Origin of the sequence: Streptomyces sp. NPDC058880, assembly GCF_042742535.1 — a bacterium.
GTDB lineage: Bacteria > Actinomycetota > Actinomycetes > Streptomycetales > Streptomycetaceae > Streptomyces.
The window spans coordinates 54,720-240,780 of the sequence record NZ_JBHYMC010000002.1; the positions used below are offsets into that span (position 1 = coordinate 54,720).

The 186,061-nt window shown below is 71.1% G+C and carries 156 protein-coding genes, 2 tRNA genes and 3 pseudogenes; 67 read left to right on the plus strand and 94 right to left on the minus strand.

Annotated features, from left to right (window positions below; translation table 11 throughout):
• Positions 1-50 precede the first annotated feature (50 nt).
• The 8 genes from ACFW2G_RS02045 to ACFW2G_RS02080 form a co-directional block, all read right to left on the minus strand.
• Positions 51-710, minus strand: a complete 660-nt coding sequence (locus ACFW2G_RS02045; protein ID WP_384581197.1) for a hypothetical protein — start codon at positions 708-710, stop codon at positions 51-53.
• 29 nt (positions 711-739) lie between these two features.
• Positions 740-1,363 (minus strand): hypothetical protein, encoded by a 624-nt coding sequence (locus tag ACFW2G_RS02050; RefSeq protein ID WP_384581199.1) that lies wholly within the window; start codon positions 1,361-1,363, stop codon positions 740-742.
• A 13-nt stretch (positions 1,364-1,376) separates the two neighbouring features.
• Positions 1,377-3,632 (minus strand): hypothetical protein, encoded by a 2,256-nt coding sequence (locus tag ACFW2G_RS02055; protein WP_384447374.1) that lies wholly within the window; start codon positions 3,630-3,632, stop codon positions 1,377-1,379.
• 112 nt (positions 3,633-3,744) lie between these two features.
• A complete protein-coding gene (locus ACFW2G_RS02060) occupies positions 3,745-4,266 on the minus strand; it encodes a hypothetical protein (protein WP_384447372.1) in 522 nt (173 codons plus the stop codon).
• A 53-nt stretch (positions 4,267-4,319) separates the two neighbouring features.
• A complete protein-coding gene (locus ACFW2G_RS02065; RefSeq protein WP_384447370.1) occupies positions 4,320-7,298 on the minus strand; it encodes an ATP-binding protein in 2,979 nt (992 codons plus the stop codon).
• 7 nt (positions 7,299-7,305) lie between these two features.
• Positions 7,306-7,854 carry a hypothetical protein gene (locus ACFW2G_RS02070; RefSeq protein WP_384581201.1) on the minus strand — a complete coding sequence of 183 codons (549 nt, stop codon included), beginning with the start codon at positions 7,852-7,854 and terminating at the stop codon, positions 7,306-7,308.
• A gap of 79 nt (positions 7,855-7,933) precedes the next feature.
• Positions 7,934-8,203: a TrbC/VirB2 family protein gene (locus ACFW2G_RS02075; protein ID WP_037921078.1), complete on the minus strand. Its 270-nt coding sequence runs from the start codon at positions 8,201-8,203 to the stop codon at positions 7,934-7,936.
• A gap of 63 nt (positions 8,204-8,266) precedes the next feature.
• A complete protein-coding gene (locus tag ACFW2G_RS02080; RefSeq protein ID WP_384581203.1) occupies positions 8,267-9,946 on the minus strand; it encodes a conjugal transfer protein in 1,680 nt (559 codons plus the stop codon).
• A gap of 288 nt (positions 9,947-10,234) precedes the next feature.
• Here ACFW2G_RS02080 and ACFW2G_RS02085 point away from each other — a divergent pair, with 288 nt between their 5' ends.
• The 3 genes from ACFW2G_RS02085 to ACFW2G_RS02095 are packed head-to-tail and all read left to right on the plus strand — an operon-like array spanning position 10,235 to position 12,352.
• Positions 10,235-10,672: a hypothetical protein gene (locus ACFW2G_RS02085; protein ID WP_052030408.1), complete on the plus strand. Its 438-nt coding sequence runs from the start codon at positions 10,235-10,237 to the stop codon at positions 10,670-10,672.
• Positions 10,673-10,718: 46 nt separating this feature from the next.
• A complete protein-coding gene (locus ACFW2G_RS02090; RefSeq protein ID WP_384447365.1) occupies positions 10,719-11,342 on the plus strand; it encodes a hypothetical protein in 624 nt (207 codons plus the stop codon).
• Positions 11,339-12,352 (plus strand): hypothetical protein, encoded by a 1,014-nt coding sequence (locus ACFW2G_RS02095; protein WP_384581205.1) that lies wholly within the window; start codon positions 11,339-11,341, stop codon positions 12,350-12,352. Before ACFW2G_RS02090 ends, ACFW2G_RS02095 begins: the two co-directional genes overlap by 4 nt.
• Before the next feature lie 46 nt (positions 12,353-12,398).
• Here the strand turns inward: ACFW2G_RS02095 and ACFW2G_RS02100 are convergent, their stop codons facing one another.
• The 3 genes from ACFW2G_RS02100 to ACFW2G_RS02110 form a co-directional block, all read right to left on the minus strand.
• Complete coding sequence (locus tag ACFW2G_RS02100) at positions 12,399-12,782, minus strand: DUF4913 domain-containing protein (protein ID WP_037921074.1); 384 nt, start codon at positions 12,780-12,782, stop codon at positions 12,399-12,401.
• A 99-nt stretch (positions 12,783-12,881) separates the two neighbouring features.
• Positions 12,882-13,904 (minus strand): hypothetical protein, encoded by a 1,023-nt coding sequence (locus tag ACFW2G_RS02105; RefSeq protein WP_384581207.1) that lies wholly within the window; start codon positions 13,902-13,904, stop codon positions 12,882-12,884.
• Complete coding sequence (locus ACFW2G_RS02110) at positions 13,901-14,533, minus strand: hypothetical protein (RefSeq protein ID WP_384447358.1); 633 nt, start codon at positions 14,531-14,533, stop codon at positions 13,901-13,903. Before ACFW2G_RS02110 ends, ACFW2G_RS02105 begins: the two co-directional genes overlap by 4 nt.
• A gap of 268 nt (positions 14,534-14,801) precedes the next feature.
• On the opposite strand from ACFW2G_RS02110, the gene ACFW2G_RS02115 reads away from it, so the two are divergent.
• The 3 genes from ACFW2G_RS02115 to ACFW2G_RS02125 all read left to right on the plus strand — a co-directional run bounded on the left by ACFW2G_RS02115 (position 14,802) and on the right by ACFW2G_RS02125 (position 19,436).
• Positions 14,802-15,491, plus strand: a complete 690-nt coding sequence (locus ACFW2G_RS02115; RefSeq protein WP_384447356.1) for a hypothetical protein — start codon at positions 14,802-14,804, stop codon at positions 15,489-15,491.
• 6 nt (positions 15,492-15,497) lie between these two features.
• Complete coding sequence (locus ACFW2G_RS02120) at positions 15,498-17,594, plus strand: peptidoglycan DD-metalloendopeptidase family protein (RefSeq protein ID WP_384581209.1); 2,097 nt, start codon at positions 15,498-15,500, stop codon at positions 17,592-17,594.
• A gap of 105 nt (positions 17,595-17,699) precedes the next feature.
• Complete coding sequence (locus ACFW2G_RS02125) at positions 17,700-19,436, plus strand: type IV secretory system conjugative DNA transfer family protein (RefSeq protein WP_037921063.1); 1,737 nt, start codon at positions 17,700-17,702, stop codon at positions 19,434-19,436.
• A 114-nt stretch (positions 19,437-19,550) separates the two neighbouring features.
• Here ACFW2G_RS02125 and ACFW2G_RS02130 read toward each other — a convergent pair.
• The 10 genes from ACFW2G_RS02130 to bldG form a co-directional block, all read right to left on the minus strand.
• Positions 19,551-19,624: transfer RNA gene (locus tag ACFW2G_RS02130), tRNA-Thr, on the minus strand.
• A 157-nt stretch (positions 19,625-19,781) separates the two neighbouring features.
• Positions 19,782-21,353: an alpha/beta hydrolase gene (locus ACFW2G_RS02135; RefSeq protein ID WP_384581211.1), complete on the minus strand. Its 1,572-nt coding sequence runs from the start codon at positions 21,351-21,353 to the stop codon at positions 19,782-19,784.
• Positions 21,354-21,559: 206 nt separating this feature from the next.
• Complete coding sequence (locus tag ACFW2G_RS02140) at positions 21,560-22,771, minus strand: DNA polymerase III subunit delta' (RefSeq protein ID WP_384447311.1); 1,212 nt, start codon at positions 22,769-22,771, stop codon at positions 21,560-21,562.
• 108 nt (positions 22,772-22,879) lie between these two features.
• Positions 22,880-26,104, minus strand: coding sequence for a dTMP kinase (gene tmk, locus ACFW2G_RS02145; RefSeq protein WP_384447309.1), 3,225 nt, complete (start codon positions 26,102-26,104; stop codon positions 22,880-22,882).
• 171 nt (positions 26,105-26,275) lie between these two features.
• On the minus strand, positions 26,276-29,101 hold the full coding sequence (gene topA / locus ACFW2G_RS02150; RefSeq protein WP_384447307.1) for a type I DNA topoisomerase: 2,826 nt from the start codon (positions 29,099-29,101) through the stop codon (positions 26,276-26,278).
• Positions 29,102-29,609: 508 nt separating this feature from the next.
• On the minus strand, positions 29,610-31,151 hold the full coding sequence (locus tag ACFW2G_RS02155) for a methyltransferase (RefSeq protein WP_384447305.1): 1,542 nt from the start codon (positions 31,149-31,151) through the stop codon (positions 29,610-29,612).
• Between the two features lie 157 nt (positions 31,152-31,308).
• Entirely contained in the window at positions 31,309-31,860 is a 552-nt protein-coding gene (locus ACFW2G_RS02160) for a hypothetical protein (RefSeq protein WP_037921045.1), read from the minus strand.
• 162 nt (positions 31,861-32,022) lie between these two features.
• Positions 32,023-34,422, minus strand: a complete 2,400-nt coding sequence (locus ACFW2G_RS02165) for a sodium-translocating pyrophosphatase (RefSeq protein WP_037921043.1) — start codon at positions 34,420-34,422, stop codon at positions 32,023-32,025.
• A 257-nt stretch (positions 34,423-34,679) separates the two neighbouring features.
• Entirely contained in the window at positions 34,680-35,120 is a 441-nt protein-coding gene (locus ACFW2G_RS02170; RefSeq protein WP_037921040.1) for an ATP-binding protein, read from the minus strand.
• Positions 35,121-35,243: 123 nt separating this feature from the next.
• A complete protein-coding gene (bldG, locus tag ACFW2G_RS02175; RefSeq protein ID WP_030028781.1) occupies positions 35,244-35,585 on the minus strand; it encodes an anti-sigma factor antagonist BldG in 342 nt (113 codons plus the stop codon).
• An 81-nt stretch (positions 35,586-35,666) separates the two neighbouring features.
• On the opposite strand from bldG, the gene ACFW2G_RS02180 reads away from it, so the two are divergent.
• Entirely contained in the window at positions 35,667-38,138 is a 2,472-nt protein-coding gene (locus ACFW2G_RS02180; protein ID WP_384581213.1) for a DEAD/DEAH box helicase, read from the plus strand.
• Between the two features lie 107 nt (positions 38,139-38,245).
• Here ACFW2G_RS02180 and ACFW2G_RS02185 read toward each other — a convergent pair whose 3' ends face one another.
• The 7 genes from ACFW2G_RS02185 to ssd are packed head-to-tail and all read right to left on the minus strand — an operon-like array spanning position 38,246 to position 43,219.
• Positions 38,246-38,593, minus strand: coding sequence for an Rv3654c family TadE-like protein (locus ACFW2G_RS02185; protein WP_384447300.1), 348 nt, complete (start codon positions 38,591-38,593; stop codon positions 38,246-38,248).
• The gene (locus ACFW2G_RS02190; RefSeq protein WP_384581215.1) at positions 38,590-38,979 is read right to left on the minus strand and encodes a TadE family type IV pilus minor pilin; all 390 of its coding nucleotides are present in this window, start codon (positions 38,977-38,979) and stop codon (positions 38,590-38,592) included. Before ACFW2G_RS02190 ends, ACFW2G_RS02185 begins: the two co-directional genes overlap by 4 nt.
• The gene (locus ACFW2G_RS02195) at positions 38,966-39,163 is read right to left on the minus strand and encodes a DUF4244 domain-containing protein (RefSeq protein ID WP_037921035.1); all 198 of its coding nucleotides are present in this window, start codon (positions 39,161-39,163) and stop codon (positions 38,966-38,968) included. The genes ACFW2G_RS02190 and ACFW2G_RS02195 overlap by 14 nt, the downstream gene beginning before the upstream one ends.
• Positions 39,164-39,208: 45 nt before the next feature.
• Complete coding sequence (locus ACFW2G_RS02200; RefSeq protein WP_384446062.1) at positions 39,209-39,979, minus strand: type II secretion system F family protein; 771 nt, start codon at positions 39,977-39,979, stop codon at positions 39,209-39,211.
• Positions 39,979-40,866 (minus strand): type II secretion system F family protein, encoded by an 888-nt coding sequence (locus tag ACFW2G_RS02205; protein WP_384446061.1) that lies wholly within the window; start codon positions 40,864-40,866, stop codon positions 39,979-39,981. The genes ACFW2G_RS02200 and ACFW2G_RS02205 overlap by 1 nt, the downstream gene beginning before the upstream one ends.
• On the minus strand, positions 40,863-42,011 hold the full coding sequence (locus ACFW2G_RS02210; RefSeq protein WP_037921029.1) for a TadA family conjugal transfer-associated ATPase: 1,149 nt from the start codon (positions 42,009-42,011) through the stop codon (positions 40,863-40,865). Before ACFW2G_RS02210 ends, ACFW2G_RS02205 begins: the two co-directional genes overlap by 4 nt.
• A complete protein-coding gene (gene ssd, locus ACFW2G_RS02215) occupies positions 42,008-43,219 on the minus strand; it encodes a septum site-determining protein Ssd (RefSeq protein WP_384446060.1) in 1,212 nt (403 codons plus the stop codon). The genes ACFW2G_RS02210 and ssd overlap by 4 nt, the downstream gene beginning before the upstream one ends.
• Positions 43,220-43,747: 528 nt before the next feature.
• Between ssd and ACFW2G_RS02220 the strand changes: the two genes are divergently transcribed.
• Entirely contained in the window at positions 43,748-44,584 is an 837-nt protein-coding gene (locus ACFW2G_RS02220; RefSeq protein WP_384581276.1) for an HAD family hydrolase, read from the plus strand.
• Between the two features lie 371 nt (positions 44,585-44,955).
• Here the strand turns inward: ACFW2G_RS02220 and ACFW2G_RS02225 are convergent, their stop codons facing one another.
• A complete protein-coding gene (locus tag ACFW2G_RS02225; protein ID WP_384581217.1) occupies positions 44,956-45,777 on the minus strand; it encodes an oxidoreductase in 822 nt (273 codons plus the stop codon).
• 109 nt (positions 45,778-45,886) lie between these two features.
• Between ACFW2G_RS02225 and ACFW2G_RS02230 the strand changes: the two genes are divergently transcribed.
• Positions 45,887-46,945 (plus strand): ATP-binding protein, encoded by a 1,059-nt coding sequence (locus ACFW2G_RS02230; protein WP_384581219.1) that lies wholly within the window; start codon positions 45,887-45,889, stop codon positions 46,943-46,945.
• Here the strand turns inward: ACFW2G_RS02230 and ACFW2G_RS02235 are convergent.
• A complete protein-coding gene (locus ACFW2G_RS02235; protein WP_037921012.1) occupies positions 46,899-48,200 on the minus strand; it encodes a lipoprotein in 1,302 nt (433 codons plus the stop codon). The genes ACFW2G_RS02230 and ACFW2G_RS02235 overlap by 47 nt on opposite strands.
• A 237-nt stretch (positions 48,201-48,437) precedes the next feature.
• On the opposite strand from ACFW2G_RS02235, the gene ACFW2G_RS02240 reads away from it, so the two are divergent.
• From ACFW2G_RS02240 to ACFW2G_RS02260, 5 genes are all read left to right on the plus strand, one after another.
• Positions 48,438-50,930 (plus strand): SulP family inorganic anion transporter, encoded by a 2,493-nt coding sequence (locus tag ACFW2G_RS02240; RefSeq protein ID WP_384581221.1) that lies wholly within the window; start codon positions 48,438-48,440, stop codon positions 50,928-50,930.
• 161 nt (positions 50,931-51,091) lie between these two features.
• The gene (acs, locus tag ACFW2G_RS02245) at positions 51,092-53,092 is read left to right on the plus strand and encodes an acetate--CoA ligase (protein WP_384446057.1); all 2,001 of its coding nucleotides are present in this window, start codon (positions 51,092-51,094) and stop codon (positions 53,090-53,092) included.
• 209 nt (positions 53,093-53,301) lie between these two features.
• Positions 53,302-54,735: a Na+/H+ antiporter NhaA gene (gene nhaA, locus ACFW2G_RS02250; protein WP_384581223.1), complete on the plus strand. Its 1,434-nt coding sequence runs from the start codon at positions 53,302-53,304 to the stop codon at positions 54,733-54,735.
• Positions 54,736-54,802: 67 nt separating this feature from the next.
• Positions 54,803-55,261 carry a phage holin family protein gene (locus ACFW2G_RS02255; RefSeq protein ID WP_037921007.1) on the plus strand — a complete coding sequence of 153 codons (459 nt, stop codon included), beginning with the start codon at positions 54,803-54,805 and terminating at the stop codon, positions 55,259-55,261.
• Positions 55,258-56,217 carry an alpha/beta fold hydrolase gene (locus ACFW2G_RS02260; protein ID WP_384581225.1) on the plus strand — a complete coding sequence of 320 codons (960 nt, stop codon included), beginning with the start codon at positions 55,258-55,260 and terminating at the stop codon, positions 56,215-56,217. Before ACFW2G_RS02255 ends, ACFW2G_RS02260 begins: the two co-directional genes overlap by 4 nt.
• A 319-nt stretch (positions 56,218-56,536) precedes the next feature.
• On the opposite strand, the gene ACFW2G_RS02265 is transcribed toward ACFW2G_RS02260, so the two are convergent.
• The 3 genes from ACFW2G_RS02265 to nth all read right to left on the minus strand — a co-directional run bounded on the left by ACFW2G_RS02265 (position 56,537) and on the right by nth (position 59,419).
• Positions 56,537-57,739 carry a MarP family serine protease gene (locus tag ACFW2G_RS02265; RefSeq protein ID WP_384581227.1) on the minus strand — a complete coding sequence of 401 codons (1,203 nt, stop codon included), beginning with the start codon at positions 57,737-57,739 and terminating at the stop codon, positions 56,537-56,539.
• Between the two features lie 13 nt (positions 57,740-57,752).
• The gene (locus tag ACFW2G_RS02270) at positions 57,753-58,475 is read right to left on the minus strand and encodes a CoA pyrophosphatase (RefSeq protein WP_078556361.1); all 723 of its coding nucleotides are present in this window, start codon (positions 58,473-58,475) and stop codon (positions 57,753-57,755) included.
• Positions 58,476-58,549: 74 nt separating this feature from the next.
• The gene (gene nth / locus ACFW2G_RS02275; protein ID WP_384581278.1) at positions 58,550-59,419 is read right to left on the minus strand and encodes an endonuclease III; all 870 of its coding nucleotides are present in this window, start codon (positions 59,417-59,419) and stop codon (positions 58,550-58,552) included.
• 251 nt (positions 59,420-59,670) lie between these two features.
• On the opposite strand from nth, the gene ACFW2G_RS02280 reads away from it, so the two are divergent.
• Positions 59,671-60,345: a Crp/Fnr family transcriptional regulator gene (locus ACFW2G_RS02280; RefSeq protein ID WP_003981529.1), complete on the plus strand. Its 675-nt coding sequence runs from the start codon at positions 59,671-59,673 to the stop codon at positions 60,343-60,345.
• Between the two features lie 146 nt (positions 60,346-60,491).
• Positions 60,492-61,328: a nucleotidyltransferase domain-containing protein gene (locus tag ACFW2G_RS02285; RefSeq protein WP_384446054.1), complete on the plus strand. Its 837-nt coding sequence runs from the start codon at positions 60,492-60,494 to the stop codon at positions 61,326-61,328.
• On the opposite strand, the gene ACFW2G_RS02290 is transcribed toward ACFW2G_RS02285, so the two are convergent.
• From ACFW2G_RS02290 to ACFW2G_RS02310, 5 genes are all read right to left on the minus strand, one after another.
• On the minus strand, positions 61,309-61,611 hold the full coding sequence (locus ACFW2G_RS02290) for a hypothetical protein (protein ID WP_037920983.1): 303 nt from the start codon (positions 61,609-61,611) through the stop codon (positions 61,309-61,311). The two genes, ACFW2G_RS02285 and ACFW2G_RS02290, sit on opposite strands and share 20 nt — an antisense overlap.
• Positions 61,608-62,453: an MBL fold metallo-hydrolase gene (locus tag ACFW2G_RS02295; RefSeq protein ID WP_384446053.1), complete on the minus strand. Its 846-nt coding sequence runs from the start codon at positions 62,451-62,453 to the stop codon at positions 61,608-61,610. Before ACFW2G_RS02295 ends, ACFW2G_RS02290 begins: the two co-directional genes overlap by 4 nt.
• Complete coding sequence (locus ACFW2G_RS02300; RefSeq protein ID WP_384581229.1) at positions 62,450-63,358, minus strand: NUDIX hydrolase; 909 nt, start codon at positions 63,356-63,358, stop codon at positions 62,450-62,452. Before ACFW2G_RS02300 ends, ACFW2G_RS02295 begins: the two co-directional genes overlap by 4 nt.
• A 68-nt stretch (positions 63,359-63,426) precedes the next feature.
• Positions 63,427-63,900 (minus strand): RidA family protein, encoded by a 474-nt coding sequence (locus tag ACFW2G_RS02305; RefSeq protein WP_037920972.1) that lies wholly within the window; start codon positions 63,898-63,900, stop codon positions 63,427-63,429.
• Positions 63,897-64,058: a DUF4177 domain-containing protein gene (locus ACFW2G_RS02310; RefSeq protein ID WP_007264966.1), complete on the minus strand. Its 162-nt coding sequence runs from the start codon at positions 64,056-64,058 to the stop codon at positions 63,897-63,899. The genes ACFW2G_RS02305 and ACFW2G_RS02310 overlap by 4 nt, the downstream gene beginning before the upstream one ends.
• 72 nt (positions 64,059-64,130) lie before the next feature.
• Between ACFW2G_RS02310 and ACFW2G_RS02315 the strand changes: the two genes are divergently transcribed.
• Both ACFW2G_RS02315 and ACFW2G_RS02320 read left to right on the plus strand, forming a co-directional pair.
• Positions 64,131-65,111 carry an ArsA-related P-loop ATPase gene (locus ACFW2G_RS02315; RefSeq protein ID WP_037920961.1) on the plus strand — a complete coding sequence of 327 codons (981 nt, stop codon included), beginning with the start codon at positions 64,131-64,133 and terminating at the stop codon, positions 65,109-65,111.
• Positions 65,108-66,376, plus strand: coding sequence for an ArsA family ATPase (locus ACFW2G_RS02320; protein WP_384446051.1), 1,269 nt, complete (start codon positions 65,108-65,110; stop codon positions 66,374-66,376). Before ACFW2G_RS02315 ends, ACFW2G_RS02320 begins: the two co-directional genes overlap by 4 nt.
• 30 nt (positions 66,377-66,406) lie before the next feature.
• Here the strand turns inward: ACFW2G_RS02320 and ACFW2G_RS02325 are convergent, their stop codons facing one another.
• Complete coding sequence (locus ACFW2G_RS02325) at positions 66,407-66,757, minus strand: WhiB family transcriptional regulator (RefSeq protein WP_181382488.1); 351 nt, start codon at positions 66,755-66,757, stop codon at positions 66,407-66,409.
• A 385-nt stretch (positions 66,758-67,142) separates the two neighbouring features.
• Here ACFW2G_RS02325 and ACFW2G_RS02330 point away from each other — a divergent pair, with 385 nt between their 5' ends.
• On the plus strand, positions 67,143-69,428 hold the full coding sequence (locus tag ACFW2G_RS02330) for a transglycosylase domain-containing protein (protein ID WP_384446050.1): 2,286 nt from the start codon (positions 67,143-67,145) through the stop codon (positions 69,426-69,428).
• Positions 69,429-69,515: 87 nt separating this feature from the next.
• Here ACFW2G_RS02330 and ACFW2G_RS02335 read toward each other — a convergent pair whose 3' ends face one another.
• Positions 69,516-70,655 (minus strand): IS30 family transposase, encoded by a 1,140-nt coding sequence (locus tag ACFW2G_RS02335; RefSeq protein WP_384581280.1) that lies wholly within the window; start codon positions 70,653-70,655, stop codon positions 69,516-69,518.
• A 176-nt stretch (positions 70,656-70,831) separates the two neighbouring features.
• Complete coding sequence (locus ACFW2G_RS02340) at positions 70,832-71,293, minus strand: GatB/YqeY domain-containing protein (protein ID WP_037920949.1); 462 nt, start codon at positions 71,291-71,293, stop codon at positions 70,832-70,834.
• Positions 71,294-71,360: 67 nt separating this feature from the next.
• Here ACFW2G_RS02340 and ACFW2G_RS02345 point away from each other — a divergent pair, with 67 nt between their 5' ends.
• The 3 genes from ACFW2G_RS02345 to ACFW2G_RS02355 all read left to right on the plus strand — a co-directional run bounded on the left by ACFW2G_RS02345 (position 71,361) and on the right by ACFW2G_RS02355 (position 74,303).
• Positions 71,361-72,299 carry a metallophosphoesterase gene (locus tag ACFW2G_RS02345; RefSeq protein WP_384446049.1) on the plus strand — a complete coding sequence of 313 codons (939 nt, stop codon included), beginning with the start codon at positions 71,361-71,363 and terminating at the stop codon, positions 72,297-72,299.
• A gap of 100 nt (positions 72,300-72,399) precedes the next feature.
• A tRNA-Pro gene (locus tag ACFW2G_RS02350) sits at positions 72,400-72,473 on the plus strand.
• A 195-nt stretch (positions 72,474-72,668) separates the two neighbouring features.
• On the plus strand, positions 72,669-74,303 hold the full coding sequence (locus tag ACFW2G_RS02355) for a PE-PGRS family protein (protein ID WP_384581231.1): 1,635 nt from the start codon (positions 72,669-72,671) through the stop codon (positions 74,301-74,303).
• Here ACFW2G_RS02355 and ACFW2G_RS02360 read toward each other — a convergent pair.
• On the minus strand, positions 74,233-75,072 hold the full coding sequence (locus ACFW2G_RS02360; protein ID WP_384446047.1) for a PE-PGRS family protein: 840 nt from the start codon (positions 75,070-75,072) through the stop codon (positions 74,233-74,235). The genes ACFW2G_RS02355 and ACFW2G_RS02360 overlap by 71 nt on opposite strands.
• A gap of 193 nt (positions 75,073-75,265) precedes the next feature.
• Here ACFW2G_RS02360 and ACFW2G_RS02365 point away from each other — a divergent pair, with 193 nt between their 5' ends.
• Positions 75,266-76,657, plus strand: a complete 1,392-nt coding sequence (locus tag ACFW2G_RS02365; RefSeq protein WP_384446046.1) for a DNA-binding protein — start codon at positions 75,266-75,268, stop codon at positions 76,655-76,657.
• A gap of 33 nt (positions 76,658-76,690) precedes the next feature.
• Here ACFW2G_RS02365 and ACFW2G_RS02370 read toward each other — a convergent pair.
• From ACFW2G_RS02370 to ACFW2G_RS02380, 3 genes and pseudogenes are all read right to left on the minus strand, one after another.
• A pseudogene (locus tag ACFW2G_RS02370) lies at positions 76,691-78,204 on the minus strand (LacI family DNA-binding transcriptional regulator).
• Between the two features lie 29 nt (positions 78,205-78,233).
• Positions 78,234-78,563, minus strand: coding sequence for a helix-turn-helix domain-containing protein (locus tag ACFW2G_RS02375; protein WP_384446067.1), 330 nt, complete (start codon positions 78,561-78,563; stop codon positions 78,234-78,236).
• Positions 78,564-78,701: 138 nt separating this feature from the next.
• On the minus strand, positions 78,702-78,905 hold the full coding sequence (locus tag ACFW2G_RS02380; protein ID WP_384446045.1) for a helix-turn-helix domain-containing protein: 204 nt from the start codon (positions 78,903-78,905) through the stop codon (positions 78,702-78,704).
• A gap of 635 nt (positions 78,906-79,540) precedes the next feature.
• On the opposite strand from ACFW2G_RS02380, the gene ACFW2G_RS02385 reads away from it, so the two are divergent.
• The 6 genes and pseudogenes from ACFW2G_RS02385 to ACFW2G_RS02410 all read left to right on the plus strand — a co-directional run bounded on the left by ACFW2G_RS02385 (position 79,541) and on the right by ACFW2G_RS02410 (position 86,427).
• Positions 79,541-80,380 (plus strand): helix-turn-helix domain-containing protein, encoded by an 840-nt coding sequence (locus ACFW2G_RS02385; protein ID WP_384581233.1) that lies wholly within the window; start codon positions 79,541-79,543, stop codon positions 80,378-80,380.
• A gap of 203 nt (positions 80,381-80,583) precedes the next feature.
• The gene (locus ACFW2G_RS02390) at positions 80,584-80,988 is read left to right on the plus strand and encodes a hypothetical protein (protein WP_384446043.1); all 405 of its coding nucleotides are present in this window, start codon (positions 80,584-80,586) and stop codon (positions 80,986-80,988) included.
• Positions 80,989-81,868: 880 nt separating this feature from the next.
• Positions 81,869-82,479, plus strand: a pseudogene (locus tag ACFW2G_RS02395) (ATP-binding protein).
• An 847-nt stretch (positions 82,480-83,326) separates the two neighbouring features.
• Positions 83,327-83,842 (plus strand): plasmid mobilization relaxosome protein MobC, encoded by a 516-nt coding sequence (mobC, locus tag ACFW2G_RS02400; RefSeq protein WP_384581235.1) that lies wholly within the window; start codon positions 83,327-83,329, stop codon positions 83,840-83,842.
• The gene (locus tag ACFW2G_RS02405; protein ID WP_384446041.1) at positions 83,843-85,492 is read left to right on the plus strand and encodes a relaxase/mobilization nuclease domain-containing protein; all 1,650 of its coding nucleotides are present in this window, start codon (positions 83,843-83,845) and stop codon (positions 85,490-85,492) included.
• 65 nt (positions 85,493-85,557) lie between these two features.
• Positions 85,558-86,427, plus strand: coding sequence for a plasmid replication/partition related protein (locus tag ACFW2G_RS02410; RefSeq protein WP_384446040.1), 870 nt, complete (start codon positions 85,558-85,560; stop codon positions 86,425-86,427).
• 90 nt (positions 86,428-86,517) lie between these two features.
• Here the strand turns inward: ACFW2G_RS02410 and ACFW2G_RS02415 are convergent, their stop codons facing one another.
• The 3 genes from ACFW2G_RS02415 to ACFW2G_RS02425 are packed head-to-tail and all read right to left on the minus strand — an operon-like array spanning position 86,518 to position 88,915.
• Entirely contained in the window at positions 86,518-86,874 is a 357-nt protein-coding gene (locus ACFW2G_RS02415) for a hypothetical protein (protein ID WP_384446039.1), read from the minus strand.
• Positions 86,871-87,452, minus strand: coding sequence for a GNAT family N-acetyltransferase (locus ACFW2G_RS02420; protein WP_384446038.1), 582 nt, complete (start codon positions 87,450-87,452; stop codon positions 86,871-86,873). Before ACFW2G_RS02420 ends, ACFW2G_RS02415 begins: the two co-directional genes overlap by 4 nt.
• 23 nt (positions 87,453-87,475) lie before the next feature.
• Positions 87,476-88,915: a hypothetical protein gene (locus ACFW2G_RS02425; protein WP_384446037.1), complete on the minus strand. Its 1,440-nt coding sequence runs from the start codon at positions 88,913-88,915 to the stop codon at positions 87,476-87,478.
• A 375-nt stretch (positions 88,916-89,290) separates the two neighbouring features.
• Here ACFW2G_RS02425 and ACFW2G_RS02430 point away from each other — a divergent pair, with 375 nt between their 5' ends.
• From ACFW2G_RS02430 to alaS, 6 genes are all read left to right on the plus strand, one after another.
• Complete coding sequence (locus ACFW2G_RS02430) at positions 89,291-90,121, plus strand: aspartyl/asparaginyl beta-hydroxylase domain-containing protein (protein ID WP_384446036.1); 831 nt, start codon at positions 89,291-89,293, stop codon at positions 90,119-90,121.
• A 40-nt stretch (positions 90,122-90,161) separates the two neighbouring features.
• Positions 90,162-91,034: a hypothetical protein gene (locus ACFW2G_RS02435; RefSeq protein ID WP_384581237.1), complete on the plus strand. Its 873-nt coding sequence runs from the start codon at positions 90,162-90,164 to the stop codon at positions 91,032-91,034.
• Entirely contained in the window at positions 91,031-91,618 is a 588-nt protein-coding gene (locus ACFW2G_RS02440; protein WP_384446034.1) for an LOG family protein, read from the plus strand. Before ACFW2G_RS02435 ends, ACFW2G_RS02440 begins: the two co-directional genes overlap by 4 nt.
• The gene (locus ACFW2G_RS02445; protein WP_384446033.1) at positions 91,615-92,175 is read left to right on the plus strand and encodes an orotate phosphoribosyltransferase; all 561 of its coding nucleotides are present in this window, start codon (positions 91,615-91,617) and stop codon (positions 92,173-92,175) included. Before ACFW2G_RS02440 ends, ACFW2G_RS02445 begins: the two co-directional genes overlap by 4 nt.
• Entirely contained in the window at positions 92,172-92,825 is a 654-nt protein-coding gene (locus tag ACFW2G_RS02450; protein ID WP_384446032.1) for an HAD family hydrolase, read from the plus strand. Before ACFW2G_RS02445 ends, ACFW2G_RS02450 begins: the two co-directional genes overlap by 4 nt.
• Positions 92,826-93,067: 242 nt before the next feature.
• Entirely contained in the window at positions 93,068-95,722 is a 2,655-nt protein-coding gene (alaS, locus tag ACFW2G_RS02455; RefSeq protein ID WP_384581239.1) for an alanine--tRNA ligase, read from the plus strand.
• A 45-nt stretch (positions 95,723-95,767) separates the two neighbouring features.
• On the opposite strand, the gene ACFW2G_RS02460 is transcribed toward alaS, so the two are convergent.
• Positions 95,768-96,328, minus strand: coding sequence for a GNAT family N-acetyltransferase (locus tag ACFW2G_RS02460; protein WP_384446030.1), 561 nt, complete (start codon positions 96,326-96,328; stop codon positions 95,768-95,770).
• A 458-nt stretch (positions 96,329-96,786) separates the two neighbouring features.
• Here ACFW2G_RS02460 and ACFW2G_RS02465 point away from each other — a divergent pair, with 458 nt between their 5' ends.
• The gene (locus ACFW2G_RS02465; protein ID WP_384446029.1) at positions 96,787-98,076 is read left to right on the plus strand and encodes a DNA cytosine methyltransferase; all 1,290 of its coding nucleotides are present in this window, start codon (positions 96,787-96,789) and stop codon (positions 98,074-98,076) included.
• Here the strand turns inward: ACFW2G_RS02465 and ACFW2G_RS02470 are convergent.
• Positions 98,069-98,608: a very short patch repair endonuclease gene (locus tag ACFW2G_RS02470; RefSeq protein ID WP_384446028.1), complete on the minus strand. Its 540-nt coding sequence runs from the start codon at positions 98,606-98,608 to the stop codon at positions 98,069-98,071. The two genes, ACFW2G_RS02465 and ACFW2G_RS02470, sit on opposite strands and share 8 nt — an antisense overlap.
• The gene (locus tag ACFW2G_RS02475; RefSeq protein WP_384446027.1) at positions 98,605-99,567 is read right to left on the minus strand and encodes a NaeI family type II restriction endonuclease; all 963 of its coding nucleotides are present in this window, start codon (positions 99,565-99,567) and stop codon (positions 98,605-98,607) included. The genes ACFW2G_RS02470 and ACFW2G_RS02475 overlap by 4 nt, the downstream gene beginning before the upstream one ends.
• A gap of 70 nt (positions 99,568-99,637) precedes the next feature.
• Between ACFW2G_RS02475 and ACFW2G_RS02480 the strand changes: the two genes are divergently transcribed.
• A complete protein-coding gene (locus ACFW2G_RS02480) occupies positions 99,638-99,826 on the plus strand; it encodes a hypothetical protein (RefSeq protein WP_384581241.1) in 189 nt (62 codons plus the stop codon).
• Positions 99,827-99,834: 8 nt separating this feature from the next.
• Here ACFW2G_RS02480 and ACFW2G_RS02485 read toward each other — a convergent pair whose 3' ends face one another.
• The 3 genes from ACFW2G_RS02485 to ACFW2G_RS02495 all read right to left on the minus strand — a co-directional run bounded on the left by ACFW2G_RS02485 (position 99,835) and on the right by ACFW2G_RS02495 (position 103,828).
• Positions 99,835-101,661, minus strand: coding sequence for a DEAD/DEAH box helicase (locus tag ACFW2G_RS02485; protein ID WP_384446026.1), 1,827 nt, complete (start codon positions 101,659-101,661; stop codon positions 99,835-99,837).
• Positions 101,662-103,077, minus strand: coding sequence for a transcriptional regulator (locus ACFW2G_RS02490; protein ID WP_384446025.1), 1,416 nt, complete (start codon positions 103,075-103,077; stop codon positions 101,662-101,664). It lies immediately after the preceding gene.
• Positions 103,078-103,138: 61 nt separating this feature from the next.
• Positions 103,139-103,828 carry an HNH endonuclease gene (locus ACFW2G_RS02495; protein ID WP_384446024.1) on the minus strand — a complete coding sequence of 230 codons (690 nt, stop codon included), beginning with the start codon at positions 103,826-103,828 and terminating at the stop codon, positions 103,139-103,141.
• 502 nt (positions 103,829-104,330) lie between these two features.
• Between ACFW2G_RS02495 and ACFW2G_RS02500 the strand changes: the two genes are divergently transcribed.
• Together ACFW2G_RS02500 and ACFW2G_RS02505 are read left to right on the plus strand one after the other, a co-directional pair.
• A complete protein-coding gene (locus ACFW2G_RS02500; protein ID WP_384446023.1) occupies positions 104,331-104,789 on the plus strand; it encodes a hypothetical protein in 459 nt (152 codons plus the stop codon).
• Positions 104,790-104,980: 191 nt separating this feature from the next.
• Positions 104,981-105,229 carry a hypothetical protein gene (locus tag ACFW2G_RS02505; RefSeq protein WP_384446022.1) on the plus strand — a complete coding sequence of 83 codons (249 nt, stop codon included), beginning with the start codon at positions 104,981-104,983 and terminating at the stop codon, positions 105,227-105,229.
• A 302-nt stretch (positions 105,230-105,531) separates the two neighbouring features.
• Here ACFW2G_RS02505 and ACFW2G_RS02510 read toward each other — a convergent pair whose 3' ends face one another.
• From ACFW2G_RS02510 to ACFW2G_RS02530, 5 genes are read right to left on the minus strand one after another with little or no spacing between them, the layout of a single operon-like run.
• Positions 105,532-105,810, minus strand: a complete 279-nt coding sequence (locus ACFW2G_RS02510) for a hypothetical protein (RefSeq protein WP_037920892.1) — start codon at positions 105,808-105,810, stop codon at positions 105,532-105,534.
• A 50-nt stretch (positions 105,811-105,860) separates the two neighbouring features.
• Positions 105,861-106,355 (minus strand): DUF5956 family protein, encoded by a 495-nt coding sequence (locus ACFW2G_RS02515; RefSeq protein WP_384446021.1) that lies wholly within the window; start codon positions 106,353-106,355, stop codon positions 105,861-105,863.
• Positions 106,356-106,414: 59 nt separating this feature from the next.
• Positions 106,415-106,999 (minus strand): HD domain-containing protein, encoded by a 585-nt coding sequence (locus ACFW2G_RS02520; protein WP_384581243.1) that lies wholly within the window; start codon positions 106,997-106,999, stop codon positions 106,415-106,417.
• Between the two features lie 6 nt (positions 107,000-107,005).
• Positions 107,006-108,307 (minus strand): cytosine deaminase, encoded by a 1,302-nt coding sequence (gene codA, locus ACFW2G_RS02525; RefSeq protein ID WP_384581245.1) that lies wholly within the window; start codon positions 108,305-108,307, stop codon positions 107,006-107,008.
• Positions 108,308-108,346: 39 nt separating this feature from the next.
• A complete protein-coding gene (locus ACFW2G_RS02530; RefSeq protein WP_384446019.1) occupies positions 108,347-108,514 on the minus strand; it encodes a hypothetical protein in 168 nt (55 codons plus the stop codon).
• Positions 108,515-108,601: 87 nt separating this feature from the next.
• Here ACFW2G_RS02530 and ACFW2G_RS02535 point away from each other — a divergent pair, with 87 nt between their 5' ends.
• A complete protein-coding gene (locus ACFW2G_RS02535; RefSeq protein ID WP_384446018.1) occupies positions 108,602-110,413 on the plus strand; it encodes a prolyl oligopeptidase family serine peptidase in 1,812 nt (603 codons plus the stop codon).
• A gap of 37 nt (positions 110,414-110,450) precedes the next feature.
• On the plus strand, positions 110,451-111,284 hold the full coding sequence (locus ACFW2G_RS02540; protein WP_384581247.1) for an SURF1 family protein: 834 nt from the start codon (positions 110,451-110,453) through the stop codon (positions 111,282-111,284).
• On the opposite strand, the gene ACFW2G_RS02545 is transcribed toward ACFW2G_RS02540, so the two are convergent.
• The 7 genes from ACFW2G_RS02545 to ACFW2G_RS02575 form a co-directional block, all read right to left on the minus strand.
• Entirely contained in the window at positions 111,251-112,345 is a 1,095-nt protein-coding gene (locus tag ACFW2G_RS02545) for a hypothetical protein (RefSeq protein ID WP_384446016.1), read from the minus strand. The genes ACFW2G_RS02540 and ACFW2G_RS02545 overlap by 34 nt on opposite strands.
• Positions 112,342-113,103 carry a SigE family RNA polymerase sigma factor gene (locus ACFW2G_RS02550; protein ID WP_384581249.1) on the minus strand — a complete coding sequence of 254 codons (762 nt, stop codon included), beginning with the start codon at positions 113,101-113,103 and terminating at the stop codon, positions 112,342-112,344. The genes ACFW2G_RS02545 and ACFW2G_RS02550 overlap by 4 nt, the downstream gene beginning before the upstream one ends.
• Before the next feature lie 169 nt (positions 113,104-113,272).
• On the minus strand, positions 113,273-114,349 hold the full coding sequence (locus tag ACFW2G_RS02555; protein ID WP_037920883.1) for an aspartate-semialdehyde dehydrogenase: 1,077 nt from the start codon (positions 114,347-114,349) through the stop codon (positions 113,273-113,275).
• Positions 114,346-115,620 carry an aspartate kinase gene (locus ACFW2G_RS02560; protein WP_030838740.1) on the minus strand — a complete coding sequence of 425 codons (1,275 nt, stop codon included), beginning with the start codon at positions 115,618-115,620 and terminating at the stop codon, positions 114,346-114,348. Before ACFW2G_RS02560 ends, ACFW2G_RS02555 begins: the two co-directional genes overlap by 4 nt.
• Positions 115,621-115,739: 119 nt before the next feature.
• Positions 115,740-116,387, minus strand: coding sequence for a DUF5063 domain-containing protein (locus ACFW2G_RS02565; protein ID WP_037920878.1), 648 nt, complete (start codon positions 116,385-116,387; stop codon positions 115,740-115,742).
• A complete protein-coding gene (gene recR / locus ACFW2G_RS02570; protein ID WP_037920876.1) occupies positions 116,380-116,979 on the minus strand; it encodes a recombination mediator RecR in 600 nt (199 codons plus the stop codon). Before recR ends, ACFW2G_RS02565 begins: the two co-directional genes overlap by 8 nt.
• A gap of 63 nt (positions 116,980-117,042) precedes the next feature.
• Positions 117,043-117,387, minus strand: a complete 345-nt coding sequence (locus ACFW2G_RS02575) for a YbaB/EbfC family nucleoid-associated protein (protein WP_078556344.1) — start codon at positions 117,385-117,387, stop codon at positions 117,043-117,045.
• A 290-nt stretch (positions 117,388-117,677) separates the two neighbouring features.
• Between ACFW2G_RS02575 and ACFW2G_RS02580 the strand changes: the two genes are divergently transcribed.
• Complete coding sequence (locus tag ACFW2G_RS02580; protein ID WP_037920867.1) at positions 117,678-118,427, plus strand: SLATT domain-containing protein; 750 nt, start codon at positions 117,678-117,680, stop codon at positions 118,425-118,427.
• Positions 118,428-118,530: 103 nt separating this feature from the next.
• Here the strand turns inward: ACFW2G_RS02580 and ACFW2G_RS02585 are convergent, their stop codons facing one another.
• From ACFW2G_RS02585 to ACFW2G_RS02595, 3 genes are all read right to left on the minus strand, one after another.
• Positions 118,531-119,181: a hypothetical protein gene (locus tag ACFW2G_RS02585; RefSeq protein WP_037920865.1), complete on the minus strand. Its 651-nt coding sequence runs from the start codon at positions 119,179-119,181 to the stop codon at positions 118,531-118,533.
• A 108-nt stretch (positions 119,182-119,289) separates the two neighbouring features.
• A complete protein-coding gene (locus ACFW2G_RS02590) occupies positions 119,290-119,955 on the minus strand; it encodes a GntR family transcriptional regulator (protein WP_037920863.1) in 666 nt (221 codons plus the stop codon).
• A gap of 96 nt (positions 119,956-120,051) precedes the next feature.
• Positions 120,052-121,410, minus strand: coding sequence for an aspartate aminotransferase family protein (locus ACFW2G_RS02595; RefSeq protein WP_384581251.1), 1,359 nt, complete (start codon positions 121,408-121,410; stop codon positions 120,052-120,054).
• Between the two features lie 307 nt (positions 121,411-121,717).
• On the opposite strand from ACFW2G_RS02595, the gene ACFW2G_RS02600 reads away from it, so the two are divergent.
• The 10 genes from ACFW2G_RS02600 to ACFW2G_RS02645 all read left to right on the plus strand — a co-directional run bounded on the left by ACFW2G_RS02600 (position 121,718) and on the right by ACFW2G_RS02645 (position 132,606).
• A complete protein-coding gene (locus tag ACFW2G_RS02600) occupies positions 121,718-122,347 on the plus strand; it encodes a DJ-1/PfpI family protein (RefSeq protein ID WP_037920855.1) in 630 nt (209 codons plus the stop codon).
• Positions 122,340-122,834, plus strand: a complete 495-nt coding sequence (locus ACFW2G_RS02605) for a MarR family winged helix-turn-helix transcriptional regulator (protein WP_037920849.1) — start codon at positions 122,340-122,342, stop codon at positions 122,832-122,834. The genes ACFW2G_RS02600 and ACFW2G_RS02605 overlap by 8 nt, the downstream gene beginning before the upstream one ends.
• Positions 122,835-123,072: 238 nt before the next feature.
• Positions 123,073-124,689 carry a serine/threonine-protein kinase gene (locus tag ACFW2G_RS02610; protein ID WP_384581253.1) on the plus strand — a complete coding sequence of 539 codons (1,617 nt, stop codon included), beginning with the start codon at positions 123,073-123,075 and terminating at the stop codon, positions 124,687-124,689.
• A 327-nt stretch (positions 124,690-125,016) separates the two neighbouring features.
• A complete protein-coding gene (locus ACFW2G_RS02615) occupies positions 125,017-126,060 on the plus strand; it encodes an alpha/beta hydrolase (protein WP_384446013.1) in 1,044 nt (347 codons plus the stop codon).
• A complete protein-coding gene (locus ACFW2G_RS02620) occupies positions 126,053-127,243 on the plus strand; it encodes an acyltransferase (protein WP_384446012.1) in 1,191 nt (396 codons plus the stop codon). The genes ACFW2G_RS02615 and ACFW2G_RS02620 overlap by 8 nt, the downstream gene beginning before the upstream one ends.
• A 10-nt stretch (positions 127,244-127,253) precedes the next feature.
• Positions 127,254-128,621 (plus strand): sensor histidine kinase, encoded by a 1,368-nt coding sequence (locus ACFW2G_RS02625; protein WP_384446011.1) that lies wholly within the window; start codon positions 127,254-127,256, stop codon positions 128,619-128,621.
• Complete coding sequence (locus ACFW2G_RS02630; protein WP_037920841.1) at positions 128,618-129,289, plus strand: response regulator transcription factor; 672 nt, start codon at positions 128,618-128,620, stop codon at positions 129,287-129,289. The genes ACFW2G_RS02625 and ACFW2G_RS02630 overlap by 4 nt, the downstream gene beginning before the upstream one ends.
• A gap of 88 nt (positions 129,290-129,377) precedes the next feature.
• Positions 129,378-130,712, plus strand: a complete 1,335-nt coding sequence (locus ACFW2G_RS02635; RefSeq protein ID WP_384581255.1) for a sensor histidine kinase — start codon at positions 129,378-129,380, stop codon at positions 130,710-130,712.
• Positions 130,709-131,368 (plus strand): response regulator transcription factor, encoded by a 660-nt coding sequence (locus ACFW2G_RS02640; protein WP_037920836.1) that lies wholly within the window; start codon positions 130,709-130,711, stop codon positions 131,366-131,368. The genes ACFW2G_RS02635 and ACFW2G_RS02640 overlap by 4 nt, the downstream gene beginning before the upstream one ends.
• A gap of 29 nt (positions 131,369-131,397) precedes the next feature.
• A complete protein-coding gene (locus tag ACFW2G_RS02645; protein WP_384446009.1) occupies positions 131,398-132,606 on the plus strand; it encodes a cytochrome P450 in 1,209 nt (402 codons plus the stop codon).
• Positions 132,607-132,626: 20 nt separating this feature from the next.
• On the opposite strand, the gene ACFW2G_RS02650 is transcribed toward ACFW2G_RS02645, so the two are convergent.
• A complete protein-coding gene (locus tag ACFW2G_RS02650) occupies positions 132,627-134,210 on the minus strand; it encodes an ABC transporter permease (RefSeq protein ID WP_384581257.1) in 1,584 nt (527 codons plus the stop codon).
• Entirely contained in the window at positions 134,207-135,109 is a 903-nt protein-coding gene (locus ACFW2G_RS02655; protein WP_037920827.1) for an ABC transporter ATP-binding protein, read from the minus strand. The genes ACFW2G_RS02650 and ACFW2G_RS02655 overlap by 4 nt, the downstream gene beginning before the upstream one ends.
• Before the next feature lie 84 nt (positions 135,110-135,193).
• Here ACFW2G_RS02655 and ACFW2G_RS02660 point away from each other — a divergent pair, with 84 nt between their 5' ends.
• Positions 135,194-135,715 (plus strand): GbsR/MarR family transcriptional regulator, encoded by a 522-nt coding sequence (locus ACFW2G_RS02660; protein ID WP_037921463.1) that lies wholly within the window; start codon positions 135,194-135,196, stop codon positions 135,713-135,715.
• Positions 135,716-135,920: 205 nt separating this feature from the next.
• Here the strand turns inward: ACFW2G_RS02660 and ACFW2G_RS02665 are convergent, their stop codons facing one another.
• On the minus strand, positions 135,921-136,763 hold the full coding sequence (locus ACFW2G_RS02665) for a diacylglycerol kinase (protein ID WP_384446065.1): 843 nt from the start codon (positions 136,761-136,763) through the stop codon (positions 135,921-135,923).
• A 183-nt stretch (positions 136,764-136,946) separates the two neighbouring features.
• Between ACFW2G_RS02665 and ACFW2G_RS02670 the strand changes: the two genes are divergently transcribed.
• The 3 genes from ACFW2G_RS02670 (at position 136,947) to ACFW2G_RS02680 (ending at position 140,536) form a co-directional block, all read left to right on the plus strand.
• Positions 136,947-138,230, plus strand: coding sequence for an adenylosuccinate synthase (locus ACFW2G_RS02670; RefSeq protein ID WP_037920822.1), 1,284 nt, complete (start codon positions 136,947-136,949; stop codon positions 138,228-138,230).
• Positions 138,231-138,656: 426 nt separating this feature from the next.
• Positions 138,657-139,508: a PP2C family protein-serine/threonine phosphatase gene (locus ACFW2G_RS02675; protein ID WP_384446007.1), complete on the plus strand. Its 852-nt coding sequence runs from the start codon at positions 138,657-138,659 to the stop codon at positions 139,506-139,508.
• 68 nt (positions 139,509-139,576) lie between these two features.
• The gene (locus ACFW2G_RS02680) at positions 139,577-140,536 is read left to right on the plus strand and encodes an MASE1 domain-containing protein (RefSeq protein WP_037920818.1); all 960 of its coding nucleotides are present in this window, start codon (positions 139,577-139,579) and stop codon (positions 140,534-140,536) included.
• A 40-nt stretch (positions 140,537-140,576) separates the two neighbouring features.
• On the opposite strand, the gene ACFW2G_RS02685 is transcribed toward ACFW2G_RS02680, so the two are convergent.
• The 5 genes from ACFW2G_RS02685 to ACFW2G_RS02705 form a co-directional block, all read right to left on the minus strand.
• Positions 140,577-142,262, minus strand: a complete 1,686-nt coding sequence (locus tag ACFW2G_RS02685; protein ID WP_384446006.1) for a PKD domain-containing protein — start codon at positions 142,260-142,262, stop codon at positions 140,577-140,579.
• 207 nt (positions 142,263-142,469) lie between these two features.
• Positions 142,470-143,348: an alpha/beta hydrolase gene (locus tag ACFW2G_RS02690; RefSeq protein ID WP_384446005.1), complete on the minus strand. Its 879-nt coding sequence runs from the start codon at positions 143,346-143,348 to the stop codon at positions 142,470-142,472.
• A 171-nt stretch (positions 143,349-143,519) separates the two neighbouring features.
• Positions 143,520-144,719, minus strand: a complete 1,200-nt coding sequence (kynU, locus tag ACFW2G_RS02695; protein ID WP_384446004.1) for a kynureninase — start codon at positions 144,717-144,719, stop codon at positions 143,520-143,522.
• Entirely contained in the window at positions 144,712-145,557 is an 846-nt protein-coding gene (locus tag ACFW2G_RS02700; RefSeq protein ID WP_037920810.1) for a tryptophan 2,3-dioxygenase family protein, read from the minus strand. Before ACFW2G_RS02700 ends, kynU begins: the two co-directional genes overlap by 8 nt.
• Positions 145,558-146,145: 588 nt before the next feature.
• The gene (locus tag ACFW2G_RS02705) at positions 146,146-146,538 is read right to left on the minus strand and encodes a hypothetical protein (RefSeq protein WP_384446003.1); all 393 of its coding nucleotides are present in this window, start codon (positions 146,536-146,538) and stop codon (positions 146,146-146,148) included.
• Positions 146,539-146,826: 288 nt separating this feature from the next.
• Here ACFW2G_RS02705 and ACFW2G_RS02710 point away from each other — a divergent pair, with 288 nt between their 5' ends.
• Positions 146,827-147,243, plus strand: a complete 417-nt coding sequence (locus ACFW2G_RS02710; RefSeq protein ID WP_384446002.1) for a DUF3151 domain-containing protein — start codon at positions 146,827-146,829, stop codon at positions 147,241-147,243.
• 88 nt (positions 147,244-147,331) lie between these two features.
• On the opposite strand, the gene fbaA is transcribed toward ACFW2G_RS02710, so the two are convergent.
• From fbaA to ACFW2G_RS02740, 6 genes are all read right to left on the minus strand, one after another.
• Positions 147,332-148,354 carry a class II fructose-bisphosphate aldolase gene (fbaA, locus tag ACFW2G_RS02715; protein ID WP_037920803.1) on the minus strand — a complete coding sequence of 341 codons (1,023 nt, stop codon included), beginning with the start codon at positions 148,352-148,354 and terminating at the stop codon, positions 147,332-147,334.
• 237 nt (positions 148,355-148,591) lie between these two features.
• Positions 148,592-149,155 carry an orotate phosphoribosyltransferase gene (gene pyrE / locus ACFW2G_RS02720; RefSeq protein ID WP_236647612.1) on the minus strand — a complete coding sequence of 188 codons (564 nt, stop codon included), beginning with the start codon at positions 149,153-149,155 and terminating at the stop codon, positions 148,592-148,594.
• A gap of 21 nt (positions 149,156-149,176) precedes the next feature.
• Complete coding sequence (locus ACFW2G_RS02725; RefSeq protein WP_037920800.1) at positions 149,177-149,959, minus strand: aldose epimerase; 783 nt, start codon at positions 149,957-149,959, stop codon at positions 149,177-149,179.
• A 184-nt stretch (positions 149,960-150,143) separates the two neighbouring features.
• Positions 150,144-150,980, minus strand: coding sequence for an SRPBCC family protein (locus tag ACFW2G_RS02730; protein WP_384581259.1), 837 nt, complete (start codon positions 150,978-150,980; stop codon positions 150,144-150,146).
• A 32-nt stretch (positions 150,981-151,012) separates the two neighbouring features.
• A complete protein-coding gene (locus ACFW2G_RS02735; RefSeq protein ID WP_384446000.1) occupies positions 151,013-152,656 on the minus strand; it encodes a polyamine aminopropyltransferase in 1,644 nt (547 codons plus the stop codon).
• 156 nt (positions 152,657-152,812) lie between these two features.
• Entirely contained in the window at positions 152,813-153,358 is a 546-nt protein-coding gene (locus ACFW2G_RS02740) for a DUF2617 family protein (protein WP_037920796.1), read from the minus strand.
• A gap of 681 nt (positions 153,359-154,039) precedes the next feature.
• Here ACFW2G_RS02740 and ACFW2G_RS02745 point away from each other — a divergent pair.
• Positions 154,040-155,236: a pyridoxal phosphate-dependent aminotransferase gene (locus ACFW2G_RS02745; RefSeq protein ID WP_384445999.1), complete on the plus strand. Its 1,197-nt coding sequence runs from the start codon at positions 154,040-154,042 to the stop codon at positions 155,234-155,236.
• Positions 155,237-155,352: 116 nt separating this feature from the next.
• On the opposite strand, the gene ACFW2G_RS02750 is transcribed toward ACFW2G_RS02745, so the two are convergent.
• Entirely contained in the window at positions 155,353-157,446 is a 2,094-nt protein-coding gene (locus tag ACFW2G_RS02750) for a hypothetical protein (RefSeq protein ID WP_384581261.1), read from the minus strand.
• Positions 157,447-157,513: 67 nt separating this feature from the next.
• On the minus strand, positions 157,514-158,065 hold the full coding sequence (locus ACFW2G_RS02755; protein ID WP_384445997.1) for a Uma2 family endonuclease: 552 nt from the start codon (positions 158,063-158,065) through the stop codon (positions 157,514-157,516).
• A gap of 135 nt (positions 158,066-158,200) precedes the next feature.
• On the opposite strand from ACFW2G_RS02755, the gene ACFW2G_RS02760 reads away from it, so the two are divergent.
• Together ACFW2G_RS02760 and ACFW2G_RS02765 are read left to right on the plus strand one after the other, a co-directional pair.
• Positions 158,201-158,329, plus strand: a complete 129-nt coding sequence (locus ACFW2G_RS02760; protein ID WP_384581263.1) for a hypothetical protein — start codon at positions 158,201-158,203, stop codon at positions 158,327-158,329.
• A 252-nt stretch (positions 158,330-158,581) separates the two neighbouring features.
• On the plus strand, positions 158,582-159,703 hold the full coding sequence (locus tag ACFW2G_RS02765) for a mannosyltransferase family protein (protein WP_384581265.1): 1,122 nt from the start codon (positions 158,582-158,584) through the stop codon (positions 159,701-159,703).
• A 10-nt stretch (positions 159,704-159,713) separates the two neighbouring features.
• Here ACFW2G_RS02765 and ACFW2G_RS02770 read toward each other — a convergent pair whose 3' ends face one another.
• Both ACFW2G_RS02770 and clpB read right to left on the minus strand, forming a co-directional pair.
• Complete coding sequence (locus ACFW2G_RS02770; RefSeq protein ID WP_030647953.1) at positions 159,714-160,253, minus strand: YbjN domain-containing protein; 540 nt, start codon at positions 160,251-160,253, stop codon at positions 159,714-159,716.
• A 158-nt stretch (positions 160,254-160,411) separates the two neighbouring features.
• Positions 160,412-163,012, minus strand: a complete 2,601-nt coding sequence (gene clpB / locus ACFW2G_RS02775; RefSeq protein ID WP_037920783.1) for an ATP-dependent chaperone ClpB — start codon at positions 163,010-163,012, stop codon at positions 160,412-160,414.
• Between the two features lie 117 nt (positions 163,013-163,129).
• Between clpB and ACFW2G_RS02780 the strand changes: the two genes are divergently transcribed.
• A complete protein-coding gene (locus ACFW2G_RS02780) occupies positions 163,130-163,543 on the plus strand; it encodes a pyridoxamine 5'-phosphate oxidase family protein (RefSeq protein ID WP_384445996.1) in 414 nt (137 codons plus the stop codon).
• Positions 163,544-163,677: 134 nt separating this feature from the next.
• Here the strand turns inward: ACFW2G_RS02780 and ACFW2G_RS02785 are convergent, their stop codons facing one another.
• A complete protein-coding gene (locus ACFW2G_RS02785) occupies positions 163,678-163,959 on the minus strand; it encodes a (2Fe-2S)-binding protein (protein WP_051734285.1) in 282 nt (93 codons plus the stop codon).
• 389 nt (positions 163,960-164,348) lie between these two features.
• On the opposite strand from ACFW2G_RS02785, the gene ACFW2G_RS02790 reads away from it, so the two are divergent.
• The gene (locus tag ACFW2G_RS02790) at positions 164,349-165,383 is read left to right on the plus strand and encodes a helix-turn-helix transcriptional regulator (RefSeq protein WP_384445995.1); all 1,035 of its coding nucleotides are present in this window, start codon (positions 164,349-164,351) and stop codon (positions 165,381-165,383) included.
• A gap of 61 nt (positions 165,384-165,444) precedes the next feature.
• Here ACFW2G_RS02790 and ACFW2G_RS02795 read toward each other — a convergent pair whose 3' ends face one another.
• Positions 165,445-168,636 (minus strand): DNRLRE domain-containing protein, encoded by a 3,192-nt coding sequence (locus ACFW2G_RS02795; RefSeq protein ID WP_384581267.1) that lies wholly within the window; start codon positions 168,634-168,636, stop codon positions 165,445-165,447.
• Between the two features lie 370 nt (positions 168,637-169,006).
• On the opposite strand from ACFW2G_RS02795, the gene ACFW2G_RS02800 reads away from it, so the two are divergent.
• Entirely contained in the window at positions 169,007-175,831 is a 6,825-nt protein-coding gene (locus ACFW2G_RS02800; protein WP_384445993.1) for a ricin-type beta-trefoil lectin domain protein, read from the plus strand.
• A gap of 85 nt (positions 175,832-175,916) precedes the next feature.
• Positions 175,917-176,162, plus strand: a complete 246-nt coding sequence (locus ACFW2G_RS02805) for a hypothetical protein (RefSeq protein WP_384445992.1) — start codon at positions 175,917-175,919, stop codon at positions 176,160-176,162.
• A 91-nt stretch (positions 176,163-176,253) separates the two neighbouring features.
• Here the strand turns inward: ACFW2G_RS02805 and ACFW2G_RS02810 are convergent, their stop codons facing one another.
• Genes ACFW2G_RS02810 through dnaK form a run of 4 tightly spaced genes read right to left on the minus strand, consistent with a single transcriptional unit; the run spans position 176,254 to position 180,456 of the window.
• Positions 176,254-176,724, minus strand: a complete 471-nt coding sequence (locus ACFW2G_RS02810) for a heat shock protein transcriptional repressor HspR (RefSeq protein WP_384445991.1) — start codon at positions 176,722-176,724, stop codon at positions 176,254-176,256.
• 1 nt (position 176,725) lies between these two features.
• On the minus strand, positions 176,726-177,904 hold the full coding sequence (gene dnaJ, locus ACFW2G_RS02815; RefSeq protein ID WP_037920774.1) for a molecular chaperone DnaJ: 1,179 nt from the start codon (positions 177,902-177,904) through the stop codon (positions 176,726-176,728).
• 42 nt (positions 177,905-177,946) lie between these two features.
• Positions 177,947-178,606: a nucleotide exchange factor GrpE gene (gene grpE / locus ACFW2G_RS02820; protein ID WP_037920772.1), complete on the minus strand. Its 660-nt coding sequence runs from the start codon at positions 178,604-178,606 to the stop codon at positions 177,947-177,949.
• The gene (gene dnaK, locus ACFW2G_RS02825) at positions 178,606-180,456 is read right to left on the minus strand and encodes a molecular chaperone DnaK (RefSeq protein ID WP_384581269.1); all 1,851 of its coding nucleotides are present in this window, start codon (positions 180,454-180,456) and stop codon (positions 178,606-178,608) included. Before dnaK ends, grpE begins: the two co-directional genes overlap by 1 nt.
• A gap of 206 nt (positions 180,457-180,662) precedes the next feature.
• On the opposite strand from dnaK, the gene ACFW2G_RS02830 reads away from it, so the two are divergent.
• Positions 180,663-181,199 (plus strand): sugar transferase, encoded by a 537-nt coding sequence (locus ACFW2G_RS02830; RefSeq protein WP_384581272.1) that lies wholly within the window; start codon positions 180,663-180,665, stop codon positions 181,197-181,199.
• A 110-nt stretch (positions 181,200-181,309) separates the two neighbouring features.
• Positions 181,310-183,532: pseudogene (locus ACFW2G_RS02835) on the plus strand ((Fe-S)-binding protein); the annotation flags it as partial.
• A gap of 477 nt (positions 183,533-184,009) precedes the next feature.
• Here ACFW2G_RS02835 and ACFW2G_RS02840 read toward each other — a convergent pair.
• Complete coding sequence (locus ACFW2G_RS02840) at positions 184,010-184,468, minus strand: hypothetical protein (protein ID WP_384581274.1); 459 nt, start codon at positions 184,466-184,468, stop codon at positions 184,010-184,012.
• 629 nt (positions 184,469-185,097) lie between these two features.
• Between ACFW2G_RS02840 and ACFW2G_RS02845 the strand changes: the two genes are divergently transcribed.
• The gene (locus ACFW2G_RS02845) at positions 185,098-186,006 is read left to right on the plus strand and encodes a Yip1 family protein (RefSeq protein ID WP_037920765.1); all 909 of its coding nucleotides are present in this window, start codon (positions 185,098-185,100) and stop codon (positions 186,004-186,006) included.
• Positions 186,007-186,061 lie beyond the last annotated feature (55 nt).

A 186,061-nucleotide genomic window follows, 5' to 3' on the forward strand; every position in this document is an offset into this window, starting at 1 on the left:
GGGCGAGGGGTCATGCCAGACCGTCCATACCTGCGGCCTGGGGACGGGTGTCAAGGATCGGACCGGCCTTGGGTCCGGCTGCGGGGGTCACGGCCGGGGACCGGACGCGGATACACGTCGAGGTCCATGTTGACGACTCCGATGCTCGACCCGTCGGCCGTGCCCAGGCCAGGCGTGATGCGCAGACTGACCAGCGTCTCCGCCGACCCGGCAAGCGCCCAGTAGGCCATGTGGTACGGGTCCTTGTCCTCGATCCGGTCCCGCTGCTGGGGAATCGCGTATTCACCAAGCTCCTGCGGGAAGGAGTCGGAGTCCCAGGCCCCCTCCCAGGCCGGCTCGCCCAGCACCGAGGAAACGGCATCGCGGTAGAGGGGCCACGCCCGGTCGGCCTCGGCCAGCACTTCCGCGTTGTGTTCCGGGCCGTTGACCGACACGGCACCCCAGACCCCGTGGGAAACGCTCCTCACCGGCGCCCAGCTCCCGCCCGTTGCATTCAGCACCAGCTCACCGCCGGTATCGGTGCGCACGTTCAGGACGTACTCGAACTGGGTCGGCGTCCACCCGAACTGCGCACACCACATGTCCAGGCCCTTGCCCGGCAGCGGAGGGCCGTTCCAGACGGTCTCCCAGTCCACGCCCGCCAGCCCGCGCAGCTCCGTGGCCAGCTCCTGCGGCGTCCGGTCCACCGGTGGTTCGACAGGGGTACCCACGTCGCTTGCTCTCTCTCGCGTCTCGTACGTCACAGCAGCCATCCGGGTCCACCGACCGGATCGGGGTCGGCAGGACCGTGGAAGGCAAGAGTGATCGTCCCACCCCCCGGCCCCCGGCCCGTCCGGCAGTACAGGTCGAGGACGATCACCGGCGCGAGCGGGTTCGCCCAGCGCCACTGCGCGAGCCGGTACGGAGCCTTGCGCTCCAGCCGGTCCGCCGCGTCGCCCCAGCGGCCCGGCGCAGGCGGCTCCGGGAAGTCGGGACTGTCCCAGGCGCCTGCCCAGCCGGGCGCGCCCAACGCGGCGGTCAGCTGCGCGAGGTACGCCCCGTACCGGTCGAGGGCGACCTCCATGATGCTCGCGTCGTCGGCTCGCGCGTCCGCCCGGACCCGCCAGGCCGTGTACGACGCGCGGGTCACCGGCCGGCCGGAGCCGCCGGAGGACGCCAGGTGCAGGCGGCCGCCGCCCGGCGTGCGCACCCACAGGCCCGCCTGGGGCCACAGCGGCGTCCAGCCGAAACCCGCGCACCACTCGGCGAGCAGGGCCTCGTCCTCCGGCAGGCCCGCCCATACGGCGCGCCAGTCCACGCGCAGCAGCCCGGCCAGCTCGGCGGCGAGCTGCTGCGGCGGGTGGTCGGTGATGACACTGGCCATGGTTCAGGGCTTCCTAGTGGGATACCCGGCCGCCGCTGCCGTCTCGCGGCGGCGGGGGCTGGTACGGCTGGGGCTGTTGCTGCGGCTGGGCGGGCGGAGTGGGTGCCTGCGGCGGGCGCGGCGCCGGCGGCCGGGCCACCGGACCGTCGACGATGCTGACCCGGCCGGCCGGTCGGGCCGCCTGCTGCGGCGCCGGGGCCTGCTGGGGCGCGGGGGCGGGAGCCGAAGCGGGAGCCGGCTGGGGCGCGGGAGGCGGCCCCTGCTGCGGCGCGGGCGCTTGGGAGGCGCTGACCCGGCCGCTGCGGCGTCGCGGCTGCGGCTCGGTGGCGGTCTGCTCCTCCGTCTCCCGCTCCTGCCTCTGCTTCATCTGGTCGTAGTTCTGCTTCTGGAGCGCGGCAGCCATCTGTGTGCTCTTGCGCTGGTTCCGCTTGGTGCTGCTCGGAGCGATCCAGCCGCCCTTCTGGAGCTTCCCGCCGAGCACGGCCTTGTCCATGCCCCGGCCGACGTTCCCGGCGGCCCGACCAGTCACCCGGCCCGCCACCCGGCCCGCACCCGCGGCAGCATTGCCTGCGAGGCGCTGGCTCTGAGCGCCTAGCTTGCTGGTCAGCGAGTTCGCCATGTCGCCCGCACCGAGTGCGTCCTCCGCGCCTGCGATCTTCGGGCTGTAGCTGCCCGAGAGCAGCTTCTTCAGCATCATCACGACGGCGATCGTGACGAGCAGGAGCATCAGCAGCTGCATGCCGAGGGAGATCTTGGCCGGCAGGATCATCTGGTACAGCACCAGCAGAACGCTGAGGATGACGCCGAATCCGGCCCGCAATACGAAGCTGTGGATGAACGTCTCCATCCATCCCTTCAGCAGTTTCTGCTGGGACGGGTGAATGCCGAGTGTGGCGACCAACGGAAGCAGGATGATCATGATCAGGGTCACGGCGTGCCACAGCAGGGTGAGCGCACTGAGGACGATCACCATGAGGCCGACGATCAGAGCCGCCATCAGTGAATAGAAGGCGAGCCCGACACGCGCTCCGGCGTTCTTCCCCGCCCAGTCGTTGAAGGCGACCGGATAAATGTGCTTGTCCGGGGCCTTGCCGGGATAGCCCTGCCCGTCACCGCCCGCGATGTCCATGCGGATCGGGACCCATTCGTCCTCCTCCTTGTTCACCGGGCTGCTGTCCGGTGGAGGAAACGCGTCGATATTGGTCGTCGACTGCGACACCGCCTGCCGGACCCGGAGGTCCTCGCACCGTGCGCCCTTGCCGTAGTTGCAGGTGGTACTGGTGCTCTTCGGCAGGCACGCGCCGTTGTCGATCTTGCCGGCGTCATTCTTGAAGATGCAGTTCGTGCCGTGCTCGCCGAACTGCCCCAGGGCCCACGGACGGAATGCCAGCGTGTCGTACATGGCGCAGCTGGAGATGCGCAGACCGCGGTTGTCCGTCACGCTCGGGTCGAGGTCGCAAGGGGATTGCATCTGCCCCGCCGTGCCCGCGAGCACTGCCTCGGTGAGCATCGAGTTGAAGTTGCCGATCCCCGCGTCCGCCTCGGTGATGACCTTGTGGTAATTGCCGCCGGTCAGCATGACGACCACAGCGACCGTCGTCAGCGAAGCCCAACCGACGCCCGACCATGCTTCACGCATCTCACCCCTGCGCCACTTGGTGAAGACCCAGAGGCCGGTGAGTGCGATCATGACCGGCACGGCGGGAATGAAGACGTTGTCCTTCAGGGTCGTCACCACGTTGTCGCGACCCTCGTACAGACCACTGAGCGGGCTCGGGTTCGAGGCCAACTCCTTGATCGAGATGGACGTACGGGTCAGGATCTTGGTCCCGTTGAAGACCATGTTGGCCAGGCCGTTGTTGACCAAGTCCATGACCGAGCACTTGTCGGCGCCGCCGCCAGCCGTGTCGTTGACCTGCGAGGCGTTGCCCCTGCCCCGGTGGGTCATCGTCCAGTTCAGGCCGCGCATGGCGTTGAGCTCGTAGAAGGTGTATCTCTGGGGAGCCTCGGGCATCCTGACCGCTCCGGTGACCATACCCGTGGTGTCGTTGAGGTTCTTGGCGCGCTTCGCCTTGTCCTCCCACTGGTTGACGGCCGGCATGATCGATTCGCCACTCGCGCCCGGGCTGTCATGGATGTAGCTGTCGTCCCCGGTGAAGTCGCAGGCGAAGTCGATTGCCTGTGCCGTGTTGGGCGTGGCGAGCGACAGTGCGAGCAGCGCGAGGACGAGGAAGGCCCCGACCCGGACGGCACGTCCGACGCGCCGCATCCAGCTGGCTGGAGACGGGGATTCCGGGATGGACCCACGTGTCTTGGCGCTACGGCGCAAGGACATCAGCTTCCTTCGGGAGTTGCGCGACGGGGGACTGTGGAGTCGGTGACTACGAGCGGCTGTAGTCCGTGAGGAGGCAGCCGTCGGCCATTCCCTTGTGCTGCTTGAAGCCGCTCGGGATCTCGTACGCGCCGGAGCAGGTCAGGACGAGCAGCTTGGCCTTCAACAGCGCCTCAGTGGTCCGATTGCCCTCCGGCACGAGTGCGAAGTCCTTGCCGAGCAGCACGTCGTGGTTCTTGCCCCCCTCCGACGCCTTGCGGTTGGCGGCCTGGAACTTGGACATGTCGGAGATCGACAGCAACGTGATCCGGCGGTTCGAGGCGTCGTCGCACAGGGCGCGCTCCTTGATCGCCCAGGCAGGATCCTGGGCGAAGGCCTCCCAGCGGTCCTTGCCCTCGTCGTCGGGCCGCAGGTTGTCGCACACGGCATGCTGGTTGATCAACTTCTGGATGGAGGCGATGTCACCGGCCGCGGGCAAGCCGAGTTCGTCCGCCGGGTCCCCTCCGCAGCCCGCCAGGGCGGTGAGGGCGACCAGTGCCGCTGCTGCGGCGAGGGTCCTGGTCTGACGCATGGTGGTGTCTCCTTCGGTACGGATTTCGCAATGTTCTGGACGGGGCGGCACGGTCACGCCGGGGCGGTCTCCCGCGCCGCCTCCGCCGCCTGGCCGGCCTCCTGCATGAAGGTCCAGTCCCACACGCTGAGCGGCGGGTCGATCGCCTGCCGGGCGGGACGGGTCGTGCCGTTGGTGTCGGTGGCGGCGAGGATCTCCTTGAAGACCAGGTCCACCGCGACCGTGCCGACCCGCTTGTCGACGTCGCGCTGCAGGCAGACACCGGTACGGAGCTCCTGCAGGGCCGAGATCACCTTCGCGTCGTTGTCGGGCCGGCCCAGCAGCGGGGCCACCATCGAGGCCTCCTGCGCCGACTTCTGCTTGAACGCGAAGACCGTGTGGATCTGGTTGGCGCCACCACTGCGCGCCTCGGAGTCCTCGATCTGGACGAGGTCGATGGCCTGCTGCGTGATCAGCACGGTGACCGCCAGGTAGGAGCGGCCCTGCTTGAGCGCGCGTCGCATCAGGTCGCGGCCGCTCTCCGTCGCGGTGACCACGTACGCCTCGTCGACGAACAGGGCCTTGGGCCGCAGGCCGATCTCCCCCGTCACCGGGTTCTTCTCGTAGCCCACGTCGAGCATCTGGCTGCCCAGTTCCACGACCGCCATCAGCGCCGTGGCGGCCAGCCGCTCGGCGGGGTTCCAGTTGCGCGGGTCCGAGGAGGACGGGGACTGGAAGCCGCGCAGGGTGATCACCGTGCGGCGCTTGCGCATCGCGGACAGGGTCTTCGGGCTCTCGGCGAAGGCCAGGCGCGCGTACGGCAGGGTCCGCAGCTCGGTGAGGAGCATCTGGGCGAGCTTGAGGTCCTTGACGGCCTCGCGGTCACCGCTGGACACCGCCTGGTCGTAGGCGTTCACGACCTCGTCGACGACCTGCCACAGCGTCGGCCGCGGCACCCTCTCCTCGGCCTCCCGCGCCGTCAGGCCCTGCTCGGTGGCCTGCCGGATGGCGGAGTTGTACCAGCCGACGACGGTGGCCATGGCCTCGATGACGGGCAGGCGGACGCGCTGGTAGTCCTCGTCGCCGAGGAAGCCCCGCAGCATCGACTCCGCGAGCAGACGGCCCGAGGGCACGTCGCGGGCGACCACCCACGGGTCGAGCACGCCGGCCTGACCCTTGAGGAGGTCGACGACCTCGGTCTCCGCCCAGAACTCCGGATTGACCGGCTGGAAGCGGCTGCCCTCGGTCGCGAGGAGGCCCGCCTCGGCGTCGTAGGCGAAGGCCGGGTCGTTGACCTGCGCACCGAAGGCCAGGTAGTAGCAGAGCTGCGCGAAGTCGGTCTTGGGGTCGATGACCAGGCAGCGCACGCCCGACTCCGACTCCTCATAGAACTTCTGCAGCGCGAGCGAGGACTTGCCGCCGCCGGACGCGCCGACGATGGCCAGGCCACCGCCGTCGTTGCGGGCCGGGCCGACGTGCAGGGAGTAGTGGACGGGCATCTTGCCCGCCCAGCCGACGAGGTTGCCGACCCAGCCGAGCTGCTTGCCCGAACGCTGCTCGGGGTTGTCGCCGAGCTCGGTGCCCGCGGTGGGCAGCCCGGCGCCGAGCTGCTCGACCTCCTGCAGCCGCAGGTACGGGGCGATCGGCAGCTTGGGGGCGTCGCCCGGGAGCTGGGACTGCAGGAGGCGCCACTGCTGGCGGGTCGGCCGCAGCAGGGTGACCTTGAGGTCCTGCTTGAACTGCATCTCCAGGATGCGGCGGCGGCGCTCCAGCTCGCCGAGGTCGGGCGCGGAGATGGTGAAGCGGATCTGCGCCTCCATGCCCGGCATCTTGTGCTCCTCGACGTCGTCGACGAGGTGCTGGGCACGCGTGACCTGCTGCGCGAGCTGGGTGCCGGGCGACCGGCCGGAGTTGGCCATGTCGTTCATCTCGTCGACGAGGTTGCCGCTGATCTTCTTCGCCCGGTCCTTGAACTTCAGGTACGGGATCAGCGTGAAACGCATGTCGATCTCGACCGGGAAGTCCACGTGCTGCGACGCGTAGCGCGCCCAGGCGGTGGACTGCCGGAAGCGGGTCTCCGTGGGCCAGCTCGCGGCAACCAGGGTCGTCGTGTAGCTGGTGTGCTGCTCGCCGGTGAACTCGTCGTACTGGTGCAGCACGATGTGCGTCTTGTGGTTCTCGCCGGAGAAGTCGACGACCAGGTCGAACTGGTCGGGTCCCCAGGAGCGGGAGCCGAGCACGGGCTCCGGCGGGACGGCCAGGTCACCGTGGAGCGGCTTGCGAATCAGCCAGACCAGTTCCTCGCGAGTCAGCGGGACCCCGCTCAGGCCCTCCAGGCTCTCGTGGACCTCCCGCGCGACCTGGGTCCACTGGGCCAGCAGGCCCGGCGACAGGTACTCGTCGTGGACGCCGGTGGCCGCGGCCGCGACCTGATCGGCAGTGCCGCGCACGGCCGCCGTCAGCCCCGGCTCCTCGACGGGGTCGTCACCGCCGGGAAGGACCCCGGTGCCGTTCGCACCGCGCTTCAGCGAGCCCAGCTTGACCAGCAGGATGTTGCGTTCGCGGGTCGCCCCGATGCGCTCCTGGTACTCGGCCTTGCGCAGGTTGTACGCCTTGTAGTTCTCGGTCGGGTCCCAGGCCACCGTGTTGAGCCGGTCGGCCCACTCCACCGCCGTGATCGGGCGGTAGACCTTGCGGTAGTGGCACTCGACGTTGCGGTCGCCGCGGGCGAGGTTGAGCAGACCGCGGGCCGGGCCCTCGGCCATGGCCTGGAGCTCGCCGGCGTTGAGGTACTCGTCGATGGCCGTGGGGAGCACGAGCCCGGTCCAGACCGATTCTCCGTGGACGAAGATCATGTCGTCGGCGTAGCGGTAGGGCAGCCGCAGGTCCTCACGGCGCGCGGACTGGCCCGAGCGGTTCCGGGAGCCGCTCTGGTGCTGCGTACCGCCGCCGGAGGCCTGGCCTTCCTTGTTCTTCTTGGAGCCGGCGGAGGCGATGATCATCGCGATCACGAAGAAGGCGACCGCCCCGCCCAGAAGGATCATCATGATCATGAGGGATTCATCCTGCGGTCTCGGAGTGTGCGGTTTCGGGAAGGCGCGGGTACGGCTGCTCGGAGCGGTCCACCGCCGCGAACGAGGAACCGTGCTGCGCCGCCGCGGCCAGGGCTTCTTCGTACTGGCGCTGCCAGCGCGGCGAACCGGGCTGCCAGAGGATCACCTGCCAGCGAAGCTCCGCCGGCTCCCGGTCGGCGGCCAGGCCTTGGAGCCGCTTGGGCTGGAACCAGTAGTCGGCCCAGACCACCACCTGCTGGCTGAGCGTGAGCGCGGAGGGCAGCGGCCGGCCCCACACGAAATAGACGCCGACCGGCGGTCCGATGTAGAGGACCGACGTCACCACCGAGAGGCCCAGGAAGGGCAGGAAGGCGGAGAGCGAGAGCAGCGTCACCAGCCACAGGAGGCCGAAGCCGAAGGCCGCGCCGAGGGCGGGCAGCAGCAGGCCCGGAAGCGGGATGTTGCCCCAGTTCCAGATGCGCTTGGGACGGTTGAGCAGGTCCGTGTGGTCGTAGGCGACCATCGGCTCGGGTGCGTCCTGCATGTCCTGCGCCATCAGCCGGTCCCCCTCTCTGACGTGGTTGCGGGCCGCGGGTCACGGGCGGGCCGGGCGGATGCACCGGCCGCTCCCGGGATCAGCCCTTGGCGCCGCCGCCGCCGATCTGGCTGCCGAGGTCGATGAGCAGGCCCGCGAGACCGGTCGCGCCACCGATGATCAGGGCGGCGAGCGCGATCATGCCGAAGCCCTGGAAGGCCTCGCGCATGCCGTCCCCGCGCTTCATGGAGAGCAGCATCCGGATGCCGAGGATCAGCAGGGCGCAGATCGCCACGGTGGTGCCGATGCCCGTGAGGATCTTCTGGATCTCGCCGAACATGCCGTTGAGGGTGGTGGCCGCCAGGTTCATGGCGTGTTCCTTTCGCTGAAGTGCGGGGGAGGGGTGTGGGAGGTGCGTCTGTGGGGGGCGCGGTCAGGGCGCCTTCGGCGTGGGCGAGGTGCCCGGAGCGGGCTCACCGCCGGCCGGCGGGTTCTCCTCCGGGACGGGCGCCTCGGAAGCCGTCGTCCCGGCGTCCGCCCTGCCGCCCGTCGGGTCGAGGACCCCGCCGCGGACGTCCTTGATGAACCAGCCCTGGGCGGTGTTCACGAGCGTCAGCCGGTAGGAGCGCTTCACGCTGGTGGTCGGGGGCGGGGTGCCCTTCGCGGGAGCCGCGGCGGCGGCGCCGCCCCAGACGACCGTCACCCGTGCCTGCACCGCCTGGCCCTGCCCGTAGGTGATCGTCGCGTTGGGTTCGCTGCCCTCGGGGGCCAGCGCGACGACCTCCTGCACTTCGGGCGCGGCCAGCGCCCCGGCCAGGCCCGTGGTCGCCGACTGGCTCGCGTCGGGGGTCGTGAAGCGGGTGAGTCCGGTGGCGTCCGAGGCGCCCCAGGCCTTGAAGAAGCCGGGCAGCACCTGCGCCTTGAGTTGGTTGGAGAGCTCCTGGTCGACGACCTCGCCGTCCTGCTTGACAGCGGGCGCGCTGCCGCGCGAAGCGAGCGGCATCTCGCCGACGTTGCCCGCGATGCGCAGCCCCGACCCCGTCGCCGGGTCCTTCACGTACACCGGCACGGACAGCGTGGTGAGGCGGCCGGTCGACAGCTTGACCTGGATCCCCAGGTAGCGGCCGTTCGCCCCGAACTCGGGAAGCTCCTCGACCGTGCCGTCCCACTTGGCGTGGCGGACGCTCTGGGTGCCCTGGCCGGTCATGCCGCAGTCGCGGTCCACACCCGAGGAGGCGTAGCGGGTCAGGGCGTCGCGGCGCTTGTCGGCGTTCTGCGGCGAGTACGTCATGCAGAGCGTCACATACTCCTCCGCGAACGTCGCGGCGGCGGCGATCGGGAACTCGGAGAGCCGGTAGCGCTCCACGTCCTTCGCGCTGAGGTCTGCGTCGGCCACCGCGACCGACGACTTGCCGATGACCAGGCCCGCGACACCGCACGAGCCCAGCGCGAAGGCACACGTCGTGATCAGCAGGGCGGCGCGTACCGCGACGTGCGTACGCCGTCCCTGTGCGGGCAGCCGCCCGCCGGGTCGCGGCACCTCGAACCCGGCCCCGCCGACGGCGCGGGCCCGGCTCCGGGAGGATGCCGCCGAACCGGCGGCGAGACCAGCGGCGGGACCAGCGGCGGCGGTCGGCACGGAGGAGTCGGCGGGCCGGGCGTCGCCTCCCACGGAAGCGGCGGCAGCCTGCGCGGGCGCGGCGGCCGCACGTCCGCCGCCCTTCTTGCGGCCTTCCCGCTCGGCCTTCTTCTGCTCGTACGCGGCCTTGCGCTCGGCCCGCTTCGCCTCCTGGGAGGCCTTGCGCCGGTCCCTCTTCGACGCGGCCGACGGCTGACTCACCTGCGGCGGCAGGACCGGCACGGCCGCCTCGCCCGGCGGCACGGGGCCCGGCCGCGCCGTGCGCACCCAGGCCGCGGCCACCTGCGCGCGCACGGCGTCCGAGGACTGCTGGGGCGGCGCGGGCGGGTTGTCGGCGTAACCGTAGGGGGCGGCGGCCCGGGGGGACTGCGGCTGCGGCTGGGCTCCGGTGGGCCATCCGGCTGCGGACCGGCCCTGCTCCCCGGAAGTCCGGTCTCCGTCGACCCCGCCAGCAGAGCTGTTGTGGTCCGTCATCGAGTCCGCCTCTCCCCCGCGTGTGAGCCCCTCCGCCGGCCGACCGGTTGGCGGGCCTCCTGCTGAGGCCAGGTGCGGAACGGCAGTGTGGCAAATGAAGACGACAACGCCTCCCCCCTTTTCCCCGCGGGGAAAGAGTGAGGAAAGACGGGGAAAGCACGAGGAATTCCCGAACGGGACTCCCGGGCGGACGGAAGGGGGCGGGCCGTCCGGCACTCGGCACAATGAGCGGTCGCGTCCGGGCAGCGGGCGCCACCGATCCGTCCCCGACCCTGCGAAGGACGAGAGTTGAGCGAGCAGTACGCCCTCCCCGAGGCGCCCGCGGACCTGGCGCCCGGCCCCGCGACCGAGGCGCAGCACGCCTGGATCGCCGGCTACGAACCCGGCAACCCCTGGCAGTCGAAGCTCTGCCTGAGCACCCCGCAGGGCACCGTCTCCTACCCCCTGACCCCGCACACGATGCCCGAACTGCTGGAGGGCCTGGTGCTGGTGGCCCAGGCCCAGCAGGGCACCGCGGGCACGACGGCGCCCGCCGACACCCCCGAGGGCGAGCCCGACGGCGCGGTGGAGGAGGCTCCGAGCACGAGCCTGCACGACGGCCGCGCCGCCCGTATGACGGGCTGGGCCGTGGTCCACGACCTGTGGGAACGCGGCGACACCTCGGTCCGCTTCATCATGGGTGCGGCGGTGATCGGCCTGCTGGTCCTCGGGATCGTCCTGTCCTGACCGCATGTCACGATGCCCCACGGACACCGAGCGAGGAGCCTGCACAATGCTGAAGGAAACATCGGGCCGCACGGCCCAGGACCTGGCCGCCGAACTGGCGGGCCTGCGCGGGATTGACTGGGCCTCGGTCTGGGCGGGACCACCGCAGGGCGGCTCCCCGGAGTTCCGCAGGTGGTGCGAACGCTACGCCTGGGAACCGCAGAACGTGGAGCGCAACCTCGTCGTGCACAGCCGCTCCGGCGGCAGGTGGACCTTCGAGTCGAACGGCAACTGGACCCCCGTCTTCCGCCTGACCCACTGGGCGTGGCGGCTCGGGGCGGACGAACCGTCCGAGAACCCCGCCCTGCTGGCCGGGGCCGCGGACGAGTGGCCCGCCTTCCTCCGGGCGGCCGAAAGCGTACTGGGGCCCGCGGCGTGGAACGGCCCCTGGGACGCGCCGGACTTCCCGGAGCCGCCGGAGAAGGGGCTCTGGGAGAGCCGCGACTACCGCCTCGAGACCCGCACCCCCTACCGGATGGCCTTCTGGGAGCCGACGGGCGAGCACCCCGGCCAGGCGGTGATCGTGCTCGTGCAGTCCGTGTCGTTCGCGGCGTGGACCGCCGACACCCCCGGCGGCTCCCGTATCCGGCTGACCGTCCACGCCCCTGAAGGCTCGCGGAGGCTCAGGTGAGACCCGATGCCCCACCCACCCCGGAAGAAATAGCCCGGGCCTTCGTCCTCGCGCAGGCGCAGGCCGACGCGGAGCCCACCGAAATGGAGGATGGCAACCGGCTGGCGCTCCGGATCCACCAGGACTACCTGGCCACGGTCCCCGCGGGTGAGAAGGGACCGGGTCTCCTGGCGTACATCGCGAATCTGGCGGAGACCGAGTCCGTCACCAATGAAGGGCGGGGTCCAGACCGCGCGTTCTGGTCGTACGTGTCGCAGCTGGACGGTGTGGACGAACCGGTGCCCAACCGCTTCCTGGCCCGGGCGTGCGGGGAATCACGTGGTCTCCAGGTACTGGAGGACACCCCGGCCGGCCACCTGCTCAATGCGTACTGCCTAAGCAACGTGAAGGTGGTGGACTCACTCGCCCAGCACTTCGACTTCGAACCGGAGGACCTGGACGCCGTTCACGGCACGGCGTGGGACCGCCTCTCGGAGCGATACGCCGAGGCGACGACGGGCACGGTGGTCGCCTTCGCGGCCGATATCACCAAGGGTTCGGTGCTCGGCAAGACCGAGGTCCCGGAGCTCCTGCGGAACGCGGCAGTGGGCAAGGACGGCATCAAGTTCGCCACGCCGCTGCCCCGACACGAGCACCTGCCGGCGGACATCGACGCCTTCATCACCAACGACCCCGTCAGGTGCCAGCTGGTCATGGAGGACTACCACCCCGACGCGTCCCCGCGGGACTTCGCCGCCAAGCTGGAGGCCATCGACGTCCCCGAGGACCAGAAGGAAGCCCGCGCGGCGATCGTGGAACGGCTGTCCCAGGCCGCCGCCTACCCGGACCTGGTGCAGGAGACCCCCGAGCCCGGCCCGAAGGCCGCCCTGACCGACTCCTTCCTGCCCGGGATGAACGTGGGGCACAGCATCGTCCCCGCGGCCCGCGGCGTCCCCACCGGCCACGGGGCGGGGGCGCATGTGCCGCCGGCCCCGCAGCTCGCCCCGAAGCCCGCCGGCGTCGAGCACTGACCGGTCGCACCGGGCGGCGCCACCACGGCCGTTCGGCGGGACCGGCCTACGCCTCCGGCTCGTACTCCTCCAGCGGGAGCGGGTCGAACGGATAGGCCGTATGCCCGCCGACCTTGGGCGAACACGCCGCGAACGGACCCAGGTCCGTGTCCATGAGCACGCGCAGGTGCGGGTCGGCATGGTGCAGCCACCAGGTCGACATGCCGAGGGCGGTGTCGTGCCGGAGGTGCTCCCAGGCGAGCCAGAGCCCGGAGAGCCGGGCACCCGCCTCGGGGTGCTCCCACCAGCGGGGACACCAGGTGGCGGAGGATCCGTTCAGCCGCCGGCGGACCATCGGGGCGAGGTACTCGGAAACGAAGGCGAAGACGTCGGGGAAGTGGAGGGGAACTTCCCCGCCACTGTCCGGCCGTTCTGCAGGCGTCGTGCTCATGGGGTCTCTTCCTCGGGTGCGTCGCCGGTCAGTGTTCCATCCCGGCGGACTTGGGGGCGGCCTCGATCACGGGGTTGATCACACCGTGCGTGCTCGCGCTCACCGCTCGGGGGGGGCCGGCACCTTGATGGCGCGGGGGATGCTCACGCCGGGGAGGAAGCCGTTGGCCGGGGTGGGCACACTGGCTTCGGGCCTCTGGGCTCCGTTCGGCTCCGCCACCGTCCGCCCGGCCTCCGGTTCCCCGACCGCCGTGTCGGACTCCTCGCGGGCCGTCCCTTCCTCTGCCAGCTCCGCGTAACTGGCCGCCGACGAAAGCCGGGCGACGGCCGCGGCACGCGCCTCCCGCTGGCGCTCCGGCACCTCGATCGCAGCGAGCCTGGCCGCGAAGAGTAAGGGGGTCGTACCCTTCACGGCGTAGTCCTCCATGCGGAGGTCACAGCGGACGGCCGGGTCCGCCATCAGGTCGTACATCTCTGCCGGAAGGTGCGCCTGACGCGGGAACTCGATGGGGAATCCCACCGCGTCCTTCCCCACGCCCTCGGGCCCGACAACCTTCGGCATCTCCGTCTCCCCCAGGATGGACCCGGCGCCGATCTCGGCCGCGAAGACGGCGACCTGTCCCTCGGCCGCTTTGGCGTACTGCCCCGAGGCGGCCTCCCAGATCCCGGCCGGAGCGTCCTGGACGGCCTGCTCCGTCAAGTTGAACCGTCTGACCAAGGCCTGCTGTACGTTCCGGTCCCACAGCTCGTACGACTCGAGCTTGCGACCCACTGGCGAGTCCTCCAGCACCTGGTAGCCCCGGCTCTCACCGCACGCCTGGGCGAGGAAGCGGTTGTGCCCCACCTCGCGCGGCGCTCCCTCCGGCTGGGAACGCCAGGACCAGAGCGCACGCACCTCTCCCCGGTCCGCTGCGGTGGGCGACTCCGTCAGTGCGACGTGGGTGCTGTAGGCGAGCACGTCGGGGAACATGTCCTTGCCGTCCGCCGCCTGCCAGTCCCGGTACAGACGGTCGACGGCCTGCGCGACCTTGTCCGGGGCGAGGGGGCGGTGCTCGTAGTACGCCTCCTCCAGCTCCATGGCGCGGTCGATCTCTGCTTGTGTCGGGCGAAGGAACTCCGTCACCGAGCCCTCGCAGTGAACTCGGCTGGCGGAAAGACCTCGAGCGAGACTGCCGTGCCACCCGGCGTGTCCGCGGTCCAGGTGGGGAAACTGACCGTCTGGGACAGCACGAAGTACGGCTCTCCCGGCACCGCACCCGCCGGCGCCCAGTAGGCGAAGCGATAGGGCTCGCGGTTCAGCATCCGCTCGTCACGGCCGTTCCAGTACCAGTGGCGCGGCGGTTCCGGGAAGTCCGAGGCGTCCCAGGATCCCGTCCAGGTGGGCAAGCCCAGCACGCCCTGCGCCACCTGGAGGAAGGAGGGCCAGCTCGCTTCGACGGCCGAGAACACCTCACCGTTCTCCGCAGCGGTCTCGGCCTTCAACTGGTACGCGTAGTGCTCCAGCGCAATCAGCGGCCCCCCCATGCCTGCCCGGTCGAAGAACGTCCACCTGCCCCCGCCCGTTGTCCTCACCCGCAGCTGCCGGTCGAAGGTCAAAGGGTCCCAGCCATTGCGGTCACACCACTCGGCGAATTCCGTGGATCCGCCCTGCGGCGACCCCGACCACACCGACGGCCAGTCGTCCACGGCCTTCATGTTCGCCAGTTCGGCGGCCATGTCCTGCGGTGTCCGGCCGGTCTCCTCGGTCAGCATCCTCGTCCCCTTCGTCGGCGTCGGCGTCTCCACGTGGCGTGCTCGACCGTACCTCCGGAGCACCGAGGCCCCGGACGGGCAGAAGCCGTGAGGGTTCCCGCCCCACCTTCACGCATTCTTTGCACTGGCTTCGCACGTGCGATCCCCTGACGGGGCCCGGCCTTTCCTCGCTCTTTCCTCGGTTTTCCTCGCGGGGAAAAGGCCTGCGTCTTCCGTCGTCCCTCCCCCTACCGTGTCCGGGCGACCTGACTGAGGGAGGCCCGGGACGGTGGAGTCACCTGCCGAGAACAAGCGAAGCGCGGCACTTGCCCTGGCGGTACTGGGAGTTCTGCTGATCGCCTCCCTGGTCGTCCTCCTCGTCTTCGACGGCGAGGACGACGCGGACGCCTCCGCGGCCGGCAAGGCACCCTCGGCCTCCGCTCAGGGCAAGGGCGCCTCCGCGGCCGACGGCGCGAACGGTGGTGCGGGCCAGCAGGCCGGCGCGAACGGCGCCGACTCCGTGCCGCCCATCGTCCAGCCGGCGGAACTGGCCGAAGCCCACCGGGCGATGGCCGCCTACATGGCCGGCCTGAGCACGTACACGTACACCGACCAGAGCGCCGCCTGGTCCAAGCCCCTGCTCGACCTCACGGTCTCGGACGAGCGGATGAAGGGCCTCACCGCCCTCCCCACGGGCAAGGCCTGGGACACCTGCCAGGTCGCCCGCTGCTCCTCCACCGGCAAGGCGAGCGTGGTGCGCGACGGCATGATCGCCCAGGACCTGGTCAACGGCGGCGGCAGCCTGGTCTCCAGCGTGGTCTCGCTGACCTCCGTGCGCTCCGAGAACGGCAAGCAGACCCTCACGGAGACCAACTCCTGGCTGGTCAGCGCCCGTAAGGACGCCGGCTCGTGGAAGGTGTCGGGCTTCGACCTGCAAGGCCTGGGCAACGTGGGCGCGGACGAGAAGGCAGGGAACTGATACCCGATGGTGGCTCCTGCCGTACTCGCGGCCGCGTCGAAGGCCGCCAAGGTCGCCAAGACGGCCAAGATGGCCGCCCAGATGGCCGGCGGCCAGGGCGGGGGCGGCGGCAAGAAGAAGAACAACGGCAAGATGCTGCTGCTCGCCGGCCTCGGCGGACTGCTGCCGATCGGCGGCGCCGGGCTCATCGCCCTGGTGCTGATCGGCGCGCTCGTCGGTGGTCTCGGCAGCGGCGCCGCGCAGGCGGCCTGCGGCAACTACGCCGAGAACGCGGGCCACGGCAACACCGGTGACCAGGCGGCCACCAACCCGATCATGCCCGCGGGCACGATCTACCTGCCCAGTGAGACGGCCCGCAACGAGATACCCCCGCGGATGATCCTCGCGGCGATGCGCGCCGCCGCCCGCTACGAGGGGCTGGACTGGACTCTCATCGCCGGCCAGATGTACCAGGAGACGAAGTACGGCCAGGACCCGTCCGCGGCCCCCGGGGGCAAGAACAGCGCGGGCTACATGGGCCTGCTGCAGTTCGGCCCTCCCGCCTGGAAGGACTACGGCGACGACGGCAACGGCGACGGCAAGAAGGACCTCTACAACATCGACGACGCGGCCTACGCCGCCGCGAACTTCCTCCACGCCCTGAAGGCCGAGACGCAGCCCTGGAAGGCCCTGCTGCGCTACTCCGGCTCGCTGGAGAGCAACACCGTCTACCCCCGTGTGGTCCTCACCCAGGCGGCCCGCTACCGCGGCAACCTCACCGGCGAGAAGAGCCTGATCGAGGGGTGGTACGCCCACCTGAAGGCGACCGTCGAGAAGAACCCGAACTTCCCCACCCTGGGCCAGCAGTCGGACATCCCCGCCCCCGTCGGCAACGACGCGCAGCCGACCGAGGCCCTGAGCATCACGTCGGCCTCGCCCCGCTCCTGGTCGACCCCGCCCTACCCGGGAGACGCCGCGGCCACCACCCGCGCCGCCGCGGACCCGGGCAGCCGGGTGTCCGCGGACCCGGGCGCCCGGATCGAGACCGTCGCCTTCTCCCGCCCGATGATCAAGCCGGCCGCGCCGCCGAGCCAGGACGGCAAGAACTGGCAGTGGCCGCTGAAGGAGGGCACGTACACCGTCGGCACCAAGTACCACGCCAACGGTTCCAGTTGGAGCCTCGGCTACCACACCGGCCTCGACCTGCGGGCGACCTCCGGCACCCCCATCTACGCCCCCGCCGACGGCAAGGTCATCAAGGTGACCAGCGGCGGCTCGTACGGCAACGAGACCCACATCGAGCACGCGGGCGGCGTCGTCACCCTGTACGCGCACCAGACCAAGGCGATGGTGTCCCAGGGCGCCTCCGTCAAGCGCGGCGACCAGATCGGCACCGTCGGCAGCACGGGCAACTCCAGTGGCCCGCACCTGCACTGGGAGGTCCGCGTCCCCGGTGTCGACAACCCCTTCGTCCCCGGCCAGGACAACGGCCCCGGCATGATCGACCCGGAGGGCTGGCTGCAGGGCAAGGTCTCGGCCACCCCGGACTACGGCACCGTGCCCGGGGGCGGCGGCGACACGGCCAAGGACGCCACGTACGCCTCGTGCGCCAAGGACGGCAAGGGCACCGCGGTCCCCCCGGACGGCGCGGGCGTCACCGGCGTCCTGCCGGGTGCCGACGACCCGGTCGTCCGGTCCGCACTCCGCTGGGCCCAGCGGGGCATCGGCCGCCCGTACGTGTGGGGCGCGCCCCGGCTCCAGGGCAACAACCCGGTCTCCTTCGACTGCTCCAGCTTCACGCAGTGGATGTACTACCAGGCCAGCGGCGGAAAGATCGACATCGGTACGGTCACCTACACCCAGGAGAAGAACCTCCGCGCGTCGAAGATCGACCTGAGTCAGGCGCAGCCCGGGGACCTCATCTTCTTCCGGCCCGGCCCGAGCGGTTCCGAGCACGTCGCGGTCGTGTGGGACCCGGCCGGCAAGAAGATCCTGCACGCCCCGCGCGTGGGCAAGAACGTCGAGTTCAGCACCTGGGACGTGCAGGGTCAGATCACCGGCGTGTACCGGGTGCCGATCCCGGCGGGCACCAACCCCGTCGAGAGCGGCGGCGAACACGCGTAGCGGACCGCACCGGCCGGAACCGGCGCGCCGCACGACCCCTCAGCAGCAACGGAACGGATACCTCTTCCGTGCCAGATCCGCTCCAGCGGAAGGAAAGTCCTGACCATGGCCTCACCCCAGCAGAAGAAGCCCCGCGCCGACGAGGACTGGACGATCGAGATCGCCTGCCTCGTCGGAGGCCTCCTGGCGCTTCTGTGCGGTGCGTGGCTCGCCGCGCGCCTCGGTTCGTCCTTCGGCGACCACCCGGCGCCGCCGGGCAACCCGTTCTCGTTCGCCGTCTCCCTGGTCATGGGTGACTACTCCTGGCCGCACGGAGCGGCGAACGCCATCGCGGCCGCCGAGGTCCTGCTGCTCGCCGGAGCCGTGACCGCCGCCTATCGGCTGCGCCAGCGCCTGCGCAACAAGCCCGACGTCGACGGCGCCGCCCAGCACCTCGCCAAGGGCGAGGAGCTCGGCAAGCTCACGATGAAGGGTGCCGCCGCGACCGCCGAACGCCTCGGTGTGGACAGCGGCTCCCCGGGCGTCTTCATCGGCCGCTCGCTGCACGGGCGCCAGCCCCTGTTCGGCTCCTTCGAGGACATGCACGTCGACATCTGGGGTCCCCGTACGGGCAAGACGACCCGGCGCGCCATCCCCGCGATCCTCGACGCCCCGGGCTCCGTACTCGTCACCTCCAACAAGCGCGACATCGTCGACGCCACCCGGGGCCCGCGCCAGGCCCGCGGCCAGGTCTGGGTCTTCGACCCCCAGCAGGTGGCGCAGGAGCCGCCCACCTGGTGGTGGAACCCGCTGTCGTACGTGACCGACGTCGCCAAGGCCCGCAAGCTGGCCGACCACTTCGCGTCGGGCTCGCGGGACGCCGACGCCTCCACGGACGCGTTCTTCGACCCCGCCGGACAGGACCTCCTCGCCAACCTCCTGCTGGCGGCGGCCACCGCCAAGGCCTCCATCACCCAGATCTACACCTGGCTGTCCAACCCGAAGGACGACACCCCCGAGCGCATCCTGCGCGGGGCCGGACACCTGATGCCGGCCGACGCCCTCTCCGGCGTCATCACCGCCCCGGACAAGCAGCGCAGCGGCATCTACGGCGTCGCCCAGCAGATGGCGTCCTGCCTGATCAACCCCGAGGTCAACAAGTGGGTGACGCCGCTCTCCGCGACGGACGACCGCCCGGAGTTCGACCCGCGCGAGTTCGTCCGCGCCGACTCCACCCTGTACTCGCTCTCCCGCGAGGGCACTGACTCCGCCGGCCCGCTGGTGACCGCTCTGACCGTGGCGGTCGTCGAGGCCGCCGAGGAGTACGCCACCACGCAGCGCGGCGGCCGGCTGTCCCGCCCGCTGGTGGGGGTCCTCGACGAGGCCGCGAACGTCTGCCGCTGGCGCGCCCTGCCCGACCTCTACTCGCACTACGGATCGCGCGGCATCATCCTGATGACGATCCTCCAGTCCTGGGCCCAGGGCATCGAGGTGTGGGGCGAGCGCGGCATGGAGAAGCTCTGGTCGGCCGCGAACGTCCGCGTGTACGGCGGCGGCGTCTCGGACACCCGCTTCCTCGGCGACCTCTCGGAGCTGGCCGGCGAGTACGAGCTGCGCGAGTTCACCACGTCCCGCGCCTCGGAGACGGGCGGCTGGTCGGGCCATCGCACCCTGAACGAGTCGGTACGCCGCGACCGCGTCCTGAAGGTCTCCGACCTGGGCGCGATGCCGCCCGGCCGGGCCCTCGTCCTGGCCTCCGGCATCAAGCCGGTGCTGGTCGAGACGATCCCGTGGTGGCAGGGCCCGTACGCCGCCCAGGTGAAGGCCTCCCTGACCCGCCACGACCCGGGCGCCCGCGCCTGAACCCACCCACACCGCAGCCCCGGGATTCCTTCCCGGGGCTCCTCTTCGTTCACGCCGTACCCTCGGGGCAACAGAAAACCCCAGGCCGGATTTCTCCAGCCTGGGGTCTGTCTGAGCCGCCTTCGGGATTCGAACCCGAGACCTACGCATTACGAGTGCGTTGCTCTGGCCAACTGAGCTAAGGCGGCACCGCTGATCAGACGAGTATTCCCTCGAAGAGGTGCTCTCATCAGCAGCCGCGCCAAGTCTACAGGGTGCGAGGGCGTGCACCGAACCAGGTTTCACACATGCGGACATTTGCCGTAGATCCGGCGCCCCTTGCGGCTCCGGCCCCCGCCCGGCGGGTCAGCACTTCTGGCCGTCCGCCGGGGGCTTACCCTCCAGCAGGTAGCGGTTGATCGCGGTGTCGATGCAATCGCTGCCACGCCCGTACGCCGTGTGGCCGTCGCCGTCGTAGGTGAGGAGGGTGCCCGACTCGAGCTGGTCGGCCAAGGCCTGGGCCCACTTGTACGGCGTCGCGGGGTCACGGATGGTGCCGACGACCACGATCGGCGCGGCGCCCTTCGCGGTCAGCGGCCCCGCCGTGCCCGTGGGCTTCACCGGCCAGTACGCGCAGTTCAGCGAGGCCCAGGCCAGGCCCGCTCCGAAGACCGGGGAGGCCTTCTCGAAGGAGGGGAGGGCCGCGTCGACCGCTTCCGGGCCGCTGAAGGCCGCGGGCTGGTCGAGGCAGTTCACGGCGGCGTTCGCGAACATCAGGTTGGCGTACTTCCCGTCCGCCCCGCGCTCGTAGTAGCTGTCGGCCAGACCCAGCAGGCCTGCGCCGTCGCCGTTCATCGCCGAGGCCAGCGCCTCGCGCAGCTGGGGCCAGGCGTTCTCGTCGTAGAGCGCCGCGATCACCCCGGTCGTCGCGAGGGCCTCGCCGAGCGGCCGCTTGTCGTCGCTGCTGGGCACGGGCTGCGCGTCGAGCTTGCGGAAGAAGTCCTTCAGCCGGGCGGCCACCTCCTGCGGGCCGCCGTTGCCCAGCGGGCAGTCGGGTTGCTTCGCGCAGTCCTTGGCGAAGGAGGTGAAGGCCGTCTCGAATCCCTCGGTCTGGTCCCGGTTGAGGTCGAGGGCCTCACGCGCGGGATCCATCGCGCCGTCCAGGACCAGCCGGCCGACCCGGTCCGGGAAGAGGTTCGCGTACGTCGCCCCCAGCAGGGTGCCGTACGAGGCCCCGACGTAGTTCAGCTTCCTGTCGCCGAGCACGGCCCGCAGCAGGTCCATGTCGCGGGCGGCGTCCACAGTGGAGACGTGCGGCAGGACCCGCTTCGAGCGGGCCTCGCAGCCGGCCGCGAACTCCTTGAAGGCGGCCACCAGGCGGGCCCGCTCGGCTGCGTCGTCCGGCGTCTGGTCCACCTGGGTGTACTTGTCCATCTCCGGGCCCGTCAGGCACTCGACCGGACTGCTGCGCTCCACGCCGCGCGGGTCGAAGGAGACCATGTCGTACCGGGCGCGCACCGGGGCGGGATAGCCGATGCCCGCGTACGCCTGGAGGTAGCCGATGCCGGATCCGCCGGGTCCGCCCGGATTGACCACGAGCGAGCCGAGCCGCTTGCCGGGGCCGGTCGCCACCCGGCGGGCCACCGCGATGTCCACGTCCCCGCCGGCGCCGGGGTTCGCGTAGTCCAGCGGCGCCTTCATCGTGGAGCACTGGAATCCGGGGACACCGCAGTCGCGCCAGGTCAGCTTCTGCTCGTAGTACGGGCGCATCGCGGTGGCGTCGGGGGACGGCGGCACCGACGCCGTGGCGCCGGCCTCGCCTCTCGCGGACGCGGCGGTCCGGAGCGTCTCCGACCCGCCCGAGGTGCACCCGGAGAGCAGCAACCCGGCCGCTGCGATCACGGTCCCGGTGGTACGCAGCACGCGACTGGTGTCCATCCCAGGAGCCTACGTCCTGCCGAGGGGAGCGGGCGGGTCCCCTGCTCCGGACGGACCCCGGCCGCGCGTGGTGTCCGCCCGGCCGCGCCCGGACCGGGCCCGTTCCGGCCCCGACGGCCGGTTCCCCCTTACGGATGAGGCGGTCAACCCGTTGTGGACCCCGAGCGGAGGCCGGGCAGCAGGCGGCAGGCGGCAGGGGTGCCGGATCAGCCCGCGCGCAGCGACATCGTCATCGCCTCCACCGCGAGGAGCGGGGCGACGTTGCGGTCGAGGGCGTCTCGGCAGGCGATGACCGCCTCGATGCGGCGCAGGGTCCGCTCCGGGCCGGAGGCCTTGGCGATGCGCTCCAGGTCCTGCCGTATGTCCTCGTTGGCGATACCGAGGGCAGAGCCGAGCTGGAGGGCCAGGACATCGCGGTAGAAGCCGGTGAGGTCGGTGAGCGCCAGATCGAGGCTGTCGCGCTGGGTGCGGGTCCGGCGCCGCTTCTGCTTGTCCTCCAGCTCCTTCATCACGCCCGCCGTCCCGCGTGGCATCCGCCCGCCCGTCCCGGCGGCGGCGCCCAGGGCCGCCCGGAGCTCCTCGGTCTCCTTGCCGTCGACCTCCTCGGCCATCTGCCGGGCGTCCTCGGAAGCCGCGTCGACCAGTTCCTGGGCGGCCTTGAGGCAGGCGCCGATGTCGTCCACCCGCAGCGGGAGCTTCAGGACCGTCGCCCTGCGCTCCCGGGCCCCCGCGTCGGTGGCCAGCCGGCGGGCACGGTCGACGTGCCCCTGAGTTGCCCTGGCGGCGGCCAGGGCAACCGGCGGCTCGACGCCGTCCCGCCGCACCAGCATGTCCGCGACGGCCGCGACCGACGGGGTGCTGAGGCCCAGGTGGCGGCAGCGGGAGCGGATGGTGGGCAGCACGTCCTCCAGGGAGGGCGAGCACAGCAGCCACACCGTACGGGGCGCCGGCTCCTCCACAGCCTTGAGGACGGCGTTGGCGGACTTCTCGTTCAGCCGCTCCGCGTCCTCGACCAGGATGATCTGCCAGCGGCCCGTCGCGGGGGACGTGTAGGACTTGCGGACGGTGTCGCGCATGTCGTCGACGAGGATCTGGCTGCCGACCGCGGCGACGGTGGAGACGTCCGCGTGGGTGCCGACCATCGTGGTGTGACAGCCGTCGCAGAACCCGCAGCCGGGCTCACCGCCGAGGGCGCGGTCCGGGCTGGTGCATTGCAGGGCCGCAGCGAAGGCACGGGCGGCGGTGACGCGGCCGGCTCCCGGCGGTCCCGTGAAGAGCCAGGCGTGGGTCATCTTCGACGCGGCGGGCGGCGCGGTCCCGTCCGCGGCGGCCGTGACCAGCGCATCGGCATCCCGGGCGGCGGCGGCCAGCTGCGTCCGGATCCGCTCCTGGCCCACCAGGTCGTCCCATACGGGCATCCCGCCCACCACCTCTCACTCTCCGTGCACCCATTGTGTCGGGCGCCACCGACAATTGCGTGCGGCCAGCGCCACCGCGGCGGCCGCCGCCCCCAGCGCCGGCGTACGTCAGCGGCGGCGGCGCGCTCCCCGTTCGCCCTCGTCGTCGTCCCCGTCGTCCCGGCGGCGACCCAGCAGCTCGTCCGCCAGCGTCGGCAGGTCGTCGAGCGGGGTCTCCTCCGCCCACTCCGGTCGGGGACGACGCGGCCGGCCCTCGTCGTCGACGACCGGGAGCTCCCGCGTCCGGTCGTTGCTCGAATCCCGGAAGATGCCCGACGGAACCCGGTCGGCCGGGTCCTCCTCGGTGCGCCGGGCCGTCGGACGCGTGGCGGACCGGTGGCCGGCGCTGTCGCCTCGGCGGCCGCCCGCACCGGAGCGCTCGCCCTGCGGTGCGTCCGGGCGTACGGGCGGCAGCACCGCCGTCTCGTCGGCCGGACGCACCGGTGGCAGGACTGCCGTCTCGTCCGCGGCGGAGACCGGGTCCGGGGCCGGGGCCGGGGCGACCTTCGGCACCGGGACGGTCTCGGTGACGTCGTCCGGGCGGAGCACCCGCTTGACCACGGGGGTCTCGACCGTGACCGCGTCGTCCGGGTGGTGCGGGGCCTTCGTCATGTCGATCCGGGGTCCCGAAGCGGCCGGACCGGACGCCGGAGCAGCGGCGGCAGCGGCCTGGGCCTCCGCGGCTGCGGCAGCGGCGGCGGCCTTCGCGGCGGCCTCGGCCGCCGCGGCCTCCACCAGCCGGCGCGCCTCCTCGGCCTTCAGCAGGGCCTCCTCGGCGCGCCGCTGCTTCTCCAGCCGCCGCTCCTCGGCCTCCGCCCGCAGCCGGGCCTCCTCCTCCGCCTGCCTGCGCAGCCGCTCGGCCTCCGCCGCACGCGCCTTCTCCTCGGCCTCCGCGCGCAGCCGCTCGGCCTCGGCCCGTGCCCGGGCCTCCTCCTCGGCCCGCAGCCGCTCCTCCTCCGCCTTGCGGGCGGCTTCGGCCTCCGCCCTGACCCGGGCCTCCTCGGCCTCACGGGCCTTGCGCGCTTCCTCCTCGGCCCGCAGCCGCTCCTCCTCGGCCTTGCGCGCCGCCTCTTCCTCGGCCTTGCGGCGCGCCTCCTCCTCGGCGAGGCGCCGGGCTTCCGCCTGAGCGGCCACCTCCGCCTCGGAGAGCGGGAGCATCCGGTCCAGCCGGTGCCGTACGACGGTGGTCACCGAGTCCGGATCCTGCCCGGCATCGACCACCAGGTAGCGGCCGGGGTCGGCGGCGGCGAGGGTGAGGAAGCCCGACCGCACCCGCTGGTGGAACTCCGCCGGCTCCGACTCCAGCCGGTCCGGGGCCTCCGTGAACCGCTCGCGCGCCGCCTCCGGCGACACGTCGAGCAGCACGGTCAGGTGCGGTACGAGCCCGCTGGTCGCCCAGCGCGAGATCCGGGCGATCTCCGTCGGGGAGAGGTCGCGGCCCGCCCCCTGGTAGGCCACCGAGGAGTCGATGTAGCGGTCGGAGATGACGACTGCGCCGCGCTCCAGCGCCGGCCGCACCACCGTGTCCACGTGCTCCGCGCGGTCGGCCGCGTACAGCAGCGCCTCGGCGCGGTTCGACAGCCCGGCCGAGGACACGTCGAGCAGGATCGAGCGGAGCCGCTTGCCGACGGGCGTGGCGCCCGGCTCCCGAGTCACGACGACTTCGTGCCCCTTGCCCCGTATCCACTCGGCAAGCGCCTTGACCTGGGTGGACTTGCCGGCTCCGTCGCCGCCCTCCAGCGCGATGAAGAATCCGGTGGCGGCCGGGGCCTGTACGGGCTCGCCGCCGCGCAGCGCGTCGCGCAGGTCACGTCGCAGCGGCACGCCGCTGCGGTCGTCCGCCTTGGTGAGCACGACCACGGCGACGGGCAGCAGCAGCACGCCGACGATCATCAGGGTGAAGGCGGCCCCGCCGTGCGGGACGGCGGTCCCGGTTCCGGTCAGCCGGTGCGGGCCGATCACCGCGGCCAGCACCGGGGCGGCGACGGCGCCGACGGCCACGGCCACCCGCACGACCGCCTGGAGGTGCTCGGTGACCCGCGCCCGGCGGAACTCCTCGGTCTCCTGGTCCAGCAGGGTGTGGCCGGTGTTGGCCGCGACGCCCGCGGCGGTGCCGGCAAGCAGCGAGAGGAACTGCACGGTCGCCATGTCCGCGACGAGGCCGCTCAGCAGCAGCGCGAGGCCGGCCGCCGCTGTGGCGAGGGCCAGCAGCCGGCGCCGGGACAGGCCGGGCAGCACCTTGCCGGCCTGGGCGGCACGGATGCCGGCGGCGGTACCGCCGACCAGGGCGAGGACGAACAGCGCGAAGGCGGCCGGCCCGCCGCCCAGGTCGAAGGCGTGCAGGACGGACACGGCGACGGCGCAGGACACGGCTCCGGCGACGGCGGCGCAGCTCAGGACGAGCAGGGGGATGGCGCCCGTACGGCCCTTGTCCGGCCGGTCGCCCGCCTTGGGGGCGCGCAGGCCCTCCAGCGGCGAACGGGGCCGCGGGGTGGCGGCCGTGGGCAGCACCAGGGGGAGCAGCAGGGACACCGACGCGGCGAAGAGGCCGGCGGCCACGTACGAGCCGAAGGCGGCCTGGTTCGCGGCGAACCAGGCAACGCCGAGGCCGAGGGCCTTGCCGACGAGGGTCGCGGCGAGCAGCGCGGCCGCCGCGACGGGGAGCGCCGCGAAGGCCGTGCGCAGGGTCAACCGCCGCAGGGCGTCCAGGTGGTCCGGGAGCGGCCGTACGGTGGCCCCCTCCGGCGGCGGCTCCGGCAGCAGGGCCGGTGCCGCGCTCTCCTTGGCCAGCGTCCACAGCCGTTCGGCGGCGCCGGACACGAAGACGGTGGCCAGCAGCGCGGTGAGCGCGTGGGCCGCGATCCAGTCGAGCCACAGCGGGGCGACGACGAAGAGCGCGAGGCGCACCCCGTCGGCTCCGATCATCGTCCAGCGGCGGTCCAGCCGACCGCCGGAGCCGAGGAGTCCGGCCAGCGGGCCGAGCAGGACGGCGCCGAAGAGCAGGGTGGCGAGGATCCGGACGCCGAAGACGGCGGCGACGGCGAGGGCCGCACCGCGGTATCCGCCTCCGAAGGCGCCTTCGGAGGCGGCTGCCTGAAGGGCCAGCAGAACCAGCACCAGCAGGGCGAGGGCATCACCGATGCCGCTCACCAGCTGGGCGCTCCACAGGCGGCGCAGCCGGGGGGTGCGCAGCAGTGCGCGCACCGCACGCTCGCGGGAATCCGCGGCTAGGGCTTCGTCGTAGGTGGGGTTCGCCGGGGCGGTCACGACCGCCGGCTGCTCGGCTCGCGTCATCCGCCCAGCCTATCCGCTGCGCATGGCAGCTGCGGAGGCCTGTGGACGAGCCCGGGTGTGAGCCCGGACCCACCTTCCGGAACCGGTCCCGGACCCGGTCCCGGCCGCTCCGCCGGATACGGCCGGCGGACGCACGAGGGCCCCGCGCTCCGCGCGGGGCCCTCGGCTCGGCTACTCCTCCGCCGGGGTCGCGGCCGTCTTCTTGGCCGCGGTCTTCTTCGTGACCGTCTTCTTCGCGGTCGTCTTCTTGGCAGTCGTCGTCTTCTTGGCCGCCGTCTTCTTCGCGGCCGCGGTCTTCGTCGCGGCCGTCTTCTTCGCCGGGGCCTTCTTGACGGCCTTCTTCGCCGTCTTCTTGGCCGGGCCCTTCGCCCGCTTCTCCGCGAGCAGCTCGTAGCCCCGCTCCGGCGTGATCGTCTCGACGTCGTCGTCCCGCCGCAGCGTCGCGTTCGTCTCGCCGTCGGTCACGTAGGGCCCGAAGCGGCCGTCCTTGACCACGACCGGCTTCTCGCTGACCGGGTCGGTGCCCAGCTCCTTCAGCGGCGGCTTGGCCGCCGCGCGGCCCCGCTGCTTGGGCTGTGCGTAGATCGCCAGGGCTTCGTCGAGCGTGATCGTGAAGAGCTGGTCCTCGGTCTCCAGCGACCGCGAGTCCGTGCCCTTCTTGAGGTACGGGCCGTAGCGGCCGTTCTGGGCCGTGACCTCCACGCCCTCGGCATCCGTACCGACGACGCGCGGCAGCGACATCAGCCGCAGGGCGTCGTCGAGCGTGACCGTGTCCAGGCTCATGGTCTTGAAGAGCGAGGCGGTGCGCGCCTTGACCGCGTTCTTGCCGGTCTTCGGCGTGCCCTCGGGCAGGATCTCCGTCACGTACGGTCCGTAGCGGCCGTCCTTGGCGACGATGTCGTTGCCGCTGACCGGGTCCTTGCCGAGCTGGAACTCGCCGCTCGGCTTCGCGAACAGCTCCTCCGCGTAGGCGATCGTCAGCTCGTCCGGAGCCATGTCGTCGGGGATGTCGGCGCGCTGGTGCCCCTCGGAGTCCTTCTCGCCCCGCTCCACGTACGGCCCGTAGCGGCCGACGCGCAGCACGATGCCCTCGCCGACGGGGAAGGAGGAGATCTCCCGTGCGTCGATCGCGCCCAGGTCCGTGACCAGCTCCTTCAGGCCGCCGAGGTGGTCACCGTCGGCCGGCACGACCTCGGTGGCGTCCTCGGAGCCGAAGTAGAAGCGCTTCAGCCACGGCACGGCCTGGGCCTCGCCCCGGGCGATCCGGTCGAGGTCGTCCTCCATCTTCGCGGTGAAGTCGTAGTCGACGAGCCGCCCGAAGTGCTTCTCCAGCAGGTTCACCACGGCGAACGAGAGGAAGGAGGGGACGAGCGCGGTGCCCTTCTTGAAGACGTAGCCGCGGTCGAGGATCGTGCCGATGATCGACGCGTACGTCGACGGCCGGCCGATCTCGCGCTCTTCGAGCTCCTTGACCAGCGAGGCCTCGGTGTAGCGGGCCGGCGGCTTGGTCGAGTGGCCGTCCGCCGTGATCTCCTCGGCGGCGAGCGCGTCGCCTTCGGCGACCTGCGGCAGGCGCCGCTCGCGGTCGTCGAGCTCGGCGTTCGGGTCGTCCGCGCCCTCGACGTAGGCCTTCATGAAGCCGTGGAAGGTGATCGTCTTGCCGGACGCGGTGAACTCGGCGTCGCGCCCGTCCGCGGCGCGGCCGCCGATCTTCACCGTGACGCTGTTGCCGGTCGCGTCCTTCATCTGGGAGGCGACGGTGCGCTTCCAGATCAGCTCGTACAGGCGGAACTGGTCACCGGTCAGACCCGTCTCGGCGGGCGTGCGGAAACGATCACCCGAGGGGCGGATCGCCTCGTGCGCCTCCTGCGCGTTCTTGACCTTGCCCGCGTAGACGCGCGGCTTCTCCGGCAGGTAGTCGGCCCCGTAGAGCTGGGTGACCTGCGCCCGGGCGGCCGCCACCGCGGTGTCGGACAGCGTGGTGGAGTCCGTACGCATGTAGGTGATGAAGCCGTTCTCGTACAGCTTCTGGGCCACCTGCATCGTCGCCTTCGCACCGAAGCCGAGCTTGCGCGAGGCCTCCTGCTGGAGCGTCGTCGTACGGAACGGGGCGTACGGAGAGCGGCGGTAGGGCTTGGACTCGACCGACCGGACGGCGAAGGTGGTGTCGGCGAGGGCTGCGGCCAGCGCCCTCGCGCCTCCCTCGTCGAGGTGCAGCACCTGGCTCTTGAGCTGGCCGTTGGCACCGAAGTCACGGCCCTGCGCGACACGCTTGCCGTCCACCGTGTTCAGGCGGGCGACCAGCGAGGACGGGTCGGACGGGTCCCCGGCGCGGCCGGTGGAGAAGGTGCCGGTCAGGTCCCAGTACTCGGCGGAGCGGAAGGCGATGCGCTCGCGCTCGCGCTCGACGACGAGGCGGGTGGCCACCGACTGCACGCGGCCGGCCGACAGACGCGGCATGACCTTCTTCCACAGGACCGGCGAGACCTCGTAGCCGTAGAGGCGGTCGAGGATGCGGCGGGTTTCCTGGGCGTCGACCATGCGCTGGTTGAGCTCGCGCGGGTTGGCGACGGCGTCGCGGATCGCGTCCTTGGTGATCTCGTGGAAGACCATCCGGTGGACGGGGACCTTGGGCTTGAGGACTTCCTGCAGGTGCCACGCGATGGCTTCGCCCTCGCGGTCCTCATCGGTGGCGAGGAAGAGTTCGTCGGACTCGGCCAGCAGCTCCTTGAGCTTGCGGACCTGCGCCTTCTTGTCGGCGTTGACGACGTAGATCGGCTGGAAGTCGTGCTCGACGTCCACGCCGAGGCGGCGGACCTCGCCGGTGTACTTGTCGGGAACCTCGGCCGCGCCGTTCGGGAGGTCGCGGATGTGCCCGACGCTCGCCTCGACGACGTATCCCGGGCCGAGGTAGCCCTTGATCGTCTTCGCCTTGGCAGGGGACTCGACGATGACGAGTCGGCGGCCGCCCTTTGCGGTCTCGCTAGTCGGGGACAACTTGGCTCTTCTCTCCGGTCGGCACTCGGTCGCAGTACGGCGACGCTGCGGAGTGTGACGGTACAACCCGCCCCCGTGTCAAACGGCACAAGCCCGCAACGGCCACTCGAACGGTAACCCGACAAGTGCCGTTTCTGCCGCCCGGATGCCGCGCCGGACCCGTCGCGATCACCGGGCCGAGTGGCCGGGGGGCCGTCTGGCCCCGCGCCGGTGCCGCGTCCCCGAAGGCCCACGAAGCCCGCCGGGAAACCCCGCAAGCAAGCGGAAGCAGGAGTTCGACCGTGACGGGGCGCGCACGCGCGACCACCGGCGCACAGCGGCCGGTGCGCGCTCCCGTCCAGGCCTACAGAGCAGCCCCGAACAGCGGGAATCACAGCCCTGCGAAGATCGCCGGACCGCGTTCCACGCCCTTCCCCCGCACCCCCGGGCCACTCTCGGGACCCCCCCGGACCCCGCTGCGCCCCAGTCTGCCGCCCTTGGGGATACGCCGGGCGAACCCCGGGTTACATCACGGTGCCGGCTCCCGCCCGGGGCCCGCCACGGGTTCCAGGAAGCCCTGCTCGACCAGCAGCCGGATGGCCTCCGGAGTCCGGTCCCGCAGCACCACGGGATCCTCCTGCATCAGCTGCGCGATCGCGTCGAGGATCCGCCCGGCGCTGAGTGAGCCGTCACACACTCCCGCGAAGCCCGCGCCGACCGTGTCGACCTTGGTGGCGCGCCGCATTCCGCGGTTCTGCCGAAGCACGACGTGTTCCGGGTCCTCCGCGCCGGGCGCGCCGACCTGCTCCTGGACCACTTCCTCCACCAGCACGAAGCGGGCCTCCAGCAGCGCCGCGTCGTCGTGCTCGCGCAGGTAGTCCTGACGGGCGAAGTGGGCGAGGACGGCCTCGCCGAGCGGCTGCTCCACGGTGTGCGGCCACTCCTCGACCACGATCGAGGGCTCGGCGGCGTCCGTCCGGCGCAGGGTGATCCACCCGAAGCCGATGCTCTTGGTCTTGCGGGCCTCGAACTCGTCCAGCCATTCCTCGTACCGCCGCGCGTACTCGGCGGGGTCGGTGCGGTGATCGCCGGCGTCGCGCAGCCACAGCTCCGCGTACTGGGTGACGTCCTGCACGTCGCGCTGGACGATCCAGGCGTCACAGCCGCGCGGCACCCAGGAGCGGAGCCGGTCGTGCCAGTCCTCACCCTCGACGTGCTGCCAGTTGCCGAGGAACTGCGCGTACCCGCCGGGGTTGAGCCGGGCTCCCGCCTCCTGGACCAGGGTCCGGCAGAGGTCGTCGCCGCCCATCCCGCCGTCGCGGTAGGTCAGCCGGGCGCCCGGGGAGATCACGAACGGCGGGTTCGACACGATCAGGTCGTACGTCGCGTCGCCGACCGGCTCGAAGAGCGAGCCGGTGAGCAGCTCGGCCTCCGGCGCCCCGGAGAGGGCCAGCGTCAAACGGGTGAATCCGAGGGCCCTGGGGTTGACGTCGGTGGCGGTGACCCTCGTCGCGTGCCGGGTGGCGTGCAGCGCCTGGATACCGGATCCGGTGCCGACGTCGAGCGCGGAGCCGACCGGCGTGCGCACGGTGATGCCCGCGAGGGTGGTGGAGGCCCCTCCGACTCCGAGGACGACGCCCTCCTCCCGGCTGCCGATCCCGCCGGCCCCGCCGACCGCGCAGCCGAGGTCCGAGACGATGAACCAGTCCTCGCCGTCGGGACCGCCGTAGGGACGCACGTCCACGGTGGCGTGCACGGTGCCCTCGCCGTCGGCGGCATCCTCGCGCCGCAGCCAGCCGTCGGCCAGGGCCGCCCCGACCGGCATCGCCGCAGCGGCGTGCCCGTACGGCACGGGCTGCTGAAGCAGGAACAGCCGGACCAGGGTCGCGAGCGGGCCGTCTCCGCCGCCCCGGGTGGCGCGCAGGGCGGGGACCGTCTCACTGCGGGCCAGCGCGGCGTAGGCGGGAGCGCCGAGCAGGTCGAGCAGCCCGTCGGCGGTGAAGCCGGCGGCCAGCATCGCGCTGCGGAGCTCGGCGGCGTGGTCGGGGGTGGGGAGGCTGGTGGTACTCACCCGTCCATTGTGTCCGCTGGGGCCCGTCCCGCCGCTCACCACGGGCCCGGATGTACGAAAGGGCGGCCGCGGCCCCCTCCCGGGAGCCCGGCCGCCCGGGTCTTCGTACGGTGCGCGCCCCGTACGGCCCTGCGGCGCCGGTGACTGCCCGGACGGCCTACGGAGCCGCGACCTGGCAGCCCTTCTGGTTGCTGATGGCCTTGTTGAGACCGCCCGCGTTGAGCGTGGCGAGCGCGTCCTGGCCGCCCTTGTTCGCCTCCTGCAGACCGCCCGCGACCTCCTTGAGGCCGTCGGCGAACTTCGTCTTGTCCGCCGGGTCGAGGGCGTCCATCTTCGCCTTCAGGTCGGCGTACCCCTTCGAGGTCGCCTCGAAGCCCTTGACCGCGGCCTCCTGGGTCGTGGAGCCGTCCTTGACCGGCGGAACACCCGCCTGCTGCAGGGCGCCGCCCATCGTCTTGTACGACTCGGACATGGTGGCGAAGGCAGCCGAGTCCGTCTGCTTGACCTCGTCGGGCTTGCTGCTCTCCGTGGCCACGCGCTTGATGTCGGCGTTGGCGGTCTCGATCTTCTTGAGTTCGGGCTGCCACTGGTCGCAGACCTTCTTGGCCCAGGCGTTGGCCTTCTCGTCGCCGTCGTCCCCGCCGCAGCCGGACAGCACGAGCATCAGCACGGCACTGCCCGACAACGCGGCTGCAAGCTTCTTGTTCACCGGATTGGTCCCTTCGAAGGCTCTCGGCCCGGAAGATACACGCCTGCCATCCGGGGACGCGCAAAGGCGGACGGACGGCGCGTCAGTCCGCGCCGCCTGTCCGCCGTTCGGGCGCACGGCCGGCCCTGCCCGGCCGGGCCCGTCCTTCGAGTGGTGCCTCGGTCAGGAGACCGTCGCCGGGTCGGCCGACTGGGCCACCCGTTCGGCCGTCCCGTCGCTGTCGTCGCCCACCGCGATCCCGCGGCGCTTGGAGACGTACACGGCGCCGATGATGACGCCGATCGCGAGGACCGCGACGATCGCCCGTACGGTCGGGCTGGTGTCCGGGCCGTAGCTGAACTGCACGACGGCGGGTGCGATCAGCAGCGCCACCAGGTTCATGACCTTGAGCAGCGGGTTGATCGCCGGTCCGGCGGTGTCCTTGAACGGGTCGCCGACCGTGTCGCCGATGACGACCGCCTCGTGGGCTTCGCTGCCCTTGCCGCCGTGGTGGCCGTCCTCGACCAGCTTCTTCGCGTTGTCCCAGGCGCCGCCGGAGTTGGCGAGGAAGACCGCCATCAGCGTGCCCGTGCCGATGGCACCGGCGAGGAAGGAGCCGAGCGCGCCCACGCCGAGGCAGAAGCCCACCGCGATCGGCGTCAGGACGGCGAGCAGACCGGGCGTGGCGAGCTCGCGCAGCGCATCCTTGGTGCAGATGTCGACGACGCGCCCGTACTCGGGCTTCTCGCTGTAGTCCATGATCCCGGGGTGCTCGCGGAACTGGCGGCGCACCTCGTAGACCACCGAGCCCGCGGAGCGGGAGACCGCGTTGATGGCGAGGCCGGAGAACAGGAAGACCACGGCCGCGCCCAGGATCAGCCCGACGAGGTTGTTGGGCTGTGCGATGTCCAGGCTGAGGTTCAGTTCCCCGGCCTTGGCACCGACCTCCTTGACCGCGGCGGCGATCGCGTCGTTGTACGAGCCGAACAGCGCGGCCGCGGCGAGCACGGCGGTGGCGATGGCGATGCCCTTGGTGATGGCCTTGGTGGTGTTGCCGACGGCGTCCAGGTCGGTCAGGACCTGCGCGCCGGCGCCCTCGACGTCGCCGGACATCTCGGCGATGCCCTGGGCGTTGTCGGAGACGGGCCCGAAGGTGTCCATCGCGACAATGACGCCGACCGTGGTGAGCAGGCCGGTACCGGCCAGGGCCACCGCGAAGAGCGCGAGCAGGATGGACGTACCACCGAGCAGGAACGCCCCGTAGACGCCGAGACCGATCAGCAGGGCCGTGTAGACGGCGGACTCCAGGCCGACGGAGATGCCGGCGAGAACGACGGTGGCGGCACCCGTCAGGGAGGACTTGCCGATGTCCCGGACGGGACGGCGGTTGGTCTCGGTGAAGTAGCCGGTCAGCTGCTGGATCAGGGCCGCCAGCACGATGCCGATGGCGACGGCGACGACGGCCAGGACGCGCGGGTCGCCGGCGTGGTTGGTGATCGCCGCGTTCTCGACGCCGACGAGGTCCTTGTAGCTGGACGGCAGGTAGGCGTAGACGGCGATCGCGACCAGCACCAGGGAGATCACGGCCGAGATGAAGAAGCCGCGGTTGATGGCGGTCATGCCGCTGCGGTCGCTGCGGCGCGGGGAGACCGCAAAGATGCCGATCATCGCGGTGATGACGCCGATGGCGGGGACGATCAGAGGGAAGGCCAGACCCAGGTCGCCGAAGGCGGCCTTGCCGAGGATGAGCGCGGCCACGAGGGTGACGGCATAGGACTCGAAGAGGTCGGCCGCCATTCCGGCGCAGTCTCCGACGTTGTCGCCCACGTTGTCGGCGATGGTCGCGGCATTGCGCGGGTCATCCTCCGGAATGCCCTGCTCGACCTTGCCGACCAGGTCGGCGCCGACGTCGGCGGCCTTGGTGAAGATTCCGCCGCCGACGCGCATGAACATCGCGATCAGGGCGGCGCCGAGACCGAAGCCCTCCAGGACCTTGGGGGCGTCCGCGGCGTAGACCAGGACCACGCAGGAGGCGCCGAGGAGGCCGAGCCCGACGGTGAACATGCCGACCACGCCACCCGTACGGAAGGCGATCTTCATCGCCTGGTGGGAGACCGTGGTCAGGTCCTTGGCGGGCTCCCCCTCGGCGGGGGTGGCCTGGCGGGCGGCAGCGGCGACGCGCACGTTGGCGCGGACCGCGAGGCGCATGCCGATGTAGCCGGTGGCCGCCGAGAAGATGGCGCCGACGAGGAAGAAGGCGGAGCGTCCCGCCCGCTGATTCCAGTCGTCGGCGGGGAGCAGGAAGAGCAGGAAGAAGACCACGACGGCGAAGATGGCCAGCGTGCGCAGCTGCCTGCCGAGGTAGGCGTTGGCGCCTTCCTGGACGGCGGCGGCGATCTTCTTCATGCTGTCGGTTCCCTCGTCGGCGGCGAGGACCTGGCGGACCAGGAACTGCGCGACGACGAGTGCGGCGAGTGCGACGGCCGCAATGACCATCACGATGAGCCGATTGTCATCGGTGAGTACTGCGGATGCCAGATCAGCGGCGCTATCCGGCGCGAGAGGGGTGAAGAGCCCCGTCATTCGTCCTCCTTGACGTGATGAGCTCAAGATGTGGACGGATTGTAGGGAGCGCACACCGATCAAAACAGTGCGCAGGAAACACAATTGGCGTGCTCCTGCTCCTCAGCAATAGATCACGTCACTCCATTACCCTCGAAAGCGGTAATGGGGCAAAGGCGTTGACGGATGGTCATTGATCCAGGGAAATGAAAAAGGCCCTGCTCAGCAGGGCCTTGATAAAGATCAGAAGATAGGAGGGAATGCGCGCTCCGCGGATCTCACGAAAGATCGGAGGGCGCCGAGACGGGCCAGCTCATCCGGATGGTCCCGCCCGATTCCCCACTGGTCACCTCGACGTCGTCGACGAGCCCGCTGATCACCGCGAGCCCCATCTCGTCCTCGGTGTCCCCGTCGGAGTCCTGGACGGCGGCCATGCCGGACACGGTGTCGGCGGGGATCCCGCCGGGGCCGGGCACCTCGTCGCCGACCTCGATGGAGAACGTCTTGTCCTCTTCGGTCAGCACCACCCGCACGGGTGCGACCAGCCCGTTGCTCCGGTGGAGTCCGACGGCACGCGAACAGGCCTCGCCCACGGCGAGGCGGACCTCGTCGAGGACGGCTTCCTCCACGCCGGCCCTGCGCGCCACGGCGGCCGCGACCAGGCGGGCCGTCCGGACGTGTTCGGGCTGGGCGCTGAAGCGCAGTTCAACGGTGGCCATGCGCATCCCCCTCGGACTACGGGCGTGCCTTGCCAGAGGCCCGGACCGTCCATGGCCCGGTGCCCCTGCTCTCCTTGCCGGCCCCCAAGCTGCCCGGAGACTGCCGGGGGCCGCCTGGAGCCGTCAGTCGGTGGCGTTGACGGCGTCGTCCACCGTGGTGTGGATCGGGAACACCTTGGTCAGACCGGTGATGCGGAAAATCTTCAGGATGCGCTCCTGGTTGCACACCAGGCGGAGCGAACCCTCGTGCGCACGGACGCGCTTGAGACCTCCCACGAGCACACCCAGTCCGGTGGAGTCGAGGAAGTCCACTCGCTCCATGTCGACGACCAGGTGGTAGCTGCCGTCGTTCACCAACTCGACCAACTGCTCGCGCAGCTTGGGCGCGGTATACACATCAATCTCGCCACCGACCTCCACGACCGTACGGTCGCCGACAGTGCGAGTCGACAGGGACAGGTCCACGGATCCTCCAGCACCTTGCTATCGAGCGGCGCCCCCCAGGGGCCTCCCCACCCGAAGGTAGGTGAGGGATTGGCTGCCGCAATGGCATTCAATCACTTACCGGCAGGCGCGCACGACGCCTTCCGACCATTGTCCCGCACGCCGGTGACACACTCGGTCCCGATGGCCAACACTCACGGTCCCGGACGGCCCACGGCAGACGCGGACTCCCGACCCACCCCCGGCACGGTCCTGGACCGCCTGTCACGGGGGCCTTCCCGCTCTGCGCGCATCACCCATACGGAGCACTTGCCCCCTCGGGAGGGCCGTCATGCAGTCTGGCCCGACCGCATCCGAACGGATGTCGTAGCGGCCATCCAGTCCGCCGGGATCGGCCATCCGTGGGAACACCAGGCCGCGGCCGCCGAGCACGCCCTGGACGGCGAGTCCGTCGTCGTGGCCACCGGCACCGCGTCGGGGAAGTCCCTGGCCTACCTCGCCCCCGTCCTCTCGGCCCTCGCGGACGGCGCGCAGGCACCGAACGGCCGGGGCACGACCGCCCTGTACCTGGCCCCCACCAAGGCCCTGGCGGCCGACCAGCGGCGTGCCGTAAGGGACCTGGCCGCCCCGCTGGGCAACGCCATCCGCCCCGCGGTCTACGACGGGGACACGCCCGTCGAGGAGCGCGAATGGGTGCGCCAGTACGCCAACTACGTCCTGACCAACCCCGACATGCTGCACCGCGGGATCCTCCCGGCCCACCCGCGCTGGTCCGCGTTCCTGCGCACCCTGCGCTACGTGGTGATCGACGAGTGCCACACCTACCGCGGGGTGTTCGGCTCCCACGTGGCGCAGGTCCTGCGCCGGCTGCGGCGGCTGTGCGCCCGCTACGGCTCCGATCCGGTGTTCCTGCTGGCCTCCGCCACCGCGAGCGACCCGGCGTCCGCCGCCTCCCGGCTGACCGGCGTACCCGTGACGGAGATCACCGACGACGCCTCACCGCGCGGCGAGGTGGTCTTCGCCCTGTGGGAGCCGCCGCTGCTCACCGACCTGCGGGGCGAGAAGGGTGCCCCCGTCCGCCGTACGGCCACCGCGGAGACCGCCGACCTGCTGACCGATCTGGTGATCCAGGGCGTCCGGACGGTCGCCTTCGTGCGCTCCCGGCGCGGCGCCGAGCTGATCTCCGTGATCGCGCGGGAACGCCTCGCAGAGGTGGACCGGTCCCTGCCCCGGCGGGTCGCGGCCTACCGGGGCGGCTACCTGCCCGAGGAGCGCCGGGCCCTGGAGCGGGCGCTGCACTCCGGCGAGCTGCTGGGACTGGCCGCCACGACCGCCCTGGAGCTGGGCGTGGACGTCTCCGGCCTGGACGCCGTACTGATCACCGGCTACCCGGGAACGCGGGCCTCCCTGTGGCAGCAGGCGGGCCGAGCCGGGCGCTCGGGCCGGGGCGCCCTGGCGGTGCTGATCGCCCGGGACGATCCGCTCGACACCTACCTGGTGCACCATCCGGAAGCACTGTTCCGCCAACCGGTGGAAGCCACCGTCCTGGACCCCGACAACCCGTACGTCCTCGCCCCCCACCTGTGCGCGGCGGCCGAGGAGCTCCCGCTGACCGAAGCGGACCTGGGGCTCTTCGGCCCGGCCACCGGGGAGCTCCTGCCCCAGCTGGAGGCGGCCAGGCTGCTGCGCCGCCGGGCGACCGGCTGGCACTGGACCCGCCGGGAGCGGGCCTCGGACCTGACCGACATTCGGGGCGGCGGCGGTCGCCCGGTGCAGATCGTCGAGGCCTCCACCGGACGGCTGCTGGGCACCGTCGACGAATCGGCGGCCCACACCGCCGTCCACGAGGGGGCCGTCCACCTCCACCAGGGCCGCACCTACCTGGTGCGGCACCTGGACCTGGAGGGCTCCGCGGCCCTCGTGGAGGCGGCGGACCCGCCCTTCTCCACCACGGCCCGGGACACCACCTCCCTCTCCGTCCTGGAGACCGAGACCGAGATCCCCTGGGGCTCGGCCCGGCTCTGCTTCGGCTCCGTGGAGGTGACCAACCAGGTCGTCTCCTACCTGCGCCGCAAACTGATCACCGGCGAGGTCCTCGGCGAGGCCAAGCTGGACCTGCCGCCCCGCACCCTGCGCACCAGGGCCGTCTGGTGGACGGTGACCGAGGACCAGCTCGACGAAGCGCGGATCAACCCCGAAATCCTCGGCGGCGCCCTGCACGCCGCGGAACACGCCGCCATCGGCATGCTGCCGCTGTTCGCCACCTGCGACCGCTGGGACATCGGCGGCGTGTCCGTGCCACTGCATCCCGACACCCTCCTCCCCACGGTCTTCGTCTACGACGGCCACCCCGGCGGCGCCGGCTTCGCCGAGCGGGCCTTCCACACGGCCCGCGCCTGGCTGACGGCGACCCGCGACGCGATCGCCGCCTGCGAGTGCGAGTCCGGCTGCCCGTCTTGCATCCAGTCCCCCAAGTGCGGCAACGGCAACGACCCCCTGCACAAACGCGGTGCCGTCCGACTGCTCACCCGCCTCCTCTCCGAGTCCCCGCGGAACCCCTCCCCCGCCCCCTGACCCGCGGGACACACCCGGGGGCGCACCTCGGCCCCCGGCTGCGCCGGTGCGCTCCCACCCCACACCTCGCCGGGCTCTCCCCGGCAGGTCCCCGGCGCGGCACGGCGTCAGCCCGTCGGCTCCCGGGGCGGCCCCGCGCGGGCTCGGATCTCGGGCCTGAACGGGCCCGCCGCGACCCGGGCGGCCACGTCGGCGACTTCGCCCCCGAGGTGGCACCAGGCGAGCTCCGCACCCTGCGCCCGGGCCACCCGGAGCGCCGTGGTGCAGGCGGTGTCCGGCCCGTGCGCCCAGGTGGCCGCCGCGGCGAGCGCCGCCAGGTCGGCTGCCGCCGCCGCCCGGTGGCGGGCCAGGACGGCCTGGCCGAGCAGCAGCACGCCCGCGAACACCGCGCCCAGCGCCGTCGCCACCAGCGCCGCCCAGACCGTGGCCGAGCCCCGGTCGCGGTTCCGGCTCACGGTGGCGGCTCCACGCTGTCCTCGGCGAGGGCCACCGCCTGCGCGCCCAGCCGCAGCGGTATGCCGGCCGGCCCCGGGGCCGGCGCCACGACCCGCACCCGCCAGAGGTCGCCCACCCGCTCCAGCTCCACCCGGACCCCCGCCGGCGCGGCCTCGCGGGCCGCCGCCACCGCCACCTCCGGGGGCTCCGACCTGGACGCCGCCCGGGCGCCCACCCGGGCCGCGTCCACGCACCGGATCTGTCCGGCCGCCGCCATCAGGGCCCACACCAGCGACGCCGCGAAGAGCACCAGCGCCGGAATCACCAGGGCCGCCTCCGCCGTCACATATCCCCGGTCCCGCATTCCCCGGCCGCGGCCACCGGACTTCTCCTCAGAACGGCACATCGAGCGCCTTCCCGATGGTGGACTGAAGGGCCGTGGCGACGACGTCACTCGTCACCACCTTGTAGAGAACGGCAGCGAACGCACAGGCCGCGATCGTGCCCATCGCGTATTCCGACGTGGACATCCCCGCATCACTCCGGCGGCCGGCAAGAGCCGTCCGCACACGAAACCAGATGATCCTCATGGCAGTCTCCTGTGGATTTCCGTTATTTGTGTGGTCATTGCGACTTCAGGGGCTGGAGAGAAGTCCTGAGGCCATACCGATCACCACCGGCGCGACCCCGATCGAAAGAAATGCGGGAAGGAAGCACAGCCCCACCGGTGCGGTGACGAGGACCGCCGCCCGCTGCGCCCTGGCCCCGGCCCGGCGGGCCCGGTCCTCCCGGAGCCCGGAGGCGAGCCGCGACATCGGCTCCGCCGCGGGCGCACCGGTCCGCGCGGCCCGCTCCAGGCATTCGGCGAGTCCCCGGGCACCCGGTATCTCCGCCAACCTCCCCCACCCCGAACCCGGTTCGCTGCCGAGCCGCAGCTCCGCCCCGGCGCTCGCAAGCCGTTCGCCCACCGGTCCGCCCAGCGACTCGCCCACCACCTCCGCCGCCTCCACCGGCCCGGCTCCGGCCGCCAGGCACGCGGCCAGCAGATCGGCGGCGAACGGCAGCTGGCGCTCGCCCTCCTGCGGATCCGCCCGGGCCGTCTGCGGCCCGGACCGCAGGCGCCGCACCACGGCCGCGGCCAGACAGCCGACAGCCGCACCGGTCGCTCCGCCGACGAGCACCCAGCCCGCCAGCAGCGCCCCGGCCGGAGCGGCCCACGCCACCGCCGCCCTTCGCAGCACGGAATCCGACACCGGCCCGCGCGGCACTGACCGCGCACCCAGCAGCGCCGCGGTCCTGCGCCGGACGGCGCGCTCCCTGACCCGCGCCGCCAAAGCCGACACCATCCACAGGGCCGCCGCCGCACCCAGGACGATCCCCAGCCTGTGGACGAAGAATCCGGCCATCACCGTTCGCCCGCCCGGACGATCCGCCGGCACCACAAGAGCCCCAGCGCCTCCAGCACCCCGCCCGCCAGCAGGCAGCCCCACCCCATGGGGGTGTGCAGCAGAACCCGCAACGGGTTCGCGCCCAGCCCGGTGCCGATCAACAGACCCACCAGCGGGAGCAGCGCGAGCACCAGCACCGTCGACCGCGCGCCCGCCAACTGGGCCCGCAGCGACTCCTGCCGGTCCCGCTCGGCCCGCAGGGCTCCCTCCAGCCGGTCCAGCCCGGCGGCCAGCCCCGCACCGCCGTCCGCCGACACCCGCCAGCAGGCGGCCATCCCGGCCAGCCCCTCCGCTCCGGGCTCCTTGGCCGCCTGGCGCAGCGCCCCGGACACATCCCCGCCGAACGCCGCGGCAGCCAGCACACCCGCTTCCGCCGCACCCGGACCACCCGGGCCGGCGGCCGTCCGCCGCATGGCCGCCGTCAGCGCCTGCCCGGGCTGGGCTCCGGCCCGCAGCTCGCCCACCGCCGCCCCGCACAGGGCCACCACCTCGGCGGCCCGGGCGGTGCGGGCCCGCTCGCACGCCCGCGCCCGCAGCCAGCGCCGCACCAGTGGTACCGCTCCCGCCCCGACCAGCAGCGGGAGCACCGACCCGCCCAGGACCGCGATCACCGCCCCGGCCGCGAGGCAGGCCCACTCCCGCCACCGCCCGGCCCGCACCCGCAGGGCGCCCAGCAGCAGCTCGCGGCGCGGCGGGCGTCCGCACCCGGGCGGCTGCCACCCTCCGGCGAGCACCGCCCTGGCCCGCCGGGACCCCCGGTCGCCGCCGGTGATCCCCCAGGCGGCCGCGCCCGCGCACAGCACTCCGGCGAACAGCGGCAGCGGCAGCACCGCCCCGGCGCTCACCGGGCACCTCGCAGCAGGGGGCGCAGCCGGTCCCAGCCCTGCTCCCGTACGAAGCCCCGGGCTGCCCACCTCAGCGCCGGTACGGTCACCACCAGTCCGGCGGCGTCCCGCTCCAGCACATGCACCTCGGCCACCCGGCGCCGCCCTTCCCGGTCCCGCACCAGGTGCAGCACCAGGGTCAGCGCGGCGGCCAATTGGCTGTGCAGTGCGCCCCGGTCGAGCCCCGCGGCCGTCCCCAGCGCCTCCAGCCGGGCCGGGACGTGAGCGGCCGCGTTGGCGTGCACCGTGCCGCATCCCCCCTCGTGACCGGTGTTCAGCGCCGCGAGCAGGTCCGCCACTTCGGCGCCGCGCACCTCGCCGACCACCAGCCGGTCGGGCCTCATCCGCAGCGCCTGCCGGACCAGGTCCGCCAGCGTGACCAGCCCCGCCCCCTCCTGATTGGCCGGCCGGGTCTCCAGCCGCACCACGTGCGGATGGTCGGGGCGCAGCTCGGCCGAATCCTCGGCCAGCACGATCCGCTCGCCCGGCCCGACCAGCCCCAACAGGGCACTGAGCAAAGTGGTCTTGCCGGTCCCGGTCCCGCCGGAGACGAGGAATGACAACCGGGCCTCGACCATGTCCCGCAACAGCCGCTGCCCGCCCGGTGGCAGCGTGCCCGCCGCGACGAGCTCGTCCAGTGTGAAAGCCCGCGGCCGCACCACCCGCAGAGAGAGGCAAGCCGAGCCGACCGCGACCGGTGGCAGCACGGCGTGCAGCCGCGTGCCGTCGGGCATCCGGGCGTCCACCCAGGGCCGGGCGTCGTCGAGCCGCCGCCCGGCCACAGCGGCCAGCCGCTGGGCGAGCCTGCGCACGGATCCCGCGTCGTCGAAGGTCACCCCCGTCAGCTCCAGCCCGCCCCCGCGGTCCACCCACACCCGGTCCGGGGCGGCCACCAGCACGTCGGTCACCTCCGGATCAGCCAGGAGCGGCTCCAGCGGGCCCGCACCGACCAGTTCGGAGCGCAACTCAGCTGCCGCACCCAGTACTTCTTCGTCGCCCAGCAGCCTGCCCTGTGCGCGCAGGGCGGCCGCCACCCGCGCCGGGGTCGGCTCCGCCCCGCTCTCGGCAAGCCGCCGGCGCACCGCGTCCAGCAGTACCGCGCTCATGCCGGCACCCCCTGACCGGCGCCGAGGGCCCGCTGCCAGAAGCCGTCGCAGAAGCGGGAGAGAGCACCGCGCCCCTGCGCCCCCGGCGGCTCCCCCTCGGCCACCCGTCCCGGGAGCCCGACCTCGACGGGCACCTCACCGGCCAGCGGAGCCCCCAACAGCCCTGCGACGGACTCCGGATCGAGACCGCCGGGGCAGCGGCCCCGGACGACGACGCGGACGTCCCGGGCCACCATCCGCACCCCGGCGGCCACCCGTCCCGCCGCCGCCACCGAACGCAGCTCACCCGGCACCACCATCAGCACCAGGTCAAGCTGAGCGAGGACCTCGGCCACGGCCTCGTCCACCCGGCGCGGGAGGTCGACCACGACGACGCCGCCCCGGCGGCGCGCCGCGGCCACCACCGCGCGGACAGCGGCCGGAGGCACGACCACACGGTCTCCCCGGTCCCAACTGAGCACCCGCAGGTCGTGCAGTTCGGGCAGGGACTCCTCCAGCGCTCCGGCTCCGACCCGTCCCCGGGAGGCCGCGAAGTCCGGCCAGCGCAGCCCCTCGGCACCCTCGCCGCCGAGCAGGACGTCCATGCCGCCGCCCAAGGGGTCGCCGTCGATGAGCATGGTCCGCTCACCGGCACGGGCGGCACGGACGGCGAGGGCGCAGGCGAGGGTGGAGGCGCCCGCCCCGCCACTGCCCCCGATCACGCCGACGGCGAGGGCGGGCCGTCCGGCCCCTTCGACGACGTCGGCGATCCGGTCCACGAGCCGGCTCTCGGCGTCGGGGAGGCGCAGCACCTCCTCGGCGCCGATCTCCACCGCCCTTTGCCACACGAGGGGATCGTCCGGGTCCCGTCCGACGAGGAAGACCCCGGTCCTGCGCGGCGCACCCCGCACACGCCTCGCGGCGTCGTCCCCGACCAGCACGAGAGGGGCCGACTCCCAGCCAGCACCGCCCGTGTTGAAGCCAGTCGCGGAAACGGCCGGATCGACCCCGCTCGGGACGGATCCGCCCTCCGCTTCCACGACCGCGCCGCCGCGCGCCGGCATCGTGTGGAGCACGTGCGGTTCGGCCCCCGCCGCCGCGCACAGCCGCAGCAAGTCGTCGAGCAGCAGGGGGTCTTCGGTGATGATCAGCGGTCGTCCCCCAGCGGTCCCGGCCGCGGGCGCGGCTGCTGCGCCGCTGCCCGCCTCCTGCTCCCTTCCGTTCCTCACGGACTTCGGCGTTTCGCACGACTTCGATCGAGCCACGATCTCCGCCCCCTTCTCACTGCAAATCCCCAGCGCCGCGGACTTCGCGGCTGGAATCACCGTGCAGGGATCGGGAAAAAGAAGTGGATCTTGCCCAATAACTGTGGACAACCCATCGATTGTGAATAACCCGGTCACTCTCACAGGTGAGTTCCAGAGCGCACGGGAATCACTACGCAGCGTCACGAGTCTGACGTGGTGAGGGTGCGGAACCGGCGCGCCCCACACAGGAGGAGGGCCGAGGAGATGGCCGTTCAGGGCCGGAGCAAGGGACGCGAACTGCGTCCGGACATGCGACGACCCCCGCCGGGGGGGAGAGCGGGGGTCGTCCCCACGGTCCGACTCGGGGGGGGAGGAGCCAGACCGGGTTAGCACGGTCGCGAACGATCCGTGACTTCCATGGTGTACCCGAGAGCCCTCTCAGGCAAACCCACGCGCCACACCTTACGCCGAATGGTGGGCGCATATGCTCGGTGCGTGGAAAATCAGCCCATGCCGCACTCCTCGCCCCGCACCGCCGCCTTCTTCGATCTGGACAAGACGGTCATTGCGAAGTCGAGCACCCTGACGTTCAGCAAGTCCTTCTACCAAGGCGGCCTGATCAACCGGCGAGCCGTGTTGCGGACCGCATACATCCAGTTCATCTTCCTGGCCGGCGGCGCCGACCACGATCAGATGGAACGGATGCGGGAGTACCTGTCCGCCCTCTGCAAGGGATGGAACGTGCAGCAGGTGCGGGAGATCGTCGCGGAAACCCTGCACGACCTCATCGACCCCATCATCTACGACGAAGCCGCCTCCCTGATCGAGGCCCACCACACGGCCGGCCGCGACGTGGTGATCGTGTCAACCTCCGGAGCCGAGGTGGTCGAGCCGATCGGGGAGATGCTCGGCGCGGACCGGGTCGTCGCCACGCGCATGGTCGTGGGTGAGGACGGCTGCTTCACCGGTGAGATCGACTACTACGCCTACGGGCCCACCAAGGCGGAGGCCGTACGGGAGCTCGCCGAGTCCGAGGGCTACGACCTCTCCCGGTGCTACGCCTACAGCGACTCGGCGACCGACCTCCCGATGCTGGAAGCGGTCGGGCACCCGCACGCGGTCAACCCCGATCGGGCGCTGCGCCGGGAAGCGACGGCACGCGAATGGCCGGTGCTGGTCTTCAGCCGGCCCGTCCGGCTGAAGCAGCGGCTCCCCGGGCTGTCGATGCCCGCCCGCCCGGCGCTGATCGCCGCAGCAGCGGTGGGCGCGGCAGCCGCCACGGCCGGGCTCGTCTGGTACGCGAGCCGCCGCCGGGCCCACACCCTGTCGGCGGCCGCCTCAGGCTGATTGCCCCACCTGCACCGATTCAGTCTGCCCGGTTCGCCCCCGTTCGTCCGGAAAGTAAAAAGTGGAGCCAGGGGTTTCGCATAGCAGCGAAGCGGAGTACAAATAAAGCAACGGCCCGCGAGACCAAAGAACATCCGAGAGGATCATCTTTAAAACGCAGTAAGGCCCACGGACCGAAGCATGAACGCCGAGCACCCACGCGACGTCGACCCGTCGATTACGGGCCAGCCGCACCAGGTGACGGGCAAAGTACCCGACCTGATGGGCAACCTTCGAGGACGCTTGGTAACTGGGCGTAAGTGCCAGCGGCGACACCAGAGCAGTACGGTGTCGCCGCAACCCATGTCCGGGCCCGGAACCTCGCGACCGGTTCAGGCCGCGCCGCGCTGCAGGGCCTCGCAGACCGCCGTCGACTCCCGCACGCCGAGCTCGATCGCACGTCCACAGTGCACAATCCAGGCCGCCATACCCTCCGGGGTCCCGGAGAGATAGCCCGCGAAGGCGGCCAGATAGGCCTCGGCGCCCTGCTCGGCGTGACCGACCTCCGCCGGGCAGATCGCCTTGGGGTCCAGGCCGCTGTTGATCAGGACGATGCGCTCGGCCGCGCGCGCGACCAGCCCGTTGTAGGAGCCGAACGGCCGCAGCGCCAGCAACTCACCGTGCACGACCGCCGCCGTGACCAGGGCCGGGGCCGAACCGCCCGCGATGACGATCCGGGACAGGCCGTCGAGGCGGCCGGCGACTTCGTCCGCCGTCGGCAGCGGCGCCTCCACCAGCGGCTCGACCACCGACTCGCCGGCGAGGCGCGGGCGGCCCACCACGTCGCCCCCGGCCGTGGAGCCGACCGCGACGAGATGCAGGCGCGCCAGGACGCGCAGCGGGGACTGGCGCCAGATGCTGAGCAGCTGCCCGGCCTCCGCCGTGAGCCGCAGCGCAGCCCCCACGGTGAGCGCCTCCGGTTCCGAGCCGAAGTCGGTACGCCGCCGCACCTCTTCCAGAGCCCAGTCCGCGCCGGACAGCGCCGCGCTGCCGCGGGCGCCGCGCAGGGCGGCCTCCGAGGTGATCTCACCGCTGCGGCGGCGCATCACCCGGTGCCCGTAGACCCGGTCCACGGCCTTGCGTACGGAATCCACGGAATCGGCGACACCCGGCAGCCCGGCCAGGGCGGCCAACGGGTCAGAAGCGCTACTCATAAGTAGGGAGCCTACGCACTGTGCGGGCGCGACACCGACCCCTCCTTGGAGTGGTCTTCTTCACTCACCTTGACAACTCAGCGCTACGCAGCCGCTACGCTTGGTGAACATGAAGATCGCTTTCGTGGGAAAGGGCGGCAGCGGCAAGACCACGCTGTCCTCCCTCTTCATCCGCCACCTCGCCGCCAATGAGGCCCCCGTCGTCGCGGTGGACGCCGACATCAACCAGCACCTGGGCGCCGCGCTCGGGCTCACCGAGGACGAGGCGGCCTCGCTGCCCGCCCTGGGCGCCCACCTGCCCCTGATCAAGGAGTACCTGCGGGGCTCCAACCCGCGCATCGCGTCCGCGGAGACGATGATCAAGACCACCCCGCCCGGCCGGGGCTCACGCCTCCTGCGCGTCACCGAGGACAACCCGGTGTACGAGGCCTGCGCGCGAACGGTCGTGCTCGACGGCGGGCCCGTACGCGTCATGGCGACGGGGCCGTTCACCGAAGCCGACCTGGGCGTGGCCTGCTACCACTCCAAGGTCGGTGCGGTCGAGCTCTGCCTCAACCACCTCGTCGACGGGCCCGACGAGTACGTGGTCGTCGACATGACGGCGGGCTCGGACTCCTTCGCCTCGGGCCTGTTCACCCGCTTCGACATGACCTTCCTGGTCGCCGAGCCGACGCGCAAGGGCGTCTCCGTGTACCGCCAGTACAAGGAGTACGCCCGGGACTTCGGGGTCGCCCTCAAGGTCGTCGGCAACAAGGTGCAGGGCCCCGAGGACATCGAGTTCCTCCAGGACGAGGTCGGCGAGGACCTACTCGTCACCGTCGGACACTCCGACTGGGTGCGGGCGATGGAGAAGGGCCGCCCGGCCTCCTTCGAACTGCTGGAGGCGACCAACCGGTTCGCGTTCCAGGCGCTCCAGGACACCGCCGACGACTCCTACGCGCACCGCGACTGGACCCGGTACACCGAGCAGATGGTGGGCTTCCACCTCAAGAACGCCGAGAGCTGGGGCAACGCCAGGACCGGAGCCGACCTGGCGGAGCAGGTCGACCCCGGCTTCGTCCTGCGCGAGGGCCTGCGCACCCCCGGCGCTATCGACGGCGGCGCGAGCGCCGAGGAGGTCGTCAGCCCTCGTCACCAGTCCCCTCGGCCGGCTCCGCAGCCGGCTTGACGCCGGCGGGGGCGGCCGGCGGCGCCGGCGGCCCCACGGTCAGGAACTTCGTCCAGCCCTCCTTCGGCGCCTCGCCGACGTCGAGGGTGCGCATCCACTCCAAGGCCTTCGGGTCCTGGGCGTCCAACCAGTCCACCAGTTCCCGGAACGGCACGCAGCGGACCTCCTTCTGCGTGCACATGCCCTTGATCGACTCCTCGACGGCACGCATGTAGGTGCCGCCGTTCCAGGACTCGAAGTGGTTGCCGATGATCAGCGGCGCGCGGTTGCCCTGGTAGACGCGGTCGAAGGCCTGCCGCAGGCCGTCACGCATCTGGTCGCCCCAGTAGGCATGCTGCGAGGGGTCGCCCTGCGAAGTCGTCCCGGACTGGTTGACCATGTAGTTGTAGTCCATGCTCAGGGTGTCGAAGGCGCGTCCCGGCATGGGCACCAACTGGAGCGGGATGTCCCAGAGCCCATCGGTCTTCTTGGGCCAGATCTGCTTGCTGATCCCGCTGGAGTCGTAGCGGAATCCCATGTCCTTCGCAGCCAGCATGAAGTTCTTCTGGCCTTCGAGGCAGGGGGTGCGGGCGCCGATGAGCTCCTTGTCGTAGTCGAAGGGGAGCGCCTCTTCCTTCTTCAGGCCCGCATTGGTCTTCCAGTTCTTGACGAAGGACTTGGCCTGGTCGATCTCGCTCCTCCACTCCTCCACGGACCACGTCCCGACGCCGCCGTCGGGCCCGCAGAAGTGCCCGTTGAAGTGGGTGCCGATCTCGTTGCCCTCCAGCCAGGCCGCGCGGACCTGGGCGGCGGTGTCCTTGATGCCCTGGAGGTCGCCGAAGCCGATGTCGGAGCGGCCGGGCGAGTGCTGCGGAGCGGTGTAGAGGAAACGCTTCTCCTCGGGGAGCATGTACACGCCGCTGAGGAAGTACGTCATCCGGGCGTCGTACTTCTTGCCGACCTCGCGAAAGTGCGAGAAGAGCTTCTGACTGTCCTCGCCGGCCCCGTCCCACGAGAACACCACGAACTGCGGGGGCTTCTCCCCCGGCTTCATCTTCTGGGGCTTCCGCACGTTCGGCTGCGGTCCGGTATACGCGGTCGAGCCGTCACCGATGGGACGGTTGACGCTGCCGGGGGCCTCAGGTGCAGCCTTGAGCGCGTTGGGTCCTCCGGCGGCCGGGCGCTTCGCGGGTTCCGAGGCGGTGCACCCGGCGACGCCCAGGACCAGCGCCGTGGCGACCAGGCCGCCGGCGATCTTCTTCGTGGCGGCGATCATCCGCCCCACCTCTCCCTCGCTGTTGCATCGCAGGACTTCCGCGCCGCAACGTCCCATGCGGCCCCGGACGAGGAAGGCGTGACAAGCCGTACAAAATGCTTAATCACCCATGAGTGCTAATTCGTAGTCCATTTGCCCGAATTGTTCGCTACTCATCTTTACTCTCCATTACCATCCATTTACTGAGTGTTGAGATTCCCGCCGCTTCACCCCTCATCCCCGAGGAGACGGGACCCCATGACAGCCACTTCCCCCACCAGCACACCCCGAGGGGTCCGCAAAGACCTCCCCGCGGACCTCTCCGCCTCCATCACCGTCTTCCTGATCGCCATCCCGCTCTCCCTCGGCATCGCCCTCGCCACCGGAGCCCCGCTGCAGGCGGGCCTGGTCGCGGCCGCGGTGGGTGGGATCGTCGCCGGACGCCTGGGCGGCGCACCCCTCCAGGTCAGCGGGCCGGCCGCCGGACTCACCGTGGTCACCGCCGAGTTGATCCAGCGGTACGGATGGCGCACCACGTGCGCCATCACCGTGCTCGCCGGTGTCTGTCAGCTCGGCCTCGCCGCCCTGCGCACCGCCCGGTCCGCGCTCATGGTCAGCCCTGCCATCGTGCACGGCATGCTCGCGGGCATCGGCGTGACGATCGCACTGGCCCAACTACACATCGTGCTCGGCGGCACTCCGCAGAGCTCGGCCGTGGCGAACGTCCTCGGCCTGCCTGCCCAGCTGGCGGACCTGCACCCGGTGGCGCTCGGAGTCAGCGCACTGACCCTGGTCGTCCTGCTCGGCTGGCCGCGGCTGCCCGGGCGGCCGGGCCGTGCACTGCGCAGGGTGCCGGCACCCCTCGCCGCCGTCGCCACGGCGACCGCCGTCGCCGCACTGGCCGGGCTCAGCCTGCCTCGGGTGGACCTGCCGTCCTGGCGCAGCCACGCCCTTCCGGAAATGCCCGAGGGGCCGGTCCTCGGCCTCATCGCCGCCGTACTGACCATCACCCTGGTCGGAAGTGTGGAATCCCTGCTCTCGGCGGTCGCGACCGACAAGCTGATCGCCTCCGAGCGGGGCACGGACAACCGCCCGCCCCGTGCCGACCTCGACCGGGAACTGCGCGGGCAGGGCGCGGCGAACATCGTCTCCGGAGCCCTGGGCGGGCTGCCCATCACGGGTGTGGCCGTGCGCAGCGTGGCGAACGTCAAGTCCGGCGCGGCCAGCCGGAAGTCCACCATGATCCACGGGTGCTGGGTGCTGCTCGCGGCCTTCCTGCTGGTGCCCCTCCTGGACCTGATCCCGCTGGCCACGCTAGCCGCCCTGGTGATGGCGGTGGGCGTGCAGATGGTCAGCATCACGCACCTGCGCAGCGTCACCCGGCACCGGGAGGCCCTGGTCTACGGGACGACCATTGCGGCCGTGGTGCTCGGCGGGGTGCTGGAGGGCGTGGCCGTGGGCATCGCGGTCGCCGTGGCCCTGGCCCTGCACCGCCTCGCCCGGACCCGGATCACGCTGGAGCGGCTGGACGGCGGCGCCCACCAGGTGCGGGCGCACGGCCAGTTGACCTTCCTCGCGGTGCCACGGCTGAGCCGCGTGCTGGGCCAGATCCCGCACGACGCGCACGCCGTGCTCGAGCTCGACGGCTCCTTCATGGACCACGCGGCCTACGAGACCATCCGGGACTGGCAGCTGTCCCATCTGGCGCACGGCGGAACCCTGGAGGTCACCGGCCGCTCGGGACAGGCAGCCCGGATCACCGGGGCCGAACAAACCGGGGACGGCGGAGCGCACACGCCCGACGGAGCGGACCGGGCCGACGTCCCGGGCGGGGCGCACGCGCCGGGCAGCGGCCACGACGTCCGCCACGCCGAGGGCGGCCACCAGGGCGAGCGGTCGCGTCGCGCCCAGCAGCGCGGGACGCACCAGTGCTGCCGTCCCTGGACCCCCTGGCAGAACCACTGCGACCACCGCGCCGCTTCCACCCGTACCGCCACCACGGCCGCGACGATGGCGGCCGCGGCGGCCACGGACACCGCGGGCGGTGAGGGGCAGGCCGGGGCGCCGGCGCCCCGGCTGCGCGGCGCGGGCCAACTGGCCAGCGGGATCAGCGCCTTCCACCGCGACACAGCACCCCACGTACGGGACGAGCTGGCCCGGCTGGCTCGCGAGGGGCAGCGGCCCTCGCAGCTGTTCATCACCTGCGCGGACTCCCGGCTGGTGACCAGCATGATCACGGCGAGCGGCCCGGGAGACCTGTTCACCGTGCGCAACGTCGGCAATCTGGTGCCGCTGCCCGGCGCGGAGTCCACGGACGACTCCGTCGCTGCGGCCATCGAGTACGCGGTGGACGTGCTGCAGGTGGACAGCATCACGGTCTGCGGGCACTCGGGCTGTGGGGCCATGCAGGCCCTGCTCAGCTCGGCGCCCGGGGTCGCGATGACTCCGCTGCGCCGCTGGCTGCGGCACGGACTGCCCAGCCTGGCGCGGATGTCCAGCCGCCACCACGCCTGGGCCCGGATCGCCGGCAGGCTCCCCGCGGACGCGGTGGAGCAGCTGTGCCTGACCAATGTGGTCCAGCAACTGGAACACCTGAGGGCCCACGAGTCGGTGGCCAGGAGGCTCGCGGAGGGCACCCTGGAGCTGCACGGGATGTACTTCCACGTGGGCGAGGCCCAGGCGTATCTGCTGTCCGAGGGGGATGACTTCTTCGACTGCAGGGTCTTCGACACGGTCGGCCAGCACGCCTGAACCGATACCCTCCGATATCCGTGCCACCGTTTGGCCCCTTCCCGCACCCTGCAGCGGGGAGGGGCCCTTCGCACGCCGTTCCTGCGCGGGCCGCCTTCGTGATATAGGTCTAAACCAATTTCAGGTTACCCCTTGTCACCTGGGCCGCAGACTGATGAGCTATGCCCGGGGACACAACGGACACCCTGGGAAAGGGAGATGTCGTGAGCAATGAGAGCCTGGCCAATCTGCTCAAGGAGGAGCGGCGGTTCGCACCGCCCGCCGATCTGGCCGCCGCCGCCAATGTGAAAGAGGCTGCGTATGCACAGGCCGACGCGGACCGGCTGGGCTTCTGGGCCGAGCAGGCCCGGCGGCTGACCTGGGCCACCGAGCCGACCGAGACGCTCGACTGGACCAACCCGCCCTTCGCGAAGTGGTTCGCCGACGGCAGGCTGAACGTCGCCTACAACTGCGTGGACCGCCACGTGGAGGCCGGCAACGGCGACCGCGTCGCCATCCACTTCGAGGGCGAGCCCGGCGACAGCCGCGCGATCACCTACGCCGAGCTCAAGGACGAGGTCTCCAGGGCCGCCAACGCCCTCACCGAGCTGGGCGTCGAGGCCGGCGACCGCGTTGCCATCTACCTCCCGATGATCCCCGAGGCGGTCGTCGCGATGCTCGCGTGCGCCCGCATCGGTGCCGCGCACTCCGTGGTCTTCGGCGGCTTCTCCGCCGACGCCGTCGCCTCCCGCATCCAGGACGCCGACGCCAAGCTGGTCATCACCGCCGACGGCGGCTACCGCCGCGGCAAGCCCAGCGCCCTGAAGCCCGCCATCGACGAGGCCGTCGCCAAGTGCCCGCAGGTCGAGCACGTGCTCGTGGTACGGCGCACCGGCCAGGACACCTCCTTCACCGAGGGCCGCGACGTCTGGTGGCACGATGCGGTCGCCCGCCAGTCCGCCGAGCACACCCCGCAGGCATTCGACGCCGAGCACCCGCTCTTCATCCTCTACACCTCGGGGACCACGGGTAAGCCGAAGGGCATCCTGCACACCTCCGGCGGCTACCTCACGCAGGCGGCGTACACCCACCACGCGGTCTTCGACCTGAAGCCGGAGAGCGACGTCTACTGGTGCACGGCCGACATCGGCTGGGTGACCGGGCACTCCTACATCGTCTACGGGCCGCTCGCGAACGGCGCCACGCAGGTCATGTACGAGGGCACGCCGGACACCCCCCACCAGGGCCGCTTCTGGGAGGTCGTGCAGAAGTACGGCGTCACGATCCTCTACACGGCGCCCACGGCCATCCGCACATTCATGAAGTGGGGCGACGACATCCCCGCGAAGTTCGACCTGTCGAGCCTGCGCGTCCTGGGCTCGGTCGGCGAGCCGATCAACCCCGAGGCCTGGGTCTGGTACCGCAAGCACATCGGCGGCGACCGGTGCCCGATCGTGGACACCTGGTGGCAGACCGAGACCGGCGCGATGATGATCTCCCCGCTGCCGGGCGTCACGCACACCAAGCCCGGATCCGCCCAGCGGGCCCTGCCCGGAATCTCCGCCACCGTCGTGGACGACGAGGCGCACGAGGTCCCGAACGGCGGAGGCGGCTATCTGGTACTCACCGAGCCGTGGCCGTCGATGCTGCGCACCATCTGGGGCGACGACCAGCGCTTCATCGACACCTACTGGTCGCGCTTCGAGGGCAAGTACTTCGCGGGCGACGGTGCGAAGAAGGACGACGACGGCGACATCTGGCTGTTGGGCCGGGTGGACGACGTGATGCTGGTCTCCGGCCACAACATCTCGACCACCGAGGTCGAGTCGGCACTGGTCTCGCACCCGTCGGTCGCCGAGGCGGCCGTGGTGGGCGCCGCCGACGAGACCACCGGCCAGGCCATCGTGGCCTTCGTCATCCTGCGCGGCAGCGCCTCCGAGACCGGAAGCCTGGTCACTGACCTGCGCGACCACGTGGGCAGCACGCTCGGCCCGATCGCCAAGCCCAAGCGGATCCTGCCGGTTCAGGAGCTGCCGAAGACCCGCTCGGGCAAGATCATGCGCCGCCTGCTGCGCGATGTGGCGGAGAACCGCGCCGTCGGCGACGTCACCACGCTCGCCGACTCCTCGGTGATGGACCTCATCCAGAGCAAGCTCCCGGCCGCCGCCGGCAGCGAGGACTGACCCGGCGACACCGGCGATCCACGCGGAAACGGGCACTCGGCACGACGCGCCGGGTGCCTGTTTCGCGAATAAAGTAACGATCGCCGGATGCACCGTTGCGTACACCCTGTAAAGTGTTTAAGCGTAAAGAAAGACCACAGGGTGCGCCGGGAAGTCTGGTCGGCAACGAGTTCCGCCATGCCGTCCAACCGCCCCCGGAGGTGCCCCCCGTGGCCGCGCCCAGCCCCACCGACCACAAGAGCCGCAAGCTGCTCGGCCGCCTCTCGCTGCCCGAGAGCCGCTTCATCGCCGACGCCCTGCGCGCCGAGACGGTAGGCGGCGTCCTGCTCCTGGTGGCCGCGATCGCCGCCCTCCTGTGGGCCAACATCCCCGCCGTATCGGACAGCTACGCGAGCGTCCGGTCCTTCCATATCGGACCCGCCTCCCTCGGCCTGGACCTCTCGCTCCAGCACTGGGCGGCCGACGGCCTCCTCGCCATCTTCTTCTTCGTCGCGGGCATCGAGCTCAAGCGCGAACTCGTCGCGGGCGACCTGCGCGATCCCAAGGCCGCCGCGCTCCCCGTGATCGCAGCCCTCTGCGGCATGGCCGTGCCGGCGCTGGTCTACGCCCTGGTCAACCTCACGGGCAACGGCTCGATGGACGGCTGGGCGGTTCCGACGGCCACCGACATCGCCTTCGCGCTCGCCGTCCTCGCCGTCATCGGCACCTCACTGCCCTCGGCCCTGCGCGCCTTCCTGCTGACCCTCGCCGTCGTCGACGACCTGTTCGCCATCCTGATCATCGCGGTCTTCTTCACCAGCGAGATCAACTTCCTGGCGCTCGGCGGCGCGCTCGTGGGCCTGGCCCTCTTCTGGTTCCTGCTCCGCCGCGACGTCCGGGGCTGGTACGTCTACGTCCCGCTCGCCCTGGTCGTCTGGGGCCTGATGTACAACAGCGGCGTGCACGCCACCATCGCCGGCGTCGCCATGGGCCTGATGCTCCGCTGCACCCGTCGGGAAGGCGAGCGAACCTCCCCCGGCGAGCACATCGAGCACCTGGTCCGGCCCGTCTCGGCCGGACTCGCCGTGCCGCTCTTCGCCCTCTTCTCCGCCGGCGTCTCGCTCTCCGACGAGGCCATCGCACAGGTCTTCACGCGCCCCGAGACCCTCGGCGTGGTCCTCGGCCTCGTCGTCGGAAAGACCGTGGGCATCTTCGGCGGCACCTGGCTGGCCGCCCGCTTCACCAAGGCCGAGCTGAACGAGGACCTGGCCTGGCCCGACGTACTCGCCGTGGCCACGCTCGCGGGCATCGGCTTCACCGTGTCCCTCCTCATCGGCGAGCTCGCCTTCACCGACGACGCGACCCTCGCCGACGAGATCAAGGCCGCCGTCCTGTTCGGCTCCCTCATCTCCGCCGTGATCGCGTGCGTCCTGCTCAAGCTCCGCAACCGCCGCTACCGCGCGCTCACCGAGGCCGAGGAGCGCGACGAGGACCACGACGGCATCCCGGACATCTACGAGGAGGACAACCCCGACTACCACCTGCGGATGGCGAAGATCTACGAGGACCGGGCGGCGGAGCACCGCCGCAAGGCGGAGAAGGCAGCGGCCGCCGCGCTGCGAACCGCGGCCGGGTCCACCACCGAGGCCGACCGTCCGGCATGATCTGAGGGACGACGCAGGGACACGCACGGCGCCGCCGGGTGGCGGACGACGACAGAGGGAGAGAGCGATGAGCGCAGTGGACCAAGAGGCGCAGGGAGCCGAGCGCACACTCGGCCAGCTGGTCGCCTCGGCCACCGCCGAGATGTCCGCCCTGGTTCACGACGAGATCGCCCTGGCCAAGGCGGAACTCCGCGAGGACGTCAAGCGTGTGGGCAGCGGTAGCGCTTCCATCGCCGTCGCAGGAGTGTTCGCCGTCTTCTCCCTCCCGGTGCTGACCTTCGCGGCCGCGTACGGGATCCACAACCTGGGGCTCGGCCTGGCCTGGTCCTTCCTGATCGTCGGCGGCGCGTTCCTGCTGATCGCGGGTGTCCTCGCGCTGATCGCCGTACGGAAGTTCAAGAAGATCAAGCCGCCGGAGAAGTCCATCGCCTCGGTCAAGCAGACCGCCGCGCTGGTCGGGACCGTCAAGCCGCACCCGCGGCCGGTGAGTGACCAGGCTGTGGGTGTGGCACGCTCGTCCTCATGACAGCGCCCACGCCGGACCCCAGCATTTTGCCCACGGCCACCACGGCGGTGCGGCTCGGCCTCCCCGGCGGGGAAGCGGTGACGCACCGGGACGTGGCCGCCAACGGTGCCCGCTTCCACGTCGCCGAGCTCGGTGACGGCCCGCTGGTGCTGCTGCTGCACGGCTTCCCGCAGTTCTGGTGGACCTGGCGGCACCAGCTGACCGCTCTGGCCGACGCCGGGTACCGGGCCGTCGCGATGGACCTGCGCGGGGTCGGCGGCAGCGACCGCACCCCGCGTGGCTACGACCCCGCCAACCTGGCGCTCGACATCACCGGGGTCGTGCGGTCCCTCGGCGAGCCGGACGCCGCTCTCGTCGGGCACGACCTGGGCGGGTACCTCGCGTGGACGGCGGCCGTGATGCGGCCCAAGCTGGTACGCCGGCTCGTGGTGTCCTCCATGCCCCACCCTCGGCGGTGGCGCTCGGCGATGCTGTCGGACTTCGGTCAGTCCCGGGCGAGTTCACACATCTGGGGCTTCCAGCGGCCCTTCCTGCCCGAGCGGCAGCTCGTCGCCGACGACGGCGCCCTCGTGGGGGACCTGATCCGCGACTGGTCGGGGCCGCGTCCCCCCGAGGAGGAGGATCTCGCCGTGTACCGGCGGGCCATGTGCATCCCGTCCACCGCACACTGCTCGATCGAGCCGTACCGGTGGATGATGCGGTCGATGGCCCGGCCCGACGGGCTGCAGTTCAACCGGCGGATGAAGCGGCCGGTCCGGGTGCCGACGCTGCACCTGCACGGTTCGCTCGACCCGGTGATGCGCACGCGCAGTGCCGCCGGATCCGGCGAGTACGTCGAAGCCCCTTACCGGTGGAGGCTGTTCGACGGCCTCGGGCACTTCCCGCACGAGGAGGACCCGGCCGCCTTCTCGACCGAGCTGGTGAACTGGCTGAAGGACCCCGAGCCGGACCGCTGACCACCCGTCGCACGAGGGGCAGTTCGGCAGTCCGATCGTCCTATGGGCTTTCAATTGCCGCGCGCATAGGCCAATTGGACGTCGCGTACGGGGTTACGGACCTTGGGGCCCGGGCACAGAGCCGAGTATGAGCTGGACGCACGACTACGGTGACACCGCGCACGAACGCCGCTCGGCAGCTACGCCGGGCACGCACGAGAGGGCCGGCCGGCACGGCCACGACCCACGGCTCGGGATTTCCCGCATCCTGCGCCGCCGGGCCCGCTGGGTCTCCGCACGCCTGCGGCATCCACGGACGTAGGGACCCGGCGGCGCCGCGTCAGAGGGCGCAGCCCTGGCTCTCGACCCGGCGCTCGGCGGTCCGGCCCTTCTCGATGTCCTCGCGGATCTCGTCCACGGTCAGGGCGTAGCCGGTGTTCGGGTCGTCGAGGGACTTCGCGAAGACGACGCCGTACACCTGGCCGTCGGGCGTGAGCAGCGGGCCGCCGGAGTTGCCCTGACGGACCGTCGCGAACAGCGAAAAGACGTCCCGTCGGACAGTACCGCGGTGGTAGATGTCCGGTCCGTTGGCGTTGATCCGGCCGCGGACCCGGGCCGGGCGGACGTCGTACGCGCCGTTCTCCGGGAAACCGGCGACGATCGCGTCGCTGCTGCTCACCGCGTCCTTGTCGGTGAACTCCAGCGGCGGCGCCTTCAGCTTGGGCACGTCCAGGACGGCGATGTCGCGCTCCCAGTCGTAGAGCACGACCTTGCCGTCGTACAGCCTGCCCTCGCCGCCGATCTGCACGGTCGGCTCGCCGACCCCGCCGACGACGTGCGCGTTGGTCATGACCTTGCCGGGCGCGAACACGAAGCCCGTGCCCTCCAGTACCTTGCTGCAGCTGGGCGCCGTACCGACGACCTTCACGATCGAGCGCTTGGCCACGTCCGCTACGGGGCTGGTGGCGAGCGCCGGATCGGGCGCCTTCACCTCGGTGATGGGCTCGTTGGAGAACGGGCTGAACACCTGCGGGAAGCCGTTGCGCGCGAGAGTGGAGCTGAAGTCCGAGAACCAGCTGTTCGCCTGGTCGGGCAGCACCCGCGCAACGCCCAGGAGCACCTTGGAGTTGCGGACCTCCTTGCCCAGGGTGGGCAGCGAGGTCCCGGCCAGCGCGGAGCCGATCAGCCAGGCCACGAGCAGCATCGCGACCACGTTGACCAGGGCCCCGCCGGTGGCGTCGAGCACCCGCGCCGGGGCACCGGTGATCTGCCGCCGGAGTTTGCCGCCGAGATGGGTGGTCAGCGCCTGGCCGACCGAGGCACAGATGATGACCGCCACCACGGCGATGACGACGACCGTGGTGGACACCTGGGTGCCGTTGTCCGTCACCCGGTCCCAGATCAGCGGGAGCAGGGAAACGGCGACGAGGCCACCGCCGAGGAAGCCGATCACCGACAGGACGCCGACGACGAACCCCTGGCGGTAGCCGACGATCGCGAACCACACGGCGGCGAGCAACAACAGGATGTCCAGCACGTTCACGTGGGCCACCGTCTCACGCGTGCCAGTCGAGCGGGACCTGGCGTGATCGGTCCCACGGACGTTCCCAGCCTGCGAAGTGCAGGATCCGGTCGATCACCCCGGCCGTGAAACCCCAGACCAGAGCCGATTCCACCGTGAAACCGGGGCCCAGGTGGCCCCGCGGGTGGACCGTCGTGACCCGGTGCTCGGGGTCCGTGAGATCGGCCACGGCAACCGTGAACACCCGGGCCGTCTCGGCCGGATCCACCACGCCGACCGGGCTCGGGGTGTGCCACCAGCCCAGGACCGGAGTCACGACGAACTCGCTGACGGGGATGTAGAGGCGGGGCAGCACCCCGAAGAGCTGCACGCCGGAAGGATCAAGCCCGGTCTCTTCCTCGGCCTCGCGCAGCGCGGCCGAGAGCGGGCCCGTGGTGTGCGGATCCCCGTCCTGCGGGTCCAGTGCGCCGCCCGGGAAGGACGGCTGGCCCGCGTGCGAGCGGAGGGTGCCGGCGCGCTCCATCAGGAGCAGCTCCGGACCCCGGAGCCCCTCCCCGAAGAGGATGAGGACGGCCGACTGTCGCCCCCGGCCGTCCTCGGGCGGCAGGAACCGGCTCAGCTGCCGCGGCTCCACGGTCCGGGCGGCCTCGACGACGGGATCGAGCCAGTCGGGCAGCCCCGCGGTGGTGACGGCCGGGCCGCCCCCCGCGCGCACTCCCGCAGCGACCCCGGCCTCGTCCCGTGTACCGCGCGTCATAGGCACCCCTGTCCGCGTTCCTCTGTCAACAGCGTCTCCCACACCGCAAACGCGGTCCGGGTACCGATTCGTTCCTACGCCTGCCGCTCCGCGCCCGCGCCAAGCGGCGGCGCGGGCCGGCCCGGGTAGTCCGGGGGCGGGCTCAGCCGCTGGCCCGGCTGGCCGCCCTTCTCGTACTTGAGCAGCTTCTTCGCCTTCTCCGGGTCCGTCTCGCCCTCCCCGTACGCCGGGCAGAGCGGGGCGATCGGGCAGGCTCCACAGGCGGGCTTGCGGGCGTGGCAGATGCGGCGGCCGTGGAAGACGACCCGGTGCGAGAGCATCGTCCACTCGCTCTTGGGGAAGATCGCGCAGATGTCCGCCTCGACCTTCTCCGGGTCCTCCTGCTCGGTCCACTTCCACCGGCGCACCAATCGGCCGAAGTGGGTGTCCACGGTGATCCCGGGAACGCCGAAGGCGTTGCCGAGGACCACGTTGGCGGTCTTGCGGCCCACGCCCGGCAGCTTGACCAGGTCCTCCAGCCGGCCCGGCACCTCGCCGCCGTGGTCGTCCCGCAGCGCCTGCGAGAGGCCCAGCAGCGACTTGGCCTTCATCCGGAAGAACCCGGTCGGGCGGATGAGCTCCTCCAGATCCTCCGGAACGGCCGCCGCCATGTCCTCGGGGGTCGGATAGGCCGCGAAAAGAGCCGGGGTCGTCTGGTTCACCCGCAGGTCGGTGGTCTGTGCGGACAGCACCGTGGCGACGAGCAGCTCGAAGGGATTGCGGAAGTCGAGCTCCGGATGGGCGTACGGGTAGATCTCGGCCAGCTCGCGGTTGATGCGGCGCGCCCGGCGCACCATGGCCAGGCAGGATTCCGGCTTGGCAGCCCTCGGTTTCTTGGCCGAAACTTTGCCCTGAGGGCCGGCCGCACCCTTCGGGGGGACCCTCGGGGGGACTTGTTCGCCCACAGCTGAATTCGGGGTGTCCGTCACTCCTACGGACCCCTTGGCCTGTGCTCTCACCGGCTTATTGGACACCCGGCCAGCCTAAGGCCGGGCGCCGACACCCGCCCGGACCTCTGGTAACACCACTCCGATTGGCCTCTCGCCGCACAGCATGCCCGTCCGTCCGGCATCCTTGTGATTGATCGCACTGTTTGAGCCGTCCGGCAAAATGGGGAGCACGGTCCCCTGAGCTGGTCGACATAGGAGAGAGACTCGTGGACGACGTTCTGCGGCGCGCCCCGCTCTTCGCGGCGCTCGATGACGAGCAGGCCGCGGAGCTCCGCGCCTCCATGGGCGAGGTGACCCTCGCACGCGGCGACGCCCTGTTCCACGAGGGCGACCCCGGCGACCGGCTGTACGTCGTGACCGAGGGCAAGGTGAAGCTGCACCGCACCTCCCCCGACGGTCGCGAGAACATGCTGGCCGTCCTCGGCCCCGGCGAGCTGATCGGCGAGCTGTCGCTCTTCGACCCGGGCCCGCGCACCGCCACCGCCACCGCGCTGACCGAGGTCAAGCTGCTCGGCCTCGGCCACGGCGACCTCCAGCCCTGGCTCAACGCCCGGCCCGAGGTCGCGACCGCCCTTCTGCGCGCCGTCGCCCGACGCCTGCGCAAGACCAACGACCAGATGTCCGACCTGGTCTTCTCCGACGTCCCCGGCCGCGTGGCCCGGGCCCTCCTCGACCTGTCGCGCCGCTTCGGCGTGCAGTCGGAAGAGGGCATCCACGTGGTGCACGACCTCACCCAGGAAGAGCTCGCACAGCTCGTCGGCGCCTCGCGCGAAACCGTGAACAAGGCCCTGGCCGACTTCGCGGGCCGCGGCTGGCTCCGCCTGGAGGCCCGTGCGGTGATCCTGCTGGACGTGGAGCGCCTGGCGAAGCGCTCCCGCTGACGGCGGCACCGCCGCTGACGTTGCGAAGGGTCCTGCCCGGCCGGGCAGGACCCTTCCGCGCGTCCGGGCGGCTCCGTTCGCGGGGCTCCGCCCCGGGCCGCCCGCGCCTCGGACACCGCCGGGCCCGATCTGTGCACAGTGGAGGCATGGAACACAGGGGTCTGGACGCCTACGGCTACTTCGAGCGGGAGGGCTCCCTGGGGCAGGTGCAGAGCGAGTTCCGAGACGTCGTGGCCGCCGCGCGCGAGCGGACGGCCGAGGCCTACGGGCGCCGCCTGCACAGCGCGTACCTGTACGGGTCCGTGCCGCGCGGGACGGCCCGCCCCGGCCGCTCCGACCTCGACCTGCTGCTGGTGCTCCACCACCCGCCCGCGGACGACGACCGCGACACCGCCGAGGTCCTCGCGCGGGGCATCGACGAGGACTTCGACCAGATCGACGGGGTCGGCGTCCTGCTGCACGACAAGGACACCGTGCTGGGCGAGGAGGAACGATTCGACCTGGGCTGGTTCCTCGCCTGCCTGTGCACCCCACTGCTCGGCGCGGACCTGGCCGAGCACCTGCCGCGCTACCGGCCGGACAGCCTGCTGGCCCGTGAGACCAACGGCGACCTCGCCTCGCTCCTGCCCACGTGGCGCAGGAGCCTGCGGGAGGCTTCCGCACCGCAGGAGTACCGGCGGCTGAGCCGGCTCTTCGCCCGCCGCCTGGTACGCACGGGCTTCACCCTGGTCATGCCGAGGTGGGGCGGCTGGACCAGTGATCTGGCCGAGTCCGCGGAGGTCTTCGGCAGCTACTACCCGGAGCGCGCCGCCCAGATGCGGGCCGCGGCCGCCGTGGCCCTGGACCCGGTCGCGGACCCGGCCGTACCGCGCGGTTACGTCGAGGACCTCGGCCCGTGGCTCGCCGACGAGTACACGGCACGCCACGGCACGAAGAGCCGCCGGCGCCTCGCGGGGGCGGGAACTACTTCTTCGGCTCGGTGAGGGCGAGCGCCTCGACCGCCTGCTTGGCCTCCAATAGGCCCGCGCCGGTGATGCGGCGGTAGGCCTTGATGGCCGGGATCTGCCGGTCCTCGCGGACCAGGGCCCGCACCTCGTCCAGGCCCGCCGGCTCCGGCTCCTCGATGCCCAGGTGGTCCAGCAGCAACGCCAGGCGGCGCTCCGCGCGGTCCGCCTGCACCTGGAGGCTCTTCACCCGCAGCGACACCGCGGACGTGATCCATCCGGCGGTGGCCAGCAGCACGACGAGCAGGAACACGGTGTTCATTCAGGCCCTCCCGGGATCAATCCGTGATCTTGAAGGTACTCGAGCTGGGCCCGGACGGACCACTGCGCCGCCGGCCACAGGGAGGGGTCCACATCCGCGTACACCTCGGCGACGACCGCCTCGGGGGTGGTGAAGCCGTTCTCGACGGCGGTCTCGACCTGGGCGAGCCGGTGCGCCCGGTGGGCCAGGTAGTACTCGACGGCGCCCTGCGCGTCGTCCAGGACCGGCCCGTGGCCCGGCAGGACGGTGTGCACGCCGTCGTCCACGGTGAGCGAGCGCAGGCGGCGCAGGGAGTCCAGGTAGTCGCCGAGGCGGCCGTCGGGATGGGCGACCACCGTGGTGCCGCGCCCGAGGACGGTGTCACCGGTCAGCACCGCCCGGTCGGCGGGCAGGTGGAAGCAGAGCGAGTCGCTGGTGTGGCCGGGGGTGGCGACCACGCGCAGCTCCAGCCCGCCGGTGCGGATCACGTCCCCGGCGGCGAGGCCCTCGCCGCCCAGCCGCAGGGCCGGGTCCAGCGCGCGCACGGCGGTGCCGGTGAGCTCGGCGAAACGGCCGGCGCCCGCCGCGTGGTCGGGGTGCCCGTGGGTGAGCAGGGTGAGCGCGACCCGCTTGCCCGCCTGCTCGGCGGCGGCGAGGACCGCCCGCAGGTGGCCCTCGTCCAGCGGGCCGGGGTCGATGACGACGGCGAGGTCCGAGTCCGGCTCGGACACCAGCCAGGTGTTGGTGCCGTCCAGGGTCATCGCGGACGGGTTGGGGGCCAGTACGTTCACCGCCCGGGCGGTCGCCGGCCCGGAGGCAACCACTCCACGGGGCTGTCCGGGCAGTGCGGCGGCGTCGCTCATGCCGGGCCTCCAGGGCCTGTGGGGCGCCCGAACCGGACGCGCTTGGTGAACTCGTCGTGGCCCGGCCAGCTGAGCACCACCTCGCCGTCCTCCAGCGCGGCCTGCGCCAGCACCGGGGCGAGGTCCTGGGACGCGGCCGCGGTGAGCGCGTCCGCGGCGCGCCCGTAGCGCTCCAGCGACCGCAGGGTGGAGATGGTGGGCGGCATCATCAGCAGCTCGCCCTTGTCGTAGGCGCCGGCGGCGTCGGCCGGGCGGATCCAGACGGTCCGGTCGGCCTCGGTGGAGGCGTTGCGGGTGCGCTGGCCATCGGGGAGGGCGGCCACGAAGAACCAGGTGTCGTAGCGGCGCGGCTCGAACTCCGGAGTGATCCAGCGCGCCCACGCCCCGAGCAGGTCGGAGCGCAGCCACAGGCCGCGGCGGTCGAGGAACTCCGCGAAGGACAGCTCCCGCGCCACCAGGGCCCGCCGGTCCGCCTCCCAGTCGTCGCCGGTGGTGTCGCCGACGACCGTGTCCGGGGCCGGCCCGGCCAGCAGGACACCGGCCTCCTCGAAGGTCTCCCGGACGGCGCCGCACACGATGGCCTGGGCGGTACGGGCGTCGGTTCCCAGTCGGGCCGCCCAGTCCGCCCGGGACGGCCCCGCCCAGCCGACGTGCTGTTCCTCGTCGCGGGGGTCTACCCCGCCGCCCGGATAGGCGTACGCACCGCCGGCGAAGGCCATGGAGGCCCTTCTGCGCAGCATGTGGACGACCGGCCCGTCCGCGGTATCACGCAGGAGCATCACGGTGGCGGCGAGCCGCGGCCGCACCGGGGTGAGCGAGCCGTCCGCGAGCGCGCGGATGCGGTCGGGCCATTCGGGCGGGTACCACTGGCCCCCGGCGGGGGGCTGCTGCTGACCATTCGGCATGGCCGGATGCTACGGCCATCCGGCCCGATGTTCGAGGGTCGCCCGTTCCGTAGGGCTCCCGCGGGGAATCAGGCCCCGGGGACCAGCTCGACCTGGATCTCGACCTCGACGGGCGCGTCGAGCGGCAGGACCGCCACGCCGACGGCGCTGCGGGCGTGGACGCCCTTCTCACCGAGGACGGCGCCCAGGAGCTCGCTCGCACCGTTCAGCACGCCCGGCTGGCCGGTGAAGTCGGGTGCCGAGGCGACGAAGCCGACGACCTTCACGACACGCGCGATCTTGTCGAGGTCGCCGACGACCGACCTGACGGCGGCCAGCGCGTTCAGCGCACAGGTGGCGGCCAGTTCCTTGGCCTGCTCCGGCGAGACCTCGGCGCCGACCTTGCCGGTGATGGGCATGCTGCCCTTGACCATCGGTAGCTGGCCCGCGGTGTAGACGTAGGCGCCCGACCGCACGGCCGGCTGGTACGTGGCCAGCGGCGGGACGACGTCGGGCAGGGTCAGGCCGAGCTCGGCCAGCTTCGCGTCGACGACGCCGCTCATGCCTTCTCCCGCTTGAGGTAGGCCACGAGCTGCTCGGGGTTGTTCGGGCCGGGCACGACCTGGACGAGCTCCCAGCCGTCCTCGCCCCAGGTGTCCAGGATCTGCTTGGTGGCGTGGACCAGCAGCGGAACCGTCGCGTATTCGAACTTCTTGGTCATGGGAGCGAGGGTAGTGCCTGTGGTGCGGGGCTCATGCGCGCCCCGGGAGCCGAGTGGTTAGGCTCGGGCGGTGTGAGCAGGCTCCAGGTGGTCAGCGGCAAGGGCGGCACCGGCAAGACCACGGTCGCCGCAGCACTCGCGCTTGCCCTCGCGCGCGAGGGCGGACGGACTCTTCTGGTGGAGGTCGAGGGCAGGCAGGGGCTCGCACAGCTCTTCGGTGCCGAAGCGCTCCCCTACGAGGAGCGCAAGATCGCGGTGGCGCCGGGCGGGGGTGAGGTCTTCGCGCTCGCCATCGACGCCGAGCGGGCGTTGCTGGACTACCTCCAGATGTTCTACAAGCTCGGCTCGGCCGGACGCGCCCTCAAGAAGCTCGGCGCCATCGACTTCGCGACGACCATCGCCCCCGGGCTGCGCGACGTGCTGCTGACCGGTAAGGCGTGCGAGGCGGTCCGCCGCAAGGACAGGGCCGGGCAGTACGTCTACGACCACGTGATCATGGACGCGCCGCCGACCGGGCGGATCACCCGGTTCCTGAACGTCAACGACGAGGTGGCGGGCCTGGCCCGGTTCGGACCGATCCACCACCAGGCGCAAGCCGTCATGAAGGTGCTCAAGTCCCCCGAGACGGCGGTCCACCTGGTCACCCTCCTGGAGGAGATGCCCGTCCAGGAGACCGCGGACGGCATCGAGGAACTACGCGCGGCGGGGCTGCCGGTCGGCCGGGTCATCGTGAACATGGTCCGCCCGCACCACCTGGACGAGGACACCCTGCGCACCGCGGCCGGCGACCACCGGGCCGGAGTGGCCCGGGCCCTGTCCCGGGCGGGGCTGGGCGGCGCGCGGCGCGGCGGACTGGCCGAACGGCTGGTCGAGCCGCTGCTCGCGCAGGCCGCCGAGCACGCCGGCCGGGTGGAACTGGAACGCGCCCAGCGCGCCGTACTGTCGAACCTGGACCTGCCGACGTACGAACTGCCCCTGCTCGGGGCGGGGATGGATCTGGCCGGGCTGTACGCGCTGGCCAAGGAACTCCGGAAGCAGTCGGTGGCCGAATGAGCGAGGGGGTGGAGACGGTGGGTCTGGACACACCGCCGCGGCTGGCGATCGACCGGCTGCTGGACGACCGGGAGACCCGCATCATCGTGTGCTGCGGAGCGGGCGGCGTCGGCAAGACCACCACGGCCGCGGCACTGGGCGTACGGGCCGCTGCACGCGGGCGGAAGGTGGTCGTGCTGACCATCGACCCGGCGCGGCGGCTCGCGCAGTCGATGGGGATCGACTCGCTGGACAACACCCCGCGCAGAGTCCGTGAGGCCGGCCAGGACGGCGGCGAACTGCACGCCATGATGCTGGACATGAAGCGGACCTTCGACGAGATCGTCGAGGCGCACGCGGACGCCGAGCGGGCCCGGGCCATCCTCGCCAACCCCTTCTACCAGTCGCTGTCGGCCGGCTTCGCGGGCACGCAGGAGTACATGGCGATGGAGAAGCTCGGGCAGCTGCGGGCCCGGGACGACTGGGACCTGATCATCGTGGACACCCCGCCGAGCCGGTCCGCGCTGGACTTCCTCGACGCGCCGAAACGCCTGGGGTCCTTCCTGGACGGGAAGTTCATCCGGGTGCTGATGGCCCCGGCGAAGGTGGGCGGCCGGGCCGGGATGAAGTTCCTGAACGTCGGCATGTCGATGATGACCGGCACCCTCAGCAAGCTGATGGGGGCTTCGCTGCTGAAGGATGTCCAGACCTTCGTGGCGGCGATGGACACGATGTTCGGCGGCTTCCGCACACGCGCCGACGCTACCTTCCGGCTGCTCCAGGCGCCCGGCACGGCCTTCCTCGTGGTCGCGGCGCCCGAACCGGACGCGCTGCGCGAAGCGGCGTACTTCGTGGAACGGCTGGCTGCGGAGCGCATGCCGCTGGCCGGCCTGGTGCTCAACCGCGTGCACGGCAGCGGCGCCGACCAGCTGTCCGCCGAACGGGCGTTGGCCGCCGCAGAGAATCTTGAAGACGGCGGCATTGTCGATCAGGAGTCCGGGAAAGCTGGACTTCGTGACACGGCCGCCGAACCCCCCGGCGCCGATGACGACACCCACCGCGACGACACCACGACCGTCGACCGGATCACGGCAGGACTGCTGCGCCTGCACGCCGAACGCATGCAGGTGATCTCGCGTGAACAGCGCACGCGTGATCGCTTCACCTCGCTTCACCCCGAGGTGGCGGTGGCCGAAGTGGCCGCCCTGCCCGGCGATGTGCACGACCTCGCCGGGCTGCGGGCCATCGGAGAACGACTCGCGGCCGGGGTACCGGCCGGAGCGTAGGCGTCTGTACGAAGGCGGCGGCCGCGTGTTCTACCCGGCTGCCGCGTACGTCTCGTACGCAACGTCGATCTCCGCGTCTGCATCCATGGTGAGGATGCCCGTGCTGCGCTCGTACTCTGTACGGGCGGTTTCGAGCAGCCGTCGCCACGAGGTGACGGTGGGACGCCGGCGCAGCAGCGCACGTCGTTCCCGCTCGGTCATTCCGCCCCACACGCCGAACTCGACGCGATTGTCGAGCGCGTCGGCCAGGCATTCGGTCCGCACCGGACACCCGGTGCACACCGCCTTGGCCCTGTTCTGTGCCGCTCCTTGAACGAACAGTTCATCCGGATCGGTAGTGCGGCAGGCTGCCTGCGCACTCCAGTCGGTAACCCAGCCCATCCCGGCGCCGTCCTCTCCCGAATCGAGGCTCCCCCACGGCGGTAGCGGCATATTCACCGCTGCCAGTTGAGGACGTTACGGAAGCCGGGCACAGCGCAACACCCCCGACGGGCCCAATCTTGAATGGTCCGAACGGACTATGGGTAAGCGGCAGATCACCCGACGGAGTGATCCGGCGACATGCCCGACCATTCCGGCGATTCGGGTGTAATCGGCGGATCGTGTTCACGGGGGCGACAAGATTCGGACATCAGTCCACCCCATTCGGGAAGGGTGAAAATCAAGCCGAGGGGTTGATGTCGCACCGGACTGCTGTGACAGTTGGGGTCAGCTTAGGCCAAGGCATTCGCGCGTGTCCGGTGAATGAGAACGTAGGCTGCCCTCCATGGGAAAGAAGCGCTCGGGCGGCGGGCTCACCGGGAGCCAGCAGGCCGCCAAGTTCCTCGGGGTGTCCGTTCTCTCCGGAGTCGTGCTGGCCGGCATGGCGATTCCGGCTGCAGGCGCCCTGGGGCTGGCCGCCAAGGGCACGGTCGAAGGATTCGACGAGATCCCGGCCAATCTGAAGACACCGCCGCTGAGCCAGCGGACCACGATTCTGGACGCCGAGGGTGGCTTGATCGCCACCGTCTATTCACGAGACCGGCAGGTGGTACCGCTCACCTCGATCTCCCCGTACATGCAGAAGGCCATCGTCGCCATCGAGGACTCCCGCTTCTACGAGCACGGCGCGGTCGACCTCAAGGGCATCCTGCGCGCGGTCAACCGCAACGCGCAGGAGGGCGGCGCGGCACAGGGCGCGTCCACCCTCACCCAGCAGTACGTGAAGAACGTGTTCGTCGAGGAGGCGGGCGACGACGAGACCAAGGTGCGCGAGGCCCAGGAGAAGAGCCTCGGCCGCAAGATCCGCGAGCTGAAGTACTCGATCCAGGTCGAGGAGGAGCTCGGCAAGAAGAAGATCCTCGAGAACTACCTCAACATCACCTACTTCGGCCAGCAGGCCTACGGGATCGAATCCGCGGCCCAGCGCTACTTCAGCAAGCCGGCCAAGGACCTGACCCTGGAGGAGTCCGCGCTGCTGGCCGGCGTCGTGCAGTCGCCGAGCCGCTACGACCCGGTGAACGACGCGCAGGAGGCGATGAAGCGCCGCAACGTGGTGCTCCAGCGGATGGCCGACACCAGGGACATCTCGCAGGCGGAGGCCGACGAGGCGAAGGCGAAGCCGGTCACCCTGAAGGTCACCAGGCCCCGAAACGGCTGCATCACGGCGGTCAAGGGCGCGGGCTTCTTCTGCGACTACGTGCGCAACTCCTTCCTGACCGACCCGGTCTTTGGCAAGACGCGCGAGGAGCGGGCGAAGATCTGGAACCAGGGCGGCCTGACCGTACGCACCACCCTGGACCCGCAGTCGCAGGACGCGGCCAACGAGTCGATCAAGGACCACGTCTACCAGGAGGACTCCGTCGCGACGGCTGTGACCATGGTCCAGCCGGGCACCGGACGCGTGCTGGCGATGGGCCAGTCCAAGCCGTACGGCTTCGGCAAGAACGAGACGCAGATCAACTACTCCGTGGACAAGCGGATGGGCGGCTCGAACTTCGGCTTCCAGGTCGGCTCGACCTTCAAGCCGTTCATCGCCGCCGCCGCCCTGGAGCGGGGCATGCCCCCGACGAAGGTCTACCAGGCCCCGAACAAGATGGACTACCCGAGCCCGATCCGCCGCTGCGACGGCTCGAACTACGTCAACACCAAGAAGGAGTCCGCGGAGAACGAGACCGAGGACGAGATCGGCCCCTACTCGCTGCGCACGGCGATGGAGAAGTCGATCAACACCTACTTCGTCGAGATGATCTCCGAGATCGGCCTGTGCCCGGTGTCCGAGATGGCGGCGAAGCTGGGCGTGGTGCCGGCGAGCGGCGCGAAGCTGGCCGACGGCCCCGCCATCGCGCTCGGCTCGGAGGAGATGTCCCCGCTGACGATGGCCAACGCGTACGCGGCCTTCGCCAACCGCGGCGTCTACTGCACCCCGATCGCGATCGAGTCGATCACGGACGCGCACGGCAAGGCGCTCGCGGTGCCCAAGAGCAAGTGCGAGCGGGCGATGTCACAGAACACCGCCGACACCATCAACACCCTGCTGAGCGGTGTGGTCGACTCCGGCACCGGTGAGCGGGCCGGCCTCACCGACCGCGACAGCGCGGGCAAGACCGGTACGACGGACTCCCGCTACAACGCCTGGTTCGTGGGCTACACCCCGAACGTCTCGGGCGCGGTGTGGGTGGGCTCCGGCGGCGCGAGGAAGATCACGATGGAGAACATCGTGATCGGCGGCAAGTCCTTCGCCAAGGTCTTCGGCGGCGGTCTGCCCGGCCCGATCTGGAAGGACGCGATCACGGGCGCGCTGTCCGGCCGCGAGGCCCCGCGCTTCACCACCGTCCACATCGCGGAACCGAGCGTGCCCTCCGGCGGCTCCCGCGGCAACAAGCCGTCGACCGGCAACCCGAGCCGGCCCGGCAAGCCCGGCGGCGACGGCAAGCCCGGCGGACGGCCGGACGGCCAGAACGCCGGCCAGACCGGCGGTCCCACGGGCGGCGGTGCGGGCCAGCCGGACATCCCCTTGCCCGGCATCTCCCTCGATCCGGGCACGGTGATCGGCGGCCCCGACGGCCCGTAGCCGCAGCGGGCCGCACGCGGCGACCACATGAGGGAGGGCCCCGCCATCGGCGGATTCAAGGGGTCGTCGCAACACGCGGTGAGTTGATCAAGCCGCGAGTAGTTTAGACAGACGCTCGGCTGGGGTTTCCCAGCCGAGCGTTTTGCGTGGGCGGCTGTTGAGTTCGGCGGCGACGGCGTCGAGGTCCTCGCGGGTGTGGACGGACAGGTCGGTGCCCTTGGGGAAGTACTGCCGCAGCAGGCCGTTGGTGTTTTCGTTCGAACCGCGCTGCCAGGGGCTGCCGGGGTCGCAGAAGTAGACCGGGACGTCGGTGGCGACGCTGAAGGCGTGGTGAGCGGCCATCTCGCAACCTTGGTCCCAGGTCAGGGACCGTTTGAGGTGCGGTGGGAGGGTCTGGACCGCGTGTGTCAGTGCTGTGCGGACGGCGGCGGCGCTGTGGTCGGTGGGCAGGTGGACGAGCAGCAGGTAGCGGGTGCTGCGTTCGACCAGGGTGGCGATGGCGGAGCGGGAGTTGCGGCCGACGATGAGGTCGCCTTCCCAGTGGCCGGGGACAGCACGGTCGGCCGCTTCGGCGGGCCGTTCGCTGATCATCACCATGGAGTGCGAAAAGCGCGGCTGACGCTTGGCGGCGTGGCGGTGCGGGCGGCGCATGGCCCGTCCGGTGCGCAGGGCGCGCGTCAGTTCACGGCGGAGTTCACCGCGGCCTTGGACGTAGAGAGCCTGGTAGACGGTCTCGTGGGTCACGTGCATCTCCGGCCGGTCGGCAAAGCGTCTGCGCAGAGCGTGGCAGATCTGCTCCGGGCTCCAGCGCAGGGTCAGGTGGTCCTGGATGAAGTCCCGCAGCTCAGGGTTCTGGCCGATCTTGCCGGGCTTGGGGCGGGGCCGGCGGGCCATGGCACGGGCCTGGGCGGCGTGCGGCCGGTACTGGCCATTGGTGGGATGCCGGTTGCGGCGTATCTCCCGGCTGATCGTTGAGGGGCTGCGGCCCAGCTCGGCCGCGATGGTCCGGACGGTGGCCTTCTCGCGCAGCCGGTCGGCGATGTGAATGCGGTCCGCCTCGCCCAGGTAGCGCGAGGGCGCGGGCGGGCCCGTTCCAACGGGCGGCGGCACCACCGCGTTGATCGGTGGTGCCGCCTTGTTCCTGCCCGAGGCGCCGCGTCCGTTCCGCCATCGCTTGCCCGTCCGGACGTTGATGCCGATGACCACGGCAGCCTCGGAGTAGCCCATTCCTTGATCCACAAGCCGGAAGTATGCCTCCCGCTCCTGGACCAGCTTCCTGGGTCCCTGCGGCCTCCGGTCCTCCCGGATCTTGAAGTCCATTGACACCCCTGAACTGGGGTGTTGCAACGACCACTAGAACCTAAGGTCGGCTGGGGCCCTCTCCCTTTCCGTCTCCGGGGTTCCTACGCGAGCGCCTTCTTCACGGCGGCGGCGACCCGCCCGCCCTCCGCCAGTCCGGCCACCTTCGGGGTCACGATCTTCATGACGGCGCCCATGGCCCGCGGGCCCTCGGCGCCCGCCGAGCGAGCCTCCTCCACGGCCTCCGCCACGATCCCGGCGAGCTCCTCGTCGGAGAGCTGCTTGGGCAGGTAGGTGTCCAGGAACTCACCCTCGGCGCTCTCGCGCGCGGCCTGCTCGGGACGACCACCCTGCGCGAAGGCGTCCGCGGCCTCGCGGCGCTTCTTCGCCTCCTTGGCGATCACCTTGAGGACCTCCTCGTCGGAGAGCGCACGGGCCTCCTTGCCCGCGACCTCCTCCTTGGTGATGGCGGCAAGGGTCAGGCGCAGCGTGGACGAGTGCAGCTCGTCGCGCGCCTTGATGGCGGTGGTGAGGTCTTCCTGGAGCTTGGCCTTGAGCGTGGTCATGCAGGTGAGTCTGCCAGGTGCGGGGACGGTGGCGCTCACCCGTTTTCCGGTCTGCGACGATGGGTCCATGCGTGCGCGTTACGGAGTACCACTGAAGGCGGCTGCCGGTATCGCTGCGGTGGGGGCCGCGGGTGTGGCCTACGCCGCCGGTTTCGAGGCGCGGTCCTTCCGACTGCGCCGGGTCACGGTGCCGGTGCTGCCGCCGGGGACGCGCCCGCTGCGCGTACTCCAGGTCTCGGACATCCACATGGTCGGCGGGCAGCGCAAGAAGCGCGCCTGGCTGCAGTCGCTGGCGGGCCTGCGCCCCGACTTCGTCGTGAACACCGGCGACAACCTCTCCGACACGGAAGGCGTCCCCGAGGTCTTGGACGCCCTGGGCCCGTTGATGTCCTTCCCCGGCGTGTACGTCTTCGGTTCCAACGACTACTACGGACCGCGGCTGCGCAACCCCGGGCGCTACCTCATCGAGAAGGTCCAGGGCCGGCACGGCCTGAACGGCAACAAGCCGGTCGTCGGTGCCGTGCACAACCCGTGGGAGGAGATGCGGGACGCCTTCGACGCGGCGGGCTGGCTGAACCTCACCAACACCCGGGCCCGGATGAAGCTCGACGGGCTGGAGCTCGCCTTCACCGGTCTCGACGACCCGCACATCAAGCGGGACCGCTACGAGAGCGTCGCCGGCGGACCCGAGGCGGACGCGGACTTCTCGCTGGCCGTGGTGCACGCCCCGTACCTGAGGGTCCTCGAATCCTTCACCGCTGACCGGTACCCGCTGATCCTCGCCGGCCACACGCACGGCGGGCAGCTGTGCGTCCCCTTCTACGGGGCCCTGGTGACCAACTGCGACTTGGACACGAAGCGGGTGAAGGGGCTCTCCACCCACGAGGCGGCGGGCCACCGCTCCTACCTGCACGTCTCGGCCGGCTGCGGCACCAACCGCTTCACCCCGGTCCGTTTCGCCTGCCCGCCGGAGGCGACGCTCCTGACGCTGACACCGAAGGTCTAGGGGCCCCGCACCTCCTCCGCGAAAACCGGATTTCGTCTCCGGCGAGAGGTCCGCTAAAGTAATCGATGTCGCCAGGACAGCAACACTTCAGGGCGACGATCGGGGTGTAGCGCAGCTTGGCAGCGCGCTTCGTTCGGGACGAAGAGGTCGTGGGTTCAAATCCCGCCACCCCGACTTCGTAAGACCAGGTCAAGGGCCTGATCCGCATCGCGGGTCAGGCCCTTCCTGCGTTTACGGGCCTGTCTTGGGAGCCATCTGGGAGCCGACCTCGGAATCCGGCTCCCACGGGGGCCGGGCCGAGCGCCCGCCCGCTTGGAAAGCTCACCGCATGGCTTGTGCCGGCACGAGCCCCGACGGTACGACGATCACATGCACCGTTGGTCACCCCTCAACGATCGCCAGCTCACCCTCCTGACACGGATCGGGGAGGGCGTCGAACCTGTCACGTCAGACACCCCCGAATTCGCCGCCACCGCCCGAGCCCTGAAGGAGCGGGGGCACATCGTCATGCCCAAGGAGGGCGGGAGATGGCAGGCGGAGATCACCGAGGTCGGGCGCTTCTACCTTCAGCACGGCCATCACCCCGACAGGCCCAAGCCGGCGCCGCGGAAGTCTCGCCCGGCAACGCCGTCCGGACACGGGAAGCAGGAATCCGACCACCTCGAGCAGCAGGCCGCTGCCGAGCAGAAGCTCCCCATGCAGCGCGTTGCCAGGGCCCCACGGCGTTCTCCTGCGGACATCGGGCAGGCCCTGATCGCCGAGGTACAGCAGGCCGGCCGCTTCCTGCGCATCTCCAACCCGGACGAGGCGGAGCGAGCCCGCTACCGAAGGGCTTTTGACGCGGCTCGTCGGTGTGCGCCTGCCGGGTACCACCTGAAGTACAGCGGGCGGGCCAAGGGGGATTTCTTCCTGGGGCTGCTCCGGGTGACCGGCGAGGATGACACGGAGTGGAATCGGATCCGTCTGGCGCGAAGTCGGGTGATCACCGACGTGGACGATGTCCTCGCTGCCGTGACCGCGGACCACAGCGCCTTCGAGATCTCCGACGGGGTGCTTCCCCGCGTGCTGTCCCTGCTCCGCCTCATCGCCGAGCAGGCCCTCCCCCTCCACGGGGAGATCGCGGTGTCCAAGAAGCGCAGGCAGGCGAGGCCACTGCTCACGATCCATGGCCGTACGTACGAGATCACCTTCAAGGAACGTCAGAAGCAGGTCCGGTATGTGCCCAAGCCGGCGGGCCGCCGCACGTACGACTGGCAGCGGGTCGTCCCGGCGCAACGGTTCGAGCCGTCCGGCGAGCTAGAGATGGTCCTCGCCCAGCAACAGGGCTACCAGTACGGCTGGAAGAAGGAGTGGGCCGACACCGAGAAGAAGCCTCTTGAGGACCAGATCGGTTCGGTACTCCGGGCGCTGAGAACCCGGGCCGATGAGCAGGAACGGGCCCGGCTGGAGCAGGAGGCCGAACAGCGTCGGCTTCGGGACGAGCGGGAACGGCAGCAAGCCGAGAACCGCCGACTGGAAACCGAAAGGCAAGAGCGCGCCCAACGGGAGTGGGAGGCCGCGGTCGGCGCGGCTTCGATCAAGGCGGTGGACGCGGCTCGGGCCGAACACTTCGGCACCGCGCTGGAGCAGTGGCGAGCCGCAGGAGATATCCGGACCTTCTGCACGGCGCTGGATGAAGCCGCCGCCCAGACGGAGGACCCCGTCGAGGCCCAGCGGCTCCGGGAGTGGTCGGCGTGGGGCAGGGTGGAGGCCGACCGCCTGGACCCCACCCTGAACGGGAAGGGTCTCGGTGCCCGGAACTTCCACGCCGAGCCGACGGGGGACGAGTTGCGGCCGTTCCTCGATGGCTGGCACCCGCACCGCCCGGAGAAGGTGAAGGCGCCGGTGGAGCCCACACCGCCCAAGCCGGAGCCCGAGCGGTGGCGCGACGGCTTCAGCGACGTACGTCGGGACCAAGGCTGGAGACATGGACCCCAAGGCCGCGCTCAATGGTGGAGGCGATGACGCCGTGCCCACGGTCCCGGAGCGCCTTCACTGCCTGCTCGACCAGTTCGCCGAGTCGCAGGACCTCGGCGCGTAGGGCGACGAGCTCGTCGTAGCGCTCGGCCTTCTCCTCACCGCACCACTCCCGGACCGTGCGCAGGGCGGCCGCCTCGGCGTCCAGCTTGCGGTCGTCCCGGCGGTGGTACGAGTGCCAGGAGGGCCGGGCGCGCTCCTCGTCCACGGCCTGCTGCCGCCGGTCCACCTCCGGCAGGACCTCCTCTGCCAGCCGCTTGGCCACCTGCCGTGCGATCCGCTCGGCCACCGGCCAGCCAACCAGACAAAGGCCGTTGCGGTCCTCGTGGACCATGGCATCGTCGCGAAGCTCGGCGGGGTCCATGCCAACCAGCGGCGCCGTCTCGTCGAGGTGGCCGAGCTCCAGCACGCCCGCGTCGGCCACCGCCTTGCGCAGACGCAGTCGCCCCTTGGGGTGGACGAAGCCCAGGATCATCCGCGCCGCCTCGCACTCGGCGCTGCCCCGTACCTCCCTCGACGCCTCGGTCAGGGCGAGCTCCGCCGTGTCATCCGCACGGAAGGCATCGACGTCAGCCCAGAGAGCGACCAGACAGCCCGCGCTGACCCACTCCTGCAGTCCAGCCTCATCACCGTCCAGGAACCGCACGTGGATCCCTGACCTGCCGGAGGCTCCCACCCGGACGATCTCCACCTGGCGCAGGGCACCGCCCAGCTCCTTCGGCTTGGCCCGATAGGCCCAGCACTCTCCGATCTCCATGCCTCCATTGAGCCAGGCCGACGGCACCGCCGTGTGCCCATCCACGAGATCTCGCCGGGGACCGACCTCGGAATCGCCTCCCAAGCCGTCCGTGATCTACCGCAAAGCGAGTGCCCCATGTCACAACCCGCACGTAGGCTCGGGGCAGTCGGCGTGGGAGCGCCGGGCTGACGGACTGGGGCAGGGGGACAGCGTGGATCATCTCTTCACCGTCGACGGGGACTCGGCCACGCCGGTCTCACCGACCACGCTGGCAGCGGAAGGCCTCCTCGAACGGCAGCACCTCCAGGAGTGGGTGATCGAGCACCCTCAGGTCCTCGGCGAATCGGTGCTCGTGATCACCTCCGAGTTCGATCGGTGGGCCGACACGGACGGGGTGCCGGCGCGCGACCGCTTGGACGTCCTGGGCCTGGATGCCACCGGGCGCCTCGTGGTGGTCGAGCTGAAGCGGGGTAGCGCCGACCGCGACGTCCACCTCCAGGCGATCACCTACGCCGCCCTGGTGTCCCGGTTCGACCTCGACACCCTGGCCCAGGCGCACCGTGACTTCCTGAAGGGCAGGGGCGAGAGCGTCGAACTCGACGAGTGCCGACAGCGCCTCTTGAACCACGTGGACGGGGACTGGAGTCCGGAACTGCTCCAGCGCCCCCGACAGGTGATCATCGCGGCCGGCTTCCCCAAGCAGGTCACCCACACCGTCGTGTGGCTGTCGGAGATGAACCTCGACATCGACCTCATCGAGGTCGGCCTCTGGAAGGTCAAGGGACAGCTCGTCGCCGGATTCACCAAGGTCTATCCGACCCCGGAGGTCGAGGAGTTCACTCTCGCTCCGGCCCGGATCGAGGCCAAGGCCGCGGCCCGGAAACTGGAGGAACGCTCACGTGCCCGCAACGCGGTGCACGTTCTCGTCGACGCCGGACTGCTGCCGGACGGGGCTCGGCTGCGGCTGGTACCGAGGCATGGCGCACCGGAATCCGTCCGCGAGGACATCCGGGCCTGGGTGGGTGAGGACGGCAGACGCGCGAGCGCCACATGGAGCAACAACACCGCCGAGCCACTGACCTGGGAAGCCGACGGTAAGCCGTACACGCCGACCGGGCTGGCCAACCACATCTTCACCAGCGTGACCGGCCGCAAAGCCGACGGGATACAGGGCACCACCTGGTGGGACGTCGATGCCAAACCCGTCCCGGACACCGTCGACCCCGACGAGTGGGCAGCGCTGGCGGGCAGCCACCTCGCGGACCTGGCCAAGCAGCTCAGCGGTACCCGTAAGGACTGGTCGAGTCTGCACGCTCTCCTGGAAGCCATCCCGTCCGGGCGATGGACGACCTACGGAGACGTGGCGACTGTGATCAACAGCCATGCCGTCCCGGTCGGTACTCACCTGGCGACCTGCGGCAAGTGCCCCAACGCATGGCGGGTGCTCACCACGTCAGGGGCCGTCAGCTCCGGCTTCCAGTGGCCGCGCACAGAGACTCCCGCGGATGTCCTCGGCACTGAGGGCATCCGCTTCGAGGCGGGCGCCGCTTCTCGGGAAACGCGCCTGCCGCTGGACGACCTCCGGCGTCTCCTGCGCAACTGACGTGCTGCCGGGCGCGGCACGCACCCCGTCCGGCTACCGTACGGCCGATCGAGCTCGCAGAAGCGTGTCGAGTGCACGCACCGGGGACCTCGGGGTCATAGACAGGCGGGTATCGAGCGCTGCCTCCCACTGCTGGGTGAGGCCCGCGAGCAGGCGCTGGCGCATGCCCGAGGTCACGTGGGCGTAGCGCGCGGAGACCGAGCCGTCGATGTGGCCCATGCGCTCGTCCATGAGGACCTTCTCCGTGCCGAGGTCCTCCATGTGGGTGCGGTGGGAATGGCGTAGGCCGTGCGGGGTGAGGCCCCTGGCGATAGCCGTCCAGCAGGCGTCGGCGCGCCCCTGGGCGTTGCGACCCCGGACCGGGATGCCCGGGAACGGGTCGCCAAGGAGCGGAACCGGACGGGGCTCCTGCGGCGCCTTCTTCGGGTACCAGCCCGTCGTCGCCGGGTGGAAGAGCCAGGTGGCGAAGCCGTTGCGGCGCCAGTGGGCGGCGTGTTCCGTGGGTGCCCCGCCGCGTACGAAGCCCAGCTCGGTGATGGCGAGTTCGACCCGGGTGCGAGTGGCCTCGCGCACGCGGTCGGGGTGGTTCAGGACGTTGGACACCGTGCCCGTGGAGACGCCGGCGCGGCGGGCTACGTCGACCAGCTTCGCGCCCTGGTGGCCTCCGGTGCGGGCGGTGCCCTGGCCTTGGAAGACGTACGTCCTGCCATGGCACGGGCACGGCTTGGGCTTGGTACGGGCGACGTGGTCGGCCACGAGGGCCGAGAGCCAGTCGGGGGCGTCGATGGTGCGGTAGCTGTCGTCCTTGGGCGGGCAGCGGACCATCACCCCTGAGTCGAGCTCGTACAGCTGCCACTCCACACGCACCGAGCCCCGGCGGGCGAACTCGGTCTCCAGGCCGACGATTTCGCCCCAGCGCATGCCGGTGTACGCCTTGAGGATCACCGCGACGAACTCGTCGTCCCGGCCGGAGAGCAGGGCGGCCCGCTCGGCGATCAGGAGGGCGCCGAGCGCGTCCGTGACGACCTTCTCCGGGCCGCGGTCGGCGGAGCGGCCGGCCCGCTTGCCCCTCCCCCGGCGCTTGGCGGCGGGGTTCGCGTCGATGAGTCCCTCGTCGACGGCGTCGGCGAGGATGAGGTGGAGCGTGGCCCGCCACGTCTTGACGCTGGAGGCTGCGTAGGAGGCGCGTTCCTTCTTCTCCCACAGCGCGACGTCGGTACGGAGAATGCCAGCGAGGGCCTTGTCCTCGAAGTCGGGGAGCAGGTGTTCCTCGATGTGGCGGCGGTAGTTCTGCATGGTGGACGCGGCCAGGTCCTGGGCGCCGTACCAGCGGCTCGCGTACTCGCCGAACGTCTCCTGGCCCAGCGACGGGTCACGTACGTCGCCGCGCCGGAAGCCGATCTCCGCCTCGTCGGCGGCCCGCTTGGCCTCTCGCTTGGTGGCGAACTTGATGGTCGCTCCGGTCGAGTCGACGACCGTGTTGTGCTTTCGGGCGCCGCCTTGTAACGACCGCGCCAGTAGTTGCTGCGCTTCTCCGCGAAGCCCACTGTTTCCTCCCCTCTTGGTTGCTCGTCAGCTACGCGGTGGTGTCGAAATCGTCCTGGCGTGCGCGGCGGGGTCGACGGGCGCGGAGGCGGGCGGATGGGGCTGCCGTGCGCGACGGCACCGTGCGGACGGAGGGTGCGACTGGTTCGGGTGCGATCGCCGGCCGCACTTCGTACAGGCGGATGATCTCCGCGAGGTGTTCAGCGGTGAAGCGGTACGCACGTCCGACCCGGGTGAACGGGATGCGTCCCCGGCTGGCCCGGTCCTTGACCCACCAGGCGGAACAACCGAGGGCATCGGCTATCTCCTTGGGGCGGAACAGACGGGGAAGGGCGGAGGAGTCGGAACAGGCTGCGGCCATGGGCGATTGACGCAAGAAGGATCCTCATCAGGTACGGCGGAGTAGGTCGAGGGTTCGACCGCGGTTCTGGAGTGGGCAGATGGCCTGAGCGGAGTGGCCGGCGGCGACACTGGCACGCCGCAGGCCGGGCTCGTGCGGCTACGCGGCGGGCTGGAGCAGCACGAGCGGGGAGACGCCGAGGGCGGCGGCGATCGCGACGAGGTCGTCGACGTCGCAGCGGCGGCGTCGGCGTTCGATGCGGGAAATCGTCGTGACGGTCATGGGGTGGCCCAGCGCGGTGGCACGGGCTGCCAGCTGGCGCCTGGGCGACACCGCGGGCGGTGCGGGCTCGCTCGATGGCACGGGCGACTCGATTCCCGGCCGGACCGATTTCCAGAGGTGTCGGGGGCATGCATATTTTGTAACTTGGGATCCCCGGTTTGGGTAACCGGGGATCTGCTGCTACATTCCGCCGCTTTGTTGTCAGGTTCCCTACCCTGCCGCCGAAAAATTGCGAAACATAGCAGCGGATCCCCGGTTGACCAAATAATGACCCGTCAGGTCCGTCGGCTGGAGGATCGCCCATAGTTCGCACCCTTCCAACCTGCACAGATAGAGCACCTGGAGGTAGAGGCGGGGAGTGGCGCGGTCATTGCCGAAGCGTTGCGACTTGCCCTATTCGTCCCGCCAATTCCCGAGCTATTTGGTCAACCGGGGATTCGGGTTTACCGTTTTTACACACCCACTGGGACATGTTCGCCGTGAGCTGTTTGCTTTCTCGGTGGAATGCTGGACTTGCGCGAACCAATGTGGCTGTCTTGTCCATGCGCCCCGGACGCTGACCCCGGGGGACACGGCAAGCCCCGGCTCTCCAAAGCCGGGCAGCGAAGCTGCCAGCACCGCACGCCGGCAGGCCGCAACCGTCACACCCCACCCTCCCCTTCCCCCACCCGAAACGGGCTACCCCCTGCCCGCCCTTACCAAGGAGCCGCCACCCGATGAGTCACGACGCCCGCGCATGGGTGTGGGACCACAGCCGCAGCAAGGGCACCGCCCGCATGATCCTCGTGCTGATCGCCGACCGATGCGTCGATGGCCGCTGCATCGCGTACGCCTCGGTCCCCGCCCTCATGAAGCGGGCCAACGCGTCCCGCAGCGCCGTGCGGGACGCCCTCGACAAACTGATCGCCAGCGGCGAGCTGGCGTGGATCGAGGATCGCAAGGGCCCTCGCGGCGAGAGGTACTACCACCTCCCCCACGCGGCTCGGTTCCTCGCCGAGCAGGCCACAGCGAGGGACCGGGATCCGGCCCCCACCGGGCCGGAATCCAGCCCGTCGAAGCCATTTGCAGAGGGGCCGGAAGCCGGCCCCGGGGACCGGAATCCAACCCCTGGGGGGACCGGATTCCAGCCCGGCCGGGGGCCGGAATCCGACCCCCAGAACAGTAGAGAACTACAGATGAACGGTAGTAAGAGCAGCAGCTCCCCGCTCATCCCCGCCGCCCAGTGGCACATCGACGACGCCACCGAGACGTGGCTGCGGCAACAAGGCCACCTCGGCCGGCTCGGCGAGCAAGCCCTGCGAACGGCTGACGAGAAGTGGCGCAACTACCGGGCGGTCTGGGGACCGCGCAACGCCGCCGCCTGGTCCGCCGACTGGCGCGAGTGGATCACCCGCGAACACACTCCCGCTCCTGGCCGCCCGCACCTGCGCTCCCTGCCAGGCGGCGCCTCCACCGGTCCTGCGACCGGAAGGACCCGCGCCGAACAGCACACCAGCGCCCTGCTCGACGCCCTCACCGAGCTCGAAGCCCATGACACCCCTACCGGAACGGAATAACTACCCTGGACCTCCGAGAGATCGCCATCCTGCTCGCCTACGTCGGACGCCTCGACACCCGCACCGCCCACACGGACAGCGGCACTGCCCGTGACCAGATCGCCCAGTGGCACGAGATCCTGGCCGACGTTCCCTTCACCGCCCACGGCTGGGACGTCCGCGAAGCGGTAACGGCGCACACCCGCACCTCCGGATTTCGGATCATGCCGGTGGACATCGCCCGCCAGTGGGACGCCTACCGCCGCGACCGCCTGGCACGGCACACCGATCCCCTCCCGGTCGCGGATCCGGACGACGTGACCGCATACCTATCCGAACTGCGCGGAAACCGGCGCGCCGTCGCGGTCGGCGAGACAGCACCGTCCACCCTCCACGAGCTCACCGCCGACCCACACCCTGACGTCGAGGCCCGCCTGCGCTCCGTCGGATCCGTCATCCCTCCAGCGGTACGCGCCCAGCTCGCGCCCTACCGGTCCGGTCGTGCGGGCCGCGAAGCCGTCGCCGCCACGGCTCCCACCCGGCAGTCGGCCCCGCCACGCCCGACCACAGGCGTGGCGGGCGGCATCGGCACTCCCCCTTCGGGTCCCGCTCGCTCCAGCAGACGCTGAGCCGCCCCCCGCTCGTGCCGGTCCGGCCTCCGGGTCGGCCACCCCACCGTGCTCCTGGTCTCGTCGCAACGGCCTCGCCCGCCTCCGGCGCCGCCTCCCCACCTCATCGCCATCACCACACCGCCCGCCCGTGCCTGCATGGCGCGGGCGGGTCTCCGGAGACCCCTGCATGACACCACTCGCGCTGCCCGAACTCGGGCACTGGAACGCCACGTCCCTCACTCTCATCGCACTCGCACTGACCTGCCCCGCCCTGCTGATCAGGCGGCTGGCACAGCAGCGCACACGTCGGAACGGCGGCATCCGCAAGCCTGCGTCGCCCGCCGTCACCATCGCCGCGCTGGCCGCGGTCGGCTGCACCGCGTACAGCGCCGACACCAGCTGGCGGTTCGCCGCCGACTACCTGGACATGAGCGGCACGGCCGAACGCGCCGCCATGTTCGCCGCCGCGGAGTTCGCCCTGTTCGTCACGGCGCTGCTGGCACGGCAGAACCTCCACGGCCCCAAGCAGGCACCCGGTTTGCCGGGCACCCTGACCTGGGTGATCACCACCGTGCAGGTGATCCCCGCGTACGCCGAGTCCGGCCTGGTCGGCGGCACCGTGCGAGCCTTCGTGGGCCCGGTCCTGGCCGCACTGCTCTGGCACCAGGCCATGGGCATCGAGCTACGCCTCCACAAGCCGGAAGCCGCCTCCCACAGCATCCTCGCCCGGACCGGCCGCGAGATACGCGAACGCTTGCTCTCCCGCCTGGGCATCGCCGAACGCGATCGCGACGCGGCACAGATCACCCGCGATCGCGCCACCCGCAAGGCCGTCGCCCTGGCCGCGCGCCTCGCCGAGCGCACCCCGAAGCAGCGCAGCGGGTGGCGCGGCCGGCGCATCGCACGGCGGTTGTCACGGGCCGTCGCCCAAGCCGCAGTGGGCATCGACGACCGCCGCATCCCGCCCCGCTACCGCGAGGCACTCGCCACGCAACCCGAAGTCCTGGGCTGGGTGGAGGCGGTCACCCGCGCCGGGCGAAGCGGGCCGGCCGGTACCCGGGGCATCTCCTACGGCCCCTCGCTGCTGATCGCCGGACCCACCGGCATCGGCAAGACCCATCAGGCCTACGGAGCCGTCCGCTCGCTGCTGGCCGCCGGAGTACGCGCCTGCGCTGGCGGGCGGTCACCTCCGCCGACCTCTACGCCCAGCTCCGGCCCCGGCCCAACCACGACCCCGAGCGGGAGATCCAAGAGCTCGGCAGGTGCCCGCTGCTGATCCTGGACGACCTCGGCGCGGCCAAGCAGTCCGAGTGGACCGAGGAGCTGACGTACCGGCTGATCAACCGCCGCTACACCGAGATGCTCCCGACCCTGATCACCACCAACCTGCCGATCGTGGAACTCCGCACCGCAGTCGGGGACCGCGTCGCCTCCCGCCTGGCAGAGATGACCACCTGCGTCATCCTCACCGGCCCGGACCGCCGACGCGCACCCCCGCTGGCAGCCTGACGACTACGGTCCCCCATGCGCCACGGTCCCGGTGCCCCTTGGGGACCGTCCTATCGCGACGTTTCGGTCCCACCCGAGCGGGACCGTCCCCAAATCCACACCTCGGTCCCGCCAAGGGAACCGTCCCCAGACGATCGGGGACGGTCCCGGATTGCCGCCCGGCGACGGGGACCCTCCCCGCAACCACCACGGTCCCCTGCGAAGGACATGGGGACGGTCCCCACATCGGGACCGTCCCGGAACGCTTTCCGCAGGTCAGATGGCCTATAGGTGACTCGGCCCCCAATTGCCCGCCCGACATCCCCAGATGGTGGGGACCGTCGTGATGGTCCCCACCATTTGGGGACCGTCCCCATGTCCGATCGGGGACCGTGAGGTCATCGGATTCCGGGACGGGAGGGGACCGGTCCCCCACCGCGTCCACGGGGACGGTCCCCGGTCCGGTCCCCGATCCTTCTCCCGCAGTCCCCGGGCTCGGGACGGTCCCCCATTTCCTTCCGGTCCCAGTTCGGGACGGTCCCCGATTCCCCTGGTCCCGGTGGTCCGCGGCGGCCCGGTCCCCGAAGGGCTGCGGGGACCGGCCCCGCACGCCTTGCCCGGGGGACCAGCCAGCCGCCCACGCCACGCCCCGGTAGGCGCCTGCCCCGAGACCGCGAGCCGACCACCCCACTCACCTCACCCCGCAGGAGAACGACCCATGACAGCGGCCCCGCAGCACCACGACGACACACCCTCACCGCCTTCGAAGTCATCTACCCTGATGGACCATTGGCGGCGTGCATTCGGGATGACGGCAGCTCCTGGCGGAGCAAGGTATGACGTTGGACCGTCCAAGGGCCGGTCCAACGTGGAAGCCTCCGCCCCGGGGGTGGCGGAGGCAGGCCCCCGGCGCGAGGGCGCACCGGGGACAGGGGGTGCGCGTGCCGCCGACGAGGCCGCGCTGCGCCGTGTCGCCCGCCGCCGCGCCCACCAGGACGTGCAGCGCAAGGAGCGCGTCGACGTCCGCTACAGCATCGACGAGAAGCGGGCGATCCTCGACGAAGCCCGTCGCCTCGGTCTGGCCGGCGCGCACCTCGTCGGCGCCATCGTCATGGCCCACCTCAACGACGACCTCACCCTGCCCGAGCAGCGCACCCCCGTCGACGACCTGATCGACGAGTACGCCGCCCTGCGCAAGCAGGTCTCCAGGGTCGGCACGAACGCGAACCAGATCGCCAAACGCCTCAACGAAGGCGGGACGACACACCCCATGGACGCCGCTGTGCTTGCCGAGGCCGGACGGCTGGCGGCCTTGGTCCAGGAGGCGGTCACGGCTGTCGACGTCGCCGCCATCGTGGCCGCCACAAACCGTTGGGCGGCCTGATTGATCGCGAACATCGTCAAGCCCGGCCACAAGACCCGGGGCGTCCTGAACTATCTCTACGGGCCCGGCCGCGCCAACGAACACACCGACCCCCACCTCGTCGCCGCGTGGGACGACTTCGTGCCTGACCCCGGCCGCAACCCCGCCGCCACACTCGCCCAGCTCGCCGACGTCCTCGACCTGCGGGTCAAGCAGGCCGGCTCGAAGGCGCCGAAGAACCACGTGTGGCACTGCTCGATCCGCGCCGCGCCCGAGGACCGCCACCTGACCGACGACGAGTGGGCCACCATCGCCCGCCGCATCCTCGATGCCACCGGCATCGCCCCCGCCGGCGACCCCGACGCCTGCCGCTGGGTCGCCGTCCGCCACGCCGACGACCACATCCACATCGTCGCCACCAAGGTCCGAGGAGACCTCCGCCCGCCCCGGAACTGGAACGACTTCCTGCGCGCCGACAAGGAACTCGTCGCCATCGAGAAGGAATACGGGCTGCGGCAGGTGCCGCGCGGCGACCGCACCGCCGCCAAGCGCCCCACCCGCGCCGAACGGGAGAAAGCCCAGCGCACAGGCCGAGCCACAACCGCCCGCGAACGCCTGCGCACCACCGCCCGCACCCTCCTCGCAGCAGCCACGACACCAGAGGAGTTCTTCCGCCTCCTCGAAGGCTCCGGGGTTCTCGTGGAGATCCAGCGATTCCCCTCCGGCGACATCCGCGGCTACAAGGTCGCCCTCGCCGACGACACCAACAAGGACGGCCAGCCCGTCTGGTTCTCCGGCTCCACCCTCGCCCCCGACCTCTCCTACCCCAAGATCAATGAACGCCTCACCGCCACCGACACCAGTCCAGCGGCACCGCCGGAGTCCCATGCCTGGCGTCGCGTCGCCCGGGCCACCGACCGGGTGCCCGAGCTCCTCGACCACAGCGAGGACGAGGCCGGACAGGCGCACATCACCGTGCTCGCCGAAACCCTCGACGTCCTACCCCTGGCCGCCCCTCCGGCCTTGCGGCCCGGACTCCTGCAGGCAGCCACCGCCTTCGAGCGGGCCAGCCGCTCTCGCATCCGCGCCCAGCACCAGCAGGCTCAGGCCACCCGCAGCGCGGTGAAGGCGATCCTGCGTGAACCCGCCCCGAAGGACGGAGTCCTCCTCGCGGTCCTCCTCGACGCCGTTCTGCTGGCGGCCGTGGCCGCTCAGCACTGGCACCGCACCCGCGGCCACAACCAACAGGCGGAGGCCGCACGACAGGCAGCCGAGCACCTCCAGGCCGCGTACCAGGTCGCGGCAGCCGAGCCGCTGGCCGTGATCCACCAGCGTGGAACCGAGCTGCCCGAGTGGATTCGCCGTCAGCAAGCGGCGACCGTGCGCCGAGCGCTCCCGGAACAGGCCGAACAGATCCTCGCCGAGCCCGGCTGGCCCGCCCTCGCAGCCACCCTCGCCCAAGCCGGCGCCGCCGGCCACAGCCCCGCCGCCCTTCTCACTGAGGCCACCGCCCAACGAGAACTCGACACCGCCACCAGCGTCAGTGAAGTCCTCACCTGGCGGCTGCACCGCCTCGCCGACCTGACCCAACGCACCACCAGCCGTGGCCCGGCACCCCAGTCGGCTACCTACCGTCCCGTCCGCACCGACCAGCAGCGCCGTACACGCTGAATCCCATCCCGTCATCCGATAAGGAGCACACCCTGAAGATCCACCCCGTCACCAGCCTGTTCCCGATGCTCAGCCAGGGCGAGCTGCTCGACCTCGCCGAGTCCATCAGGACCGAGGGCCAACACGAGGACATCGTCCTCGACGCCGACGGCGTCCTCCTCGACGGCCGCAACCGTCTGGCCGCCTGCGAGATCGCCGGCGTCGAGCCCCGCTTCACCACCTACACCGGAGACGACCCCACAGCGCTGATCTTCTCCAAGAACATATTCCGCCGACACCTCAGCAAGGGGCAGGAGGCCGTGATCACCGTGATGGCGTGTTCATTTTCGGGACACTCCCTGCGGGACCTGGCCAAGCTCCACGGCCTCAGCCGCAGCCGCCTGTCCGCCGCCAACGTCGTCCTCAAGCACTCCCCCGACCTCGCCGAACAGGTCCGCACCGGCACCCTCAGCCTCGACAACGCCTACAACACAGTCTCCGAGCGCAAGGCCCGGGCCGTAGCCCTACAGAAGCAGTACGACCGCCTCCGCGAGCACGCCCCCGACCTCGCCGAGCAGGTAACCGAAAGCGAGATCACCCTCGCCGACGCCACAGCCGCGCTGAACGAGCGGCTGGAGACAGAACGGCTCTGGCAGTACGTGATCAATGCCGACACCGCGCGTCTCGCCGATGGCGACACCACCCCGCCTCTGGCCGAGCTCGTCGAACGGGGAGACATCACCTGGCCCGAGGCACACCAGCGTGCCGAGGAGTTCGCTGTCCACCGACGGGACACTATCCAGCGATCCAGGCAGGCTCTCCATCTCATCGCCGAGCAGTGGACCGTCATCCAGGACCTCGCCGCCCGACCCGGCACGCCCTATGCCCGGGACATCCTCGACGGTCTCGCACCCGAAGCCCGCTCCCTCGCCCAGTCCCTCATCACCCTGGCCTGATGCGCCACACACCTTGGGGCCGGCGCCGAATGCGCCGGCCCCAAGGGGCTTGCCTCCTCCGAACAGGACGGTTCTCAGGCGGTCTACCGGTCAGCGACTACGGCGGTGACGGCCCCGCCCCCTCGTCCCGAAGCGGTGCTCGGGACCGTGCCCCGGCGACTGCGCGAGGCGGGCGGGCGAGTCATGCGTCCGGAGGGAGTGCCAGATGCGTGCCTGGAGTTCCTTGATGCAGGCACCGCAGGCGTACATGCGGGCCTGGGCTCCGGCGACGGTGGCCGGACCGATCCACAGGACCCTGGTCTGCTGCTGTCCGCAGTAGAGCCAGCAGACGCCGTCGACCCAGTCGTTGCCGTCGTCGGTGGCCGGCGGGTCGGGCAGGCCGCCTCGTGCGAACTCGGCGATGCCCGGGATCACCAGATGGTGCCGTAAGCCGGCCTCGGTGATCACCGGCTCGCCCCCGGCACCGGACCGGTGCCCAGGTCGCCGATCGGGGCCCACTCGTCCTCCAGGATCGAGTAGGTGATCGAGTCCCGCCACGCTCCGCGGACGAAGACGTGATCGCGGATGCGGCCGTCCTCAGTCATACCCGCCCGCAGAAGGGTCCGCGCGGACGCCTCGTTGAGAGGGGAACGGGCCGCCCAGATGCGGTGCAGGCCGAGCGTCCGGAACCCGAGCGCGCACAGCAGGTGGACGGTCTCCGTGCCGAGTCCCTTGCCCCACTCAGCCGGGTGCAGGGCGAAGCCGATGGTGGCCGCCTGCTGCGGTTCGGTCGCCAGGCGCGCGTAGCCGATCAGCCGGTGCTCGCCGCGCCGGGTGATGGCGAGGCAGTACTCAGTCCTCGGGGTGTCCGTGGCGGAGGCGATGGACCGGTCGACGATTGCCTGGACCTGTTCGGGGGTGCGGGGTTCGAAGCTGAGGTACCGGGTGGCCTCGGGGTCGCCGTAGATGGCCAGGATGGCGTCGGTGTCCTCGGGCTCGACTTCGCGCAGGGCCAGGTTCGGGCCGGTCAGGTGGACTGGGGTCATGGGCGCGGAGCCTACCTGCGGGTTCATCGGACGAGGACGGAGGTCGGGGTGGCGGTGAAGGCTTCGATCTCCTCGCGCAGACCAGCCGCCGCGCCGCCGTTGCGGTGCCCGTCGGCGTGCAGGGCAACGTGGACGCGCTGGGCGCTGCTGGTGATGCCGAAGTTCCGCTGCTCGATGGGGAGGTCGAGGACGGGTCGTACGGCTTCGACGGCGCCCTCGATCTCACCGCGGGCGATGCGGGCGAGGGCGAGGTCGGTCTGCGCGCCGGCCTCGTCGCCGAAGGCCCACTCGTCCTCGGCGGCGTCGCGGTACGCGGTGACGGCGGCCTCCGAGCGGCTCTCGCCGAGTGCCGGGTCGTCGCCGAGGTGCACGGTGGCCTCGGCGACGTAGTACAGCTGCCGGGGTACGGGGAAGGTCATGATGCCGCCGAAGGCGTCGAAGTCGTCGGGTTCGACGGCCGCGCGGGCGTCCTCGGCCTGCTGGATGGCGGTGCGGGTGGCGTCGGCGTCGCCGATCAGGGCGTGGGCGCGTGCGGAGAGACAGGCGAGCCAGACGCCGGTCGTGCCACGGACCTTGCCGGCGACGCTCTGACCGAGGGTGGCGTAGTCGGCGGCCTCGGCGGGACGGCCGGCCCAGTAGGAGATGAGCGACTGCAGGGAGCGGACCCAGGCGCGCATGGGGTGGTGGTCGGCGTTGTCGGCGCACACGAAGGCGGTGCGGGCCTGCATCATCGCGGCGCTCGGGTTGCCCAGGTCGTGGCTGGCCTTGGCGAGCATGCCGGAGGTGATCCCGGCGAGCAGGTACAGCTCGCGGGCCTGCAGGGGTTTGACGCGGCCGTGCTCCAGGAGGCGGAAGGTGAGGTCCTGCACCTCGACCAGGTCGCCGAGCAACGTCGGCAGTGCCAGCCTCGGGTACGCGGCGGTGAGCCGCCGCACTTCGTCATGGATCTGGCCCAGGGTCTCCGGGCCGATGCTGCTGCCCTCCGCCATCGCGGTGAACCGAAGCGCACGACGAGCCGCCATCGCGACCTGCCTTTCCAATTCCGTTGTGCCCGCGTCGAAGCGGGGCTCGCTGCTGAACGGGCCGCCGACAGGCAGTGCCGCTGCCTGCTCGGTGGGGAGGAGGACAGGAGCCGGCCGTGGCGGCGGGACGACGAGCGGGGGATCAGCTGAGGCGGGTGCGGTCCGCGACGCGGCCGGGGCGGGAGCGAGAAGGACATCGACGCCGACACCGAACATCGCTTCCAGCACCCGGCACTGGTCGGGGTAGGGGCGGGTCTTGACCGCGCCGCCGTACCAGCGCTCGAACTGCCGCTTCGAGACCGACAGCCCCCGGAGCCGCGCATCGTTCTCGTCGTCGGCGATCGAGCTCGCCGTCGCTTCGAGCCGGAGGCGGAAGGTCTCGTAGACCTGCCAGTGCCGCCGGAGCGTCAAGACCCGTAAGAGCGTGGGAGTTTCAGCCACGGCAGATCCTCTCCGTACCCGTTCGTCTGCAACCGACGATAGCCCCGGCCGATCGGCAGCGGACCCGTTCGGACGGCTCCAGGCCGAGATGACGGCGGCCATGACGGTGGTCATGACGCACGATGACGCGAGTCGGCCACCGGGCGGGCGCGGGCCGGGCGCGGGGCGGCTGTGAGGACGGTCCCGTGACGGCGACGACGTCGTATCCATGTCGCACCGCCCACCGCCATGCTGAACGCCACTTCGCCTGGCGTGTGCTCCGACCGCGAGGCGTCAGATCGGGAGCCCAAGGCAGCGGCTCCGCCTGATCACCCCATCCAGCACCGCGTACCCACCGGCCCCGCTCGTCGTCGGGCCGGTGACGGGAGGGAACCGATGGACACCCTGACCGCCCTTGCCGGGCAGATCGCCCAGCTCGACGCCGTCGACCCCGCTCAGCTGGAGCGGATGCGCCACGAGGCCCTGACGGCCCGCGCCCCCTGGAAGGAGGAGTACAGCGCCTACCAGTCCGGGGGCTGGTGGACGACTTCGCTGATGAACGCTTCCGGCGACGCCGCCGACGTGACGATCGGCGACTGCGCCGCCCGGCCGACCGACCTGCTGTCGCAGATGCCGGCCACGGCCGCGCTCCTGACCGAGCTGGGCCTGAACTACATGTGGGTGCGGCTCGCCCGGCTGGAGGCCAACGCCTTCCTGTGGGAGCACCGCGACTACGACGAGCTCGACCAGGTCGAGCGGCACCGGCTGCACATCCCCCTGCACACCAACACGTCGGCGTTCCTCGTCACCGGCGGCGCCAAGGTCCACATGACCGGCGGGCGGATCTGGCGGCTGACGCCGACGTACGCCCACGGGGTGTGCAACCTGCTGGGCCCGGACCGGGTCCACCTGATCGCCGACGTGTACGCGGACGACGCTTACCAGCGCCTGGCCCGCCGGCCCTCGCTCGCCCCGGCCGCCGCCGAAGCGCTGCCCACCGCCGACCACACCGTGCTCGCCGAGCGGCTCCAGGCCGCCCGCGCCATGGCCGGCCTCGGCTACACCGACGCGGCCGAGCGGATGCTGCTGCGGCTCTTCTACACCTACGCGCTGCCCGTGGGCACGGTCTACGACCTGATCGCCGAGGTGCACACCTCGCTCGGCGACGAGGAGGCCGCCACACGCTGGACGACCGCCAAGCGCCGCCTGCTCGCCCTCACGGCCTGACCGCCACGGCCGCAAGCCGAAATCAGAACGGAGGACGCCCGTGTCCACCCTGCAACTGGCCGCGCTCACCTACGCCAACCGCCCGGCCCAGCTCCCGCTGCTGTCCCGGCTCTCCGAGATCCTGGCCGCCTCCCCCGCCGTCACGCAGCTGATGGTCCGCGGCTCGCTCGCCCACGGCACCGCCGACCGCCTCTCGGACGTCGACTTCGTCGTCGGCGTCCACGACGCCCAGCTCCCCGCCTTCGTCGAGGCCCTGAACGACCTGATGTCCGTCGAGGCCGGCGCCCTGCTGCCCGGCTGGCGCGACACGATCGTCGCCGACCTCGGCGGAGTGGGCATGGTCTTCCTCGTACCGGACGACGGACGCCTGCACCAGATCGACATGTACCTCGTGCCCGCGTCGCACGTCCCGGGCCTCCGGGCGAGGGTGTCCACGGCCTTACTCCTCGACCGTGAGCCGCCGCCCGCCACTCCCGAGGAGCGCACGGTGGCAGCGCGCTTCGCGGCCGAGTTCCTCGCCCGGCCCCGTACCTGCACCGAGCTGCTGATCGAGCACCTGGTGCTGGCCGTGCTGCTGCACAAGCGCATCAAGCGGGGCCAGCGGTTCATCGCGTACGCCGAATGGCACCGCCTCCACACCGCGACGAAGGACCTGATCAAGACGGCCCTCGCCCCCACCTCACGGTTCTGGGGCTGGTACCAGCTGCGCGAGGAGATCGCGGTCACCCCGATCGGCCGGGTCTGCCTCCGCGACCTGGAGGCGGCGATCAGCGGACCGGCCGTCCCGCTCGCCGCCGATGTCGACGCGGCCGTCGAGCGGACGCTCGCCCTGGTCGAGCGGGCCTGTCCCGAGGCGCTGAGCGGCCTGGAGACCGCCGTCGCCGCGTACCGCAGCTACCAGGAGCTGGTGTGAGCGCGCCCCGCCGACCGGGGCCGGTGGGCGAGGGTCCGACCGCCGTCTTCTTCGGCGGAGTCCGCCCCGCCTCCGCCGATGAGGAGAAGCTGGCCGAGGAGATCGGCCGGGCCCTGGCGGAGGCGGGGTACCAGCTCCTGCACGGCGGCTACAACGGCCTCATGGAGGCCGCCGCACGCGGAGCCTCCTCCCAGGGAGCCGCCGTCACCGCGGTGACCCTCATCGACAAGCACGACACTTGGGGCGCGTTCAACCCCTACGCCACCGCGTCCGTCCACCTCCCCGACCTCGGCACCCGGCTCAACCACTACCTGGCCCACGCCGACCTCATCGTCGCCATGGGCGGCGGCATCGGCACCCTCCACGAGCTGACCGCCGCCGTCTACTACGCGACCACCGTCCGGCCCGTACCGATCTGCCTCGCCGGGTCGACCACCCTGCGCCTGCTCGCCTTCCTGCGCGAGGAGAAGTGGCTGTACGAGACGCCCACCCGGCCCCTCAGCTTCCTCCACACCGCCGGGTCCGCCGATGCCTTCCGCTCCCGCCTCACCGCGCTCCGCACAGCATCGATCGGAGGAGCATGACCACCACCGCGACGCCGCCGCCCCTGGCCGAACTGGCCACCCGGATCGCCGAAACCGCCTGCGTCACCGCCCCGTTCCAGCTCGCCGACGGCGCCAGGCTCGCCGCCTACTTCGACGAGTACCTTCTGGCCGCCGATCCGGCGCTCCTGCGCGACACCGCCGCCGCCATGACCGCGCTCGTCCCCGAGGACGCCCAGCTCCTGGCCGGCATCGAACTCGGCGGTGTCCCCCTCGTCGTCGCCCTGTCCGCCGCCACCGGACTGCCCGCCGTCTTCCTGCGCCGCCGCCCCAAGGCGTACGGCTCCCGGCGCCAGATCGAGGGTGCCGCCTTCAACGGGTTCCGTACCGTCCTGGTCGACGACGTGGTCCGCTCCGGGGCACAACTGCTCACCATGGCCCGGACTTTACGGCTCGCGGGGGCGCCGGTGTCCGACGCGCTGTGCATCCTTGAGCGCCCTCTCGGCGGCCGAACACTGCTCGCCGAGCACAACGTCACTCTTCACCCCCTGTTCGCCGAGGCCGACTTGCCCGCGCCCCGGAAGGAGGATTCGAAGTGAAACGGGCCGTGCTGTTCGACCTCGACGGCGTCCTCGTCGACAGCCGCCACGCCCAGCTCGCCACCCTGGCGGGCTTCGCGACCTCCGCCCTCGGTCGGCGCGTCACCGTCGCCGACCTGCCGGCCGGGGCCGAGACCACCCCGCGCGAGCACGTCCTCGCCGAACTCGGACACACCGGAACGATCAACCAGGACGCCTGGGACGCGGCGACGGCCACGGCCACCCTCACCGCCGAGGTGTTCCCGTTCGTGGCCGACACCCTCGCCGCGCTCCGCGCCGCCGGCGTCGGCACCGGCATCGTGACCCTGCGAAGCCGCCAGCGGGTCGACTGGCTCCTGCCACCCGCCGTCCTCGACCTGATCGACGTCGTCGTCTGCTACGAGGACGCGGCGCCGAAGCCCGCGCCGGACGGCCTCCTGCTCGCCCTCGACAAGCTCGGCGTGACGCCTGGCGACGCCGTGTTCGTCGGCGACATGGAGTCCGACATGCACGCGGCCCGGGCGGCCGGCGTGACCCCGGTCGGCTCCGGCTGGGGCTTCTCCGACCCGGCGACGCTCACCCGGGCCGGCGCCGCCGTCGTACTCCCCCACGCCGACGACCTCGCCGGAACGCTCCTGTCCCTGACCGGCACCGGGCGACGGGGCGCATAAATCCAAGCGATCTTGACGCCAGACCCGCTACGCTGGGTGGCGCAGTCGCAGCGGACCGTTGCGTCCGGTGACGGCTGCGCCACCTCAGACAACGGATCTGGAGTCATGGTCTACACCGTGGGGGCGCGAGCTATCTGCGTCGAGCTGGAGAACTGAGAACCCCTCAGTCCCTGTTCTCGGCCCGGCTCGGCGTGTGATCGACCCCCATCTCTCCACGACTCTTCCGTGAGGGCCACACCACCATGCGCTCGACGCAGATCCGCTCCACCTTCCTGGACTTCTTCACCTCGCGCGGCCACCGCCAGGTCCCGTCCAGCCCGCTCATCCCCTCCGACCCGACGCTGCTCCTCGCCAACGCCGGCATGAACCAGTTCAAGCCGTACTTCCTCGGCGAGGTCACCCCGGACTTCCCTCGTGCCACGACCATCCAGAAGTGCGCCCGTACCTCCGACATCGACAACGTCGGCCGTACGAACCGGCACGCCACGTTCTTCGAGATGATGGGCAACTTCTCCTTCGGCGACTACTTCAAGGCCGACGCCATCGCCTACGCCTGGGAACTCCTCACCCAGGGCTACCACCTGGAGAAGGACCGCCTCTGGATCACCGTCTACCAGGACGACGACGAAGCCGAGCAGCTCTGGCGCAAGATCGGCGTCCCCGCCGAGCGCATCCAGCGCCTGGGCATGGAGGACAACTTCTGGTCCATGGGCGTCCCCGGCCCCTGCGGCCCCTGCTCGGAGGTCAACTACGACCGGGGACCGGCCTTCGGCCGCGAGGGCGGACCGGCCGTCGACGGCGAGCGGTACGTGGAGATCTGGAACCTCGTCTTCATGCAGTACCAGCGTGGTGAGAGCGACAAGAAGGGCGACTTCCCGATCCTCGGCGACCTCGCCCAGCAGAGCATCGACACCGGCCTCGGCGTCGACCGGCTCGCGGCGATCCTCCAGGACGTCGAGAACGTCTGCGGCACCGACCTACTCCACCCCACCCTCACGACCGTCCAGGAACTCGCCGGCCGCGACTACCCCGGCAGCGGCGAGGAGAAGGTCTCCTTCCAGGTCGTCACCGAGCACGCCCGCTCCATCGCCTACCTGATCGCCGACGGCGTCCTGCCCGCCAAGGACGGCCGCGGCTACGTCCTGCGCCGCCTGATGCGGCGCGCGATCCGCCACGCCCGCCTCCTCGGCATCGACCAGCCCGTCCTCGCCCCTGCCACCGCCAGCGTCATCGCCAACCTCGGCAGCGTCTGGCCCGAGCTGACCGCCCAGGCCGCCCTCATCGAGCAGGTCGTCACCGCCGAAGAGGAGTCCTTCACCCGCACCCTCGCCCAGGGCACCCGGCTGCTGAACGCCGCCATCACCCGCAGCCACGAGAACCGGTCCACGACCCTGACCGGCGAGACCGCCTTCGAACTGCACGACACCTTCGGCTTCCCCGTCGAGCTGACCGTCGAAGCCGCCCGCGACGCCGGCCTGACCGTCGACGAGGACCGCTTCGCCAACCTGCTCGCCGAACAGCAGCGACGCGCCAAGGCCGGCGGCAAGGCCAAGACCGCCGAGGCGCTGCGCCGTCAGGACGCCTACCGCGAGCTGTCGGCCCGCCACGGCCGTACCGAGTTCGTCGGCTACGACCGCCTCGACGCCGAGGCCACCGTCCTCGGCCTCATCTCCGACGGCACCGTCGTGCCCGGCGCCGAGCAAGGAAGCACCGTCGAACTGGTGCTGGACCGCAGCCCGTTCTACGCCGAGTCCGGCGGCCAGGTCGGCGACACCGGCACCATCCGCACCTCCGGCGGCGCGCTCCTTGAGGTCCTGGACACCAAGCCCGGCCTGGAGGGCTTCCACGTCCACACCGTCTGCGTCGCCGAAGGCGAGATCCGGGCCGGCGAGCAGGTCGAGGCCCTCGTGAACGGGGCCCGCCGGGAGGCCGTCGCCCGCTCCCACTCCGCCACCCACGTCCTGCACGCCATGCTTCGCCGCACCCTCGGCGACCACGCCCGCCAGCACGGCTCCCTCGTCGACGCCGGCCGCCTCCGCTTCGACTTCGCCCACTTCTCCGCCGTCGACCGCCTCCAGCTCGCCGCCATCGAGGCCCTCGTCAACGACCACCTCCTCGCCGACCCCGAGGTACGCGTCTGGCACGCCTCGCGCGCCGAGGCCGAGGCCGCCGGTGCGACCGCCCTGTTCGGCGAGAAGTACGGCGACCACGTCCGCATCGTCGACATCGGCGACTTCTCCCGCGAGCTCTGCGGCGGCACCCACATCGGCCACGGCTCCCACGCCGGCCCCGTCCGCATCGTCGGCGAAGCCTCCATCGGCTCCAACCTCCGCCGTATCGAAGCCCTCACCGGCCGCGACGCCCTCGACTACTACGACACCGAGCGCCACCTCCTCGAAGAACTCTCCGCCCTCCTCGGCACCCGCCCCCAGGACGCCCCCGACGCCCTCCGCAAGCACCTCGACGCCCTCGCCTCCGCCGAACGGGAACTCGGCCGCCTCCGCGAGACCGAACTACGAGACCGCGCCCACCAGCTCGCCGCCTCCGCCCGCACCGTCACCGGCGGCCGGGTCGTCACCGAGAAGTTGACCGGCCTTGGCCCGGACGAGCTCCGCACGCTGGCCCACCACACTGCTGGCCTCCTCGACGGCGGCCGGGCCGTCGTCGTCCTCGGCACCGAGCACGACGGCAAGGCCCTTCTGGCAGCCGCGGTCACCCGCAGCCTCCACGGCACCGGCACCGAGGCCAGCCACATCCTCATCCCCGCCGCGCGCACGGTCGGCGGCGGAGCCGGCGGCAAGGGCCCGCTCGCCAGCGCCGGCGGCCGCCGCACCGAAGCCCTGGACGAGGCGCTCACGATTGCTGCTCAGGATGCCGCCCGCGCCCTCGGCCAGTAGCCGACGGACTGCTGGTGCCGCCACAAGCGGCACCAGCAGTCCGTGTCACAGCCCGTGTCCGCCGGGCGCCAGCTCCTTCAGGAGCACCACGCTCTCGTAGTTCGTCACACCCCACCGCCAGGACCCGACCGGCACGTAACCGCGCCTGCGGTACCAACCGACCAGATCGACCGCCTCGGCCGACGTATCAATCACTACCTGCGCAGACCCGAGCGCGGCAATACGTTCCTCCGCCAAGGCCAACAGTCGCTGCCCAAGACCCGCCCTCCGGTACGAGGGGTCCACCGCGAGCTGCCAGAACGACCCCGCCCCCGCCGGAGCCGGATATCCCTCCGGAGCCTTATACGGAACCGCCACCGTGACGGTGCCCACCGGCTCACCCGCCCGCAGAGCCAGCCAGCACTCGCCCCCACCCAGCCTGTAGGCCGTGTCCCCCATCGACTGATACGAGGCGAAGAAGACTCGGCCTTCGGCCGCATGGGCGGAGTAGGCGCGGTGAAGCAGACGCGTCAGGTGCGCAACGGAGTCACCCTCGGCGAATGACCGGACCACGACCGATTCACGGCTGCCGAGCCGTTCCGACCTGTCTGCTGGTGATCCGTCCACGCGATCAAGTATCGGCCGGAGAGAGATGCGCCGCCTGCTGAGCTGCGAGTGCACCGCCATACACCTGGGGCGGGGCGCGTTTGACTGCGCCCCGCTCCGCAAACGCGCAGCCTGTCCGCTACCGCGGGTATCCGCAGGAAATGGCCTGCCCGCCGGGAGCAGCGATCGCTCCGGCGTAGCGCGAAGCGGGAAAAACTGCAGGTGAGCCGCGTCCGGACGGCAGTCCTTTGATTCTCTTGCACAGCCATCCGGTGAGCCCCGGTCCGCAGGGTTCCAGCCCTTTAGACTGGGTATTCCCACTGGTCGCGTTCGCGGTCAGCTGTACATCCCAGCCTCGGTGGACTTCCTGCCATACAGCTGGGATGTTCGTGCGACAGACGGACTCGTTCGCACGTTCGAGTCCGGCCTGCCGAGTGCAGCCGAGCAAGCGGTGGGCAGTGCGCGTGTATGGAGGACGAATGACGGATCTGCATGTGGTCGAGATCTGCGCGGGAGCGGGTGGCCAGGCCCTCGGTTTGGAGCGCGCAGGCTTCGAGCATGCCCTGGCGGTAGAGCTCGACGCGAATGCCGCCTCCACGCTTCGCCGGAACCGTCCGGCCTGGCACGTGGTGGAAGGCGATGTAGCAGATCCCGGAACATGGACCCCTGAGGACTACCGCACCGTGAACGGCGAGCAGCTGGACCTGCTCGCCGGTGGTGTCCCATGCCCCCCGTTCACGATCGCGGGCAAGCAGCTCGGGGCAACGGACGAGCGCGATCTGTTCGCCTGGGCGGTCAACCTCGCCGAGCGGGTGCGGCCGAAGGCGCTGCTGCTGGAGAACGTCCGAGGGCTGAGCGCCAACCGCTTCGCGGCATATCGCCAGAACGTCCTGGACACCTTGCAGAGCGCAGGCTACGCAGCGCAGTGGAAGCTGCTCCATGCTTCTGACTTCGGCGTTCCCCAGCTCCGTCCGCGCTTCGTGCTCGTAGCGCTTCTTCCTGAGTACGCAGAGTACTTCTCCTGGCCGGAGGAACGTCCCGATGCCCGTCTGACCGTGGGAGCGGCACTTGAGGGCTTGATGGCAGCCAAGGGCTGGGAAGGTGCCAAAGCCTGGGCCGACGGAGCAGGCGACATCGCGCCCACCATCGTGGGCGGATCGAAGAAGCACGGTGGCGCGGACCTCGGCCCGACCAGGGCCAAGGCAGCGTGGGCAAAACTCGGCGTAGATGGCATGGGTGTCGCAGACGAAGCCCCCGAGCCAGGCTGGAAGCCTGCTGAGGGCAAGCCCGGGCCGAAACTCACCGTCGAGATGGTCGCCCGCATCCAAGGGTGGAAGCCCGAAGACAAGTGGTTCTTCGAAGGGCGCAAGACAACCACCTACCGGCAGGTAGGCAACGCCTTCCCGCCACCCGTCGCCGAGGCCGTCGGCCGGTCCATTGCGCGAGCCCTGCGGAAGGAAGGGGAGCGGAATGACCTCGTGGAAGCGACGGAGGCGATCCACGACCCGGTGTACAAGCTGCTCCGTGGCATGGAGCGCCCTCTCGGCATCGACCAGATCATCAAGCGGCTGGAGAAGTACGGGCAGTACCTGTCCGAGCCGGAAGTCGAAAGGCATCTCGCCCACTTGGAGCGGGATTTCATCATCACGCGCGTCCCGCGCTCCAGCGGGGCGCTGGGATACAAACTCGGCGAATTCAAGGCATTCGTCGGGCAGGAAGGCCATCAGCGGCATGAGCTCTTCGCGGTGAACCAGGCGAAGATCAGCTGACCGCTGGACCACACCCCTCGCCGCACGGGGGCAGGGTCGGCTTGCCCCGGCGCTTCAGCGCCGCAGCCTCCTGCCGCCGTGCGGTGACCGTGTCGACGACAGTACGCGCGCATGCCTCCGGGTCGAGATGCGCCCAGAAGCGGAGCACCAGCCAGCCTGCCTCGCTGAGGCGGTCGTCCGTATCGCGGTCGCGCTGGACATTGCGGCCGATCTTGTCCTCCCAATACGGCCGGTTGGTCTTGGGCATGACGAAATGCTCCGGGCAGCCGTGCCAGAAGCAGCCGTCGATGAAGACCGCCACCTTCACAGGCCGGAAGACCATGTCAGCCGTGCGGCGCATCTTCGGAAGCGGCTTGGCAGCGACGCGGTAGCGGAGCCCCGCAGCATGCACCAAGGAGCGCAGAAGCAGCTCCGGCGCGGTGTCGCGGTTTCGGTTGCCGAGCATGCTCCGCCGGTTCGCCGCCGACGAGGCCCACGAACCCTCAGGGGGTTGCCACCGCGGGAGCTCTCCCGCTGCTTCCTTCTCGCTCATATCTCCGGCAGCTTCGGTACAGCCTGTTCTGGATCAGCAGGCCCGGCGAGGACCCACTCCCGCCCGTCGAGCTCCACCCGCGGAGCCGCACCGTGCTCGGGCCGCGCCTCAGCGAGCCGCGCGCTCACAGACTCGCCCGGACCTGGCACCGGCAAACCGAGCGCTTCAGCGATGCGGCCGTGGCTGGAGTAGTGGCCCAGGATAACGATGCCGCGGGGTTGGAGCCGCGAACGCGACCCGCCGTTGTAGCGCACCCGCTTCATATAGTCCTCCTGCATGGCCACGGTCGCGACAACGGTCCGGCTGACGCGTCGGCCCTGGGCGCGCAGGAAGAGCTCGTCCACCCTCCGCTGTCCGCTCTTGTGGGAGAAGATCGCGTCGATGTCCGGCCCGGACAACCTCAGCAGCATGTTCTCCTGGAGCGGAGCCCGGTCGAAAAGCCACTTCACTGCCTGGCGCCCCGCGGCGCTCAGCGTCTTCTTGGCATCCCGGTTGCCGCCGCTGTTCAGCCGCTCAGGCAGGGCACGCACCAAGCCGGCGGACCAGCTCGACCGCTCATCGCTGGCCCAGACCACAAGCAGCAGGTGGCCGAGCGCCTCCGGGGGGATCATCCAGGCGCCCAGGGTCTGGGAGTACTTGCAGTCGACGTCGATCCCGGCGATCGAGTAGTCCATGTCGCGGCCGTCTGCGAACCCGAATTCACGCTGCAGGTTGATCTCGATCAGCGTGCCGAGGTGCGCCTTCTCCGTTTTGTACAGCTGCCCCCAGCGATAGCGGCCTGTGTGCTGGCCGTCCAGCAGCATGTCGATGCTCCGCCGGACCGCTGCGGCCATCCTGCGGCCGTCCGGATCGGCCGCAAGGAGATTCCGCGCCACAGCAGTCAGCTCGCGGTCTGCCTCATTGCCGTCGTCGCCGAGAGGCCACAGCGGGGTCTGCATACTCGTTCCGTCGCCATCCACGACGGGACTCTATCCATGCCGCGGGCAAGCAGGGCAGTCGCATCCGGGACAGCAGTGGCACACTTCGGCTGTGATTCGGGAACCAGCTGAGCTCAGCATCGACGAAGACGGGAAGGTCTCGCTGCCTATCGGACTCCTGGCGGAGGCAGGCCTTGGCACCGGGTCCCGCATCATGGCGTTCAGCGACGGGGACGGCCGCATCGTGCTCCAGCGGGAGGCAGATGCCTTGGAGAGGTTGCTGCAGGAGGGGACTCTGTGAGCTGAACCCTACAGCGCGCCCGTTTCAAGATGCTCGAGGACGGCCCGCATATCGGCCGCGTCCATCCCTGCGGCAACAGGGGCTTCTTCCTCCGGATCGCTGAGCTCGCGCACTGCGGGGTCGTCCAGGATCCTGCCCATGAATTCCAGCTTCTTCGCCAGTCTCATGGCGACGATCTCGTCGACCGTGCCCGCGGCTGCGAGCACGGTGATCCTGGTCTCGACGTCAGGACTCAGCCCAAGGCGGTGGATGCGGTCCAGGCTCTGCAGAAAGCGGCCAGCCTGGAAATCGCGATCGATGTAGACCGCGTCATGGCAGTCCTGGTGCAGGCTGATGCCTTCTCCGAGGGTCGCAGGGTTCGAGATGAGGACGGAGCAGTCAGGATCCTCCCTGAACCGGCGGAGCTCTGCTTCTCGGTCCTGGGTGCCACCGTGGACCGCAGCAGGCTGGAAGGGCGCCAGCAGCCGCTGCAGAGACGTAATGCTGCGGACGAAGCTCGCCCAGACCAGGGTCTTCCGCCCCAGTGAGGCATTCTCCGCAACGATGGCCAAGACCTCCTTGTACTTGGGTGCCACCTCGTACTCCGGAAGGCGGTGGAGGAGTTCCGACAGAGGGGCGTTCTCCGAAGCCTGCAACGGCGGGACGCGGAACTCGAGAGGCTCGTACCGAGTCGATCCGCCTACTAGAAGGGCAGGGCTGGTCGCAGCCATCAACATGCGCAGCACTGCTTTGCCGAGAGCCTGGAAGTCCATGCGGTCGGCAGCGGCCCTCGCAGAGACCTTGCCTCCAGCCTTGAGCGCCTCGTAGATCTCTTCGTGCAGAGGCGGCATCGCCAGCCGCCGCAGCCGGAGCTCTACTGGCGGCAGCCCCAGCTCTGCTTTTGTCGTACGAGTGAACATGGGTCTCAGCACCTGGCTCGCATAGGCGAGGTCGCCGCCGTCGACGGCCTGGGTCACCACTCTGCGCCCGTGGCCTGGCCACACGAAGGACAGGAGGTTCTCCAGGTCCTTGGCACCGTTCGGTGCCGGCGTGCCGCTGAGGATCATGCGAACGCGGCTGAGCGGACCGAGCGCGAGGCAAGCTGCGCCCCAGACACCGGCCCCCCCCAGCTTCATCCGGTGGGCTTCGTCGACGACAAGCATTGCGGGAGCTGCTCTGAGCCAATCGGAGAGCGCAGGCAGCGCCCCGTGCAGGCGCTCGTAGTTGACGATGAGGAGATCGGCAGAAGGAGGAGAGCCCTTGCCCATCACATGCGCCTGGAGCGGCTCAGCAAAGCACGCATCGGCTTCGTACCGCCATGCTTCGAACGCCGACTTCGGGCTGACCACGAGGATGCGGGACACCTCGCCCCGCTCTCTCAGTGCTGAGAAGACGGCCAGGGAGACCCGGGTCTTCCCAGCTCCGGGCACGCTGAAGTTAGCCCCGTTGCCCATCGAGAGCAGCCGAGCCGTGTCTCGCAGCTGGAACGGGGCCAGAGGGGCCTTCCAGCTTGCCCCGAGCAGGGTAGGGATCTGGTCGGCAGTGACAGCGTCCTCGCCAACCTCACCGCTGAGCAGCCTCTCGGCCGCGTCAGCGGTGTCGAGCATCTCTGTGACGAGACGCCGGAAGTCCTCCTCCCAGACGACGCTTTCCGGTTCAGGCCAGGAAGCCAACGCGCTGATGCTCGCAAGGAAGCTGTCCACGGGGACTGCGGCCGACAACCGGTCTGTCATCCGTCCGCTGGGAAAGCTGGCGATCATCTGCCCGAGAGCACTGCGGCAGGCAGGCACCGTCCTCAGCGATGCCCGGGTACGGGTGATGTCGAACCCGATCGTCAGACTGGGCTCGCCTGCCATCTAGCGAGCCCTCCCGAGAGTCTCGATGAGCCAAGTCACCCCGTCACCGGGATCCTGCACAGTGCGCTTGGCTTCAAGCGCGAGCTTCTGCAGTTTCTTCCGGAGGTCGGTGACGGCGTCGTCGAAGGCGTCCTCGTCAAGGCTGCTCTGAGCCCGGGACATGACGAGATCCGTGATGCACTGCTCGATGTCCCGGCCTGCATCGGCCAGGCGGGCGGGTGCTGCCTGCTTGCGCTTCTGGATGCGTGCATCACGGCCGGCGAATGTGATGGCTTCATCCATCGCATCGCGCAGTCTTTTTGCCTCCTTCTGCGCTTCATCGGCAGCATCCTGCTCAACAGATCCGCCAGGCTGGATGGCGACCCTCAAACGCAGAACGGTGTCGGTCAGCGATTTGGCCGCACTGAGGTCGGCGGAGGGGCCCTTAACCGCCCTACCCAAACCCGGGATGGCGGTACTCGCAGCAGGCCCGGCCGGTGCACTGCCCTCGGGAAGCACCTTCGACAGGTAGCGCTGGTTGAAGTCGTGGCCGATGAAGCGCACGTCGGTCTTGGCGAACCCGAGCAGCATGGCAGCCAGCCGACTCTCCAGCAGCAGCTCGGCCTTCTCCGGGTTCGTCGCGTACTGCTTGACGTAGGCGCGCTGGAGCTCGCGGAACTTCTCCGCCTGGTCCTCGAACGCCACCAGAGACAACTGGCCGCCAGCCGACCGGCTGCGTTCGATCAGCGACTCGATGTTCGCCAGCACCCACTGGTCCTGCCGGCACCGCTCCGCTGTTGTACGGAAAATTGAGGCGATTACCGCCAAGGGCGTCCCCCGGTCAACGAGTTCCTGCACCGCAAGGAGCCGGTTGATGTACGAGTAGTCGCGGCGGTGCTCCTTGCGCAGCTGCAGGGACAGCTCGATTGCCGCGATGTCCTGCCAGTCGCAGCTCTCCGGCAGGACGGCCACGCGCATCTCGTGCGTGGGCCCGTACAACTGGACCAGACCTGCGCGGCGGGTGTTGCCGTTGACGAGGACGCCCTCACGGGTGATCAGGCCGGGATCTGTCTGGCCGTACTCCTTCAGGCTGGCGACTAGTTCGTCGAACTCCGGATCCGTCCTTGCCGGATCCGCGGGAAGCACCTGCAGCAGCCGGTCCAAATACGCCTGGCTCTCGCTGCTCCAGGGGTCGTCAGCCAGTGCTGCCGCCTGCTTGGGGTCGTGGCTGGACTGGGCGCGAATGCGATGGGTGGCAGGGTTGTAGTAGAGATTCCCCGCCGGCATCTGAATGACTTCCAGGTGCTCAGGGTGCCCGCGCCACTCCACCGTCAGTGTCTCGCGAGGACCGCTGCCGGCCTCGACTTCCCGCAAACGGGACCGGACCAGCGCGCGGTTCTCCTCAGCGCTCGGCGGCAGAGCGTAGTCCTGTGCCATTTCCTTGTTCCTGCTTCCCTACGTCTTGTTGTCCAGGGGCCTCTGTGTGCTGAGATCGGCTTCAGGCGGTACCAAGCTGCGAGCGCAGCTTCGCTCGCGACTCTTCAGGCAGGGAGCGGTAAGCACTCCAGAGCCGGTCCAGCGCGGTGAACTCCCGCTGGTCGTCAGCCAACCAGCCCTCCAGGACGCGGCGATCCGAAGGGCTGAGCACTGCCGCTGCCCTGATGACCTCGCCGAGATCCGCCACTAGCGCACGGCCGCCGACTCTGCACCGCCGGCACTCAGTGACCAACTCCGTTGTCCGGCCTCCACCAGGCTTGATGACCTCTCTCCGAGCGATGTCGAGCTGGGCGGCTTCGTCTGTGCCGTCGTACAGCTCACCGGGGGTGATACCGCAGGAGCGGCACATGTTCCCGTCCCTCGCCAGAACCTCCCGCCGCCGTCCTGCGCCGATGGCTGCAGTGCCGGCCCTGCGTGTCGCCCGCCCGGGCAACCAGACCGGATCGCCCTGCTCGACGAAGCGCTGCTCGTGAGAGTCCAGCGTCGCGTCCTCGCGGTTCGTATCGATTCGCCATCCGAAGTCCCGTAGGTCCCTCATGCGGCGGTCGACCTGCGAGACACCAGGGAAGGCAGCACGGAGCTGCTCCTTGGTGAACGTCTTGCCCACTCCGACCTCGGATACGAGCCATAGCGCAGCACGCTTCATCGTTCCCAGGCCGGGATCCAGCCAAGAGGGCAGGGGTGCTTCCATTCGAGCCAAACCTCCTCGGAAGGGCAGTGAAAGGCGCCAACGGCCCCAACAGCCACCCATTACTAGCACGGAAAGCGCTATCGATTCCAGCGATCAGGCATCTTTACAACACCAGTAAAGATGGCCATCCAGATTGCCCGGAATGCGACGCTTCAGCCACTTCAGTCACTCGCTGAAAATAGTCCGCCCGATGGCTGGAGAACCCGAGGCCTCGCACCCCGTGAACGGATAGGCTCAGACCGATTGATCGTCTCCGTGCGCAGCCCCGGCAACCGGAAGGGGTCCCTTCGCTGTGCCAGCTTCAGGCCATATTGGAAGTTCCTACGCATCCGGCACTACTGGCGAGGTAAAGGAGTTCGCCGCAGCCCTGCGGATCGTCATCCAGTACGTCCAGCCGGGAGCCGCCTTGCATGTCGCAGCGGAGGCCCTGCATGTTTCGCCGTCCCAGCTGTCCCACTGGCTCCACGGGCGGCGACTTCCCGGCAGGGATGCGGTACACCTCATGTCCGAGCTGGCGCAACAGGGCGCCTACCGCATGGGAGTAGCGCTTGAGCTCGGACCCGCCGAACTCCAAGCACTGCTGTGCGCAGCCCGGCGGTCGAAAGGGCACCCTTCAGCCGACTGCACCTGTTCGGAGGGGGACCGGCGCAACGGGGCGACATCCAGCGAGGGGGACCGGCGCAACAGCCACAGCGCTTCGCCGGTGGGCGCCGACCAGCTCGACGCACCTCCAGACCTCCCCGGGGTGCTGGCCGAAATGAAAGCCGACCAGAGGATCGCCCTGCTTGCCGACCTGGCCGCCTCATGGGAAGAATCAGAAATCGCCCACGCAGCCGACAAACTGGCACGCGCCGGGATGGAGGCGGAAATGGAGGCGCTTATCCGTTACGCGAGAAAGGCAGGAAAGGATTCGACAGAGATAGCGGTCGCTCTCGCCATGCGCCGCATTCGGCTAGGATGATCCGCGTCGCAAATCCTCGCAGGTGACAAAATGAGGTCCGAGTAAGTTTTCACTCGGTTCCACCGCTCCACGCGCGCCATTGCATATCGTCAGTCACAACACGGGAAAGGCCCGGCCGCCTGGCTACCAACCTGAGCCGGCGCCTTCCCCGCCGAAACATCCCGACTAGTTCACTGATCAGGAGCTTCGCATTGAAGTGTAAGGCTGTCCTGGCACTCCTTGCCAGGAAGATCAAGGCTGCCCTGCACCGCCCTCCCCGCGTCGGCGGCGCCTCCGAAGGGGCGGTGCAGGGGTGGCCCTCGCCGCGGGCGCGGCGCCGGCTGCGGTTCCTCCGCTGGGTGCTCACCGTCCAGGCACTCAAGGGCGCAGTGTCAGCCGTAGCGGGTGTAGCAGCCCTCTGGCTGCTGCGGTCCTTCATCGACCTGATCCTGCATCTCTGACCGGAGGGCGGGGCAGGAAGGCCGAACCGCCGGCAGCGACCGGCGCCTGATGCTGGCGGCGGTCTCCCCGGGAGCCATCTGGGAGCCTATCCACTCCCCAAGTCCCTCCCAGACCATCTGAGACCGCCCCACACCAACCTCCTGACCTGCGGAAATGCCATCGCTGCTGGCAGGTTCCGCAACCGAACCTCGTTCGGGACGAAGAGGTCGTGGGTTCAAATCCCGCCACCCCGACTTCGTAAGACCAGGTCAAGGGCCTGATCCGCATCGCGGATCGGGCCCTTCCTGCTTGCCGGGGCCCGTCAGTAGGGGCGGGGTGACATGATGTGGGGCTCTGTGGCCGGGGCCTCGAAGACGCAGCGGGGGATGCCCGGGCCGGGGGTGGCACGGACGGAGACCTTCGTCGGGGGGTCCGTCGGCAGCTCGACGCGGACGGTCACGGGGTGGTCGTGGTGGGTCGTCGCATGGCCCGTCTCCTTGCCGTCGACCAGGACCTCGACGACCGCGGTGCGGCCGGTCTGGACCGTGGCGCTGACCGAGTGGCCTGCGTGGTCGATGTGGAAGTGATGCCGCCGCCTCATGGGACCGCCTCCCGCCGCTGCCCCCACCGTTCCAGCGTAGCCAACACCCGCTACGCGCTCTCGTGGAGCGCTGCCAGTTCGGTGCGGGCCAGCGACGGGAAGTCAGGGGAGGGGGCCGCCGCGGCCAGGGCGTCGAGGTGGTCGAGGACCGCCGCGACCGTGGTGAACGGGCCGACCGGGCGGAGCAGCCAGAGGCGGCCCCGGGGGCGGGGCGGGAGCCCGAGCGCGGCGAGGGCCTCGTCGGTCTCCCGGTCCAGGTCGCGCAGGTCGGGTTCGGGGAGCGGGGCGCACTCCACGCCGGTGATGTGGCCGTGACCGTCGAGTGCGGTGTCCACGGCCCAGTGGGTGGAACGGTCGGGGATCCAGGTGCGGGCCGCGGGGGGCCAGACGTACGGGAGGAAGATCCAGCGCAGGTCCTCGGGGGCCGGCTCCCAGCCGAGTGCCTCCAGCTCCCGCATCTCGGGCAGCCGGTCGGCCTCCAGTTCGCTGCGGCCGCTGCGGCGCTGTGCGAGCGGGTGCGGCGTTCCGTCCTCGTCCCACGACATGCGGGCACGCTATCCGAAGCGGTGGCGGATCCACGTGACCTGCGCGGCGGGCGTCCCCGTCAGGCGTTCAGGGGGTTGGCCGCGATACGGGTGGCCGCGCCGCCCGCGACGTAGGCGGCGGCCGCGCAGCCGGGCTTGCGCTCCGCCTGGTCCTGGACGAGGGCGGTGAAGGCGGGGCCGAAGCCGGCGCGCGGGTGGGCGGCGAGGAGCCGGGCGGTGAAGGCCGGGGCGAACTCGGCGAGGCGCAGGCCGGAGACGTCGGCGCTGGTGCCCACCTGGAGGAGGTGGCTCTCGGCGTCCTGCGCCGCGCTGACGTCGTCCCGCATGTGCCGGACGATGATCTCCTCGGCGCGGGCCCGGCGGTCCGCCGGCCAGCCCAGGCCCGCCGTCAGCACGCGCGCCACGTGGCCGCCCGCCTCCTCGAAGGGCAGGGTGTGGCTGTCGAACGGCGCGGTCAGGCCCAGGTCGTGCAGGAGGGCCGCCACGTAGAAGAGCTCCCGGTCGTACTCCAGGCCGTGGTCCTGCGCGTACCGCGCGCCGAAGGCGTAGGAGCGCACGCTGTGGTTGAGCAGCGCCGTGTCCGCGTACTCCGAAGCGATCTCCAGGGCGGCACGGGCCGATGTGGTGTCGAGGGTCCACGTCATGGCACGTCAGCGTAGGCGGCGGGTGAAGTCGACGTCCGCCGGGGGCTCCCCGGGCCAGGACAGCCGGGTCGGCACGGTCGGGGTCTCGGCGAGTACGGAGCCGCGCGAGACCACGTAACGGGGCTGCACCTGGCGGCGAATCGCCTCCTCGGGCGTGGGCGCGGGCAGCAGCACGAAGGAGGCGGGGGCTCCGGCGGTGATGCCGTACGCGTCGGCGCCGAGGCCGAGCACGCGTGCCGCACGGTCCGTCACCATCGAGAAGGCCACCGGGATGTCGTCGGCGCCGGTGAGCTGGGCGGCGTACAGGCCGACAAGGGCGGTCTGCAGCGGGTTGGCGGTGCCGAGGGCGTTCCAGGGGTCCATCACGTCGTCGTGGCCGAAGGCCACGTTGACCCCGGCCGCCAGCATCTCCCGGACCTGGGTGAGGCCGCGCCGCTTGGGGTAGGCGTCGAAGCGGCCCTGGAGGTTGAGGTTGGCGAAGGGGTTGGCGATCAGGTTGATGCCCGAACGGGACAGCAGCCTCTGGAGTTTGAAGCTGTAGGCGCCGTTGTAGGAGCCCATGGCCGTGGTGTGGGAGGCGGTGGCCCGCTCGCGCAGGCCCGAGCGCAGGGCGAGGGTGGCGAGCACCTCCACGAAGCGGGACTGCTCGTCGTCGATCTCGTCGCAGTGGGCGTCCACCCGCAGGCCGTGTTCCTCGGCCAGTGCGAAGGCGGTGTGCAGCGAGGCGACACCGTCCTCGCGGGTGTCCTCGAAGTGCGGGATCGCGCCGACGACGTCCGCCCCGCGGGAGACGGCCTCGCGCAGCAGTGCCTCGCCGTCCGGGTAGGAGACGATGCCCTCCTGGGGGAAGGCGACGATCTGCAGGTCCATGACGTCCCGCACCCGGTCGCGGACCTCCAGCAGCGCGTCGAGCGCGGTGAGGGACGGGTCGGTGACGTCGCAGTGGGTACGGACGTGCAGGACGCCGTGGGCAGCCTGCCAGCGCAGCACCTCGGTGGCCCGCGCGACCACGTCCTCGCGGGTCAGGGTGCGCTTGCGCTCGCTCCAGCAGGCGATGCCCTCCCACAGGGTGCCGGAGGTGTTGGGGCGCGGCTCGCCGGCGGTCAAAGCCGTGTCGAGGTGGATGTGCGGTTCGACGAAGGGTGCGGTGAGCAGGCTGCCGTGCGCCTCGACGAGGACGCCGGTGGCCGGCGGTTCCTTCTGGTCGTCGTGGGGGACCACCCGCGCGATGCGGCCGTCCTCCCCGACCTCGACGTCGGACAGGCCTGGTGTGTGGAGCAGCCGGGCGCCCCGGACGATCATCCGCATGGCGCCAGCGTACGGACGAAGGCGGTCGGCCGCGCTCGTTCAGCCGCGCCTGGCCTGGGCCTTCTGCTGCATGCCGCGGGTCTTCGCCGCCGTGGAGTGCGGGTCCTTGACCGCGGCCTTCGCACGGGCCTGGGCAGCCGTGTTCTTCGCCAGTGCGCGTTCGGATTCCTGGTGCATGTGGTGGCCGGTGCGGGCCTTCTTGGCCATGATCGTTCCTCCTTGGAGTACGGGTTCCACTGTGCGCCCGTTCGGAGCAGTCGGCACCCCGGGGGGCGCTGCGGCCACAATGGGCGCATGACCAGCGACAGCGAGATCACCCCCGACATGCCCGACTGGGAGAAGCGGTTCCGCGCACCGCGCGTCGGGCTGCCCGAATGGGCCGAGGACGCCCCGGACCGTTCGCTCTTCGTCTCCAACGCGACCGGCACCTTCGAGATCTACGCCTGGGACCGCGCCACGGGTGTGCAGCGGCAGGCCACCGACCGCCCCAACGGCACCACCGACGGCACCCTCTCCCCCGACGGCGAGTGGATCTGGTGGTTCTCCGACACCGACGGCGACGAGTTCGGAACCTGGGTGCGCCAGCCCTTCGCCGGCGGCCCCGACGAGCCCGCCACTCCGGGCCTCGAACCCTCCTACCCTGCGGGGCTGGCCATCGGGCGCGACGGCACCACGGTCGTCGGGCGCTCCACGGACGAGGACGGCTCGACCGTCCACGTGGTCCGCCCGGACGGCTCGGAGCCCGCGGTGATCTACCGGCACCGGGAGTCCGCGGGCGTGGGCGACCTGTCGCGCGACGGCACCCTGCTGGCCATCGAGCACACCGAGCACGGCGACGCCATGCACTCCGCCCTGCGCGTCCTCACCCTGGACGGGAGCACCGTCGCCGAGCTGGACGACTCCCGCGGCGGGACGGAGGAGCTCGGTCTGGAGGTGCTCGGCTTCGCCCCGGTCGCGGGCGACACCCGGCTGCTCATCGGCCACCAGCGGCGCGGCCGCTGGGAGCCGCTGGTGTGGGACGTGGCCACGGGGGCCGAGCAGGATCTCGCGATCGACCTGCCGGGCGACGTCAGCGCCGAGTGGTACCCGGACGGATCCGCGCTGCTGGTCGCGCACAGCTTCGAGGCGCGCACCGAGCTGTGGCGCTACGACCTGGCCGCGGGGGAGCTCGTACGCGTGGACACGCCGCCGGGGACGGTGTCCGGGGCCACCGCGCGGCCCGATGGGACGGTGGAGTACCTGTGGTCCTCGGCCGCCGAGCCGCCGGCGGTGCGGTCCACCGCGGGCGGGGCCGTACTGGATCCGCCGGGCCTGCGGCCGCCGGGCTCGCTGCCGGTGGAGGACGCCTGGGTGGAGGGTCCGGGCGGCCGGATCCACGCGCTCGTCCAGCGTCCGTCGGGGCACGGCGACGGCCCCTTCCCGACGATCTTCGAGATCCACGGCGGGCCGACCTGGCACGACAGCGACGCCTTCGCCGCGACCCCGGCGGCCTGGCTGGACCACGGCTTCGCGGTGGTCCGGGTCAACTACCGGGGCTCGACGGGATACGGCCGCGAGTGGACCGACGCCCTCAAGCACCGGGTCGGCTTGATCGAGCTGGAGGACATCGGGGCGGTCCGCGCGTGGGCGGTCGCGTCGGGCCTCGCGGACCCGGAGCGGCTCGTCCTGTCGGGCGGCTCCTGGGGTGGCTACCTGACGCTGCTGGGCCTGGGCACGCAGCCGGAGGCCTGGGCCGTGGGCCTGGCCGCCGTGCCGGTCGCGGACTACGTGACGGCCTACCACGACGAGATGGAGGCGCTGAAGGCCCTGGACCGCACCCTCTTCGGCGGTACCCCGCAGGAGGTCCCGGACCGGTACGAGGTCTCCTCCCCGCTGACCTATGTGGACCGGGTGAAGGCCCCGGTCCACATTGCGGCCGGCGTGAACGACCCGCGCTGCCCGATCCGGCAGATCGACACCTACGTGGACCGGCTCGTGGCGCGCGGGGCGGTGCACGAGGTGTACCGGTACGACGCCGGGCACGGCTCGCTGGTCGTGGAGGAGCGGATCAAGCAGGTACGGATGGACCTGGAGTTCGCGCTGAAGCACCTGCCCGCCCGACCCTGAGGACCGGTGGCCGGTGCACCCCCCGTACCGTGGTGGGGTGCACCGGTTTCTCCTGACCCCGCGCTGGTGGGGGATCAACGTCTTCGTCGCGCTCGCGGTCCCCTTCTGCCTGTTCATGGGGTCCTGGCAGCTCGGCCGGTTCGAGGCGCGGGTGGACAGCCACCGGGAAGCGACCGCAGAACGGCCCGTCGACCGGGCGGCCGCGCCCCTGGACTCGCTGCTCCCGGTCGACACGGAGACCTCCGGGCGGATGGCTTCTGCGTCCGGGGAGTACGGCGAGCAGTTGCTGGTGCCCGAGCGGCGGCTCGACGGCGCGACCGGTTTCTACGTCCTGACGCTGCTGAAGACCGACTCCGGCAAGGCCCTGCCGGTGGTCCGGGGCTGGCTGCCCGGTGCCGCGGACCCCGCGAAGGCGCCGGCCGCGCCGACGGGCCGGGTCGAGGTGACCGGCGCCCTGCAGGCCTCGGAGAACTCGGGGACGAAGGGGGTCCACGCCCAGGGGGGCCTGCCCGCCGGACAGCTCGGCGTGATCGCCGCGGCCACTCTGGTCAACATCGTCCCGCACGACCTGTACGACGCGTGGCTGACCGTGCAGACCCCGGTGGACGGGATGCTCCCGGTGCCTGCGCAGGCGCCGACCAACACCGGGCTCGACCTCAAGGCCTTCCAGAACCTCGGCTACACGGGCGAGTGGTTCGTCTTCGTCGCCTTCGTGCTCTTCATGTGGTTCCGGCTCTACCGCCGCGAGGTGGAAACCCTGCGCGACGCGGAGGCGGGCCTGCTCGACCCCGCCGACCCCGCCAAGCCCGCCGACCCGGCCGACCCGCCTGCGCAGGATCAGTCGTCGACCGGGATCGCACCCGTCCGGTAGACCGTGCCGCCGCAGGCGTCGGGGATCGACGTCCGCGTCGTCGGCGCGGCGCTGGTCCGAGGGGTGTGGGACACCTCGACGACGCTCGGCGCCTGGGGCGTGCCCGTCTGGGGCTCCGACGCGGCACCGCTGCCCGGGGCGCCCGAGGTGCCCGCCGAACCGGTCTGCGGCGGCTTGCCGCCGCCGTCCGAGCCGTTCGCGGCACAGGGCTCGCCCGGCGGCACCCACGCGAAGCGGACCTCGTAGGACTTGTTCGGCGCGAGCACCACCACCGAAGGCTGCGCCGACGGGTCGGGCAGCAGACCGCTGCCCGGGTCGCCCGCCGCGTGGTCGACCACGGCGACCCCGGAGCCCGGGACCAGCGTCGCCACGGGCGCGGAGGCCGCGGTCACGTTGTCCCGGCCGGTGACGGCGCAGCCCCGGGAGGAGACGTTGGTGACCCGGAAGCCGCCGGCCACCCGGCCGTCGCCCTCCGGGTTGCGCACGTAGCCCACGACGCCCAGCTGCTCGGCGCCGCATCCGGGGACGCCCGGCGAAGCCACCGGCGGCAGCGGGCCGGTGCCCGCCGCCGGGTCGGACGCGGAACCTGCCGGGCCGCCCGGGTCGCCGGTGCCCGCCGGGCCCGATGCCGGTCCTCCTGTCGTGGCACCGCCCTGCGAGGCGTCGGGCTGCCCGGTGGCACCGCCCGCGTCCACGGAGCCGCTGAGGGAGCCGCCGGCCTTCGGGTAGGCGCCGTATCCGTTCTGGTGCGGGTCGGAGGCGCCGCTGTGTTCGTCACCGGAGTGCGCCTCGTGCCCGGCCACGGTCCGGCGGTCCGCGTCCGTGCCCTCGCCGCCCGCGAGGTGCAGCGCGGCCGGGATCGCGGTCCCCGCGATCAGCGCGGCCGCGGCCGCGCCGACGACGGCCCGGCGCCTGCGGGCCCGGCGTCGCGCGGGTACGGCGTGCAGGATCCGCTCCAGCGCGTCCCCGGAGGGCCGGATGCCCTCGACGGCGCCGCGCAGCAGGATCCGCAGCTCGTCCTCGCCGCTCGCGCCGTCCGGCGCGGTGTGGTCGTCCCTCATGACTGCGCAGCCTCCATCGCCACCCGCAGCGCGGCAATGCCCCGCGATCCGTACGCCTTGACCGAGCCGAGCGACACTCCCAGCGTCTCGGCGACCTGGGCTTCCGTCATGTCCGCGAAGTAGCGCAGCACCAGCACCTCGCGCTGGCGGCGCTGGAGTCCCCGCATCGCCTTGATCAGATCGTCCCGTTCCAGCTGGTCGTAGGCGCCCTCTTCGGCGCTCGCCATGTCCGGCATGGGCTTCGACAGCAGCTTGAGGCCGAGGATGCGGCGGCGCAGGGCGGAACGCGAGAGGTTCACGACGGTCTGGCGCAGGTACGCCAGGGTCTTCTCGCGGTCGCGGACCCGGTTGCGCGCCGAGTGCACCCGGATGAACGCCTCCTGCACCACGTCCTCGCAGGAGGCGGTGTCGTCGAGGAGCAGCGCGGCGAGGCCGAGGAGTGAGCGGTAGTGCGCCTGGTAGGTGGCCGTGAGGTGGTCGACGGTGGTGCCGGCCACCACGTCGGCCGCTCCGGCCTCGTCGGCTCTGTCGGCCTCGTCGGCCCTGTCGTGGGCCTTGCCGTTCGCTTCCGCGTCACCGCTGTCGCGCTGTTCGGGCACGAGACCGCCGGGGGTCCGTGCGGGGGCCTGTGGGGTCCCCGTCGGAGGGACGGGAACGATCACGGGAAGACCGCCGCCGGGCGTGCGGACGTCCCGGCGCGGCGGGAGGACCCCCGTGCGTGCCGGCAGGACGGCCGATTCGAGCAGTGCCTGTGCCACGCCTGTAGGACACGCGTCCCCCGGTCAGGGTTGTACGCGCGCAGAGGCCTCGGCAGGGAACTCCGTATTGTCCTCATGCGTACCCGCTCTTCCCGATTGCCCCGTCCAGCGAAACGGCAGTCGGGCCATCACCTTGATCAAGGGATCGGCACCGATCCTACAAAGCGAATTACGCACATTCACCTGCGATCAGTTCCGCGATCTGTGTGGCGTTCAGCGCCGCGCCCCGGCGGAGATTGTCGGCGCACACGAAGAACTCCAGCGCGTACGGGTCGTCGAGCGCGGCCCGCACGCGCCCCACCCAGGCCGGATCCGTCCCGGCGGCGTCCACGGGGGTGGGGAACTCCCCCGTCCCGGGATCGTCCACCAGCACCACGCCGGGCGCGGTCTCCAGGATCTCCCGGGCGTGCGCCGCCTTGACCTCGTTCTCGAAGCCGGCCCGCACCGTCAGCGAGTCACCGGTCAGGACCGGCACCCTCACGCAGGTCACCGACACCGGGAGCGCCTCCAGTTGAAGGATCCGGCGGGTCTGCGCGCGTACGGCCAGCTCGTGCGAGGACCAGCCGTCCTCGTTCAGCTCGCCGCACCACGGCACCACGTTCAGGGCCAGGGGAGCCGCGAAGGGTCCGGTGTCCTCGCCCACGGCACGGCGCACGTCGCCGGGCTGCTCGCCCAGGGAGGTCCCCGCGACCAGCGACAGCTGGCGGCGCAGCGCCTCGGAGCCGGCCCGGCCGGCCGCGCTCGCGGCCTGGTACGTGGAGACGGCCAGCTCGGTCAGGCCGTACTCGGCGTGCAGCGCCCCCAGCGAAGCGATCATCGCGGCGGTGACGGTATCCGGGCTGGCGACGATCCCGCGCGGCCTGATGCGTGCCGCGTGGGCGTTGATCTCGGGCACCACGAGCGGTACCTCGGGATCCTCCCGGAAGGCGGCGGACTGGTCGACGACGACCGCGCCGCGCGCGGTGGCGACGGGCGCCCAGCGGGCCGAGACCTCGGCCGGGGTGAGGAAGAGCGCGACATCGCCCGCCCCGAGGCCGTCGAAGGCGTCCTCGGTGAGGGCGAGCACCTCGCACTCCTGTCCGCGGACGGACAGCATGCGGCCGGCCGACCGCCCGGAGGCGATCAGCCGTATGTCGCCCCAGACGTCAGCCCGCTCGGACAGCATCCGGAGCAGGACCGAGCCGACTGCTCCGGTCGCCCCGACGACGGCGAGAGCCGGAGCCGGGGCCGACCGGGCGGCGGTCATCGTCCGGTGCCTCCGTAGACGACGGCCTCGTCGCTGTCGGAGTCGAGGCCGAAGGCCGTGTGCACGGCGCGGACGGCCTCGTTGACGTCGTCCTGGCGGGTCACGACCGAGATGCGGATCTCCGAGGTGGAGATCAGCTCGATGTTGACGCCCGCGTCGGACAGCGCCTGGAAGAACGAGGCGGTGACGCCCGGGTTCGTCTTCATACCGGCGCCGACCAGGGAGATCTTGCCGATCTGGTCGTCATAGCGCAGGGAGTCGAAGCCGATCGCGCTCTTCGCCTTCTCCAGGGCGTCGATGGCCTTGTGGCCCTCGGCCTTGGGAAGCGTGAAGGAGATGTCGGTGAGGCCCGTCGAGGCCGCCGAGACGTTCTGCACGATCATGTCGATGTTGATCTCGGCGTCCGCGATGGCGCGGAAGATCGCCGCGGCCTCACCCGGCTTGTCCGGGACGCCGACGACCGTGATCTTGGCTTCGGAGACGTCGTGAGCGACTCCGGAGATGATGGCGTGCTCCACCTGCTCGTCCCCTTGCGGATTCTCGTTGCTGACCCAGGTGCCCGGCAGTCCCGAGAAGGACGAGCGGACGTGGATCGGGATGTTGTATCGGCGTGCGTACTCGACACAGCGGTGCAGCAGCACCTTGGAACCGGAAGCCGCCAGCTCCAGCATGTCCTCGGAGGAGATCCAGTCGATCTTCCGGGCCTTCTTCACGACGCGGGGGTCGGCGGTGAAGACGCCGTCGACGTCGGTGTAGATCTCGCAAACCTCGGCGTCCAGTGCCGCGGCGAGCGCCACGGCGGTGGTGTCCGAGCCTCCGCGGCCCAGCGTGGTGATGTCCTTGGAGTCCGCGGACACGCCCTGGAAACCGGCGACGATGGCGATGTTGCCCTCGTCCAGCGCGGTGCGGATCCGGCCCGGCGTGACATCGATGATGCGCGCTTTGTTGTGCACCGAGTCGGTGATGACGCCTGCCTGGCTGCCGGTGAACGACTGGGCCTCGTGGCCCAGGTTTTTGATCGCCATGGCCAACAGGGCCATGGAGATCCGCTCTCCCGCGGTCAGCAGCATGTCGAATTCGCGTCCGGCAGGCATCGGCGAAACCTGCTCGGCGAGATCGATCAGCTCGTCCGTCGTGTCGCCCATCGCGGACACCACCACGACCACTTGGTGGCCGTTCTTCTTGGCGTCCACGATCCGCTTGGCGACACGCTTGATGCCCTCGGCATCGGCTACGGAGGAGCCTCCGTACTTCTGCACGACAAGGCCCACGTGCGCTCCTCGGTCAGTCCGTCTCATTGCGGGTGCAGTCTAACGAGCGACCGGGATCCGACCTCCCCGTACCGCATCATGAGACGAAAAGATCACAATCCGGGTTCCGTGCCGGAGGGTCACGTGCGGCCCAGGCCGCCGAGCTCCTCCGCCATGACCTTCCCCGCCTGCTCCGCCAGGTCGTCCTCGGTCAGGTCCTCGTCCGTGTCCAGGCCGTCCAGGGCCGCCAGCGGCTGGTTCAGGCGCACGTGCGAGATCAGGGACTGCAGGGCGCGCAGGGTCGCCGAGGCCGTCGGGCCCCAGTTGGTGAAGTACGAGAACTGCCACCACCACAGCGCCTCGGTGATGCGACCCGCCTGGTGGTGGATGAGGCCGTGGCGCAGGTCGGCGACCACGTCGGCCAGGTCGTCGGAGATCCGGTGGGCCACCGGGGCCTTGCGCGGCTCGTACGGGTCGAAGACCTCGGAGTAGACGTCGACCGGCTCCAGCATGATCGCAAACCGCTCGCGCAGGTCGTCGACGTCCGGTTCCGGGCCGAGATCGGGCTCGTAGCGCTCTTCGGGCAGCACGTCCTGGTACGCGCCCAGTCGCCCGCCCGCCAGCAGCAGCTGGGACACCTCCAGGAGGAGGAAGGGCACCGCACTGTCCGGATCCTCGCCCTTGGCGACCTCGGTGACCGCGACGATGAACGACTCGATCTGGTCCGCGATCGAGGCGGCGAAGTCGTCCGGATCCTGGCCGAGAGCGTGCAGCGTTGCGTCAGACATCGAGAAGTCGCCTTCCTTCAAAGGCCCGCCCCAGCGTGACCTCGTCCGCGTACTCCAGATCTCCCCCGACGGGGAGCCCGCTGGCCAGGCGGGTGACCTTCAGGCCCATGGGCTTGATCATGCGGGCGAGGTAGGTGGCGGTCGCCTCGCCCTCCAGGTTGGGGTCGGTGGCGAGGATCAGCTCGGTCACCTCACCGTCCGCCAGCCGCGCCAGCAGCTCGCGGATGCGCAGGTCGTCCGGGCCGACGCCCTCGATCGGGCTGATCGCGCCGCCGAGGACGTGGTACTTGCCCCGGAACTCACGCGTCCGCTCGATCGCGACCACGTCCTTCGGCTCCTCGACGACACAGATGACCGTCGCGTCCCGGCGCGGGTCGCGGCAGATGCCGCAGCGCTCCTCCTGCGCCACGTTCCCGCACACGGCACAGAACCGGACCTTGTCCTTCACTTCGAGCAGCGCGTGCGCGAGGCGGCGGACGTCGGTGGGCTCGGCCTGCAGGACGTGGAAGGCGATCCGCTGCGCGCTCTTGGGCCCGACGCCGGGCAGCCTGCCCAGTTCGTCGATCAGGTCCTGGACCACGCCTTCGTACAACGGACTGCCTTCTTTCGTCTTTCGTGGGATGGGTCGAGCGGGGAGGAAGGAGGGAGAGTACTGCTAGAACGGCAGGCCGGGAATCCCGCTGCCACCGCCCAGGCCCTGCGCGAGGGGGCCCAGCTTCTGCTGCTGGAGCGCCTGGGCGTTCTCGCCCGCCGCCTGGACCGCCGCGACCACGAGGTCGGCCAGCGTCTCCGTGTCCTCCGGATCCACGGCCTTCGGGTCGATCACCAGGGCGCGCAGCTCACCGGAGCCGGTGACGGTCGCCTTGACCAGGCCGCCGCCGGCCTGGCCCTCGACCTCGGTCCGCGCCAGCTCCTCCTGGGCGGCGGCGAGGTCCTGCTGCATCTTCTGGGCCTGCTGGAGCAGCTGCTGCATGTTGGGCTGGCCACCACCGGGAATCACAGGGCACTCACTTCCGTACGTCGGTACCGTCGGGACCTTTCGCGACCCGAGACCTGCGGAACGCTTGGTCAATCCGAGCCTACGTGCTCCCCGGGCGCCGCGCCCTACGCCGTGAGGACCAACTCTTTCGAGTGAGAGTCGGGGCCTGCGCGTACCTGATGGAGCCCTCCTTGCGAGCGGAAATCCCGGGATTCGTTGTCCATCGCCCGCCATTCGAAGGTAGGAAGAGCATGCGCATCATTGCGCACACGCGCACCACCACACGTCAGCGCAGGCAGAGGGAGTGCCGGGTGAGCCAACCGGAGATGCAGCCCGAGGGGCCACCCCGGGATCCCCGGGAGGAGGGCGGCGGGCCGATGGCGGCGGGCGATCTGACCGGCCGGCCCTTCCCCCTCGGGGACTGGGGGGAGCCCGCCGAGCGGCTCGACGAGCTCTACCGGCGGGTCGAGGCGGACGCGCTACGCACGGCCGAGTGGTACCTGTCCGACCGGGCGTGGAAGCGCCGCGGAGCGCGCGTGCTGCGCGTCGGCGCCGCCCTGGGGGCCGTCACGGGCGCCGCGATGCCGGTACTGGAACTGACCGGCTCGGCGCCGGGCGGATCGGCGTACGGGTACCTGGCGCTCCTGCTGGGCGCGGCCGCGCTGGCCTGCGACCGGTTCTTCGGACTGACGTCGGGCTGGATGCGGGACGTGGCCACGGCCCAGGCGGTGCAGCGCCGGCTCCAGACCCTGCAGTTCGACTGGGCCTCGGAGAACGTCCGCGAGGTGCTCGGGCCCACCGAGGGCACCGCCAGCGAGGCCGCCGAGCGGTGCCTGACCGTGCTGCGGCGCTTCTCCGAGGACATCACGGAGCTGGTGCGGTCGGAGACCGCGGACTGGATGGTCGAGTTCCGTTCCGGTCCCGCTCCACTGGTGATGCAGTCGCTGGGGGCCTCCGGGGCGCGCGGCGCTGACGCGTACGTCCCGCCGGCCCGCTTCCCGCTGCCGCCGGGCACCCGCCCCAACATGCCGCGCCAGCGGCCCCCCGAGCAGCCGCGCTGACCCGGTGGAGGGGGCGGGGGCGGGGCCGCCCCCGCCCACCGGCCCGGGCAGCAGGTACAAGCACAGGTACAGGTACAGGTACAGGTACAGGTCTGCAGGCAGCTCAGCTGAAGATGATCATCGATCCCTGTCCGAGACTGCGCGTCGCCGCCGCGTGCAGTCCCAGCCAGACGTGCCGCTCGCGGGCGAAGGGGCTGCCGTCGTACGGGATCGGTCCCGCCGGCTCCTCCAGCGAGGTCGGCCGCCCCGGCGGCGCGGGCGCCGCCGGCGGGTTCCCCGGGTCTATCCCGATGGAGGGAGCGACGAACACCAGCTCCCGCAGCAGCCCTTGCGCGGACCCCAGCGGCCCGCCTCCGGCCAGCAGCTCCTCGTTCGCCAGGGGCGCCGGGAAGTCGACGGGCACATAGGCGCCCGCGTGGTCGTAGTGCCACACCAGGTGCGACTGCTGAGCGGTGGGCTCGAACATCTCCAGCAGCTGTTCGTAGTCCCCGCCCAGCTCGTCCACCGGGGTCACCGGCAGGCCGCAGAGCTGGAGCAGGTAGGCGCGCCTCAGGAAGTGCAGGGCGTCGTAGTCGAAACCGGCGACCGGGGCGACGTCCCCGCTCAGACCCGGCATGTACGCGAACACGGGCACGGACGGGAGCCCGGCCTGGCCCAGCGCCTTGTCGTACGAGGCGATCTCTTCCGCGAAGGGGTTGTCGGGGCTGTGGCACAGCACGTCGACAAGGGGGACCAGCCACAGGTCACAGGCCACACGGCCTCCGATCAGTCGTTGTCGCCGATCAGGCCAGCGTAGTGCGCCGGACACCCTCCGCGAAGGGGTGCGCGGAACTGCGGCCGCCCCCAGGGGCCCGGCAGGGGTTCAGAGGCGCTCGGCCCAGGCCAGCGCGTGCTCGTTGTAGCCGTGCACGATGCGGCGGACGGCATCGGCGTCCGCCCGGGTCACGGCGTCCACCAGATCGCTGTGCCCGTCCCAGAGGGCTTCCCGCAGCTGCGGGTCGCGCTGGAGGTGGGGGACGGCGAAGACCCAGCACTGCACGCGGATGCGGTGCAGGAACTCGGTGATGTACGGGTTGGCGACGAGCCCGCTGAGTTCCCGCCAAAAACGCAGGTCGTAGCCGATCAGCACCTCCAGGGAGCCGCTCCGGGCCGCCCTGCGCGCCTCCTCGCCCCGGCGGCGCACCGACACCAGCATCTCGCCGAAGCCCGGGGTGGTGCCCCGCTCGGCGAGCCGGCGGAAGATGCCGTCCACGACCAGCGAACGGGCCTCGATCATGCCGCGGAAGTCGTCGACCGAGAAGACCCGCACCCGGAAACCCCGGTGCTGGACCAGTTCCAGCAGCCCCTGGGCCGAGAGGTCCACGAGCGCCTCGCGCACCGGAGTCGCGGAGACCTCGTACTGCTCGGCGATCTGCTTCACGGTGAACTCGGTCCCCGGGGGCAAGCGTCCCGCGAGCACCTCGTCACGCAGCGCGTCCGCGATCTGCTGGCGAAGCGTGTTGCGGGTGACAGCGCCGCTGCCTGGCATAGGGGTCCGTCTCCTGTCGTAGAGCTTCGGACACCATAGGCCAGACAGCGAGGCCGAAACCGGTCGGTCGGTGGGGATTGTGTGTGACTGTCCCGGCTACCCGGTGGTGTGGCGGTCGGCGACCGTGAGCGCCTCGTCCAGCAGGGCCAGGCCCTCCTTGGCCTCGGCCTCCGTGATGGTGCAAGCGGGGACGACATGGGTCCGGTTCATGTTGACGAAGGGCCACAGGCCGCCGCCCTTGCAGGCCGCCGCGAACTCGGCCATCGGGGTGTTGTCCGCCCCAGCCGCGTTGTACGGGACGAGCGGCTCGCGCGTCTCCTTGTCCCGTACGAGTTCCAGGGCCCAGAAGGCACCGAGGCCGCGGACCTCGCCGACCGACGGGTGGCGCTCGGCGATCTCGGCGAGCGCCGGGCCGATCACGTTCTCGCCCAGGTGGGCGGCATGCTCGACGACGCCCTCCTCCTCCATCGCGTTGATCGTCGCAACGGCGGCGGCGCAGGCCAAGGGGTGTCCGGAGTACGTCAGTCCGCCCGGGTAGGGGCGGGTCGCGAACGTCTCGGCGATGGCGGCCGAGATGGCCACGCCGCCGAGCGGCACGTAGCCGCTGTTGACGCCCTTGGCGAAGGTGATCAGGTCCGGCGTGATGTCCCAGTGGTCGGCGGCGAACCACGCGCCGGTGCGGCCGAAGCCGGCCATGACCTCGTCGAGGACGAAGACGATGCCGTAGCGGTCGCAGAGCTCGCGGACGCCCGCGAGGTAGCCCGCGGGCGGGACCATGATGCCCGCCGTACCCGGCACGGTCTCCAGGATGATCGCCGCGATCGACTGCGGGCCCTCGAAGGCGATGGTGTCGGCGAGGTGGGTGAGGGCGCGCTCGCACTCCTCGGCCTCAGTGGTCGCGTGGAAGGCGGAACGGTAGAGGTACGGGCCCCAGAAGTGCACGACGCCGGCCGCGGCGGTGTCGGACGGCCAGCGGCGCGGGTCCCCGGTGAGGTTGATCGCGGCGGCGGTGGCCCCGTGGTACGAGCGGTAGGTGGAGAGCACCTTGGCGCGGCCCGTGTGCAGACGGGCCATGCGAACGGCGTTCTCGACGGCTTCGGCGCCCCCGTTGGTGAAGAAGATCTTGTCCAGGTCGCCGGGGGTCCGCTCGGCGATGAGGCGGGCGGCCTCGGAGCGGACGTCGACGGCGAAGCCGGGCGCGAGGGTGCAGAGTCGGGCGGCCTGCTCCTGGATCGCGGCCACGACCTTGGGGTGCTGGTGGCCGATGTTGGTGTTGACCAGCTGGGAGGAGAAGTCGAGGTAGCGCTTGCCCTCGTAGTCCCAGAAGAAGGAGCCCTCGGCCCCCGCGACGGCGAGCGGGTCGATCAGGGCCTGGGCGGACCAGGAATGGAAGACATGCTTCCGATCTGCGTCTTTCACGGCGGCAAGGGTGTGCGGGGTGACATGAGGGGTCATGGCGCCACGCTAGAAGTGCGCAGGTGGGGAGGGATATCGGCGGACTGTATGGGGGTGGCGGGCCGGTCTCGGCAGTCTGTCGGCACCTCTCGGGCGCCCCTGCGCCATATTGACAGCATCCTGTCGTTATGACAGTCTCTTGTCATAGGCGCTTTTTGTGGAAGCCCTCGCGGAGGCCGCTACGGACGGCTTGCGCGGCACATCCCACGAGCATCGCCCAACCCGCCGACACCACGCTCACCACACCTTTCGGACGCGGTGAGCGCCGACGGCACCTGGCACCATCCGACGCTGGAGGCGAACCACCATGAGCGAGACCGCACGCAAGCCCGTCCACCTCGCGGTCTACGACACGTACGCGGACTGGGAGACCGGCCACACCACCGCGCACCTCACCCAGCGAGGCCACGCCGTGCGGACCGTCGGCCTCACCGCCGGAGCGCCGGTCACCACCATGGGCGGCATCCGCATCCAGCCTGACCTGGGCTTGGCCGATCTGCGACCGGAGGACTCCTCGCTGCTGATCCTGACCGGGGCCTCCCTGTGGGACGCGGGCGACGAACTGGGGCCCTTCGCGGCGAAGGCCCGGGAGTTCCTGGCCGCCGGCGTACCGGTCGCGGCGATCTGCGGAGCCACCGCCGGCCTCGCCCGCGAGGGACTGCTGGACGACCGCAGGCACACCAGCGCGGTCTCCTTCTACCTGGCCGAACAGCCGGGCTACCAAGGCTCCGAGCACTACGTCGAGGCCGATGCGGTTACCGACGGGGACCTGATCACGGCGGGCCCGACGGAACCGGTCGCCTTCGCCCGCGAGGTCTTCGCCCGCCTGGACGTCTACAAGCCGGAGGTCCTGGACGCCTGGTACGGGCTCTTCCACCACTCGGACGAGAGCGCCTACCCGGTCCTGATGGCGGCATCGGCGGCGGGCGATGCTTGAGCCGACGTCACCCGCGTCCTCCCGGACCCGGCAGGACCTGCTGAGCCGCACCGCGCTCGGGGTGTTCCGACTGAACGGCCAGTTCCTCTCCCTCTCCGAGGAGCTGGCGCGCCCCGCCGGGCTGACCGCCGCCTGGTGGCAGGTGCTGGGCGCGGTGCTGCGGGAGCCGCTGCCCGTCGCCGGGATCGCCCGCAGCATGGGGATCACCCGGCAGAGCGTCCAACGCATCGCGGACCTGCTCGTCGCCAAGGGCCTCGCCGAGTACGCGCCGAACCCGGCGCACCGGCGGGCCAAGCTGCTGCGCCCGACGGAGGAGGGCCGCGCGGCTGTGGACCGGATCGGCCCGGGCCACTCGGCGATGGCCGCCCGCCTCGCGTCCGAGCTGGGGGACGCCGCCTTCGCGGAGACGGTCCGGGTCCTGGAGCGGCTCGCCGCGGCCCTGGACACGCTGCCCGCGCCGCGTGACCCGGCCGGCCCGGCGGCCTGAGTCCCACGGGCCGGCCGTGCGGGGTCCGACTCGGCCCGGGGGCCGGGGTGGGGGCGGCGTCGAGGTTCAGGTGAGCGTCGAGGGTGGGCCGGATGCGCGCCCGGTCGGGGCCGGGTCGGGGCCCGGGCCAAGGCCCCTGCCCGGGTCCGGCGGCGCTGACCGGGAGGCAACCGGTCGGCGTCCCCACCCGTCTTTCCCGGCGGAGCTGTTCGGCCAGCAGGGGAAGGACCGCCCGGCCATGGAACAACTGCATCCGCACGACCCGCACCACGTCGGCCCGTACCAGCTGCTGTCCCGGCTCGGCAGCGGTCGCACGGGGCGGGTGTACCTCGCCCGGTCCGACGGCGGCCGTACCGTCGCGGTCACGCTGGCCCACCCCGGACTCGCCGCCCGCGAGGAATTCCGCATCCGCTTCCGCCAGGAGCTCGCCGCGGCCCGCCGGGTGGTCGGCGAGTGGGCCGTCCCGATCACGGACGCCGACACCGAGGCCGCCACCCCCTGGTTCGCCACGGACCACGTCGTCGGACCGAGCCTGCGGCGGGTCGTCGCCCACGACTTCGGCCCGCTGCCGGAACGGTCCGTACGCGTTCTGGCGGCGGGCCTCGCGCACGCTCTCCAGGACATCCACCGGGCTGACGTCGTCCATGGCGACCTGACGCCCTCGAAGGTGCTGATCACCCTCTACGGCCCGCGCGTCATCGACTTCGGCATCACCCGCGCCCCCACCGGGTGCGAAACAGGCCCGCCCCGGGCGGGCGACGCCATCGACTCCCCCGGCTTCACGGCCCCCGAGCGGATCCGCAGCGAGCCGGTGAGCGCAGCCTGCGACGTGTTCCGCCTCGGCACGGTCCTGGCGTACGCGACCACGGGACGGGTGCCCTTCGGGAGCGCGGAACGCCCCGGCGGCCACGCGGCACCCCCGCCGCGCGGCGCTGGAGTCGCCGCATCCGAACTGGCCGGCGTACCGGCCGGGTTGCTCGACCTCATACGGGACTGCCTGCACCGGGATCCAGGTGCGCGGCCGGGGCCGGCCGAGGTGCTGGCCCGGCTCGGCGCCGAGGAGACCGTGGCCGACGGGAGGGCCCTGGAGCCCTGGCTGCCGGCGCCGCTGGTGGCCGGGCTCGGCCGGCGCACCCTACGACTGCTGGACCGCGAGGACGCCGGGCCGGACCGCGCGGCGCCGCCTCCGCCTCCACCTCCGCCTCCGCCTCCGGTGCCGCCCTCCTACTCCGCGTACCCCCCGCTGGAACCGGAACGTCCGCCCAGGCCCTGGACGGCGTCCACCGCCCTGCTCCTCGCGGTCGCCGCGGTCGTCGCAGCCCTGTCCGTCGGCACCGTGTACGCGGTGATGAGCGGGGCAGAGAATCCGCGGCCGCCCGTCCCGAGCCCCGGTCCGCCGGCGCCGAAGGGCTCCGGTCAGGCCTCCGCTTCGGCTCCGGGTTCCGCTTCGGGTTCGGGTTCCGCTTCCGGGTCGGGTTCCGCTTCGGGTTCGGCTTCGGGCGCTGCCCCGGGTTCCGCGTCGGCTCCGGTGGGCGGCGGCCTGCCGGAGGCGTACACCGGCACCTGGCAGGCCGTCCGCGCCGGCCAGACCTGGTGGCTCACCCTCACGCACGGCGGGGTCGGCGAGCAGGTGATGTCCCTGACCGTCCATGACCCCGGATTCACCTGCTCCTGGACAGCGGCCCTGCGCGGCGCTTCCGACCCCGTGGAGCTGGACGCCTCCACCGTCACCTCCGGCGCTCCGCCGACCTGCACGGCGGGCGGCCGGAGCCGACTGCGGCTGCTGCCCGACGGCGCGCTGCGCAGAGAACTCGCGGGGCGCGGCAGTCCCCCGCTCGACTACCGCAGACAGTGACCCGCCCGTCCGCGCCGAGGCCGAGGGGCCCGCAGCCACAGTTCGTCGCACGGAGCGGCGCTGCCGGACACCGTGGCACGCCTTCGGTCGCTCCCCTGACCGGCTCCCGTCCGGCTCCCGCCCAAGTGGCGTGTCGGCAAGGAGTTCCGGATGGTTCACCGGAGCGCGGCCAGATGGGCCGATGTGCCTCTGGCGTATGGCCCGTCATACCTGGGAGCTACACGCGGACACGGCTCCGTGGCGGGACGCGGACCAGGGGCTCGGATATCTAACTTCGTTGACGGAGAAGGGCACTGACGGCTCTTCCGGGACACGGGGGAAGAAGCCATGACGACGGAGACGGCCGAAACGGCGGACAGGGCAGCGGCGGCCGGTACGGCGCGGGAAGCCGGGGCGGTTGGGGCCGCGCTCGCGACGGGGAAGGGCGGCGGGCGTGGCGGACGCCTGCGCCGCACGCTGCTGGCTTCGCTGGTCGCGGCGGCCGTGGTCGTCCCCGTGTCGGCCGCCGCCTCCGCGCGGGTGCCCGCGCCTTCGCCCGCCGTGTTCGCCGAGGACGCCCCTCCCCGGAGCCGCTATGCGGCCAATCGCGACAACATCTCGGAGGCGCTCCGGATGGCCCATAACGCGGGCCGTTCCGGCCGGGCCGACCGGCTGCGGGCCATGGCCGCAACCGGTGCGGCGCAGTTCCTGGCCTTCGACGGCCGCGGCAGGGGCCGTGCCGTCGAGGTGTTCGGCGAGCTGGAGACCGCCGACCGGATCGCCGTCCTGGTACCAGGGTCCGACACCACACTCGACACGTACGAGAGGTTCCGGTCCGGGGCGGTCGCCCTCCAGCAGCGGCTCCGGGCGGACTATCCGCGCACGGCCGTGGTCGCCTGGCTCGGGTACGACACCCCGAGCACGGTCAGCACGACCGTACTGACGGTCGGCCGGGCCGACGATGCCGCCGCCGAACTGGCACCGTTCCTGCACCGGTTGGGGGATCTGGCCGCACCCGGCGCGCGGCTCTCGCTGCTGTGCCACTCCTACGGCTCGGTCGTCTGCGCACGGACCGTCACCGGCCCCGCCGTCGGCGACGTGGTCCTCTTCGGCAGCCCGGGCACGGGGACCGGATCGGCCCGGGAGCTGCCGACCTCGGCCCGGGTCTGGGCCGGCAGGGGCGACGCCGACTGGATAGCCGGTGTACCGCACGTCCGGCTCGGCGGGCTCGGCTTCGGCACCGACCCGGTCGACCCCGCCTTCGGAGCGCGGGCCTTCGCCGCCGGGGGCGGCGGCCACAGCGATTACCTCAAGCCGGGCACCGCGTCCCTCGACGCCCTGGCCGCCATCGTCCTCGGCTGTGGTCCCGCCCAGGAGGCCGGCCATGCGTGAGCTCCGCGCCCGCTGGTCCGCCCTGGCGGCGGGCATCGACACGGCCACCCCGGCCGACCGAGACCGGGCCGTGGACGCCCTCCGAGCTCTCGCGATCCTCGGGGTGGTCCTCGGCCACTGGCTGGTCACCTCCCTGACCGCGGCGGACGGCGGTCTGCGCGGCACGAGTCCTCTGACGCACATCCCCTGGCTGACGCCGCTGACCTGGGTGTTCCAGACACTGGCCGTCTTCTTCCTGGTGGGCGGCCACGTCGCCGCCCGCGGATACGCCTCGGCGCGCGAGCGGGGCGTCCCGTACACGGTGTGGGTCGGGCAGCGGCTCGGCCGGCTGTTCCTCCCGGTCTCCGCGGTGCTTGTCCTCTGGACGGTCGTCGTGGCGGGCATGCTGGTCGGCGGGGCGGAGCTCGGCACCGTACGGACGCTGGTCAAGCTGGTCCTGTCGCCGCTGTGGTTCCTGCTGGTGTTCGCCGCGCTCACCGCCGCGACTCCGCTGGTGTCCCGGATCGGCCCGGCGTGGCCGGCGGCAGTGGTGGCGGGCGTCGACCTGTGGCGCTTCTGGCTGGGCGGGCCGGAATGGATCGGCTGGGTCAATGTGGCCGCGGGCTGGCTCGTTCCCTTCACGTTGGGCGCCACTTGGTCGCGCGGAGCCCTCGCCCGGCACGGCCGGCTCCGGCTCCTCGCCGGCGGTGCCGCGGCAGCCACCACCGCGCTGGTCCTGTGGGGCGGGTATCCGGCATCCATGGTGGGCGTTCCTGGGGCTGGCGTCTCGAATCTCAACCCGCCGACGCTGGCCGCGGTCACGTTCGGGCTGGCCCAGTGCGCCCTGGCCCTGCTGGCCCGCGACCGGCTGGCCCGACGCATGCGCAGGCCTGCGGCCTGGGCGAAGGTGGCTCTGCTGAACAGCTCCGCCATGACGGTCTTCCTGTGGCACCAGACCGCCATGATGGCCGTCACCTCGCTCGGGCTCCTCGTCCCCGCGCGGCTGCCCGGGCTGCACACCCCACCCGACTCGGCGGGATGGATAGCCGCCCGGGTGGTGTGGCTGCCGGTGTTCGCGGCCGCGCTGGGGCTGTGCTGGGCGGCGTTCCGCAACCACGAACAGGTCCGGCGTCCCCCGTCGACCGCGGTCCCTACCGCGCATTCCGTTCCGGCCGCATCCGCCGGGGAGTTCATCCGTGCCTAGGCTGACCGGCGTGAACGAACAGCGCGTGCCGACGGCCAAGCCGAAGCCCTCCGGCCCCGTCAAGGACGTCGCGCCGCGGCTGGCGTCGGTCATGGAGCCGGCCCTGGAGCTGTTCACGCTCCGGCGCGACCCGCTCCCCCGGATGGGCCGGCCGCTGCCGCGGTGGCTGGCTCGGCTTCCGCATGTGCTCGTCGCCTACGCGGCGGTGTTCTTCGGGTTCCTGACCACCGAGCAGCTCATGGACCACTACCACGTCAAAGGCGGCCCGCCGCTGGCCGTCGCGCTCCTGACGGCGCTGTCGATCTGGCTCGCGATGTTCCGCCCGATCGCCGCCTGGTGGCTGGCGCTGCTCGCCGCGGGCTGGATCGCCTCGATGATCCGCCACAGCGTCGGGCCGGGTCAGTGGTGGCCGTGGACGCCCGGCGGGATCCTCGCGTTCGCCCTCGTGCTGCTGCTGGTCTCCCTCCGGGTACCGCCCCGGGTGACGATCTGGGTCGTCACCGTCTCCCTCGCCCTCACCGGGACGGCCGAGCTGACCTCCCGTCCGAACGGAAGCCAGATCTCCTCCATGGAAGCCGCGGTCCTCTTCGGCTTCGTCGGGCTCCTCGGGTACGCGCTGCGCGCCCTGCGGCTGGCACGGGGCGAACTGGTCGAGCAGGAGACCCTCACCGCGGAGGAGCGGGCACGGCGCACCGTGCTGGAGGAACGCAGCCGCATCGCCCGCGAGCTGCACGACGTCGTCGCCCACCACATGTCCGTGATCTCCATCCAGGCGCAGGTCGCCCCGCACCTCGTGGACAACCCGTCGGAGGAGCTCAAGGAGAACCTGGCGGGCATCCGGGAGAACGCGCTGGAGGCCCTCACGGAGCTGCGTCGGGTGCTGGGCGTGCTGCGCTCCGAACAGGGCGGTGATCTCGCGGCCCCGAAGCATCCGCAGCCGACCCTCGCCGAGCTGAACGGTCTCGTGGACAACGTGCGGGGAGCCGGACTGGACGTCACCACCGAAGTCGCGGGCATCCGCCGGCCGCTGGCCCCCGGAGTCGAGCTGACCGCATACCGGATCGTGCAGGAGGCCCTGAGCAACTGCCTTCGCCACGCGCCCGGCTCACGGGTGGAGGTGGGCGTCGCGTACGGGCCGCGCGAACTGTACCTGTGCGTCGCCAACAGCGCGCCGAGCCGGCCGGCACCGCCCTCGCAGGGGGCGGGGCACGGGATGCTCGGAATGCGGGAGCGGGCGGGCATGCTGGGAGGCGAACTGGCTGCGGGCCCACGTCCCGACGGCGGGTACGAGGTCAGCGCGGTGCTCCCGACGGCTCCGCACATCCCGCCCGCCGACACCGACACCCGCTCCCGCACCGAGACGAGGAAGGCACCATGAGCACCCCGATCAGGGTGATGATCGCCGACGACCAGATGATGGTGCGGCAGGGCTTCACCGTGCTGCTCAACGCCCAGCCCGACATCGAGGTGGTGGGGCAGGCGGTGGACGGGGCGGACGCCGTCGCCCAGGCCGCCGAGCTGGCCCCGGACGTGGTGCTGATGGACATCCGGATGCCGGGCATGGGCGGCATCGAAGCCACCTCCGTGATCACACGTGTTCCCCGTGCCACGGTGAAAGTGCTCGTGCTGACCACCTTCGACCTCGACGAGTACGTGTACGAGGCGCTGCGGGCAGGGGCCTCCGGCTTCCTGCTGAAGGACGCGTCCGCCGATCAGCTCGCCGAGGCGGTACGGGTGGTGGCGGCGGGTGAGGCGCTGCTCTCACCGAACATCACGAAGCGGCTGATCACGGAGTTCTCCCGGCTGGGGGCGCCGCGTGCGCCGTCGCGGGCCCGGATCGAGGCGCTCACCGAGCGGGAGACGGAGGTGCTGTCGCTGATCGCCCAGGGCCTGTCGAACGCGGAGATCTCCGAGCACCTGGTCCTGGCCGAGCAGACGGTGAAGACCCACGTGAGCCGGATCCTGGTGAAGCTGGGCCTGCGGGACCGCACACAGGCGGCGGTGTTCGCGTACGAGAGCGGTCTGATCCGTCCGGCGGGCTACTGACGGCCCCGTGTAGTACTTGAGAGGGACGCGGCGAAATCCCCATCAGCGGCGACGCGGGTGCAGGCGGCACAGACCTACGGTTGTGCCTATGACCGAGACGACCACCGGGGGGACAGCCCGGACGCCTGAATTCCGACTGGCATCGGAGGTGATCGCGACCCTTCGCCAGGACCTCCTCACCGATGCCTTCGCCTATCGGCCGCTGCCCCTGGCGGGGGCTCCGGGGCGCTTCTCCCGACGGCTCCCCAAAGTGATACGCCCGTATGCGCCGTGGCGGCGGCATGCGGCCGTGGGATTCCTGGCCTTCGTCGCCGTGCTCGTCACGGTGGACGGGCAGTCGGGCTATCTCGGTGATCTCGGCGGGCTCGTCATGGGGCTGATGGCCGCGGCTCCCGTCCTCATGACGCTGGTGCGGCCGGTCGGCGCATGGTGGGCGGCCGTCGCGATGACCGTGGTGCTGGGCGCCCTCGGCGGGGGCGGCAGCTGGCCCTGGACCCCGGGCGCCTTCTTCTCCTACATCGCGGTCATGGTCCTCGTGACGCTGCGGACCGGGCCCCGGGTGGCGGCCTGGATGTGGGCGCTGACCCTCGCGCTGGGCGTTGTCCTCTCCGTGATGCTCAGCGGCCAGTGGGGGTCGAACGCGTCGGAGATGGCGGTGGCCTCCGCCTTCGCGCTGGTGATCGCCGGAAGCATCCAGATACGCCGGCACGCCAGGGCGGAGGTGAGCGCGCAGCAGGAGGTCACGGCCGTCGAGCGGGACAAGCGGACGCTGTTGGAGGAGCGGACGACGATCGCGCGGGAACTGCACGACGTGGTGGCACACCACATGTCGGTGGTGGCGATCCAGGCCGAGGCCGCGCCGTACCGGGTGAAGAACCCGCCGCCCGAGCTGGAGGCGGCGTTCGTCACCATCAGGGAGAACGCGGTGGCGGCCCTGACGGAGCTGCGGCGGGTGCTGGGTGTGGTGCGCTCCGCGGACTACGAGGCTCCGGAGGCCCCGCAGCCGACGCTGGACTCGCTGGACGGGCTGCTGGCCAATGTGCGCGAGGCAGGGCTGAGTGTGGAGAAGACGGTCACGGGTGCGGTGCGGGAGCTGCCGCAGGGCGTGGAGCTGTCGGCGTACCGGATCATCCAGGAGGCCCTGAGTAACGCGCTGCGGCATGCGCCGGGTGCGGCGGCCGGGGTGGAAGTGTCGTACGTGCTGGGCGGCTTGGGCATACGGGTCGTCAACGAGGCGCCGACCGGGGATGTGCGGCCTTCGCCGGGGGCCGGTCACGGGATCACCGGGATGCGGGAGCGGGTGGCCATGCTGGAGGGGGAGATGACGGCGGCGCGGACGGAATCGGGAGGGTACGAAGTCGCGGTGTTCATCCCGGTGCGCAGCCGTCCCGAGCCGGTGCCGCCGCAGGAGGCAACGGCATGACGATCAGGGTGCTGATCGTCGACGACCAGATGATGGTCCGCGAGGGGTTCTCGGTTCTCCTGAACGCCATGGACGGCATCGAGGTGGTGGGCGAGGCGGTCGACGGCCGCGAGGCCATCGCGCAGGTGGCGGCGCTGCGGCCGGACGTGGTGCTGATGGACATCCGGATGCCCCACATGAACGGCCTGGAGGCGACACGGGAGATCGTGGCCGCGGACACGGACGCGAAGGTGCTGGTGCTGACGACCTTCGACCTCGACGAGTACGTGTATCAGGCGCTGCGGGCGGGGGCCTCCGGGTTCCTGCTGAAGGATGCGTCGGCCCGTCAGCTTGCGGACGGGGTGAGGGTGGTGGCAGCCGGCGAGGCGCTGCTGGCGCCCTCGGTGACCAAGCGGCTGATCTCGGAGTTCTCGAAGATCTCCGAGGTGCGCAAGCTCGCGGACCCGGCGGGAGTGGGCGAGCTGACGGAGCGGGAGACGGAGGTGCTGATCCTGATCGCGCAGGGGCTGTCCAATGCGGAGATGGCAGACCGGCTGATCGTCGCGGAGTCCACGATCAAGACCCATGTGAGCCGGATCCTGGTGAAGCTGGGCCTGCGGGACCGGACACAGGCGGCGGTGTTCGCCTACGAGACCCGCCTGGTGACTCCGGCCTGATCCGGGGGCGGAGCGCATAGTCTGCGGTCATGGGCTTTGATCCGTGGGATGCCGCGTTCGTCGCCGATCCGTACCCGGCCTACCGGGAGTTGAGGCAGCAGGGGCGGGCCGTCTGGTGTGAGGCCACCGGCCAGTGGCTGGTGCCGCACTACGCCGATGTGAGCGCGCTGCTGCGGGACCGGCGGCTGGGGCGGACCTACCTCCACCGCTTCTCGCACGAGGAGTTCGGGCGCCCGGCACCGCCGGCGGCGCACGAGCCCTTCCACGTGCTCAACGGCAACGGCCTGCTGGACCTGGAGGATCCCGCTCACGCACGGGTGCGCAGGCTGGTGGCGAAGGCCTTCACGCCACGGACGGTGGAACGGCTGGTGCCCGCCGTGCAGCGGCTGGCCGGGGAACTGGTGGGGCGGCTACTCGCGGACGGTGGCGGCGATCTGCTCGCCACGGTCGCCGAGCCGCTGCCGGTGGCCGTGATCGCGGAGCTGCTGGGCGTCCCCGAGGGGGACCGGGGGCTGCTGCGGCCCTGGTCGGCGGACATCTGCGGAATGTTCGAGCTCCGGCCGGACGAGGAGACGGCGCGGCGCGCGGTGCGCGCGAGCATCGACTTCAGCGCGTACCTGCGGGAGCTGATCGCCCAGCGGCGCGCACGCCCCGGCGAGGATCTGATCTCCGGCCTGATCGCCGCCCATGACGAGGAGGGGCGGCTCAGCGAGCAGGAGATGATCTCCACCTGCGTCCTCCTGCTGAACGCCGGGCACGAGGCCACCGTCAACACCACGGTCAATGGGTGGTGGGCGCTGTTCCGCAACCCCGATCAGCTCGCCGCGCTCCGCGAAGGCCGCGATCCCGAGAAGTTGTCCACAGCTGTGGATGAACTGATGCGGTACGACACTCCCCTGCAGATGTTCGAACGCTGGGTGCTCGACGACATCCGCGTCGGCGGTACCGACATCCCCCGCGGGTCGGAGGTGGCGCTGCTCTTCGGATCGGCGAACCGGGATCCCGCGCGTTTCGAGGACCCCGACGCGCTGGACCTCGGGCGGGCCGACAATCCGCATCTGGCCTTCGGCGCGGGGATCCACTACTGCCTGGGGGCACCGCTGGCGCGGCGCGAGCTGGAGGCCTCCTTCGGGGCGCTGCTGGCGGACGGCGTGCCCCCACTGCGGCTCGTCGAGGAGCCGCAGTGGCAGGACGGGTACGTCATCCGCGGGCTGAAGAACCTGCTGGTGGAGTTCTAGGAGGTTGGCTCCTCCGCAGTTCAGGTGGTCATGTCGCGGCGGCGCAGGGCGGTGAGGCCGACCGCCGTCAGGGCCGCTGCCAGGGCGGTCAGGGCCAGGAGTGGGGTCCACACCAGGGGCTCGGCGCCCGGGAGCCTGGGCATATGGGCGAAGGGCGAGAGGTCCAGGGCGGTCTGGGGGAGGTTCAGCGCCGGACCGATCCAGCCCAGGACCAGGGCGCCACCGGCCACGGCCCAGGCGGCCGCCGCGTACGCTGGTATCGCGCCGTGGAGGAGCGCCGCCACGGCCCCGATGACCCAGACCGCCGGAAGCTGGGCGAGAGTGGCCGCGACCGTCGCCCCCACCTCGCCGCCGTGCCCGATGCCGAGACCGAGCCCCGCCAGCAGCAGTATCAGTGCCGAGCCGCCGAAGGCGACGGCCAGGTGGCCGCCGACCCAGCGGAGCCGGCCGACCGCGTTCGCGAGGAGCGGTTCCGCCCGCTGTCCCGTCTCCTCACCGCTCAGGCGCAGGACGGCCGACACCGCGTACAGGGCGGCGACCATGCCGAACATGCCGGCCATCGCGGCGAGGAAGGCGTCGGTGAGTCCGCTCTGCCCGCCCATCCGCTCGATGATCTCCCTCGTCCGGTCGTTGCCGCCGACCAGGTCCGCGGCACCGTCCGCCATACCGCCGAAGACCACGCCGGCCGTCAGGAAGGCCGCGCTCCAGCCTGTGAGGGTGCCTCGCTGCAGCCGCCAGGCCAGCGCGCCCGCCGTGCCGAGCCGCCCCTCGGCCGGCCCCGGCCGGGACGGCAGGAAGCTCATCCCGAGGTCGCGGCGACCGGCCAGCAGGTAGCCGGCGGCCACCTGCACCACGACGGCGGCGGCGAGCAGCAGGAGCACCCACCAGCGCTCGCCGGCGAAGGCTCGTACGTTCTCCACCCAGCCGAGGGGTGAGACCCAGGTCAGAGCGGAGCCTCCGCCCGTGGTACCGGCGTCGCCCGCGGCTTTCAGGACGAAGGCCGCGCCGAGCAGCGTGGCCGTGACCCCCTTGGCGGCCCGGGCGCTCTCGGTCAGCTGGGCGGTTACGGCGGCCGCGCCGGCGAAGAGCATGCCGGTGCCGGCGAGGGCCAGGGCGAGCGCGACCGCGCCCGGGGCTCCCTGCCCGGCGAGGCCGCCGGCGACGAGCAGGGCGGTGCACGTGTTGGCCACGAGGGCGGCGAGGAGCGCCGCGGTCAGTGGGGCCTGGCGGCCCACCATGGCGGCGGAGAGCAGTTCCTGACGTCCCGTCTCCTCTTCCTCCCGGGTGTGTCGGACCACGATGATCAGGCTCATGACAGCCGCGAGGACCGCGCCGAAGACGCCGGCGCGCCAGGCCGTCAGGGCGCCGAGGGAGTCCCCGAAGACCGGTCCGTACAGGGCGCGCAGGGAGTCGTTGGCGTTCATCGTGGCCGCGGCCCGGGCGCGTTCGGCGGCGGTGGCGTACACGCTGCCGAGCGATCCGGGCATGCTCACCACCAGGAGCGCGGTGAGCAGGACCCAGACTGGCATCATCACCCGGTCGCGGCGCAGGGCCAGACCCAGCAGTGCGCCGGTGCCCGCGAGGCCGTTCGGTCGTCGCTTCATCGCGTGCCCGCCTCGCGGCCGTCGGTGTAGTGGCGCAGGAAGAGCTCTTCGAGGGTGGGCGGGGTCGCGGTCAGCGAGCGTACTCCGGCCTCGGTGAGGGAGCGCAGTACGGCGTCCAGCTTGTCGGTGTCGGCCTGGAGCCGGACCTTGAGCCCGCGCACCTCCACGTCGTGCACGCCCGGCAGGCGGGCCATGCCGTTCGGCGGGCCGGCGAGCTCGGCGCTGATCGACGTACGGGTGAGGTGGCGGAGTTCGGCGAGGGTCCCGGTCTCCACGGTGCGGCCCTGGCGGACGATGCTGACGCGGTCGCACAGCGACTCGACCTCGCTGAGGATGTGCGAGCTGAGCAGGACGGTGCGGCCGGCGGAGCGGGCCTCGGCGACGCAGCTCTGGAAGACCCCCTCCATCAGCGGGTCGAGGCCGGAGGTGGGTTCGTCGAGGATGAGCAGTTCGGCGTCGGAGGCGAAGGCGGCGACGAGGGCGACCTTCTGCCGGTTGCCCTTGGAGTAGGTGCGCCCCTTCTTGGTGGGGTCCAGTTCGAACCGCTCCAGGAGCTCGGCGCGGCGCGCCGGGTCGAGGCCGCCGCGAAGCCGTCCGTACAGGTCGATGACCTCGCCGCCGGAGAGGTTGCGCCACAGTGTGACGTCTCCGGGGACGTAGGCGACACGACGGTGGAGGGGCACCGCGTCGGCCCACGGGTCGCCGCCGAGGAGTTCGGCGGTCCCGGCGTCCGCGCGCAGCAGTCCGAGCAGGATCCGGATGGCGGTGGACTTGCCGGCGCCGTTGGGTCCGAGGAAGCCGTGTACTTCGCCGGTGGTGACCGCGAGGTCGAGTCCGTCCAGTGCGCGGGTGCGGCCGAAGGCCTTGTGGAGGCCGACGGCACTGATTGCCTTCGTCATGCCTCCGAACGTACGCTTCTTTCATAAATCTGTGAAGATTGGGAATCACAAGAATCACGTAAAGTCGGGAGGGTGGCGAACGGCATGGTGCGGACGGACGGGCACGGGGATGGGGCTGCCGACTCGGCCGCCGGACGCGACGCGGGAGCCGTCTCCCGGTTCGTGGAGCGGTTCGCGGCGCAGCTGACCGAAGCGGGGATGCAGCGGATGGCCGCCCGGGTCTTCGCGCAGCTGCTGGCCAGCGATGGCGGCTCGATGACCTCGGCGGAGCTGAGCGACGCGCTCCGGATCAGCCCGGCCGCGGTCTCGGGGGCCGTGTCCTACCTGGCACAGGTCAACATGGTCAGCCGCGAACGAGAACCGGGCTCACGGCGGGACCGGTACGTCCTGCACAACGAGCTCTGGTACGAGACCTTCACCCGGCGCGACCAGGTCCTGACCCAGTGGGGGAAGACCCTGCGCGAGGGCGCGGCCGGACTCGGTACGGATTCGCCCGCCGGGGCGCGGGTCGCCGAGACGGCGGCCTTCTTCGAGTTCATGCAGGGAGAGATGCTGAGCCTGATGGACCGCTGGCGCGCCCACCGGGCCACCCTCGGCCTCGACTAGGGCCGGGGGGCCGTGCGGCGGTGAACCCTTCCGGTCGGTGGACCCTTCCGGTCACAGCACGAGCGGCCGCACCACCTGTCCGGCGGCGCCGGGTCCCGCCGTGCGACCCCGCACCCGGCGGACCGCGCGAAGCCCCGCACCCCGAACACCACCGGGGGCAGTGGCACCACCAGCACCACCGAACGCGTGAGCCGCGCCGCCTCCGTCACCGCGGCAGGGTGAGCATCCAGGACCCGGGGCGCAGCGTCCACGTACGGCGGCGAACCGGGCCGGTCATCGCGCCGTCGGCCCGGTAGCGGAAGTCCGCGCCCGAGACCGTCACCGTCTTCGCCCGGGCCGTCACCGTCGAGCCGGCGAAGCCGCCGCCCGTGCGCACCGCGACCTCCGCCGGTTCGCCGTCGCGCCGCGTGCGCACCGAGACGTCCGCCACGGGCTGGTCCACATCCGCCAGCACGACCCCGTCGGCCTCCACCCGGAGCCGGTGGTGACCGCCGCCCGCACCGCCCGCCGCCACCACCGGCCGGACCAGCGTCCGCACCAGCGAGCGGTAGGCGCTCCACACCGACGGCCCGGCCGGCCTGGGGAGCCCCCGCTCCGGGCCGCGCAGCGGCGAAATCCGCAGCGCGCCGAGGACCACCCCGTCACTGTCGTCGACCAGCAGGTCACACGTCCGCACCGACCCGTCGAGCACCGCCCGAGCCGCCGCGACGGCGGACTGGGGAACCCCCAGGGACATCGCCAGCGCCAGGGACCCCACCGGCCCCACCGGGACCAGGGCCAGAGCGCTCTCGCCCAGCCCCCGCTCCCGGTGCAGCAGTCCCACCGCCCGCACCAGGGCACCGTCGTCGCCCACGATCACCGGCTGCCGTTGACCCCGGCGGGCAAGCGCCCGCGCAAACTCCTCCTGCGAATCCGGGAGGCAGATCTTCGCCGCCGCGCCCGCTGACAACACATCCTTCGCGATCCGCACGGACTCGCCGTCGAGACGGCGGGCGACCGGGTCGACGAGCACCAGCAGACCGCCTACCGGCGCGCCCGCTTCGCTCATGGTGGGCTCTGGAGCCGACACCTCGGTCCTTCCTCGGGTAGCATCTTTGTGCAAGAGGCCCTTGCGCTATTGCGCCAGGGCCTTCGTCTATTCCGGGGCAACCCGTCCGACGGCTCAGCCCGCGTACATCGTCGTACGCGCCCCTGACCTTGGACATGCCCCATCCGGAAGAGGTGTACGCCTGTGCCCGCTCTTGTGCTGCTCGGAGCTCAGTGGGGTGACGAGGGCAAGGGAAAGGCCACCGACCTGCTCGGTGGATCCGTTGACTATGTAGTGCGCTACCAGGGCGGCAACAACGCCGGCCACACGGTCGTCGTCGGCGACCAGAAGTACGCGCTGCACCTTCTCCCTTCCGGCATCCTCTCCCCCGGATGCACCCCGGTCATCGGTAACGGCGTCGTCGTCGACCCGGCCGTCCTGCTCTCCGAGCTGCGCGGTCTCAACGAGCGCGGCATCGACACCTCCAAGCTGCTCATCAGCGGCAACGCTCATCTGATCACGCCTTACAACGTCACCCTCGACAAGGTCGGCGAGCGCTTCCTCGGCAAGCGCAAGATCGGTACCACCGGTCGCGGCATCGGCCCGACCTACGCAGACAAGATCAACCGCGTCGGCATCCGCGTCCAGGACCTCTACGACGAGTCGATCCTCTCCCAGAAGGTCGAGGCGGCGCTGGAGGGCAAGAACCAGCTCCTCGCGAAGCTCTACAACCGCCGCGCGATCGAGTCCGCGGCCATCGTCGAGGAAATGCTCCAGTACGCGGAGCAGATCAAGCCGTACGTCGCCGACACCACCCTGATCCTCAACAACGCGCTGGACGAGGACAAGGTCGTGCTCTTCGAGGGCGGCCAGGGCACCCTGCTCGACGTCGACCACGGCACCTACCCCTTCGTCACCTCGTCGAACCCGACCGCGGGCGGCGCCTGCACCGGCACCGGCGTCGGCCCCACGAAGATCAGCCGTGTCATCGGCATCCTCAAGGCCTACACCACCCGCGTCGGCGCGGGCCCGTTCCCGACCGAGCTGTTCGACCAGGACGGCGAGGACCTGCGCCGCATCGGCGGCGAGCGCGGCGTGACCACCGGCCGCGACCGTCGCTGCGGCTGGTTCGACGCGCCGATCGCACGGTACGCCACCCGCGTGAACGGCCTCACCGACTTCTTCCTCACGAAGCTGGACGTACTGACCGGCTGGGAGCAGATCCCGGTCTGCGTCGCCTACGAGATCGACGGCAAGCGCGTCGAGGAGCTGCCCTACTCGCAGAGCGACTTCCACCACGCGAAGCCGATCTACGAGTACCTCCCCGGCTGGTCCGAGGACATCACCAAGGCCAAGACCTTCTCGGACCTGCCGGCGAACGCCCAGGCCTACGTGAAGGCCCTGGAGGAGATGTCGGGCGCCCCGATCTCCGCGATCGGCGTCGGCCCCGGCCGCACCGAGACGATCGAGATCAACTCGTTCCTGTAGGCAGCGCCCGCAGCGGCACGAAGGGGCGGTGCGCCGTACGGCGCCCGCCCCTTCCCGCACGTACGGGCGCGTGCCCGCGGCGGTGTCACCGCCGTGCCGTTCCGGTAGTCGGACCAGTGGTTCGGGTCCGGGGCACGGACAGGAAGCCGCCACCAGGGCAGCGACGACCACGAGTCGGCGATTGCGCACCGATCCCCTTGCGCTCTTTCCATGATCGAACACGGTCACTTATGAACACGAGCGCTAATCCGGGCCGGTTCCGGATCGCACGAAGCCCGTGGATTCCGGGCGTCCAGGGGGATCCGACCCCTGGCAGGCCCGGGCGCGGCGATCCCCGGAAGGCGGGTTCCGGGTGGGCGGAAATATGATGGGCGGGTCCTTTCCGCGGCGGAAGCAGGGACGGATGCGCCATCGTCGGAGCTGTCCATGAGCCGGCGCCGTCCCCCTCGGGTGGCCAGCGCCGACCTGTTGAGCACGCTCGGAAAACTGACCGCACAGGCACGCCAGGGCGTGGAGCTCCAGCAGGCCCGCGTGGAACTGGCCGAGGCGCTGCAACGCGAGATGCTGCCCACCGCGCTGCCCTGCGTGCCGGGCCTGCGCACCGCGGCCCGTTACTCGCCCGCCCGGAACGGCCTGGACATCGGCGGCGACTGGTACGACGGCTTCCGGCTGCCGGAGGGCGCGCTCGCCTTCTGCATCGGCGACGTCCAAGGGCACGATGTCGACGCGGCCGCGTTCATGGGCCAGGTCAGAATCTGTCTGCGGGCCGTGGCGGCCGTGGTCGTCGATCCCGGTGAGGTGCTGAGCCGGGCCAACGAAGTGCTGCTCTCGATGAACCGCGATCTCTTCGCGACCTGCAGCCTGCTCCGCTTCGACCCGGACACCTGGGAGCTGGAGAGCTCCCGGGCCGGTCACATCCCCGCGGTCTGGGCCACGGTCGACGGCCGGTACGGCATCACCGAGGACACCGGCGGGCTGCCGCTGAACCTGGTGGCCGGGTCGGCCTACGAGGTGACCCGGCGGCGGCTGACGCACGCGGGATCGATCGTCCTGCTCACCGACGGCGTGGTCGAGGGCCCGCGCTTCCCGCTCGAAGTGGGGCTGGAACGGGTGGTCGAGGTCGTCCGGGAAGCGGCCGGCAGCGACCCGGCCGAGCTGGCCACCGAGGTGATGAAGGTGGCCGATTCGACGGGCCACGCGGACGACGCCGCGGTCCTCGTCCTGAGCCACGACGCGGCCGGATCCACCCCGGGGCAGTGCCCGGACCCCGACCCCTGACCGGACCCCGTGACCCCGCGGAGCGCGTGTCACGCCCCGCCCGGCCCACCGGCTTGTTGTCTGATGACGTGGTGCGCACCGAGGGATGGCGACGTCCGGCCGAACTGCTCCTGCTGATCCTCGGCGTCGCCGTCGCCTACTACGCCGGCGGGCGGATCGGCCTGCGCCAGAGCGTGGTCGTCGACGGCGCCCAGGTCACACCGCTGTGGCTGCCCACCGGCATCGCGCTGGCGGCGCTGCTCTGGCTGGGCCTGCGCGTCTGGCCCGGGATCTCCCTGGGCACCTACTTCGCCATCGAACGCATCAGCGATTTCGATCTCAGTGAACTCGGCATCCTCGCGGGGAACACGCTCGCGCCGGTGTGCGCGTACCTGCTGTTGCGCCGGGTGGGCTACCGCACGGCGATGGACCGGCTCCGGGACGCACTGGCGCTCGTCTTCCTGGGCGGCCTGTTGCCGATGCTGATCAGCGCCACGGCCGGCACCTGGACGCTGGTGCTCACCGGCGATCTGCCCCGGGACGGGTTCTGGCCGGTGTGGACGGCCTGGTGGGTCGGGGACGCGATGGGGGTGCTCGTCCTGACCCCGCTGCTGCTGGTCCTGCGCCGGGCCCGGCTGCCCCGGGACGACTACCGGCTGGCCGAGGTGTCGGCCCTGGCGGTCACGTCCGTGATCGTCACGCTCGTGGCCACCCGCAGCCACCTGTCCGTGCTCTTCCTCGTCTTCCCGCTGCTGATCTGGGCGGCGGTCCGCTTCCAGTTCGCCGGGAGCGCGCCGTGCACCCTGCTGATCTCGGTCCTGGCGATTTCGGCGGCGCACGACCGCGCCGGACCGTTCGTCGACTACGGCCTGCTGGAGCTCATGGTCAACCTCCAGGCCCTCAACGGGGCGGCCGCCCTGACCGGACTGCTGCTCGCCGCGCTCGTCACCGAGCAGAACACCATACGGCTGCGGATCGAGCAGGTCTGCGAGGACCTGGCGGAGCTGGTGGAGCACCTGGCCCCCGGCGAGAGACCGCCCGAACACTGAGCGCCCCGGGCAGGTCCTGCCCGGGGCGCCCGGTGCTGGGTCAGTTGCTCTCGTAGTAGCCGAAGATGTCGACGATCAGGTCGGTGTTGTCCCAGCCCTGGTTCCAGTAGTCGACGATGCCGTTGTTCCCGGCGGCTGCCTGGACCAGGTTCGGGACGGTCCGGCGGGCCGTCCAGTTCAGCGTCGATGCGGTGGGGCGGTCCGGGAAGACCTGGCGGCCCAGCCGGTACTGCTCCCGCGTGTTCGGGTCGGGGGCGACCGACAGGAAGCCCGCACCGGCGGTGTTGGTGACCGTGGTGTTCAGCACGAACCCGGCGATGCCGGGCTCGTCCACGGACAGCGGGTGCCAGATGTAGCCGCGGCCCTGCATCGGGCCGTGCGTCCAGCGGGGGTCGCGGGTGTCGAGCAGCCGGACCGAGGTGATCGGCATGTAGGCGGCCTTGCTCTGGGTGCTGTAGTAGCCGACGACGTCGACGACGACGTCCGTACCGGCCCAGGCGCCGTTGCGGACGTCGATGGTGCCGTCGGGGCCGACCGGCACGATCACGGCGTTCGCGACGGTCTGGCCCGCGGTGAAGTTCAGGTTGGACGTGATCGGGACGCTCCCGCCGCCCGGGAAGACGGACAGGTGCCCGGCCTCCCTCGGGTTGGTCACGGTCACGTTCAGCGCCACGGCGGTGATGCCTGCCGGCACTCCGCGCAGGCCGCTGATCTTCGTGCCGAAGGTCTTCTGGCCCTGCAGCTGGCCCCGGGCGGTGCCGAGGCCCTCACGGGTGTCGACGAACCGGACCGGCGCCATCGGCGTGTAGCCGGCCGCGTCGGCGTGCGTGAAGTAGCCGGTCACGTCCGCGATCAGGTCCACGGACGCCGAACCGCGGTTGGCGAGCTCCACGTAGCCGTTCTTGCCGACGGGCACGATGACCAGGTTCGGAACGGACTGGCCCGCCTCGAAGTTGACGTTCGAGGTCGTCGGCCGGTCGGTGCCCTCGGCGAACGCCGTGACGTGTCCGCCGCTGGTGGTGTTCGTGACGGTCACGTTGAGGGCGACGGCGGTGACGCCTTCCGGGATGGTCCCGTTGCCGCCGACCTTCACCCGGGTCGAGCCGTACGCGGGGACCTTGCCCCGGACCGCGCCGGTGCCGTCGCGGGTGTCCAGCAGGCGGGTCGGGGTGTGCGCGACGAAGTCCGAGCCGGCGGTCATGATCTGGAACTCGTTGACGACCTCGGCCTGGTTGGCCGGGTCCGTCACGGCAACCCTGACGGTGTACTGGCCGAGCTTCGCGTAGGTGTGACTGTTCTTCAGCAGCGTCGAGCCGTGGGCGTCCATGCCGTCGGGGGCGCTCCCGTCGCCCCAGTCGACGGTGACCTTCAGCGCGGAGTCGGCGCTGACGATGGTGGTCTCCAGGTCGAACGCGTGCGCGGTGGTGGCCGTGGCGTTCAGGACGAGGGCCAGGTCAGGGTTACCGGCCGCCTGCTGGGCGGCGACCCCGCTCTTGGCACCGGGCAGAGCCTTGCGGACGGAGCGCTCCGCGGGACTGCTGAAGGTCTTCAGGCCCGGCGCCGCGACCTTGGCCAGGTCGACGGCCGGCGCACCCATCCCGGGCGCGACGGGCCCGGGCGCGACGGGCCCGGGCGCGACGGGCCCGGCGGCCTGGGCGATGCCCGGCGCAAAGCCGATGGTGGCCGCGATGACGGCAACGGAAACTACGAGACGGCGACTGCGCACCGATCCCCCCATTTTTGAACGTGCTCAGGTCTGGGCTCCAGCGTACACAGATCTTCACCCCCTGGATGGCGAATAAATGTGCGATCCAAGGGAGTTGGCGCGTTTCCACCCTGAACCGACCCCTATGCCCCACGGACCGGCCCGACGCTCCGGCCGTCCGGCGCTCCCCGACCGGCCGCCGCGGCACGCCCCGACGCAGCCGGGCCGCTACCAGGCCAGCTGGGAGATCTCCTCCGCCACCACCGCGCAGGCGTCCGCCGCCGGGTCGATCAGCGGGAAGTGGCCGACCCCGTCGAGCAGGGTCAGCCCGACCATCTCGCCGGCCTTCGCGGCCGCCACCACGTACGCCTCGGCCACCTGCTGCGGGACCACGATGTCGTCGCGGCCCTGAACCACCGCCGTGGCGATGCCCGTCGGCAGCAGCGACGCCGGGTCGGCCGACGGCATGCGCTCGTGCCAGTGGTCCGCGCCGCCCAGCAGCTGCGCGCTCGCCCCGCCGCACACGCCCAGTTCCTCCGCCACCGCGAAGTCCGCGATCGGCGCCAGCGCCACCACCCCGCGCAGCATCGGCGGGGCGGGCAGCCGCCACGGCGAGCCGGGCGGGAGCACGTGCCGGGCCGCGGCCCACAGCGCGAGGTGGCCGCCCGCCGAGTGACCGGTGACGACCACGCGACGGACGTCGGCCTGCGGCAGGGCGGTGGCGACGAGCCCCGGCAGGGCGTCCATCGCGGCGGCGACGTCGTCGAACGTCTCCGGCCAGCGCCCGGCCACTGGCCCCTCGGCGTCCTGGTGGGGCAGGGAACTTCCGCGCCGGTACTCGATGTTGGCGACGGCGAAACCGCTTCGGGCCAGGAAGTCGGCGAAGGGGGTGACGTGCTGCCTGTCGTAGGGGGCCCGCCATGCCCCGCCGTGCAGGACCACCACCAGCGGGGCCGGGCCCGGGGTCTCGCCGCGCGGGGCGTAGAAGTCGACGACGTGGTCGGGGTGTTCGCCGTACGCGGCCGTCGCGTCCGGTGCGACCGCCGGATGGGCAAAGGCCGAGGCGGCCTCGGCGGCGTCCCGTTCCACGGCGGCGGGGTCCGTCATCGGCTCAACCTCTCGGTAACGCGTGGGACAGCGGGGACAGATGTTCCGGTGTTCCGGCAGAGCGGGACCGTATCAGTCTGGAACAGCCTGTTCCGTGCTGGGACCGGAATACGGCCGGGCGGACGGAGCATTGGCCCCGCCCGCCCTGCGATGTGACGTTTCGCTACCGCTTCACCCGAAAATGTGACCCAGCGTGCGCGCCGCACGCTCGGCGTCGGCGAAACCGACGTAGAGCGGTGTGAAGCCGAAGCGCAGGACGTCGGGTGCGCGGAAGTCGCCGATGACGCCCCGGGCGATGAGCTCCCCCATGACCTTCCGGGCGTTGTCGGTCCGCAGCGAGACCTGGCTGCCGCGGCACTCGTGCTCGGCCGGGGTGACCGACTCCACCAGGCCCTGCGGGACGTACGCCGCCACACACGCGAGGAAGAAATCGGTCAGGGCGAGGGACTTGGCGCGCACGGCCTCGACGGCGACTCCGTCCCAGGCGTCGAGCGCCGCCTCCAGCGCCAGCATGGACAGGATGTCCGGGGTGCCGACGCGGCCGCGGGTCGCGCCCCGCGCCGCCTCGTAGGCCGGGGTCATCGCGAACGGATCCGCGTGGCCGTTCCAGCCGGGGAGGGGGGAGTCGAAGGCGTCCTGGTGGCGAGCTGCGATGTACAGGTACGCGGGGGCGCCGGGGCCGCCGTTGAGGTACTTGTACGTGCACCCGACCGCCAGGTCGACACCGTGCGCGTCGAGGCCCACGGGCAGGGCGCCCGCGGAGTGGCAGAGGTCCCAGACCGCGACCGCCCCGGCGGCGCGGGCCGCCGCCGTGAGGGCCGGCAGGTCGTGGAGCCGACCGCTGCGGTAGTCGACGTGGTTGAGCAGAACCACGGCGGTGTCGGCGTCGATCGCCTCCACCGCCTGCGCGGGGTCGACCGGGACGACGGTCAGGCCCGTCAGCCGGGCCGCCGACTGCGCGATGTAGCCGTCGGTGGGGAACGTCGCCGAGTCGACCAGCAGCCTGGTCCGGCCGGGGGCGGCGAGGCGGGCACCGCCGACCAGCGCCTTGAAGAGGTTGACGCTGGTGGAGTCACCCACGACCACCTGGCCGGGAGCGGCGCCGATCAGCGGGGCGATCTTGTCACCGATCCGCTCGGGCGCGGTCCACCAACCGCTCTCGTCCCACGAGCGGATGAGCAGTTCGCCCCACTGCCGGGCGACGACGTCGGCGGTGGCCGCGGCCACACCGGCGGGCAGCGCCCCGAGCGAGTTGCCGTCGAGGTAGACGACCCCGTCGGGCAGGGTGAAGCGCTCGCGCAGTGTGGCCAGCTCGTCGGCGGCGTCCAGCTCGGCCGCACGGGTCCGCAGGTCGGACCGGATGTCAGACATGGCTGCGCGCCGTCCAGAGCTCCGGGAAGACGTTCTTCGTCGCGCGCTTCTCCAGCCAGGTCACACCGGCCGAGCCGCCCGTTCCGGTCTTCGCGCCCATCGCGCGTCGGGTGGCCACCAGGTGGTCGTTGCGCCAGCGCCAGACGAGCTCGGCGACATCGGTGAGGACCTCGCCGAGCCGGTGGAGGTCCGCGTGCAGCTCCGGGGCGGCGTACAGGCCGGTCCAGACGGCCTCGACCTCGGCCGAGGCCTCGTAGCGCAGCGAGAGGTCCCGGTTGAGGACCGACTCCGGTACCGGCAGGCCGCGGCGGGCCAGCAGGCGCAACACCTCGTCGTAGAGGCTGGGCTCTTGGAGGGCCTTCTCCAGCTCCGCGTGGACACGCGGCGCGCCGCGGTGCGGGACCAGCATGGAGGAGGACTTCTCGCCGAGCAGGAACTCCATCCGGCGGTACATCGCCGACTGGAATCCGGAACCTTCGCCGAGGGCGCCTCGGTAGGCGTTGAACTGCGCCGGGGTGAGCTGGGCGAGCGGGCGCCAGGAGGCGTTGAGGGCCTCCAATTCACGGAGGGAACGTTTCAGCGCATCCATTGCGACCGGGATGCGGTCCTCGCTCAGAGCCTTCGCGGCGGTTTCCCACTCGTGGACGATGACCGTGAACCACAGCTCCATGACCTGGGTCGTGACCAGGAAGACCATCTCGCCCGGGTCGTCCGAGCGGAGGTGCTGGAGGTGGGTGAGGACGTCCGCCTGGACGTAGTCCTCGTACGGGGTCGTGCCGTCGAAGTCGAGGTTCGGGGTGTCCCCGCCGACTCCGGAGGCATCAAGGGTGTTCGACATCGCTGTCTCCTCGACACGTGCTTCCGGGTAGCGGTCCGCTCCTTCCGTGAGGTGAGTGGAGCCCCGGTCCCCTGCCCGCATCATAGGACCCCGGCGCGCCGGCGCTCCAGCGGAGAGTGACGCAGACCACATACCCGGTCCGCGTGCCACGTCCCGCCGCCCGCCGTGCGGCACCCGGTCGCAGCCTCGGCCGACCGGGAGACGGACCCGGTGCCGCCCCTCCGCCGTACCCGGGGGCTCGGTGCGGGACCGCACGGAACACGGCCGGGCGAGCACTGCGGCGCACGGCCACCTGTGGCTGGCCCCGCCGCCCTGTTCACGGAGGCGGCCCTTGCCACGCGCCACCGCGTCCCCCCGGGCGCCGGATCGGCCCTCTTCGGAGCCCCTGCGGGCCGGCAGCACTGGCGACGCTTCACCGGTGACGTGGGGCGACCACCTGATCGTCCTCCAGGTGGCCCTCTTGTCCAGCGTGGGCCCCGCCGGCCCGGATCTCCTGACCCGGACGAGGTCTGTGCCACGGGCCCGCCTGGCCGATCTCTCCGGGATCCGGTGGGGGGAAAGTCGGCCCACCAGGTCCGCTCAGCGGGCTCAGGCCCCCGCGTCGATCGACTCCGCAATGATCCCGACCATGGTGGAATCCCAGGTGAGAACCAACAGTTCGGCCTTCTCCCCCTGGATGGTGTTGCAGGTCAGCGCAGTTCCGCCGCGGCCGCCACCGATCGCCGCGTCGGACGGTCCGGCCAGCCGCAGCGCCTTCGCACCGGGCCCGTCCAGGACCGCTGCGGAGCGGAGCAGCGTTATCTTCCCGGGTTGCATCCCAGATGCCCTGGCGCCCGTACGGTACCGGCAGCGCAGGGTGACCGGCTCACCGCGCCGAAACGCGGCGACGCGGCGTGCGGAACGGGCCCGGTCGAGCCCCTTGCCACCGATCCACAGCGCCAGGTCCATCAGGGAATGCAGCGCGAATTCCAGCAACAGCATGTGATCGTTCGCTCCTCAACTCAAAGGATTCGTGCAAGGCGTGTGCGGGTGCAGCCCGCTTGCCCGTGCGTGCGAGCACGCCCGGGGCCGTCAGACCGTACGCATGAAGCCTTGGCGTCCTTGCGGAAGGCCCCGACGGACTCGCCGCCCGGCCCCGTGCCGTCGTGGGTGGACCCGAAGTCGATGACCTGCCGGGCCTTGCCCCCCGAGCTTCCGGGTCCGGTCCTCACCGTTGCACGGGGTCTGCTCTCCGATCGTCCCCCGGTCCCCGAGTGGCAGACTGCTTCCATGACGATGCACAAGAACCTGCTCGGCGGCCCGGAGCCGACGTACCTCCCGGAGAACGAAGAGGCGTACCGCCTGCTCAGCGAGGGGTCCCTGTCGCCGGCCGAAGTGGTGGCGAAGGACCCCACGTTCTCGCTCGCCTGGGCGATGCTCGCCGACGAGGCCTTCGAGGCCGGTCGGGTGGTCGAGTCGTACGCGTACGCGCGCACCGGCTACCACCGCGGTCTGGACGCGCTGCGCCGGGCCGGGTGGAAGGGGCACGGCCCCATCCCCTGGGACCACCAGGCCAATCGCGGGTTCCTGCGCTGCCTCGCCGCCCTCGCTCGCGCCGCCGGCGCGATCGACGAGAAGAGCGAGACGGAGAGGTGCTGGCAGTTCCTGAACGACAGCAGCGCCGAGGCGTACGCCGAGCTGAAGTAGAGGGGCGGGCAGCCCGAAGCCCGGCCTCCGTCGTGGGACGGAGGCCGGGCCCTGGGGGTGCGACTGCTGCCGCCTCAGCGGCGGCGGACTACTTGATCCGGGTGCCGGCAGAGCGCAGGTCCGCGCACGCCTCGACGACGCGCGCAGCCATGCCCGCCTCAGCGGCCTTGCCCCAGGTGCGCGGGTCGTACTTCGACTTGGTGCCGACCTCGCCGTCGACCTTCAAAACGCCCGCGTAGTTGCTGAACATGTGGTCCACGACCGGGCGGGTGAAGGCGTACTGGGTGTCGGTGTCCAGGTTCATCTTCACCACGCCGTTCTCCAGCGCGGTGGCGATCTCCTCGGCCGTGGAACCCGAACCGCCGTGGAAGACGAAGTCGAACGGCGAGGCCTTGCCGAACTTCTCGGCGACACCGGCCTGGAGGTCCTTCAGGAGCTCGGGGCGCAGCACGACGTTGCCCGGCTTGTAGACGCCGTGGACGTTGCCGAAGGAGGCGGCCAGCAGGTAGCGGCCCTTCTCGCCCAGGCCCAGGGCCTCGGCGGTACGGATGGCGTCCTCGACGGTGGTGTACAGCTCGTCGTTGATCTCGTGGCTGACGCCGTCCTCCTCGCCACCGGTCGGGGTGATCTCGACCTCAAGGATGATCTTCGCGGCGACGGCCTTGGCGAGCAGCTCCTGGCCGATCGCCAGGTTGTCGGCCAGGGTCTCGGCGGAGCCGTCCCACATGTGCGACTGGAAGAGCGGGTTCTGACCGCGGGCGACGCGCTCGGCGGAGATGTCCAGGAGCGGACGTACGTAGCCGTCCAGCTTGTCCTTGGGGCAGTGGTCGGTGTGCAGGGCGACGGTGATGTCGTACTTGGCGGCGACGATGTGCGCGAACTCGGCCAGGGCGACCGCGCCGGTGACCATGTCCTTGTTGTGCTGGCCACCCAGGAACTCCGCACCACCGGTGGAGATCTGGATGATGCCGTCGCTCTCGGCCTCCGCGAAGCCCCGCAGCGCGGCGTGCAGGGTCTGGGACGAGGTCACGTTGATGGCCGGGTAGGCGAACTTGCCTGCCTTCGCCCGGTCGAGCATCTCGTTGTAGACCTCGGGGGTTGCGATGGGCATCTGTCCGCTCCTTGGGTGTGCGGGAAGTGTGCTTATTGCGGGCCCTGACCTGGGGGCGACGTCATCGTCGCGCCTATCTTTCCAGACTCCGCGCAAGGGTCCAGCCCGCCGGTCTCGCGTCAGGCGGGAACGTCCCGGGATGTTTCACGTGAAACATCCCGGGACGCGATGAAAAGCCAGGTCAGACCCACCTCAAGAGGTCGGGGGACCCTTGGCGCCAGTTGTCGCGGTGGCCGGTCAGGACAGGCCGAGGTCCTCGAGGCGGTAGCCGGTGAGGTACGGCAGGCCCGCCTCGGCGATCGCGTCGGCCGCGCCGCGGTCGACGATCGTGGCGACGGCGACGACCTCGCCGCCGGCCTCGCGGACGGCCTCTACGGCGGTCAGCGGGGAACCGCCGGTGGTCGAGGTGTCCTCGACCACCAGGCAGCGCCTGCCCTTCACGTCGGCGCCCTCGATGCGGCGCTGCATGCCGTGCGCCTTCTGCGCCTTGCGGACGACGAAGGCGTCCAGGCGCTGACCGCGCGCGGCGGAGGCGTGCAGCATCGAGGTGGCGACCGGGTCGGCACCGAGGGTCAGGCCGCCGACGCAGTCGTAGTCGAGCTCGGCGGTGAGGTCGAGCATGACCTGGCCGACCAGCGGGGCCGCCTCGCCGTCGAGGGTGATCCGGCGGAGATCGATGTAGTAGTCGGCCTCCCGGCCGGAGGAGAGGATCACCTTGCCGTGCACGACGGCCTTGTCCTTGATCTGCTGCAGAAGCGCATCGCGCGTGCCCGACGGCATGACTTCGTTGACGTCACTCATGGCGACGAGCTTAGTTGCGGGCTAGACGAGGCGCCGCCACGTCCAGGTCGTGGAGACCTCCAGCGGGTCGACGGGGGTGACCAGGCGCGGAGCGGTGTTGATCCCGTTCGGCGGACCGGACTGGGGCTCGACGCAGACGGCTTCGGCCTGCTCGTCGTAGACGACCACCCATTCGGACCTGCTGGTGACGCGTAGTTCCAGCGCACCGGGCCAGGTGAGGGTGACGTCGACCCCGTCGGGCATGCCGAAGCAGTCGTCCCAGGGACCGGGCCGGCGGTCGATGCGCTGTCCGGTGGGCAGGTGGTCGGCCCCGCGCTCCTCCTGCCAGGCGGGGTCGAAGGAGATCTCGACGTCCTGACCTCCGAGGCTGCGCAGGAACCAGGGGTGCCAGCCGGCCTGGGCGGGGAAGGAGTCCCCGTACGTCTCGACGCCCATGGTGAGGGTCAGTGAGTCCTCGGTCAGCGTGACGACCTGGGTGACCCGGCCGGGCGTCGGCCACGGGTCGGCGAGGTCGTAGACGAAGGCGGCCTCGGTGGCGGTGGCGCCGGCCGGCCGCCACGACGCGTCCCGGCCGAGGCCGTGCAGGGCGTGCGGCGGGTGGTCGAGGGGCATCTGGTGCACGGTCGCACCGTTGTGGAACCGGCCGTCCTTCATCCGGCCGCACCACGGCACCATCGGGAAGGCTCCGTACCGGGGCCCCTGGCGCAGCAGCTCGGTTCCGTCGATGCGCAGGCTGCTGATCCGGCAGCCGTTCTCCTGGTCGACAGTCACCTCGGTGCCGCCGGCGCTCAGTTGCGTACTCATGCAGTCGACCCTAGTAGTGCTCGGCCACGTCACCGCAGGTGCACCGGTCAGGGCCGCAGTGTCCGGTGGGTGCACGCCACGGCGCAGGAAACGCCCGGGTACGCGCCGCACCCGGGCGTCCCGGCCAGGGCGTGACGCCGACGGCAGAGCCCGAGACCGCACGCACCGCGGCGGGGGCCGCGGGTCAGCGGCGGCGACGCAGGGCGCGGCCGATGACGACGGCGGAGGCGAGTGCGAGCGCCGCAGCCGGGGCGATCCAGCGCAGGCTGTCGCCGGTCGCGGTGGCGGCCGGGGCGGGAACCGGAGCGTACCGGCCGCGTGGGGGCGCGTGGTCCACCTCCTCGGCACTGCGGCCGATCATGGTGCGGCGGGCGTGGGCGGCCTCGGCCGGCGGCCGCGGGGCACCGGCCGCTCCGAGGTCCTCGAACCCGCCGGCCAGGAACGGGTCCACGGCAGGGTCCAGGGACGGGGGCGGCACCTCGGTCTCGAAGACAGTGGCGCTGACCTCGGTGACGTCGCCTTGGGGTCCCTCCACACCATCGGCGTCCTCGGCCTCGGTCTCGGCAACGGGATCGGCGACGGGACCGCTCACCGCGGACCCGGCGGCCAGTTGGCCGGCGGCCCGGTCGAACAGCCTGCGCAGGGCGGTGGCCGCAGCCGCGGGGTCGAAGGAGGCGGCCCGCCCGTCGGCGGTGGCGTGGGCGGAGAAGTCCAGCCGGGTCCCGTCCGGTGCCGGCGTCAGACGCAGGCCGAGGGAGAACGTCACGGTGCCGCTGCCCCGCACCTCGGTGCCCTCGCCCTCGAAGGTGAAGTGGTCGGGGTCCCGCTCGGTGACGGCCGCGGACCCCCGATAGGTCACGGTGCTCCCGCCGGCCCGGACCTTGAGCCGGCCGGACAGCGGGCCGACGCCGGTGTCTGCGTCCTGCTGGAGTCCCGGCACGCACCGGGCCACCCGTGCGGGGTCGCGCAGCACGGCGCGGAGGTCGTCTGCCGGGACCGGGACGAACACCTGATGCTCCATGCGATCGAGCCTACGGCCTGGACCGCACCGGGTCACGAATACCGCGGATGCGGCAGCGTCGAGGGCGGAAGTCCGCTCAGTCGGGTGCGTTCGGCGTCGCGCGCCGCGTCCTGGAGGGAACCGGTGGTCAGCGAGCTCAGCGCGGGCGTCTCGCCGTCCACGCGCAGCCGGGGCTGCTGGTCGCGGGCGGCCAGGACGAGGCCCCAGTCCTGCGGTGGCGCGCCGGTCCCGCCGGAGGGGCTGCGGTCGGGGCCGGCGGCGAAGCCCGTGAGGCGGCCGCCGGCGCTGTACGGGGCGGTACGCAGGCCCGCCGCGCGGAGCGTGGAGTCGACGGTCCAGTACGTACGGGGGCGCGCGGTCATCGGTCCGGCGTGCACGGCCATCCGGCCTCCGGGGGCCAGCGCCCGTGCGGCCAGTCCGTAGAACTCCTGCGAGTACAGCTTCGTGCTGGGGGCGATGCCGGGATCCGGCAGGTCGGAGACGATCACGTCGAAGCGGTCGTTCGCGGCGGGGCCGCGCAGCCAGCGGAAGGCGTCCTCGTTGACGACGACCAGGCGCGGGTCGGCGTACACCCCGGCGTTGAGCGCGGACAGCATGGGGTCGGTGCGGGCGAGGCTGACCACGCCGGGGTCGACCTCGACGACGGTGACGGAGGCGACATCCCGGTAGCGGAGGACCTCGCGGGCGGCGAGCCCGTCGCCGCCGCCGAGGACGAGCACCCGGGCGTGCGGGCCGGTCATCGCGGGGTGCACCAGGGCCTCGTGGTAGCGGTACTCGTCGTAGCCGCTGACCCGCAGCCGTCCGTCGAGGTACAGGTCGAGGGAGCGCGGGGAGCCGGTCGCGGGCCCGGTGAGCACCAGCTCCTGCACGCCGGTCCGGACGGCGACCCGCACCTCGGATCCGTAGACGGCACGCCGGGCGAACCGCTCGAAGTCGTCGGCGAGGACGGTCGCGGAGGCCAGGACGACGAGGACGGTCAGGTTCGCGGCGACGAGCAGCCAGCGGCTCCGCCGGCTCAGGTCACGGCGGAAGAGCCACAGGACCAGCCCGCCGCCGACGACGGCGTTGACGGTGCCGGTGACCATGGCGCCGGTGAGCTGACCGAGCATCGGCAGCAGCAGGAACGGGAAGGCGAGGCCTCCGACGAGGGCGCCCACGTAGTCGGCGGCGAACAGGTCGGCGACGGCGCCGCCCGCGTCCTGTCTGCGGATGCGCTGGATGAGGACCATCAGCAGCGGGATCTCCGCGCCGATGAGCATCCCGATGGCGAACGAGAACGCGACGAGCGCTGGTCGGGACTCCCCCAGCCAGGCGAAACTCGCGTAGAGCGCCATGGCGGAGAGGCCGCCGAGACAGGCGAGGCCGGCCTCGATGACGGCGAAGCCGAGGGCGGGCCGGTGCCGCAGGCGCTTGGCGAGCAGCGAGCCGACGCCCATGGCGAAGACCATGACGGACAGGACGACCGACGCCTGGGTGACGGAGTCGCCGATGAGGTAGGTGCCCAGGGCGAGGAGCTCCAGCTCGTACACCAGCCCGCAGGCGGCGCAGACGAACACGGTGGCCAGGACCAGGAGTCGGCCGGTCCGGGGCCGTACGGGCAGCGCCACCGGAACGGTCGCGGCGCCTCCCGGCTCCGGAGCCGGGAGGACCCGGCGCGGGACGGAACGGTCGATCATGCAGCGAACCGTACGTCACCGCCCACTCGCATCCGGTCACCCACATGGGTGCAAGTGGCGCACCGATTCGGCCGGTTGGCGTAACCACACCGCGCGCCTCGCGCCACGGGGCTCCGCCAGGACCCGCCGCGCCCGAACGGCCCTCCCCCGCATGGCCTAGAGCAGGGCCGGCGATTCCAGAGCCGGCGCCGCGGCTCCCATCCGGATCCCGACCCGCGTGCGGGTGACCACCAACTGCCCCTCCTGCGGGTAGGCGTGCCAGGTGCGCCACCGCACCTGGCCCTCGTACCGCTGGGCGAGCATGGCGGTGAAGGCGTGCGGACTTCCCGGAAACGTCCCCGCGAGCCCGTTTGGGTGATCGGCCACCAGGGCGAGCAGCTCCTGCGCCCGCCCCGCGAACGATCCCCGGGACAGGGTCTCGACCCGTGCGGCGAACTCGTACTCGCAGTCGCCCACCCGCTTCGCCACGCCGAGCGGCAGCGGCGTACTGCTGCCGGGCATGCAGGCGACCGTCTCCGAACAGAGCACGTCCCGCTCCTCCAGCAGAACCTGATGGGAGGCCCCGAGCAGGCGCAACTCGACCTTCGCACCAGAAAGCTCGAGGTTCAGTACGGCCAGGGCGGGCAGCCGGTCCCGACCCAGGGCCCAGGCGAGATCGGCGGCACGCGTGTCGGTGTAGGAGGTCTGGAGGGTCGTGAGCATGAGTCGGCTCCGCAAACGCGCGAGGGAGAGGGGCCGGGGCCCGCCAGCGGTAGCAAGCACGGGTGGGGGGACACCGGCACGGGTCCACAGGAAGTCCAGGGAGGTCCGAGGACTGGTCTACTCAACCGAGGGAATCATGAAAGGCACGGCACTCACAGCGTTTTTACCCAACTTGACGGGGTTTACATCCCCCCGGGGGCTTCGCAGTTCACGTGTTCAACAGGTTGCGTCCCGCGCGTCGCGCTGCACGGACAACGCACGGGGCGCCCGGGGGAAACGGGCCTCGGACGCCCACGTCAGGACGGCGCCGTTTGCCCCGTCAACTGCTGCCGCACCCCCCGCCCCCTCCGCCGCCCCCGCCTCCGCACGAGGACGACGACCCGCACGACGAGGACGACCCGCAGCCGGACGAGCCCGAGTCGCCCACCCACGAGCTGCTCTGGCCGCGGCTCGTCCGGTACGTCCGCGAGCCGCGTCCCGCCGGCTTGCGCGCGACCCCCCTGACGAGGAGCACGAACAGCACCCCGATCACCACCGCTATCGCGACGAACTCCATGTCCGCCCCTCTCTCACGCCCCGGTCCTCCGGGGAGCGGGATCCCCGCGTCCCGCGTGAAGGGGGGATGCCCCCGGCCCGCGCGGCCCAAAGCACACTTGAGCAAGTCCAGAGGTTGCACGCAGGATGGCGCCCATGAGCGCACCCGCGGGCAGCGACCGCCCCTTCCTCAACCGCCGGCTGGCGGCCTTCGGCACGACGATCTTCGCTGAGATGTCGGCGCTGGCGGCACGCACCGGGTCGATCAACCTGGGCCAGGGTTTCCCCGACACCGACGGTCCGGCGCAGATCGCCGAGGCGGCCTCCCGCGCGGTCCTCACCGGCCTCGGCAACCAGTACCCGCCCGGTCCCGGCGTCCCGGAGCTGCGCACCGCGATCGCCTCGCACCAGCAGCGCTTCTACGGCCTCGGCTACGACCCCGAGACCGAGGTCCTGGTCACCGCGGGCGCCACCGAGGCCATCGCCGCCTCCCTGCTCGCCCTCCTGGAGCCGGGCGACGAGGTCATCGCCCTGGAGCCGTTCTACGACTCCTACGCGGCCTGCATCGCGATGGCCGGCGCCACCCGCGTCCCCGTCACCCTGCGCCCGCACGGCGGGGCCTTCGTCCTCGACCTGGACGAACTGCGCGCCGCCGTCACCCCGCGCACCCGGCTGCTCCTGCTGAACACCCCGCACAACCCGACCGGCACCGTCCTCACCTCCGGCGAGCTCGCCGCGATCGCCGAGTTGGCCGTCGAGCGCGATCTGCTGGTCGTCACCGACGAGGTGTACGAGCACCTGGTCTTCGAGGGCTCCCACCTCCCCCTGGCGGGCTTCCCCGGCATGCGCGAGCGCACCGTCTCCATCTCCTCCGCCGGCAAGACCTTCTCCTTCACCGGATGGAAGGTTGGCTGGGTCATGGCGGACGGCCCGCTCGTCTCCGCGGTCCGGACCGCAAAGCAGTACCTGACGTATGTCAGCGCGGGCCCCTTCCAGTACGCCGTCGCCGAAGCTCTCCACCTCCCCGATTCGTACTTCGACGGCTTCCGTGCCGACCTGCAGCGCAAGCGCGACCTGCTCGGCGACGGCCTGCGGGCGGCCGGCTTCGAGGTCTACCAGCCGGAGGGCACCTACTTCATCACCACCGACATCACCCCCTTCGGCGAGAAGGACGCCCACGCCTTCTGTCGCACCCTCCCCGAACGCTGCGGCGTCGTCGCCATCCCCAACTCCGTCTTCTACGACGACCCCGACACCGGCCGCACCCAGGTCCGCTTCACCTTCTGCAAGAAGGACGGCGTCCTCCACGAGGCAGTCAACCGCCTTCGCGGCCTCGCGTCCTGAACGCCAGGCGGCATACCCAGTCAAGGACGTACGGTGCCGGGAGCCACCCGCTGCCCAGCTCCTCGCCGGTGCCGGTCTCCTCGGCACCGGCGGCCCCTGTCCGATGCCGCCGCCGGTCAGCGGCGCCGCTTGCGGCCGCTTCTGCCGGCGGGGCGCGCCCGCTTGTGGGCGCGGCCGGGACGGGCGGCGGGAACGCGTAGTGTCCGGGCAGCCAGCCGGCTCAGCTCTTCCAGACCGGCCCGGTCAGGGTGCGCGGAGTCCGACGCGGCGGCGATCGCGTCCCTGACCTCCGGGCCCTGGGCGCGCAGCGTCTCCTCGGCGCCGCCCGATCCGCCCGCCAGCTCCACGAGCTGGAGCAGGTTCTCGGCCAGCACCAGCAGATGCTCGGCATCGGTCATGTCCGCCGGAGACAGCAGCTCATGCTGCGCCAACGTGTTCAGTGCCAGCGGCGCGAGCTGGGGATCGCGGCGCAGCACGCGCAACAGCTGCTCGCCCTCGCCGTCCGGCAGCGCGGTGAGCAGCACGCCGAGCATCGCCTGTGCGCGCGTGCGGAAAGCCATGACTCTTACCGCGGCGGTCAGTTGCCGCAGTGCCGCCTCTCGCTCGCCGCGGGCCGCGATCCAGCCGGCCAATTCCACCCGGGCGGCATCCGGCGGGTACTCCTCGGCCAGCACGCCCAGCAGGCCGGTCGCCGACGCCTGGGCCAGTTCACCGATCAGCGGTGCGTCCCTGCCGACGGCCAGCAGTCGCTGCCGCACAGCCCGGGTGCCGAGCTCGGTGAGACGGATGAGTTCGACCGGCCCTGCGGTCAGCTCTTCCCGCCGCCGGTCGGCCCGCTCCCGCGCCATCGGGTCCGGTGTCGCCCCTGCGGCGCCCAGCAGTTCCGCGAGCTCCGGCGGCATGCCGGCGGTCAGCTCAGGTCCGGCGTCGGCGAGGTCGACATCGAGGAACACCGGGTCGGCCATTCCCCGGTCACGCTCGATCGCGCCCAGGTCGTCCAGCAGGTCGAGCACCCTGCGCAGGTCCCGGTCGGCGTGCTCCAACCACATCCCGTGCTGGAGGTCCGACCCTCCGTCGAGCTGGAAGGAGGTCCGATAGGCCAGGTGCACCGTGTCGCGCAGCCGCGGCCAGGGCATCGGGTACGGCAGGCTGTAGAGCGTGTTCAGCACATCCGGCAGGACGTCCTCATAGACGTCGAAGAGCATCGACTCGACCTGCCAGCCGCTACGCGCCCCGAGGAGGGGCTGTCTCAGTTCGAAGCACGCGTCGAAGGCGCGCAGCCACAGCTGAAGCGGGTCGGACAGTACCGGCCGGGCCTTGGCCACCGCGTACAGACGCCCTTTGGCCACCCGGACCAGCCGCGCCTTCTTCGCCCACTCCACCAGCAGTCCCAGCCGCGGCAGGTCGGCCGATGAGCGCACCCCGTCGGTCTTGTCCCCGGTGCCGAGTACGTCCACCAGGTCTCGGGCATCGGCCATCCGCAGCCGGCCCGTCGCCGTCACAGGGCGGCCGTCCCGTCCCGCCCACTCGGTGAGTCCGCGCAACTGCGCCACCGTCTTCGACGCCTCTGCCCTCCGGCGCAGTTCGTCGTCCTCGGGCAGCGCGACGGGTAGCTGCGGCTCGGCGCGGGCCGAGCCGGACAGCGCGCGGCCGGTCAGCCGCCGTTCCATGATCGCGTCGAGGGCCTGCTCGTCATAGGCGACCGCTCCGCGCCGCGCCCGGTCCGCGAAGCGCTGCAGCGCCGCCCCGTCCCGGACGTCCACGCCGTGCTCGGCGGCCGTCATCGCCCAGAACTTCGCGGGACCCCAGCGGGTGCGGTCCGCCATCGCCACCGGGTGCCGCTCCGCGAATTCGCCGACCGTGGCAAGGGAATCCTGGAGTACGGGGCCTCGCGGGTCCGCCAACTGCGCCGCGTGCAGATAGCGCAGCAGCGTGCGCAGTGTGCCCGGGGCGTCGGAGCGTTCCTCCCCGGGGAGTTCAGTGACGTTCTGGGGCAGCCAAGTGAGCAGGAGCTCCTCCACGTGGCGCGGCTCCCACAGCCCCAGTCGGCCGTCGGCGGTCGCTCCGTGCCGGTAGTCCAGAATCGCCTCGGCCGTGAACCCGTCCACCGGCTGCCCTTGTTCCCCGGCCCACCGGGCCAGGCGATCGACCAGCAGCCCACGCGCCGCCTCGAACTCCTCCTCGGCCTCGGGCTCGAACCTCATCCGCATGCAACCCATCCCACCTGTCCGCAGCGGTCCTTACGGTGGCACGGTACCCGCCCCGTCGCGGCCGGAATCAGCGGGCGTCGGCCTCGGGCTCCGGACGCGGGAGTTCGTCGAGGTCGAGCGTGAAGGTGCGGCCGTCGGCCAGCGGGATGGGGAGCTTGCCGGTGCCGTACTTGTGGGTGTGCGCCGCGATGTAACCGGTGCCGGTCGGCTGGGTGTGGAGGACGACTTCCTGAGCGTAGGGGTCCACCACCAGGTAGATCGGGATGCCGTAGCGGCCGTACTTCGCGGTGCAGTCGTCGTAGTCCTTGCGAGCGGAGGAGGTCGAGACGACCTCGGAGATCAGCAGGACGTCTTCGAAGCTGTAGCGCTTGCCTTCGCGGCGGGCGTCCGCGCGAAGGATCGCGAGATCGGGAGCGGAGTTCTCGTCGGCGGGGAAGTCGATGTAGACGTTCGAGGTGACCTTCGCGTGACGACCGAGTGCGAGAGAGTCGATCTGCATCGACCTGATGGTGCTGGAGTGCTCTTCGCTCTGCGGGGTCGTGATCACTTTTCCGTCAGCTCCGAACAGCACCACGTACCCCTTGGGGAACTCGGTGTGCATGATCGCGTCGGCGCTCATGGACGGCTCCTTCCCGTGTGCGGGCAGGATACGGCGGACCATTCCGTTTCACCGAGCCGCCGGGACACGATCCGCTTGGGCTCACCGGCATCGCCGGACATCCCGCGGAGGGGCTTGACGCATAACCGCGAATGGGTGTGCGAAGAAGGAGTCGGCTGGATCACCGCCCCGCCGGCGCTCGTCTCGGCGGTCCGGTGGGCGTTCTGCAAGCGGAAGGAACTGCTGGACGAGGCAGTGACCCGCCTCAAGCGGTTGGCGTCCTGACGGGCGCATCGAGGACGGGCCACCGCGCGGTGCGGACCGGATCCGCGCGCAGGGTGCGGCCCCGGACCGGAGGGCCGGTGGACCGGGCGCGGCGGCGTGTGGGATGTCACCGGAGCTTCCGGTGCCGTTCACGCCCGGTGCGCGGCGGGGGCGCTTAGTGTGCCCGAGGCTCCTCATGGTCCGGATGGGCCTCCTCACACAGCGCAGGGAAGTCGGGGGTAGATGACGGCGACGGGCAGTACGTCGGTTTTCGTGCGGCCGCGGGACGTCAGGGCCGTCGGGGTGCCCTCGGCCGCCCTCGCGCTCGGCGTGTTCGCGGTGGTCCGCGGGGCCGGGGCCGCCGTGCTGGTCCTGGCTGCCTGGTGGGCCGGGCGCAGCCCCGTACGGGTGCTGGGGCACTCCTGGGACTCCGCCTGGTACCTCGCCATCGCCCGGCACGGCTACGGCCGCACCCAGATCTGGCCCGTCACCGGGCTGGTGCAGAGCGACCACGCCTTCTTCCCGCTGTACCCGGCGCTGGTGCGGCTGGCGGGCGGCGGCGAGTGGGGCGGGCTGCTGGTCTCCTGGACCGCCGCCGCGGTGGCCGCCGTCGGCGTGTACCGGGTCGGGGAGCTGGTGGCCGGGCGGCGCGTCGCGCTGCTGTTGGTCGCGCTGTGGGCGGCGACCCCGCACGCGGTGGTGCTCACCCTCGCCTACACCGAGCCGCTGCTGGTCGCGCTCGCCGCCTGGTCGCTGTACGCACTGCTGCGCGGGCGCTGGCTGCTCGCCGCCTCGCTCGCGCTGGTCGCGGGGTTGACCCGGCCCACCGGGATCGCCGTCGCCGCCGCGGTGTCCGTCACCGCCCTGCACGCGCTGCTCGTACGGCGCTCCCGGGCACCCGGGGTGTGGGTGGCCGGCCTGCTGGCGCCGGCGGGCTGGCTGGGGTACGTGGTGGCCGTCGGCGCGGCCCGGGACGACCTCACGGGGTACTTCACCGTGCAGCGGCAGTGGGGGTCCCGCTTCGACGGGGGCCGGGCCACGCTGCTGAAGGTCTGGGAGGTGCTCACCGGCGGGCCCGTGGCGCTCGCCACCACCGTGTCGGCGTTCCTGCTGGGCGCGGCCCTGCTGCTGGCGGTGCTGCTGCTCGTGGACGACCGGCCGCCGCTGCCGTTGCTCGTCTACACGGCGGTCCTGCTGGTGATCGCCGTGGGTGGCGCCGGCTACTTCGAGTCGAAGCCGCGGTTCCTGCTGCCGGCGTTCCCGCTGCTGCTGCCGCTGGCCGCCGCGATGGCGCGAGCCCGGCCGCGCTCCGCGGTCGTGGTGACCGCGGGGCTGGCCGGGCTCAGTCACGCCTACGGGGTCTACCTCCTGGTGTTCGCCAAGGTGCCCCTGTGAGAGCGGGGGGTCAGTTGTCCCCGCCGTCCTCGTCCTCGCCGTCGGCGGAGTCGATGTCCTTCTCCAGTCCGAGCTGCTCCGTGAGCCACTTGTCGAACTCGATGGAGGCGCGGACCCAGCTGACCGTGGAGGACACGAAGTGCTCCAGGTTGACGCCGGTGCCGATCAGCATCTGCGCCTCGCCGATCAGGCGGACGGAGCCGTCGTCGTGGGTGTGGCTGTAGACCTTCGGCCACAGCGTGCGACGGTTCCAGTCGTCGATCGACTCGAGGAGCTGCGGCTTCTCGTCGATCTTGTGCGGACGGTCGTAGAAGGTCCGCACCGAGAAGACCTGCTGCTCCGCTTCGCCGCGGAACATGAAGTACGTGCGGAACTCCTCCCACGGCGCCGCGAGGTCACCCTCGTCGTCGACGACGTACTTGAGCTCCATCTGCTCCAGCAGCTGCTTGACCAGATCCTGGTCGGGGACGACGGGGCCCGCCGGTCCTGTGGCCTGCGGATCGGGCTGCTGCCCTCCGAAGTTCGGAATCGAGGCCGGGTCGATGCTCACCGTGTACTTCCCTTCGTGCGGATACTTGCATCCTCCCCCATCCCGCCCACCCCATGTCCAGCCCGACGGTCACGGATCCGCTGCGGGCGGACAGGAGTGCACCCCGCGCACGTTCCTGTACGCAGGGTGCCCGGTGGTCGCACCGGTCCCGGGCCGGGTCAGACCGCCTTGCCCACCAGCAGGTCCTCGCCCGCCACGTCGACCCGTACCGTGTCGCCGTCGCGCACCTCGCCGGAGAGGATCTCCTTCGCCAGGCGGTCGCCGATCGCCGTCTGGATCAGGCGGCGCAGCGGCCGGGCGCCGTACGCGGGGTCGTTGCCCTTGTCCGCCACCCAGGCCAGGGCCTCGGGGGTCACGTCCAGGGTCAGGCGCCGGTCGGCCAGGCGTCCGGCCAGGCGGCGGATCTGCAGCTCGGCGATGTGTGCCAGCTCGTCCCGGCTCAGCGCGGAGAAGACCACCAGGTCGTCCAGGCGGTTGAGGAACTCCGGCTTGAAGCTCGCCCGGACCACGTCCAGGACCTGCTGCTTCTTCTGGTCGGCCGGGGTGGCCGGGTCCATCAGGAACTGGCTGCCCAGGTTCGAGGTCAGGATCAGGATGGTGTTGCGGAAGTCGACGGTGCGGCCCTGGCCGTCCGTGAGCCGGCCGTCGTCGAGGACCTGGAGCAGGATGTCGAAGACCTCCGGGTGGGCCTTCTCCACCTCGTCGAGGAGCACCACGCTGTACGGGCGGCGGCGGACGGCCTCGGTGAGCTGACCGCCCTCCTCGTAGCCCACGTAGCCGGGCGGGGCACCGACCAGCCGGGCCACGCTGTGCTTCTCGCTGTACTCCGACATGTCGATGCGGACCATGGCCCGCTCGTCGTCGAAGAGGAAGTCGGCGAGCGCCTTGGCCAGCTCCGTCTTGCCCACGCCGGTCGGGCCGAGGAAGAGGAAGGAGCCGGTCGGCCGGTCCGGGTCGGCGATGCCGGCGCGGGTGCGGCGCACGGCGTCGGAGACGGCCCGCACGGCCTCGTTCTGGCCGATCAGGCGGCGGCCCAGCTCGTCCTCCATGCGGAGCAGCTTCTGGGTCTCGCCCTCCAGGAGGCGGCCCGCGGGGATGCCCGTCCAGGCGCCCACCACGTCGGCGATGTCGTCCGGCCCGACCTCGTCCTTGACCATGGTGTTCTTCGACGTGGCGGCCTTGGATGCCTCGGCCTCCTCCTCGGTGGCCTCCGCCAGTTCCCGCTCCAGGGCCGGGATCTCCCCGTAGAGCAGCTTGGAGGCGGCGTCGAAGTCTCCGTCGCGCTGGGCCCGCTCGGCCTGGCCGCGCAGGTCGTCCAGGCGCTCCTTGAGCTCGCCGACCCGGTTGAGGGACTGTTTCTCCTTCTCCCAGCGGGCGGTCAGGCCGCGCAGCTCCTCCTCCCGGTCGGCGAGGTCCTTGCGGATCTTGTCGAGGCGCTCGCGCGAGGCCGGGTCGGACTCGTTGTTCAGCGCCAGCTCCTCCATCCGCAGACGGTCCACCGAGCGCTGGAGCTCGTCGATCTCGACGGGCGAGGAGTCGATCTCCATGCGTAGCCGGGACGCCGCCTCGTCGACGAGGTCGATGGCCTTGTCGGGCAGGAAGCGGGAGGTGATGTAGCGGTCGGAGAGGGTCGCTGCGGCCACCAGCGCGCTGTCGTTGATGACGACCTTGTGGTGGGCCTCGTAGCGGCCCTTGAGCCCGCGCAGGATCGCGATGGTGTCCTCGACGGACGGCTCGGCGACCAGCACCTGCTGGAACCGCCGCTCCAGCGCCGGGTCCTTCTCGATGCGCTCGCGGTACTCGTCGAGGGTGGTCGCGCCGACCATGCGGAGCTCGCCGCGGGCCAGCATGGGCTTGAGCATGTTGCCGGCGTCCATGGCGGAGTCGCCGCCGGCGCCCGCGCCGACCACCGTGTGCAGCTCGTCGATGAAGGTGATGATCTGGCCCTCGCTGGACTTGATCTCCGCGAGGACGGTCTTCAGCCGCTCCTCGAACTCACCGCGGTACTTGGCGCCGGCCACCATGGCGCCAAGGTCGAGGGAGACGAGCCGCTTGTTCTTCAGGGACTCGGGCACGTCACCCTTGACGATGCGCTGGGCCAGGCCCTCGACGACGGCGGTCTTGCCGACGCCGGGCTCGCCGATGAGCACCGGGTTGTTCTTCGTGCGGCGCGAGAGCACCTGCACGACGCGCCGGATCTCGTGGTCGCGGCCGATGACCGGGTCGAGCTTCCCGTCGCGGGCGGCCGCCGTGAAGTCGGTGCCGAACTTCTCCAGGGCCTTGTACTGGCCCTCGGGGTCGGGGGTGGTCACCCGCCGTGCTCCTCGTGCGTTCTGGAAGGCGTCCAGCAGCTTCTTCGCCGTCGCGCCCTGGGCGGAAAGGACCTCACCGGCCGCGCCGCCCTTGGCGGCGATGGCGATGAGGAGGTGTTCGGTGGAGAGGTACTCGTCGCCGAGCTCGCCCGCCTCGCGGTCGGCCTCGGCCAGTACGGCGAGCAGGTCGCGGGTGGGCTGCGGGGGCGCGACGGTGGAACCGGTGACGCTGGGCAGCGCCGCGAGGAGGCGCTCGGCGCCGCTGCGCACGGCGGCCTGGTCGGCCTCCGCGGCGATCAGCAGGTCGATCACGTTCTCGTTGTCCTCGCCGGCGAGCAGGGCCAGCAACAGGTGCGCGGGGGTCAGGTCCGCGTGGCCTTCCTTGACGGCCCTGCTGGTGGCGGCGTTCAGCGCGTCCCGGCTCTTGTTGGTCAGCTCGGCGTCCACTGCGTCTTCTCCTCTCCGAGGGATGCACAACTGGGTCTGACAGAGTCAGCGTATGCAAAGTTGAGTCTATTCCACTCAAGGCAGCTGAGTGGACATGTTCCCCGTACCCTTCGGGCCATGTCCCATGACGTACTCAACCCGACGCCCGAGTACCTCGCCTTCTGGCGGGAGCGGCACGTCTGCACGCTGACCACGCCGCGCCCCGACGGGACCCCGCACGTGGTGCCGGTGGGCGTGACGTACGACCCCGAGGCCGGCCTGGCCCGGGTGATCAGCAACAGGCACAGCAAGAAGGTCCGCAACGTCCTGGCGGCCCAGGACGGGCACGGCGGCGGTGCACGAGTGGCGGTCTGCCAGATGGCCGGACGCCGCTGGGCCACCCTGGAGGGCCGCGCGGTGGTCCGCACGGACGAGGCGTCGGTCGCCGACGCGGTGGCCCGCTACGCGGAGCGGTACGGGCGGACGCCGACACCCCATCCCGACCGCGTGGTCGTGGAGATCATCCTGGACCGGGCCATGGGGCGCGCGTGAGCCGTTGACCCTTCATCTTGTCCGGATCACGCACTGGACGGCGACATCACAACGGCGCCATCGCGGTCAGGTCCACGATGGCGCCGTTGTGTGGGGGTAGCGCCTGAGCGATCTGGAACGACGGGGGAATCGCTTCAGGCACTGCGGGGGGTGGCGGTGGTGATGTCGGGTTCGAAGAGCTGGTGGTCCCGCTGGTCGAGATTGACGAAGACCATTCCGTAGCGCACTTCGCAGCGGACGGGCTGCGGCGCGCCGCGCGGGCGGCGCAGGCACCGATAGGCACGTACGTCCTCGTCCTCCTCGCGCACGATGACGATCGGTTGGCCGAAGAGGGTCACCATCAACGAGTCGCCGGGGTGGGGGATGGCCGTGGCGAGGTCGATGAACTGCCAACCGGAGCGGTAGGCGGACGCCATCTCGCGGCGGAAGCCGCGGTCGTCGGGGGTCACGCGGACACCGTCGCAGGAGTCTCGGTCCAGCCGGTGTCGTCCTTGCCGCCGAGGTCGGCGGCGGTCCAGCCGGTGTCCGCGTACTTGCCCACGGGCGCCGTGGTCCAGCCGGTGTCGAACTCCGTGCTCGTCAGGCTCGTACCCTGACCGCCCCCAACGCTCCCCGCGTCACTTTCGACGGCGCTGACTGCCCCAAAAACCGCAACGGCGGAGAAACCTATGGCAAGCACCGAGCGAAGCATTCTCTTGTACATGGTCGGCTTCGTCCTCACTTGATGGAATCCTCTCCCCCGCGTGTCAGACGATGGCTCATTCAGGCACGTCAATGCCACAGGGACGATGCATCATGTTCTTGCATGTTCAGGACCCTGGGGGGTGGAGATTTGACGCAAAAAGGGACAATGGCGACACATCCCCACCCCGTCACGTCCATGTGCGCCGAGGGAACCCGGCTCTACGCGGCTGCCCTGAGCACCGGCCGGATCGCTCGGGGAGAGATCCAGAACGCCCCCTGCCTGCTGGAACTGGCCCTTCTGCAGCCCGACCCGGATGACGCCAACCAACTCCGCCCGGTTCCCCCGTCGGTGGCTCTGGCGCAACGACTCCATCCGATTGAACGCGAGATCCAGGACCGCCGACGCAGCGCTGTAGATCTCACCGACACTTTCGAGCCTTTCCTGGCCATCAGCGCGCAGAGCCCGGCCGACACCCATGCCATCACGGTGCTGGAGGGTTTCGAAAGGATCAACGCCGCGCTGAACCTCGCGACGGCCGAATGCCACACCGAGGTGCTGACGGTCCAGCCGGGCGGAGCGCGCCCCTCCGAGGCTCTCACACAGGCCCTGGAACGCGACCAGCCGCTGATCGACCGCGGGGTCAGCATACGGACCCTCTACCAGCACACCGCGCGGCACAGCCAGGGCACCCTCGCCTACGTGGACCGCATCTCCACGGGCAAGGTGGAGATCCGCACGCTCGAAGAGCTGATAGAGCGCCTCATCGTCTTCGACCGCACGGTCGCCTTCATCCCGGTGAGCGACGACCGCCGGGTCGCGCTGGAACTGCGCCACCCCGGCCTCGTCGACTACCTCATCAAGGTGTTCGAGCAGCTGTGGCACCGCGCCGTGCCCCTCACGGAGGAGGTGACGTACCGCAGCACCCCCGGCGGCATCACGGGCGTGCAGCGCACCATCGCCCAGCTCCTCATCGAGGGGCACGTGGACGAGGCCATCGCCCGCCGCCTGGGCATGAACGTCCGCACCTGCCGCGCCCACATCGCCAAGCTCGCCACCACCCTCGGCAGCGGCAGCCGGGCCCAGCTCGGCTACCTCATCGCGCAGTCCGGCATCCTGGGCGCGGCGGCGGAGCCGCCGCCGGAGGAACCGCCCTGAGAACGCGCGGGTGCCCTCTCCCGTGTCGCTCGGGGAGGGCACCCGGACCGTGCGTGTGCGGCTATCCGATGGCGAGGAAGGTGTTCCAGGAGTCCTCGTCACGCCCGGTGGCTTCGCCGTAGGTGGTCCTGCCGCCTTGGAAGTAGTACTGGTAGCCGTCGGAGCGGACACCCCAGATGTCGGGGATGCCGTCTCCGGTGTTGTCCGCCGTGCCCAACACCTTGGGCCAGTCCGTCCGGTTCCAAGCGGTCGTCGCGTAGGTGTTGTCGACGCCGCCCTCCGCACTCGACGCGAACTGCAGCGAGGCGAGATCCGCGCCCCCGTTGACGCCCGGCTTGCCCTTGCGCAGCGCCATGGTTCGGTTGGCGTTGGCGCCGTCGCGGAAGAGGAGGTCGGGCACGTTGTCCCCGGACACGTCCCGGACCCCGACGATGTCGCGGGCGGCCCAGCCGGTGGCCATCTTGCGGTAGGAGGCGAAGCTGGACCCGGTGTAGCCGGAGAACGCCCAGAAGCCGTCGGCGTCCAGCGCGAACAGGTCGGGGAGGCCGTCACCGTCGACGTCTTCGGTGACGACGATCTGCCGGAACGTCGCCGGGTCCGGCGCGGACAGCGGCAGCTGCATCTCGATGCGGCGGCCGGCGTCGAACTGGCCGGTACCGATGCCGGGGTAGATGTACAGCTTCCCGTCGGGCATCCGCGCGATCATGTCGGTGATGCCGTCGCCGGGATACCAGTCGGTGGCGTGGCCGATCAGCACCGGGATGGCGGAGGCCGGGTCCTTGAAGTGGCCGGGCTCGACGGGCTTGCCGTCGCGCACGGCACCCGGGATGAACACGTCGGTGTCACCCCTGCTGTCGCCGGCGTAGGTGCGCAGGTTGCCGTCCTTGTCGATGGCGAGGAGATCGGCGAAGTGGTCACCGGTCACGTCGCCCGGCTTGTCCGTGCCGGTGCGGGGGCTGACGTAGAAGAGGTACTCGGTCGGGACCGAGACGTTCCCCGCGTGGTTGACGGTCCGCACGTACAGGACGTTGGGGCCGGCGGTGTCGACCCGGAGCTTGACGGACGCCAGGTCACCGTTGGTGGGGGAAACCTTCCCCTCCCAGGTGGGCTTGTTCAGGGACCACTGGTACTCGCGGATCGTGCCCGCCGCGGTGCCGTTCCCGCGGAACTCGACGACCTGGTCCGGGGTGGAGGCCGGGTTCACGCTCCACTGGGAGGTGTCGCCGTCCGCCTTCGGGAAGTGCGTTGAGGAGACCGCGGGGTTGGCGGGGGCGGTGCGGTCGACGGTGAAGGTGCACCAGTCCGGGGAGCCCGATTCCCGCGGGCCCGCGCCCGGGGAGCCGAAGCCGTCGTGGTCGACGGCGCGGGAGAGCCACTTGTACGTGCGGCCGTTGGTGAACGTCGACGAAGGCACGGAGTACGTGAGGACCCCGTCGCTGTCGGCGTCGTGCCACTCGTCGAAGACGGGCTGCCCGGTCCCGGCGTCCCAGATCTCGATCTGCAGGCGGTTCAGGTTGCCGTCCGCGTCGTTGCCCTTGACCCTGAACGACACGTCGGTCAGGCCGATGGAAGTGCCGGTACCGCCTGTCAGGCACTCTCCACCCGGGGATGTGCTCATGTTCGCCGCGAGGGGGATGTCGGGCGGGCTGTTGTAGGTGACCTCGATGTACGGGGCGCTCTCGCCGTTGGCGAGCAGCTTCTTCCAGTAGTACGAATCCGACTCGCTCGGCGCCTTGAACCCGAGGGACAGGGCGTTCCAGCGGGCACTCGCGGCCTGGGAAACCAGGCCCTTGATGTCCGGGGCGACCCAGTTGTCGGGGCAGGAACTGTTGTAGCCGTAGCCGGCGCTCTCGGTGCCTATCTTGTTGCCCCACCAGCCCGTGGTGTTGTTCCACGTCGAGGACGATGTGGCGTAGGGGGTGGAGTAGATGTCCATGTCCTTGCGTGTGCAGGACCACGAATAGGTCTGCAGCGCCCGGACGACCGCCGTGCGGATTCCCGCTCCATGGAGCTCGGAACCGACATCGAAATTGAAGATGGAGCGAGAGGTGCCACCCGAGTCGGATTCGTAACCGACCCGTGCCTCATTCGTGCCCGAGGCGTTGTAGTTCTGCCCGTTGTAGAAGCTCGAATTGCCGGCCGTTTTGTACAGCAGCGACCAGGAACGCTTGTGCCCCTTGAAGGAAGGGTCCACGAACACCGGGTATACGGTGTCCGCGGCGTTCAGCAGGGCCGCGTCGGGCTTCAGGGTGAGCGTGCCGTCCTGGTACGAGGCGGCCGCGACGGACAGGTGCGCCCTCTCCGCGCCGGCCAGGCCCGCCAGTCCGAGCGTCGGGTGCCGAGCGGCCAGCGCCGACGGCTTCCACGCCGGAACGTCGTCGGTCGTCGCCACCTTGCCCGACGAATCCCACATCAGGGGCGAGGGGGAGCCCGCCACCTCCTCGCCCGCGGCGTCGCGGGCACTGAGGGAACCGGACTCGGCGTCGAGCCGGAACTGCAGGTCGGGGGAGGCGAGCCGGTAGTTGAGCTCGGCGAGCAGCGGGTCGGCCGCGGCCTGCTTGTCCTTCACGACCAGCAGGTGCGAGTAGCCGCCGTCCTGCGCGGTCATGAGCAGGTCCACCCCGGGCCGGACGTTCTCGTACAGCGCGCGCGGACCATCGATCACCGGCGCGGGCAGCTCACCGGGCCAGCTGACCGACATCTCGTGCCCGTCGACGTCCAGCCGGACCAGTTCGGTCCACGCCGGCCCGGGCACGTCCGCCTTCACGGCGGGCCGCACGGCGCCGCGTGCGGCGCGGCCTCCTCCCGCGCTGCCGCCACTGAAGACGACGGCGCCGTTCACGGCCTTCGCAGCGAAACCGCCCTCGACCCGGTGGAGATCGGTGTCGATGGCCCTCCACTCCTCGCCGACCCGCGCGCGGACGGCGGAGCTGGAGATGTGCTTCTTGAAGACGCCGTCGGGCTGCGCCCACGTCGTGGTGTTCGCGCTCCGCTCCGCCGAGACCTCCACGTCCTTGCCCGTCTCGGCGGCCAGCTTCCGCGCCTGCGGGGCGGTCACGGGCCCGGTCGCCCCGTCGGAGGTGCCGCCCTTCGGCTTCTGGCCCCCGCCGAACTGCACGCCGACCGGCACCGCCACGGCCACCGCCAGCAGGGCCGCCAGGCCGCCGATGGCTCTGCGGCGCCGGAACCAGCGACGTCTCGGCGGAGCGTCCGCCACGGACTCCGGCTCGGCGGCGGTGTCACTGACTTCCATTTCTCTCCCCCCTCAGGCCCTCCACAAAAGGGCGACCCGATCATGACTCATCCCCCGTTGCCGAAATCCGCCCGCCACGAATTCACAGGCAGCGAAAACGCATGGATTATCTGAATTTTCAGGACATTGATTCCACGCCGCGTGATGTAGCTCACTCACCCCTGGCTTGGAGTGGACTTACCCCGTACGCCACCCCCAAGATCTGCTGGCAATTTGTCAATTCCCTGCCGCCCGAATTTTCGACGTCCGGGCCGCAGCGGTATGGGGGGTACACATGTCGCCCTTTGCGGCGCGTAATTTGCGCCTACCCGGAAACGGGAAGGCGCGCAAACATCTGGCGCGCACCGGGATCGCGCTCTCCGTGGTCCTGGTGTCCACTCTTCTGCCCACCCAGGCGTGGGCGGCACCACCCGGCAACCGGATCGGCGTCGAGCTGCCGGGCCTCCAGGAGGAGGTGAAGGCGAAGCTCGACAAGGTCGAGGCTGCGAAGCTCGAAGGCTGGGACGGCGATGCGGCCGAGCCTGCAGAGGAGTACGAGCCGAAAAAGGAGGAGCCGCCGAAGGGGGGGAGCGAGCCCGTCCAACTCGGCCCCGAAAGCGGGATAGACCTGGTCCAGGCGGGCACGCTGCCCGTCATGATCGGCAAGGCTTCCCCGACCGAGGCCGACCCGACTCCCCCGGCGCCGTCCGGTACCTGGTCGGTGGAGGTCAAGGACCGCGAGACGACCGAGGCAGCCGGTCTGGACGGTGCGATCATCAAGGTCACGCCGCCGGCCGAGGGCTCGACTCCGGTCGACGTTCAGCTTGACTACAAGCAGTTCAAGGACCTGTACGGCACCGAGTGGGCCTCCCGGCTGGAGATCAAGCAGCTCCCCACGTGCTTCCTCACGACGCCGGAGATTCCCGACTGCAGCAGAGCAAAGACCGTCCCGAGCACCAATGACCCGGAGACGGGTACGGTCCGGGCGACCGTCGACCCGGCCACCGCGCCCGGTCAGGGACTGCGCACGATGGCCCTGACTGGCGGAGGCGGTCCCACCGTGCTGGCCGCGACCGACTCCGCCTCCGGGGCGGGCGGCACGTACAAAGCCACCTCCCTCTCCCCCTCCGGCACCTGGAGCGCGGGCGGCAGCGGCGGCGGGTTCTCCTGGAGCTATCCGGTGGGCGTCCCGCAGGCGCCGGCGGGCCCCGCACCCAAGATCGCCCTCTCGTACAGCTCCCAAGCGGTCGACGGCAAGACCTCGGTCGCCAACGGGCAGGCCTCCTGGATCGGTGACGGCTGGGACTACCACCCCGGTTTCATCGAGCGGCGCTACCGTTCCTGCTCGGACGACCTGGAACCGTCGCCCGGGGCGCCCAACAACGACAACGACGCCGACAAGAAGAAGAACGACCTCTGCTGGGCCGGCGACAACATGGTGATGTCACTCGGCGGCAACACCACGGCACTCGTGTACCACGCTGACTCCGGCAAGTGGATCCCGGCCGACGACGACGGATCCCGGGTCGAACGCCTCACCGACCCGAACGTCGTCAACGGTGCCAAGGACAACGAGTACTGGGTCGTCACCACCCGGGACGGCACGCGCTACTTCTTCGGCCGCCACGACGTCGACGGCTCCGGCTCACGCCCGGTGACCAAGTCCGTCTTCAACGTGCCGGTGTTCGGCAACCACACCGGCGAGCCCTGCCACGCGGACGCCTTCGCGGACTCCTCCTGCAAGCAGGCCTGGCGGTGGAACCTCGACTACGTCGAGGACGTCCACGGCAATGCCCTCGTCATCGACTGGGAACCGGAGGAGAACCGCTACTCGAAGAACGAGCAGTACACGGAGAAGGACCCCGCCAAGGTCGGCTACATCCGCGGCGGCCACCCGACCCAGATCACCTACGGCCTGCGCTCGAACGACCTGTCCGGACCGCCGGCCGCCCGCGTCGCGTTCTACACGGACGAGCGCTGCATCCCGGCCGAAGGCAAGTCGGCGTGCGCGAAAACCGACTTCGAGTCGAAGGACTACGAGAAGAAGCAGCCCTGGTGGGACACCCCGTCCACACTGAACTGCACCTTCTCCGCAACGACCTGCCAGGTCTCGGTGCCCTCCTTCTGGTCCCGCAAGCGCCTGACCGGCATCACCACCTTCGCGCAGCGCACCGAGGGCAGCACCGCCCTCACCGAGGTCGACCACTGGGCCCTGACCCAGTCGTTCCCGAAGCAGCGCACCGACACCCACCCGCCGCTGTGGCTGGAGTCGATCAAGCGCACCGGCTACAGCACCAAGAAGGACGGCAGCGGCAACCTGGTCACCGCCCCGCTGCCGGCGGTCTCGTTCCTCGCGAACGAGCAGGACATGCCCAACCGCGTCGCCAAGAGCGCGGAGGACGCGACCCCGGACTTCGACCGGCTGCGGGTGGAGACCATCCGCAACGAGACCGGCGGCGAGATCCACGTCAACTACTCCGATCCGTGCCCGGTCGGCCCCATCAGCACCAAGCCCGAGGAGAACACCAGCCGCTGCTTCCCCACGCACTGGTCCCCTGACGGCGACCTGAAGGACCCGCCGCTGGAGTGGTTCAACAAGTACGTCGTCGAAGAGGTCGTCGAGAAGGACCGCGTCGCCCGCCAGCCCGACGTCAAGACCTCCTACCAGTACAAGGACGGCGCGGCCTGGGCCAAGGACGACGACCCGTTCACCAAGCCGGAGCTGCGCACCTACAACCAGTGGCGCGGCTACGCGACGGTGATCACCACCAAGGGCGCCACCGACACCGCGGTCGCACGTGAGGCCACCCAGGAGTCCCGGACGGAGACCCGCTACTTCCGGGGCATGTCCGGCGACGCCGGCCGGGCCGTGATCACGGTCAAGGACTCCACCGGCGAGACGCTCGGCGACGACCTGCGCCAGTACGCGGGCAAGATCGCGGAAACCCTCACCTACACGAAGGCAGGAACCGGCGGCACCGTCGCCGCCCGCGAGGTGACCCGGTACGAGAGCACGAAGAGGGCCACCCAGGCCCGCCCCGGCACCACGGCCCTGGACGCCTTCCGCGTCAACACCAAGCAGACCGACCAGTACGAGGCGATCGACGGCGGGACCCGACGCAACCGCGTGATCGACACCTTCGAGCCCACCTACGGTCTGGAGGCCACCTCGGAGGCCGAGGCGGCCACGTCGAACGGCTCGGGCGGCTGGACGGTCCAGGACCAGGTCTGCACCACCACCGAATACGTGCACAACACCGCCAAGCATCTGATCGGACTGGCGCAGGAGGTGAGCGCCACGGTCGGCACCTGCGCCCAGGCCGCGACCGGCACCGTGCTCTCCACAACCCGCACCTCGTACGACGCGCTGAACGCCTTCGGCACCGCGCCCGTCAAGGGACTGGTCTTCCAGACGGACACCCAGGACGGAGCGGGCACCGGCTGGATCACCACCGGACGCTTCGAGTACGACTCCCTCGGCCGAACGGTCAAGACCTACGATCCTGCCGGGAACGCCGTCACCACCACGTTCAACCCGACGACCGGGCCGGTGTTCACCCAGAGCGCCACGAATGCCCTGAACCACAAGTCGACCACCAAGCTCGACCCGGGCCGGGGCCTCGTCCTGGAGGTCACCGACCAGAACAACCGGAAGATCACCTCCGAGTACGACGCTCTGGGTCGGACCACCGCGGTCTGGACGCCTTCCCAGAACCCGGCCTCCGACAAGGCCCGGCAGACCTTCGACTACCAGGTCTCGGAGCACGAGCCCCCGGCCGTCACCTCTCGCATCCTGCGGGACAACGGCACCTACGAGAGCTCCGTCGAGATCTACGACGGCCTGCTGCGCCCGCGCCAGACCCAGACGGAGGCCGTCGGCGGCGGCCGCGTGGTGAGCGACAAGCTGTACAACGCGAACGGCACCGTCCGCCGGACCAACAACGCCTACTACGCGGAGGGCGAGCCGAACCGGAAGATCTTCGTCCCCGAGACCGACTTCCACGTCCCGAACGCCACCACGACCGCATACGACGGCCTCGGCCGACCCGTGCGCACCACCACCCTCCTCGGAGGAAACGACCACCACTCCGACACCGCCGCGTACGGTGGCAACTGGACCCTCCAGCGCGGCGGCATGTCGGCGGACGGCACGACCGCGCTGCCGGGCAGCCAGTCCACCAAGACGTGGACCGACGCGCTGAACCGCACGACACGGATCCAGAGGGCCACGGCCAGCGACCTGACCACTTGGAACGACACCACTTACACGTACGACGTCCGCGGGAAGCTGGCAAAGGTCACCGACGCCCTCACCAACGAGTGGACGTACACCTACGACGCCCGCGGCCGCCTGACCGGCTCCACCGACCCGGACATGGGTGCGGCCTCCTTCGGCTACAACACCCTCGACCAGCAGGAGTGGGCGCAGAACGCCGCCGGCAAGCGGACCTACCACGTCTACGACAAGCTCGGCCGCAAGACGGAGTCGCGCGAGGAGTCGGCGACCGGTCCGCTGACGGCCTCGTGGACGTACGACACGCTGGCGGGAGGCAAGGGCAAGCCCGTCTCCGCCACCTCGTACACCCGCACGGAGGCGGACGGCGAGACGGCGTACAAGAGCCAGATCACCGGTTACGACAGCGAGTACCGGCCCACCGGTTCGAAGATCACCATCCCGGACAAGGCCGCCACCAAGGGCCTGGCCGGCACGTACACCTACAGCACCACCTACACCCCCACGGGCGCGGTCCAGTCGACGACGCTGCCGGCCACCCCGGGCGGCCTCGCCGCCGAGAAGCTGATCACCCGGTACAACACCGACGGCCTGCCGCAGACCGTGTCGGGCCTGTCCTGGTACACCGGCGAGGTGCTGTACAGCCCCTTCGGCGAGGTCCTGCGCACCGCGTCGGGCCAGGCTCCGAACCGGGTGTGGACGACCACGATGCACGACCCGAACACGGGCCGTGTCACCAGGGCGATCGCCGACCGGGAGACCCCGAACGATCACCGGATCTCGGAACTGTCCTACGGCTACGACGTGGCGGGCAACCCCACCTCGATCACGGACACCCGCCCCGGCGGCCTGATCGACCGGCAGTGCTTCGCGTACAGCCCGCTGGGACAGCTCACCAAGGCCTGGACCGGCAAGACGTCCGCGTGCACGGGGCCCTCCCTGAGCGACGTCACCGCCGGCCCGGACGGTGACGGCTACTGGCAGTCGTACGCGTTCGACGCCATCGGCAACCGCACCCAGCTGGTGAACCACCACCTCACCGACCCGGCACTGGACCAGACGACGACGTACACCTACGGCGTCGGCCCCGGCGGCGGCCAGCCGCCGGTCGCGACCACCAAGCCGCACGCCCTCTCCAAGGCGGAGAAGAAGCAGGGGACGACCCTCCTGTCCCGCTCCACCTACGAGTACGACGCGGCCGGCAACACCACGTCACGGAAGATCGACGCCGACACCCAGGCCCTGACCTGGGACCGCAACAACAAGCTGACCGAGGCGTCAAGCCCCGGCATCGGCGCCGTCGCCATCACCGGCCTGGCCGGCAAGTGCCTCGACGTCGAAGGGGGCCGCACCGCGGACAACACCCCCGTCCAGCTGTGGCCCTGCAACACCTCCAAGGCTCAGGAGTGGCGCCTGACCGGCAACACGGTCCGCGCACTGGACAAGTGCCTGACCGTCCTGGACGGCAAGGCGGTTCTGGCCACCTGCAACGGTGGCGTCGCGCAGGAGTTCGTCCACCGCAGCGACACCGACAAGGCCCTCTACAACGAGGACGCCAACGCCTGCGTCGACGTCCCGAACGGCAATGCCGCGGACGGCACCGACCTTCTGGTCTACGCCTGCAACAACGGCACCAATCAGAAGTGGAACCCGGCCGAGCACTCCACCAAGTACATCTACGACGCGAACGGCAACCGCCTCATCGAGGAGACGGGCACCGGCCGGACGCTCTACCTCGGCGAGACCGAGTTCACCGTGAACAAGGCCGGGCAGGCCATCGACGCCGTCCGCTACTACAGCGGTCCCGGCGGTGTCACCACCACCCGGCAGACCGACGGCAAGGCGACCGGCCACAAGCTGACCGTCCTGCTGGCCGACCACCACAACACGGCGACCGTCGCGGTCGAGCAGTCGACGGGACAGCCGGTCACCCGCCGCAAGTTCGACCCGTACGGCAACACCCGCGGCAACCCGGTCAACAACTGGCCCGGCAGCCGTACCTTCCTCGGCACCGGCAACGACGACGCGAGCACCGGCCTCACCCACATCGGCGCCCGCGAATACGAACCGGCCACCGGCCGCTTCATCTCCGTCGACCCGATCATCGACATCACCAACCCGCTCCAGATGAACGGGTACAACTACGCGAACAACAACCCGATCTCGCAGATGGACCCGACGGGTCTCGAAAGCTGCTTCGGGTACGGCTACTGCGGTGGCGGCGGTGAAACCAACGGAAAGACCATTGAGGAGCACAATAAATCCGAGGGCAAGAACGACAAGCCCAAGGTCACCGTCACCGTCGACAAGCGCGGCAACATCCACGTCAACGGCGGGCGGCTCCTCTCCGACAAGGAACTGAAGATCCGCTACCCCACCAAGAAGACCTATGTGGAGCGGCTGAACGCCTGGCTGAGTACGGAGAAGTGCTACCTCCCCAAGGATCAGGAGGGCGCCTTCTGTCAAGGGGCCGCGAGTCTCGGTCTGTTCTCCTACGGAAATTCCTCAGGCCGGATCAAGGAAGCTGGGAAATCGATCAAAAATGCGGCTTCGTATGTAATGTCCTACAGCAAGACTTCTGGCGTTTGCGTGAGCGCCAACGCCACGTTCGGCGCCGGGTTCGAGGGATCCGGGTGCTTCATGCGAGTGGGCGACGACTACGCCCTGGCCGCCGTCACAGAAGAGCAAGCAGGCCTTGAAGCCGGGGTGGGTATCACCGCGGGGCTCGTGTTCAGCAACGCGGACTCAGTTGATCAGGTAAGAGGGGAGGCCGCAGGTGTGGGTGGCACCCTCGGGCCTCTGACTCTCAGTCATCGGGGCACCTTCGGGACCAGAAACGAACGTGGAGACATCGTGCACGGCGTGACCACCTCGGGCGGTCTCAATGTTGGCCTGGGTGGCAACTTCGGCTCCGGGAAGACGCACATCGCAACAGTGGGAACTGTATTCGACCACGTGGGTGACTTCTTGCACCTCTGGTAACGTTCCGGCCGACACTGCGCCGCGATCGGTCCGAACGCCGCCACTTTACTCCAGTATCATGTTTCGTTTAACGAAAGAGGACATCATGATCACAGCCGCCCAGGGTGAAGCGGTCGGCTACTTGCACGCCATCTGGCAAGGAATAATGGCGGTAGTGACTCTGTCCATCGCATTCAATGTCCGAGACTGCGCCTATCGAATTTTCCAGTATTCGATGGACCGCAGCCCCGTTACTCCTGGCGCAGGATTCAGCCCGACGGTGATCCGTTTGGCTACGGGGGTCATAGGTGTCGTTCTGACTTTCTCGTCCATGAGCAACCTACTTGGTTGAGAAATAACGCAGGGAAGCACTGAGCACGAAGAAGCCCCGCCCGGAATCATCCGGGCGGGGCCTTCTCGATTGCGCGGGCGCGGAGCGCCGCTCAGTCCATCGGGCGCTTGGGGCTCGGGCGCCAGACGACCAGGGCGCTGCCCGGCTGCGGGGGCTGGTACGGGACCAGGTCGCGCCGGTAGGAGGCGTGCACCTGGGCCTCGCGGGCCCGCAGGGTGGCCGCCGCGCCGTCCACCGCGGCCGAGAGCTCGGCGACACGCTGCTGGAGCGCGGCCACCTGGTTCTCCAGTTCGATGATCCGCTTGATGCCCGCCAGGTTGATGCCCTCGTCCTGGGACAGCGCCTGCACCGTGCGGAGCAGCTCGATGTCCCGGGCCGAGTAGCGCCGGCCGCGGCCGGCCGTACGGTCCGGGGAGACCAGGCCGAGACGGTCGTACTGGCGGAGGGTCTGCGGGTGCAGCCCCGAGAGCTGGGCGGCCACCGAGATCACGTAGACCGGGGTCTCGTCGGTGAGTGGGTAACCGCTTCCCAGACGGGAAGACTGTCGTCGGCGGCCGTCCATGTCATGCTCCCTTCGCGGACTCGAACAGCGCGGAGCGCGGGTCCTGCGACTCCGTCGCCTCGCGGTACATCTCCAGCGCCTCGCGGGCCTTGTCCGACAGCTCGGTCGGAACCGCCACTTCCACGGTGACCAGCAGGTCCCCGCGGGTGCCGTCCTTGCGGACCGCCCCCTTGCCGCGGGCCCGCATCGTACGCCCGTTCGGGGTGCCCGGGGGCAGTTTCAGCGTGACCGACGGGCCGTTCAGGGTCGGGACCTTGATGTCGGCGCCCAGCGCCGCCTCCGCGAACGTCACCGGGACGGTCACCGTGAGGTTGTCGTCCTTGCGCCCGAACACCGGGTGGGTGCCGACGTGCACGACCACGTAGAGGTCGCCGGCCGGACCGCCCCGCTCGCCCGGAGCGCCCTTGCCGCGCAGCCGGATCCGCTGGCCGTCGGAGACGCCCGCCGGGATCCGGACCTGCATGGTGCGGGAACTGCGGGCCCGGCCGCTGCCCTTGCACACGTCACACGGGGTCTCCGCGATCAGGCCGCGGCCCTTGCAGTCCGCGCAGGGGTCGGTCAGCGAGAAGCCGCCGCCGCTGCCCCGCGAGACCTGGCCGGTGCCGACGCAGGTCGGGCACACCCGGGGGGTGCCGTTCTTGTCGCCGGTGCCCGAACAGGCCTTGCAGGGCGCCTGCGAGGACATCCGGAGCGGGACCGTGGCCCCGTCCACCGCCTCCGTGAAGGAGAGGGTGACCTCCGACTCGATGTCCTGGCCGCGGCGCGGCTGGGTACGGGTGCCCGCACCCGGGCCGGCGCCGCGGTTGAAGAGGCCGCCGAAGACGTCGCCCAGGCCGCCGCCGAAGCCGCCGGCCTGGCCGCCCTGCTGGGTGCCGCCGAAGAGGTCGCCCAGGTCGAAGTTGAACGAGCCGCCGCCGCCCGGCCCGGGGCGGAAGCCACCGCTGCCGAACAGGGCGCGCGCCTCGTCGTACTCCTTGCGCTTCTTGGCGTCCCCGAGGATGTCGTTCGCCTCGGAGATCTCCTTGAAGCGCTCCTCGGCGGCGGCGTCGCCCTTGTTGGCGTCCGGGTGGAACTCGCGCGCGAGCTTCCGGTACGCCTTCTTGATCTCGGCCTCGGTGGCGTCCTTCGGGACACCGAGGACCTTGTAGTAGTCCTTCTCGACGAAGTCCTTCGTGTTCATCCCCGGTGTCCCTCCTCCCGCGCTGCCTCTACGTGTACTGCGTCAGCCCTTGTCGGCTGCATCCGCGTCCTCGCCGGACGGCTTGTCGCCCTCCGCGGACTCGGACTTGGGGGCCGCGCCCGGCTGGGGCTCGGCCACCGCGACCCGTGCGGGACGGATCGTACGCTCGCCGATCCGGTACCCCGGCTGCAGGATCGCCACGCAGGTCGTCTCGGTGACGTCCGGCGCGTACGAGTGCATCAGGGCCTCGTGGACCGTCGGGTCGAAGGGCTCGCCCTCCTTGCCGAACTGCTGCAGGCCCATCTTGGCGGCGACCGTCTCCAGCGATTCGGCCACCGACTTGAAGCCGCCGACCAGCTCGCCGTGCTCCCGCGCCCGACCGATGTCGTCGAGCGTGGGCAGGAGCTCCGTCAGGAGGGACGCGACCGCGATCTCCTTGACGGTGATCCGGTCCCGCTCCACCCGGCGGCGGTAGTTCTGGTACTCCGCCTGGAGCCGCTGGAGGTCCGTGGTGCGCTCACCGAGCGCGGTACGGGCCTGGTCCAGCTGCGCCAGCAGGGCCACGTCCTGTGCGCTGTCCCCGGCCGGGGCCGCACCCTCCGCCGTGTCGGCGGAGTCGGCGGCCTTCGGCTCGGCGTCGTCCTGAGCGGCGTCGGCGGGGACTTCGGGCTTCTCGTCGAAGCCCGGGGTCTCCTCCGACATCAGGCAGCGCCACCCTTCGGCTTCTCGTCGTCGACGATCTCGGCGTCGACGACGTCGTCGTCGGCCTTGGCCTGGCCCGCGTCGCCGGCGGCGGCACCCGCGGCGCCCTGGGCGGCCTGGGCGTCGGCGTAGAGCGCCTGGCCGAGCTTCTGGCTGACCGCGGCGAGCTTCTCGGTCGCGCTGCGGATCTCGCCGGTGTCCTCGCCCTTGAGCTTCTCCTTCAGCTCGGCGACGGCGGACTCGACCTCGGTCTTGACCTCGGCCGGGACCTTGTCCTCGTTGTCCTTGAGGAACTTCTCCGTCTGGTAGACGAGCTGCTCGCCCTGGTTGCGGGACTCGGCGGCCTCCTTGCGGCGCAGGTCCTCGTCCGCGTACTGCTCCGCCTCCTGGCGCATGCGGTCGACCTCGTCCTTGCCGAGCGAAGAGCCGCCGGTGACGGTCATCTTCTGCTCCTTGCCCGTGCCGAGGTCCTTCGCGGTCACGTGCATGATGCCGTTGGCGTCGATGTCGAAGGAGACCTCGATCTGCGGGACGCCACGCGGGGCCGGCGGCAGGCCGGTCAGCTCGAACATGCCGAGCTTCTTGTTGTACGCCGCGATCTCGCGCTCGCCCTGGTAGACCTGGATCTGCACGGACGGCTGGTTGTCCTCGGCCGTGGTGAAGATCTCGGACCGCTTGGTCGGGATCGTGGTGTTGCGCTCGATGAGCTTGGTCATGATGCCGCCCTTGGTCTCGATGCCGAGGGACAGCGGGGTCACGTCGAGGAGCAGGACGTCCTTGACCTCACCCTTGAGGACACCGGCCTGGAGGGTGGCGCCGATGGCGACGACCTCGTCCGGGTTGACGCCCTTGTTGGCGTCCTGGCCGCCGGTCAGCTCCTTGACGAGCTCGGCGACGGCCGGCATGCGGGTGGAGCCGCCGACCAGGACCACGTGGTCGATCTCGGACAGCTGGATGCCGGCGTCCTTGATGACGTTGTGGAACGGGGTCTTGCAGCGGTCCAGCAGGTCCGCGGTCAGCTGCTGGAACTGGGCGCGCGTGAGCTTCTCGTCCAGGTGCAGCGGGCCCTCGGCGGACGCGGTGATGTACGGCAGGTTGATCGAGGTCTCCGTGGAGGAGGACAGCTCGATCTTCGCCTTCTCGGCGGCCTCGCGCAGGCGCTGGAGCGCCATCTTGTCCTTGGAGAGGTCCACGCCGTGGCCGTTGGCGAACTGCTTCACCAGGTAGTCGACGACGCGCTGGTCCCAGTCGTCACCACCGAGGTGGTTGTCACCGTTGGTGGCCTTGACCTCGACGACGCCGTCACCGATCTCCAGGAGCGACACGTCGAAGGTGCCGCCACCGAGGTCGAAGACGAGAATGGTCTGGTCGTCCTTGTCGAGACCGTAGGCCAGGGCGGCGGCCGTCGGCTCGTTGACGATGCGCAGGACGTTCAGGCCCGCGATCTCGCCGGCCTCCTTGGTCGCCTGGCGCTCGGAGTCGTTGAAGTAGGCCGGGACGGTGATGACCGCGTCCGTGACCTTCTCACCCAGGTAGGCCTCGGCGTCGCGCTTCAGCTTCTGCAGGATGAAGGCGCTCATCTGCTGCGGGTTGAAGTCCTTGCCATCCAGGTTGATCTTCCAGTCAGTGCCCATGTGGCGCTTGACGGAACGGATGGTCCGGTCCACGTTCGTGACCGCCTGGCGCTTGGCCACCTCGCCGACGAGGACCTCGCCGTTCTTGGCGAAGGCGACGACGGACGGCGTGGTCCTGGCGCCCTCGGCGTTGGTGATGACGGTGGGCTCGCCGCCTTCCAGAACGCTGACGACGGAGTTCGTGGTGCCCAGGTCGATGCCGACCGCACGTGCCATTTCGATTCCTCCAGGTGACTTGAGTGGAACAGACTCAACCATGCCGCATCGACCCGCTCGCGTCAACAGAACTGAGTCAGGTCGACTCAACCTTTAGCCGCCGCTTACGCGCAACCCCGCGCCCTCCCGACGACCGGGCGGCCGGACGAGGGACCCGCGCCGCGCGGCGCGCCGGGGCCGCACCGCACATGCGGCAGCGTGCTGGCATGCCGCTCACACTCACCGCCCCCCGGCTCCGGGCACGGCGGCCCGCCGCCCCGCCGGCGAAGCGGGTGCTCGACCTCGTCGGGGCGGTGATCCTGCTCGCCGCGCTGGGCCTGCCGCTCGCGGCCGTCACCGCGCTGCTGTACGCGACCCGGGGCGGGCGGCCCTTCGCACGGCGGCCCGCGGCGGGCCTCGCCGGGCGGCCGTTTCGGACCTGGCACTTCGACACGGCCGGGCCGGGCCGGACGGGCGCCCTGCTGGAGCGCTGCGCGCTCGACGGCCTCCCCCAGTTGCTCAACGTGGTCCGCGGCGAGATGTCGCTGGTCGGTCCGCGACCCGAGGCCCGCACGGATCGCCCGGAGCGGCTTCTCGTACGCCCCGGAATGACCGGATTGTGGCAGGTGAGCGCACGCTCCGACCTCCCCTGGGAGGAGATGGCGCTGCTCGACCGGCATTATGTGGAGAACCACTGGCTCGGGATGGACCTGGCGATCCTCGCCCAGACCCCGCGGGCGGCCTACCGACGAAGGCTCGCCTGAGCGACACAGATCACCGCACACTCAGCTACATTGCGGCGTCGGGAATGGGTAACCTCAAGCCTTGACTTCATAAGTTACCGCTTAGTAAGTGCCGCCCGAGGAGCCCTCCCATGCAACTCGCCGCGATCATCGTGTCGCTGGTCCTGACGGTGGTCGGCGTCGCGCTGCTCGCACGAGCCGTGGCGCAGATCTACCGCTTTGTGAAGATCGGTCAGCCCGTACCGGCCGGCAGCCGCACGGACGACCCGAAGGCCCGAACGCTGACCCTCGTCCGGGAGTTCCTCGGCCACAGCCGGATGAACCGCTGGGGCATCGTCGGCTTCGCCCACTGGTTCGTCGCGATCGGCTTCCTGACGCTCCCGCCGACCCTGGCGCAGGCCTACGGCCAGCTCTTCCAGGCCGACTGGACGCTTCCGGTCCTGGGCGGCTTCCTGCCGTTCGAGCTGTACATCGAGTTCATCGGCCTGATGACGGTCGTCGGCATCCTGGTCCTGATCGGGATCCGCCTGCTCAGCCTGCCCTCGCGGGCCGGCCGCAAGTCGCGCTTCGCCGGCTCGAAGGCCTGGCAGGCGTACTTCGTCGAGTACGTCATCCTCACCATCGGCCTCGCGATCCTGTGCCTGCGCGGCCTTGAGGGCGCCATCCACCACGTGGACGGCTGGGAACCGGCGTACTTCATCTCGTACCCGCTGGTCACGGTCTTCGAGGGGCTGTCGCCGAGCGCGCTGCAGAACGCCATCTACTTCACCGCGATGATCAAGATCGGCACCTCGCTGATCTGGATGATCGTGGTCTCCCTGAACACCAACATGGGTGTCGCGTGGCACCGCTTCCTGGGCTTCCCGAACATCTGGTTCAAGCGGAACGCCGACGGCGCGACCGCCCTGGGCGCGCTCCAGCCGATGACCAGCGGCGGCAAGGAGATCGACTTCGAGGACCCGGGCGAGGACGACGTCTTCGGCGTCTCGCAGGTCGAGCAGTTCTCCTGGAAGGGCATCCTCGACTTCTCCACGTGCACCGAGTGCGGCCGCTGCCAGTCCCAGTGCCCCGCCTGGAACACGGGCAAGCCGCTGTCCCCCAAGCTGCTGATCATGTCGCTGCGCGACCACGCGCACGCCAAGGCCCCGTACCTGCTGGCCGGCGGCGGCAAGACGATGGAGGGCGAGGAGAAGGCCTCCGAGGAGCAGCTGGCCGGTGTGCCGGCGACCGCGCTCGCCGAGGCCGAGCGCCCGCTGATCGGCACGGTCGAGGAGAACGGCGTCATCGACCCGGACGTGCTGTGGTCCTGCACGACCTGCGGTGCCTGCGTGGAGCAGTGCCCGGTCGACATCGAGCACATCGACCACATCGTCGACATGCGCCGCTACCAGGTGATGATCGAGTCCGCGTTCCCGTCCGAGGCGGGCACGATGCTCAAGAACCTGGAGAAGAAGGGCAACCCCTGGGGCCTGGCGAAGAAGCAGCGCGTCGAGTGGACGAAGGAGGTCGACTTCGAGGTCCCGATCATCGGCAAGGACGCGGAGGACCTCTCCGAGTTCGACTACCTCTACTGGGTCGGCTGCGCCGGCGCCCTGGAGGACCGGGCCAAGAAGACCACGAAGGCCTTCGCGGAGCTCCTGAACATCGCGGGCGTCAAGTTCGCGATCATGGGCGGCGACGAGAAGTGCACCGGCGACTCGCCGCGCCGCCTGGGCAACGAGCCGCTCTTCCAGCAGCTGGGCCAGGAGAACGTGGCCATGCTGAACATGGCGTTCGGCGAGGACGACGAAGATCCTTCGACCCGTAAGCCGAAGTCGGCGAAGCGGATCGTCTCGACCTGCCCGCACTGCTTCAACACCATCGCGAACGAGTACCCGCAGCTGGGCGGCGAGTACGAGGTCATCCACCACACGCAGCTGCTCCAGCACCTGATCGACGAGGGCCGGCTGACGCCGGTGACGCCGGTCGACGGACTGATCACGTACCACGACCCGTGCTACCTGGGCCGGCACAACAAGGTCTACACGCCGCCGCGCGAGATCATGTCGGCCGTGCCGGGCCTGCGCCAGCAGGAGATGCACCGCCACAAGGAACGGGGCTTCTGTTGTGGCGCCGGTGGCGCACGGATGTGGATGGAGGAGCGGATCGGCAAGCGCATCAACAACGAGCGCGTCGACGAGGCCCTGTCCCTGAACCCCGACATCGTCTCCACCGCCTGCCCGTTCTGCCTGGTCATGTTGACCGACTCGGTCAACGGCAAGAAGAACGAGGGCCAGGCGAAGGAGTCGGTCCAGGTCGTGGACGTGGCCCAGCTCCTGCTGGAGTCGGTCAAGGCCCCGGGGCCGACGGAGGAAGAACTGGCCGCCCTGGCGGCCGAGGCGGAGGCCGAGGCCGCTGCGGCAGCGGCAGCGGCGGAGGCAGCCGCCAAGGCGAAGGCGGCCGAGGAGGCCAAGGCCGAGGCGGAGGCCAAGGCCAAGGCGGAAGCCGAGGCGGAGGCCAAGGCCGAGGCGGCTGCCGCGGCAGCGGCAGCGCCGGCGGCTGATGCCGAGGCTGAGAAGACCGGGGCCGCGCAGGCGGTGGACGCGAAGCCGGAAGCGAAGCCGGAAGCCGAAGCGGCGCCGGAGGCAGAGGCCGATGCCGAGGCTGAGGCCGAGAAGCCGACGTCGCCGCAGACGTCGGCGGAGCCCACGGCCGAGCCCGAGGCTCCGGCTCAGGGCGAGGCGAAGTCCGGAGACGCCAGGTAGGCACCCGGCCAGTCGGCCGACCCAACAGCAGGCGACACAGCGGAACGGCCGGCCCCACCCGGGGGCCGGCCGTTCCGGCGTTTCCGGTCAGCCCCGGAGCGGTATCACCGCGAAGCCCAGCCCGGCCGCGTCCGTCGCGGCCGCGCCGCCGCTGCTGGGGACGGCCCGGTCACGGTGCTTCCCCGGCTTCAGCGCGTCGGCCGGGTACCTCGCGATCAGCCTGCCGTCGAAGTCGTACACCCAGCCGTTCCCGCCGCCCGCGCCGTCGATGACGACGAAGGTGAAGCGCTTGCCGTCCCGGGCGATCTCGTACGCCCAGCCGTCCTGCCGCATACCCGGGCGCTTCGGGTCGAGGGTGCCGAGGACGTTGCCGTTCGGCGTGGAGACCACGACGTACACGCCGCGCGGGCCGTCCACCAGCTTGGCGATGCGCCCGTCCGGCAGGGCGACCCGTACCGAGCTCTCCACCACGTCCTGCTTCTTCACCGCGGGCTTGGGCTGCGGCGTCGCCTTCGGAGTAGGCTCCCCGTCCAGCCACGACGTCACGGTGCCGTCCGGCCGGAGCACGACGTGCAGGCCGTCGCTCCGCCCGTACGACGCCGGCTTCGAAGTGGCTCGTGCCGATCCGGTAGACCTTGGCCACGGAACCGTCCGCCAGCCTCACGGCGGCGGCGAAGGTGCGGACTTCGGGCGCCGGCCGGTGCTCCGGGTCGACCGGGGCTCCGGCGGGCGGCCCGGCCGACGGCCGCCCGGCACCCGGCAGCGCCTCCTTCCCGGGCGCGGCCGGAGAGTCCGCGAAGGCGGACCCGCCCGGGAGTGCCAGGACGGAGGCCACGCCGGCGACGACGACGGCGGCGGTACGGAGGGCGGTGCGGCGGATGCTGCGCATGATGGGACTCTTCCTCGTGCTCGTTCGTACGTGTTCGCACTGCGTGGAGGCGACGGAACCGACGGAGACGACGCTACGAGCCCGATATGTGGAGAGACCGTCGAATATGTAACAGAAGCCCACAGAAGAGCCCGCAACTCCATGAACCAGACATGGGATGCAGGATCCCCGGGGGTGGGGGCAACCCCCCGGGGATCCCCTAGGGGATGTCACAGGTCAGCCGCAAAGGATGCGTGTTCCGGCTGCCCGGCCACCGGGGCCCGCCGGACCAGGTACGTTCGATCACGTGGCTGGATTCAGGATCGGACGCGGACGGGACGACAACCGCGGTCCACAACAACCCCCGCAGCAGCAGCAGTCGTACGGTCAGCAGCAACCGCCGCCGTACGGCCGGCCGGCCTACCCTCCCGTCGGCGGCCCGCCACCGCAGCAGCAGTGGCCGCAGCCGAACGCCGGGGACCACGGCGAGCCGGAGTACTTCGACCCGTACGGACAGCAGCAGCCGCACGCGCAGCAGCCTCCGTACGGCCACGGGGGCGGCGGGAACTACACGAACGACAACCCGGGTCACACACAGGTCTTCGCCGTCGGCGAGGACCCGTACGGCCAGGGAGCGACCTACCAGGCGGGAGCAGCCCCGGCGGCACCGTCCGGGCCGCGGCTGCCGTGGAAGGAACTGCTCCGCGGCATCGTGACGCGCCCCGGGCCGACCTTCCTGCAGATGCGCGACTACCCCGTGTGGGGTCCGGCGCTGATCGTGACCTTCCTCTACGGCCTCCTCGCGGTCTTCGGCCTCGACGACGCCCGCGAGGACGTGATCAACGCGACCCTGTCGCAGGCCGTCCCGATCGTGCTGTCCGCCGGCGTGGCCTTCGTCATCTGCGGTCTGCTCCTGGGCGCGGTCACGCACACCCTGGCCCGCCAGATGGGCGGCGACGGCAGCTGGCAGCCCACCGTGGGCCTGTCGATGCTGGTCATGTCCATCACGGACGCCCCGCGCCTGCTCTTCGCTGTCTTCCTCGGCGGCGACAACATGGTCGTCCAGGTGCTGGGCTGGGCCACCTGGGTCGCCGCGGGCGCCCTGTTCACCTCGCTGATCAGCAAGTCGCACGACCTGCCGTGGCCGAAGGCGCTGGGCGCCTCCGCGATCCAGTTGATCGCCCTGCTGTCGATCATCAAGCTGGGCACCATCTAGCGCACCCGCACCCGCCCACCGCGTGCGAGAGGGGCCCCGGCCGTCGGCCGGGGCC

Bases quoted from the DNA above. Each gene is read 5' to 3' on its own strand.
- ACFW2G_RS02090 (WP_384447365.1), top strand. From the start codon at position 10,719: ATGCTGAAGGAAACATCGGGCCGCACGGCCCAGGACCTGGCCGCCGAA.
- alaS (WP_384581239.1), top strand. From the start codon at position 93,068: ATGCGCTCGACGCAGATCCGCTCCACCTTCCTGGACTTCTTCACCTCG.
- ACFW2G_RS02050 (WP_384581199.1), bottom strand. From the start codon at position 1,363: ATGGCCAGTGTCATCACCGACCACCCGCCGCAGCAGCTCGCCGCCGAG.
- ACFW2G_RS02710 (WP_384446002.1), top strand. From the start codon at position 146,827: ATGACGATGCACAAGAACCTGCTCGGCGGCCCGGAGCCGACGTACCTC.
- ACFW2G_RS02135 (WP_384581211.1), bottom strand. From the start codon at position 21,353: ATGGACACCAGTCGCGTGCTGCGTACCACCGGGACCGTGATCGCAGCG.
- ACFW2G_RS02260 (WP_384581225.1), top strand. From the start codon at position 55,258: ATGACAGCGCCCACGCCGGACCCCAGCATTTTGCCCACGGCCACCACG.
- ACFW2G_RS02830 (WP_384581272.1), top strand. From the start codon at position 180,663: ATGCCGCTCACACTCACCGCCCCCCGGCTCCGGGCACGGCGGCCCGCC.
- ACFW2G_RS02565 (WP_037920878.1), bottom strand. From the start codon at position 116,387: ATGTCTGACGCAACGCTGCACGCTCTCGGCCAGGATCCGGACGACTTC.
- ACFW2G_RS02070 (WP_384581201.1), bottom strand. From the start codon at position 7,854: ATGGCGCAGGACATGCAGGACGCACCCGAGCCGATGGTCGCCTACGAC.
- ACFW2G_RS02345 (WP_384446049.1), top strand. From the start codon at position 71,361: ATGCGTGCGCGTTACGGAGTACCACTGAAGGCGGCTGCCGGTATCGCT.
- ACFW2G_RS02545 (WP_384446016.1), bottom strand. From the start codon at position 112,345: ATGAGGGACGACCACACCGCGCCGGACGGCGCGAGCGGCGAGGACGAG.
- ACFW2G_RS02110 (WP_384447358.1), bottom strand. From the start codon at position 14,533: ATGCTGACCGAGGAGACCGGCCGGACACCGCAGGACATGGCCGCCGAA.
- ACFW2G_RS02630 (WP_037920841.1), top strand. From the start codon at position 128,618: ATGAGCACCCCGATCAGGGTGATGATCGCCGACGACCAGATGATGGTG.
- ACFW2G_RS02195 (WP_037921035.1), bottom strand. From the start codon at position 39,163: ATGAGGATCATCTGGTTTCGTGTGCGGACGGCTCTTGCCGGCCGCCGG.
- ACFW2G_RS02490 (WP_384446025.1), bottom strand. From the start codon at position 103,077: ATGGCACAGGACTACGCTCTGCCGCCGAGCGCTGAGGAGAACCGCGCG.
- ACFW2G_RS02445 (WP_384446033.1), top strand. From the start codon at position 91,615: ATGACCACCACCGCGACGCCGCCGCCCCTGGCCGAACTGGCCACCCGG.
- grpE (WP_037920772.1), bottom strand. From the start codon at position 178,606: ATGTCGGAGGAGACCCCGGGCTTCGACGAGAAGCCCGAAGTCCCCGCC.
- ACFW2G_RS02690 (WP_384446005.1), bottom strand. From the start codon at position 143,348: ATGACGGACCCCGCCGCCGTGGAACGGGACGCCGCCGAGGCCGCCTCG.
- kynU (WP_384446004.1), bottom strand. From the start codon at position 144,719: ATGTCTGACATCCGGTCCGACCTGCGGACCCGTGCGGCCGAGCTGGAC.
- ACFW2G_RS02645 (WP_384446009.1), top strand. From the start codon at position 131,398: ATGGGCTTTGATCCGTGGGATGCCGCGTTCGTCGCCGATCCGTACCCG.
- ACFW2G_RS02355 (WP_384581231.1), top strand. From the start codon at position 72,669: ATGCACCGTTGGTCACCCCTCAACGATCGCCAGCTCACCCTCCTGACA.
- ACFW2G_RS02640 (WP_037920836.1), top strand. From the start codon at position 130,709: ATGACGATCAGGGTGCTGATCGTCGACGACCAGATGATGGTCCGCGAG.
- ACFW2G_RS02665 (WP_384446065.1), bottom strand. From the start codon at position 136,763: ATGAGCGAAGCGGGCGCGCCGGTAGGCGGTCTGCTGGTGCTCGTCGAC.
- ACFW2G_RS02530 (WP_384446019.1), bottom strand. From the start codon at position 108,514: ATGGCCAAGAAGGCCCGCACCGGCCACCACATGCACCAGGAATCCGAA.
- ACFW2G_RS02590 (WP_037920863.1), bottom strand. From the start codon at position 119,955: ATGCCAGGCAGCGGCGCTGTCACCCGCAACACGCTTCGCCAGCAGATC.
- ACFW2G_RS02225 (WP_384581217.1), bottom strand. From the start codon at position 45,777: ATGAGTAGCGCTTCTGACCCGTTGGCCGCCCTGGCCGGGCTGCCGGGT.
- ACFW2G_RS02810 (WP_384445991.1), bottom strand. From the start codon at position 176,724: ATGGACGGCCGCCGACGACAGTCTTCCCGTCTGGGAAGCGGTTACCCA.
- ACFW2G_RS02780 (WP_384445996.1), top strand. From the start codon at position 163,130: ATGTCCCATGACGTACTCAACCCGACGCCCGAGTACCTCGCCTTCTGG.
- ACFW2G_RS02500 (WP_384446023.1), top strand. From the start codon at position 104,331: ATGTCCGAGCTGGCGCAACAGGGCGCCTACCGCATGGGAGTAGCGCTT.
- ACFW2G_RS02340 (WP_037920949.1), bottom strand. From the start codon at position 71,293: ATGACCACGCTCAAGGCCAAGCTCCAGGAAGACCTCACCACCGCCATC.
- ACFW2G_RS02065 (WP_384447370.1), bottom strand. From the start codon at position 7,298: ATGATCATGATGATCCTTCTGGGCGGGGCGGTCGCCTTCTTCGTGATC.
- ACFW2G_RS02200 (WP_384446062.1), bottom strand. From the start codon at position 39,979: ATGGCCGGATTCTTCGTCCACAGGCTGGGGATCGTCCTGGGTGCGGCG.
- ACFW2G_RS02535 (WP_384446018.1), top strand. From the start codon at position 108,602: ATGACCAGCGACAGCGAGATCACCCCCGACATGCCCGACTGGGAGAAG.
- ACFW2G_RS02755 (WP_384445997.1), bottom strand. From the start codon at position 158,065: ATGAGCGCCGACGCGATCATGCACACCGAGTTCCCCAAGGGGTACGTG.
- ACFW2G_RS02295 (WP_384446053.1), bottom strand. From the start codon at position 62,453: ATGAGCGACGCCGCCGCACTGCCCGGACAGCCCCGTGGAGTGGTTGCC.
- pyrE (WP_236647612.1), bottom strand. From the start codon at position 149,155: ATGAGTGACGTCAACGAAGTCATGCCGTCGGGCACGCGCGATGCGCTT.
- ACFW2G_RS02125 (WP_037921063.1), top strand. From the start codon at position 17,700: ATGGCCTCACCCCAGCAGAAGAAGCCCCGCGCCGACGAGGACTGGACG.
- ACFW2G_RS02605 (WP_037920849.1), top strand. From the start codon at position 122,340: ATGCTTGAGCCGACGTCACCCGCGTCCTCCCGGACCCGGCAGGACCTG.
- ACFW2G_RS02745 (WP_384445999.1), top strand. From the start codon at position 154,040: ATGGCGCCCATGAGCGCACCCGCGGGCAGCGACCGCCCCTTCCTCAAC.
- ACFW2G_RS02805 (WP_384445992.1), top strand. From the start codon at position 175,917: ATGATCACAGCCGCCCAGGGTGAAGCGGTCGGCTACTTGCACGCCATC.
- ACFW2G_RS02485 (WP_384446026.1), bottom strand. From the start codon at position 101,661: ATGGCAGGCGAGCCCAGTCTGACGATCGGGTTCGACATCACCCGTACC.
- ACFW2G_RS02470 (WP_384446028.1), bottom strand. From the start codon at position 98,608: ATGAGCGAGAAGGAAGCAGCGGGAGAGCTCCCGCGGTGGCAACCCCCT.
- ACFW2G_RS02660 (WP_037921463.1), top strand. From the start codon at position 135,194: ATGGTGCGGACGGACGGGCACGGGGATGGGGCTGCCGACTCGGCCGCC.
- ACFW2G_RS02060 (WP_384447372.1), bottom strand. From the start codon at position 4,266: ATGCGTCAGACCAGGACCCTCGCCGCAGCAGCGGCACTGGTCGCCCTC.
- tmk (WP_384447309.1), bottom strand. From the start codon at position 26,104: ATGACGCGAGCCGAGCAGCCGGCGGTCGTGACCGCCCCGGCGAACCCC.
- ACFW2G_RS02675 (WP_384446007.1), top strand. From the start codon at position 138,657: ATGAGCCGGCGCCGTCCCCCTCGGGTGGCCAGCGCCGACCTGTTGAGC.
- ACFW2G_RS02385 (WP_384581233.1), top strand. From the start codon at position 79,541: ATGAGTCACGACGCCCGCGCATGGGTGTGGGACCACAGCCGCAGCAAG.
- ACFW2G_RS02240 (WP_384581221.1), top strand. From the start codon at position 48,438: ATGACAGCCACTTCCCCCACCAGCACACCCCGAGGGGTCCGCAAAGAC.
- ACFW2G_RS02390 (WP_384446043.1), top strand. From the start codon at position 80,584: ATGCCGGTGGACATCGCCCGCCAGTGGGACGCCTACCGCCGCGACCGC.
- ACFW2G_RS02465 (WP_384446029.1), top strand. From the start codon at position 96,787: ATGACGGATCTGCATGTGGTCGAGATCTGCGCGGGAGCGGGTGGCCAG.
- fbaA (WP_037920803.1), bottom strand. From the start codon at position 148,354: ATGCCCATCGCAACCCCCGAGGTCTACAACGAGATGCTCGACCGGGCG.
- ACFW2G_RS02270 (WP_078556361.1), bottom strand. From the start codon at position 58,475: ATGACGCGCGGTACACGGGACGAGGCCGGGGTCGCTGCGGGAGTGCGC.
- ACFW2G_RS02210 (WP_037921029.1), bottom strand. From the start codon at position 42,011: ATGAGCGCGGTACTGCTGGACGCGGTGCGCCGGCGGCTTGCCGAGAGC.
- ACFW2G_RS02140 (WP_384447311.1), bottom strand. From the start codon at position 22,771: ATGCCCGTATGGGACGACCTGGTGGGCCAGGAGCGGATCCGGACGCAG.
- ACFW2G_RS02515 (WP_384446021.1), bottom strand. From the start codon at position 106,355: ATGTCGTGGGACGAGGACGGAACGCCGCACCCGCTCGCACAGCGCCGC.
- ACFW2G_RS02055 (WP_384447374.1), bottom strand. From the start codon at position 3,632: ATGCGGCGCGTCGGACGTGCCGTCCGGGTCGGGGCCTTCCTCGTCCTC.
- ACFW2G_RS02165 (WP_037921043.1), bottom strand. From the start codon at position 34,422: ATGACGGGGCTCTTCACCCCTCTCGCGCCGGATAGCGCCGCTGATCTG.
- dnaJ (WP_037920774.1), bottom strand. From the start codon at position 177,904: ATGAACACGAAGGACTTCGTCGAGAAGGACTACTACAAGGTCCTCGGT.
- ACFW2G_RS02735 (WP_384446000.1), bottom strand. From the start codon at position 152,656: ATGATCGACCGTTCCGTCCCGCGCCGGGTCCTCCCGGCTCCGGAGCCG.
- ACFW2G_RS02325 (WP_181382488.1), bottom strand. From the start codon at position 66,757: ATGGGCTGGGTTACCGACTGGAGTGCGCAGGCAGCCTGCCGCACTACC.
- ACFW2G_RS02180 (WP_384581213.1), top strand. From the start codon at position 35,667: ATGGCATTCAATCACTTACCGGCAGGCGCGCACGACGCCTTCCGACCA.
- ACFW2G_RS02700 (WP_037920810.1), bottom strand. From the start codon at position 145,557: ATGTCGAACACCCTTGATGCCTCCGGAGTCGGCGGGGACACCCCGAAC.
- ACFW2G_RS02310 (WP_007264966.1), bottom strand. From the start codon at position 64,058: ATGACCAAGAAGTTCGAATACGCGACGGTTCCGCTGCTGGTCCACGCC.
- ACFW2G_RS02320 (WP_384446051.1), top strand. From the start codon at position 65,108: ATGAGCGAGGGGGTGGAGACGGTGGGTCTGGACACACCGCCGCGGCTG.
- ACFW2G_RS02300 (WP_384581229.1), bottom strand. From the start codon at position 63,358: ATGCCGAATGGTCAGCAGCAGCCCCCCGCCGGGGGCCAGTGGTACCCG.
- ACFW2G_RS02235 (WP_037921012.1), bottom strand. From the start codon at position 48,200: ATGATCGCCGCCACGAAGAAGATCGCCGGCGGCCTGGTCGCCACGGCG.
- ACFW2G_RS02080 (WP_384581203.1), bottom strand. From the start codon at position 9,946: ATGACGGACCACAACAGCTCTGCTGGCGGGGTCGACGGAGACCGGACT.
- ACFW2G_RS02120 (WP_384581209.1), top strand. From the start codon at position 15,498: ATGGTGGCTCCTGCCGTACTCGCGGCCGCGTCGAAGGCCGCCAAGGTC.
- ACFW2G_RS02620 (WP_384446012.1), top strand. From the start codon at position 126,053: ATGCGTGAGCTCCGCGCCCGCTGGTCCGCCCTGGCGGCGGGCATCGAC.
- ACFW2G_RS02190 (WP_384581215.1), bottom strand. From the start codon at position 38,979: ATGTGCCGTTCTGAGGAGAAGTCCGGTGGCCGCGGCCGGGGAATGCGG.
- ACFW2G_RS02750 (WP_384581261.1), bottom strand. From the start codon at position 157,446: ATGCGGATGAGGTTCGAGCCCGAGGCCGAGGAGGAGTTCGAGGCGGCG.
- ACFW2G_RS02305 (WP_037920972.1), bottom strand. From the start codon at position 63,900: ATGAGCGGCGTCGTCGACGCGAAGCTGGCCGAGCTCGGCCTGACCCTG.
- ACFW2G_RS02795 (WP_384581267.1), bottom strand. From the start codon at position 168,636: ATGGAAGTCAGTGACACCGCCGCCGAGCCGGAGTCCGTGGCGGACGCT.
- ACFW2G_RS02420 (WP_384446038.1), bottom strand. From the start codon at position 87,452: ATGACCCCAGTCCACCTGACCGGCCCGAACCTGGCCCTGCGCGAAGTC.
- codA (WP_384581245.1), bottom strand. From the start codon at position 108,307: ATGCGGATGATCGTCCGGGGCGCCCGGCTGCTCCACACACCAGGCCTG.
- ACFW2G_RS02230 (WP_384581219.1), top strand. From the start codon at position 45,887: ATGAAGATCGCTTTCGTGGGAAAGGGCGGCAGCGGCAAGACCACGCTG.
- ACFW2G_RS02410 (WP_384446040.1), top strand. From the start codon at position 85,558: ATGCTCAGCCAGGGCGAGCTGCTCGACCTCGCCGAGTCCATCAGGACC.
- ACFW2G_RS02290 (WP_037920983.1), bottom strand. From the start codon at position 61,611: ATGAACACCGTGTTCCTGCTCGTCGTGCTGCTGGCCACCGCCGGATGG.
- ACFW2G_RS02100 (WP_037921074.1), bottom strand. From the start codon at position 12,782: ATGAGCACGACGCCTGCAGAACGGCCGGACAGTGGCGGGGAAGTTCCC.
- acs (WP_384446057.1), top strand. From the start codon at position 51,092: ATGCCCGGGGACACAACGGACACCCTGGGAAAGGGAGATGTCGTGAGC.
- ACFW2G_RS02330 (WP_384446050.1), top strand. From the start codon at position 67,143: ATGGGAAAGAAGCGCTCGGGCGGCGGGCTCACCGGGAGCCAGCAGGCC.
- dnaK (WP_384581269.1), bottom strand. From the start codon at position 180,456: ATGGCACGTGCGGTCGGCATCGACCTGGGCACCACGAACTCCGTCGTC.
- ACFW2G_RS02335 (WP_384581280.1), bottom strand. From the start codon at position 70,655: ATGGGCTACTCCGAGGCTGCCGTGGTCATCGGCATCAACGTCCGGACG.
- ACFW2G_RS02495 (WP_384446024.1), bottom strand. From the start codon at position 103,828: ATGGAAGCACCCCTGCCCTCTTGGCTGGATCCCGGCCTGGGAACGATG.
- ACFW2G_RS02075 (WP_037921078.1), bottom strand. From the start codon at position 8,203: ATGAACCTGGCGGCCACCACCCTCAACGGCATGTTCGGCGAGATCCAG.
- ACFW2G_RS02430 (WP_384446036.1), top strand. From the start codon at position 89,291: ATGGACACCCTGACCGCCCTTGCCGGGCAGATCGCCCAGCTCGACGCC.
- ACFW2G_RS02635 (WP_384581255.1), top strand. From the start codon at position 129,378: ATGACCGAGACGACCACCGGGGGGACAGCCCGGACGCCTGAATTCCGA.
- ACFW2G_RS02650 (WP_384581257.1), bottom strand. From the start codon at position 134,210: ATGAAGCGACGACCGAACGGCCTCGCGGGCACCGGCGCACTGCTGGGT.
- ACFW2G_RS02655 (WP_037920827.1), bottom strand. From the start codon at position 135,109: ATGACGAAGGCAATCAGTGCCGTCGGCCTCCACAAGGCCTTCGGCCGC.
- ACFW2G_RS02220 (WP_384581276.1), top strand. From the start codon at position 43,748: ATGCCGCACTCCTCGCCCCGCACCGCCGCCTTCTTCGATCTGGACAAG.
- ACFW2G_RS02255 (WP_037921007.1), top strand. From the start codon at position 54,803: ATGAGCGCAGTGGACCAAGAGGCGCAGGGAGCCGAGCGCACACTCGGC.
- ACFW2G_RS02705 (WP_384446003.1), bottom strand. From the start codon at position 146,538: ATGCTGTTGCTGGAATTCGCGCTGCATTCCCTGATGGACCTGGCGCTG.
- ACFW2G_RS02375 (WP_384446067.1), bottom strand. From the start codon at position 78,563: ATGGCCGCAGCCTGTTCCGACTCCTCCGCCCTTCCCCGTCTGTTCCGC.
- ACFW2G_RS02170 (WP_037921040.1), bottom strand. From the start codon at position 35,120: ATGGCCACCGTTGAACTGCGCTTCAGCGCCCAGCCCGAACACGTCCGG.
- ACFW2G_RS02740 (WP_037920796.1), bottom strand. From the start codon at position 153,358: ATGCTCACGACCCTCCAGACCTCCTACACCGACACGCGTGCCGCCGAT.
- ACFW2G_RS02790 (WP_384445995.1), top strand. From the start codon at position 164,349: ATGTTCAGGACCCTGGGGGGTGGAGATTTGACGCAAAAAGGGACAATG.
- ACFW2G_RS02785 (WP_051734285.1), bottom strand. From the start codon at position 163,959: ATGGCGTCCGCCTACCGCTCCGGTTGGCAGTTCATCGACCTCGCCACG.
- ACFW2G_RS02360 (WP_384446047.1), bottom strand. From the start codon at position 75,072: ATGGAGATCGGAGAGTGCTGGGCCTATCGGGCCAAGCCGAAGGAGCTG.
- ACFW2G_RS02285 (WP_384446054.1), top strand. From the start codon at position 60,492: ATGGAACACAGGGGTCTGGACGCCTACGGCTACTTCGAGCGGGAGGGC.
- ACFW2G_RS02725 (WP_037920800.1), bottom strand. From the start codon at position 149,959: ATGAGTACGCAACTGAGCGCCGGCGGCACCGAGGTGACTGTCGACCAG.
- ACFW2G_RS02510 (WP_037920892.1), bottom strand. From the start codon at position 105,810: ATGAGGCGGCGGCATCACTTCCACATCGACCACGCAGGCCACTCGGTC.
- ACFW2G_RS02610 (WP_384581253.1), top strand. From the start codon at position 123,073: ATGGAACAACTGCATCCGCACGACCCGCACCACGTCGGCCCGTACCAG.
- ACFW2G_RS02730 (WP_384581259.1), bottom strand. From the start codon at position 150,980: ATGGAGCATCAGGTGTTCGTCCCGGTCCCGGCAGACGACCTCCGCGCC.
- ACFW2G_RS02595 (WP_384581251.1), bottom strand. From the start codon at position 121,410: ATGACCCCTCATGTCACCCCGCACACCCTTGCCGCCGTGAAAGACGCA.
- ACFW2G_RS02600 (WP_037920855.1), top strand. From the start codon at position 121,718: ATGAGCGAGACCGCACGCAAGCCCGTCCACCTCGCGGTCTACGACACG.
- ACFW2G_RS02615 (WP_384446013.1), top strand. From the start codon at position 125,017: ATGACGACGGAGACGGCCGAAACGGCGGACAGGGCAGCGGCGGCCGGT.
- ACFW2G_RS02520 (WP_384581243.1), bottom strand. From the start codon at position 106,999: ATGACGTGGACCCTCGACACCACATCGGCCCGTGCCGCCCTGGAGATC.
- ACFW2G_RS02555 (WP_037920883.1), bottom strand. From the start codon at position 114,349: ATGACCGCCGCCCGGTCGGCCCCGGCTCCGGCTCTCGCCGTCGTCGGG.